Below are 228,634 nucleotides of genomic sequence, written 5' to 3'. Positions count from 1 at the left end.
CGCCTTCGCAGGAAGAAGCGGTGATCGCGTTCGGGAAATTCAAACTGAACCTCGGCACCCGTGAGATGTTCCGCGAAGACGAACCGATGCCGTTGACCAGCGGCGAGTTCGCGGTCCTGAAGGCGCTGGTCAGCCACCCGCGTGAACCGCTGTCGCGCGATAAGCTGATGAACCTGGCGCGTGGCCGCGAATACAGCGCCATGGAGCGCTCGATCGACGTGCAGATTTCTCGCCTGCGCCGCATGGTTGAAGAAGATCCGGCGCATCCGCGTTATATCCAGACCGTTTGGGGTCTCGGCTACGTATTCGTCCCGGACGGCAGCAAGGCATGAGGCGATTGCGCTTTTCACCGCGTAGCTCGTTTGCCCGAACCCTGTTGTTGATCGTCACCTTGCTGTTCGTCAGCCTGGTGACGACCTATCTGGTGGTGCTGAACTTCGCCATCCTGCCCAGCCTGCAGCAGTTCAACAAGGTATTGGCGTACGAAGTGCGTATGCTGATGACCGATCGGCTGCAGCTGGAGGACGGCACGCTGCTGGAAGTGCCGCCGGCGTTCCGCCGTGAGATCTACCGCGAACTGGGCATCTCTCTTTACACCAACTCGGCGGCGGAGGAGAGCGGCCTGCGCTGGGCGCAGCACTATCAGTTCCTCAGCCAGCAGATGGCGCAGCAGCTCGGCGGGCCGACCGATGTGCGGGTGGAGGTGAACAAGAATTCCCCGGTGGTGTGGCTGAAAACCTGGCTGCAGCCCGATATCTGGGTGCGCGTGCCGCTGACGGAAATCCACCAGGGCGACTTCTCTCCGCTATTCCGCTATACGCTGGCGATCATGTTGCTGGCGATCGGCGGCGCCTGGTTGTTTATTCGCATTCAAAACCGCCCACTGGTGGAGCTGGAACATGCGGCGCTGCAGGTGGGCAAGGGCATCATTCCGCCGCCGCTGCGCGAGTATGGCGCTTCCGAAGTGCGATCGGTGACTCGCGCATTCAATCAGATGGCGTCGGGCGTCAAGCAGCTGGCGGATGACCGCACCTTGCTGATGGCCGGGGTCAGCCATGACCTGCGCACGCCGTTGACGCGCATCCGGCTGGCGACCGAGATGATGAGCGCCGAAGACGGCTATCTGGCCGAGTCGATCAATAAAGACATCGAAGAGTGCAACGCCATCATCGAGCAGTTCATCGATTATCTGCGCACCGGGCAGGAGATGCCGACCGAAAGCAGCGATCTGAACGCCATTTTGGGCGAGGTGGTCGCGGCGGAAAGCGGCTATGAGCGGGTGATTGAAACCGCGCTGTCGCCGGGTGAGCTGATGATGAACGTGCACCCGCTGTCGATTAAGCGGGCGGCGGTGAACATGGTGGTGAACGCGGCGCGTTACGGCAACGGCTGGATCAAGGTCAGCAGCGGCCGCGAGCTGCAGCGCGGCTGGTTCCAGGTGGAGGATGACGGCCCGGGCATCAAGCCGGAAGAATTGAAGCACCTGCTGCAGCCGTTCGTACGCGGTGACAGCGCGCGCAGCACCAGCGGCACCGGTCTGGGGCTGGCGATCGTGCAGCGTATTATCGACGCGCACGACGGCGAGCTGGATATCGGCACCAGCGAGCGCGGCGGGCTATTGATCCGCGCGTATATTCCGTTGCCGATGGAGAAAAAAGAGTCGGCCAACGGCCATCAAACCGCCAGAGAAAACGCCTGACGCTCTTGGCGCGGGCCGCATCGTTGCGGCCCCGTCAGGACTTCCGGCTCATCACGTAGTATTCCGCCGCATCCTCATGCAACCGACGGCCGGTCGGTGCCTGCCACGGATCGATTAACTCGATGCCGCAGTGGAGGAAGTCTTTGGTATTGCGGGTGGCCAGGGCGGCGCCGTAATGCAGGCAGGTGGCGGCGATTTGGGCATCCGGCACGCTCATCGCTTTACCCAGAAGCCGATTCCTTGCCGTCAATTCCGCGTATTGCATCGCGCACAGCCCATCAAACGGCAATATCTGCCCCTCGAACTTCAATTCAATCGCGTCCGCCAATTTGAGCTTGAGATCCCGCTGGCGCTTGTCGTCAGGCATGCAGGCGACGCCGCTGAACAGTTCGGCCAGGACAATGGCGCTCAGATAGAGTTCGTCATTGTCCTTTTCATTTAACCAGTTAATGACGTTGTAGTACGGACTGGGGCGCAGCGTTTCTGAAATGACGTTGGTGTCGAGAATAATCATGCGTTGTCATCTTCATCATCAAAGGTGACGATGCGTGGTGGCACGGCGTCACGCGGTGGGATCTCCAGCTCGACGCCGCCGAATTCGGCGAAGTGCTGATGCATCCAGGTACCCAATCCATAGCGCGGCGGCTTTTTCACCAGCGCCTGTTTCAGGATCATGCGCGCTTCCTCTTCCATGGAATGGCCGTTTTTCGCCGCTGAAATACGCAGCAGCTCTTTGATTTCGTCGTCCAGATTTCTGACGGTGATAGTCGCCATTTAAACCTCCTTTGCTATCAATGATTGCATTGACTTATTTTCTCGCCTTGCTGGTTAAAAAGCAATCACTGAAAATAAAAAAAGGCGCGGGATCCGCGCCTTAGCTGAAGAGGTAACGCTACCGAATTACAGCTTCGGGCCGGCGCTGACCAGCGCGGCGCCCGCAGGCGTGTCGGTGTATTTGTCGAAGTTGGTGATGAAGCGCTCGGCCAGATCCTGCGCTTTTTCCTGCCACTGCTCGAGGCTGGCGTAGGTATTGCGCGGATCGAGGATCTCCGGGTTCACGCCCGGCAGCGCGGTCGGCATCGCCAGATCGAAGATCGGCAGGGTTACGGTTTCCGCCTTGTCGATTTCACCGCTTAGGATGGCGTCGATGATGCCGCGCGTATCTTTGATCGAGATGCGCTTGCCGGTACCGTTCCAGCCGGTGTTGACCAGGTAAGCCTGGGCGCCGGCGGCCTGCATGCGTTTCACCAGCACTTCGGCGTACTGCGTCGGGTGCAGCGACAGGAATGCGGCGCCGAAGCAGGCGGAGAAGGTTGGCGTCGGTTCGGTTACGCCGCGCTCGGTGCCGGCCAGCTTGGCGGTGAAGCCGGACAGGAAGTGGTACTGAGTCTGGTTGGCGGTCAGACGCGATACCGGCGGCAGCACGCCGAAGGCATCGGCGGTCAGGAAGATCACCTTGGTGGCATGACCCGCCTTGGACACCGGCTTGACGATGTTCTGGATATGATAGATCGGATAAGAAACGCGGGTGTTCTCGGTTTTCGAACCGTCGTTGAAGTCGATGCTGCCGTCGGCCAGTACGGTGACGTTTTCCAGCAGCGCGTCGCGTTTGATGGCGTGGTAGATATCCGGCTCGGCTTCTTCAGACAGCTTGATGGTCTTGGCGTAGCAGCCGCCTTCGAAGTTGAACACGCCGTCGTCGTCCCAGCCGTGCTCGTCATCGCCGATCAGCTGACGCTTAGGATCGGTGGAGAGAGTGGTCTTGCCGGTGCCGGACAGGCCGAAGAACACCGCCACGTCGCCTTTCTCGCCCACGTTGGCCGAGCAGTGCATCGAGGCGATGCCTTTCAGCGGCAGCAGGTAGTTCATCATCGAGAACATGCCTTTCTTCATTTCGCCGCCGTACCAGGTGCCGCCGATCAGCTGCATGCGCTCGGTCAGGTTGAAGGCGACGAAGTTCTCCGAGTTCAGGCCTTGCTGTTGCCAGTTCGGATTGGTGCATTTGGCGCCGTTCATCACCACGAAGTCCGGCTCGAAGTCAGCCAGCTCTTCGTCGCTTGGGCGAATGAACATGTTTTTCACGAAGTGCGCCTGCCAGGCCACCTCGGTGATGAAGCGCACTTTCAGGCGCGAGTCGGCATTGGCGCCGCAGAAGGTATCCACCACGAACAGGCGCTTGCCGGACAGTTGTTCGGTGACCAGGTGTTTCAGATCGGCCCACACTTCCGGGCTGAGGGGTTTGTTGTCGTTTTTGCCTTTGCCCTGATCGGCCCACCACACGGTATCGAGGGTGATGTCGTCGCGGACGATGTATTTGTCTTTCGGCGAACGGCCGGTGAAGATGCCGGTATCGACGGAGACGGCACCCAGCTTGGTGACTACCCCACGCTCAAAACCTTCCAGAGATGGGTCTGTTTCTTCCTTAAACAGCAGTTCATAGCTCGGGTTGTGAACGATTTCGCTAACGTCGTGAATGCCGTAAGCGGCCAGATCCTGAGGGGTTATACCTTTAACGCGCATGTTACTACTCCTTGGTCACAGAATTTCTGGCGGCAATTGTAGGGATCTAACGGTGCGTAACCGCGATGGGTATCAAATATTTAACGTTTTAGGCGGTATTTCGTTACGATCTGAGAGATAGCACACGGAAAAAAGCAAACGTGCAAACGGCGGGCGTTGGCGGGCGCCGGGCGCACCCGCCGAAGAGGTGTAACTTAGTGCAACTGGTCGCTTTCGCCGGTGTTACCCACATACAACGCGGCAACATCAACCGGGTCAAAGACATAGTGGCTGCCACAGTAGTCGCAGTGCATGTCGATATTGCCGTCCTGCTCCAACATGTCCGCCACTTCGTCGGTCGGCAGCGTCAGCAGCGCGTCGGCGCAGCGCTGGCGCGAACAGGTGCAACGGAACTGCACGTTCTGTGGTTCGTACAGGGTGACTTCTTCCTGGTGATACAGGCGGTACAGCACTTCGTTGGCCGGCAGGCCGAACAGCTCTTCGCTTTTTACCGTGTTGGTCAGTTGCACCAGATGATCGAAATCATCGAGGTGGCCGTCCTGCGCCGGCAGCACCTGCAGCAGCATACCGGCCGCCGCAGCGTTGCCTTCCGCTTCGCCGGTGCGGATGAACAGGCGGGTTGGCAACTGCTCGGACTGGCGGAAGTAGGCTTCCAGGCATTCGGCCAGGGTTTCACCTTCCAGGCCGACCACGCCCTGATAGCGCTCGCCTTCCGTCGGGGAAATGGTGATGACCATGACGCCGTTGCCGATCATCTGATGCAAGGTGCTGTCGTCGGCGATAGGCGCCTGGGTGCGCGCAACGCCGCGCATCTCCTGGCGGTTGTTGCCGTTGATCACCGCCAGCTTCAGCGGGCCGTCGCCTTGCAGCTGCACGGTGATGTCGCCGTCGAACTTCAGGGTCGCGGTCAGCAGACTGGTGGCGACCAGCAGTTCGCCCAGCAGCTTTTGCACCGGCGCCGGGTAGTCGTGGTTATTCAGGATCTGCTGATAGGTTTCGCTGACGGTAACCAGCTCGCCGCGCACCGCGTAGTTTTCAAACAGGTAACGGTGCAATTGGTCATGGTTGGACATAATCTTCTCTCATTGCGGTGAGGGGTTATTCCGGCTCACCAAATTTAAATTTCATCAGGTCGCGCCGCTCCTTTTTGTCCGGACGACGGTCCGGATGCGGCATGGTCAACGCGTTCATCTTGCGCGCCAGCGCCATTTTTTCGCGGTTGGCGATGCTGGCTTCGGTTTCCTGATACATTTGCTGCGCCTCGCCGGCGCCGCGGCGTTGGCTGGTCAGCGCCAGCACGATCACCGTACGTTCTTCGTTGCCCTGCCGCAGTTTGAGCTCGGCGTTGAGTTCGACAATCTTGCTCGGCTTGCCGCGCTGGCCGTTGTAATGCACCTTGCCGCCGTCGATCATTTCGCGCGCCAGCGCGCGGGTCTTATAGAAGCGTGCGGCCCACAGCCACTTATCCAGCCGGACCGCGTCGTCGCGCGTCGCTTTTTCCTTCATGCTTCCCCCTTGGCCAGCGCCGGTATCAGCAGGCGATAGTCGCGCATCGCCGGATGGCGCTGGAAGCTTTTCTCCGCCGTGCTGGAGTCCGGGTTTTGCACGCCCAGGCAGTAACGAATGCCGAAAGTGCGCGCCGCGTCGAGGATCGGCTCGCCGTCGTCGACGAACAGCGTGCGCTGCGGATTGAATCCGGTGTGCTGCTGCACCGCTTGCCACAGACGCTGATCTTCTTTCGGATAACCAAATGTGTGGGTGGAAAACAATAAATCAAGGTGCCGATCGAGGCCGGTATGCTCGATTTTCACCGCCAGGCTGTGCGGATGGGCGTTGGTCAGCAAAATGGTGTGCAGACCGGCGTCGCGCAGCGCCCGTAAAAACGGCTCGGTGTCTTCGCGCAGCCGGGCGCGGCTGCCGACTTCGCTGGTCATGCGGTAGATATCCAGATCCAACCGTTCGCTCCAGTAATCGAAGCAATACCAGTTCATGGTGTGCTGCACCGCCTGATATTCCCGCTCAATGATATGGCGGGCTTCGTCGAACGGAATGGCGCGCCTTTCGCTCAGCGCCTGCGGCACCAGGCTGAGCCAAAAGTGGCTGTCGAACTCCAGATCCAGCAAGGTGCCGTCCATATCCAGCAGCACGGTATCGATCTGCGGCCAATCAAACTCGGGAACCATAAAAACTCCACGGGCGGACCGACGGGCGGTCCGCGGATGAGAATAATAGCGTTAGCGTAGCATAAGCAGATGACAGGGCGGAGGCCCCGGCGTCAGGTTCAGGCCATCGGCCGCATCGACATCGGATTGAGCTGCGGATTGAAGCAGCTGTCGTAGTAACGCTGGATATCGGCGACGCGGTGCTGATTGATGCGCCGACGCTGCACCAGCCGCCAGGCGTTATAGCCCAGGCTGACGACCACCGCCAGCAACAGCAGGCTGGTACCGAGGTAGCGCCACAGGGTGATCATGTCCGGTTCGCTGTGCAGCGCCACGTGGCGGGTGCCGTTGGCATCGACGCTGAGGCTGGTGATCACCCCCTGCGCCTGGAACGGGGTATGCAGCAGCAGAGTGGAAAGACGCTGCAGCTCATTCCACTGGTCGAGGGCGTTGTATTCGCTCTGCGGCACCGACGGCTGCGGGTGGCTGACCAACTGGCGGCCTTCGTCACTGCGGATCAGGAAACCGCCCGGCGGCGGGCTGTTGAGCGCCGCGGCGGCCAGGCGCGTTTCATTGAAGATGAACGATGACGTGGCCACTTTGGTCAGGCTTTCCAGCGACTCGGCGCTCACCGGGCGCAGCAGGACGTTGACGCCTTGCAGCGCGCCGGACCTGGCGCGTTTCACCAGGCCGCTCCAGTTTTTGGCGTTGCCCAGGTTGACCAAGGCGTTCTTCAACCGCACGCAGTCGTTTTCTGCCTGGCACAAATCCTGTGTTTTCAATACGATATCAGAGAAGTCATCCAACAGGATCATGCCGGATTTCTCGATGGCGCTGGCCAGCTGCGGGTTGACCTTCTGATCGGCACCGCTCGGATGCAGCTGGCTGTTGACCGTGGTCAGCAGGGCCGTCGCTTTGTCTATGACTTCCGATTCCGGCTGCGGCAGCGGGGCGGCATTGTTCCAGTAAATGCCGGAGCAGTCGAACGGCGCAAAATTGACGGCGCCACCCCCGTTGGCCGGCGGCGGCACATAGCACATGCCGCTGCCGCGCACCTTCAGCGTGTCGCCGATCCGCAGTGGCGTGGCTTCCAGTGCTTGCACGCTGGTCACTTCCACTTTTTGCGCGCCCTGCAACCAGGCCATGCTGAGGGTCAGCGGCAGGTTGAGCGGGATATAGATCAGCAGCAACAACAGCACCAGCGCCGAGCTGGCGACCAGCACCGCGTTGCGGCCCCACTGCTGCAGCGGGAAGTTTTTCACTTCGTCATGCAGCGAGAGGAAGCGCCCCTGGCGCACCACCTGCCGATTGAGGTAGACGTCCACATCGGTGGTCTTGCCCAGGTCCTGCGTCAGGTACGGCTGCCAATGCGGCGGGTAGATAAGATCGATGATACCGAGCGAAATGTTGCTGATCTGCCCCTGGTCGGATTCGCCGAACAGGCCCCAGCGCTTCGGCGTGCCGCGCAGACAGTGGATCTCTTTCAGCTCGCGTGACGCCGGACGGCGGAACAGGTTCCAGCATCCCCAGGCGATCATCAGCACCGCCACGAAAATCATCCAGGGGATCACCAGCACCGGGCTTATCAGGCTGAAGAACAGCAGCAGCAGCGCGGCGGAGATGATGACGGCTTCACGGATGCCGTTAGGCCGGTTCAGCGCATGCTCTTCCGGCGTTTCCTTGCGAATATTGACCAGCTCGACATGCTCGCTCTCTTCCTTGCGGATAGACGCGTTTTTGGTCGGCGTGGCGGTCACCACCGGCGGCTGTGGTCGGTCGTGAATATGATCTTTCAGCGAGTGCCCGTTGAGCGAAATCACCAGCGGCAGCGTCTGGGTTCTGATCACTTCCACATGGTTGTCGGCGGTGATATAGGGTTCCCAAAACGGCGGCAGATGCACCTCTTCAGCGTCGAGGTAATAGCGCCATTTATTGGGATCGTCGCTGGCCAGCCCGTAGCGGGTAATGGCATGCGTGACGGGATAAACGTTATCACTTTGCGGGGTGAGCGCCAGTTTGGCCGCGGGCAGCGTAGCGCCGCCACCGGGCAACAGCTTGTTGCTCAGCTTGTTTTGCTGATTGAGATAGAACTCGACCGCGGCGCGCTCTTCGTCGGTCAGCTTGCGGTGGGCAGGCTTGATAAATGGCAACGCGTGCGCCAGCGCCGATGGGTTACGCGCCTTGAACCATAGGTACAGGCCGGCGGCAATCAGGCAGACAAGCACTAAGGCCAATATCAACACTATTGTGCTCATGCAATCCCCATCTCACACCCGTGAATTTCGCCAACCTGATGAAAAGGTGAATATTATACGGAGTAAACCGCCAGGAGGCACCCAGAACTAATGAGGGAACAAACAGATTCTCGCTCTGGATCTCATTCCTTCATGACGCAAGGCCATTTTATCACTGATTCTTGCCTGCGTGATACTAGCAACCGGCCTCTGCCGTCGATATCGGTATTATCCTATTTTCTTGCACGCTGTTTGCTGAATCAGTACGGAAAATCGCCGGCCGCTGGCTACGCTTGTTAAAAGAAAGTAAATTACTGTTCATGCTCGTTGCGGCGGAGCTTGCCCTTAACGCACAATGTGATCAGGATCGAATTTGGTCAGCGTTTGAGCGCCAACGAGCCGTGCGTTACGCCAATCATTATTTCGGTTGCCCCGTCCACGCCTGGGTAACCTCTTTGAGGCAATCATGGATAAACACCTGCAAAAACCTAAAATTCTGAAAGTGGAAACGGTCGCGCGTTCGCGTTTGTTCAACGTCGAGTCGGTCGATTTGGAATTCAGCAACGGGGTTCGGCGGGTGTATGAGCGCATGCGGCCTTCGGATCGCGAAGCGGTGATGATCGTGCCGGTGATTGGCGATGACCTGCTGCTGATCCGCGAATATGCGGTGGGCACCGAATCCTATGAGCTGGGGTTCCCGAAAGGGCTGATCGATCCCGGTGAGGGCGTGCTGGAAGCGGCCAATCGCGAGCTGATGGAAGAGGTGGGATACGGTGCGAAGCGCTTTGATTTTCTCAGCAAGCTGACGATGGCGCCATCCTATTTTTCCAGCAAAATGAATATTGTGCTGGCGCACGATCTCTACCCGCAGAGCCTGGAAGGGGATGAGCCGGAGCCCTTGCCGCAGGTGCGCTGGCCGATCGCCAACATGATGGCGCTGTTGGCGGAACCGGATTTTCGTGAGGCGCGCAACGTCAGCGCGCTGTTCCTTTCCGAGGCGTTTTTGCGTGCTTCGCGCTGATACGCTTCGCGCCGAATAAAAAAAAGGGCCAGATTTCTCTGGCCCTTTTCGATCAGAACAGCTCGTGGCTTTCACCGCCCGGATCGGTCAACGTGGTGCCGGTATCGCGCGATGGGTAGTCCGTCGGCTGAGTTCCCTCAATGAAGTACTCGGAACGGCTGCCGCCGCCGCCGCCAGAGAGCTTGCCGCTGCTTTTGTCGATGGTGACGCTGATGATGCCCGGCGGCGGCGTGACTTTCTGCTCCGGAATGCCTTCCAGCGCGGTCTTCATGAAGTCGTCCCACGCCGGCTGGGCGCTCTTGGCACCGCCTTCGCCGCCGGAAATCTGATCCGGGATGGCGCCGGATACCGTCGAACGGCCCAGGTCGCGGCGGTGATCGTCGAAACCGATCCACACTGAGGTCACGGTATCTGGGCCATAGCCGGAGAACCAGGCGTCCTTGGAACTGTTGGTGGTACCGGTTTTGCCGCCGATATCATGACGTTTCAGATCGCGCCCGGCGCGCCAGGCGGTACCCATCCAACCCGGTTCGCCGAAGATGTTGCTGTTCAGCGCGTCGTGGATCAGGAAGGCCAGCTGTGTGCTGATGACGTGCGGCGCAAACTGTTGGTCGCCGTCCTGTTGCACCTGAGCCGGGGTGACCTGCTCCAGCTGCGGCATCGGCACCGTGCTGTTGTTGCCTTCCTGCGAGGTGGCGACGTTTTCGATGTTGTCGTCGGACAGCACTGCCGAACGGTGGGTGTCGCCGTAGATCACCGGCAGGTTACAGCTGCTGCACACCACTTTCGGTTTGGCTTCGAACACCGTATTGCCGTTGTCGTCTTCAATCTTGGTGATGAAGTACGGGTCGACCAGGTAACCACCGTTCGCCAGCACCGCGTAGCCGCGCACCAGCTGCATCGGGGTGAAGGAGGCGGAACCCAGCGCCAGCGATTCGGTATGCACGATATTCTGCGCCGGGAAGCCGAAGCGCTGCAGATATTCCGCCGCGTAGTCAACGCCCATCGCGCGCATCGCGCGCACCATCACCACGTTCTTCGATTGCCCCAGCCCCTGCCGCAGGCGAATCGGGCCGTCGTAGGTCGGCGGCGAGTTCTTCGGCCGCCAATCGGTGCCGGCGCCGGCATCCCAACGGGTAATCGGCAAGTCGTTCAGAATAGTGGCCAGCGTCAGGCCTTTATCCATCGCGGCGGTGTACAGGAACGGTTTGATGTTCGATCCGACCTGGCGCAGAGCCTGCGTGACGCGGTTGAACTTGCTCTGGTTGAAATCGAAACCGCCGACCAGCGCTTTCACCGCGCCGTCGTTCGGGTTGATCGAGACCAGCGCCGAGTTGACGTCCGGCACCTGCGACAGCCACCAGGCCTCGTTCACTTTACGCACCCACACCTGCTGGCCGGCCTGCACCACGTCGGTGACGCGTTTCGGCGTTGGGCCTTGCTGCGTGTCTGAACGGTATGGCCGCGCCCAGCGCATGGTCGCCATCGGCAGGGCAATGCTGCTGCCGTCGGCCAGCATCGCCGTCGCTTCCTGCGGGTTGGCGGCGGTGATCACCGCCGGCGCCAGCGGGCCGTAGTTCGGCAGGTTTTTCAGCGAATCGACAATCTGTTTGCGATCCCAGGCCGCTTCGCCGACTTTCCACAATACGTTGGACGGGCCGCGGTAGCCGTGGCGCATGTCATAGGCCAGCACGTTGTTGCGCACTGACTCCTGCGCCGCCAGCTGCAGCCGTTTGGTGACGGTAGTGTAAACCTTGTAACCGTCGGTATAGGCGTTTTCACCGTAGCGCTTGATCATCTCCTGACGCACCATCTCGGAGAGATACGGCGCGGAGAAGCTGATTTCCGGCGCATGGTAATTGGCGACCAGATCTTCGGAACGCGCCTGATCGTACTGCGCCTGCGTGATGTAGTGTTCGTCCAGCATGCGCGACAGCACCACGTTGCGACGGGCAACGGCGCGATCGTGCGAATAGAGCGGGTTGAAGGTGGACGGTGCTTTCGGCAGGCCGGCGATGGTCGCCATTTCGCTCAGGGTCAGTTGGCTGACGTCTTTGCCGAAATAGACCTGCGCGGCGGCGCCCACGCCGTAGGCGCGGTAACCCAGATAGATCTTGTTCAGATACAGCTCAAGGATTTCATCCTTGGTGAGCATTTGCTCGATGCGTACCGCCAGGAAGGCTTCCTTGATTTTACGCATCAGGGTGCGTTCCGGGCTTAAGAAGAAGTTACGCGCCAGCTGTTGGGTAATGGTACTGGCCCCCTGCGAAGCGTGGCCGGAGACCAACGCGATGGAGGCGGCGCGGAAGATGCCGACCGGATCGACGCCGTGGTGATCATAGAAGCGGCTGTCTTCGGTGGCGATGAATGCGTGCACCATCACCGGCGGAATTTGATCCAGTTTCAGCGGAATGCGGCGCTTCTCGCCGTATTGGGCGATCAGTTCGCCATCGGCGCTGTAGACCTGCATCGGTATCTGCAGCCGCACATCTTTCAGCGTTGCGACGTCGGGCAGCTGCGGCTCGACATATTTGTACAAGCCGAAAATCGAGGCTGCTCCCAGCACGATGCAACATACTGCAAGGATTAGTAAATACTTTACGAACTTCACCTGAGATTTCCCATTTCTAAGTCATTTGGGCAGTTTATAAACAACCGCGCGGTAGTATAAAGGCAAGCCTGCGACATGGATATGTTCTTTTATCATCTGATGTTATGGAGGCTTGCGAAACATGTTCCCTCAAGCATGGCAGGTGGGGCTGGATATACAAATCGACTGCGTGCGGGCGGTGGCGGCCCAACGCCGCCGCAACGGCTGGCAGTTGCGCCACTGGTGGCAGCAAGCGCTGCCGCAGGCGGTTTTACGTGACGGCTGTCTGGAACCTACCGAATTCCTGATCCGGGTGCTGCGGCAATGGCGCGTCCAACTGCCGCGACATATTTCCTTACGCATTGCCCTGCCGGCGCAGCGCGTGTTGCAGCAGCGCATGGCGCGGCCGGACGCGCGGCTGCGCGAACCGGAACGCAGCGACTATATCGGTGGCCACGGTTTGAAGCAGTTCCCGCTCGACGGCCAGACGCTGGCGCTCGACTATCGCGCCGCACCGGCGGATGAGGCGGCGCTGCTGTTGACCGCCGCGCGGCGGCAGGAGCTGCAGCAGTGGCTGCATTGTCTGCGTCAGGCCGGCCTGTATCCACAAGCGGTCGATATCACCCCCTGCGCGCTGCGGATGATGGCGACGGCGGCAGGTGTGCCGCCCGCCGCGGGGCTGATGCACCGTCTCGAACGAGAATGGCTGTGGGTGGCGCCGGCCGACGGCGCGTTCGCCTTTGGCCTGGCACCGGGCGACGATGACGCGCAGGCGCTGCGGGCACTGCAAGCCCAGATGCCGGCGGGCGACGATCGGCCGGTCTATGCTGGCAGCGTACTGGCGGGAGCCTTGCCCGCCGGTTGCCTTGCCTGGTCGCCGCTCAGCGCCTTCACGCAGCTGCGTCCGCCGTTGCCTGCGCATCCTTCGGCGTTCGCGTTGGCCGGTGGTCTGGCGCTGCGTGAGGAGGATCGCTGATGTATCAGGTCAACTTTATGCCCTGGCGCCAGCGCCGCGATCGCCGGCGCGGCTATTTCTGGCTGGGCGTGCTGCTGTTGCAGGTAACGGCGCTGCTGCTGGCACTGTTCCTGGTCGCCGGCCAGCTGCGTCACCAACAGGCGCAGTGGCAGGCGCGGCTGGCGATGCTGGGTGAAGAGCTGGCGGCATTGACGTTGCTCGTCCGTCAGCAGCAGCAAGAGCGGGCGCAGCGAGTGCTGCACAGCGCCCGCGCCGAACGGCAGGCGAGCAACGCCCAACATAACCGGCGTTATTTGCAGCTGCTGCAGCAATTGTCCTCCAGTATCCCTCCACCGCTGTGGCTCACGGCGTTGGACAGCGATGCGGTGAACGGCCTGCGGCTGCGTGGGTTGAGCCGCTCTCCTGCGGCCATCACGCAGTTCGAACGGCGGCTGGCGGGGATACCTGCGATGCCATGGCTGCGTTTGGCTGAGGTGGCGCAACGCGAAGACGGCCTGTACTCCTTTCATCTGGCGGCGCAGTGGGGGCGTGATGGATAGCCGTTTGTCATCCGGGCTGCGCCTCTGGCTGAGCTTGCCGGGCTGGTTATTGTTGCTGTCGCAAGGGCTGGGCATCGGCACGCTGGCGCTGTTGGGCGGCGGTTGGCTGCTGCAGGACGAATGGCGTCAGCGGGAAAACGCGGCGGAGCGGCAACAGCGCCTGTTGCAACAGATCGTCATGGTGCAACGCCAACTGGACGAGGCGCCGGAAACCGCTATCCCGGCGGCGCCGCTTCCGCCGACCACCACCGGCGATCTGGCGAGCGTGCTGCAACGGGCGGGAGGCGCTTTGCTACGCTGGCAGCGGCAGGAGAAACCGCCGCGGCAAACGCTGAGCTTGCGCATTGACTACGCCGGTTTGCTGGTGCTGCTAGAGGCGCTGCCCGCCGATTTACGCCTCGAGCAACTGAGCGTGGAGACGCCGCCCCTTGGCATGACGGCGCGGTTGGTTTTGCAGGATGCCACCGAGGAGCAGGCCGATGAGTAAAAGACCCGGCCGCTGGTGGTGGCTGCTATGGCCATGGGCCTTATGCGCTGAACCGCGCGACCCGTTTGCGCCGCCTCCGCTGCCTGTTTGTGCCCAAACGGCGGCATCGCCGGCAGGCTGGCGACTGAAAGGCGTCATCGGGCAACCGACGCTGCGCTATGGCTGGGTGGTGACGCCGGCGGGGCAATGGTTGCGCCTGCGGCCGCCGCAGCGGGTGCTGGCCGAGCGCTGGCAGGTGACGCAGGTGCAGGCGCGCAGCCTGACGTTAAAGGCGCTGGCGGCCGAACCGGATTGCCCGGCGAGCCAGGGCGACATCTCGCTGATGATAGACAACAAGGATGGCAAACCATGAAAGGACGCGCTGGACTGGGCATGGCGCTGTGGTGCCTGGCGCTCGGCGCCTCACAGGCGCAGGATAAACAAGTTATTTCGCTGGAGTTTCAGGATGCGCCGGTCACGGTCATCCTGCAGGCGCTGGCGGATTATCGGCAGATGAACCTGATCGCCGCGCCCGGCGTGAGCGGCAACCTGACGCTGCGGCTGGAGAATGTGCCCTGGCCTCAGGCGCTGGCGCTGACCCTGCGCATGGGCAAGCTGACGATGACGCGGGAGGGCAACGTGATGCTGATCTCGCCGGAGCCGGACGCGCAGGAAAAAAGGCAGCAGCGAGAGGCGCTGGCGCAGCGGCAACCGCTGCACAGCCTGACCCTGACGTTACAGAACGGCGATGCGGCGGAGATTGCCGAAAGCCTCAATGCCCAACGCGGCGCCTTGCTCAGCGAGCGGGGCAGCGTGCTGGCGGATAAGCGCACCAATACGCTGCTGCTGCGCGACACGGCGCCAATCCTGGCGCAGTTGAAAAAACGGGTGACGGAAATGGACGCGCCGCTGGCACAGGTGCAACTGGCGGCGCATATCGTGACCATCAACAGCGAAAGCCTGCGTGAACTCGGCGTGCGTTGGGGGTTGGCGGCCGACGACAGGCCAGCGCAGCCGCTGCGGCCGGGCAATCTCGGCGTTAACCTGCCACTGGAGCGCAGCGCGGTGAACGCCGGTTTCCATCTGGCGCGCATCAGCGGGCGTTTGCTGAGCCTCGAGCTGACGGCGCTGGAGCAGGAGAATCAGGTGGAGATCATCGCCAGCCCGCGTTTGCTGACGGCGCACCTGCAAACCGCCAGCATCAAACAGGGGACGGAGATCCCTTACGAAGTGTCGAGCGGCGCCAGCGGTGCGACCGCCATCGAGTTCAAAGAGGCGGTGCTGGGCATGGAGGTGACGCCGAAAGTGTTGCCGGACGGGCGCATCACGCTGACCTTGCACATCAGCCAAAATATGCCGGGGCGCGCCATCAGCCGCGGGGCGGGGGAGGCATTGACCATCGATAAACAGGAGATTAAGACGCAGATCACGGTGAAAAGCGGTGAAACCCTGGTGCTCGGCGGCATTTTTCAACGGCATAGCGGCAAGACGGCGGACAAGGTACCGGGATTGGGGGATGCGCCGTTATTGGGAAGCTTGTTCCGACAAAGCGGCGCACAACAGAAAAAACGCGAGTTGGTGATCTTCATTACGCCGACCCTGATTAAGGGATAAGCGTCTGCCTGTCAGCCGGACGGCAAATCTCCTAAAGTTGATGAGCAGATACACTTTTTTATCCCCTTGGGGGGATCTGCGTTTGACGCTGCGGCCGATTTAGCTTACAAGGGTTACCGAATTGAGCACCGAGGTTTTTTGTTAGCGTCAAGACGCCGTTAAAAACATATGGTTTCCCTCCCGCGGCGTGGATTGCGATTTATTCGGTTGCCAAACTACCAAGAGTGTTGAGATAATTTTTCGTCTGATCTCGCACTATCGCTCATGAGGTTTCAGTTTAGGTCCCGCCGCTGATTTGATTGGCGGGGCGGGTTAACATTAACGAATTGTCTTAGTAATACCGAAAAACATGGCAGAGAAACGCAATATCTTTCTGGTTGGGCCTATGGGTGCCGGCAAAAGCACTATTGGCCGTCAGTTAGCTCAGCAACTCAATATGGAGTTCTTCGACTCCGATCAAGAAATTGAGCGACGTACCGGAGCTGACGTGGGCTGGGTATTCGACGTGGAAGGGGAAGAAGGTTTCCGCGATCGTGAAGAAAAAGTCATTAATGAACTGACGGAAAAACAAGGGATTGTGTTGGCGACCGGCGGCGGTTCGGTGAAGTCGCGCGAAACGCGCAACCGTCTGTCCGCGCGCGGTGTGGTGGTCTATCTGGAAACCACGATCGAGAAACAACTGGCTCGTACCCAGCGTGATAAAAAGCGCCCGCTGCTGCAGGTTGATTCTCCGCCGCGTGAAGTGCTGGAAGCCTTGGCGAAAGAGCGCAATCCGTTGTATGAAGAGATTGCCGATGTCACCATCCGCACCGACGATCAGAGCGCTAAAGTGGTTGCCAACCAGATCATCAACATGCTGGAAAGCAACTGATTGCCGATTTTCGCGTTCGCCGTCGGCCAATGCGGAAAACTGATTTGTGTTCCCCGCTGTTGCGGGGAGCAACCACCGCCGCACCATACAGAGAACTGAGCGCGACATGGAGAGAATTACTGTAACGCTTGGGGAGCGCAGCTACCCGATTACCATCGCCGCCGGATTGTTTAACGATCCGGCTTCTTTTATGCCGTTGAAGGCGGGTGAGCAAGCGATGTTGGTCACCAACCAGACCCTGGCGCCGCTTTATCTGGAGCGTGTCCGGCAGGTGCTGGAGCAGGGTGGCGTCGTGGTGGATCAGGTGATCCTTCCCGATGGTGAGCAGTACAAATCTCTGGCGGTGTTGGAGCAGGTGTTTTCGGCGCTGCTGGAAAAACCGCACGGGCGCGATACCACGCTGATCGCCCTCGGCGGCGGCGTTGTCGGCGATCTGACCGGCTTTGCCGCCGCGTGCTACCAACGCGGCGTGCGCTTCATTCAGGTTCCCACCACGCTGTTGTCGCAGGTGGACTCTTCCGTAGGCGGCAAGACCGCCGTCAACCACCCGCTCGGCAAAAACATGATCGGTGCTTTCTATCAACCCGCTTCGGTGGTGGTTGATCTGGATTGCCTGAAAACGTTGCCGACGCGTGAACTCTCTTCCGGCCTGGCTGAAGTCATCAAATACGGGATCATTCTCGATCGCGCATTCTTCGTCTGGTTGGAAAATAACATTGATGCGCTGATGGCGTTGGATATGCAGGCGTTGGCCTACTGTATCCGTCGCTGCTGTGAACTGAAGGCTGAGGTCGTGGCCGCCGACGAACGCGAAAGCGGCCTGCGCGCCTTGCTGAATCTGGGTCATACTTACGGCCATGCCATCGAAGCCGAAATGGGCTACGGCGTATGGCTGCACGGCGAAGCGGTGGCTGCAGGCATGGTGATGGCGGCGGAAACCGCACACCGTCTCGGCCAGTTCTCGGTTGAAGACATCGAACGCATCAAAGCGCTGCTGCTGCGCGCCGGCTTGCCGGTCTGCGGGCCGCAGGAAATGACGCCGGAATCCTATCTGCCGCACATGTTGCGTGACAAGAAAGTGCTGGCGGGTGAACTGCGTCTGGTGCTGCCGACCGCGATCGGTGCGGCGGAAGTGCGCGGCGGCGTAGGGCATGAGCTGGTGCTGGCGTCGATCGCCGCCTGCCTGCCTGAGCAGCAGCGTAATTAAATCGGACCAAGTAACAGTGGCTTAGCCGCCATTTGCATCTATATTAATACAGTGAGCAGAGCACGACGGGTGTCGCTTTGCCATCATCGGGTTAATCTGCCCGTGCCACGGTAGGTCTACGGTGGTGGGCTTTTGCCTCTAGTTGGAGGGTTTCAGATGGACGAGTTTAAACCGGAAGACGATCTCAGACCTGATAGCAGCGATCGTCGTCCTACGCGTTCGCGCAAGCCGGCAGCCGCGCCGCGCTTCGCCGTTTCGCGTCAGCATTTGATGATTGGCATCGGCATTTTGGTGCTGTTGCTGCTGATTATCGGCATCGGTTCCGCCTTGAAGGCGCCGACCAAGCATGAGGCGGCTCAGGAGAGCGCTGCGCAAAACGGCGCGGCCCGCGATATTAACCTGTCCGGTTCTTCGTCGCTGACCACCGCCAACAACGGCGTGCCGGGCGGCACCACGGATACCCACGACAACAATGGCGTGAGCGTGACTCAGCCACAGCAACCGCAGAACGTCAGCGTTCCGCCGATTTCCGGCACGCCGACCGAAGCGCAAACTCAGCCTCAACAAGGCGGTGCGCAGCAGCGCGTCGATCTGCCGGGCAACATGGCGGATGCGCTGTCGCAGCAGCAGGGGCAGGTGGATGCCGCGACCCAGGGCGTGACCGGCGCAGCGTCGACGCTGCCGACCGCACCGGCGACGGTGATGAGCGGCGCCGCAGCGCGCGAAGCGACGCGTCCTGTGCAGGGCACCGCGCCGCAACAGCATAAAACGCCGGCGAAAACCGCCGCCACCAAACCGACCGCGACGCAGCATAAATCACCGACCACGGTGTATACGCCGCCGGCCAAACCGTCTTCCACCGCGAAAGCGGGAGCGGTCGCCAGCAGCGGCAGTTCGCTGCAGTCTGCGCCGGGCAGCCACTATACCTTGCAACTGAGCAGCGCTTCGCGTTCCGATACGCTGAACGCCTATGCCAAGCAGCAGAAGTTGCAGAACTACCTGGTGTACGCCACCAAGCGTGACGGCAAGCCGTGGTTCGTGCTGGTGAGCGGCAACTATGCGTCTTCCGCAGAAGCGAAGCGCGCCATTGCTTCGTTGCCGGCGGATGTGCAGGCGAAAAAACCGTGGGTCCGACCTGTACACCAAGTGCAGCAAGATCTTAAAAAATAAATCATTTAAATTTGTGCGCTGATGTGCTGTCTGAAACAGAGTACAATCCGCCGCTCTGAATTGTATAAGTAGCTAATTGACGGCATGAAGAAAAACCGCGCTTTTTTAAAATGGGCTGGTGGAAAATACCCGCTGGTAGATGAGATTCGTCGCCATCTGCCGGCGGGAGACTGCTTAATCGAGCCCTTCGTGGGTGCGGGATCTGTCTTTCTGAATACGGATTACGACGCCTACATTCTCGCCGACATCAATAGCGATCTTATCAACCTGTATAACATCGTTAAGCTGCGCACGGATGACTTCGTGCGCGATGCCCGCACGCTTTTCGCCGATGAATTCAATAACTCGGATCAGTTTTACCTGCTGCGAGAAGAGTTCAATACTAGCACCGAGCCTTACCGCCGGGCGCTGCTGTTCCTGTACCTGAACCGCCACTGCTATAACGGCCTGTGCCGCTATAACCTGCGCGGCGAGTTTAACGTGCCGTTTGGCCGGTACAAGAAACCGTACTTCCCGGAAGAAGAGCTCTACTGGTTTGCCGAAAAATCGCGCAATGCCACTTTTGTCTGCGAGCATTACCGCGATACCATGGCGAAGGCCGTGGCCGGTGCCGTGGTGTATTGCGATCCGCCTTATGCGCCGCTGTCGGCGACGGCGAATTTCACCGCTTACCACACCAACAGCTTCAGCATCGCCGATCAGCAAAGCCTGGCGAAATTGGCGCACCAGCTCTCGGTAGAGAGCCAGGTACCGGTATTGATCTCCAATCACGATACCGAGCTGACGCGCGACTGGTACCAGAATGCTGCGTTGTATGTGGTGAAAGCGCGCCGCACAATCAGCCGCAACATTCTCGGCCGCAGCAAAGTGAACGAGCTTTTGGCGCTGTATCGCTAAGCCGGGGCACCCCGGCGCATAACAACTCGACCCTACGTTTGGAGAAGCGGATGAAAAAGTTTTTGATTGCCCCGTCCATTCTGTCGGCAGATTTTGCCCGGTTAGGTGAAGATACCGCTAACGTGCTGGCCGCAGGCGGTGACGTGGTGCACTTCGACGTGATGGACAACCACTACGTGCCCAATCTGACCATCGGTCCGATGGTGTGCGAAGCGCTGCGCAACTACGGCATTACTGCGCCGATTGACGTGCACCTGATGGTCAAGCCGGTGGATCGCATCGTGCCTGATTTCGCCAAGGCCGGCGCGTCTTATATCTCTTTCCACCCCGAAGCTTCCGAGCATGTCGATCGCACCATTCAGCTGATCAAAGAGCACGGCTGTAAAGCTGGCCTGGTATTCAACCCGGCGACGCCGCTGAGTTATCTCGATTACGTGATGGATAAAATCGACGTGATCCTGCTGATGTCGGTCAACCCGGGCTTCGGCGGCCAGTCGTTCATCCACGGTACCCTGGACAAGCTGCGCCAGGTGCGCAAGCTGATCGACGACAGCGGTCGCGATATCCGCCTGGAAGTCGACGGCGGCGTGAAGGTGGATAATATTGCCGAAATCGCCGCCGCAGGCGCCGATATGTTCGTCGCCGGTTCCGCCATCTTTGGCCAGCCGGACTACCGCAAGGTGATCGACGAGATGCGCAGCGAGCTGGCGAAGGTTACTCATGGCTGATTTCGGCGCGATCCGCGCATTGGCCTTCGATCTGGACGGCACGCTGGTCGACAGCGCGCCGGGCCTGGCGGCCGCCATCGATATGGCGTTGGAAGAGACGGGCTTGCCGCAGGCGGGTGAAGAACGGGTTGGCACCTGGATCGGCAACGGCGCCGACGTGCTGGTGCAGCGCGCGCTGCGCTGGGCGGAAGCGGAAGGCTCGCCGGAGCAGTGCAGCCGGCTGCGTGAACGCTTCGACCATTTCTACGCGCAGACCGTCGACAGCGGCAGCCGCTTGTTCCCGCAGGTGCAAGAGACGCTGGCCCGACTGGCCGCGCACGGTTACCCGATGGCGTTGGTGACCAATAAGCCGACACCGTTCGTGGCGCCGCTGTTGGCATCGTTGGGCATTGGCGACTATTTCTCGCTGGTGATCGGCGGCGATGACGTGACGGAAAAGAAACCGCACCCGGCGCCGTTGTACCTGGTGCTCGGCAAGCTGGGGTTGCGGGCGCATGAGCTGCTGTTCGTCGGCGATTCGCGCAACGATATTCAAGCCGCGCAGGGCGCCGGTTGCCCAAGCGTCGGCTTTACCTACGGTTATAACTACGGCGAATCGATCGCCCTGAGCCACCCCGATCGGGTGTTGGAGCGCTTCGCCGATTTGTTGCCCGCTCTTGGGCTGTCATCTTTAGAGAATCAGGAAATTTAAACATGAGTAAGCCCATCGTATTTAGCGGCGCGCAGCCGTCCGGCGAACTGACCATCGGCAACTACATGGGTGCGCTGCGTCAGTGGGTGCAGATGCAGGACGACTACGACTGCATCTACTGCATCGTCGATCTGCATGCCATCACCGTGCGCCAGGACGCCGAGAAGCTGCGCAAGGCCACGCTGGATACGCTGGCGCTGTACCTGGCCTGCGGTATAGATCCGGAAAAAAGCACCATCTTCGTGCAGTCGCACGTGCCTGAGCACACGCAGCTGAGCTGGGTGCTGAACTGCTACACCTATTTCGGCGAACTGAGCCGCATGACGCAGTTCAAAGACAAATCCGCGCGCTACGCGGAGAACATCAACGCCGGGCTGTTCAGCTATCCGGTGCTGATGGCGGCGGATATCCTGCTGTATCAAACCAACCAGGTGCCGGTGGGCGAAGACCAGAAGCAGCACCTGGAACTGAGCCGCGACGTGGGGCAGCGTTTCAACGCGCTGTATGGCGACGTGTTCAAAGTGCCGGAGCCGTTTATTCCTAAATCCGGCGCGCGCGTGATGTCGCTGCAGGAGCCGACCAAGAAGATGTCCAAGTCGGACGATAACCGCAACAACGTGATCGGCCTGCTGGAAGATCCGAAAGCGGTGACCAAGAAGATCAAACGCGCAATGACCGACTCGGAAGAGCCGCCTGTCGTGCGTTACGACGTGGTCAACAAGGCGGGCGTCTCCAACCTGCTGGACATCCTCGCCGGCGTGACCGGCAAGAGCATCGCGCAGCTGGAAGCCGAGTTCGAAGGCCAGATGTACGGCCACCTGAAAGGTGCGGTGGCGGACGCCGTCTCCGGCATGCTGGGTGAGCTGCAGGAGCGCTACCACCGCTTCCGCAACGACGAAGCCTATCTGCAGCAGGTGATGCGCGACGGCGCCGCCAAGGCCCGCGCACGCGCGCAGGAAACCCTGGCGAAGGTCTATCAGGCCGTCGGTTTCGTGCCGCCGCAGGCGTAACGCCGGCGCAAATAAAAAAAGCGGCCACAGGCCGCTTTTTTTACGTCGGTATCACGCCATTTGCGCCAGGCCGGCGGGCGATGCCTCGCTGGTGAACCAGTTGAGCTTGCTGCGCAGGCTGACCACGCTGCCGACGACGATCAGGCTGGGGCTGGCGGCCTGTAGTGACAAGACGCCCAGTTGACCGAGCTTGCCTTCGATCACCCGCTGGCGGCAAGAGGTGCCGTTTTCTACCAGCGCCACCGGCGTGTTGGCCGGCAATCCGTGTGCGATCAGCTGGCGCTGGATTTCCGCCGCTTGCGACAGCCCCATATAGAACACCAGCGTCTGTTGCCCGGCGGCCAGCGTCGCCCAATCCAATCCACCGTCGGCCTTGGCGTGCCCGGTCACCAAGCGGACGCTCTGCGCATGGTCGCGGTGGGTGAGCGGGATGCCGCTGTAGGCGGAACAGCCGGAGGCGGCGGTAATGCCCGGCACCACCGAGAACGGCACGTTGGCGTCCGCCAGCGTCTCCAGTTCTTCGCCGCCGCGGCCGAAGATAAAGGGATCGCCGCCCTTCAGGCGCACCACGCGTTTGCCTTGCTGCGCCTGCTGCAGCAGGATTTGGTTGATCTGCTCCTGCGGTACGCAGTGGTGGCCGGCGCGTTTGCCGACGAAGATGCGTTCGGCGTCGCGGCGCACCAGCGTCATGATCTCTTCGGAGACCAGCCGGTCGTAAACCACCACGTCGGCCTGCTGGATCTGTTGCAGCCCTTTCAGCGTCAGCAAGCCGGCATCGCCCGGCCCGGCGCCCACCAGTACCACTTCACCGCGATCTTCCGGCTGTTCGCTGAACAGCTGCTCGAGCTGGCGTTCGGCCAGCGCGGCGTCATCGTTGGCCAGCGACTGCGCCAGCCGATCGTGGGCGAATAACCGTTCCCAGAAGCGACGGCGCGCGCCGAGGCTGCTGAAACGTTGTTTTACCCGCTGCCGCAGTGAGCCGCCCAACTGGGCCAGCTTGCCGAGGTGCTGCGGCAGCATCGCTTCCAGCTTCTCGCGCAGCAGCCGCGCCAGCACCGGCGCTTTGCCGCCGGAGGACACTGCGACCATGATCGGCGAACGATCGATGATAGACGGCATGATAAAGCTGGCGCGTTTCGGATCGTCCACCACGTTGCAGAACACCCGTTGCTGGTTGGCGCACTGGTACACCAGTGCGTTGACTTCCAGCCGGTCGGTAGCGGCGATCACCAACCATTTTTCCGCCAGCAGGGCCGGGCTGAATTCGCCCTCGGTCAGCGTCAGCAGGCCTTCTGCCGCCCACTGGTGGAACTGCGGGCTGAATGCCAGGGCGTTGACGGTCAGCGCCGCGCCGGCGTCCAGCAGCAGGCGCGCCTTGCGTTCGGCGATCTCGCCGCCGCCGACCAGCAGGCAGGCTTTATGTTGCAGTTGGCAGAAAATCGGCAGGTAGTCCATCGGCACTCCTCGGGATAATCAGTGTGGGGGCGAAGTGCGCCCCCGAAAACTCAGGCGGTCTGACGTGCGGCGGCTTTCGCCGCCTGCGGGCGTTCGGCGCGCGGCGTAGCGTACCAATACCCCAGACCCATCAGCACCGAGCCGGACAGGATATTGCCCAGCGTCACCCACAGCAGGTTGTGGCCGATGCCGGCGAGGGTGTAGGCCTCGCTGTGGTTGCCGAACCAGGAGAGGGCGAACAGCGTCATGTTGGCGACGGAGTGTTCGTAACCCGAGGCGATAAAGGCCAGCAGGCACCACCAAATGGCGATGAACTTGGCGGCGCCTTCTACGCGGATCGCCATCCAAATCGCCAGGCAAACCAGCCAGTTGCACAGCACCCCCTTGAAGAACAGCACTTCGGCCGGCGCGGTGGTTTTCGCCAGCGCGGCGCTGTGCACCAGGCTGGTATCCACCGGCAGCAGGCTGCCGCCGCCGTAGTAATACATCAGCGCCACCAGCACCGAGCCGAGCAGGTTGCCGAGCCAGGTTTGCGGCAGCACCGCCCACATCTGGCTCTGGCGGATGGTGCCTGCCTTGACGCCGAGCGTCAGGAACATCGTATGGCCGGTGAACAGCTCGGAACCGGCGATGATCACCAGCGTCAGCGCGATGCCGAAGGTGGCGCCCATCACCAGCGGCCGCACGCTTGGGTCGACCAGGTTGCCGAGGGTGAAGATCAGGATGATGCCGAGGCCGACGTAGGCGCCGGCCATCGCCGAGCTGATCCAGAAGCCGAGCGGGCTCTCCTTCGCCAGGCGAACGATGCGCGCCGCGTTGGCGGCGCATTTGTTGAGGGTGTCGGTAAACATGTTGCCTCCCGAAAGGTTATGCCGCGACTTGGACGATGCCGTCGACCACCCGGCTGGCGAAGCGGGCGACGGAACGGCTGTCGTCTTCCAGACAGTGGCCGTCGTACAGGCGGAAATGCTGCTTCTTCAGCGGGCTGGCGACCCACAACTCACCCTGATGCTCGGCGATGAGACCGCGCGACAGCACGCTGGCCTGGGCGAACGGGTCGATATTGCTGATGGCGAACACCTGCTCGTCGGCATAGGGGCGGAACACCGCCACCTGCCGATCGCCGATCAGGGCGCACACGCCGGTGCCGGGCAGAATGTCGGCGACGGGACAAACGGTAATCCACTGGCTCATGCGTGGCTCTCCTCGGTATCGATCAGGGTGACGGGAATGCGTTCGTCAGGGCGCGCCGGGCGGTGCTGGTCGCGTTCGGCCACCACCTGCACATTCGGATCGCGCAGCGGGCTGTTGATGAAGTGGGCGAAGCGCAGCTGCGTTTCCGGATGCTCGACGGTCTCTTTCCACTCGCAGATCACCGCATCGCGCAGGCGGGCGATCTCCGCTTCCAGCTGGTCGTTGATGCCGAGCTTGTCGTCGATGATCACCTTGCGCAGGTAATCGATGCCGCCTTCCAGGCTCTCCAGCCACACCGAGGTGCGCTGCAGCTTATCGGCGGTGCGGATATAGAACATCATGAAGCGGTCGAGGTAGCGCACCAGCGTCTCGCGATCGAGGTCGGCGGCCAACAGGTCGGCGTGGCGCGGTTTCATGCCGCCGTTGCCGCACACATACAGGTTCCAGCCGTTCTCGGTGGCGATGATGCCGACATCCTTGCCCTGCGCTTCGGCGCATTCACGGGTGCAGCCCGAGACGCCGAACTTCATTTTGTGCGGGGTACGGATGCCTTTGTAGCGATGTTCCAGGGTGACGCCGAAACCGACGCTGTCGCCGACGCCGTAGCGGCACCAGGTGCTGCCGACGCAGGTTTTCGCCATGCGCAGCGCCTTGGCGTAAGCGTGGCCGGTTTCAAAGCCGGCGGCGAGCAGCTTGCGCCAGATGGCCGGCAGGTCGTCTTTCTGCGCGCCGAACATACCGATGCGCTGTGAACCGGTCATTTTGGTGTAGAGGTTGTATTCCTTAGCGATCTGGCCGATGGCCAGCAGGCCGTCCGGGGTGATTTCGCCGCCGGCGGAGCGCGGGATCACCGAGTAGGTGCCGTCTTTCTGGATATTGCCGAGGAAGTTGTCGTTGGTATCCTGCAGCGGCGTATGCTGTGGCTTGAGGATATATTCGTTCCAGCAAGAAGCCAGCAATGAGCCGACGGTCGGTTTACACACTTCGCAGCCGTAGCCTTTGCCGTATTTGGCCAGCAGCGCCTCGAACGACTTGATCCCTTCGACGCGGATCAGGTGGAACAGCTCCTGGCGCGAGTAGGCGAAGTGTTCGCACAGATGATGGTTGACCTCGATGCCTTGCTTGCTCAGCTCGGCGTTCAGCACCTGGGTGAGCAGCGGGATGCAGCCGCCGCAGCCGGTGCCGGCTTTGGTTTCGGCCTTCAGCGCCGCTACGGTGTGGCAGCCTTTGTTGACCGCCTGAATGATGTCGCCTTTGCTGACGTCGAAGCAGGAGCAGATCTGCGCGCTTTCCGGCAGCGAATCCACGCCGATGGCCGGTTTGCTGCCCGCGTGGGCCGGCAGGATCAGGCCGTCCGGGTTTTCCGGCAGCTCGATGCCGTTCAGCGCCAGCTGCAGCAGGTTGCCATAATCGCTGGTGTCGCCCACCAGCACCGCGCCGAGCAGGGTTTTGTTGTCGGCGCTGACCACGATGCGTTTGTAGACTTCTTTGCTTTCATCCAGATAAACGTAGCTGCGGGCGCCCTCGGTGCGGCCGTGGGCATCGCCGATGCCGCCGACGTCCACGCCCAGCAGCTTCAGCTTGGCGCTCATGTCGGCGCCCTGGAAGCCGTTTTCGCGGCCCAGCAGGTGATCGACGGCCACCTGCGCCATTTTGTAACCCGGCGCCACCAGGCCGAAGGTGCGATCGCGCCAGGCAGCGCACTCACCGATGGCGTAGACGTCCGGATCCGACGTCTGGCAGCTGTCGTTGATGGCGATGCCGCCGCGGTGGCCAATCTCCAGCCCGCACTGGCGCGCCAGCTTGTCCTGGGCGCGGATGCCGGTGGAGAACACGATGAAATCCACTTCCAGCAGGCTACCGTCGGCGAAATGCATGATTTTGCGCGCCGTGCCGCCGCCGTTGACGATCTCCTGGGTATTTTTGCCGGTGTGTACCTTGACGCCCATGCGCTCGATCTTGCGGCGCAGCTGGTCACCGCCCATCGGGTCGAGCTGTTCGGCCATCAGCACCGGAGCGAACTCGATCACGTGCGTTTCCACCCCCAGGCTTTTCAGCGCGCCGGCGGCTTCCAGCCCCAACAGCCCGCCGCCGACTACCGCACCGCGTTTGCTGCGGCGCGCGCAGGCTTCGATGGCGTTCAGGTCTTCGATAGTGCGGTAAACGAAGCAGTCCTGGCTATCCGAGCCTTTAATCGGCGGGATCCACGGATAGGAGCCGGTGGCCATGATCAGCTTGTCGTAATAGACGGTGCGGCCGGTGTTGGAGTGGATCACCTTCTCGTCGCGATTGATGGTGATAGCGCGTTCGCCGATCAGCACCTTCACGCCGTGTTTTTCGTAAAAGCCTTCGCGCACCAGCGACAGCTCTTCGGCGGTGTGGTGCGAGAAGTAGGAGGAAAGATGCACGCGATCGTAAGCGATGCGCGGCTCTTCGCAAAATACGGTGATGTCGAATTGGTCTTTGTCTGCTTTATCCAACAGATCTTCGATGAACCGGTGGCCGACCATGCCATTGCCGACGACGGCAAGTTTGACTCTGCTCATTATTGCCTCAAAATTCTGGTTTCCTAGGCTTACCTTATCTCTCCCAATGGGCAATTTATTGATGCAAATCAATCACACCCTCATATACCTCTAACGTGGTATATGGATGATTTTTCACGTTTTTTGATAAGTTGCGGATTTTATTCACCTTTAGCTGAAGCGAGTCAGTTTTCCTGCAAACTACCCCGCAGGGAGTAAACGTTGGGGGTAGGCAGGCAACGGCGACTTTGTCAGCGCGATCCGCTGCCAGTATGATGAAGAAAACCAGTGCAACAGCCGAGGTGAAAGGTGGCGAAACGTCCATTGAAGTTTATCGACAACCTGCGTTTAAGCGGGCATGAAGGATTGTGGCAACTGGCGATCGAACAGGGGCGCATCGCGCATCTGGTGCCGCAGCCGGAAGGCCAGGAGTGGCGCAGCGACGCGTTGGATGCGCAGGGCGGGTTGGCACTGCCAGCGTTCGTCGAACCGCATATTCACCTGGATACCACGCAAACCGCCGGCCAGCCGGCCTGGAACCAGTCCGGCACGCTGTTCGAGGGCATTGAGCGCTGGGCCGAACGCAAAGCGTTGCTGACCCATGAAGACGTCAAACAGCGCGCCTGGCAAACGCTCAAGTGGCAGATCGCCAATGGCGTGCAGTATGTGCGCACCCACGTCGACGTTTCCGATCCCACGCTGACCGCGCTGCGCGCCATGCTGGAGGTGAAACAGGAGGTGGCGCCCTGGGTGACGCTGCAGATCGTCGCCTTTCCGCAGGAGGGGATCCTTTCCTATCCCAACGGCGAAGCGCTGCTTGAAGAGGCGCTGCGGCTGGGGGCCGACGTGGTGGGTGCCATTCCGCACTTCGAATTCACCCGCGAATACGGCGTGGAGTCGCTGCATAAGGCGTTCGCGCTGGCGCAAAAATACGATCGGCTGGTGGACGTGCACTGCGATGAAATCGACGACGAGCAATCGCGCTTCGTCGAGACCGTGGCGGCGCTGGCGCTGAAGCTGGAGATGGGCGAGAAAGTCACCGCCAGCCACACCACGGCGATGCACTCTTACAACGGCGCTTACGCCTCGCGGCTGTTCCGCCTGCTGAAAATGTCCGGCATCAACTTCGTCGCCAACCCGCTGGTGAACATTCACCTGCAGGGGCGTTTCGACAGCTACCCGAAACGGCGCGGCGTGACGCGGGTGAAGGAGATGCTGGAGGCAGAGATCAACGTCTGCTTCGGCCATGACGACGTGTTCGACCCCTGGTACCCGCTCGGCACCGCCAACATGCTGCAGGTGCTGCATATGGGGCTGCACGTGTGCCAGCTGATGGGCTATGGCCAGATCGACGATGGGCTGAAGCTGATCACCCACCACAGCGCGCGTACCCTTAACCTGAGCGACTACGGCCTGGCGGCCGGCAACAGCGCCAACCTGGTGATCCTGCCGGCGGAAAGCGGCTTCGACGCGGTGCGCCGCCAGACGCCGGTGCGTTATTCGATTCGCCAGGGGGCGGTGATCGCCGAAACGCGGCCGGCGGAAACCACGCTGCATTTGCAGCAGGATGAGACGGTGGATTTTCGGCGCTAAGGCGCAAAAAAAGGGCGCCTTGCGGGCGCCCTTGGTACATTTAATAAAAGAAATCAGTGCGTCACGTGGCCGTGGCTGCGGTGTTTGGTCACGAAGCCCAGCAGCAGACACATCACGAACACCGCCAGGTACAGGCCGTTGGCGGTGGTCAGCGCCGCGTGCGCGCCGCCTTTCGCCACGATCGGGCCGGTGACCACGAAGGTCAGCATGGTGCCGATGGTGCCGCAGGTCAGGATAAAGTTGACCAGCTTCGGCGAGGAGACCTTGGTCTGCAGCGAGCCGAGGGTGATCAGCGTGGTGTAGATGGCGCTGGAAACGAAGCCCAGGGCCATGATGTAGTAGCCCAGGTGCTCCGGGTTGTCGGTGCTGACGAACAGGTACATCGCGCCGGTAGCCAGTGCGGCCAGTACGGTAACGATGCGCTGCAGATCGAAGAAGCGCAGGATGAAGCTGAATACCCACATGCCGACCATGTAAGAGGTCCAGAAGTCGCTCACCAGCTTACCAGCCTGGCCGATGTCCATGTTGAACGACTTGGTGGCGTACTCAGGCACCCACTGAATGAAGCCCAGCTGGCCGAGGATGTAGCACAGCGCGGCGATCGACAGGAACAACACACCGATGCCCCATTTTTCTTTCTCGACCGGCTGACCGGCGTCGGCGCCTTTTTTGCCCAGCACCGGGAATTCGGAGCACAGGGTCAGCACGAAGATCCCCACGTACAGCAGGCCGATGCAGGCATAAACCCAGTACCAGCCGATATGGCGGGCCAGCAGCATCGCGGCGACGATCGGGAAGATCATCCCGGCCATGCTGAAGAAAGAGTCGGTGAACAATAGGCGCGAACCGCGCTGGCGGCCGGCATACATGTGGGTGATCAGGAAGGTGCCGATCGACATGGTGATACCGCTAACCACGCCGAGGATAAACATGCACAGCGAGAACATGGTCAGGCTCTTGCCGAGCATCAGCCCTGCGACCGCCAGCACCATCAGGACAAAGCCGAAGATCAGCTGACGCTTCAGCGGGATGATTTCCATCAGCCAAGCATTGAGGAAGATCGAAATCAAAATACCGGCGTTGAGGAAAGTAAAGGTGTTACTCATGCTGGAAACCGGCAGATTAAAGTACTCTGCAATGTTTCCCATCACCATCCCTGTGACGATCACTAAAGCACCGGTCAGCGCGTACGAAAAGAAGCTGATCCAGGTAAGCCGTATGCGGTTACTGTCATTCATTGTATAGGCCTGAATATGTCTGTTAGAGGTTTTAACGCTGGCATAAGGCCGCTGGCTTTTCCTGGCAAACGCAGAAAAAAGTCCCGATCAGGCCACCAGGGGGCGGATCCTAGCACAGACAACGGGATTTTTTGTGATGGCTGTCGATTTTTTGATGCAACCTATGAAGGGGTGATACGTATTATTGTGATCTATTTGCGTACCGTCACAATGGAATCACGGTTGACGATCGTCGGCTCAAACCGGTGCGCCGGGGTGGTGGGATCGATCAGCCTGCGCGCCGCGTATTGGGCCATCTCGCTGATGGGAAAATGTACGCTGCTCAACGCCGGGCGCACGAAAGGCGCGCGTTCGCCGCTGTCGTAGCAGATCAAGGAGATATCCTGCGGTACCCGTAGGCGGTGCTCGTTGATCGCCAGCAGGGCGCCGATCGCCATCTCTTCGTTGCAGCAGTAGATGGCGCTGGGCCGCGCGGCTTGCTGCAGCAGCCGATCGGCGCAGCGGTAACCGCTTTCCAGATCGTAGACGCCCTCCAGGCAGGCCACCGGTTCGATATTCGCCGCCTGCATCGCCTCTTCAAATCCCTGCAGCCGCAGGCGACTCGACGGGCGCTCACGCGGGCCGCTGATACAGGCGATGCGCCGGTGCCCGGCATCGAGCAGCTGCTGCGTCGCCATGCGGCTGGCCAGCGGGTGATCGAAGGTGACACAGCGGGCTTCCAGCCCCGGTACCAGACGATCGAGCAACACGAAATCACGTTGTTCCGCCGCCAATTGGCGCAGCCGATCGTCGCTGAGAAAACGCACGTGCAGGATCACGCCGTCGCAGCGCAGGCTAAATAGCCGCTGCACCGCCTGCCATTCGTTTTCGGCGCTGTTGCGGCCCTGGGTCACCAGCAGCTGTTTGCCGTGGGATTCGGCCTCGGTCTGCACGAAGTCCATCAGCGCGCCGAAGAAGCCGCCGCGGTACGACGTGGTGACCAGCCCGAGGGTATTGCTGTGGCTGGAGGCGAGCGCGCGGGCCGCCGGGTTGGGGGTATAACCGAGCTGGGCGACGGCGCGTTCAACCTTCTCGCGGGTCGGTGCCTTGACGTTGCTGTCGCCGTTCACCACACGCGATACGGTGGCGCGCGAAACGCCCGCCAGCGCTGCGACATCTTCCAGTGTCACCATCGTCCCACTCCTGAATTACGGCTAAAAAAATGGGTTCGGCGCGCCGAACCCCTGTCTGGCTGCGTATAGCCGCTTACCTGAACTGCGGCAAATACGGCGCGTTTATCGTCAACACCTCGTCCAGCAGCGGCTGCGCCAGGTTAGCGTTGCCCACTAACGGGTTGGCGATCAGCGCCAGCAACCCGCTGCGGCGATCGCCGTGCACCGCGGCTTCGATGGTCAGACGTTCGTAGGCTTTCACCTGCTGCGTCAGGGCCTGCATCGGCTCCGGCAGCGGGCCAAAGGTCAGCGGGTGCGCGCCCTGAGCATCGACGATACAGTTGATTTCTATCACAGCATCGTCCGGCAGGCCATGGATTGCGCCGCGGTTTGCGGTGTTGACCACTAATTGCGTGCCGAGATTATTATGGATAGCACGAATCAGCTCCAGCGCAACTTCGGAATAGAAAGAACCGCCGCGGAAGCTGAGCTGCTCCGGTTTCGTGTTTAGCTGCGGATCGGCATACAGCTCGAACAGCTCTTTCTCCACCTGCATCACCTGCTCGGCGCGGGTGCCGCGCTCGCCGGCGGCGGCCATCTCTTCCGCCAGCATCTCGCGGGTCTGGTAAAAATAGCGGTGGTAGGGGCAGGGGATCGCGCCGAGCGCACGCAGGAAGTCCGGCTGCCAGGGCTCTTCCTTGATGTTGTTCATGGTCAGCGCCGCGCCGTCACACAGCATGTCGATCACCTTGGCGGTGACGTCGCGCCCCAGGTGCGTGACCTGATGCACCCAGACCATGTGGTTCAGGCCGGCGAACTGCAGCTGCACATCGGCGTAAGGCGCCTGCAGCATGTTGACGATCATGTGATGCATGCTGATCGGCACATTGCACAGGCCGATGATCTTCGCTTTGGTAAAGCGAGACACCGCCTCGGTGACGATACCGGCCGGGTTGGTGAAGTTGATGATCCAGGCGTCCGGCGCCAGCTTTTCCACTCGGCGAGCGATATCCAGCATCACCGGGATGGTGCGCAGCGCCTTGGCGAAGCCGCCGACGCCGGTGGTTTCCTGGCCGAGCAGCTGGTATTTCAGGCCCAGCCGTTCATCGGCGGCGCGCGCCGGCAGTTGCCCGACGCGGAACTGGGTCAGCACGAAAGCGGCGCCGCGAATGGCGTCGTCCAGCGCGAAATGCACGCTGACCTTCACCTGCTCCAGCCCGTGGCGCGCCAGCATGCGGCGGGTCAAGGCGGCGATGGTTTCCACTTTTTGCCGGCCCGGTTCGACGTCCACCAGCGCCAGTTCGGTGACCGGCAGCTCCTCGATGCGTTGGATCAGTCCATCAACCAGTTCGGGGGTGTAGCTGCTGCCGCCGCCGATCACGGCGATTTTAAGCGTGCTCATGGGCGGCCCTCCGTCTGCGACTGACGGCGATAGAGCTCGATCATGTCGTCGGCCAGATCCTGGATCACCATGGCGTTCATCAGATGATCCTGCGCATGCACGGTGATCAGGTTGATCGCCAGCTTGCCGCAGCCTTCGTCCAGGCCGATCAGCTCGGTCTGGATCAGGTGTGCTTTCTTCACCCATTCTTTGGATTCGACCATGTGCTTGGCCGCGGCGGCGAAGTCGCCGGCACGTGCTTGCCGCAGCGCCATCAACGCATTGCTGCGCGCGCTGCCGGAGAACACCAGCAGTTCCATGATGGTGCTTTCAAACTCGGGGCTGACTTCAGTCATCAATTCACTCACGTCATTTCTCCAGGGGTTGCGCGGCGACGCCGCCGTGGGATGCTTCAGTATCCGTTCTTTTTATAATGAGAGCGCTCTCATTTAAATAGAGTAACGACAATGCGTGTGCAAACTGGGAGGCAGATCGCAAAAACCGACCCAGGGTGGCGCGGGGCAAAAAATGCGTGATGCGGTTGGCAAAAAAGCCTTCTGCGCCCATACTTTCCGCAGCAAAATTCAGGGCCGCCTAGGATATGTCCCGTAATTGGGTAAATATAGGTAAATGGCTGGCACTTGCCGATACAGCTCTTTAGAATCAAAGCGCTTTTCCGTTGTTTGTCTCTCAGAGAAAGGACCCGTTAATGTTCAAACGTACTTTAGTGACCTTCGTCGCGCTGTGTTCCCTGTCCGCAGTGGCGCCAGCCGCACTCGCCGCCGGTGAGACCCACGTCATGCTGACGACCTCGGCGGGGAATATCGAGTTGGCGCTCGACAGCCAGAAGGCACCGGTTTCCAGCCAGAACTTCGTCGACTACGTGAACAGCGGGTACTACAACAACACCATCTTCCACCGCGTGATCCCGGGCTTTATGATCCAGGGCGGCGGTTTCACCGCTGACATGCAGCAAAAATCCACCAAGGCGCCGATCAAGAACGAAGCCGACAACGGCTTGCGCAACCTGCGCGGCACCATCTCGATGGCGCGTACCGCCGACAAGGACAGCGCCACCAGCCAGTTCTTCCTGAACGTGGCGGATAACGCCTTCCTGGATCACGGCCAGCGTGACTTCGGCTACGCGGTATTTGGCAAAGTGGTGAAAGGCATGGACGTGGTGGACAAAATTGCTCAGGTGCCAACCGGCAACGTCGGCCCTTACCAGAATGTGCCGACCAAACCGGTGGTGATTCTGTCGGCCAAGGTGCTGCCGTAAGTTTTTTGGCCGATCCCAGTGGGGTCGGCCGCTCCTTCCTCCCGAAGCCTTGCCTTCATCACTGTTTTCTCCCGCGGCCCATGCTCTAATCGGCAGACAATAATCAGACCGGAAATCCGGCGTTCGCCCTTTGTTGTCTCTGGATGAGTTGCTGCCATGTATGAATTTAACCAGGTGCTGTTGCTGTTGCAGCAGATGTGCGTCTATCTCGTTATCGCCTATCTGCTGAGTAAAACCCCGCTGTTCATCCCGCTGATGCAGGTGACCATCCGCCTGCCGCACAAGCTGCTGTGCTACGTGATCTTCTCGGTGTTCTGCATCATGGGCACCTATTTCGGGCTGCACATTCAGGATTCGATCGCCAACACCCGCGCGATAGGCGCTGTCCTGGGCGGGTTGCTGGGCGGGCCGTCGGTGGGCTTTCTGGTCGGGCTGACCGGCGGTTTGCACCGGTATACGCTCGGCGGCATGACCGACGTAGCCTGCGCGATCTCCACGGTGTCGGAAGGCCTGGTCGGCGGCATCGTACACAGCATCGCCATGCGCCGGGGGCGCATCGAGCTGCTGTTCAATCCGCTGTTCGTCGGCGGCGTGGCGCTGGTGGCGGAAGTGCTGCAGATGGCGATCATCCTCACGGTGGCGCGCCCCTACGACGAAGCGTTGCAGCTGGTGGAGCACATCGCGCTGCCGATGATGATCGCCAATACCGTCGGCGCGGCGATGTTCATGCAAATCCTGCTCGATAGGCGCGCGATGTTCGAAAAATACACCAGCGCCTTCTCTTCCAAGGCGCTGAAGATCGCCGAGCGCACCGAGGGCATCCTGCGGCAGGGCTTCGATCAGGAGAACAGCATGAAGGTTGCCCGGGTGATCTATCAGGAGCTGGGCATCGGCGCGGTGGCGATCACCGATCGCGACAAGCTGCTGGCGTTTATCGGCATCGGCGACGATCACCACCTGCCCGGCACGCCGATCGCCTCGGTGCATTCGCATCGCGCCATCGACAACAACGAAGTGGTGTACGCCGACGGCAATCAGCTCTCTTACTGCTGCTCGATCAATCCGGCCTGCAAGCTGGGATCGACGCTGGTGATCCCGCTGCGCGGCGAAAACCAGCGGGTGATCGGCACCATCAAGCTGTACGAACCGAAAAGCCAGCTGTTCAGCACCATCAACCGTACGTTGGGCGAAGGCATCGCCAGCCTGCTGTCGGCGCAGATCATGGCCGGACAGTACGAGCGGCACAAGCAGCTGCTGGCGCAGTCGGAGATCAAGCTGTTGCATGCGCAGGTCAATCCGCATTTCCTGTTCAATGCCTTGAACACCCTGGTGGCGGTGATCCGCCGCGATGGCGAGCGCGCCTGCGATCTGGTGCAGTCCCTCTCGACCTTCTTTCGTAAAAACCTCAAACGCTCGGATGACGAAGTCAGCCTGGCGGACGAGATCGAACACGTGAACGCCTATCTGCAGATCGAGAAAGCGCGCTTTGCCGATCGGCTGGAGATCGCGGTATCGCTACCGGAGGCGCTGTTGGCGGTGCGGCTGCCGGCATTCTCGCTGCAGCCGATCGTCGAAAACGCCATCAAGCATGGCACCTCGCATCTGTTGGGCGTGGGCCGCATCGAGATCGGCGCCTGCTGCGAAGGCGAGCATTTACTGCTGCAGGTGACGGACAACGCCGGGCTGTTTCAGCCGAAACCGAACTGCAGCGGGCTGGGGATGAATCTGGTGGATAAGCGCATTCGCGTGCGCTACGGCGAAGGCTATGGCGTGCAGGTGGATTGCCGGCCGGACGCCTACACCCGCATTACGCTCAATGTTCCCATGGAGAGGGCCGTCTGATGTTAAACGCACTGATTGTTGACGATGAACCTTCGGCGCGCGACAACCTGCGCCACCTGCTGGAAGCTGAAGCGGGGATCGCGATTATCGGCGAGTGCGCCAACGCCATCGAAGCCATCAGCCAGATCCACCGGTTGCAGCCGGACGTGGTGTTTCTCGATATCCAGATGCCGCGCATCAGCGGGCTGGAAATGGTTGGCATGCTGGATCCCAACCGCATGCCGCACATCGTGTTTCTGACCGCCTACGACGAATACGCGGTGCAGGCGTTCGAGGAGCACGCCTTCGATTATCTGCTGAAGCCGGCGGAGCCGAAGCGGCTGAGCAAGACGCTGCAACGCCTGCGGCAGCGCAGTGCGCCGCAGGACGTGACGGCGCTGGATGAGAGCGCCGGTTACCTGAAATACATTCCCTGCACCGGCCACAGCCGCATCTATCTGCTGCGGTTCGACGAAGTGCTGGCGATCCGTTCCAAGCTGAGCGGGGTCTTCGTGGTGCGCAGCGACGGCATGGAGTGTTTCACCGAGCTGACGCTGCGCACGCTGGAAAGCCGTACCCCGTTGGTGCGCTGCCATCGGCAGTATCTGGTCAACCTGGAGCAGGTGCGCGAGATCCGCTTCGAAGAGGGCGGCGCGGCGGAGATGATCATGTCGGCCGGCGATCCGGTGCCGGTCAGCCGGCGCTATTTGAAGGCGCTGAAGGAACAACTGGGGCTGCGGGGGTGACGCAGGTCTTAGGGGGATTCTGAAAAGACAGGCATCATGGGCGTCCCGACGGCGCCCTTTTTGTTTGTCCTTGACGGGGTTACGCGGCGCTTATAGCTTTATTGCATCCACAGGCGCTTTTCGCGCCGCGTCAGCGTCAAAGGAACAGAAAATGAGTGAACCACGGATTATCGCCAAGGCGATGAAAGACGGAAAACCGGAGCAGGATCTGGTGATTTTGCCGGCGTTGGCCAACCGCCACGGGCTGATCACCGGGGCAACCGGCACCGGCAAGACGGTGACGCTGCAGAAAATGGCCGAACAGTTCTCGCGCATCGGCGTACCGGTGTTCCTGTCGGACGTGAAGGGCGATCTGTCCGGCATCGGCGCCGAGGGCGTGCCTTCCGAGAAACTGCAGGCGCGCCTGGCGGCGATCGGCGTCACCGACTGGCAGCCGCAGGCCTGCACCATTATCCCGTGGGATATTTACGGCGAAAAGGGCCACCCGATCCGCGCCACGATTTCCGATCTTGGGCCGCTGCTGCTGGGGCGCCTGTTGGATCTGAACGAGGTGCAAAGCGGCGTACTGCAGCTGGTGTTCAAGATCGCCGATGACAACGCGCTGCTGTTGCTGGACATGAAGGACCTGCGCGCCATGGTGCAGTTCGTCGGCGACAACGCCAAACAATTCCAGACCCAGTACGGCAATATCTCTGCCGCGTCGATCGGCGCTATCCAGCGCGGGTTGCTGACGCTGGAAGAGCAGGGCGCGAATCAGTTCTTCGGCGAGCCGATGCTGGACATCAACGATCTGATGAAAACCGACGCCAACGGTCACGGCGTGATCAACCTGCTGGCGGCGGATAAGCTGATCAATCAGCCGAAGCTGTATTCGGTGTTCCTGCTGTGGCTGCTGGCCGAGCTGTTTGAGCACCTGCCGGAAGTGGGCGACCCTGAACAGCCGAAGCTGGTGTTCTTCTTCGATGAGGCGCACCTGCTGTTCAACGATGCGCCGGCGGCGCTGTTGACCAAGATCGAACAGGTGGTGCGCCTGATCCGCTCCAAAGGCGTCGGCATTTACTTCGTCACCCAGAACCCGCTGGACATCCCGGACAGCGTACTTGGCCAGTTGGGCAACCGCGTGCAGCATGCGCTGCGCGCCTTTACCCCGCGCGATCAGAAGGCGGTGAAGACGGCGGCGCAAACCCTGCGCGCCAATCCGGCCTTCGATGCCGAAACGGCGATCACCGAGCTGGGCGTGGGCGAAGCGCTGGTGTCATTCCTCGACGAGAAGGGCCGGCCGAACGTGGTGGAGCGGGCGATGGTGATCGCGCCGGAATCCAAAATGGGCATGCTCGGTGCGGAAGGGCTGAACAGCGCAATCAACAAGTCGCCGCTGTATGGCCGCTATGAGGATATGATCGACCGCGAGTCCGCCTACGAGAAGCTGTCGTCGGGGGGCTTTGCCACCCTCGGCACCCCGCAGCAGGGGCAGCAACCGCAGGCGCAACAGCAACAACAGCAGGCGGGCGGCGGCCTGATGGACGGCTTGAACGAGTTGTTGTTCGGTTCCACTGGCCCGCGCGGCGGCAAGCGCGACGGCATCGTCCAGACCGCCGCCAAGAGCATGGCGCGCGATCTCGGCCGCCAGATCCTGCGCGGCGTGCTGGGTTCGATCACCGGCGGCCGTAAAAAGTAAGCGGAAATTATCGTCGGCAGCGGCGGATTAAATCAGTACACTGTGGCGGCATTTTTCTCTGTCGGACCTAACATGCTGCTGCTGATCGATAACTACGACTCCTTTACCTATAACCTTTACCAGTACTTCTGCGAATTGGGCGCCGAGGTGCTGGTGAAGCGCAACGATGAGCTGCAGCTGGCCGATATCGAGCGGCTGGCGCCGCAGCATCTGGTGATTTCCCCTGGCCCCTGTACCCCGAATGAAGCGGGCATCTCACTGGCCGCCATTCGTCATTTCGCCGGCAAGCTGCCGATCCTCGGCGTGTGCCTGGGGCACCAGGCGCTGGGGCAGGCGTTCGGCGCCGAGGTGGTGCGCGCCCGCGCGGTGATGCACGGCAAAACCTCGGCGATTCGTCACCTGGGCGTCGGCGTGTTTCGCGGCCTGAGCGATCCGCTGACCGTGACCCGCTATCACTCGCTGGTGCTGAAAGCCGATACGCTGCCGGACTGCTTTGAAGTGACCGCCTGGAGCGAACGCGACGGCGTGTGCGACGAGATCATGGGCATCCGCCACCGCACTTTGGCGTTGGAAGGCGTGCAGTTCCATCCGGAAAGCGTGCTCAGCGAGCAGGGCCATCAACTGCTGGATAATTTCCTCAAGCGTTAACTCCGGTGCGTTTTTTTCGCCCGTCAGGCGTTTTGCATTTGCGCTTGATTGGTTTTTTATGCATATTTCGTGATTATGTTTTCAATCTGATATTACGATAGCGCTGAAAAACTTTCAGGGTGGAGCCGAAAATGACTGAAAAATCCGCAGTGAGCCGCAGCACCTTTGACCAGGTGATCCTGCCTGTTTATGCACCCGCCCAGTTTGTGCCGGTGCGCGGCAAAGGCAGCCGGGTCTGGGATCAGCAGGGAAAAGAGTACATCGATTTTTCCGGCGGCATCGCGGTGACGGCGCTGGGACACTGCCACCCGGCGCTGGTCGAGGCGCTCAAACGCCAGGGCGAGACTTTGTGGCATACCAGCAACGTCTTCACCAATGAACCGGCGCTGCGCCTGGCAAGCAAACTGATCGACGCCACCTTTGCCGACCGGGTGTTCTTCGCCAACTCCGGCGCAGAGGCCAACGAGGCGGCGTTCAAACTGGCGCGCCATTACGCCATCACCCGCCACAGTCCGTACAAAACCAAAATCATCGCCTTCTATAACGCGTTCCACGGCCGCACGCTGTTCACCGTGTCGGTGGGCGGGCAGGCCAAATACTCCGACGGGTTCGGACCGAAGCCGGCCGACATCGTGCACGTGCCGTTCAACGATTTGGCGGCGGTGAAGGCGGTGATGGACGATCACACCTGCGCGGTGGTGATGGAGCCGATTCAGGGTGAGGGCGGTATTACGCCGGTCGACGCCGGCTTCCTCAACGGCGTGCGCGAGCTTTGCGATCAACATCAGGCGCTGCTGGTGTTCGACGAAGTGCAAAGCGGCATGGGGCGCAGCGGCAAACTGTTCGCCTATATGCATTATGGCGTGACGCCGGACATTCTCACCACCGCCAAGGCGCTGGGCGGCGGTTTCCCGGTCAGCGCCATGCTGACAACCGAAGAAATTGCGTCGGTGATGCAGGTGGGCACCCACGGCACCACCTACGGCGGCAACCCGCTGGCCTGCGCGGTGGCGGAGGCGGCGCTGGACGTGATCAATACGCCGGAGGTGCTGAGCGGCATCGAGCAGCGTCATGCGCTGTATGTGCAGGCTTTGCAGCATATCGGTGATAAATACGGTATTTTCACCGCGATTCGCGGCATGGGGTTACTGATTGGCGCCGAGCTGACGCCGCATTATCACGGCAGAGCGCGCGACTTCCTCACCGCCGCCGCCGCGCGTGGGTTGATGATCCTCAACGCCGGGCCGAACGTGATCCGTTTCGCGCCGTCGCTGGTGGTGGAGCTGCAGGATATCGAGGCCGGCATGGCGCTGTTCGAGCTGGCGGTGCAGGATGTGATCAACGCCTGAAGCCCGCGCGGCATATAACGGGGCGCGGCATGCCGCGCCCTTATTGATCGCGCAGTTTGCGCTTGAGCCAAATGCCGTGGTGCGGGCGCTGGCGCCAGGCCAGCGACGAAATGGTGTGCATCACGCTCAGGTGCGACAAAATGCGCCGCAGGTGGCGCTCCATCTCGGTGACGGGCATGTCCGGATGCAGATCCGGCGGCTGCATGATGCCGCTGTTGCCGCTGCTCGGGCCGTCGTATTCCAACCGCTGCTGGCAGCTTTGCAGCGCGATTTCACAGGTTTGCAGATACGCTTCCGCCAGTTTCGGCGTCAGCATGTAGTGCTCGCGCGCCAGAATGGTCATGGCGTTCAGGTGTTCGACGATGAACTGGCTGTGAGTGACCCACAGCCGCATGTCCGCCAGATAGTTCGACGCGAACCCCGGCTCCTGCATCGCCTGATTGAGCGAGGTGAACAGCGCGTTGTGCGCCTGGTTAACCTGCATGCGAGTATAGGCCAACGCGGTGGCGTCCGGTTCCGGTTGCTTCAGCATCAGCCGCAGCGCGGCTTGATCGTTCTCCAGCGCCTGATGGGCATTCTTGCGCAGCAGCCCGCTTTGCCACTGCGGCCACAGCCAAATGGTGCCGCCGAACGCCAGCACGCAGCCGATCAGCGTATCGATCAGGCGCGGCACCAGAAAATGCGAGCCGTTCAGCGCCAGCAGCTGCAGGGTGTAAACCGCCGTGACCGTAAAGCCAATCACCGACAGCCCGTAGTTCTTGCGCGAAACCAGGTAGGCCAGCAGCGTGATCACCAACATGATGCTCAGCGTTTCTCCTTCCGGCAACTGCAGCTGCAGCAGCCCGGCCGCCAGCAATAGTCCGGCAATCGTGCCCAGCGCACGGTGCTGAATGCGCACCCGGGTGGCGTTATACCCGTTTTGGCTTACCAGCATGATGGTGAGCAGGATCCAGTAAGGCTTCGGCAGGTTGAACACCGCGCCCAGACTGCTGCCGATCGCCAGCGTCACGCCCAGCCGTGCGGCGTTGCGCAGGGCGGTGGATTTGAACGACAGGTAGCTGGCCAGCGCCGGCCAAAACGGCAGGCGGTGTTGGCCGGGCATCAGATCGCGGCGGTACAACGGATGCTGGGTACGCAGCAGGCGGGCGATGCGGCTGAAGTGGTAATAACAAAACTGGCCGACCGGGTTATCGGGATGCTGCGCCGCCATTTTTTCCAGCGCCGCCAGCTCGTGGGTCATGGAGAAGCGCTTCGAATGTTGATGGTAGAGAATATCGTGCGCCACCACGCGCAGCCGGCCGGCGATCACCTGAGCATTGCGGCGAATGATCGCTTCGGCCTGGCTCTGCTCCACCAGCTTTTGCACCTCTTCCGGCAGATGCAGGCTGACGGTGATGTGCTCCTGCAGATCCATCGCCACCTGAAAGGCGCGCTGCAGGCGCTTTTGCTCGAGGTTGTTGGCGTGCGGCAGGAAATTAAGCTGTTGGTACAAAAGGCTGATCAGATCCATCACCTTTTGCTGGCGCACCAGCAGCGGCGGCAGCGCGGTTTGCGGATCAATATGCTGGGTCAGCAGCGAGTATTTGGCTTCGAAATAGTCCGCCAGTTCCAGGTAGAGCTGGCTGAGCGTCTCGCGCATCGGCTGCTCTTTCCACAGCTTGAACCAGAACCAAGTGAATAAGCCGTACCAGGCGGTGCCGATGGCGTACAGCAGCGGCGCCTGCCAGAGAGGCACCGTACCGGCCGTGCTGAGGGCGAAGATGGCGGCCACCAGCGCCGCCGGCAACAGCCGGGCGTGCAGCGGGCTGATTTCACCGGTGACGCCGAGCAGCAGTGCCAGGCCCAGCATCAGCGCCGGCAGCGGCACGTGCCACAACATGGCCTGTTGCAGCAGCACGCTGCTGAAGGCGAACAGCGAACCGCCGACGATCAGACGTTTAAAGAAGCGCTTATGCGGTGTGTCCAGACCGGCGATATTGCAGCAGGCGGGCACCAGAGAGAACATCAGGCCGAGCTGTAGCTGGCCTATCAGCAGGCCGAACAGCACCGGCAGGCACAACACCAGCGTTTGTCGCAGTGCGTAGTTGATTTCCGGGTGGTAGATCAGGCGGCGCCACATGGCAGAAAGCAGACAAAAAAACGGCGCAGATTGCGCCGTTTCTTCAGGGATTAACGGGTGCCGTAGACGACAATGGTTTTGCCGTGGGCGGAAATCAGGTTTTGATCTTCCAGCATTTTCAGAATACGGCCAACGGTTTCACGCGAGCAGCCGACGATCTGGCCGATCTCCTGACGGGTGATCTTGATCTGCATGCCGTCCGGGTGAGTCATGGCGTCGGGTTGCTTCGCCAGATTCAGCAGGGTTTGCGCGATGCGGCCGGTCACGTCCAGGAAGGCGAGGTTGCCCACTTTTTCGGAAGTGACCTGCAGGCGGCTTGCCATTTGGGCGGACAGACGCATCAGGATGTCCGGGTTCACCTGGATCAGCTGACGGAATTTCTTGTAGGAAATTTCGGCCACTTCACAGGCGGTTTTCGCGCGAACCCAGGCGCTGCGCTCCTGGCCTTCTTCGAACAATCCGAGCTCGCCGATGAAATCCCCCTGGTTGAGGTAGGACAGGATCATCTCTTTACCTTCTTCATCCTTGATCAGCACCGCGACGGAGCCTTTCACGATGTAGTAAAGCGTTTCGGCCTTTTCACCTTGGTGAATCAGCGTACTCTTCGATGGATATTTGTGGATATGGCAATGAGACAGGAACCATTCGAGAGTAGGGTCTGTTTGCGGTTTGCCGAGAACCATTCGCTGTTATCCTCTGTTGTTATCGCTGCCTTGTGTCACAGGGGTCAGAGTTCCCTGTAAAACCCGCCTGTAGCCGCAGTCATGAGCGAGGGCTACCGGCAAGTTTTGAGGCGTGTCATAAAAATACGCTGTCGCTCTAGCATATTAACTTGCCGTAAGCGCTGCAAGCTACATTCTGTTAACATACCGGTAAAGGAGCCTTTCTCTGGGCGTTTCCCTGAAATTCAGTGTCCCGGAAAGATTTATTGCGGCTCTGTTTGTAGCACAGAGTAAGGCGGGTGTCTCGTGTTGTCTCGCTTCAGCATGATTAGCATCAGGTTACGTTGCCTGTTTCTATGCGAAAGCGTACCCTGATTTTAAGAAATTAACCGGAGTGACCAGAATGCAGGCAAGAGTTAAATGGGTGGAAGGGTTAACGTTTTTGGGTGAATCGGCCTCCGGCCACCAGGTGCTGATGGATGGCAACGCCGGCGATAAAGCGCCCAGCCCGATGGAGATGGTGCTGATGTCGGTGGGCGGCTGCAGCGCGATCGACGTGGTGTCCATCCTGCAAAAAGGGCGCAACGACGTGCGCGACTGTGAGGTGAAGCTGACTTCCGAGCGCCGTGAAGAAGCCCCGCGGTTGTTCACCCATATCAACCTGCATTTCATCGTTACCGGCCAGGACCTGACCGACAAGATCGTCGAGCGTGCGGTGAACCTGTCGGCGGAGAAATACTGCTCGGTGGCGTTGATGCTTAACAAGGCCGCCACGGTGACCCACAGTTTCGAGATCCGCCACCCGGCGTAATCGAGACGGAGCGCGGCCCGGCGCCGCGCTCAACGCGTTTATTCGATCTTCTTGCCTTCCAGCAGCCGCTGCACCAGCGGCGCCATGATCAGTTCCATCGCCAGCCCCATCTTGCCACCCGGCACCACTAACGTATTGATGTGCGAGATAAACGAGCCCTGCAGCATCGCCAGCAAATAGGGGAAGTCAATTTGATCCAGCCCGCGGAAGTGGATCACGACGAAGCTTTCGTCCAGTGAGGGAATCGCCTTGGCGGCGAACGGGTTGGAGGTGTCCACCGTCGGCACGCGCTGGAAGTTGATGTGGGTGCGCGAGAACTGCGGCGTGATGTAGTTGATGTAATCTTCCATCGAACGCACCACCGAGTCCATCACCGCTTCGCGAGAGTGACCGCGCTCGCCGGTATCGCGGATCAGTTTCTGGATCCACTCCAGGTTGACGATCGGTACCACGCCGACCAGCAGATCGACGTGGTTTGCCACGTCGTGGTGCTCGGTGACCACGCCGCCGTGCAACCCCTCGTAAAACAGCACGTCGGTCGGCGCCGGCAGCGGTTCCCACGGGGTGAAGGTACCCGGCACCTGATTGTAGGGCACCGCTTCGTCGTAGGTGTGCAGATACTTGCGCGAACGGCCGGTGCCGTTCTTGCCGTAGTCGATAAAGCTCTGCTGCAGCAGGCCGAAGTCGTTGGCCTCGGGGCCGAAATAGCTGATGTGTCTGCCCAGATCGCGCGCCTTGCGGATCGCCGCGTCCATTTCCGGCCGGGTGTAGCGGTGGAAGCTGTCACCCTCCAACTCGGCGGCGCGAATGTTGAGCTGTTGGAATATTTTGCGGAACGCCACGCTGGTGGTGGTGGTACCGGCGCCGCTGGAACCGGTCACCGCGATAACGGGATGTTTGGCAGACATGGTGGTTGTCACTCCGTGTTGAATGCGCCGGCGTCAGGGGATTATTGTGGCTCTTGTTGACGCTCTCTATGTCAGGAAAAAATGGCGCGCGCTGGTTTGCAATGCCCCATTGTTACCTGATTTTTTCCGTCAGTCATAGAACCGATCGCCACTAAATTTCTTCCTGCCCGGCGCGGAACTGGCCGCGCGGCATGATGTTGACGCTCTCGTGCAGTTCCGACCACACCAGCACCACTTCGCCGTTTTTCAGCTGGCGGCGCACGTCCTCCACCTTCTGTTCCAGCGAGCGTTCGTGCTCGCCGTAATCGGTGCCTTCGCGCAGCACAAAGGATTCGATCAGGCTGTTCAGGGTGTCGGTTGCCAGTTCTTGCCAGGGAATGATCACGTCGGGATGTCCAGATAAGGGGAAAGCCAGGCCGGAATGCGATGCTCCAGCCACATGTGCGGTTTTTTCAGCGTGCCGCCGACAAAGCCGACGTGGCCGCCGAACTCGGTCAACTGATATTCAATATTGCGCGGCAGGCCGGCGACGTCGGGGATCACCTCATGGGTCATGAAGGGATCGTCCTTCGCATGGATGATCAGCAGCGGCGTCTGGACAGCCGGCAACAGCGGCAGGGCGCTGCAGCGGCGATAATAGTCGATAGCGTCGCTGAAGCCGTGAATGCGTGAGGTGATGGCGTCGTCGAATTCGCGGATGCGTCGCAAGCCGTTCAGCTGTGACAGCTTGAGCGGCAGAGTGTCCGGGTAGTGCAACAGCTTACGGGTGGCGTTTTGTTTCAGCTGCCCCAGCAGGTAGCGCTGATAAACGCGGGAGAAGCCTTGCTCCATGCGGTAGGCGCAAGGCTCCAGCATCAGCGGCGCCGAGACCACCACTGCCGCCTGCAGCAAGCTGTCGGCGCCTTGCTGCGCCAGATAGCAGGCCAGCATGTTGCCGCCGAGCGAAACGCCTACCGCCGCGGTCGGCACCTCGCCGTAGCGGTCACGTAGCCAGCGCAGGAAGAAGCGCGCATCTTCGGTTTCACCGGAGTGGTAGATGCGCTGCTTGCGGTTGGGCACGCCGCTGCAGCCGCGAAAGTGCATCACCACGCCGAGCCAGCCACGCTCACGCCAGGCGTTGAGCAGGCCATGCGCGTAGGGGCTGTAGAAGCTGCCTTCCAGGCCGTGGAACAGCACCGCACGCGGTTTGTCGCGCGCCTGCGCCGGATCTTCGCTCCAGGCGAGATCGACGAAATCGCCGTCGGGCAATTCCAGCCGTTGCCAATGCGGTTTCAATAACACGCGGCGGCGCACCAACCGCGGCAACAGCGTTTGCAGGTGCGGGTTACTGGCCCCGGTCAGAGGGCGAAAGGTGTTAGGCATAGGCTGAGTAAAAATGTTGTGGGCGGCTATTGTGAGATCCCTAGCGCACTGTTAGCTTCAATACCAAGAATTAACAATGATACTGCAAAAAAGCGCCTTGGGTGAGGAGCACCCGTGCCATGGAACCGAGTTTATTCCTTTCGATGCTGGGCTTCCTGTGGGTCGCCGCCATCACGCCTGGCCCCAATAACCTGCTGTTGACCACCTCTGGCGCCAACTTCGGCTTTATGCGATCGCTGTGGCTGATGATCGGTATCATGCTCGGCATGCAAAGCATTTTGCTGCTGGTGGCCTTCGGCGTCGGCAGCCTGATCCTGGTCTACCCGTCGCTGCACCTGAGCCTGAAAATCCTCGGCAGTTTGTACCTGCTGTGGCTGGCGTGGAAAGTCGCCACCGCCGCCTACGAAAAACTGGAAACCGACGTGGCGCCGCCGCAGCCGGTGCGGCTGTATCAGGGCTGGCTGCTGCAGTTCCTCAATCCGAAAGCCTGGCTGATGGCGCTGGGGGCGGTGGCCAGCTTCAGCCTGGCAGGCGATAAGTACAACGGGTCCATTGCGGCGATCGCGCTGGGCATTTTGGTGGTCAACATCGTCGCCGGCATTATCTGGCTGGCGTTCGGCACCGTGATCGGCCGCCTGCTGCGCAGCAAAAAGGCCTGGGTTATCTTCAACGTTTCCATGGGGTTGTTGACCGCAGCCTGTGTGTTACTGATCTGGCATTAAGGAGCGAACGATGGCGGAAAATTATTATCACGTGGTCGCCTTTACCGGTGAAGGGCTGCGCGGCAACCCGGCCGGAGTGTGCCTGCTGACGCAGCCGCTGCCGGCGGCGCGGCTGCAGGCGATCGCCAACGAGATCGGCCTGCCGGAAACCAGCTTTGTCTGGGATGACGGCGACATGACCGCCATCCGCTGGTTTACCCCGGAACGCGAGGTCGATCTTTGCGGCCACGGCACGCTGGCGGCGGCGCATGTGATGTTCAGCGCGATCAATCCGGCGCTGCAGGATATTCGTTTCAGATCGGCCGGCGGCGAGCTGTTCGTCAAGCGCGATGCGCAGGACGGGGAACGGCTGGTGCTCGACTTCCCCGCGCGGCCGCCGCAGAAGGTGGCTGAACCGGCGGGCCTCGCGGCGCTGCTGGGTGTGCAGCCACAGGAGGTGTGGCAGGCGAAAGCGCTGATGGTGGTGCTGGAAAGCGAGGCGCAGGTGCGCGCGCTGCGGCCGGACATTCCGGCGCTGATCGCGTTGGCGGAGCGTGCGGTGATCGTTACCGCGCCGGGTGATACCGTGGACTTCGTGTCGCGCTATTTCACGCTCGACGGCGGTGAAGATCCGGTCACCGGCTCCGCGCACTGCACGCTGATGCCTTACTGGACGGCGCGTCTCGGCCGCCATCGGCTGCATGCGCGGCAGATGTCAGCGCGCGGCGGCGAGCTGTTCTGCGAACTGCAAGGGGATCGCACGCTGCTCGGCGGTTATGCTCATGTGTTCCTGCGCGGAAAGATCGCGCTGTAATCTGCGTTTATATTACTCAAGGTAATAAAGAAGACTTTTTTATTCTTTTATCGCCCGTCATCGCTCAGATAAAACTGTCAGCAACTGAACAGATTTTTATCAACGGAGCGGAACATGGCGGGCAAACTCTTTTCCTTACGCAACGCGGCGCTGTTGGCGCTGTCGCTCAGCGCAGCCAGCGCCTACGCGGTGGACGTGACCGTGGCGTACCAGACGTCGGCAGAACCGGCCAAGGTGGCGCAGGCGGAAAACAGCTTCGCCAAACGGTCCGGCGCGACCGTCGACTGGCGTAAGTTCGACAGCGGCTCCAGCGTGCTGCGTGCGCTGGCCTCCGGCGACGTGCAGATCGGCAATATCGGCTCCAGCCCACTGGCGGTGGCCGCCAGTCAGAAACTCCCCATTGAAGTGTTCCTCATCGCCTCGCAGCTCGGCAGCTCCGAAGCGCTGGTGGTGAAGAATGACATCAAAAGCCCGCAGGATCTGATCGGCAAGCGCATTGCGGTGCCGTTTATCTCCACCACCCATTACAGCCTGCTGGCCTCGCTCAAGCATTGGGGCATTAAGCCTGAGCAGGTGAAGATCCTCAATTTGCAGCCGCCGGCCATCGCCGCCGCCTGGCAGCGCGGCGACATCGACGGTGCTTACGTCTGGGCGCCGGTGGTCAACGAACTGGCCAAACAGGGCAAGGTGTTGACCGACTCCGCGCAGGTGGGCGAATGGGGTTCGCCGACGCTGGACGTGTGGGTGGTGCGCAAAGACTTTGCCGAGAAACATCCCGACGTGGTGACCGCCTTTGCCGCCAGCGCCCTGCAGGCGCAAAAGGCCTACCTGGCGGCGCCGGAACAGTGGCTGAAAGATCCAAGCCATCTCAGCACGCTGGCGCGCCTGAGCGGCGTGCCGGAAGCGCAGGTGCCTGAGCTGGTGAAGGGAAACCGTTATCTGCCGGTGGCGGATCAGGTTGCCCAACTCGGCCAGCCGGTGGACAAGGCGATCCGCGATACCGCCGAATTCCTCAAGCAGCAGGGCAAGATCCCGCAGGTCGACAGCGACTACAGCGCTTACGTGACCGACCGCTTTGTGAAACAGGTGCAGGCTGCGCCGCAGTCGTAAGGAAGCAGGATGCTAAACGTCAATCATCTTTCAGCAGAGTATCAGGGGCGGCCCGCGCTGCGTGACGTGTCGTTCCAGATCGCCACCGGGCAACTGGTGGTGGTGCTCGGCCCGTCGGGCTGCGGCAAGACCACGCTGCTGAATTTGATCGCCGGGTTTATCGAGCCTTCAGCTGGCAGCATCACGCTGGATGGAACGCCCGTTCACGGCCCGAGCGCCGAACGGGGCGTGGTGTTCCAGCATGAGGGCTTACTGCCGTGGCGCAACGTGGTGGACAACGTCGAGTTCGGCCTGCAGCTGGCCGGCGTCGGCAAGGCGCAGCGCCGCCAGGTGGCGGAGCAGATGCTGCAGCGCGTGGGGCTGGCGGGGTATGAACAGCACTTTATCTGGCAGCTTTCCGGCGGCATGCGCCAACGCGTCGGCATCGCCCGCGCTCTGGCCGCCGATCCACGGCTGTTGTTGTTGGACGAGCCGTTCGGCGCCCTGGACGCGTTCACCCGCGAGCAAATGCAGGAGCTGTTGCTGACCATTTGGCGTGAGACCGGCAAACAGGTGCTGCTGATCACCCACGATATCGAAGAGGCGGTGTTCCTCGCCAGCGAACTGCTGCTGCTGTCGCCGGGGCCAGGGCAAGTGGTGGAGCGGCTGTCGCTGAACTTCGGCCAACGCTATGCCGACGGCGAAGCCTGCCGCGCCATCAAGTCAGATCCTGAATTTATCGCGCAGCGCGAATACGTGCTGGGCAAAGTTTTCCAACAGCGCGAGGCCTTGCTATGAGCCTGCATTCCACTCTGAAGGCCGCGGCGCAGCCGCAGGGCAAAGCGGCGCGCCGTTTCAGCGTGCCGCGCAACGTTTGGCTGAGCAGCGCCACGCTGTTGACGGTGTTGATCGTCTGGTGGGGCGTGACGGCGCTGCAGCTGATCAGCCCGCTGTTTCTGCCGGCGCCGCAGCAGGTGCTGCACCAGCTGATCGCCATCGCCAGCCCGCAGGGTTTTATGGACGCCACGCTGTGGCAACATCTGGCGGCCAGCCTGGGACGCATTCTGGTAGCGCTGTTGGCGGCGGTGATCGTCGGCATCCCGGTGGGCATCGCCATGGGGCTGAACGACACGGTGCGCGGCATCCTCGATCCGCTGATTGAGATCTATCGCCCGGTGCCGCCGCTGGCCTATCTGCCGCTGATGGTGATTTGGTTTGGCATCGGTGAAACCTCAAAGATCTTGCTGATTTATCTGGCGATCTTCGCGCCGGTGACGCTGTCTGCCGTGGCCGGCGTGCGCAGCGTGGCCCAGGTGCGGGTGCGTGCCGCCCGCGCGTTGGGCGCCACGCGTTGGCAGGTGCTGCGTTTCGTGGTGCTGCCGAGCGCGCTGCCGGAGATCCTGACCGGCATCCGCATCGGGCTGGGCGTCGGCTGGTCGACGCTGGTGGCCGCTGAACTGATCGCCGCCACGCGCGGCCTGGGATTTATGGTGCAATCCGCCGGTGAGTTTCTGGCGACCGACGTGGTGTTGGCCGGCATCGGCGTGATTGCGGTGATTGCATTTGGGCTGGAGCTGGGGCTGCGTGCCCTGCAGCGCCGATTGACCCCGTGGCATGGAGTACAGCAATGAACGAACGTCTGAATATCACCCCGCTGGGGCCTTACATCGGGGCGCTGGTGGAAAACGTCGAGTTGGCCCGACCGCTGGGCGACGGGCAGTTTGAACAGCTTTATCATGCCTTGCTGAAGCATCAGGTGCTGTTCTTCCGCAATCAGCCGATCACGCCGCTGCAGCAGCGCGATCTGGCCGGCCGCTTCGGCGATCTGCATATCCATCCGGTCTATCCGCACGCCACCGACGTGGAAGAGATCATCGTGCTCGATACCCACGACGACAACCCGCCGGACAACGATAACTGGCACACCGACGTGACCTTTATCGAGAACCCGCCGCTGGGGGCGATCCTGGCGGCCAAGACGCTGCCTTCCACCGGCGGCGACACGCTGTGGGCCAGCGGCATCGCGGCCTACGAGGCGCTGTCGGCGCCGTTCAGAACGCTGTTGGCGGGGCTGCGCGCGGAGCATGACTTCACCAAGTCGTTCCCGGAACACAAGCATCGCGGCAGTGAAGAGGAGCATCAGCGCTGGCAACTGGCGGTGCAGAAAAATCCGCCGCTGTTGCATCCGGTGGTGCGTACTCACCCGGTCAGCGGCCGGCAGGCGTTGTTCGTCAATGAAGGGTTTACTACGCGGATCGTCGATTTGGCGCCGAAAGAGAGCGACGCTTTACTGAATTTCCTGTTTGCTCACATCACCAAACCGGAGTTTCAGGTGCGCTGGCGCTGGCAGGAAAATGACGTGGCGATCTGGGATAACCGCGTGACGCAGCACTACGCCAACGCGGATTATCTGCCGCAGCGGCGCATCATGCACCGCGCGACCATTCTGGGGGATAAACCTTTTTACAAGGCCTGAGGCTTAGGCTTCGAACGCCTGCGTTAACTGTTCCAGCTGTTCCTGCGCATCCAGCCAGGTCATTTCCGTCTCTTCCAGCGCGGATTTGGCCTGGCTTTGCTTTTGCAGGCAGTCGGTCAACTCGGCCTTGCGGCTGATGTCGTACAGTGCGGAATCCGCCAGCTGTGCCTCCACCGCCGCCAGTTCGGCGCCCAGTTTTTCCATCTGCTGTTCCAGCTTGGCGATCTGCTTGCGCAGCGGCTGGGTCTGCGTACGGAACTCCGCCTCGCGGCGTTTTTGATCCTTGCGCGCCTGCGCGCTGTTGCCGCCGCTCTCTTTTTCCGGTGCGTCCTGCTGGCTTTCCTGGCGCTGCAGGTCGACAAGCCACTGCTGGTAGTCGTCGAGATCGCCCTCGAAAGGCTCGACCTGGCCGTCGTGCACCAGGTACAGATCGTCGGTGGTGGAGCGCAGCAGGTGACGGTCGTGCGAGACCACCACCAACGCGCCTTCGAAATCGATCAGCGCCTCGGTCAGCGCCTGACGCATGTCGAGATCCAGGTGGTTGGTCGGTTCATCGAGCAGCAGCAGGTTAGGGCGCTGCCAGACGATCAGCGCCAGCACCAGCCGCGCCTTCTCGCCGCCGGAGAAACGTTCGGTCACTTCGCTGACCTTGTCGCCCTGGAAGCCGAAACCGCCCAGATAGTCGCGCAGCTGCTGCTCCAGCACCCGTGGTGCGATGCGGCTCAGGTGCTGCAGCGGCGATTCGTCGGCGCGCAGGAATTCCAACTGGTGCTGGGCGAAGTAACCCAGCTTGATGCCTTTCGCCAGGCCGATCTCGCCGCTCAGCGGCTCCAGGGTGCCGGCCAGCAGTTTGATCAGCGTGGATTTACCGGCGCCGTTGCGGCCGAGCAGGCCAATGCGCGAGCCGGGTACCAGGTTCAGTTTGATTGACTTCAGGATCACCTTGTCGCCATACCCGGCGCTGACTTTGTCCATGCGCAGCAGCGGGTTCGGCAGGCTTTCCGGCGGACGGAAGCTGAAGGTGAACGGGTTGTCGACGTGCGCCGGGGCGATCAGCTCCATGCGCTCCAGCATCTTGATGCGGCTCTGCGCCTGTTTGGCCTTGGTGGCCTGCGCGCGGAAACGGTCGATGTAGCTTTGCAGGTGCGCCACTTTCTCTTGTTGGTGCTGGTACAGCGACTGTTGCTGCGCCAGCTTGGTGGCGCGCTGGCGTTCAAACGACGAATAGTTGCCGGTGTATTCATTCATCGTCTGCTGTTCGATATGCAGGATCTTGTCGACGATCGGATCGAGGAAGTCGCGGTCGTGCGAGATCAGCACCAGCGTGCCGGGATAGCTTTTCAGCCAGCGCTCCAGCCAGATCACCGCATCGAGATCCAGGTGGTTGGTCGGTTCGTCGAGCAGCAGCAGGTCCGACCGGCACACCAGCGCCTGCGCCAGGTTGAGGCGCATGCGCCAGCCGCCGGAAAAGTCGCGCACCGGGCTTTGCAGCTGTTCGTTGGAGAAGCCGAGGCCGTGCAGCAGGCTGGCGGCGCGGGAGCGGATGGTCCAGGCGTCGATGGCGTCCAGCTTGCCGTGCAGGGTCGCGATGGCGTGGCCGTCGTTACGGTCGTTGGCCGCCTGCAATTCGGCTTCGAGTTGGCGAAACTCGCGGTCGCCGTCGATAACATACTCAATGGCCGGCACGTCCAGCGCCGGCGTCTCCTGGTTGACCCAGGCCAGTGCCCAGTTGCCGGGGAAGGTAAAGCTGCCGCCGTCCGCCGCGATCTCGCCCTTCAACAGCGACAGCAGCGTGGATTTGCCGCAGCCGTTTTTGCCCACCAGGCCGACCTTCTGACCTGGATTAACCGTCGCCGTGGCGTTGTCCAGCAGGACGCGGATGCCGCGTCGGATTTGTAGCGAGGAGAATACAATCATAAAGCGCCGTATGTTCAGAGTATGTTAAATTATCATTAAGGTAACAGAACGCGTACCGCGCGCTGTTTTTGTCTTTGCGATGCATGGTAACGGAAAACCGCTACCCTGACGACGCTTTGGAGGGGAATGATGTCGCAGCCGCCCAAGGTCTTGCTGCTGTATGCCCATCCGGAATCCCATGACTCGGTGGCGAACCGGGTTTTGCTTCGACCGGCGCAGCAGTTGGAACATGTCACCGTGCACGATCTCTACGCGCACTACCCTGATTTTTTTATCGATATCCATCATGAACAACAGCTGCTGCGTGAGCATCAGGTCATCGTGTTTCAGCACCCTCTGTACACCTACAGCTGCCCGGCGCTGCTGAAGGAGTGGTTGGATCGCGTGCTGTCGCGCGGCTTCGCCAGCGGCGTGGGCGGCAATGCGCTGGCGGGCAAATACTGGCGCTCGGTGATCACCACCGGCGAACCGGAAGGCGCCTACCGCACCGGCGGTTATAACCACTACCCGATGGAAGATATTCTGCGGCCGTTCGAGCTGACCGCCGGGATGTGCCATATGCACTGGTTGACGCCGTTCGTGGTGTACTGGGCGCGGCGGCAAAAGCCGGAGGTGCTGCGCAGCCATGCGGACGCCTACGGCGAGTGGCTGAGCCACCCGCTGCCTCACGGAGGGCGGTGACGATGGAAGGATCGACCTTACTGACCGCCATTTTACTGTTCCTGTTCGCCGCGGTGGTGACGGTGCCGATCGCCCGTCGCCTGGGGATCGGCGCGGTGCTGGGCTATCTGATCGCCGGCATCGCCATCGGCCCTTGGGGACTGGGCTTCATCCGCGACGTCGACGAAATCCTGCACTTCTCCGAGCTGGGCGTGGTGTTCCTGATGTTCATCATCGGCCTGGAACTGAACCCCAGCAAGCTGTGGGAGCTGCGGCGTTCGATCTTCGGCGCCGGCGCGGGCCAGGTGTTGATCACCGCGGCGGTGCTGGGCGCGTTGCTGTACCTGACGCACTTCGCCTGGCAGGCGGCGGTGATCGGCGGTATCGGCCTGGCGATGTCTTCCACCGCCATGGCGCTGCAACTGATGCGCGAGAAGGGCATGAACCGCAACGAAGGGGGGCAGCTCGGCTTTTCGGTGCTGCTGTTCCAGGATATGGCGGTGATCCCGGCGCTGGCGCTGATCCCTATTCTGGCCGGCGCCGGCGGCACCAGCGACGACTGGGCGAAGATCGCGCTCAAGGTGGCGGCGTTCGGCGGCATGCTGATCGGCGGCCGTTTCCTGCTGCGGCCGCTGTTCCGCTATATCGCCGCTTCCGGCGTGCGCGAGATCTTCACCGCCGCGGCGCTGTTGCTGGTGCTCGGCTCGGCGCTGTTTATGGAAGCGCTCGGCCTGTCGATGGCGCTCGGCACCTTCATCGCCGGGGTGCTGCTGGCGGAGAGCGAATACCGCCACGAGCTGGAAATTTCCATCGAGCCGTTTAAAGGGCTGCTGCTGGGGCTGTTCTTTATTTCGGTGGGCATGGTGTTGAATATCGGCGTGCTCTACACCCATCTGGCCGAGGTGTTGATCGGCGTGCTGGCGCTGGTGGCGGTCAAATCCGGCGTGCTCTATGGTGTGTCGCGCCTGTTCGGCCTGCGCAGTTCGGTGCGCCTGCAGTTTGCCGGGGTGCTCAGCCAGGGCGGCGAGTTCGCCTTCGTGCTCTTTTCGGCGGCGGGCGCGCAAAAGGTGCTGCAGCCGGATCAACTCTCTTTGCTGTTGGTGGTGGTGACGCTGTCGATGATGACCACGCCGCTGCTGATGCAGGCCATCGACCGCATTTTGGCGCGCCGCTATAACGCCAAAGGCGAAGACGAGGAGACGCCATACGTGGAGGACGACGATCCGCAGGTGATCATCGTTGGCTTCGGGCGTTTCGGCCAGGTGATCGGCCGCCTGTTGATGGCCAACAAAATGCGCATTACCGTACTGGAGCGCGACGTCAGCGCCGTCGGCGTACTGCGGCGTTACGGTTACCAGGTTTATTACGGTGACGCCACCGAGCTTGAGCTGCTGCGCGCGGCGGGCGCCGAGAAGGCCAAGTCGATCGTGATCACCTGCAATGAGCCGGAAGACACCATGGAGATCGTGCGGCTGTGTCAGCAACACTTTCCAAACCTGAGCATTCTTGCGCGGGCGCGCGGCCGCGTGGAGGCGCATGAGTTGCTGCAGGCTGGCGTGAAGCAGTTCAGCCGCGAGACCTTCTCCAGCGCGCTGGAACTGGGGCGCAAGGCGCTGATGGAGTTGGGCATGCACCCGCATCAGGCCTTCCGCGCCCAGCAGCATTTCCGCCGCCTGGATATGCGCATGCTGCGTGAACTGATGCCGCCGCATCAGGGCGATGTGGCGCAAATTTCCCGCGTGAAAGAGGCGCGGCGCGAGCTGGAAGAGCTGTTCCATCGCGAAATGCAAAAAGAAAGTCGCCAGTTCGACGGCTGGGACGAATACGAATAAGCGGGAGCATAACGATGTCTGCAACACGTAAGAGATTTATCGCCGGGGCGGTGTGCCCGAGCTGTAGCGCCATGGATACGCTGGCGGTATGGCGGGAGGATCAGGTGGAGGTGGTGGAGTGCGTCAAGTGCGGTCACCATCAGCGCCAGACCGAACAACAGGTGGAAAAACACGTTCGCCCGCAAGAACAGGTGATCGGCATTTTCCAGCCGAAGTAGCGTTTTTTTATCCCGGAGGGTACAGCGAGGCAGATTTCCGTTACAATCTGTCCGGAAAAGGCGCGCATCCCGATAACGGTGCGCGTCCTAGTAGCCAACGGTAGGAGATATCATGAAAGTAGCAAAAGACTTGGTGGTCAGCCTGGCTTACCAAGTACGTACAGAAGACGGTGTTTTGGTTGATGAGTCTCCGGTGAGCGCACCGCTGGACTATCTGCACGGGCATGGTTCTCTGATCGCAGGTCTGGAAAAAGCACTCGAAGGCCACGACGTTGGCGATCGTTTTGACGTTCACGTCGGCGCGAACGACGCGTACGGCAACTACGACGAAAACCTGGTGCAGCGCGTACCGAAAGACGTCTTCATGGGCGTTGACGAACTGCAGGTTGGCATGCGTTTCCTGGCTGACACCGATCAGGGCCCGGTACCGGTTGAAATCACCGAAGTTGACGGCGACCACGTGGTGGTTGACGGCAACCACATGCTGGCCGGCCAAAACCTGAACTTCAATGTGGAAGTTGTCGCGATCCGCGAAGCGACCGAAGAAGAACTGGCGCACGGCCACGTACACGGCGAGCACGACCATCACCACGAACACGGTGAAGGCTGCTGCGGCGGTCACGGCCACGGCCACGATCACGACCATGGTCACGACCACGGTAAAGGCGGCTGCGGTAACGGCGGCTGCGGCTGCCACTAAGCAGATCGCAGTGACGAGACAAGAGGGCAGCCATCGGCTGCCCTTTTTTATGCGCGGCGCAACGGGCGCCGAACGGTATAACAGGACATGCCATGGCCACCATGAAAGACGTTGCGCGGCGCGCCGGCGTTTCCACGGCCACCGTCAGCCGGGTGATCAATAATACCGCCTACGTTGAACCGGTGACCCGCGAACGCGTCGAGAAGGCGATGCGCGAGTTTAACTATCACCGTAACGCCGCCGCGCTGGCGCTGGCGAAAAGAAGCGGCAATATGCTGGGATTGCTGACCGGCAACCTCGACGATCCGTTTTTCTCGCGCCTGGCGCGGGGCGTGGAAGACATCACGCGCCAGGCCGGCGTACGTTTGATGTTGTGCAGCGGCGGACATCAGGCCGAATTGGAAAAAAGCGGCCTCGACTTTCTCATCAACCAGGGATGCGAAGCCATCGTGGCGCACGTCACGCGCATGGGGGAGGAGGAGCTGCTGCGCTACGCCGCCCACACGCCTGCGCTGGTGCTGATCAATCGTTATCTGCCCGCCATCGCCAACCGTTGCATCTGGCTCGACAACGCCAATGCGGCGCAGGCGGCGACCGAGCTGCTCATTCGCCAGGGGCATCGGAGAATCGCCTGCGTGACGGCGGATCTGCCGATTGACGACCGCGCGCAGCGGTTAGCGGGTTACCGCAAGGCCATGGCCGCCGCCGGCATTGAGGTGCCCGGGGTCTGGATCATCAGCGTACCCTTCAACGAGAGAGGGGGCGAACTGGCGGCCGAGCGCGTGCTGGCCAGCGACCCACGCTTCACCGCCGCAGTGACCTTCAACGACGTGATGGCCGCCGGCATGATGCGCACCTGCCACCAACGGCATATTCAGCTGCCCGAGGCGCTGTCGATCGTTGGCTTTGACGACATTGCCCTGGCGAAATATCTCCACCCTTCGCTGACCACGGTGCATTACCCCATCGAGAAAATGGCCCGACGCGCCGCGCGCCTGGCGCTGCAGATCCACAGCGGCAGCGACGTCGCGCCGCAGAACAACCGCTTTTCGGCCGAGCTTATCCTGCGAGACTCCGTAGCCGACGGCGATCCGCATGAGCAAAGCAAGCGCGGCGAATGAGAGACGGCTCACACAACGTTAGCCCATGAAACCGATTACATGGTTGGTTGCCTGCGCTCACACCCTCCGATTATCGAAGCCATTACGCTGTTGCAGTACCCCATCTTCAACAGGAGCCGTATATGGATAATAAGAAAACGCTCAACCTTGGGCTGGCGACGCTGCCGATTGTGGCCATGCTGTTGCTGCTCATCATCGGCTATGGCCAGTTTGGCCTGCGTATTGAACCGCTGCTGCTGGTTTCCGCCGCCATCGCCGCCGCGTTGGCCTGGTGGCAAGGCTACCGCTGGGACGACATCATCGAGGCCATCGTGGCCAAGCTGGCGAAGGCGATGCCGGTTATCCTGATTCTGATCTGCGTGGGCGGCCTGATCGGCACCTGGATGATCAGCGGCACAATTCCTTACATGGTGTATTGGGGGCTGAAGCTGATTAGCCCCCAATACATTCTGATCGCCGCGTTCTTCATCACCAGCGTGATCTCGGTGTGCACCGGTACCTCGTGGGGAGCGGCCGGCACCGTGGGCGTGGCGCTGATGGGCGTGGCCGCCGGTCTGGACGTGCCGCTGGCCGCCGCTGCCGGGGCGGTGGTGTCCGGCGCTTACTTCGGCGACAAAATTTCGCCGTTGTCCGATTCGACGAACTTCGCGGCTATCGTCGCGGATACCGATCTCTACAGCCATATCCAGCATTTGATGTACACGACGCTGCCGAGCTTCATCCTGGCCGCCGTGGTGTACCTGATCGCCGGCCACACCGGCGCGGTGGGCAGCGTGGCAACGCCGGAAAAAGTGACCGAAATCGTCGGCGCGCTCGAAGGGCTGTACCACTTCAATCTGCTGCTGATCCTGCCGCCGGTGCTGGTGCTATGGGGCGCGGTGACCAAACGGCCGGTGATCCCCGTCATGCTGGCCGCCTGCGCGTTGGCGATCGCCATCGGCGTCGCGCTGCAAGGCTTTAGCCTGCAGCAGGGGCTGAATGCGTTGATGGACGGTTTCAATCTTTCGATGTTCGCCACTCAGGGCCACAACGTTGAGGGGATCGTCGCCGATGTGCCGCGCCTGCTGAACCGCGGCGGCATGTTCTCGATGATGAGTACGATCCTGCTGGTGTTCTGCGCCTTTTCCTTCGCCGGTGCCCTGACGCTGACCGGCGCGCTGACGGTGATCATCAGCCGGCTGCTGAAAGTGGTGCACACCACCGGCCAGCTGATCGCCGCCACCGTTGCCACCACTATCCTGGTGACCGGCGCGACCAGCGACGGCAAGCTGGCACTGCTGATCCCGGCGGAGCTGTTCAAAGGGGCCTATCGACGCATGGGGCTGGACAACAAAAATCTGTCGCGCACCGTCGAAGATGCGGGCACCGTCATTGAACCGCTGATCCCGTGGACGGCCGCCGGTATTTACATGGCGACCACGCTGGGGGTCAGCACGCTCGATCTGCTGCCGTGGGCGATCCAATGTTATGCCGCGGTGGTGTTCGCCCTGATTTATGGGTTCACCGGCTTCGGTATCGCCAAACTCCAACCTCAGCACGACTTGCAGCGTAAGGAAGCCTGACATGACGAGTCATTTCAACGCCATCATCGATCGCCACAACACCGGCTCCGTGAAGTGGGACTTCATCGACCGCTATCTGCAACTGGACGGCAGCGAGCTGTTGCCGATGTGGGTGTCCGATTTCGACTTTCCGTGCCCGCCAGAGGTGCAGCAGGCGCTGCATCAGCGGGTGGAGCACGGCGTCTTTGGCTACAGCGAACGCGACGACGCTTACTATCAGGCGGCGATCGACTGGTTTGCCAAGCGGCACGGCTTGCCGCTGCGGCGCGAATGGTTCACGTCGATTGAAGGGGTAGTACCGGGGTTGGCGATGCTGATCCAACTGCTCAGCAAGCCGGGGGACGGGGTGGTGGTGCAGGGGCCGTACTATGGCTCGTTCGCCAAGATAGTCACCATGAACGGCAGAGAGGTGATTGAAAACCCGCTGCTGGAAACCCCGCAGGGATACCGGATCGATTTCGATCGGCTGGCCGCCTGTCTGGCGCAGCGTAAACCGCCGCTGTTGTTGCTGTGCAATCCGCACAATCCGACCGGCCGTTGCTGGCGCCGCGATGAACTGGAGCGGCTTATGGCGCTCTGTCACGCCCACGATGTCACGGTGATCTCCGATGAAATTTGGGCCGATTTGCTGCTGCCCGGCGAGACGTTTACGTCGGTGTTGCATCTGGGCGAGGAATATCGCGAGCGGGTGATTGCGGCGACGTCCGCCAGCAAAACGTTCGGCCTCTCCTCGCTGCGCATTTCGAATTTCCTGATCCCCAACGCCCGGCTTCGGCAGGCGTTTGTCGATCGGCTGAACGCCCACGGGCTGGATGTATTCAACGCGCTGTCGATGACGGCGGCGACCGCGGCCTATCAACGGGGCGCAGCCTGGCTTGATGAGCTGCTCGACTACCTGGCGGAGAATCGGCGCTGGTTTGAGCAGGCGCTGGCGGCCGCCGCGCCCTGGTGTGCAATGACCCAGGCTGAAGGGACTTATCTCGCCTGGCTGGATTGCCGCTCGCTGGGTTTGAACGATGCTGACTTGCAGCAGGCGCTGGTGGCGGTGGCGAAGCTGGCACCGTCGATGGGCAGCGGTTTCGGCCCGCAGGGGAGCGGTTTTATCCGCATCAACCTGGGGTGCCCGCGCCGGTATCTCGAGCGTGCCGTCGAAGGGCTGGCACGCCTGAAATAACCGCATGGCGGGCCCTCAATAGTGCGGCGGAGGGGTTTCTTCCGATTGCGAGGCGATCATTGAGGTTTGGGTCGAGCGAAGCTTGTCGGTCAACATGCGCAAATGTTCGCGCATCTTCAGCATTTCCATTTGATGCTGGGTAACGGTCTGGTTGAGCTCTTCGATGGTGAGCTCTTGGAAAGCCTGACGGCTCTCCAGTTCTTCAAGCCGCTGTAGCAGGCGTTGAATGTCGGCGTTGTGCATGGGGCTACCTCTGACGCGATAAAATCCTGATTCGGCGCTATGGTAACAGCTGGCGCCGGGTTTGCTCGCGCTATTTCTCCAGACGGCGCGCAACGTTGCGATCGGCAGTGTAAAGTGCTGAAAAGTTGCGCGCCCGATACGCCGTTTTTTGCTAACCTCGCCGAATATTCTGCAAGAAAAATCTGATTTATCATGCGAGTAGCACACGGTGGGAAACTTCTTGGCAAAGCGGGAGTCACACTTTGACTCGATTGGTTACCTGTGCGACTGTTTTGTTTTGTTTCAGGCAGCTATAGTAGCCCGGTTATCTTACCTAATGATTGTTTGGGGCATTGCTTCAGACACTGGAGAAATGGATGAAATCTTTGTTTAAAGTCACGCTTCTGGCAACCACCATGGCTTTTGCTCTGAACGCGACCCAGGTCATGGCAGCCGATGCCGCCAAACCGGCAGAAGCCGCTAAACCAGCGGACGCGGCGGCAGCACCGAGCACCGGCAAGTTCAAAAACGACGACGAGCAAGCGGCCTACGCACTGGGCGCCTCTCTCGGCCGTTACATGGACAACTCTCTGAAAGAGCAAGAGAAGCTGGGTATCAAGCTGGACAAAGATCAGCTGATTGCCGGCGTTCAGGACGCGTTCGCCAACAAGAGCAAGCTGAACGATGCCGACATCGAGAAGACCCTGCAGGGCTTCGAAGCGCGCGTGAAGGCTTCTGCTCAGGCGAAGATGGAACAGGACGCCAAGGACAACGAAACCAAAGGCGCCAAGTACCGCGATAGCTTCGCTAAAGAAAAAGGCGTGAAGAAAACCGAATCCGGCCTGCTGTACCAGGTAGAGAAGCCGGGCGCGGGTGAAGCTCCGAAAGACAGCGATACCGTGGTAGTGAACTACAAAGGCACCCTGACCGACGGTACCGAGTTCGATAATTCCTACACCCGCGGCGAGCCGCTGTCGTTCCGTCTGGACGGCGTGATCCCAGGCTGGACCGAAGGCCTGAAGCACATCAAGAAAGGCGGCAAAATCAAGCTGGTGATCCCACCTGCATTGGCCTACGGCAAAACCGGCGTTCCGGGCATCCCGGCTAACTCCACGCTGGTCTTTGACGTTGAGCTGCTGGACGTGAAAGCGGCGCCGAAAGCCGACGCTAAAGCCGAAAAACCGGCTGATGCGAAAGCTGACGCTAAAGCGAAATAACATCGTCGCTCTGTTTGCCACCGCCGCGGATGCTTTCCGCGGCGGTTTTCATTTCGGCAGCCGCCGCCTCTCTCTCCATTGAACGCTTGACGCCTGCCGGGCATCGGGCTTAACGTCAATACCACGCGCAAACGCAAGGACTTTGCTCCGACCGCTTTGCTAGACTAATAATTCTGACTTATCAGTCATGCGTCTGCCCCTTAGGGCGTGTACCTAAAATTGTTCCCGGCCGCCTCGCCCGCGGATGTCATCGTGCCGTTCGATGCCGCTCTCAGCCGGCCGCGCTGCGGCGTGCCGACGACGGCAGCGAGCCGGTCCGAGCGGTTTTAGCTGCGCCCCCTGGCACAGGCGATCTATGAGGGTGGTATCTTCGATGTCGAATTCGCTTTTATCCAGCGAAGCCAGCGAACTTGATTTGCTGAATGAACGTCCGTTTACTCAGACGGATCATGAAATCCTGAAATCCTATGAAGCGGTGGTCGACGGGCTGGCGATGTTGATCGGCGGCCATTGCGAGATCGTATTGCACGCGCTGGAAGACCTGAACAGCTCAGCGGTACGCATCGCCAACGGTGAACATACCGGGCGTAAAATCGGCTCGCCGATCACCGACCTGGCGCTGCGCATGCTGCACGACATGGCCGGAGACGACAGCAGCGTGTCGAAAGCCTACTTTACCCGCGCCAAGAGCGGCGTGTTGATGAAGTCGGTGACCATCGCCATTCGCAATCGCGAGCAGCGGGTGATCGGCTTGCTGTGCATCAACATGAACCTTGACATGCCGTTCTCACAGATCATGCAGACCTTTATGCCGCCGGCCACGCAGGACGTGCCGTCGTCGGTGAATTTCGCGTCTTCCGTCGACGACCTGGTGGCGCAGACGCTCGAGTTCACCATCGAAGAGGTGAACGCCGACCGCTCGGTGTCCAATAACGCCAAGAATCGCCAGGTGGTGCTCAACCTCTATGAGAAAGGCATCTTCGACATCAAGGATGCGATCAACCAGGTGGCGGATCGCCTGAATATCTCCAAACACACCGTGTATCTGTACATCCGCCAGTTCAAGAGCGGCGATCTGTTGGGAAGCGACCGTTGATGCTCGATTATTGCCTGTTGGTCACCGGCCCGGCTTACGGCACGCAGCAGGCCAGCAGCGCCTATCAGTTCGCTCAGGCTTTGTTGGCGAAAGGGCACCGGCTTTCCAGCGTCTTTTTCTACCGTGAAGGGGTGTTGAACGCCAACCAGCTGACCGCGCCGGCCAGCGACGAGTTCGACCTGGTGCGCGGCTGGACCCAGTTGGCGCAGCAACACGGCGTGGCGCTCAACGTCTGCGTAGCTGCCGCGCTGCGCCGTGGCGTCACCGACGAGCAGGAGGCGGCGCAACAGGGGTTGGCAAGCGCCAACCTGCAGCCCGGCTTTACCCTGAGCGGGCTGGGTTCCCTGGCTGAAGCGTCGCTGAGTTGCGACCGTCTGGTGCAGTTCTGAGGATATGATGAAACGAGTCGCTTTTGTTTTCACCCACGGGCCGCACGGCGGCGCCGGTGGCAGGGAAGGGCTGGATGCGCTGCTCGCCACGTCGGCGCTCAGTGAAGACTTGGGGGTGTTTTTTGTCGGCGATGGCGTATTGCAGCTGTTGCCGGGCCAGCAACCGGAAAAGATTTTGGCGCGCAATTACATCGCCACCTTCGGCGTGCTGCCGCTGTATGACGTGGAGAGGTGTTATCTGTGCCAGGCTTCGCTGCAGGAACGCGGGCTGGGTCAGGTGACCGATTGGGTGCTGGATGCCGAGGTGCTGGCGCCGGACGAACTGCGCCGCGAACTGGCCGGCTACGACACCGTGATGACGTTTTAGGATCCTCTGATGCTCTATACCCTGAGCCATTCGCCAAACCAATGTGACTTACCCGCCCTGCTGCGCCTGACGGCGGAGGGGGACGCGCTGCTGCTGCTGCAGGACGGCGTGCTTGCCGGCCTTGCCGGCAGCGCCCATCTTGAATTGCTGCTCGCCGCCCCCATATCCCTTTACGCGCTGCAGGACGACCTGGAAGCCCGGGGACTGATTGGTCACTTTTCGCACAAAATCACTGTCGTCGGCTATAATCACTTCGTTGAATTAACCGAACAACACCGCAGCCAAATGGCCTGGTAATGAGAGTGATGTTGTATATTTCTTGACACCCATACTGGTCAGCCCTAAAATTCTGCGTCCTCGTACTTTGCCAATAGTGCATACGAGGGGATTTATCACATGTTTACGAAGCTAGTACGAAGCAAAAACCAGGAGCTTTTTTAATGGCAACAATTAACCAGCTGGTTCGCAAACCACGCTCTGTGAAGGCTGCTAAAAGCAACGTTCCAGCGCTGGAAGCCTGCCCGCAGAAACGTGGCGTATGCACCCGCGTATACACCACTACCCCGAAAAAACCAAACTCCGCACTGCGTAAAGTTTGCCGTGTGCGTTTGACCAACGGTTTCGAAGTAACTTCCTACATCGGTGGCGAAGGCCACAACCTGCAGGAACACTCCGTAATCCTGATCCGTGGCGGTCGTGTAAAAGACCTGCCAGGTGTGCGTTACCACACCGTCCGTGGTGCACTTGACTGCTCCGGTGTTAAAGACCGTAAGCAAGCTCGTTCCAAGTACGGCGTGAAGAAGCCAAAGGCTTAATGGTTCTCCGTTAAGTAAGGCCAAACGTTTTAACTTTAATGTCAAAATAAACTCGTAGAGTTTTGGACAATCCTGAATTAACAACGGAGTATTTCCATGCCACGTCGTCGCGTAATCGGCCAACGTAAAATCCTGCCAGATCCTAAGTTCGGATCTGAGCTGCTGGCCAAATTTGTAAATATCCTGATGGTAGACGGTAAAAAATCTACTGCAGAAGCAATCGTCTATACCGCGCTGGAGACCCTGGCTCAGCGTTCTGGTAAAGATCACCTGGAAGCTTTCGAAGTCGCTCTCGACAACGTTCGCCCGACTGTAGAAGTTAAGTCGCGTCGCGTTGGCGGTTCTACTTATCAGGTACCAGTTGAAGTCCGCCCGGTTCGTCGTAATGCTCTGGCAATGCGTTGGATCGTTGATGCTGCACGTAAACGCGGTGATAAATCCATGGCTCTGCGCCTGGCGAACGAGCTGTCTGACGCAGCAGAGAACAAAGGTTCTGCTGTTAAGAAGCGTGAAGACGTTCACCGTATGGCCGAAGCCAACAAGGCGTTCGCCCACTACCGCTGGTAATCACCCGGCTGTAGTCATGCTAACCAAGCGGGCGCGTCAAATCGGCCCGCTTGGGTTAACTGAACTTGAACGCCCTAGGAATAGAGGAATCAAATGGCTCGTACAACACCCATCGCACGCTACCGCAACATCGGTATCAGTGCTCACATCGACGCCGGTAAAACCACCACTACCGAACGTATTCTGTTCTACACCGGTGTAAACCACAAAATCGGTGAAGTTCATGACGGCGCTGCCACCATGGACTGGATGGAACAGGAGCAGGAGCGTGGTATTACCATCACTTCTGCAGCGACTACTGCTTTCTGGTCTGGTATGGCCAAGCAGTTCGAACCGCATCGCGTAAACATCATCGACACCCCAGGGCACGTTGACTTCACCATCGAAGTAGAACGTTCCATGCGTGTGCTGGATGGCGCGGTAATGGTTTACTGTGCTGTTGGTGGTGTTCAGCCACAGTCTGAAACCGTATGGCGTCAGGCTAACAAATACAAAGTGCCACGTATCGCGTTCGTTAACAAAATGGACCGTATGGGCGCTAACTTCCTGAAAGTTGTTGGCCAGATCAAATCTCGTCTGGGCGCTAACCCTGTTCCTCTGCAGCTGGCTATCGGCGCAGAAGACAAATTCACCGGCGTTATCGACCTGGTGAAAATGAAGGCGATCAACTGGAACGAAGAAGACGCAGGCGTAACCTTCGAATACGAAGACGTCCCGGCTGACATGATGGATCTGGCTGAAGAATGGCGCCAGAACCTGATCGAGTCCGCTGCGGAAGCTTCCGAAGAGCTGATGGAAAAATACCTGGGCGGCGAAGATCTGACCGAGGAAGAAATCAAAGCAGCTCTGCGTCAGCGCGTACTGAACAACGAAATCATCCTGGTTACCTGTGGTTCTGCGTTCAAGAACAAGGGCGTGCAGGCGATGCTGGATGCGGTAATCGAATACCTGCCGGCACCAACTGACGTTCCTGCGATCAACGGTATACTGGACGACGGTAAAGACACTCCGGCTGAGCGTCACGCAAGTGATGACGAGCCGTTCTCTGCTCTGGCGTTCAAAATCGCTACCGACCCGTTCGTAGGTAACTTGACCTTCTTCCGCGTGTACTCCGGCGTTGTTAACTCCGGCGACACCGTGCTGAACTCCGTTAAGTCTGCGCGCGAGCGTTTTGGCCGTATCGTTCAGATGCACGCCAACAAGCGTGAAGAGATCAAAGAAGTTCGCGCAGGCGATATCGCCGCTGCGATCGGTCTGAAAGACGTGACCACCGGGGACACCCTGTGTGATCCAGACTCTCCAATCATCCTGGAGCGTATGGAATTCCCTGAGCCGGTAATCTCTATCGCCGTTGAACCGAAAACCAAAGCTGACCAGGAAAAAATGGGTCTGGCTCTGGGCCGTCTGGCTAAAGAAGACCCGTCGTTCCGCGTATGGACTGACGAAGAGTCTAACCAGACCATCATCGCCGGTATGGGTGAACTGCACCTCGACATCATCGTTGACCGCATGAAGCGTGAATTCAACGTTGAAGCTAACGTGGGCAAACCTCAGGTAGCTTACCGCGAAGCGATTCGCGCGAAGATTACCGACGTTGAAGGTAAGCACGCCAAGCAGTCTGGTGGTCGCGGTCAGTATGGTCACGTTGTGATCGACATGTACCCACTGGAGCCGGGCTCTAACCCGAAAGGTTACGAGTTCGTCAACGACATCAAAGGTGGTGTAATTCCTGGCGAATACATCCCTGCCGTTGATAAAGGCATCCAGGAGCAGCTTAAGTCTGGTCCGTTGGCTGGTTACCCGGTAGTAGACATGGGTATTCGTCTGCACTTCGGTTCTTACCACGACGTTGACTCCTCTGAACTGGCGTTTAAACTGGCCGCGTCTATCGCCTTTAAAGAAGGCTTTAAGAAAGCGAAACCGGTTCTGCTTGAGCCTATCATGAAGGTTGAAGTTGAGACTCCAGAAGAGAACACCGGTGACGTTATCGGTGACTTGAGCCGTCGTCGCGGCATGCTGCGCGGTCAGGAATCTGAAGTGACTGGCGTTAAGATCCACGCTGAAGTACCGTTGTCCGAAATGTTCGGCTACGCAACTCAGCTGCGTTCTCTGACTAAAGGTCGCGCATCATACACCATGGAATTCCTGAAGTATGATGATGCACCGAACAACGTCGCTCAGGCCGTAATCGAAGCCCGTGGCAAATAAGCCGCAGGGTTAAAACCAAAGTCCCGTGCTCTCTCCAGAAGGGGAGAGCGCTATAGTAAGGAATATAGCCGTGTCTAAAGAAAAATTTGAACGTACAAAACCGCACGTTAACGTTGGTACTATCGGCCACGTTGACCACGGTAAAACTACCCTGACTGCAGCGATCACTACCGTACTGGCTAAAACCTACGGCGGTTCTGCACGTGCTTTCGACCAGATCGATAACGCGCCAGAAGAAAAAGCTCGTGGTATCACCATCAACACCTCTCACGTTGAGTATGACACCCCGACTCGTCACTACGCGCACGTTGACTGCCCAGGGCACGCCGACTACGTGAAAAACATGATCACCGGTGCCGCTCAGATGGACGGCGCGATCCTGGTAGTAGCTGCGACTGACGGCCCAATGCCTCAGACCCGTGAGCACATCCTGCTGGGTCGTCAGGTTGGCGTTCCTTTCATCATCGTATTCATGAACAAATGCGACATGGTTGATGATGAAGAGCTGCTGGAACTGGTAGAAATGGAAGTTCGCGAACTGCTGTCCGCTTACGACTTCCCAGGCGACGACCTGCCAGTAATCCGCGGTTCCGCGCTGAAAGCGCTGGAAGGCGAAGCTGAGTGGGAAGCGAAAATCATCGAACTGGCCGAAGCCCTGGACAGCTACATCCCAGAGCCAGAGCGTGCTATCGACAAGCCGTTCCTGCTGCCAATCGAAGACGTATTCTCCATCTCCGGTCGTGGTACCGTTGTTACCGGTCGTGTTGAGCGCGGTATCATCAAAGTTGGCGAAGAAGTTGAAATCGTTGGTATCAAAGACACCGTTAAGTCTACCTGTACTGGCGTTGAAATGTTCCGCAAACTGCTGGACGAAGGCCGTGCGGGTGAGAACGTAGGTGTTCTGCTGCGTGGTATCAAGCGCGAAGACATCGAACGTGGTCAGGTACTGGCTAAGCCAGGCTCTATCAAGCCACACACCCAGTTCGAATCTGAAGTGTACATCCTGAGCAAAGATGAAGGTGGTCGTCACACGCCATTCTTCAAAGGCTACCGTCCACAGTTCTACTTCCGTACCACTGACGTGACCGGTACCATCGAACTGCCAGAAGGCGTAGAGATGGTAATGCCAGGCGACAACGTGAACATGATTGTCACCCTGATTCACCCAATCGCGATGGACGACGGTCTGCGTTTCGCAATCCGTGAAGGCGGCCGTACTGTAGGCGCTGGTGTTGTTGCTAAAGTTATCGCTTAATCGCGAATAATTTTTCGACACAAAAAAGGGCACTTCGGTGCCCTTTTTTTATACAATTTGTTTAAATCTTAATTGAAATAAAAACCATTCCTATTTAGACTCAATGCATTGGTTAAGAAGTGAGTCTCTCTATGTATGTATGTCTGTGTAATGCGGTGACTGACAAAGCGATCCGTAATGCGGTGCGTCAGCACAATCCCCATACCATGAAGCAGCTGCGTGAACTTGTGCCGATTGGTACCGACTGTGGAAAGTGCATTCGTCAGGCAAGACAGATTATGGTGGAGGAACGCGGAACTATCATCCCAATGCATGAAGTTGCCTAACAAAGGGTAAGGTTATTTTTGACTCTTGGCTTACAGGTTCTACACTTTTAGAACTGGCCAGGAGGAGTTACCTATGAAAGGCGATAAAAAGATCATTGCTCATCTCAACAAGCTGCTCGGCAACGAGCTGGTTGCCATCAATCAATATTTTCTGCACGCCCGTATGTTCAAGAATTGGGGCTTAATGCGCCTCAACGACAAGGAATACCACGAGTCGATCGACGAAATGAAACATGCCGATCGCTACATCGAGCGTATCCTGTTCCTGGAAGGGCTCCCTAACCTGCAAGATCTCGGCAAGCTGAACATCGGCGAAGACATTGAAGAGATGCTGCGTTCCGATCTGGCTCTGGAGCTAGCGGGCGCCAAAAACCTGCGCGAAGGTATCGCCTATGCCGACTCGATTCATGATTACGTCAGCCGCGATTTGATGATAGATATCCTGGCCGATGAAGAAGAGCATATCGACTGGCTGGAGACCGAGCTGGATCTCATCGCTCGCCTCGGTATTCAAAACTATGCCCAGGCCCAGATTTTGGAGCGCAAAGAATAAGCCTTTCGCCCATTCGCCATTGCCTCTCCTGCCGGCGTCCGTTTTCACGGCGGGGCAGGGGAGAATATCCCCGCCCAAGCATAATGCATTCCCTGTTCACCGTGTTAACCCGCCTACTGCCGCTGAACGCGCAAAAATGACGATTTCCTGAGCATATTTCCAACTGCGGCTTGCTTCCTGGGCCATTTTGCGTATAATGCGCGGGCTTACCTAATCTTGGTAAGCCTGATTTTAGCGAATCAGTCGATTGGCAGGCTTTTTTGCCCTTCGAACAATACTCCCGATATGGGGGTTATATGTTGACGATTACACTCCCCCATCAATCGAAATGGGTGTGAGGAGTAATTATTTACGTTTATAAATAATTGGAGCTCTGGTCTCATGCAGAACCAAAGAATCCGTATCCGCCTGAAAGCGTTTGATCATCGTCTGATCGATCAATCAACCGCGGAAATCGTCGAGACTGCAAAGCGCACTGGTGCGCAAGTCCGTGGTCCGATCCCGCTGCCAACTCGCAAAGAGCGCTTTACCGTTCTGATCTCTCCGCACGTCAACAAAGACGCGCGTGATCAGTACGAGATTCGCACTCACAAGCGTCTGGTTGACATCGTTGAGCCAACCGAGAAAACCGTTGATGCTCTGATGCGTCTGGATCTGGCTGCCGGTGTAGACGTGCAGATCAGCCTGGGTTAATCAGGTCATTGAGCGATTGAGAGGTTGAAACAATGATTGGTTTAGTCGGTAAAAAAGTGGGTATGACCCGTATCTTCACTGAAGATGGCGTTTCTATCCCAGTAACCGTAATTGAAATTGAAGCGAACCGCGTGACTCAGGTTAAAAGCCTGGACACCGACGGTTACCGTGCCGTTCAGGTTACCACTGGTAGCAAAAAAGCTAACCGTGTAACCAAACCGGAAGCGGGCCATTTCGCTAAAGCTGGCGTTGAAGCTGGCCGTGGTCTGTGGGAATTCCGCCTTGAAGAAGGTCAAGAGTTCGCTGCAGGTCAGGAAATTAGCGTAGAAATCTTCGCTGACGTTAAAAAAGTCGATGTTACCGGTACTTCTAAAGGTAAAGGTTTTGCTGGCACTGTTAAGCGCTGGAACTTCCGTACCCAAGACGCTACCCACGGTAACTCCTTGTCTCACCGCGTTCCGGGTTCTATCGGTCAGAACCAGACTCCGGGCAAAGTGTTCAAAGGCAAGAAAATGGCTGGCCACCTGGGTGATGAGCGCGTAACCGTTCAGAGCCTGGACGTAGTACGTGTTGACGCTGAGCGCAACCTGCTGCTGGTTAAGGGTGCTGTACCGGGCGCAACCGGTGGCAACCTGATCGTTAAACCAGCTGTGAAGGCGTAAGGGGATAGCAATGGAATTAGTATTGAAAGACGCGCAAAGCGCGCTGACTGTTTCCGAAACTACCTTCGGTCGTGATTTCAACGAAGCGCTGGTACACCAGGTTGTTGTTGCTTATGCAGCAGGTGCCCGTCAAGGTACCCGTGCTCAGAAGACCCGTGCTGAAGTAACTGGTTCCGGCAAAAAGCCATGGCGTCAGAAAGGCACCGGCCGTGCGCGTTCAGGTTCTGTAAAGAGCCCGATCTGGCGTTCAGGCGGCGTGACCTTTGCTGCTAAGCCACAGGACCACAGTCAGAAAGTAAACAAAAAGATGTACCGCGGCGCGCTGAAAAGCATCCTGTCCGAGCTGGTACGTCAAGATCGTCTGATCGTTGTCGAGAAGTTCTCTGTAGAAGCGCCTAAAACTAAGCTGCTGGCACAGAAACTGAAAGATATGGCTCTGGAAGACGTGCTGATCGTGACCGGTGAACTGGATGAGAATCTGTTCCTGGCAGCTCGCAACCTGTACAAGGTTGACGTGCGCGATGTAGCAGGTATCGATCCGGTTAGCCTGATCGCCTTCGACAAAGTGGTTATGACTGCTGATGCTGTGAAGCAAGTTGAGGAGATGCTGGCATGATCCGTGAAGAACGTTTGCTGAAAGTGCTGCGTGCACCGCACGTATCTGAAAAAGCATCCGCTGCGATGGAAAAAAGCAACACCATCGTTCTCAAAGTTGCCAAAGACGCGACCAAAGCAGAAATCAAAGCTGCAGTGCAGAAACTGTTTGAAGTCGAAGTCGAAGACGTGAACACCCTGGTAGTTAAAGGGAAAGTGAAGCGTCACGGTCAGCGTGTTGGTCGTCGTAGCGACTGGAAAAAAGCTTACGTCACCCTGAAAGAAGGCCAGAATCTGGACTTCATCGGCGGCGCAGAGTAAGTCGGAGGAGTAAGAACAATGGCAATTGTTAAATGTAAACCTACATCTCCGGGTCGTCGCCACGTTGTTAAAGTGGTTAACCCTGAGCTGCACAAGGGTAAACCTTATGCCCCGCTGCTGGAAAAACTGAGCAAAAGCGGTGGTCGTAACAACAATGGCCGTATCACCACCCGTCATATCGGTGGTGGCCACAAGCAACATTATCGTCTGGTTGACTTCAAGCGCAACAAAGACGGTATCCCTGCTGTGGTTGAGCGTCTGGAGTACGATCCGAACCGTTCCGCGAACATCGCGCTGGTTCTGTACAAAGACGGCGAACGCCGTTACATCCTGGCGCCGAAAGGCCTGAAAGCTGGTGACCAGATTCAATCTGGCGTTGATGCTGCAATCAAAGCGGGTAACACCCTGCCGATGCGCAACATTCCAGTTGGTTCAACGGTTCACAACGTAGAAATGAAACCAGGTAAAGGCGGCCAGATGGCTCGCTCCGCTGGCGCCTACGTTCAGATCGTTGCTCGTGATGGTTCCTACGTAACTCTGCGTCTGCGCTCCGGCGAAATGCGTAAAGTTCCAGCTGATTGCCGCGCCACCCTGGGTGAAGTCGGTAACGCTGAACACATGCTTCGCGTTCTGGGTAAAGCAGGTGCTGCACGTTGGCGTGGTGTTCGTCCTACCGTTCGCGGTACGGCGATGAACCCGGTAGATCACCCGCACGGTGGTGGTGAAGGTCGTAACTTTGGTAAGCACCCGGTAACTCCGTGGGGCGTTCAGACCAAAGGTAAGAAGACCCGTAGCAACAAGCGTACTGATAAGTTCATCGTACGTCGCCGTAGCAAAAAATAATTAGAGGATAAGCCATGCCACGTTCTCTCAAGAAAGGTCCTTTTATTGACCTGCACTTGCTGAAGAAGGTAGAGAAAGCGGTGGAAAGCGGTGACAAGAAGCCTTTGCGCACTTGGTCCCGTCGTTCAACGATCTTTCCTAACATGATCGGTTTGACCATCGCTGTCCATAATGGTCGTCAGCACGTACCAGTGTTCGTTTCCGATGAAATGGTCGGTCACAAACTGGGTGAATTCGCGCCGACTCGTACTTATCGCGGCCATGCGGCTGATAAAAAAGCTAAAAAGCGCTAAGGTAGGAGGAAGAGATGGAAACTATCGCTAAACATCGCCACGCTCGTTCTTCTGCTCAGAAGGTTCGCCTTGTTGCTGACCTGATTCGCGGTAAGAAAGTGTCGCAAGCTCTGGAAACTCTGACCTACACCAACAAGAAAGCTGCTGGTCTGGTTAAGAAAGTGCTGGAGTCTGCCATTGCTAACGCAGAACACAACGATGGCGCTGACATCGATGATCTGAAAGTTACGAAAATCTTCGTAGACGAAGGCCCAAGCATGAAGCGCATTATGCCGCGTGCAAAAGGTCGTGCAGATCGCATCCTGAAGCGCACCAGCCACATTACTGTGGTTGTGTCCGATCGCTGAGACTCTGGAGACTAGCAATGGGTCAGAAAGTACATCCTAATGGTATTCGCCTGGGTATTGTCAAACCTTGGAACTCTACTTGGTATGCGAATACCAAAGAATTCGCTGACAACCTGGACAGCGACTTTAAAGTTCGTCAATTCCTGACTAAGGAACTGTCGAAAGCTTCCGTTTCTCGCATCGTTATCGAGCGTCCTGCGAAGAGCATCCGTGTGACCATTCACACTGCTCGCCCAGGCATCGTTATCGGCAAGAAAGGTGAAGACGTCGAAAAACTGCGCAAGGTCGTAGCGAACATCGCTGGCGTTCCTGCACAGATCAACATCGCCGAAGTCCGTAAACCGGAACTCGACGCTAAATTGGTTGCTGACAGCATCACTTCTCAGCTGGAACGTCGCGTTATGTTCCGTCGTGCTATGAAGCGTGCAGTACAGAACGCAATGCGTCTTGGCGCTAAAGGTATCAAAGTTGAAGTAAGCGGCCGTCTTGGCGGCGCTGAAATCGCACGTACCGAATGGTACCGCGAAGGTCGTGTTCCATTGCACACTCTGCGTGCGGACATCGACTACAACACATCTGAAGCGCACACCACTTATGGTGTAATCGGCGTTAAGGTATGGATCTTCAAAGGTGAGATCCTGGGTGGTATGGCTGCAGTTGAACAACCGGAACCGGCTGCTCAACCTAAAAAGCAGCAGCGTAAAGGCCGCAAGTAAGGAGAGTCGCTGATGTTACAACCAAAGCGTACAAAATTCCGTAAGGTGCACAAGGGCCGCAACCGTGGTCTGGCGCAAGGTACGGATGTTAGCTTCGGCACTTTCGGTCTGAAAGCTGTTGGCCGTGGCCGTCTGACTGCTCGTCAAATCGAAGCAGCTCGTCGTGCAATGACTCGTGCAGTTAAGCGTCAAGGCAAGATCTGGATCCGTGTATTCCCGGACAAACCGATCACCGAGAAGCCGCTGGAAGTGCGTATGGGTAAAGGTAAGGGTAACGTGGAGTATTGGGTTGCCCTGATCCAGCCTGGTAAGGTCCTGTACGAAATGGACGGCGTGCCAGAAGAGGTTGCCCGCGAGGCATTCAAACTGGCAGCAGCGAAACTGCCGATCAAAACCACCTTTGTAACTAAGACGGTGATGTAATGAAAGCACAAGAGCTGCGTGAAAAAAGCGTTGAAGAGCTGAATGCCGAGCTGCTCAACCTGCTGCGTGAGCAATTCAACTTGCGCATGCAGGCGGCCAGTGGCCAGCTGCAACAAACTCACCTGTTGAAACAAGTGCGTCGTGACGTCGCACGCGTTAAGACTTTACTGACTCAAAAGGCGGGTGTGTAAATGACTGAAGTTATCCGTACCCTGCAGGGTCGTGTTGTTAGCGATAAAATGGAGAAATCCATCGTTGTTGCTATCGAACGTACTGTGAAGCACCCGATCTACGGGAAATTCATCAAACGTACGACCAAGCTGCACGTACATGACGAGAACAACGAATGTGGTACCGGCGACGTGGTGGAAATCCGCGAATGCCGCCCACTGTCCAAGACTAAGTCCTGGACGTTGGTTCGCGTTGTAGAGAAAGCGATTCTGTAATAGAGTAGCTGGCTCTCACTTAATAAACGGCTCAGAAAATGAGCCGTTTATTTTTTCTACCCATACCAAGTAAGCGGTGTTATAATGCTGCGCCCTCGGTTATGGGGCTTTTCAACGGCCTAATTTTTACTTGGGTCTTTAAAGTAGTAGTTGACATTAGCGGAGCACTAAAATGATCCAAGAACAGACTATGCTGAACGTCGCCGACAACTCCGGTGCACGTCGCGTAATGTGTATCAAGGTTCTAGGTGGCTCGCACCGTCGCTACGCAGGCGTCGGCGACATCATCAAAATTACCATCAAGGAAGCAATTCCTCGCGGTAAGGTGAAGAAAGGCGATGTTCTGAAGGCGGTAGTGGTGCGCACCAAGAAGGGTGTACGTCGCCCGGACGGTTCTGTCATTCGCTTCGATGGCAATGCATGCGTTATTTTGAACAATAACAGCGAGCAGCCTATCGGTACGCGTATTTTTGGGCCGGTAACTCGTGAACTGCGTAATGAGAAGTTCATGAAAATTATCTCTCTGGCACCAGAAGTACTCTAAGGAGCGAACATGGCAGCGAAGATCCGTCGTGATGACGAAGTTATCGTGATTACCGGGAAAGACAAAGGTAAGCGCGGTAAAGTAAAAAATGTCCTGTCTGCTGGCAAGGTCATTGTTGAAGGCATCAACCTGGTTAAGAAACACCAGAAGCCGGTTCCGGCTCTGAACCAACCAGGCGGCATTGTTGAAAAAGAAGCTGCAATTCAGGTTTCTAACATTGCTATCTTCAACGCGGCTACCGGCAAGGCTGACCGTGTAGGCTTTAGATTCGAAGACGGCAAAAAAGTCCGTTTCTTCAAATCTAACAGCGAAACTATCAAGTAATTTGGAGTAATACGATGGCGAAACTGCATGATTACTACAAAGACGAGGTAGTCAAACAACTGATGTCTCAGTTTGATTACAACTCTGTCATGCAAGTCCCTCGGGTCGAGAAGATCACCCTGAACATGGGTGTTGGTGAAGCGATTGCTGACAAGAAACTGCTGGATAACGCCGCAGCGGACCTGACAGCTATCTCCGGTCAAAAACCGTTGATCACCAAAGCCCGCAAATCTGTTGCAGGCTTCAAAATCCGTCAGGGCTATCCGATCGGCTGTAAAGTAACTCTGCGTGGCGAACGCATGTGGGAGTTCTTTGAGCGCCTGATCTCCATTGCTGTTCCACGTATCCGTGACTTCCGTGGCCTGTCCGCCAAGTCATTCGATGGCCGTGGCAACTACAGCATGGGCGTGCGTGAGCAAATCATCTTCCCAGAAATCGACTACGACAAAGTCGATCGCGTTCGTGGTTTGGATATTACCATTACCACTACTGCGAAATCTGATGATGAAGGCCGCGCGCTGCTGGCTGCTTTTAACTTCCCGTTCCGCAAGTAAGGCAGGGTTACTGATGGCTAAGCAATCAATGAAAGCACGCGAAGTCAAGCGCGTGAAATTAGCTGACAAGTTCTTTGCAAAACGCGTTGAACTGAAAGCTATTATCTCTGATGTGAACGCATCCGATGAAGATCGTTGGAATGCCGTTCTCAAGCTGCAAACTCTGCCGCGTGATTCCAGCCCGTCTCGTCAGCGTAAACGCTGCCGCCAAACTGGCCGTCCACATGGTTATGTGGGCAAATTCGGGTTGAGCCGTATTAAGCTTCGTGAAGCCGCTATGCGCGGTGAAGTACCAGGCTTGAAAAAGGCTAGCTGGTAATTACCAATTGAATCACGGGAGTAAAGACAGATGAGCATGCAAGATCCGATCGCGGATATGCTGACCCGTATCCGTAACGGTCAAGCCGCGAACAAAGTTGCGGTCACCATGCCTTCCTCCAAGCTGAAAGTGGCAATTGCCAACGTGCTGAAGGAAGAAGGTTTTATTGAAGATTTCAAAATCGAAGGCGACGCCAAGCCTGTTCTGGAACTGGTACTGAAGTACTTCCAGGGCAAAGCTGTGGTAGAAAGCATTCAACGTATCAGCCGTCCAGGTCTGCGCATCTACAAGAAAAAAGATGAGCTGCCAAAAGTTATGGCCGGTTTGGGTATCGCTGTTGTTTCTACCTCTAAAGGTGTTATGACCGATCGTGCAGCTCGCCAGGCTGGTCTTGGTGGCGAGATTATCTGCTACGTAGCTTAATTCGGGAGGAAAGAATGTCTCGTGTTGCAAAAGCACCCGTCGTCATTCCTGCCGGCGTAGAGGTAAAACTCAACGGTCAGGTTATTTCGATTAAGGGTAAAAACGGCGAGTTGACTCGTACTATCCACGACGCCGTTGAAGTGAAGCAAGAAGCTAACGCACTGACTTTCGCTCCGCGCGAAGGTTTTGCTAACGCATGGGCTCAAGCGGGTACCACGCGCGCTCTGCTGAACGCAATGGTTGTTGGTGTTACCGAAGGCTTCACCAAAAAGCTTCAACTGGTAGGTGTTGGTTATCGTGCTGCCGTTAAAGGCAACGTGGTGAATTTGGCCCTGGGCTTCTCTCACCCTATCGATCACCAGCTGCCGGCAGGTATCACTGCTGAATGCCCAAGCCAAACTGAAATCGTGCTGAAAGGCGCTGATAAGCAGGTCATTGGCCAGGTAGCAGCAGATCTGCGTGCTTACCGTCGTCCTGAGCCTTACAAAGGCAAAGGTGTTCGTTACGCCGACGAAGTCGTGCGTACCAAAGAGGCTAAGAAGAAGTAAGGTAACACTATGGATAAGAAATCTGCTCGTATCCGTCGTGCGACCCGCGCACGCCGCAAGCTCCAAGAGCTGGGTGCAACCCGCCTGGTGGTACATCGTACCCCGCGTCACATTTACGCACAGGTGATTGCTCCAAACGGTTCTGAAGTACTGGTAGCCGCTTCTACTTTAGAAAAAGCTATCGCGGAGCAACTGAAGTATTCCGGTAACAAAGACGCAGCAGCAGCCGTAGGTAAAGCTCTGGCTGAGCGCGCGTTGGAAAAAGGGATTGCGAAAGTATCCTTTGACCGTTCCGGTTTCCAATATCATGGTCGAGTCCAGGCACTGGCAGATGCTGCCCGTGAAGCTGGCCTTCAGTTCTAAGGAAGAGGTTTAAGATGGCTCACATCGAAAAACAAGCTGGCGAACTGCAGGAAAAGCTGATCGCGGTAAACCGCGTATCTAAAACCGTAAAAGGTGGCCGTATTTTCAGCTTTACCGCACTGACTGTAGTTGGTGATGGTAACGGTCGCGTTGGTTTTGGCTACGGCAAAGCACGCGAAGTTCCAGCAGCGATCCAGAAAGCGATGGAAAAAGCCCGTCGCAACATGATGAACGTCGCGCTGAACAGCGGCACCCTGCAGCACCCTGTTAAGGGCGCTCACACGGGTTCTCGCGTGTTCATGCAGCCTGCTCATGAAGGTACCGGTATCATCGCGGGTGGTGCAATGCGCGCCGTTCTCGAAGTTGCTGGGGTGCACAACGTATTGGCTAAAGCTTATGGTTCCACCAACCCGATCAACGTGGTTCGTGCAACTATCGACGCTCTGGCGAATATGAAGTCTCCTGAAATGGTCGCTGCTAAGCGTGGTAAATCCGTTGCCGACATTCTGGGGTAATTGACCATGGCTAAGACTATTAAAGTTACACAAACTCGCAGCTCAATTGGCCGTCTGCCGAAGCATAAAGCTACTCTGCTCGGTCTGGGTCTGCGTCGTATTGGTCACACCGTAGAGCGCGAGGATACTCCTGCTGTTCGCGGTATGGTCAACCTGGTTTCCTACATGGTTAAAGTTGAGGAGTAACAGATGCGTTTAAATACTCTGTCTCCGGCTGAAGGTGCCAAGCATGCGCCTAAGCGTGTAGGTCGTGGTATTGGTTCTGGCCTGGGTAAAACCGGCGGCCGTGGTCACAAAGGTCAGAAGTCTCGTTCTGGCGGTGGCGTACGTCGTGGTTTCGAAGGTGGTCAGATGCCTCTGTACCGTCGTCTGCCGAAATTCGGCTTCACTTCACGCAAAGCGATGATCACGGCAGAAGTTCGTCTGTCTGAACTGGCTCTGGTTGAAGGCGATGTTATCGACCTGAACGCGCTGAAAGCCGCTAACGTAGTTGGTGTCCAGATCGAATTCGCGAAAGTTGTACTTTCTGGCGAAGTCGCTCGTCCGGTAACCCTGCGTGGTCTGCGTGTCACCAAAGGCGCTCGTGCTGCTATCGAGGCTGCTGGCGGTAAAATTGAGGAATAAGTAGCAGATGGCTAAGCAACCAGGATTAGATTTTCAAAGTGCTAAAGGCGGGCTCGGCGAGCTGAAGCGCAGACTTTTGTTTGTAATCGGCGCGCTGATTGTCTTCCGTATCGGCTCTTTCATTCCGATTCCTGGTATCGATGCCACTGTGCTTGCCAAATTGCTTGAGCAGCAGAGAGGCACTATCATTGAAATGTTTAACATGTTCTCTGGTGGTGCCCTCAGCCGTGCTTCTATCTTTGCTCTGGGGATCATGCCGTATATCTCGGCGTCGATCATTATCCAGTTGCTGACGGTGGTTCATCCAGCGTTGGCGGAAATCAAGAAAGAAGGGGAGGCTGGCCGTCGCAAGATTAGCCAGTACACCCGTTACGGTACGCTGGTATTGGCCATATTCCAGTCGATCGGTATTGCTACCGGTCTGCCGAATATGCCTGGTATGCAGGGCCTGGTGTTAAACCCAGGCTTTGCATTCTACTTTACTGCGGTTGTGAGCCTGGTAACCGGGACAATGTTCCTGATGTGGCTGGGTGAGCAGATTACTGAGCGCGGTATCGGTAACGGTATCTCGATCATTATCTTCGCGGGTATTGTAGCGGGGCTCCCGCCGGCAGTGGCCCATACTATCGAGCAAGCGCGGCAAGGCGACCTGCACTTCCTCCTGCTGCTGTTGGTTGCAGTATTGGTGTTTGCAGTAACCTTCTTCGTTGTTTTCATCGAGCGTGGTCAACGTCGTATCGTCGTTAACTATGCGAAGCGTCAACAAGGTCGTCGTGTTTATGCAGCACAGAGTACACATTTACCGTTGAAAGTGAACATGGCGGGTGTTATCCCGGCGATTTTCGCTTCCAGCATTATTCTGTTCCCGGCCACGATTGCATCATGGTTTGGGGGCGGTACCGGTTGGAACTGGCTGACTACGATTTCGCTGTATTTGCAGCCAGGGCAACCGCTTTATGTGTTACTCTATGCGTCTGCAATCATCTTCTTCTGTTTCTTCTACACGGCGTTGGTCTTCAACCCGCGTGAGACAGCAGATAACCTGAAGAAGTCCGGTGCCTTCGTACCAGGAATTCGTCCGGGAGAGCAAACGGCGAAGTATATCGATAAAGTAATGACGCGTTTAACCCTGGTGGGCGCGATGTACATTACTTTCATCTGCCTGATCCCGGAGTTCATGCGTGATGCAATGAAAGTACCATTCTACTTTGGTGGTACCTCGCTACTGATCGTGGTTGTCGTCATCATGGACTTTATGGCTCAAGTGCAAACTCTGATGATGTCAAGTCAGTACGAGTCTGCATTGAAGAAAGCAAATCTGAAAGGCTATAACCGCTAGTCAGATTCGTTTGAGAAGTTACGGAGAGTAAAAATGAAAGTTCGTGCTTCCGTCAAGAAATTATGTCGTAACTGCAAAATCGTTAAGCGTAACGGTGTCGTTCGTGTGATTTGCAGCGCCGAGCCGAAGCATAAACAGCGTCAAGGCTGATTATCTCGCATATTTTTCTTGCAAAGTTGGGTTGAGCTGGCTAGATTAGCCAGCCAATCTTTTGTATGTCGCACTGCAACACTATTTGAGTATCCTGAAAACGGGCTTTTCAGAATGGTGTTGCTGTATAAAATAGTAGGAGTGCATAGTGGCCCGTATAGCAGGCATTAACATTCCTGATCATAAACATACCGTTATCGCCTTAACGTCGATCTTCGGTATCGGTAAAACCCGTTCACAGGCTATCTGTGCATCCACGGGTATTGCTGAAAATGTTAAGATCAGTGAGCTGTCTGAAGAGCAAATCGAAAAGCTTCGTGATGCAGTTGCCAAATACACCGTCGAGGGTGATTTGCGTCGTGAAATTACCCTGAGCATCAAGCGTCTTATGGACCTTGGTTGCTATCGTGGTTTGCGTCATCGTCGTGGTCTGCCGGTACGCGGTCAGCGCACCAAGACCAACGCTCGTACCCGTAAGGGTCCGCGCAAGCCGATCAAGAAATAATCGGGGTTATTGAATAATGGCAAAGGCACCTGTTCGTACACGTAAGCGTGTAAGAAAGCAAGTCTCTGACGGCGTGGCTCATATCCATGCTTCTTTCAACAACACCATCGTTACCATCACTGATCGTCAGGGTAATGCTTTGGGTTGGGCAACAGCCGGTGGTTCCGGTTTCCGTGGTTCTCGTAAGTCCACTCCGTTCGCAGCACAGGTTGCAGCAGAACGTTGTGCTGACGCAGTAAAAGAATACGGTATCAAGAACCTGGAAGTTATGGTTAAAGGACCTGGTCCTGGTCGTGAGTCTACTATCCGCGCTCTGAACGCGGCTGGTTTCCGCATCACTAATATTACTGATGTGACTCCGATCCCTCATAACGGTTGTCGTCCGCCGAAAAAGCGCCGCGTGTAACGCAGCTTTTAGGATTGTTGGAGAAAGAAAATGGCAAGATATTTGGGTCCTAAGCTCAAGCTGAGCCGTCGTGAGGGCACAGACCTGTTCCTTAAGTCTGGCGTTCGCGCGATCGATTCCAAGTGTAAAATTGAACAAGCACCTGGTCAGCACGGTGCGCGTAAACCGCGTCTGTCTGATTACGGTGTTCAGTTGCGTGAGAAGCAGAAAGTTCGCCGTATGTACGGCATTCTGGAGCGTCAATTCCGTAACTATTACAAAGAAGCAACCCGCCTGAAGGGCAACACCGGTGAAAACCTGTTGCAGCTGCTGGAAGGTCGTCTGGACAACGTTGTTTACCGTATGGGCTTCGGCGCTACTCGTGCAGAGTCACGTCAGCTGGTTAGCCACAAAGCAGTTATGGTAAACGGTCACGTTGTTAACATCGCTTCTTATCAGGTATCTCCGAATGACGTAGTCAGCATCCGCGAGAAAGCTAAAAAGCAGTCTCGTGTTAAAGCTTCTCTGGAGCTGGCTGAGCAGCGTGAAAAGCCGACTTGGCTGGAAGTTGATGCTGCTAAGATGGAAGGCGTGTTCAAGCGTATGCCTGAACGTACCGATCTGTCTGCGGACATTAACGAACACCTGATCGTCGAGCTTTACTCCAAGTAAAGCTTAGTACCAAAGAGAGGACACAATGCAGGGTTCTGTGACAGAGTTTCTAAAACCGCGCCTGGTAGATATCGAGCAAGTCAGTTCGACGCACGCCAAGGTGACCCTTGAGCCTTTAGAGCGTGGCTTTGGCCATACTCTTGGCAACGCACTGCGCCGTATTCTGCTTTCATCTATGCCGGGTTGCGCGGTGACCGAGGTTGAGATTGATGGTGTACTGCATGAGTACAGCACCAAAGAAGGCGTACAGGAAGATATCCTGGAGATCCTGCTCAACCTGAAAGGGCTGGCGGTGAGAGTTCAAGGCAAAGACGAAGTTATTCTTACCCTGAATAAATCTGGCATTGGCCCTGTGACCGCTGCCGACATCACCCATGATGGTGATGTCGAAATCGTCAAGCCTCAGCACGTGATTTGCCACCTGACTGATGAGAACGCGGCTATCAGCATGCGTATCAAAGTTCAGCGCGGTCGCGGTTATGTGCCGGCTTCTGCCCGAATTCATTCGGAAGAAGATGAGCGCCCAATCGGTCGTCTGTTGGTTGACGCCTGCTACAGCCCTGTAGAGCGTATCGCCTACAATGTTGAAGCTGCGCGTGTAGAACAGCGTACTGACTTGGATAAGCTGGTCATCGAGATGGAGACTAATGGCACGATCGATCCTGAAGAGGCGATCCGCCGTGCGGCCACCATTCTGGCTGAACAACTTGAAGCTTTCGTTGACCTGCGTGATGTACGTCAACCGGAAGTTAAAGAAGAGAAACCAGAGTTCGATCCGATCTTGCTGCGCCCTGTTGACGATCTGGAATTGACTGTCCGCTCTGCTAACTGCCTCAAGGCAGAAGCTATCCACTACATCGGTGATCTGGTACAGCGTACCGAGGTTGAGTTGCTGAAAACGCCAAACCTGGGTAAAAAATCTCTTACCGAGATTAAAGACGTGCTGGCCTCACGTGGTCTGTCTCTGGGCATGCGCCTGGAAAACTGGCCGCCGGCAAGCATTGCTGACGAGTAACCGGATCACAGGTTAAGGTTTTACTGAGAAGGATAAGGTCATGCGCCATCGTAAGAGTGGTCGTCAACTGAACCGTAACAGCAGCCATCGCCAGGCTATGTTCCGTAACATGGCCGGCTCTTTGGTTCGTCATGAGATCATCAAGACGACCCTGCCAAAAGCAAAAGAGCTGCGTCGCGTTGTTGAGCCGCTGATTACTCTTGCCAAGACCGACAGCGTAGCTAATCGTCGTCTGGCATTCGCCCGTACTCGTGATAACGAGATCGTGGCAAAACTGTTTAACGAGCTGGGCCCGCGTTTCGCGAGCCGTGCCGGTGGTTACACTCGCATTCTGAAGTGTGGCTTCCGCGCAGGCGACAACGCGCCGATGGCATACATCGAGCTGGTTGATCGTGCTGAGTCTCAAGCAGAAGTAGCAACTGCAGAGTAATCTGTAGACGCGTAAAAAAACCGGGCTTGCCCGGTTTTTTTACGTCCAAACCTAGCCGAATGTGCGTAATTCTCCCGCTGCGCTTAAGATCCCCGCCCCTATCCGCTATGCTAAGGCTTCATCATTAGGCTTACCGAGGTTGTCTGTCATGGGGTTGCTCGATCAATGGGCGGAACGCCATATCCTTGATGCCCAGGATAAAGGCGAGTTCGACAATCTGCCCGGACAGGGCCAACCGTTGGCGCTGGAAGATGACAGCGCAGTGCCGGCTGAGCTGCGCGCCGGTTACCGTCTGCTGAAGAATGCCGGTTACCTGCCACCGGCACTGGAAGATCGCAAAGAGGCATTGACCGTTGCTCGCTTGCTGCAAGGGATTAACGGTGAGCATCCGGATTATGTCGAACTCAGCAAACGCATGGCGCTGCTGGAGCACCGGTTGCGCCAGGCTGGGATGAGCACGGATTTCTTACATGGTGAATATCAGCGTGCATTGGACGGCAAATTTACCCGAGAGGAGAAGTAATGTTCAAGATAGGTCAGTTGGCCAAACTCGCCGAAGTGACGCCGGATACCGTGCGTTACTATGAAAAGCAGGGCATGATGGATCACAATGTCCGCACCGAAGGTGGCTATCGGCTGTACACCGAGCAGGATCTGCAGAGGCTGCGCTTCATTCGCTATGCTAAGCAACTGGGGTTTACTCTGGAAACGATCGCCGAGCTGCTGTCGATCCGCGTCGATCCTGAGCATCATACCTGTCAGGAGTCGAAGTCTATCGTCGATGCGCGCCTGAGCGAAGTGGAAAGCAAGTTGGCGGAGCTGACTCGTATGCGTGAATCGCTGAAGCGGCTGAGTGATGCCTGCTGCGGTACTGCCCATACCAGCAATTATTGTTCTATTCTGGAAGCCTTAGAACAGGGCGCCAGCGATGAAAAAGGTAAAAAAGGTTGTTGACGGCACTTTAATTTTTATACCGCCGGCAGTATTATCGCCCCGTTTTATCACCACACCTTTTACAGGAGCATTATCATGACGAAATATCGTCACACTAAAGGTCAGATACAAGATAACGCCATTGAGGCGCTGCTGCATGATCCGCTATTCCGTCAAAGAGTAGAAAAGAATGTGAAAGGCAAAGGCAGCTATCGGCGTAAAGAAAAACACAACAAAGGCGGTAACTGGGAGGCCAGTGGTAAACTATCAAACGATAAGTTACCACTGGCCTTCTGGTTTTAAGGCATTAAAAAAGCCACCGTCGTCAGGTGGCTTTTTATTGGCATAACCAAACGCTGTTTTACAGTTTTGGCTGCTGTTGCTGGCTCAGCAGGTCACGGATTTCCGTCAGCAGTTTCTCTTCTGCAGTAGGTGCTGGCGGCGCTGCCGGTGCTTCTTCCTGCTTGCGGCGCATTTTGTTCATCAATTTAATCGCCAGGAAGATGGCGAAGGCGACAATCACGAAATCGAATACGGTTTGAATGAATGAACCGTAGTTCATTACCACCGCCGGGACGGCGCCCTGAGCTTCACGTAATACCAGATGGAACTGTTTAAAGTCGACGCCGCCGATCAGCAAGCCCAGAGGTGGCATGATGATATCGGCCACGAAGGACGAAACAATCTTGCCGAATGCAGCACCGATAATCACACCGACGGCCAAATCGACCACGTTGCCACGCATGGCAAATTCGCGAAACTCTTTCAACATACTCATAGAACGCACCCCTTGCAGAATTAATAACTCAAGTTTAACAAAGCAATTTCCCTTTGCCACAAAAGGAGAGAAGTTTTATCTCCCCCCAAGGCAGAGAACAACTACGCGATTATAGACCATCGCCTAATAAATTCGTTCTACAAGAAGAACGGGCTCGGTTGGAACAAGCGTTCAACGTCCGGCACGAATTTCTTGTCGGTAATAAACATGATGACGTGATCGCCCTGTTCGATTTTGCTATTGCCGTTGGCGATGATCACATCGTCGCCACGCACGATCGCACCGATGGTGGTACCCGGTGGCAACTTGATGTCTTCGACGATGCGGCCGACCACTTTGGACGTGCTTTCATCGCCGTGGGCAATCGCCTCGATCGCTTCCGCCACGCCGCGGCGCAGCGACGACACGCTGACGATATCCGCTTTGCGCACGTGCCCCAACAGGGCGGAGATGGTCGCCTGTTGCGGTGAAATGGCGATATCGATCACGCTGCCCTGCACCAAATCGACATAGGCGCGGCGTTGGATCAATACCATCACCTTCTTGGCGCCCATGCGCTTGGCCAGCATGGCCGACATGATGTTGGCCTCATCGTCGTTGGTGATGGCGATGAAGACATCCACCTGCTCGACGTGCTCTTCGGCCAGCAGTTCTTGATCGGAGGCATCGCCATAGAACACGATGGTATCGTGCAGCTGCTCGGCCAGTTCGGCGGCGCGTTGCTGGTTCCGCTCGATCAGTTTGACGTTGTAGTCTTTTTCCAACCTGGCGGCTAGGCCTGCGCCGACGTTGCCGCCGCCGACGATCATGATGCGCTTATACGGTTTTTCCAGCCGCTGCAGTTCGCTCATCACCGCACGGATGTGCTGTGAGGCTGCGACGAAGAAGACTTCATCACCGGCTTCGATAATGGTCGAGCCTTGCGGCCTGATCGGTCTGTCCTGGCGGAAAATCGCGGCGACGCGGGTGTCGATATGCGGCATGTGTTCGCGCATCGAAGAGAGCGCATTGCCGACCAGCGGGCCGCCGTAATAGGCTTTAACCGCGGCGATGCTGACCTTGCCTTCGGCAAAATTGACTACCTGCAGCGCACCGGGGTATTCAATCAGCTTGTAGATATAGTCGATGACCAACTGCTCCGGTGAAATCAGATGGTCGATCGGCACCGCTTCCGGCAGGAACAGTTTCTCCGACTCGCGGATATATTCCGGCGCGCGGATACGGGCGATACGGTTGGGGGTATTAAACAGAGAATAGGCGATCTGGCAGGCGATCATGTTGGTTTCGTCGGAGTTGGTGACGGCGACCAGCATGTCGGCGTCTTCCGCGCCGGCTTCGCGCAGCACCCTAGGGTGAGAGCCGTGTCCCTGAACCACCCGCAGATCGAATTTATCCTGCAGCTGACGCAGACGACCGGAATCGGTATCGACGACGGTGATATCGTTGTTTTCACCCACCAGGTTTTCCGCCAGTGTCCCGCCAACCTGACCGGCACCAAGAATAATTATTTTCATTGTGTTCTCTGCTTCACACTGAAAGACTTAGGGCGCGCATGCACGCCCCGAAGCATTACATTTTAATCAGCTTAGCGTAAAAGAAGCCATCGCCGTCCTCGGGATGCGGGATATTCTGCCGCCCCGGCCGCTGCGCATCGCCGGTTTCAACCAGCTTGGCATCGGCGTGGCGCTGCAAGAACGCGGCGATCTGGCCGCTGTTTTCATCCGGCAGGATAGAGCAGGTGGCGTAAACCATCACGCCGCCCGATTTCAGATGGGGCCAGACGGCTTCCAGGATGTCGGCCTGCAGCGCGGCGAGTTCGGCGATGTCGCGATCGCGGCGTAGCCATTTGATGTCGGGGTGACGGCGGATCACGCCGGTGGCGGAACAAGGCGCGTCCAGCAGGATCCGGTCGAACTGCTTGTCACCGCACCATTGCTGCGGGGTGCGGCCATCGCCCAGTTTAACCTCGGCATGCAAACGCAGGCGCTGCAGGTTTTCCTTCACCCGCGCCAGGCGCTGTTCGTCGATATCGACCGCCATGACGTGCGCTTTCGGTGCCGCTTCCAGTATATGCGTGGTTTTGCCGCCAGGCGCGGCGCACAAATCGAGGATCTGTTCACCGTCTTGCGGATCCAATAGATCGACACAGCCCTGGGCTGAGGCATCTTGCACGGTGACCCAGCCGTCGGCGAACCCAGGCAGATCGGTCACGGCGCAAGGCGCCAGCAACCGCACTGCATCGGCATAGTCTGAATGAGGCTCTGCGGCGATACCGGCGTCGGTCAACAACTGCAGATAAGCTTCGCGGGTGTGATGCAGGCGGTTGACGCGCAGCCACATCGGTGGCTTCTGGTTATTGGCATCGACGATCTGTTCCCAGTGGGCGGGATAGGCTTGTTGAATGCGTTTCAGTAACCAGCTCGGGTGCAGATAGCGGCTGTCATTGTTGGCGGCGCGCTGCAGCAGCTCTTCCTGCTGGCGCTGGAATTGCCGCAAGACGCCGTTAATCAGGCCTTTCAACTGCGGACGTTTCAGCGCCACCGCGCCTTCCACGGTTTCGGCCAATACAGCGTGCGCCGGGATACGGGTATACAGCAGCTGATACAGGCCGACCATCAGCAGATAGTGCAGCGTACGCTGTTTGCCGGTCAGCGGCTTGGTCATCAATTGTTGAATGCACCATTCGAGCTGCGGCAGCACGCGCAACGTGCCGAAACACAGTTCCTGTAACAACCCGCGATCTTTATCGCTGATGGCGGCTTGGAGCGCCGGCAGGACAGTGCTGAGTGACTGCCCTTGATCCAGCACCTGACCGATGGCTTTGGCAGCGATGCTGCGGAGATTGTAATTATTTTTCATAGGCTGAAGCTGATAACGATCGGCATTAAGAAAATAACGGCCCGGCGATGAACGGCCGGGCAGTGGGGTGACTTACAGCCGGTTACCCGGGGCAAACCATTCACGACGTGAATTTAAAAGGTCTTGCGCCGACATCGGTTTCTTGCCGGCGGGCTGCAGTTGGATCAGATTGAGGATGCCGTCGGCGGTTGCCACCTGAATGCCGTGTTTGTCGGCATGGACAACGGTGCCTGGCTCCGCATTGGCACTTTGCGCCAGTACGCTGGCTTGCCATACTTTCACCGGTTGATCGTCGATGGTGAAGTAACTGATCGGCCAAGGATTGAAGGCGCGGATGCAGCGCTCCAGCTGGGCTGCGGACAGATTCCAGTCCAGGCGGGCTTCTTCTTTGCTCAGTTTCTCGGCGTAAGTGACCAGCGCTTCGTCCTGCACTTCGCGGGTGGCACTGCCGTCTGCCATTTGGCGCAGCGTAGTCAGCATGCCCTGTGGGCCGAGCTGTGCCAGCTTGTCGTACAGACTGGCGCTGGTATCGCTGCTCTCAATCGGGCAGGCAATCTTGTGCATCATGTCGCCGGTATCGAGACCGACGTCCATCTGCATGATGGTCACGCCGGTTTCGCTGTCGCCGGCCCAGAGCGAACGCTGGATCGGTGCCGCGCCGCGCCAGCGAGGCAGCAGCGAGCCATGTACGTTGATGCAACCGAGACGCGGCATATCCAGCACCGCCTGCGGCAGGATCAGCCCGTAGGCAACCACCACCATCACGTCGGCGTTGAGATCGGCCACCAGGCGTTGGTTCTCTTCGGGGCGCAGCGATTTGGGCTGAAATACCGGCAGTTGGTGTTGCTCGGCCAGCACTTTGACTGGGCTTGGCGTCAGCTTGTTGCCGCGGCCCGCCGGGCGGTCGGGCTGGGTAAAAACGCCGACAATCTGGTGCTCAGATGACAACAGCGCGTCAAGATGACGCGCTGCGAAGTCTGGTGTTCCGGCGAAAATAATCCGTAAAGAATCAGACACGTTGATTTCCTGATCGGTTAGGCGCGGGCTTGAAGCTTGGCCATTTTTTCCAGTTTCTGACGAATGCGCTGACGCTTGAGCGGCGACAGGTAATCGACGAACAGTTTACCCATCAGGTGATCCATCTCGTGCTGAATGCAGATCGCCAACAGATCGTCCGCTTCCAGTTCGAAAGGTTTGCCTTCGCGATCCAGCGCGCGGATCTTCACCTGCGCGGCACGGGGTACCAACGCACGCTGCTCGGGAATGGAAAGACAGCCTTCCTCGATGCCGGTTTCGCCGCTCTTTTCCAGCAATTCCGGGTTGATCAGCACCAGGCGCTGATCGCGATTCTCGGAGACGTCGATCACGATAATGCGCTGATGGATATCCACCTGAGTCGCAGCCAGGCCAATACCTTCCTCTGCGTACATGGTTTCAAACATATCATCCACGATGCGCTGGATATCTGCATTGACTTCTTTTACCGGCGCCGCGACTTTGCGCAGACGCTCGTCTGGGAAATGTAATACCTGCAAGACTGACATATATCTTTAGATCTGTATCCGAGTAATGAACGAGGTTTAACCTCTATTCTAGACATTTCCCGGCCTGATTGACAGCATTGCGCACCAATTGCTCGGATTGGTAATACCACCGTTTTTGCTGAGGGAACAGACGATGCGGCCGGAAGAGATCGCTTTACGGATGCGAGGGGTAACGGGGCTGCAGACCGTCGTGGCCAGCCGGATCGTGCGGCAGCTATCGCAAATGGGGAACGAGCCTCGCCGCGTGCTGCATGAGCTGGGGTTGAACGAACGGCAGCAGACGCAGTTCAACCAGCTGGATCCCGGTTATTTGGCCGCGACTCTGCGTTGGCTGGAGGAGCCGGCGCACCGTATGCTGAACTATGGGGCTGCCGGCTATCCCGAACGTCTGGCCCAGATCGACGATGCACCGCTGTTTCTGCTGATCGAGGGCGATCCTCAGGCGTTGCTGCGCCCGCAGCTCGCCATGGTTGGCAGCCGGCAGTTCAGCCACTACGGCGAGCGTTGGGCCAATTATTTCGCCGAGGAATTGGCGCGTTGCGGTTTCACCATCACCAGCGGTTTGGCGATCGGTATCGACGGCATTTGCCATCGCGCAGCGCTGGCGGCCGGGGGTTGCACGGTAGCGGTGTTGGGCAGTGGGCTGGCCAATGTTTATCCACGCCGGCACCGCAGGCTCGCGGAGCAGATTGTCGAGCAGGGCGGCGCGGTGATTTCAGATCATTTGGTCACCGATTTGCCTCTGGCCGACCATTTTCCGCGCCGCAACCGCATTATCAGCGGGCTGAGCCAGGGCGTTCTGGTCATAGAAGCCTCGTTGCGCAGCGGTACCCTGGTGACGGCTCGCTATGCGCTGGAGCAGGGGCGTGAGGTATTCGCCTTGCCGGGGCCGTTAGGGAATCCGATGAGCGAAGGCACGCATTGGCTGATCCAACAGGGCGCGCATCTGGTGACTGGGCCGAAAGATATCGCCGAATTGCTGGGAAGCGGTCTTCAATGGCTGCCACTGAACGAAAATACAACTATTTGTGCGTCGCAGGCTGAAGTTGAATTGCCATTTGCCGATGTGTTGGCTAACGTAGGAGATGAGGTGACACCTGTTGACGTCGTCGCTGAACGTGCCGGCCAACCTGTGCCAGTGGTGGTAATCAAGTTACTCGAACTGGAGTTAGCAGGGTGGATCGCAGCTGTACCCGGCGGCTATGTCCGAATAAGGAGGGCAAGCCATGTTCGACGTACTCATGTACTTGTTTGAAACTTATATCCACAATGAACCAGAGATGCGCGTCGATCAGGATCAACTGACCGATGATCTCGCTCAGGCGGGGTTTCATCGGGATGATATCTACAACGCGTTGAATTGGCTTGAGAAGTTGGCTGACCTGCAAGAAGGTCAAAATGCGCCTTACTTTATGGATGCCGATCCGCTGGCAATGCGGATCTACACCGAAGAGGAAAGCGCGCGTTTGGACGCCGGCTGCCGTGGTTTTCTCCTGTTCCTGGAACAGATTCAGGTATTGAACCTCGAAACCCGTGAAATGGTTATCGACCGCGTTATGGCCTTGGATAATGCGGAATTCGATCTCGAAGATCTGAAATGGGTCGTGTTGATGGTGCTGTTTAATATCCCCGGATATGAAAGCGCCTATCAGCAAATGGAAGAACTGTTGTTTGAAGTGAACGAAGGTTATCTGCATTGAGCCGATAACGCGCATAGAAGACGTTATGACAAAAAACGCGATTTTTGCCGCTAGGCAAAATGAACCCTGTCCGGAATGCGGGGCTGAGCTGGTGATCCGTAGCGGTCGCCATGGCCCCTTCCTCGGCTGTTCCCAGTACCCTGAATGCCAATATATTCGCCCGCTGAAAGCGCAGGCCGATGGGCATATCGTCAAGGTGCTGGATGGGCAGCAGTGCCCGAAATGCCAGGCGACGTTGGTGCTGCGCCAGGGGCGCTATGGCATGTTTATCGGTTGCAGTGCTTATCCGCAGTGCGATCACACTGAAGTGATCGATAAGCCTGACGAAACCGCCATTACCTGCCCGCAGTGCGGTCAGGGCAAACTGCTGCAGCGCAAGTCGCGCTACGGCAAGATTTTTCATTCCTGCGATCGTTACCCTGAATGCCAATTCGCCCTCAATGTTAAACCCGTCGCCGGTGAATGTGCCTATTGCCATTATCCGCTGCTGATGGAAAAGCGCACGGCAAAAGGCCCCGTCCTGTGCTGTGCCAGCAAGCTGTGCGGAAAACCCGTCGCGACTACAGAATAATCACATCATGAACTCAGAATTAAGCCCGAACCTTGTATCTATCATCGATGCTTTGCATCAACAGCAGGTTATCGCTTATCCCACCGAAGCGGTATTCGGCCTGGGTTGCGATCCCGACAGCGAACAAGCGGTCAATGCGCTGCTGGCGTTGAAACAGCGGCCGTGGGAAAAGGGGCTGATTCTGATTGCCGCCGATTATGCACAGCTTAAGCCCTATATCGACGACAGCGCGCTCAGCGAACAGCAGCGCGCAACGATGTTTGCCAGTTGGCCAGGGCCGGTAACCTGGGTGTTGCCCGCCCGGCCGGAGACGCCGCGCTTGTTGACAGGGCGTTTCAGCTCGCTGGCGGTGCGCGTCAGCGACCATCCGTTGGTGCAGCTGCTGTGCCGGCAGTATGGCAAGCCGCTGGTGTCGACCAGCGCCAATCTCAGTGGGCTGGAGCCATGCCGCAGTACGGATGAGGTCACACGGCAATTCGGCGAAGCTTTCCCGGTATTGGCCGGCGAGGTGGGCGGCCGTCTTAATCCTTCCGAAATCAGAGATGCTTTGACCGGCGAACAGATCCGTCAGGGCTAGAGGTAATGGGCATGGAGAAATTTGCGGTATTTGGCAACCCTATCGGTCACAGCAAGTCGCCGCGAATTCATGCGCTGTTCGCTGCTCAGACCGGCATTGAGCATCCTTATGGAACAGTGCTGGCGCCGCTTGATGGTTTTGAAACCCGTCTGCAGGCGTTTATCCACGCCGGAGGGCAGGGGGCGAACGTCACGGTGCCTTTCAAAGAGCGTGCTTATGAGCTCGCCTCCGAGCTGAGTGAGCGTGCAGCGATGGCCGGGGCGGTCAATACCTTGAAGGTGTTGCCGAATGGCGGTCTATTGGGAGATAACACCGACGGCATCGGTTTGCTGACCGATCTGCAGCGTCAGCAATTGATCCGGCCGCAGGATCATATCCTGCTGGTGGGCGCCGGCGGCGCGGCGCGTGGCGTGATTCTGCCGCTGCTGTCTTTCGGCTGCCGGCTCACGATCACCAACCGCACCTTCAGCCGGGCTCAAGAGTTGGCCGACGCTTTCCGGCATCTGGGGGAGATCTCGGCGGTACCGATGGATCAACTGAATCAGCAAGCGTTCGATCTGGTGATCAACGCGACGGCGTCCGGTATCAGCGGGGAGATCCCGGCGTTGCCCGCAGGCGTGGTGAACGCGCAAACCCGTTGCTATGACATGTTCTATCAGCAGGGCGTCACGCCGTTCCTGGCCTGGGCGCAGCAGCGGGGGGCAACGGAATATGCCGATGGGTTGGGCATGCTGGTGGGGCAGGCGGCGCATGCTTTCCTGCTTTGGCACGGAGTGATGCCAGAGATCGAGCCGGTATTGCGCCAACTGCGCAGCGAACTGGCGGCATAAATCCTACCCCGTTCTCTTTCATAAGGAACGGGGTGCCCGTCAGATGTCTTCCGACAGGTATTCATCTTTCCAGCGTACATAGTTGTTAGAAGAATAAAGCAATCCCTCCAACTCGGCGGCGGTCAAAGGCCGAACCTGGCGTGCCGGGCTACCCATATAAAGATAGCCGCTGACCAGGCGTTTGCCCGGCGCCACCAAACTGCCGGCACCAATCATTACGTCGTCTTCTACTACTACACCGTCCAACAGGATCGATCCCATACCGACCAGCACCCGGTTGCCGATGGCGCAGCCGTGCAGCATCGCTTTATGGCCTACGGTCACATCTTCTCCAATCAGCAGGGGATAACCGTCGGGGTTATGTTCGGAGCGGTGAGTTACATGCAGTACGCTGCCGTCCTGAATATTGCTGCGCGCGCCAATCTTTACTGCGTTGACGTCACCGCGGATGGCGACCAGCGGCCAGATGCTGACGTCATCCGCCAGATCGACGTCGCCGATCACGACGCTGGAAGGATCGATCAAGACGCGCTGACCGAGTTTGGGGGTGTATTGAAGATAAGAACGTACTGCATCGGACATAGTGCTGCCTCACGTCGGGATCATATTTACCGGCAATACTAGACTCTGGCGATGGAATTACAACCAACGGCAGCGCCGGATCCTGCGGAAAATGGCCCTGATCGCACAAGATCCACACGGAAGGGCTGAAAAGTGTGCAAACAGAAAGAAAAGATCAAAAAAGGGGTTGTGCAAAAAACTCGGATCCCTATAATGCGCCTCCATCGACACGGCGCAAGTGATTCACTTCACACAGCGGCCGGGAAGAAAGAGAAAAAATCCTGAAAATTAGGGTTGACTCTGAAAGAGGAAGGCGTAATATACGCCACCTCGAGTTAGCAAGCGAAAGCGCCTAACTCACTGCTCTTTAACAATTTATCAGACAATCTGTGTGGGCACTCCACAAGACGATATCCAGCATCTTCGGATGCAAAAAAATATCAAGTCTTGAAGAGTGACTAACTGAAGTAAAATTCATGCAGTAAATCTTTGAGCATCGCTTCTCGAGTGGAAGCAAATCAAGCTTTTAATTGAAGAGTTTGATCATGGCTCAGATTGAACGCTGGCGGCAGGCTTAACACATGCAAGTCGAGCGGTAGCACAGGAGAGCTTGCTCTCTGGGTGACGAGCGGCGGACGGGTGAGTAATGTCTGGGAAACTGCCTGATGGAGGGGGATAACTACTGGAAACGGTAGCTAATACCGCATAACGTCGCAAGACCAAAGAGGGGGACCTTCGGGCCTCTTGCCATCAGATGTGCCCAGATGGGATTAGCTAGTAGGTGGGGTAATGGCTCACCTAGGCGACGATCCCTAGCTGGTCTGAGAGGATGACCAGCCACACTGGAACTGAGACACGGTCCAGACTCCTACGGGAGGCAGCAGTGGGGAATATTGCACAATGGGCGCAAGCCTGATGCAGCCATGCCGCGTGTGTGAAGAAGGCCTTCGGGTTGTAAAGCACTTTCAGCGAGGAGGAAGGTGGTGAGCTTAATACGCTCATCAATTGACGTTACTCGCAGAAGAAGCACCGGCTAACTCCGTGCCAGCAGCCGCGGTAATACGGAGGGTGCAAGCGTTAATCGGAATTACTGGGCGTAAAGCGCACGCAGGCGGTTTGTTAAGTCAGATGTGAAATCCCCGGGCTCAACCTGGGAACTGCATTTGAAACTGGCAAGCTAGAGTCTCGTAGAGGGGGGTAGAATTCCAGGTGTAGCGGTGAAATGCGTAGAGATCTGGAGGAATACCGGTGGCGAAGGCGGCCCCCTGGACGAAGACTGACGCTCAGGTGCGAAAGCGTGGGGAGCAAACAGGATTAGATACCCTGGTAGTCCACGCTGTAAACGATGTCGATTTGGAGGTTGTGCCCTTGAGGCGTGGCTTCCGGAGCTAACGCGTTAAATCGACCGCCTGGGGAGTACGGCCGCAAGGTTAAAACTCAAATGAATTGACGGGGGCCCGCACAAGCGGTGGAGCATGTGGTTTAATTCGATGCAACGCGAAGAACCTTACCTACTCTTGACATCCAGAGAACTTAGCAGAGATGCTTTGGTGCCTTCGGGAACTCTGAGACAGGTGCTGCATGGCTGTCGTCAGCTCGTGTTGTGAAATGTTGGGTTAAGTCCCGCAACGAGCGCAACCCTTATCCTTTGTTGCCAGCGGTTCGGCCGGGAACTCAAAGGAGACTGCCAGTGATAAACTGGAGGAAGGTGGGGATGACGTCAAGTCATCATGGCCCTTACGAGTAGGGCTACACACGTGCTACAATGGCATATACAAAGAGAAGCGACCTCGCGAGAGCAAGCGGACCTCATAAAGTATGTCGTAGTCCGGATTGGAGTCTGCAACTCGACTCCATGAAGTCGGAATCGCTAGTAATCGTAGATCAGAATGCTACGGTGAATACGTTCCCGGGCCTTGTACACACCGCCCGTCACACCATGGGAGTGGGTTGCAAAAGAAGTAGGTAGCTTAACCTTCGGGAGGGCGCTTACCACTTTGTGATTCATGACTGGGGTGAAGTCGTAACAAGGTAACCGTAGGGGAACCTGCGGTTGGATCACCTCCTTACCTAAAGATATTAGTTCGAGTGGCGTGCTCACACAGATTGTCTGATGAAAAAGTAATGAGCAAACAAAACCTTGTGGTATAGGTAAGTGCCGGGAGATTTGTGACTGTCCAGTGCAGTGACAAACGACAATGGCGCTCGATTTTTCACGAAAAATCTCACCTTTACCCGAAATTATCGAATCGGTGATTCGATAAGCCAATTTCGGGTCCCCATCGTCTAGAGGCCTAGGACACTGCCCTTTCACGGCTGTAACAGGGGTTCGAATCCCCTTGGGGACGCCATTCCGATAATGAGTGAAAGACATTATCACCGGTTAGCGATAACCGAAAAAATCTTAAAGATGACTTGCGAGTCATGTTTAAGATATTGCTCTTTAACAATCTGGAACAAGCTGAAAATTGAAACATGACGGCTGAAATTTATCCCTCCGTAGATGTATTGGGATGAAGAGTAACCTGTCATAGAGTCTCTCAAATGTTTGCAGCACGAACGATGGAAACATCTTCGGGTTGTGAGGTTAAGTGACTAAGCGTACACGGTGGATGCCTAGGCAGTCAGAGGCGATGAAGGGCGTGCTAATCTGCGAAAAGCGTCGGTAAGGTGATATGAACCGTTACAACCGGCGATACCCGAATGGGGAAACCCAGTGTGTTTCGACACACTATCATGTCATGAATACATAGTGGCATGAGGCGAACCGGGGGAACTGAAACATCTAAGTACCCCGAGGAAAAGAAATCAACCGAGATTCCCCCAGTAGCGGCGAGCGAACGGGGAGGAGCCCAGAACCTGAATCGGCTTGTGTGTTAGTGGAAGCGTCTGGAAAGTCGCGCAGCAAAGGGTGATAGCCCCGTACACTAAAATGCACAGGTCGTGAGTTCGATGAGTAGGGCGGGACACGTGACATCCTGTCTGAATATGGGGGGACCATCCTCCAAGGCTAAATACTCCTGACTGACCGATAGTGAACCAGTACCGTGAGGGAAAGGCGAAAAGAACCCCGGCGAGGGGAGTGAAATAGAACCTGAAACCGTGTACGTACAAGCAGTGGGAGCACCTTCGTGGTGTGACTGCGTACCTTTTGTATAATGGGTCAGCGACTTATATTTTGTAGCAAGGTTAACCGTATAGGGGAGCCGTAGGGAAACCGAGTCTTAACTGGGCGATTAGTTGCAAGGTATAGACCCGAAACCCGGTGATCTAGCCATGGGCAGGTTGAAGGTTGGGTAACACTAACTGGAGGACCGAACCGACTAATGTTGAAAAATTAGCGGATGACTTGTGGCTGGGGGTGAAAGGCCAATCAAACCGGGAGATAGCTGGTTCTCCCCGAAAGCTATTTAGGTAGCGCCTCGTGAACTCATCTTCGGGGGTAGAGCACTGTTTCGGCTAGGGGGCCATCCCGGCTTACCAAACCGATGCAAACTCCGAATACCGAAGAATGTTATCACGGGAGACACACGGCGGGTGCTAACGTCCGTCGTGAAGAGGGAAACAACCCAGACCGCCAGCTAAGGTCCCAAAGTCATGGTTAAGTGGGAAACGATGTGGGAAGGCATAGACAGCCAGGATGTTGGCTTAGAAGCAGCCATCATTTAAAGAAAGCGTAATAGCTCACTGGTCGAGTCGGCCTGCGCGGAAGATGTAACGGGGCTAAACCATGCACCGAAGCTGCGGCAGCGACGCTTAGGCGTTGTTGGGTAGGGGAGCGTTCTGTAAGCCGTTGAAGGTGGCCTGTGAGGGTTGCTGGAGGTATCAGAAGTGCGAATGCTGACATAAGTAACGATAAAGCGGGTGAAAAGCCCGCTCGCCGGAAGACCAAGGGTTCCTGTCCAACGTTAATCGGGGCAGGGTGAGTCGACCCCTAAGGCGAGGCTGAAAAGCGTAGTCGATGGGAAACAGGTTAATATTCCTGTACTTGGTGTTACTGCGAAGGGGGGACGGAGAAGGCTAGGCTAGCCGGGCGACGGTTGTCCCGGTTTAAGCGTGTAGGGGGTGTGACCTGGTAAATCCGGTTGCATACTAACCCTGAGGCGTGATGACGATGCACTACGGTGCAGAAGTAGTTGATGCCCTGCTTCCAGGAAAAGCCTCTAAGCTCCAGGTAACATTAAATCGTACCCCAAACCGACACAGGTGGTCAGGTAGAGAATACCAAGGCGCTTGAGAGAACTCGGGTGAAGGAACTAGGCAAAATGGTGCCGTAACTTCGGGAGAAGGCACGCTGGCATGTAGGTGAAGTCCCTTGCGGATGGAGCTGAAGCCAGTCGAAGATACCAGCTGGCTGCAACTGTTTAATAAAAACACAGCACTGTGCAAACACGAAAGTGGACGTATACGGTGTGACGCCTGCCCGGTGCTGGAAGGTTAATTGATGGGGTCAGCCGCAAGGCGAAGCTCTTGATCGAAGCCCCAGTAAACGGCGGCCGTAACTATAACGGTCCTAAGGTAGCGAAATTCCTTGTCGGGTAAGTTCCGACCTGCACGAATGGCGTAATGATGGCCAGGCTGTCTCCACCCGAGACTCAGTGAAATTGAACTCGCTGTGAAGATGCAGTGTACCCGCGGCAAGACGGAAAGACCCCGTGAACCTTTACTATAGCTTGACACTGAACATTGAGCCTTGATGTGTAGGATAGGTGGGAGGCTTTGAAGCGTGGACGCCAGTCTGCGTGGAGCCATCCTTGAAATACCACCCTTTAATGTTTGATGTTCTAACTCGGCCCCGTGATCCGGGGTGAGGACAGTGTCTGGTGGGTAGTTTGACTGGGGCGGTCTCCTCCCAAAGAGTAACGGAGGAGCACGAAGGTTAGCTAATCACGGTCGGACATCGTGAGGTTAGTGCAAAGGCATAAGCTAGCTTGACTGCGAGAGTGACGGCTCGAGCAGGTACGAAAGTAGGTCTTAGTGATCCGGTGGTTCTGAATGGAAGGGCCATCGCTCAACGGATAAAAGGTACTCCGGGGATAACAGGCTGATACCGCCCAAGAGTTCATATCGACGGCGGTGTTTGGCACCTCGATGTCGGCTCATCACATCCTGGGGCTGAAGTAGGTCCCAAGGGTATGGCTGTTCGCCATTTAAAGTGGTACGCGAGCTGGGTTTAGAACGTCGTGAGACAGTTCGGTCCCTATCTGCCGTGGGCGTTGGAAGATTGAGAGGGGTTGCTCCTAGTACGAGAGGACCGGAGTGAACGCACCACTGGTGTTCGGGTTGTCATGCCAATGGCATTGCCCGGTAGCTAAGTGCGGAAAAGATAAGCGCTGAAAGCATCTAAGCGCGAAACTTGCCTCAAGATGAGTCTTCCCTGGGCCTTTAAGGTCCCTGAAGGAACGTTTAAGACTAAGACGTTGATAGGCTGGGTGTGTAAGTGCAGCGATGCATTGAGCTAACCAGTACTAATGATCCGTGAGGCTTAACCTTACAACACCGAAGGTGTTTTTAGAGAGATTTTCAGCGAAGTTCCGAGATTGGTTCTGATGGCGACACGAGAGTGAAGCGGTTGGAATGAAACAGAATTTGCCTGGCGGCAATAGCGCGGTGGTCCCACCTGACCCCATGCCGAACTCAGAAGTGAAACGCCGTAGCGCCGATGGTAGTGTGGGGTCTCCCCATGCGAGAGTAGGACACTGCCAGGCATCAAATTAAGCGTGCTGATATGGCTCAGTTGGTAGAGCGCACCCTTGGTAAGGGTGAGGTCCCCAGTTCGACTCTGGGTATCAGCACCACTTTATTTAAAGTGGGTTTAGAAGTTCGGCAGAAAAAAGAATTTGCTTGGCGGCAATAGCGCGGTGGTCCCACCTGACCCCATGCCGAACTCAGAAGTGAAACGCCGTAGCGCCGATGGTAGTGTGGGGTCTCCCCATGCGAGAGTAGGACACTGCCAAGCATCAAATAAAGCAACAAGCCCCATGCGAAAGCATGGGGCTTTTTGTTTTATCTGTTATCTGGCGTTCTGCACGAGCATGGCCTTTTTGCTTTTCAGCCCCTTTACTCCCTCTACTCATATCTTGGCGCAGATCGCGCAATGAAACATTTTCACCTTCTCGCTGAATGCTCGACAGCGACGGAAAAAAACGCTATCTTCGGGCATCTAGAAGTCTAAACGTATAAATGGATGTGTGAGGGTTAAGCAATGCCGATTCGTGTTCCTGATGAGTTACCTGCGGTCAATTTCTTGCGCGGTGAGAATGTCTTCGTGATGACATCCTCGCGGGCAAAAACACAGGAAATCAGGCCACTGAAAGTGCTGATCCTCAACCTGATGCCGAAGAAGATCGAAACGGAAAACCAGTTTCTGCGCCTGTTGTCCAATTCGCCGCTGCAGATCGATATCCAGCTGCTGCGTATCGATAGCCGCGAATCGAAGAACACGCCAGCCGAGCATCTGAACAACTTCTACTGCGACTTTGAAGACATCCAGAACGAGAACTTCGATGGTCTGATCGTTACCGGTGCGCCGCTGGGACTGGTCGATTTCTGCGATGTTGCCTACTGGCCGCAGATCGAACGGGTGATCGACTGGGCCAAGAACCACGTGACCTCCACGCTGTTCGTGTGCTGGGCGGTACAGGCGGCGCTGAACATCCTGTACGGCATTCCCAAGATGACGCGCGAAGTGAAGCTCTCCGGCGTTTACCCGCACCAAACGCTGCAACAGCATGCGTTGCTGACGCGCGGCTTCGACGAAAGCTTCCTGGCACCGCATTCACGCTATGCCGATTTCCCGACCGAGGTGATTCGCCAATATACCGACCTGGATATTCTGGCCGAATCCGAACAGGCCGGCGCCTACCTGTTCGCCAGCAGGGACAAGCGCCTGGCGTTTGTCACCGGCCATCCGGAATACGATACGCTGACCCTGGCGGGGGAGTATTGTCGCGACAACGAAGCTGGCCTCGATCCTGCCGTTCCGCTCAACTACTTCCCCGATGACAACCCCGCCCTGACACCGAAAGCCACCTGGCGCAGCCACGGGCATCTGCTGTTTTCCAACTGGCTCAACTATTACGTCTACCAGATCACGCCGTACGATCTGCGCCATATGAATCCGACGCTCGACTGATCTTTTCTGCTTGCCGGCGGCTGAATCGAGGCCGCCGCACTGTTGACCCTCTGCACGCCCTTCTTTTTATCCGTCACTTCTCCAAAAAATCTATTGTCCAACAAGGCGTTAGTGCGTCTTCATTAAGTTACTGGAAGCAGTTTCCTTACCTGATGATTGTGTTATTTATCCTAACCAATTGATAACAAAGTGTTAATAAAATATTTAATAATAAAATGGAAATGGTTTTTGATTTTTATTTTTTGTTGAGTATTCTTAACTCTATCGGGATGAGATCTGACCAGTTGAGGATCGTTTCATCCGCCCTGATCCACAGTGATTTCTGATGAAAATGCGCCGGTCGCTCGGGCGCAACGATGGGAAGGAGCAAGGTCATGACGCAACAGATAGCAGGCACGGAGTTAAGGTTTACGCAGGGTTTCGCCGCAGCGGAGCGCCAGGTGTTGACGGATGGAGCGGTTGAATTCTTGGCGGAACTGGTGGGGAAATTCACGCCGCGGCGCAACGAGCTGCTGGCGGCGCGTGTCCGCTGGCAGCAAAATATCGATCGCGGCGAACTGCCAGGGTTTATTTCGGAAACCGATTCCATTCGTGAAGGCGACTGGCAAATCCGTGGTATTCCGCAAGACCTGCGCGATCGTCGCGTGGAGATCACCGGGCCGGTCGAGCGCAAGATGGTGATCAATGCGCTGAACGCCAACGTAAAAGTGTTCATGGCGGATTTCGAAGACTCGCTGGCACCAAGTTGGGACAAAGTCATCGATGGCCAAATCAACCTGCACGATGCGGTTAACGGCACCATTTCCTACACCAATGAAGCCGGCAAAATCTACCAGCTGAAGCCGAACCCGGCGGTGTTAATCGCCCGCGTGCGCGGCCTGCATTTGCCGGAAAAACACGTGCTGTGGCGTGATGAAGCCATTCCCGGCGGCCTGTTCGATTTCGCGCTGTACTTCTATCACAACTATCGTCAGCTGCTGGCCAAGGGCAGCGGCCCATATTTCTACCTGCCGAAAACCCAGTCTTGGGAAGAGGCGGCCTGGTGGAGCGATGTCTTCAGCTTTACCGAGGATCGTTTCGATCTGCCGCGCGGCACCATCAAAGCGACCGTGCTGATCGAAACCCTGCCGGCGGTGTTCCAGATGGACGAAATCCTCTACCACCTGCGCGACCACATCGTCGGCCTGAACTGCGGCCGCTGGGATTACATCTTCAGCTACATCAAAACGCTGAAGAATCACGGCGATCGCGTGCTGCCGGATCGTCAGTCGGTGACCATGGAGAAGCCTTTCCTCAGCGCCTATTCGCGCCTGCTGATCAAAACCTGTCATAAGCGCGGCGCGTTTGCCATGGGCGGTATGGCGGCGTTTATTCCGAGCAAAGACGCCGAGAAAAATGACTGGGTGTTGAACAAGGTACGGGCGGACAAAGAGCTGGAGGCCAGCAACGGTCACGATGGCACCTGGGTGGCGCACCCGGGGCTGGCGGACACGGTGATGGAGGTATTCGGCAAAGCATTGGGCGATCGCCAAAACCAGCTGGAGGTGCTGCGTGAGCAAGACGCGCCAATCAGCGCCGCACAGTTGTTGGAACCGTGCGACGGCGAACGCACCGAAGCGGGGATGCGCGCCAATATCCGCGTGGCGGTGCAGTACATCGAAGCCTGGATCTCCGGCAACGGCTGCGTGCCGATTTACGGTTTGATGGAAGATGCGGCGACGGCGGAGATCTCCCGTACGTCTATCTGGCAGTGGATCCACCACGAGAAGAGCCTGAGCGATGGGCGCCCGGTCACCAAGGCGCTGTTCCGCCAGATGCTGCAAGAAGAGATGTTGGTGGTGCGTGAAGAAGTAGGGGAAGCGCGCTTTAACGCCGGCCGGTTTGAAGAGGCGGCGCGCCTGATGGAGCGCATCACCACGCAAGATGAATTAATCGATTTCCTGACGCTGCCCGGCTATGAGCTGCTGGCCTGAATTTTCCCAATCAACCCTACATGACTGAAAGGATAAAAATTATGTCTACCTCTCGCTCTCAACAGATCCAGCAGCTGGAACAGGAATGGAAATCGGCCCGTTGGGAAGGCATCACCCGCCCTTACAGCGCCGAAGACGTGATCAACCTGCGCGGTTCGGTCAACCCGGAATGCACCCTGGCGCAAAACGGCGCCGCCAAACTGTGGGCATTGTTGAACGGCAAGGCGCGCAAAGGCTACGTGAACTGCCTGGGCGCGCTGACCGGCGGCCAGGCGCTGCAGCAGGCCAAAGCCGGCGTCGAGGCTATCTACCTGTCCGGTTGGCAGGTGGCGGCGGACGCCAACAGCGCGGCGGCCATGTACCCTGACCAGTCGCTGTATCCGGTGGACTCGGTGCCGAAGGTCGTCGAGCGCATCAACAATACCTTCCGCCGCGCCGATCAGATCCAATGGGCTAACCAGATTGAGCCGGGCAGCAAAGGCTACACCGATTATTTCCTGCCGATCGTCGCCGATGCGGAAGCCGGCTTCGGCGGCGTGCTGAACGCCTTCGAGCTGATGAAAGCGATGATCACCGCCGGCGCCGCCGGGGTGCACTTTGAAGACCAGCTGGCGGCGGTGAAGAAATGCGGTCATATGGGGGGCAAAGTGCTGGTGCCGACGCAAGAAGCGATCCAGAAACTGGTCGCCGCGCGCCTGGCGGCCGACGTGCTCGGCGTGCCGACGCTGGTGATCGCCCGCACCGACGCCGATGCGGCCGACCTGCTGACCTCCGACTGCGATCCGTATGACAGCGCCTTCGTCACCGGCGAGCGCACGGCGGAAGGCTTCTTCCGTACCCATGCCGGCGTCGAGCAGGCGATCAGTCGCGGCCTGGCTTACGCCCCTTACGCCGATATGGTGTGGTGCGAAACCTCAACGCCGGATCTGGACGCCGCCCAACGCTTCGCCGACGCCATCCACGCCAAATACCCGGGCAAGCTGCTGGCCTACAACTGCTCGCCGTCGTTCAACTGGAAGAAGAACCTCGACGACCAGACCATCGCTCGCTTCCAGCAGGCGCTGTCGGACATGGGCTACAAATATCAGTTCATCACGCTGGCGGGCATCCACAGCATGTGGTTCAACATGTTCGACCTGGCGCACGCCTATGCGCAGGGCGAGGGTATGAAACACTACGTCGAGAAGGTGCAGCAGGCGGAGTTCGCCGCGGTGGATCGCGGTTATACCTTCGCGTCGCACCAGCAAGAGGTGGGCACCGGCTACTTCGACAAGGTCACCACCATCATTCAGGGCGGCGCCTCTTCGGTCACCGCGCTGACCGGTTCGACGGAAGAACAGCAGTTCTGATGCGGCAAGCTTGAAGACGTTTCACCCGGAGCCTGCATGCGCAGGCTTCTTTTTCTGGCGGGGGTAAGGATGGCGGCAAAACTGGAGTTGTTGATCGCACAGACGATCCTGCAGGGCTTCGACGCGCAGTACGGCCGCTTTCTGGAGGTGACCGCCGGCGCTCAGCAGCGCTTCGAGCAGGCGGACTGGCCAGCGGTGCAGCAGGCGATGAAAAAGCGCATCCATCTGTACGACCATCACGTCGGCCTGGTGGTGGAGCAGCTCAAATGCATCACCGGGCAGAAATACTTCGACGCCGACTTCCCCAGCCGGGTCAAAGCTGTCTATATCGACCTGTTGCCGGACTATCCGCGTTTCGAGATTGCCGAAAGCTTCTTTAACTCGGTCTACTGCCGGCTGTTTAAGCACCGCGATCTGACGCCGGACAAACTGTTCGTCTTCAGTTCGCAGCCGGAGCGGCGTTTTCGCGACATTCCGCGTCCGCTGGCGCGCGATTTCACTCCCCATGGCGATCTGCCGGCGATGCTGCGCAGCGTGCTGAGCGATCTGCCGCTGCGGCTGCCGTGGGAGGATTTGACGCGCGATATTCGCGACATCACTCAGGCGCTGCAACGTGCCTTCAGCGCACAGCAGCTGGCGGGGGCAACCTTCCAGATCGCCAACGAACTGTTCTATCGCAACAAGGCCGCCTGGCTGGTCGGCAAGCTGCGCCTGGCCGACGGCGTTTATCCGTTCTTGCTGCCGATCCATCATAGCGAGTCGGGCGCGCTGTTTATCGACGCCTGCCTGACCGGTAAGGCCGAGGCCAGCATCGTTTTCGGCTTCGCCCGTTCTTATTTCATGGTCTACGCGCCGCTGCCGGCGGCGATGGTGGAGTGGCTGCGCGAGATCCTGCCGGGCAAGACCACCGCCGAGCTGTACATGGCGATTGGCTGCCAGAAGCACGGCAAAACCGAATGCTATCGCGAATACCTGACCTTTATGGCGCAGTCGCAGGAGCAATTCATCATTGCGCCGGGAGTGAAGGGCATGGTGATGCTGGTATTCACCCTGCCGTCTTTCGATCGGGTATTCAAAGTGATCAAAGACGAATTCGCCCCGCAAAAAGAGGTGACGCAGGCGCAGGTGATGGCCTGCTATCAGCTGGTGAAAGAGCACGATCGCGTCGGGCGCATGGCAGATACCCAGGAGTACGAGAATTTTGTCGTCGACAAGGCGCGCCTCAGCCCAGAGCTGTTGGCGGAACTGCGGCGCGAAGTGTCGGGCAAGCTGGAGGATCTCGGCGACCGCATCGTAATCAAGCATCTGTATATGGAACGGCGCATGACGCCGCTGAACCTGTATCTGGAGCAGGCCAACGACCAGCAGATGCGCGATGCGATCGAAGAGTACGGCAATGCCATCAAGCAGTTGGCCGCCGCCAATATCTTCCCCGGCGACATGCTGTTCAAGAACTTTGGCGTGACGCGCCACGGGCGGGTGGTGTTCTACGACTACGACGAAATTTGCTACATGACCGAGGTTAACTTCCGCGACATTCCGCCGCCGCGCTATCCGGAGGACGAGCTGGCCAGCGAGCCGTGGTACAGCATCGCGCCCAACGACGTGTTCCCGGAGGAGTTTCGCCACTTCCTGTGCGGCGATCGGCGCATTCGGCAGGTGTTTGAAGAGCTGCACAGCGATCTGTTTACGGCGGAGTATTGGCGCGGGTTGCAGCAGCGCATCCGCGAGGGGCATGTGGAAGACGTGTTCGCTTATCGCAAGAAGCAGCGGTTCAGCCAGCGCAGCGGGGCGGCGCTGCCGGCCGCCACCGCTGCGATGTAAATCAGGCCTGAGCGCCCGCGACGGCGGCGCGCGCCAGTTCGGTGATGCGGGCGTAGTCGCCGCTTTCCAGCGCGTCCGCCGGCACCAGCCAGGAGCCGCCGATGCACAGCACGCTTTTCAGCGCCAGATAGCTGCGGTAATTGTCCGGCGAGATGCCGCCGGTCGGGCAGAAGCGCACCTGTGGGAACGGGCCGCCGATCGCCTGCAGCGCTTTTACGCCACCGTTGGCTTCAGCCGGGAAGAATTTAAACTCGCGCAGGCCGTAATCCATGCCCTGCATCAGCTCGGAAACGGTGCTGATGCCCGGAATAAGCGGAATAGACCCGGCGGTGGCAGCCTTAAGCAACTCGTCGGTCAGGCCTGGGCTGATGGCGAACTGCGCACCGGCCTCGGTCACTTCACGCAGCTGCTGCGGATTGATCACCGTACCGGCGCCGATGATCGCTTCCGGCACTGCTTGGGCGATGGCGCGAATGGCGTCCATGGCGCAGGCGGTGCGCAGCGTTACTTCCAGCACTCGCACGCCGCCGGCGACCAGCGCTTTCGCCAGCGGCACCGCATGTTCCAGCTTGTTGATCACGATGACCGGCACCACCGGCCCCGCCGTCAGGATCTGCTCGGCGCTTGTTTTCCACTTGTTCATGATGACGTTCTCCTCTGTGGCCGCCGCCAGGCGGCGATGCGGCCAGGCTATCGATTAAAATGTGATGCAGCAGGCGCCCTGTTCGGCGCCGGACAGCTGGCTGCGCAGCGCGCCGAACAGCTCGCGGCCGCAACCGATGTGTTCGGCGCTCAGATCGGGTTGGCATGGCGTGCGCTGGGCCAGTTCGTCGGCGTCGACCAGCACCTGGAGCTCGCCGCTGCGGCCGTTGACGCGGATCGGATCGCCGTCGCGCACTTTCGCCAGCAGGCCGCCGGTATAGGCTTCCGGGGTGACGTGGATGGCGGAAGGCACCTTGCCGGAGGCGCCGGACAGGCGGCCATCGGTCACCAGCGCCACTTTGAAGCCGCGATCCATCAGCACGCCCAGCGGCGGCATCAGCTTGTGCAGCTCAGGCATGCCGTTGGCCTGTGGCCCCTGGAAGCGCACCACCACCACGCAATCGCGATCCAGTTTGCCGGCTTCGAACGCCGGCACGATGTCGTGCTGGCTGTCGAACACCACCGCCGGCGCTTCGATGATCTGGTTGTCGGTGGGCACTGCCGAGGTTTTCATCACCGCACGGCCCAGATTGCCGGCCATCACTTTGGTGCCGCCGTGATGTTCGAACGGCTGAGCGACGCTGGCGATCACGCTGGCGTCGAGCGAGCCGGCTACGCCTGCGCGCCACACCAGCTGGCCATTATCCAGCCACGGTTCCTGGGTGTAGCGGTGCAGGCCGAAACCGGCCACGGTGTGCACGTCTTCGTGCAGTAGCCCGTGTTGCAACAGCTCACGCACCACCAACGGCACGCCGCCGGCGGCCTGGAACTGGTTGATGTCGGCCGGGCCGTTCGGGTAGATGCGACACAGCAGCGGCACCGCCTCCGACAGCTCCGAGAAATCGTCCCAGGTGATGATGATGCCCGCCGCCCGCGCCATCGCCACCAGATGCATGGTGAGGTTGGTGGAACCGCCGGTGGCCAGCAGCGAGACGATGCCGTTTACCACCACTTTCTCGTCCACCAGGCGGCCGATCGGCAGGTAGTTGCCGGCGGTGTCGGTCAGTCGCGTCACCTGGCGCGCAGCGGCGTCGTTCAGCGCGTCGCGCAGCGGCGTGTCCGGATGTACGAAAGAGGCGCCTGGCAGATGCAGGCCCATCACTTCCATCACCATCTGGTTGGTGTTGGCGGTGCCGTAGAAGGTGCAGGTGCCGATGCCGTGATAGGAGGCGGCCTCAGCTTCCAGCAGCGCCAGACGATCGGCCTTGCCCTCGGCGTACAGCTGGCGCACGCGCACCTTTTCCTTGTTGGGCAAACCGCTGCTCATCGGGCCGGCCGGCACGAACAGCGCGGGCAGGTGGCCGAAGGAGAGGGCGGCCATCACCAGCCCCGGCACGATCTTGTCGCAAATGCCGAGGAACAGCGCGCCGTCAAACATATTGTGCGACAGGCCGACGGCGGCCGACATGGCGATCACGTCGCGGCTCATCAGCGACAGCTCCATGCCGTCCTGCCCCTGCGTCACGCCGTCGCACATCGCCGGCACGCCGCCGGCCACCTGGCCCACGGCGCCCACCGCCTTCAGCGCCTGTTTCAGCCGCTGCGGGTAGTGTTCGTACGGCTGGTGGGCCGACAGCATGTCGTTGTAGGCGGTAATGATGGCGATATCGCTGCGCACCATGTTTTTCAGCGCCGTCTTGTCATCAGGCTGACAGGCGGCGAAGCCGTGGGCCAGGTTGCCGCAGGCCAGCTGCGCGCGGTGGACGGTTTGGGAACGGGCCGCCTCGATGCGCGCCAGATAGGCGACGCGGCTGGCCTGGGAACGGTGGATGATGCGCTGTGTGACACGGGACAAGGTTGGATTAATCATGCCTTCCTCACATTGCTGTTGTTATAGTCGCCGCCTGTGGCGGTGCCCCCGGGGGTAATTTGCAGCCCTGGTGTGCAAGGCCGGGGGCGATTTAGGATTTAAAACATCGTGAATGCAATCATGCCGATGGCGCCGCCGACGCTGCCCAGAATCGTTTCCATCACCGTCCAGGTTTTCAGCGTTTGCAGTTCGTTGGCGCCGGTAAATTTGCCGAACAGCCAGAAACCGGCGTCGTTGACGTGGCTCAGCACGATGGAGCCGCCGGCGATGCAGATAGCCAGCGCGGCCAGTTGCCCGCCGCTCAGCCCGAGCTGGCTGGTGACCGGCAGCACCAGGCCGACGGTGGTCAGGCAGGCGACGGTGGCCGAGCCCTGAATCACCCGCACCATGGCGGACAGCGCGAAGGCGGCCACGGCGATCGGCAGGCCGGCGCCGATCATGGCATCACCCAGCGCCGGCCCAACGCCGGAATCTACCAGGATCTGTTTGAACACCCCGCCGGCGCCGGTCATCAGCAGGATGATCCCGGCCGGTTGCACGGCGGCGGAGCAGATGGCCAGCGTCTGTTCGTTGCTCATGCCGCGCGGTTTCGCCAGGCCGTAAATCACGATCAGGCAGGCCAGCAGGATGGCGGTGAACGGGTGGCCGATAAACTCCAGCCACTGCTGCAGCTGCGAGCCGGGAGTGACCAGCCGCGCGCCGATGGTTTTCATGCCGACCAGCACCAGCGGGCACAGCACCAACGCCAGGCTGAAGCCGAACGACGGCAGATTGCCCTTGGTCAGCGTAGGCTCGTTCTCTTCCGGCGGCATCGGCCAGTTGACGAAGCGGCTGATAAGGCTGCCGTACAGCGGGCCGGCGATCAGCATGCCGATCACGGCCGCCACCAGGCCGATGGCGATCATCCAGCCGAAGTCGGCCTTCATCTGCGAAGCCAGCAGCATCGGCACTGGCCCCGGCAGCAGGAAGGACGCTGCGGCGGCCACGCCGGCGAACAGCGGGATCGCCAGCTTGACGATATTGCCGTCGGTGCGGCGCGCCACGGCGAACACGATGCCGATCAGCAGCACCACCGCCACGTCGAAGAACAGCGGTAACGCGCAGATCAGGCCGGCGATGCCGAGCGCGTAGTGCGCCTTGCTTTGTCCGAATCGTTTCAGCAATTGCGCCGCAATTTGATCGAGCGCGCCGACCTCATGCAGGATCTTGCCGAACATCGCCCCCAGCGCCACGACGATCGCCAGGAAGCCCAGCGTGTCGCCCATGCCTTTTTGCATGGTGTCGGCGATATGGTCCAGCGGCATGCCGGAGAAGATGCCGGCGGCGATGGACACCAGCATCAGCGCGACGAAGGCGTGCATGCGCGCCTTCATCACCAGGAATAACAGCAGTAAAACCGAGCCGACTGCGGTACCGACCAGCGTAACGGTACTCACGCGCACACGTCCTGCGGCAGGAAGCTCTGGATATGGCGCACGGTATCGGCGATCACCGCGTCCAGCGGCTGATTGATGTCGATCGCCATCACGTCGCTTTCGTCGGCGCCCGGCTGCTCGAGCGCGGCGAACTGGGTCACCAGCATTTGCGGTTTGAAGAAGTGGCCGTTACGCGCCGCCAGGCGGGACTCGATCACCGGGAACTCGCCGTGCAGATAGATGAACGACAGGTTGCCGTTGCCGGCGCGCAGGCGGTCGCGATACTGCTTTTTCAGCGCCGAGCAGACGATGATCGACACGTTGTTGGTGCGCTGCATGGCGAAGGCGGCGTCATTGAGCGCGGCCAGCCACGGCGCGCGGTCGTCGTCGTTCAACGCTTCGCCGGCGGCCATCTTCAGGATGTTGCTGCGCGGATGCAGGAAGTCGCCGTCGAGGAAACCGGCGGAGAGTTGGCGGGCCGCGGCGGCGGCGACGGCGGACTTGCCGCTGCCGGAAACGCCCATAACGACGTAAATGCGATTTTGATTGTTGGTCATGGCTTGGCTCCAAAACACCGGGTGACGTTACCTTCGTTCAGCTTGTTGTTACCGGTAACATGTTATCGGTAACATTGTCGAAGGAAGTTTGAGCGGTTGCAATGGGCTTTCGCCGTGAGGATCGTTAACTGTGATCGGCTTCAAGCTTTTTTTCCGTGTGCTAAACAGGATGCCGATAGCCTGTTACATGCTGACAACAGATCAAGGAATCAGGAGAGAGGGCGCGCAGGGGCGCCCCTCGGAGGGGGGATCAGCGCACGCCGCCGTAGGCCAGGCTGATCTCTTTCGCCGCGTGGATCACCAGCGCACCCAGTTCGATCACGCGGTCATCGGTGATGCGCGACACCGGGCCGGAGATGGAGATGGCGGCGAAGGCTTCGCGGTGCTCGTCGAAGATACAGGCCGCCACGCAGCGCAGGCCGAGCGCGTGCTCTTCGTCGTCAAAGGAGAAGCCCTGTTTGCGGATCTGCGCCAGCCCCTCTTTCAGGTTGTGCGGCGTCAGGGTGTGCGGCGTGTAGGTGTGCATACCTTTCTTGTGCAGCAGTTTGGTCACCTGATCGTCCGGCAGGGTGGCGAGGAACGCTTTGCCCGCGCCGGAGGCGTGCATCGGCAGTTTGCCGCCGATCGGCGCCGACATGCGCATCAGCGCCGTACACTGCACCTGATCGATGATGATCGCCTGGTACTCGCTGGTATCCAGCACCGCCAGATTGACGGTTTCGCCGGACTCTTCCATCAGGCGGCGCAGCGTCGGATGCACCATCGCCAGCAGGTTGCGGCTTTGCAGGAAGCTGCTGCCGACCACAAAGGCGTGCGAGCCGATGGTCCACAGGCCGAGATCGCCAACCTGGCGCACGAATCCCTGCTGCTGCATGGTGGTGAGCAGGCGGTGAGTGGTGGAGTTCGGCAGGCCGGCCTGCTGGGCCAGATCGGTCAGCGCCACGTTGCCCTGGGCTTCCGAAATGTATTCCAACAGCTTCAGGCCACGGGTCAACGATTGTACCTGGCCGGTCGCCGCACTGGCGGCCGGGGCTGCTGCGCGGGGCTTCTTGCCGCGTTTGGCGGGAGCAGGGGTGGCCATGGATGAGATTCCTTTTTCCGTATGATGGAATTCATTTTCGTTTTTTGTCGATGAATTGCAAGTCGCCGTCAGCTCATCGGAGGTGTTGGCGCACAACCTGAAAAACTCTCAATTGTCGCCTGGCCCTTTGTCCCTACAAGCTGTGCTAGGATGACTCGTTGGTTTTTGCGGCAGTTGAGCAATGGGCTGGATGGCAATGGAAGGGGTTACAGTGACGAATCGAGTAGAACAACTGCGCCGCCAGTTAGCGCAGCGCATTTTGGTGTTGGACGGCGGCATGGGCACCATGATCCAGAGCTACCGTCTGGAGGAGCGCGATTTCCGCGGTGAGCGTTTTGCCGACTGGCGCAGCGATCTGAAAGGCAATAACGATCTGCTGGTGCTGACCAAGCCGGAAGTGATCACCGCCATTCATTACGCCTATCTCGAGGCGGGCGCCGATATCCTTGAGACCAATACTTTCAACTCGACCTCCATCGCCATGGCCGACTACCACATGGAGTCGCTGTCCGCCGAGATTAACTATCAGGCCGCCTGTCTGGCGCGCGCCTGCGCCGATGAGTGGACGGCGCGCACGCCGGAAAAACCGCGCTACGTCGCCGGGGTGCTGGGGCCGACCAACCGCACCGCGTCCATCTCGCCGAACGTCAACGATCCGGCGTTCCGCAACATCTCGTTCGATGAGCTGGTGGCGGCTTACCGCGAATCGACCCGTGCGCTGGTGGAGGGCGGCGTCGATCTGATCATGATCGAAACCATCTTCGACACCCTGAATGCCAAGGCCGCCGCTTTTGCGGTGGAAACCGAATTCGAAGCGCTGGGGGTGGAACTGCCGATCATGATTTCCGGCACCATCACCGACGCCTCCGGCCGCACCCTGTCCGGCCAGACCACCGAAGCGTTTTACAATTCGCTGCGCCACGTCAAGCCGCTGACCTTTGGCCTGAACTGCGCCCTGGGCCCGGACGAACTGCGTCAGTACGTCGCCGAGCTGGCGCGCATCTCGGAGACCTACGTCACTGCGCACCCGAATGCCGGTTTGCCGAACGCCTTCGGCGAGTACGATCTGGATGCGGCCGAGATGGCGCGCCAGGTCGGGGAGTGGGCGCAGGCCGGCTTCCTCAATATCATCGGCGGCTGCTGCGGCACCACGCCGGAACATATCGCCGCGATGGCCAAGGCGGTCGAGGGCGTGCCGCCGCGCCGGCTGCCGGAGATCCCGGTCGCCTGCCGCCTGGCCGGTCTGGAGCCGCTGACCATCGACGCCAACACCCTGTTCGTCAACGTCGGCGAGCGCACCAACGTCACCGGTTCGGCGCGATTCAAGCGCCTGATCAAAGAAGAGAAATACAACGAGGCGCTCGACGTGGCGCGCCAGCAGGTCGAGAGCGGCGCGCAGATCATCGACATCAACATGGACGAGGGGATGCTCGACGCCGAAGCGGCGATGGTGCGCTTCCTCAACCTGATCGCCGGTGAGCCGGACATCGCCCGGGTGCCGATCATGATCGACTCCTCCAAGTGGTCGGTAATCGAAAAAGGCCTGAAGTGCATTCAGGGCAAGGGCATCGTCAACTCGATCTCGATGAAGGAAGGCGAAGAGGCCTTTATCCATCACGCCAAACTGGTGCGCCGCTACGGCGCCGCGGTGGTGGTGATGGCGTTCGACGAAGTGGGCCAGGCGGACACCCACGAGCGCAAGTTCGAGATCTGCCGCCGCGCCTATAACATTCTGACCGAACGCGTCGGCTTCCCGCCGGAAGACATCATTTTCGACCCGAATATTTTCGCCGTCGCTACCGGCATCGAGGAGCACAACAACTACGCCGTCGACTTTATCGAAGCCTGCGCCGACATCAAAACCCACCTGCCGCACGCGATGATCTCCGGCGGGGTGTCAAACGTGTCGTTCTCGTTCCGCGGCAACGATCCGGTGCGTGAAGCGATCCATGCGGTGTTCCTGTATCACGCCATTCGCAACGGCATGGACATGGGCATCGTCAACGCCGGGCAGCTGGCGATTTATGACGATTTAAGCGCCGAGCTGCGCGACGCGGTGGAGGACGTGATCCTCAACCGTCGTGAGGACGGCACCGAACGCCTGCTGGAGCTGGCCGAAAAATACCGTGGCAGCAAAGATAATGACGTGGCGGTGCAGCAGGCCGAATGGCGCGGCTGGCCGGTAGAAAAACGGCTGGAATATTCGCTGGTGAAGGGCATCACCGAGTTTATCGAGCTGGACACCGAAGAAGCGCGGCAGCAGGCCGAACGCCCGATCGAAGTGATCGAAGGGCCGCTGATGGCGGGAATGAACGTGGTCGGCGATCTGTTCGGCGAGGGCAAGATGTTCCTGCCGCAGGTGGTGAAATCCGCCCGCGTGATGAAGCAGGCGGTGGCCTACCTGGAACCGTACATCGAGGCCAGCAAGCAGAAAGGCTCCACGGCGGGAAAAATCCTGCTGGCGACGGTGAAGGGCGACGTGCACGACATCGGCAAGAACATCGTCGGCGTGGTGCTGCAGTGCAACAACTATGAAATCGTCGATCTGGGCGTGATGGTGCCGACGGAGAAAATCCTGCGCACCGCGCGCGAGGAGAACGTGGATATCATCGGCCTGTCGGGCCTGATCACCCCGTCTCTCGACGAGATGGTCAACGTGGCCAAAGAGATGGAGCGCCAGGGCTTTACCCTGCCGCTGTTGATCGGCGGCGCCACCACCTCCAAGGCGCACACGGCGGTGAAGATCGAACAAAACTACAGCGGCCCGACCACCTACGTGCAGAATGCTTCGCGCACCGTGGGTGTGGTGTCGGCGCTGCTGTCCGCCACCCAGCGCGACGAGTTTGTGGCGCGCACCCGCAAAGAGTATGAAACGGTGCGCATTCAGCACGCACGCAAAAAGCCGCGCACGCCGCCGGTCGATTTGCAGAAGGCGCGCGCCAACGCCATGGCGCTGGACTGGGCCGATTATCAGCCGCCGGCACCGCGGCAGCTTGGCGTATTCCCGGTGGCGGCCGGCATCGAGACGCTGCGCCACTACATCGACTGGACGCCGTTCTTCATGACCTGGTCGCTGGCGGGCAAATACCCGCGCATCCTGGAAGACGAGGTGGTGGGGGAAGAGGCCAAGCGCCTGTTCCACGACGCCAATCAGATGCTGGATCGGCTGGCCGCCGAGCGCAGCCTCAACCCGCGCGGCGTTTACGGTCTGTTCCCGGCCAACCGCGTCGGCGACGACGTGGAAGTGTACCGCGACGAGCAGCGTGACGAGGTGCTGGCGGTGAGCCGCCATCTGCGTCAGCAGACGGAAAAAACCGACTTCCCGAACTACTGCCTGGCGGACTTCGTGGCGCCGAAAAGCAGCGGCAAGGCCGACTACTTCGGCGCCTTCGCGGTGACCGGCGGGCTGGAGGAGGACGCGCTGGCGGCGGCTTACGACGCGCAGCACGACGATTACAACAAAATCATGGTCAAGGCGCTGGCGGATCGCCTGGCGGAGGCCTTTGCCGAATACCTGCATGAGCAGGTGCGCAAGCTGCACTGGGGCTATGCCGCCGATGAGAGCCTGAGCAACGAGGAACTGATCCGCGAAAACTATCAGGGCATCCGGCCGGCGCCGGGTTACCCGGCCTGCCCGGAGCACACCGAGAAAGCGACCATCTGGCAGCTGTTGGACGTCAACCGCCACACCGGCATGGAGCTGACAGAGTCCTTCGCCATGTGGCCGGGGGCGGCGGTGTCCGGCTGGTACTTCAGCCATCCCGAGAGCAAGTACTTCGCGGTGGCGCAGATCCAGCGCGACCAGGTGGAGGACTACGCGGCGCGCAAAGGGATGAGCGTGGGCGAGGTCGAACGCTGGCTGGCGCCTAACCTCGGCTACGATGCCGACTGATTTCCTCTTTGAAGGGCGCAGCGATGCGCCCTTGTCATTTACAGCGCTTCCACGTCGATGTGCAGCGCATCGTAACGCCAATACTCCAGGTCACAATCGATCACCCGGTCGTGCTGATCGCGGTTCACCCGCGTAATGAACAGCGCCGGGCTGCCGTAGGTCACCTTCAGCATGGCGGCGGCCTGCTGCGGCAGCAGGGTGGGCAGCATGTCGAAACGCACTCGCCCGTAGTGGATGCCATAGCGCGCGGCGTACAGTGCGGTCAGCGACTGGGTCAGATCTTCGTCCAGAATGCCGGGGAAATAGGCCGGGTTGAGGTAGTGCTCGCAGTACAGCACCGCGCGCCCGTCGATGTAACGCAGCCGGCGAATGCGATAGACCTCGGCGCCGGGGGGCAGCGCCAGGCGGTTGGCCAGCGGCGCGTCGAGCGTGACTACCGCGCTGTCGATCGCTTCGGTATGGGCGGCGCGCCCCTGCTGCTGGGCCATGGCGTGAAAATGGCTGCGCTGCAGCGGGTTGTAGATAAGACGTGGGGGCGAGATGAACCAGCCGCGCCGCACCTGGCGGTAGATGACGCCCTGCGCCTCCAACTGACCGAGCGCCTCCTGCAAGGTAATGCGGGTAGTGGCGAACTGTTCGCTCAGGGCGCGTTCGGAGGGCAGCTTGCCGCCCACGGCAAACTCGCCTGCGGTGATGCGGGCGTTCAGCGTTTGGCAGATGGTCGCGACGGTCGTCGGTGCTTCACTCATACAGCGGGTGTCCCGTTTCAGTGCGTTTGGCCTCCCTTAAGGTAGACCAGCGTCGCGTTTTCGCCGTTGCAATGGGTGATAAAACTGTCGCTTTTTTAAGCTGACATATAATTATCACATTCGTCCGTTAGATTGGTTTGGTCCTTGCTGGACTAGTCCAGCCATCCCCACACTACCACCTGGAGCATCAGTTATGAAACGTTTGTGCGCTTCTGTGTTAACCAGTGCCATCGTGTTATCCAGCCAGATGAGCTGGGCCGCGGATACCGATCTGGCGGCGCTGGAGCAGGCCGCTAAAAAAGAAGGCGAAGTCAACAGCGTCGGCATGCCGGACAGCTGGGCCAACTGGAAAGGCACCTGGCAAGATCTGTTGAGCAAATACGGCCTGAAGCATGTCGATACCGACATGAGCTCCGCACAGGAGATCGCTAAATTCGATGCGGAAAAGAACAACGCGACGGCGGATATCGGTGACGTCGGCGCGGCCTTCGGCCCGGTGGCGGTGCAGAAGGGCGTGACGCAGCCGTACAAACCCTCTACCTGGAATCAGGTGCCGGACTGGGCGAAAGACAAAGATGGTCATTGGGCGTTGGCTTACACCGGCACCATCGCCTTCATCATCAACAAGCAGCAGGTGAAAGACATCCCGCACAGCTGGGCCGATCTGCTGAAGGGCAGCTATCAGGTCACCATCGGCGACGTCGGCACCGCGTCGCAGGCGGCCAGCGGCGTGCTGGCGGCCACCTACGCCATGGGCGGCAACGAGAAAAACCTCAAGCCGGGTCTGGAGTTCTTCGGCAAGCTGGCCAAGGCCGGCCGCCTGAGCCTGAGCAACCCGGTGATCGCGTCGCTGGAGAAAGGGGAAGTGCAGGTCGGCGTGGTGTGGGACTTCAACGGCCTGAACTACCGCGACCAGATCGACAAAACCCGCTTTGAAGTGCTGATCCCGTCGGACGGTTCTATCACCTCCGGCTACACCACCATCATCAACAAATACGCCAAGCACCCGAACGCCGCCAAGCTGGCGCGCGAATACATCTTCTCCGACGCCGGCCAGATCAACCTGGCGCGCGGCTATGCCCGCCCGATCCGCGCCGAGCATCTGACGCTGCCGGACGACGTCAAGGCCAAGCTGCTGCCGGCCGAGCAGTACAAGAACGCGCACCCGATCGCCGATCCGGCGGCCTGGGAACAGAGCGCCAAAGCGCTGCCGCGTCTGTGGCAGGAAAACGTCATTATGTTTATGCAGCAGTGAGTTAACGCACCATGAAAACGATCCTCGTGCTGCTGGACGGCCTCAACTACCGGGTGGCGCACGACGCCATGGGCTATCTGCAGGCCGAATGCGCGGCGGGACGCGGACGGTTGTACCTGCTGGAGAGCGAGCTGCCCTCGCTCTCCCGGCCGCTGTATGAATGCATCCTCACCGGCGTCACGCCGGTGGAGAGCGGCGTGGTGCACAACCACGTCTCGCGCCTGTCTCATCAACAAAGCGTGTTTCATTACGCGCGCGCCGCCGGACTAACCACCGCCGCCGCCGCGTATCATTGGTTCAGCGAATTGTATAACCGCACGCCGTTCGACGCCGCGCGCGACCGCCATACCGACGCCCCCGAGCTGCCGATCCAGCACGGGCATTTCTATTACGACGACGGCTACCCCGACAGCCATCTGTTCGACGACGCCGAAAGCCTGCGCCAGCGTCATCAGCCGGACTTCCTGATGGTCCACCCGATGAACATCGACGACGCCGGGCACCGCTTCGGCCTCTCTTCGCCGCAGTACCGCAATGCGGCGCGGCGCGCCGACGGTTCGCTGTCGCGCTACCTGCCTGAGTGGTTGGCGGCCGGTTATCAGGTGCTGGTCACCGCTGACCACGGCATGAACGACGATCGCAGCCACGGTGGCGTGTTGCCGGAAGAGCGCCAGGTACCGCTGTTCGTGTTCGGGGCGGGGTTCAGCCAAGATGACGCCGATCCGCAGCAAACCGAGCTGTGCGGCACGATTTGCGATCTGCTGCAGGTGGCGCATGACAAGCCGCGTTGTCGGGCGCTGTTGGCCCAGGATGCGCGATGAACGGCAAAACCAAATGGATCGCCGCGCTGTGCCTGTTGCCGTTTATCGTGCTGTTCGGCGCGTTTCAGATCGCCCCGCTGGTGTGGATCGCCGTTCACAGCTTTTTCAGCGAGAGCAGCGGCTGGGGCTGGGGCAACTATGTCGATATCCTCACCTCGCCGTTCTACCTGCAGGCCTTTCAGTTCTCGCTGGAGATCTCGCTGTGGTCGAGCGTCTACGGCTTGCTGATTGCGTTAGTGGGCAGTTACTCGCTGCGCCAGCTCGGCCAGACCCGATTTCATGACTTCGTGATGTCGTTCACCAACATGACCAGCAACTTCGCCGGGGTGCCGCTGGCGTTCGCCTTCGTCATCCTGCTGGGGCTGAACGGTTGCCTGACGCTGCTGCTGCGCAAATACGGTCTGATGGAGAGTTTCAACCTCTATTCGAAGAGCGGCCTGATCGTGCTGTATACCTACTTCCAGATCCCGCTGGGGGTGCTGTTGCTGTATCCGGCGTTCGACGCGCTGCGCGCCGACTGGCGCGAGTCGGCGGCGCTGCTCGGCGCCGGCCCCTGGCGCTATTGGCGGCATATCGGCCTGCCGGTGCTGGCGCCGGCGCTGATGGGCACCTTTGTCATCCTGTTGGCCAACGCGCTGGGCGCCTACGCTACGGTCTACGCGCTGACCACCGGCAACTTCAACGTGATCCCGATCCGTATCTCGGCGCTGGTGGCGGGGGACATCTCCCTCGATCCGAACCTGGCCAGCGCGCTGGCGATGCTGCTGGTGGTGATGATGGCGTTTATCACGGTGATCCACCAATGGATGCTGCGCAGGAGCTACCTCAATGCGCGCTCGTAACCGGATGGAGAGTGTCCATGTCGCATGCTGAACGCCTGTACCATCGCACGGTGACCGGCCTGCTGCTGCTGATCCTGCTGCTGCCGTTGGCGGCGACGCTGATTTATGCGCTGGCCACCCAGTGGGGGGCCACCATTTTGCCGGACGGTTTTACCCTGAAGTGGCTGACGGCGCTGTGGAACGACCCGCGCTTTTTGCAGGCACTGTGGCACTCGCTGCTGATCTGTTTCGGCACGCTGCTGCTGTCGGTGGTGGTGATCCTGCCGGCGATGTTTGTGATCGCTTACTACTTCCCCAAGCTGGACGCGGTGATGAACGTACTGATTCTGCTGCCGTTCGCCGTGCCGCCGGTGGTGTCGGCGGTGGGGCTGATGCAGCTGTTCGCCGCCGATCCGCTGCCGCTGCTCGGCACTCCGTGGATTTTAGTGGGCTGCTATTTCACCATCGCGCTGCCGTTTATCTACCGCGCCATCAGCAATAACATGCAGGCGATCAACCTGCGCGATCTGATGGACGCCGCGCACCTGCTCGGCGCCAGTACCTGGCAGGCGGCGCTGTGGGTGGTACTGCCGAACCTGCGAAAGGGCGGAATGATCGCCGTGCTGCTGTCGTTCTCGTTCCTGATCGGCGAGTTCGTGTTCGCCAACCTGCTGGTGGGCAGCCAGTATGAAACGCTGCAGGTTTACCTGTTCAACATGCGCAACGGCAGCGGGCATTTCACCAGCGCGCTGGTCATCTCCTATTTCGCCGTGGTGCTGCTCGTCACCTGGCTGGCGAACCTGCTGAATAAAAACAAGGGTTAACCCGATGGCTTATCTCAACGTCACCCGCCTGAACAAACACTATGGCCAGACCCAGGTGTTTCAGGATATCGATTTCACCGCCGAAGAGGGGGAGTTCGTCACCCTGCTGGGGCCGAGCGGCTGCGGCAAATCGACGCTGCTGCGCTGCCTGGCCGGCCTGACCCCGGTCGACAGCGGGCACATTTTGCTGCAGGGCCAGGATCTGGTGCCGCTGGCGCCGCAAAAGCGCGGCATCGGCATGGTGTTCCAAAGCTATGCGCTGTTTCCCAATATGACGGTGGAAGGCAACGTGGCCTTCGGCCTGAAAATGCAGAAGCTGGCGGCCGGGCAGATCGGCCAGCGGGTGCAGGAGGTGCTGGCGCTGGTGGAGCTGAGCGATCTGGCGAAGCGCTATCCGCATCAGCTGTCGGGCGGCCAGTGTCAGCGTGTGGCGCTGGCGCGATCGCTGGTCACCCGTCCGCGTCTGCTGCTGCTCGACGAACCGCTGTCGGCGCTGGATGCGCGCATCCGCAAACACCTGCGCGAGCAGATCCGGCGCATTCAGCGCGAGCTGAACCTGACGGCGATCTTCGTCACCCACGATCAGGAAGAGGCGTTGACCCTGTCGGATCGCATCGTGCTGATGAACAAGGGGCAGATCGTGCAGAGCGGCGATGCGGAAACCCTGTATACCCAGCCGGCGGATGCCTTCGCCGCCGGGTTTATCGGTAACTATAACCTGCTGACCGCCGAACAGGCCGCCCAGCTGACCGGGCGCAGCTATGCCGGCAAGGTGGCGATCCGCCCTGAATCGATTGGCCTGTTGCCGGCCGGGCAGGGGATCGACGGGGTGATCCTGGGCCACAGTTTGCTCGGGAATGTGGTACGCTATCGGATTCAGGTTCGCGGTGTAGAATTGCTGGTTGACGTGCTAAACCGGTCGGTGGCCGACCTGCGGCCCGACGGCGCGGAAATTGGGCTACACTTGGAACCTGTTGTATTGCGGGAAGTTGCATGACTTCGCAGCGCGGCGCCGGGGCCTTTCCGCCGCCGCATTAACCCTTCTCTTCTGCGGTCTGCCGCCCGCCCGCTGTCCTGCCAGACCTACGCCCGGCAGGCGGGACCGCGCGCTGTACCCGTCATCTTTTGGCCTACCGGCTGCGGCTAAGGCGAACAGAACCGTTCCGTCCGTCCGCACCGCCTGACTGGCATCGGGTATCAACCTCCTTTGGCCGGGCGTTAATGGAGCGTATCTTCCGTGCTGACCCTTCTTCACCTGCTTTCCTCCGTGGCGCTGTTGGTGTGGGGTACCCACATCGTGCGCACCGGGATCATGCGGGTTTACGGCGCCAATCTGCGGCGCGTGTTGAGCGACAGCGTTGAGAAAAAGCCGCTGGCGTTCGTTTCCGGCATCGGCGTGACCGCGCTGGTGCAAAGCAGCAACGCCACGGCGCTGCTGGTGACCTCTTTCGTCGCGCAGGGGCTGGTGGGGCTGGCGCCTGCGCTAGTGATCATGCTCGGCGCCGACGTCGGCACCGCGCTGATGGCGCGCGTGCTGACCTTCGATCTTTCCTGGCTGTCGCCGCTGCTGATCCTGGTCGGCGTCTTCCTGTTCCTCAGCCGCAAGCAGATGCGGATCGGCCAGATCGGGCGCGTCTTGATCGGCCTTGGGCTGATCGTGTTGGCGCTGGAGCTGATCGTGGCCGCCGCCACGCCGATCACGCAGGCGGCCGGGGTAAAAGTGCTGTTCTCGTCGCTGACCGGCGACGTGATGCTGGACGCCCTGACCGGCGCGCTGTTCGCCATCGTCAGTTATTCCAGCCTGGCGGCGGTGCTGCTGACCGCCACCCTGACCGCCACCGGCGTGATCTCGCTGAAGGTGGCGCTCTGCCTGGTGATTGGCGCCAATCTCGGCAGCGGCCTGTTGGCGATGATCAACGCCAGCGGCCAGAACGCCGCCGGGCGGCGCGTGGCGCTCGGTAGCCTGCTGTTCAAGCTGGTGGGCTGCGTGCTGGTGCTGCCGTTCGTCTCCTATCTGGCAGACGTGATGGCGCAATTGCCGGGCGGCAGCGAAGAGCTGGTGATCTACTTCCACGTGTTCTACAACCTGATCCGTTGTCTGGTGATGATCCCGCTGGCCGGACCGATGGCGACGCTGTGCGAACGGCTGATCGTCGACGTGGCCGCCGACGATCCGCGCATGCGTCCGCGCCATCTGGACGCCAGCGCGCTGGATACGCCGACGCTGGCGCTGGCCAACGCGGCGCGCGAAACGCTGCGGATGGGCGACGTGGTGGAACACATGATGATCCTGCAGCGCGAAGTGCTGCACGGCAAGCAAGGCGTGGATAAAGAAGTGCGGCGCCTCGACGATGACGTCGACGTGCTGTATACCGCCATCAAGCTGTATCTGGCGCAGATCCAGAAGGAAGACCTGGGTGAGGAAGACTCGCGCCGCTGGGCGGAGATCATCGAAATGGCGCTTAACCTGGAACAGGCGGGCGACATCATCGAACGCATGGCCGGCGACGTGGGCGCCAAGTCGCACGCCGCGCGCCGCGCCTTCTCGGCGGAAGGGTTGGCGGAGCTGGACGGGCTGCACGAACGGCTGATCGGCAACCTGCGCCTGGGGCTGTCGGTGTTCCTGTCCGGCGACGTCACCAGCGCCAAGCGCCTGCGCCGTTCCAAGCACCGCTTCCGTATTCTGGATCGCCGCTACGCGCACGCGCACGTCGATCGTTTGCACCAGCAAAACGTGCAGAGTATCGAGACCAGTTCGTTGCATTTGGGATTGTTGGGGGACATGAAGCGTTTGAACTCGCTGTTCTGCGCCGTGGCTTACAACGTGTTGGACCAGGATGCCAAGGATGACGATCGCGACTGGGAAGACACCCCGAGCACGCTGTAAAAAAAACGCCCCCGGTTTTCATCGGGGGCGTTGTGCAGGAGAGGCGCGTTATTTGCCGCTGAACACGCCGGCTTTGGCGTCCGCCTGCTGAGTTGAAGCATGGCCGCTGACGAACGGTACGTTGCCGTCGACGCTTTGCTTCGCCGCGCCGCCTAACAGCCCGCCTACCGTGGCGGCCGCATCGACGCGGCCGCCGCCCTGATAGCGTTGGCCGCTGACGTCCTGCTGGCTGACCTTGCTGCCGCCCAGTTCCACCTTGCCCTGCTGGCTGCGGATCTCGCCGCCGGTCAGTTGGGTTTGGCCGCCGACCTGCAGCGCCACGCCGTGCTTACCGGTAATCGCCGACTGCTCACCGACCGCGTTGTTGTTCACCACGTCGGCATTGACCTTGAGCTGTCCCTGGCGACCCGCCGGCCCGGTGATGCTGTCTTTCACCGCGCCGCCGACGGTGCGTGCACCGCGATCCCACAGCGGGCCCTGCGGTTTCTCGCCGGCCGGCGTTGCCGGCAGCGTCACTTTGCCGTCGGCCTTGCTGAAGCTGACCGCGCCAGTGGTGTCCTGCTGCGGATCGAGGCGGCGCGCCACGCTGTTGTACTTGTCGGTGGTGGCGTCGGCCACTTTGTTCACCCCGGCGTCCAGTTTCTCTTTCACCTTACCGGCGTAGCGTGGCGTGCCCACCTTCGACAGCTTGGAGGTGATGCTGCTGCCCGGATCGTTGCTGTGGCTCAGCCCGGCATCCACATCCACCTTCACGCCTTTCTCGACGTCCTTGCGGCTTTCAACGCGCAGATCGCCGCCCACCTTGCCCTGTACGCTGTCGGCATCGACGCGCGCCCCGGCGAGGCGGGTGTCCTTACCGCTGTTGAGCGCCACGTCGCCCGCGGTGATGCCGGTGTTGGCGTGGGTGGTTTTATCCTGCTGTTCCACGCCGACCTTCAGACCGGCGCCCAGCGTATGGGTGTCTTTGCCGGTGTTCGGATCGACCTTGCCGCCGGCGTCCTTATTGAACGTTTGGCCGCCTTTGGCGTTGGCTTTAATGCCCAGGCTCCAATTGTCCTTGTGCTGCTCGTTCTTGGCGGACTCCAGCAGGATGCCGCCGTTTTTCGCCTCGAGCGCGGCGCTGCTGCCGCTGACCTTGGCGCCCTGCAGATGCAGCGCGTCATCGCCTTTGCCGTTGGCGGACAGGGTGACCTTGCCGTCTGAGGCGAGAGTGGCGCCCTGGCGTTCGGTCGCGGACTCATTCACCTTGGCGATGTCGAAGGCGCCGCCGGCGGAGAGGCTGCCGCCGGTTTTTTCCTTGCTGTCGCTGCTGCCGGCGCCCAGATCGATATTGCCGGACAGCTTGTTCTCCTTACGCGTTTGGGTCGATTCCGCCGCCTGCAGCGCGACCTTGTTGCCCGCGCTCAGGGTGATGTCGCCCTGGCTTTTGACGTCGGTGCCTTTAAGCGTCAGATCGCGGCCCGCCTTCAGTTCCACGCCCTGTTGGCCGCTGACGTTGCCGACCTGCGCGGTGCTGCTGTCGCTTTCGCCGTTGTTGGCGCCGCCGCCGAACCCGGCGCCGAAGTTTTTACTGTCGGCGGTGAAACCGCCCTTCGCCGAGGCTTTGACGTTAAAGCCGCTGTGGCTCTCGCTCTGTTTGTCGCTGGCCTGATCAAAGCGGATATCGCCGCCGGCGTTGACGGTGGTTTTACCGCTGCCGCCGTTCAGCGCGGTGCCCTGATAGACCGCGTCTTGTTTCACGTTGACGTTGATGCCGCTCGCGGCATCGATCGAGCCGGTCACCGCCTGGCTGGCGTTGCTGTTGCTGCGCTGGGTGCTGCCTTCGCCCTTGGCGTCTACGGTCAGATCGCTGCCGGTGGAGGTGTAGACGCGCACGCCGGCGCTGCCGCGGGTGTCGCGGCTCTGCTCTTCCTGGCGGTTCGTCGCGGCTTCGCTGCGGTGGCTGTCCGCCGTCAGCGTGACCGCGCCTTTGCTCGCCTGATACTGCGTGCCCTGATCGCGCACTTCGCCTGTGGCGTTGATGTCGATGCTGCCGGCTTTCACCGAGCTGACCACCGCCTGCGAGCTGCTGCTGCGTTTTTCGCTGCTGCCGCCCTGAGCGCCGATATCCAGGCCCACGTTAGGCGCGCCGATGCCGCCGATGTCGTTGATGACGCCGGTGGCGTCCAGCTTGGCCGCCTTGCCGACCGCGCGCTCGACCGGGCGGGTCACGGCGCTGTAATCGACGTTGGCGCCGATGTTCACGCCGACGTCGGTTTTGGTGGTGCTGCTGCTGGCGGTGTCGGCGGCGGCCAAATGATCGACGCCGGCGGCGTTCTCTTTGTAGGCGCCGCCGACGCTGTGCTGCGCGCCTTGCTGGGTCAGCTTGTCGCGGGCGTTGACAGCCAGGTTGCCTTTGACGTCGCTGCCGGAGGTGACCGCCTTGCTGCTCTGCGCCTGCGTTTTGCTGTTCTCGTAGCCGGCTTCCACGCCGCTGCCGAGCTTGTCGATGCCGCCGGTGTAGTAGAAACCGCCGCCGATCTTGGTCTGCTCGGTGTTCGAGGTGGTTTTATCGTCGGCCGCCAGGAACGAAACCTTGTTGCCGCTGACGCTGGCGTCGCCTTTGTCGGCGACCAGTTTGGAGCCGCTGAAGATCACGTCCTTGTCCGCCTCGAGCTTCACGCTGCCGCCGCTGAGGGTGGCGCCGTGGTTTTCGGTGCGGGTGGCTTTCTCGCTGTCGCGGGTGTGTTCGATGCGCAAACCGGCGCGGTATTGCTTGTCGCCGGCCTCTTTGGCGTAGCCGTTGACGGTAAGCGCGGTCTTCTGCTCATCGATTTTTTGCTGCTGTTCGGCGGCCTTGACGTTGATGTTGCCGGTCTGCGACGTCACGCTCAGCTCGCCGCCGCTGGCGACCTGGCTGCCGATGACGTCGGTATCCTTACGGCTGACCAGCTTCAGGTTGGTATCAGACTTCAGCTCGCTGGCGGTGCTGCTCTGGTAGCTGTTGTCGGCCTTGTGCGAACTGCTGGTGATGTTGAAGGCGGTGCCGGTGCGCGCGTCGATTTTGTCCACGGTGGTGCTCAGCGCGTTGTCGATGCGCAGGCCGCCCTGCGTGGCGGTGACCAGGCCGGCTTCCTTGCCGCGCGCCTTGCTGCCGGTGAGGGTGACGCCCTGCTGGCCGTTCAGGCGCAGGGTGCCGTCGCTGGTCAGCTCGGAAGCGTGGCTGACCTCGCGACGGTTGCTGTTGTTTTTGTTGTCGCCGCCGCCGATGCCGCCCCAGGAGGTTTTGTCATCGCGCACCGCTTTGGCGTTGGCGGTTTTCTGCACCCCGACCTGGATCTGGTTGTCTGCATCGATCGTCAGATCGCGCTGGGCGTGGACCTTGGCGCCCTGTGTGGAGACATTGCGACCGGCTTTCAACGTCAGTTCGCCCTGGCTACGCAGTTCGCTGGCCTTCAGGCTTTCGCTTTCATCGCTGCTGCTCCAGCTGCCGGTGCGCAGGCTGGAAGTGTGGTTGCGCTGATAGCCGCGCTCGGTGGACTTATCCTTCTCCACCAGCCCGGCGAGGTGCACGTCGCGCGCCGCTTTGACGCTCAGAGCACGGTCGGCGCTGATGTTGGCACCCAACAGGTTCACGTCTTCCCGGGTACTGACGAGTTTGGCGTTGCCGCTGGCGGCGACGGTGCTGCCTGCCTGTTGCTGCTGCTCGCGCTCACGGGTGACGTCGTATTGCCAGGAGTAGAACCAGCGGTCGTCGGTGTGGCCCTGGGTCTGTTTCAGCTGCTGACCGTCGAGCGTCAGCTTGCCGCCCTGCAGCATGATGTCTTCGCCGCGAATATCGGTGGCGGTGAGGTGCGCATGGTTATCCGCCACCAGACTGATGTTCTTGCCTTTCAGCTCGGTGCGGGTCAGCTTCTGACCGCTGCTGCGGTCGTTGACGTAGATGCCGCCACGGTAGTTCTGGTAGTTCTCGCCGCCGTTGCGGTTGCTGCTGGCGTCGTCAACGCGGCTTTCGCTGCGAATATCGTAGGCTTTCACCTTGAGCTCGTCGCCGGCGGCCAGCGTGCCGGCCAGCTTCACGCCGCTGCCCTGTGCGGTGTTGATGATGTTAATGCGCCCGGCCTGCATGCTGCCGAGGTAATAGCTGTCCAGCGCGGTGGTCGGCTGTACGCTGGCCAGCACCTTGCCGTCGCGCGCCACGCGGTTAAGCCCGCTGATGGCGTTGATCGCCGCCGGCGTCACGCTGCCGTTGCGATGGGTGAAGTCTTGCACGATCACGTCACCGCGGCTGTCTATCTTCGGTGCGATCAGATCCAGCACGCCGCTGGCGTTCAGGGTGCCGTTGAGGCTCAGGGTATTGCGATTATCCAGAGTGCTGTAGCCCTGCAGCAGGCCGTTCTCCACCAGCGGGTTGCCGACCACCAGCGAGGAGCGGCTGGTGTTGATGAATCCGCAACCCTGGCAGCTGATGCCGTTCGGGTTGGCCAGCACGTAGTCGGCCGCCATGCCGAAGATCTCTTGCTGGCCGTGCAGCAGAGAAGGGTTACGGCCGATCACTTCGTTGAGGATCACGCTGGCTTCGCGTCCGCCCAGATTGGGGTTGGCGCCCAGTTGGCCGGCCAGCTGCGACAGCCCCGCCTCGCGGGAGTTGTTCAGCACAGCGCCGGGCTGGTTGACGTTAAAGTCCTGGTATTGGTTGTGCGACAGCCCGTTGCCGTTCGGCGCGACGATGTCGACCACCTGCGCGCCGGTCGCGGCGGTGGAAACGCCGGGGCCGTTGGCGCCATTGGCTGCCACGATCTCCGCGGCGTAGGCGCCGGTGGAAGCGGCGAGAATAATCGCCAGTGCGGCGGCCAGTTTGCCCGCTGCTGAAAGCCTGAAGTTATTATTTTTCATCCATGTCTCTCCGTATATTGCCGTGGGGTCCTGCAAAACTGCTGATTAATTAAAAGGTGTAAGAAAAGCGCGCCAGTACCTGAACGGGATCTTCCGGCGTGGCGTGATTCGACAAGATCCAGCCGCGGCTGACCTCGAGATCGACCAGCGTTTGCCGATAGCGCAACGTGGCGCCGCTGCTCAGGCCGGCGCTGCTGCGCCACCCCGAGCTGTCCTGGCGCGGCAAAATGCGGCCGACGTCGGCGCCGAGGCGCGGCGTCAGCGTGGTGGCGCCCAGATTGAAGCTGCGCGACAGCGTGTTCTGCAGATACCAGCCGTTGTCGCCGGACTGGGTGCTGCGGCTGAAGCCGCGTACGGCGCTGCGATCGGTAAGGCTCAGCCATTCCACGCCGGGCAGCGGGTCGCGGCTGTACTGGCCGTAGAACAGGTTGTTGAGCTGATAGGTGGCGTCACCCAGTTGGAGGCGCTGGCTGAGGTTGGCGAACAGCTTGCCTTTGGTGAACTGGCTGTCGAGGTGCACCGAGCTTGGGTGGCGACCGGCCCCCAGCCACGGCAGGCCCTGTTCGACGCTGAGGTTGGCGCTGAACACCCCGTTGGGCAGAATTTGCAGGTGGCTGGCGCTCAGTTCGGCCAGGGTCAGGGTGGGGCTGCTGACCTCGAGGCGCACGCTTTCGAAGTAGTTGTCGATGCGCTTGTAGGTCAACTGACCGCTCAGGCTGTCTATCTGATCGTGATCGCGGTAAAACACGTAGTCGCTGCGCAGACCGTACTGCTGGGTCTGGCCGTGCAGTTTGACCATGTTGTGCGGCAGCTGCTGGTGGTTCTCATAGGACGAGAAGCTGGCGAATCCGCTGAAGGTGAACGCGCCGTACGGCAGCGAATAGAGCAGGGTATAGGCGCGGTTATAGCGATGAGCCGGGTTTTCCAGCGTGCTGTTGGCATTCAGGCTGACGAAGTCCGACAGGCCGAACGGGCTGTCCAGCGTGGCGGTGGCGCGAGCCAGCCACTGGCCGGTGCTTTTTTGGCCGTAATTATCCGTGCCGACGGTAATCAGCCAGGGCTTGGCATGCTGATTGCGCAAACGAATGACCGAACCGCCAACCTGGCGGCCGGGCAATATATCCAGCTTGGTGGTGTTCGATTGCAAACGGTTGGCCTGATCCAATCCCTGGTCGAGTTCGGTTAATTTCAACGGTTTGCCTTCCAGCCCCGGAAATAATAAACGGCTGTTGACCCAGCGATCGCCGCCTTCTATTTTTTCGATGAATCCTTCGGTGACGCTTAACCCCAATTCTCCCTGTGAATTAGGGCGAACAATTTGCACGCGCGCGGTGATATAGCCTTTTTGCACATAAAGGCGCGTTAATTCACGGGTCAGGCGATTGATATCGTTGCTGCTGATGCATTGTTCCGGCAGCGCGCTCAGGACGGATAAATCGGCCGGCGAGAGCAGGGTAACGCCCTGCAGATAAACGCCGGCGATAGGCAGGCACTGCGCGGACTGCGGCAGGGCGGGCGCGGCCGGTTCCGGTTCCGCCAGCAAGCGTTGCTGCTTCAGCTGCTGATAGCGGCGTTGCTCAATCAACTGGTTGACTTCACGCGTGCTGTCTTGCAGCGCGCGGCGCGACTCCCCCATCGACATATCCCGCATCATGTGAGAGTCCGGCAGAGTTTCGGCGGAAAGGGCCGTGCTGACCAGCAGCGTCAAGGCGGTGATTTTTTTTATCATTGTAATCCATTATGAGAGGCCGCCGGGGCAGCCAGCCCAATCCATGAGGTAAACCACGGGCGGCCGACGGCCGGCCCGAAATAATGAGCGACATGCACATTGCGAGGTATCTTGATTTGCCGCAGCAAATAAGACGGTGGGTATAGATCTAAATAATAATTAGGCTGCTTCTTTTATGGTGGGCAACCCTGGCGACTTAATTAATTAAAAAAAGTGGAGCGTCTCTTCCTCTTGCCAACATTATCGGCATGGATAGGAAGAATCTGAATTTTTATTTTTCACGGATGATAGGGGATGAGGAGAATTATGACAATCCGACCAGTGGGAAATACGAAATTTCGCAGGAAAGAAAAGGGACGCAATTGTTTGCGTCCCTACAGGCGGTTTATTTTTTCTTGATAGGGCGGCCGGACCAATAACCCGCCAGCAGCGAACCTGAGAGGTTATGCCAGACCGAGAACAGCGCGCCCGGTAGCGCGGCCAGCGGGGAGAAGTAGATTTTGCCCAGCGTGGCCGCCAGCCCGGAGTTCTGCATGCCGACCTCGATCGCCAGCGTGCGGCAGGTGGATTCGTCGAAGCCAAACAGCTTGCCGCCCCAATAGCCGCTCAGCAGACCGATACCGTTGTGCAGGATCACCGCGACGATCACCACCAGACCGACCGAGGCGATGTGGCTTTGGCTGCCCGCCACCACCGCGCTGATGATCGCCAGGATGCACACCATCGACAGCGCCGGCAGCAGCGGCTCAATGCGTTTCACCGCCTTGGTCAGGGTATGGTGGACGATCAGGCCCAGGCCGATCGGGATCACCACGATCTGCAGAATGCTCAGCAGCATGCCCATGATATCGACGCTGATCTTGGCGTCGACGTACAGGCGGGTCAGCAGCGGCGTGGCGAACACTCCCACCAGCGTCGAGACCGCCGAGATGGTGACCGACAGCGCCACGTCACCCTTGGCCAGGTAGATCATTACGTTGGACGCGGTGCCGCTGGCCACGCTGCCCACCAGCACCATGCCGGCGGACAGATCCGGCGGCATGCGGAACAGCATCGCCAGGATCCAGGCCGCCAGCGGCATGATCAAATAGTGCAGGAAGATGCCGGCCGCCACCGGGCCGGGGCGCGCCAGCACGCGTTTGAAGTCGTCCAGCCGCAGCGTGACGCCCATGGCGAACATGATCAGCATCAGCAGCGGGCTGACGTAGGGGCCGATGCCGGTAAAGGTGGTCGGCGTGTAATAGGCGGCGACGGACAGCAGTATCGCCCACAGGGGGAATAAACGCGTGAGTAGTGCCAACATGCAGGTTTCCTTAGCCAGATTGAGAACGGTGGGTGTGGTTGTGTTTTATGCGGGTTCAACATGCTGAACCCCTGCAGGTTTTGAACGGATTTTTTTAGACGCAGGGGCGCAGCGTGCTGCGCCCGCAATCGGGGATAATGACTTATTCGAACAGGTTGTGGTGCAGGGTACGCACCACCTGTTCGGCTTCTTCGCCCGGCACCAGGAAGCACAGGTTATAGCTGCTGGCGCCGTAGCAGATCAGGCGGATATTGAACGGATCGAGCACGCCAAACACCTCTTTACCCACGCCGCAGGCGCGCGACAGCTGGTTGCCGATGATCGCCACCAGCGCCAGGTTTTCTTCCACTTCCACCCGGCACAGCGACGACAGCTCGGTCAGCAGCGAGGTGGTCAGCAGGCTGCCGCCGACGGAGGTAGCGCCGGTGGTGTCCATGGTCAGCGCAATGCTGACCTCCGAGGTGGTGATCAGATCGACGGAGATGTTGTGGCACGCCAGAATGTTGAACACCTCGGCCAGGAAACCGCGTGCGTGCAGCATGTTCAGGCTGTGCAGCGTCAGCAGCGTTTGCTTGCGGCGCAGCGCCAGCGCGCGGAACAGCGGCGGGTTCTCGGTGGTGTTGCACACCAGCGTGCCGCCGGCCGCCGGATCCTTGCTCGAGCCGACGAACACCGGAATGTCGCTGCGCACCGCCGGCAGCAGGGTGGCCGGGTGCAGCACCTTGGCGCCGAAGGTGGCCATTTCCGCCGCCTCTTCGAAACCGATTTTGTCGATGCGCTTGGCCGCCGGCACTACGCGCGGATCGGTGGTGTAGATGCCCGGCACGTCGGTCCAGATATCCACCCGGCCAACGCCGAGCGCCTCGCCGAGCAGCGCGGCAGTATAGTCGCTGCCGCCGCGGCCGAGCGTGGTGGTGCGGCCTTTCGGCTCGCTGCCGATAAAGCCCTGCGTGACCACCAGCGCTTCCTGCAGGCGCGGCTGCAACTGCGCCCGGGCCAGTTCGCTGAGCGCGGCGCTGTCCGGCACGGCGCGGCCGAAGTGATCGTCAGTGCGCATCACCTTGCGCACGTCGAACCATTCGGCCTGCACGTTGCGGGCGCGCAGGATTTCAACGAACAGCAGGGTGGACATCAGCTCCCCATGGCTGACCAGCTCGTCGGTCAACGCCGTCGAGGTGGCCAGCGACGCGGCCTCCGACAGCATGGCGATGTTTTCCAGCAGGCGGTCTATTTCGTCGCGGATCACCGCCGGCGCCGTGAGGCGATCGAGAATGGCGTACTGGATGCGGCGGATCTCATCAAGCTGGTAATTGCGCTTGTCGGCCTCGCAACCCTCGGCCAGGGCGACCAACAGGTTGGTGACGCCCGCCGAAGCGGACAACACCACCAGGCGGACCTGCGGGTTGGCCAGCACGACGTCGGCGCTGCGGTTCATGGCTTCAAAGTCGGCGACGCTGGTGCCGCCGAACTTGGCTACCACGGTGGAATTCTGGGGTGCTGCTTGGTTCATCTAGAAACCTCGTGTCAGGGATGCCCGTTTGGGGGCACTGTAATTCTATAGCCTTGGCACAAGGGGAGAGCGGTAAACAGGGGGCAGGCGTAGAGGTCAGGCTACGATACACCCAGAAGCGCCCCACCTTGTCGATCGCCCTGCGGGCGATCCCCTGGTGACAACCCAGGGGATTCAGCCCCTGTAGTCGATACGATAATGGCCGGCCATTATCGTACCTCGGCGTCGCTCCCCCTCGGGTGCCGTCAACGGAGAAACGGCTCCTCTGACACTCTACCTGGGCGACGCGCCTCTTCTGGCTTGCGCACCGGGTGCGCAAGTAGGCTGTTAGGAATAGCCGGTTATCGCCATTCTGTCAACGTACAGACGGTGAGGGATTTTCATCTTGTACCAGCGCGATAAGCGTACAGGGCATCGTGGGCGTGGAACCGGCGCCAATCGGGTGCAGAGAACCGTCTTCCTTTTGGCTGAATAACGGGATAACGCCCTGATGTTTTTCCAAATACTCCAGCCAACCGAAATTTTCGTTCAATTTGGTCGCTTTGATGGTGGCCCCCCTGGCGAGCAGGCTGCTCAGGCGGCCGTAGGTGGCTTCCTGATTAAATAAAATTTCATGCCGGCGGAAACGCGAACTTTCCGCGCTGGCGCCGCGCCCTTTCAGCGGCGCCCCCGACCGGATGGCAAACACGTGATCCTCGCCGAAGAGATGGCCGAAATGGTAGACCGCCAGCGCGTTCTGGTGGCGGTTGGGTGACAGCGCCAACACCTGGGCGATATTGCTCAGATCGAGATAGTTCTCGGCGTGTTCGGAGTAGGCGTGGCCATAGTAGGCCGGAATGCCGTCCATGCGCGCCTGGCGGTAGTACTCCCAACTGCTGTCGGTGACGATCACCGGCACGTTCAGCTTGATCAGCGCCTGCGCCAGCATGCGCGCCACGCTGTTGGCGCCGACGATCAGCACGCCGCGCGGCTTTTGCTGCTGCACCCGCAGCCAGCGCGCCATCATGCCGCTGGTCAGGCTTTGCAGCACCACGGTGCCGATGATGATGGCGAACACCACGGTGACCAGCCGGTCGGCGCCCTGATAGCCGCTGCGCTGCAGCGTCAGCGCGAAAAGCGAGCTGACCGCCGCGGCGACGATGCCGCGCGGGGCGATCCAGCACAGCAGCAGCCGATCGCGCCAGTGCAGGGAAGAGCGCCAGGTCGATACCGCGATGCACAGCGGCCGGGCGATGAACTGCACCGCCAGCAGCAGCAGGAGCAACGGCCAGCCCATGTTCCACAGCGCCTGGATATCGAGCCGCGCCGCCAGAATGATGAACAGCGCCGAGATCAGGATCGCCGACAGCTCCTCTTTGAACGCCAGAATATCGCTGGTGTCCACGTCGCGCATGTTGGCCAGCCAGATGCCCATCACCGTGACGGTCAGCAGGCCGGATTCGTCGGCGATGGCGTTGGAAACACCGAAGGCGGTCAACATGATCGCCAACACCGCCAGGTTCTGCAGGTAGCGCGGCAGCCAGACGCGGCGCAGCGCCAAGCCGAGCAGGTAGCCGAACACCGCGCCGGCGATCAGGCCGACGGCGGCGGTCACGCCCAGCGTCCAAAACAGGTGGGTATAGGACTCCGCATTCTGCTTCAGTACGATGAACTCGAACACCAGCAGGGTGAAGATGGCGCCGACCGGATCGATAACGATCCCTTCCCAGCGCAGCACCTGGTTAATGTTGGCGTTCGGCCGCACCACGCGCATCAGCGGGGCGATCACCGTCGGCCCGGTCACCACCGTCACCGCGCCGATCAGCGCCGCCAGCTCCGGCGGGAAATCCAGCAGCCACCAGCTGGCGAGGCTGATGACCAGAAAGGTGACTAGCATGCCGACGGTGACCAGATTGCGCACCACGCCGCCGAGGCCGCGTATCTCCTCGAAGCGCAGCGTCAGCGCCCCCTCGAACAGGATGATCGCCACCGACAGCGACACCAGCGGAAACAGCAGATCGCCGAACAGCAGATCCGGCTGCACCAGATGCACCGTCGGGCCGAGCACGATGCCGAACAGCAACAGCGGCAAAATGGCCGGCAGGCGCAGCAGCCAGGCCAGCCACTGCGCCAGCAGCGACGCCAGGCCGATAAGCACCAACATAAGCGGGGCGGATAATTCCATAAGCGAGATCCCTTTCAAATGACGAAATAAGCAACGATGACACAGCCTGATGACAATTCGGTAACCCCGATAACAGACCGTTAGCCCAAAGTATAGAGTGAAAGCTGAAACGAGGCGGCAATGCGTTGACAGTTAGCGCCTATCGCAAGAAAAGAGATCATAATCACAGTCGAACAGGCTACAATCGGACAAACGCGTCATTTTTATTCTCAAGCCTAAGAGTGTTGCTATGAAAAATATCAATCCTAGTCAAACCGCTGCTTGGCAAGCCCTGCAGCAACATTATGCACAGATGAAAGACGTACGGATCGCCGACCTGTTCGCCCAGGACAGCGATCGTTTCTCCAGGTTCTCCGCGACCTTCAACGACCAAATGTTGGTGGACTATTCCAAGAACCGTATCACGCAGGAAACCCTGGAGAAGCTGCAGGCGCTGGCGAAAGAAACCGATCTGCAAGGCGCCATCAAATCGATGTTCGCCGGTGAGAAAATCAACCGCACCGAAGATCGCGCGGTGCTGCACATTGCCCTGCGCAACCGCAGCAACAGCCCGATCCTGGTCGACGGCAAAGACGTGATGCCAGAAGTGAACGCGGTATTGGCCAAGATCAAACAGTTCTGCGCGCGCGTCATCGGCGGCGAGTGGAAAGGCTACACCGGCAAGCCGATCACCGACGTGGTGAACATCGGCATCGGCGGTTCGGATCTCGGCCCTTACATGGTGACCGAAGCGCTGCGCCCTTATAAAAATCACCTGAACATGCACTTCGTCTCCAACGTCGACGGCACCCATATCGCCGAAACGCTGCAGCCGCTGAACCCGGAAACCACGCTGTTCCTGGTGGCCTCCAAAACCTTCACTACCCAGGAAACCATGACCAACGCCCACAGCGCGCGCGACTGGTTCCTGAGCAGTGCTGCCGATCAACAGCACGTGGCCAAGCATTTCGCCGCGCTGTCCACCAACGGCAAAGCGGTGGCAGAGTTCGGCATCGATACCGACAACATGTTCGAGTTCTGGGACTGGGTCGGCGGCCGTTACTCCCTGTGGTCGGCGATCGGTCTGTCGATCGCGCTGTCCATCGGTTATGACAATTTCGAGCAGCTGCTGAGCGGCGCGCACGCCATGGATAAGCACTTCGCCGAAACGCCGGCGGAGAAAAACCTGCCGGTGCTGCTGGCGCTGATCGGTATCTGGTACAACAACTTCTTCGGCGCCGAAACCGAAGCCATTCTGCCGTACGATCAGTACATGCACCGTTTTGCCGCTTACTTCCAGCAGGGCAACATGGAATCCAACGGCAAATACGTCGATCGCAACGGCAATCCGGTGGATTATCAGACCGGCCCCATCATCTGGGGCGAGCCGGGCACCAACGGCCAGCATGCGTTCTACCAGCTGATCCACCAGGGCACCAAGCTGGTGCCGTGCGATTTCATCGCGCCGGCCATCAGCCATAACCCGCTGGGCGATCATCACGCTAAACTGTTGTCCAACTTCTTCGCGCAGACCGAAGCGCTGGCGTTCGGCAAGTCGCTGGAAGTGGTGGAGGCCGAGTTTGCGGCGCAGGGTAAAACCCCTGAGCAGGTCAAACACGTGGCGCCGTTCAAAGTGTTTGAAGGCAACCGCCCGACCAACTCGATCCTGCTGCGCGAAATCACGCCGTTCAGCCTGGGCAGCCTGATCGCGCTGTACGAGCACAAGATCTTCACCCAGGGTGCGATCCTGAACATCTTCACCTTCGATCAGTGGGGCGTGGAGCTGGGCAAACAGCTGGCTAACCGTATCCTGCCTGAACTGGCGGGCAGCGAGAAAATCAGCAGCCACGACAGCTCGACCAATGCGCTGATCAACCGCTTCAAGGAATGGCGCTAACCGCCTGAACTGAAGCCAATAAAAAACCCGCCGCGGCGGGTTTTTTTACGTCTGCAAAAAATTACAGGTTGATCGGCACTTCGAAGCTGATGCCTGCACCCACGTCGTCGGCGGTGCTGTGATCGCTGTCGGTGTACCACAGGCTGGTGTCGAATTTAACCTGAGAATCGAAGCTGTAACCCCAGCCGAGCTGAATGCCTTTCAGCGTATCGGAACGCGGGAACGCCCGGTTGATGCTTTGGTTGTTCGGATTCACCTTGGCGTACACCAGGCGGGTGCTCCAACGCTGGCCGTCGTCCAGCACCATTTCCACGCGGCCGGACAGCATCTGACCGTCGCCGCCCATCGCATGGCCCAGCGGATAACCTTGCTGGTAGTAACCGCCACGATAGATGTAGTGGTAATACATCACGTTGTTGGCGTTACCGTTAGAGCGGGTATCAGAACCTTCGATATGCCAGTTGATCGTGGTCGGGCCCCATTCCGGATGGCCTTCAAGCCCCAGCATGTAAGCGTTATGCGAAGGCAGCATGCCTGCTTCATCTTCACCGGTGATCTGGCCATAAAGGCTGACCGGCATGCCGATGAGCGGCTGCAGCTTGAGTTTGAAGTCAAAACCGCCCAACTGGTTGCCCGGGTCGTTTTTCCGATCGCCGGTATTGTCGTTGCCGGTTACGCCATCCCAGAAGGAACTCCAGGAGTGCGGACGGCCATCACCACCCCACATCATGACGCGTGAAGCGCCCAACTCCAGGAAGTCGGTCGGCATCATGGTCAGGCGGCCACCGATCAGCTTGGTGTCCGGCACGGCAGCGTACTGTGACAGCTGGCCGGCGGACAACTGGTATTGCCAACGGCCGATCCACGACAGCCACGGGGTTTCAAACGGCGATTGGTCGGCGCGCTGCAGCATAAAGCCGGCCACCGGGCGTGCGGCATCGGAGCGGATCAGGCTGCCGTCGTAGCCCGGGCCCCACCACTGGGAAACTTCGCCGAAGGAGAGCCATTGGTTCCAGATTTTCACCGCGCCGTAGGAGCCGTTCATATTGAATTTGGAGCCGTCGCTGACGCGCTGATCGCCTTCCACCGAACCCTGCAGACGCACGTCCCAGAATTCACCGTTGGCGCCGGCGCCGATGGTCAGACGATCGTCGGCGTACTCATTTTGGCCGAAGCCCTGCGGGGTACCGGGTTTATCGGTCGACGCGTAACCGCTGACGCGGATATTGGCTTTCAAGGCATCGACACGGCGCTGCACGCGGTCGATGACGTTTTTCTCGGTGTTGCTCACCGGCTTGGCTTGCGCGATAACGGAACTGATCTCTTCCTGACTCAGCGGCCAGGTGGATAGGCTGACGTTGATGACGCCGCGGTCAGACAACCAGGCGAGATCGTTACGCAGATCGTTGTCAGGGGCTACCAGGCCGGCGGCGTGGCCGGACAATGCACAGGTAAACAGGCCCGCAGCGACCAGTCCGTTAAGTTTAGCGCGCATAAAGAATTCCCTTGTTAATTCGAGGTTATTGGTTTTATGTAAAGATCTCTGTGACCCATGATAGTTGACATTTCGATTTGCTACAAATCTATAAGTCAGAAACATCTTATTATAACTTTATGAATTAAATGGGGTTTAAAGTGCTTTCGCGCGGGGCATAATTTTTAAGACAATGCCTATATTGGCACGGTTGAATCATATTAGCGGTATTCAGAGAGAGGTTTTATGGCGAAAACGTCGCGTTCGATCATGATAGCGAAGGGGCTGCAGCGGGTGCTGAACGTGGGCTTGTTGCTGCTGGCGGCAATTCTGGTGGTATTTCTGGTCAAGGAGACCCTCCACCTGGCGAAGGTGTTATTTATCAACAGCGAAGAGTCGTCCTCTTACCTGTTGATTGAAGGCATCGTGATTTATTTCCTGTACTTTGAATTTATCGCCTTGATCGTCAAGTATTTTGAGTCGGGTTATCATTTCCCGCTGCGCTATTTTATTTACATTGGCATTACCGCGATTATTCGTTTGATTATCGTGGACCACAAAAACCCCATCGATACCCTGATCTACGCCGCGGCGATATTGGTGCTGGTGGTGACGCTCTATCTGGCCAACACCGATCGGCTGAAACGGGAGTAGCGATAAAAATGGCGGCCAATGGCCGCCAAAGACACAGGATTACCGCTATTGCGGAAAGACATCAAACGCACTGCAGTGGCACAAATTACCCCTTCACGCCGCCGGCCGTCAGGCCGCCCACCAGCCAGCGCTGGGCCAGCAGGAACACGGCGGTAATCGGTATCGCCGACAGCACCGCGGCGGCGGCGAAGTCGCCCCACAGATAGTTCTGCGGGTTGAGATATTGCTGCATCCCCACCGCCAGCGTGTAGCTGTTCACATCACGCAGCAGCAGCGACGCCACCGGCACTTCGGTGATGGCGGCGATAAACGACAGAATGAACACCACCGCCAGAATCGGCACCGACAGCGGCAGCAGCACCAGACGGAACGCCTGCCACGGCGTGGCGCCGTCCAGCGCCGCCGCCTCTTCCAGCGAGTTGTCGATGGTTTCGAAATAGCCCTTGATGGTCCAGACGTGCAGCGCGATGCCACCCATGTAGGCGAAGATCACGCCGCCGTGGGTGTTCAGGCCGATAAACGGAATGTACTGGCCCAGGCGATCGAACAGGGCGTACAGCGCCACCAGCGACAGCACCGCCGGGAACATCTGGAAGATCAGCATGCTTTTCAGCAACGTGCTCTTGCCGCGAAAACGCATGCGGGCGAAGGCGTAGGCACAGGTGGTGGACAGCGTCACGATGCCGATGGCGGTGATCGCCGCGATCTTGATGGAGTTCCACAGCCACAGCAGCACCGGGAAAGGCGGCGGCGTCACGCTGCCGTCGGCGTGGGTGACGCTGAAGCCGAGCGCCAGCCGCCAGTGATCCCAGGAGAGGGTTTCCGGTATCAGGCTGCCGGTGGCGAAGTTGCCGGAGCGCAGCGAGATGGCCACCACCATCAGCAGCGGGAACATGATCAGGGCGATAAAGCACAGCATCAAAATATGGGTGATCCACAGGCGCAGGCGCTGGGATTTGGGTTGAACCATGGCCATCGTTATTCTCCCTAATCGAAGTTCATCTTGCTGGCTTTCAAATTCAGGATCGCCAGCGCGCCCACCAACAGGAAGATCAGCGTGGCGATGGCGGCCGCCAGCCCGAAGTCTTGCCCGCCGCCGCCTTCGAAGGCAATGCGGTAGGTGTAGCTGACCAGCAGGTCGGTATAGCCGGCCGGCGTGGTGGTGCCGATCATGTCCGGGCCGCCGTTGGTCAGCAGTTGGATCAGCACGAAGTTGTTAAAGTTGAAGGCGAAGCTGGCGATCATCAGCGGCGTCAGCGGCTTGATCAGCAGCGGTAAGGTGATGCGGAAGAAGTTTTGCCACGGGTTGGCGCCGTCCATCGCCGAGGCCTCGTACAGATCGTCCGGGATCGCCTTCAGCAGCCCCATGCACAGGATCATCATGTACGGGTAGCCGAGCCAGGTGTTGACGATCAGAATCATGCTCTTGGCGGTGAGCGGATCGCTGAACCAGGCCGGTTTGATGCCGAACAGATGGCTGAGCATCATGTTGATCTCGCCGAAGCTCTGGTTGAACAAACCTTTGAAGATCAGGATCGAGATGAATGACGGCACCGCATAGGGCAGGATCAGCAGCACGCGGTAGATCGCCTTGCCTTTCAGCGCCTCCCACTGCACCACGCAGGCCAACACCATGCCGACCGCCACGGTGAGGATCACCGTCATCACCGAGAACACGATGGTCCAGATGAAGATCGACACGAACGGTTTCTTGATGCCCTCGTCCTGCAGCACCCGCAGGAAGTTTTTCCAGCCGGTGGTGACGGTATAGCCCGGGCTCAGGGTTTCCTGCGCCCAGCCGCCGTCGGCGTTGATCGCCTGGTAGAAGCCGGTGTCGCCGTTCGGCCGGTAGCGCACCTGAGTCTGATTATTGGTCAGCGTGCTGCCGTCTTGGTCCAGCGCGTACAGCGGGCGGGTGCCGGAGAACTGGCGCAGGGAGCTCATGCGCAATTCCCCGCCGTCGGGCAGTTGCGCCACCAGTTGGCTCAGCGCCTGCCGGTTCTGGGTAATCACCCGCAGCGTGGCGCGTTCGCCCTGCGGTGCGGCGCTCTGCGCCGTCAGTTTCAGGGTTTGCGGCGCGGCGGCGTCGAGGCGGAAAGGTTCGGAGATCAGCGGCTGTTCACTGTCCGGTGGCGTCAGCTGCAGGCGCCACTGCTGGTTTTCCGCCGGGTAGAGGCCGAAGGTAAAGGTTTTGCCGCTCTGGAACTGGCGCTGCATCAGCACCGATTGCGCGCGTTCAAAAGTCAGCTGGTTGGTGCTGCTGTAGTTGGTGAAGGCGATGGCGATGGTGCAAATCAGCGGGAACAGAACGAACAGCCCCATGCCGGCGACGCCGGGATACACATAGCGCCAGGCGTAGGCGCGGCGGTTGGCGAAGACGTAAAGCCCGGCGCTGACCAGGATCAGCGTCAGGATGGCGAACAGGTATTCACCCTGTGCATACATCAACACAATCAGGTAGCAGGTCACCAGGCTGAACAGGCCGACCACCAGCCATTTCAGCGCGTCGCTTTGCCACCACTTCGATTTTTTACGCGCAGGCGTCCCGGCGTGGGCGAATTGCATAGGGCGTTCCTTTCTGTGAAGCAACGGCGGGGCACTTGTCCCCTTCATACTTGAAGCTACACCTTTGTTGGCTGCGTCCGCTCACCCCGGTCACAGAGTTATCTATGCTCCCGGGGATGTGCGTACTTGCCGTCGCGGTGTCACTCCAATTATTTCGGGGATGTTAATCCCGCACGACGTCGTTACTTGGTGATACGGGTCTGCACGTCGTCCAGCGCGGCTTTCACCGTCTGACGGCCGCTGACGGCGTTGATCACCGCGCTGCGTTCGGCGTACCAGAAGGCGCTCATCTGCGGGATGTTCGGCATGATTTCCCCGTTTTGCGAGTTCTGCATGGTGGCGGCGATCTTCGGATCTTTGGCCAGCGCTTCCTGATAGGACTTCAGCGCCACCGCGCCCAGCGGCTTGTCTTTGTTGACGTCCGCCAGCCCTTCGTTGGTCAGCAGGTAGTTCTCGAGGAACTCGGTCGCCAGTTCTTTATTCGGGCTGGCGGCGTTGATGCCGGCGGTCAGCACGCCGACGAACGGCTTGGACGGTTTGCCTTTGAAGGTCGGCAGCAGCGTCACGCCGTAGTTGATTTTGCTCTGCTCGATGTTGTTCCAGGCCCACGGCCCGTTGATGGTCATCGCGGTCTGGCCTTTGTTGAACGCGGCTTCGGCGATCGAGTAGTCGGTATCGGCGTTGATGTGCTTGTTTTTCACCAGATCGACGATGAACTGCAGACCGGCCTGCGAACCGGCGTTGGCGACGCCGACATCCTTGATGTTGTATTTGCCGTTTTCATACTTGAAGGCATAACCGCCGTCGGCGGCGATGATAGGCCAGGTGAAGTAGGGTTCCTGCAGGTTCCACATGATGGCGCTCTTGCCGCCGGCGCGCAGCTGCTTGTCCAGCGCCGGGATCTCTTCCCAGGTCTTCGGCGGCTGTTTGACCAGGTCTTTGTTGTAAATCAGCGACAGCGCTTCGACGGCGATCGGGTAACCGATCAGCTTGCCGTCATAACGCACGGCGTCCCAGGTGAACGGGAACAGCTTGTCCTGGAAGGCTTTGGACGGGTGGATTTCGGCCAGCAGGCCGGACTGCGCATAGCCGCCGAAGCGGTCGTGGGCCCAGAAGATGATGTCCGGGCCGTCGCCGGTGGCGGCTACCTGCGGGTATTTTTCTTCCAGCTTGTCCGGATGCTCGACGGTGACCTTGATACCGGTGTCTTTTTCGAATTTCTTGCCGACTTCGGCCAGGCCGTTATAGCCCTTGTCGCCGTTGATCCAGATAACCAGTTTGCCTTCCTCGATCTTGGCGAAGGCGGAAGAAGAGAGCACCAGGGTGGCCAGTGCCGAGAGCGCCAGCGTGCGGGCGAGGGTAATGCTGCGAGTCATAATCCAGTCCTTCTTTTTGTGGGCACATAAATCAAGGAGAGACGTTTCGCGGTAATAGTGGGTCACAACGCGACATATTCTCATCCTCCCCCCCTCTACGCCCCTGAGATGAGGAGTGTGATCCAGTTAACGTTGCGCTCTATTCTGTGGCGTCAGGCACAAAATAGGGGGGCGATTTTTGCCAGCCGGATCACAGATTTGCCTTAAGCGCGGAACTTCTCATCGCCGCGGTCGTTCTCTCATCCTCCCGCCTCCTCCCCCATGAAAAATCCTGTTACGGATGATTACCCTTTCCGGCGACTCCCGCACTATCGGCCCATTGATTGTCAACGCCACGCGCAGCAGGGATACCGGATTTATGTCGTCAATGCCTATCGCCACTCAGCCCACCCTGTACCGGATCCATCCGGCCAGTTTCCGTGACGGAAACGGGGACGGCGTGGGCGACGCGCACGGCATGCTGGCGGCGCTGCCGTACCTGAAAGCGCTGTCGATCGACGGCCTGTTGCTGCCGCAGATGCTGGCGCCGGAGGCCGAGGCGACGGTGACGGGCGAAGGGCTGACGCTGTGGTACGCCGATGAAGCCAACCGCGTTCGCAATGCCGTCGCGCCGCAGCGGTTCGCCCACGGCGCATTGGCGCTGGACGTGATGCCGTTTAGCGTAGAGAAGCTGGTGGCGGTGCTGCACGCCCGCCGCGCCACGTTGGCGGACAGCCTGTGGAGCACCGGGGACGCCGATCAGCCAAGAGTGGTCAGCCGCTGGGGGCAGGGCGATTTGCGCTCCGCCGCCGCCTTTCTGACGCTGCTGGCGATGTTGCCGGCGCCGATCTGCCTGTATCAGGGCGAAGAGCTGGGGCTGCCACATGCCGCCGGCCTGCAAGATCCGCGCGGCGCGCAAACGCCGATGCCGTGGCATGAGGCCCCCGAACAGGTCACCGCCGGCGAAATCAGCTGGTATCAGCAGGTGGCGATCGAACACCGTGCGCTGGCCATCAGCCGCCAACAGCACGACAGCCACTCCACCTTACGTTACTGCCAGGCGCTGTTGGCCCTGCGCCGTTCACCGCTCATCCAGCGCGGCGAATTGAACGCGGTCAGCCAGCGGGACGGCGTGGTGCGCTTACTTATTACCCATCAGGATCAATGCCTTGAAGCGCTGATAAACCTGCAGCCTTATACTCAGGCGGCCGCGCCGTCTGAGGCGACCTTGCCGTTGGCATGGCAGCACGGCGCGCAGCAAGAGGGTCATCAATGGGTTTTGGCGGGCTTTGCCTCCGCCATTTTCACACGACATGTTAACTGCGAAAGCAGGGGAGTAACGCATGGCTAGCGTGACACTGCGCAGCGTTTATAAGGCCTTCGGTGAGGCCGTGATTTCCAAAGACGTCAATCTGACCATCGAGGACGGCGAGTTTGTGGTGTTTGTCGGGCCGTCGGGCTGCGGTAAATCGACGCTGCTGCGCATGATCGCCGGGCTGGAGGACATCACCTCCGGCGAGCTGCTGATCGGTGAGAAACGCATGAATGAGGTGCCGCCTTCCGAGCGCGGCATCGGCATGGTGTTCCAGTCCTATGCGCTGTATCCGCACTTGTCGGTGGCGGACAACATGTCGTTCGGCCTGAAGCTGGCCGGCGCCAGGAAAGCGGAAATCAATCAACGGGTGAACCAGGTCTCAGAGGTGCTGCAGCTGGCGCACCTGCTCGATCGGCGGCCGAAGGCGCTGTCCGGTGGGCAGCGTCAGCGCGTGGCGATTGGCCGCACGCTGGTGGCCGAGCCGGACGTGTTCCTGCTCGACGAACCGCTGTCCAACCTCGACGCCGCGCTGCGGGTGCAGATGCGCATCGAGATCTCCCGTCTGCACAAGCGCCTGCAGCGCACCATGATTTACGTCACCCACGATCAGGTCGAAGCGATGACGCTGGCCGACAAGATCGTGGTGCTCGACGCCGGTCGCGTGGCACAGGTCGGCAAGCCGCTGGAATTGTACCACTACCCGGCCAACCGCTTCGTCGCCGGATTTATCGGCTCGCCGAAGATGAACTTCCTGCCGGTCAAGGTGACCGCGGCGCAGCCGCAACAGGTGCAGGTCGAACTGCCCAACCGCCAGTTGGTCTGGCTGCCGGTGGAAGGCGCGGGCGTTCAACCCGGCGCCAACCTGTCCCTGGGCATTCGCCCTGAACATCTGCTGCCCGGCGAAGCCTCAGAAGTGCGGCTTACCGGCGACGTACAGGTGGTGGAGCAGCTCGGCAACGAGACGCAAATCCACATCCAAATCCCGGCCATCCGTCAAAACCTGGTGTACCGCCAGAATGACGTGGTGCTGGTAGAAGAAGGTGCCACATTCGCCATCGGCCTGCCGCCTCACCGCTGCCACCTGTTCCGTGAAGACGGTACGGCATGTAAACGGCTGCACCAGGAGCCGGGCGTTTAAAGCATCAAAGTCGGTATAACAGGAGAATAATGATGACTACTCTGCGCAAACTTCCTCTGGCACTGGCTGTCGCCGCCGGTGTTCTCTCTACTCAGGCGCTGGCCGTGGATTTTCACGGTTACGCCCGTTCCGGCATCGGCTGGACCGGCAGCGGCGGTGAGCAACAGTGCTTCAAGGCCACCGGCGCCGCGAGCAAATACCGTCTCGGCAACGAATGCGAAACCTATGCCGAGCTGAAGCTGGGGCAGGAAGTGTGGAAAGAAGGCGACAAGAGCTTCTATTTCGACACCAACCTGGCCTATTCGGTCTCGCAACGTTCCGACTGGGAAGACGTGACCCCGGGCTTCCGCGAAGTCAACGTGCAGGGTAAAAACCTGATCGACTGGCTGCCGGGCTCCACGCTGTGGGCCGGTAAGCGCTTCTATCAGCGTCATGACGTTCACATGATCGACTTCTACTACTGGGATATCTCCGGCCCGGGCGCCGGTCTGGAAAACATCGATCTGGGCTTCGGCAAGCTGTCCGCCGCCGTGACCCGCAACTCCGAATCCGGTGGTTCTTACGGCTACCTGGATAACGAATGGAAACAGCGTCCGACCGTCAACGACACTTTCGACCTGCGTCTGGCCGGCCTGGAACTGAACCCGGGCGGCACCCTGGAGCTGGGCGTGGACTACGGCCGCGCCAATGCGCAGGATAACTATCGCCTGGCCGACGGCGCCAGCAAAGACGGCTGGATGTTCACCGCGGAACACACGCAGAGCATCCTGAACGGTTACAACAAGTTCGTGCTGCAGTACGCCACCGACTCGATGACCTCGCAGAACAACGGCCGTAATGAAGGCGCCACCATTGATAACAACGGCAAGATGATCCGCGTGCTGGATCACGGCGCCATCGACTTCAACGATCAATGGGCGCTGATGTATGTCGCCATGTTCCAGGACATCGACCGCGACAACAACAACGGCACCACCTGGTACACCGTGGGCGTGCGCCCAATGTACAAATGGACGCCGATCATGAGCACCCTGCTGGAAGCCGGCTATGACAACGTCAAATCCCAGCGCACCGGCGATCGCAACGGCCAGTATAAAGTGACCCTGGCGCAGCAGTGGCAGGCGGGCAACAGCATCTGGTCGCGTCCGGCCATCCGTCTGTTCGCCACCTACGCCAAGTGGGATGAGAAGTGGGGCTACGCCACCGGTGACGACACCGGGTATAACACCGGCACCGCCTACAACGACACCAGCATGCATACCTTCAGCCGCGGCAAGGATGACGAAGTCACCTTCGGCGCCCAGATGGAAATTTGGTGGTAACGACGACAGGACGGGGAGGGCTATCGGCTCTCCCCCAACCGCATTCGCCGCGGCCGGATCTCTTGCCTGATCCGCCGCGGCGCTGAAAGAGGATATAACGATGAAAAAGAATCTGCTGTCACTCTGCCTGTCGCTGGCGCTGACCGTCTGCGCGCCTTTGGCGGCCAACGCCGACACGCCGGCCAACGTTTCCGTCGCGCCGGCCATCAGCGCCGCCACGCTGCAAAGCCTGCCGTGGCAGCCGCTGCAGCCGCCGGTGTCGCAAGAGGTGAAGCTCGACGCCGTCAGCCCGCAGCTCAATCAGGGCGAGATTCAGGGGGCGATCGCCGCCTATACGCTGCCGGCCGATCGCGGCTCGCTGGAAGTGACGCTGAGCAGCCTCGCTAAAAACAATTCGCTGTATGCGCCGAGCGTGCTGGTGCTGGACGAGCATCTGCGCCCGGCGGCGTATTACCCGAGCAGCTACTTCCCGTATCAGCCACCGGGGGCGATGTCCTCCGATCGCCTCGAAGGCACGCTGAAACTGACGCCGGCGCTCGGTCAAAAACAGATTTACCTGCTGGTGTACACCACCCGTCAGGACTTGGCGAAAACCACGCAGCTGACCAATCCGGCCAAGGCCTATGCGCAGGGCGTGGGTAACGCGGTGCCGGATATCCCGGATCCGATCGCCGGCCACGCGACGACCGGCACGCTGAAGCTTAAGGTCACCGCGGAACAGGGCACCGGCAACGTGATGATCGGCATGCTGCAGCCTGCGCCGACCGTGGCGCCGGTGGTGGTGGGCTCGACCGCACCGGCCGCCGTGGCGGCACAGGCACCGGAGAAACCGGCGGAGCCGATGCTCAACGATACCGAAAGCTACTTCAATAACGGCATCAAGCAGGCGGTGAAGGCGGGCGATATCGACAAGGCGCTGAAACTGATGAATGAGGCCGAGAAACTGGGCTCGACCACCGCGCGTAAAACGTTTATCAGCAGCGTTAAAGGCAAGGGGTAATACCCGGCGCTGCCGATGCTGGCTCGATGATTGGTGCGCTTTGGCGCACCTTTTTTCATCCGCGGGCCAGCGTTGCGCCGATCAACGCCAACAGACGAGCGTTGCCCACCTGCTGCATGACGCGCACCGGCTTGCCCTGCGGCGCCGGCATGCCGACCGTCAGGCGCAGACCGTCCGGCCGCCAGCGGCGTGAACTGCCGCGCGTCAACGCCCCTTCCAGCGCCACATCTACATGGAACATCTCGGTCGTGACCAGCTGCGGCGCCAGCAGCCAGGCGATCACCAGCGCATCATGGATCCAGCAGCCCGGCAGGTGCCGCGTATGGCGTGAATAGTCGATCCACGGCTGCGTGGTGGCGCGCAAATAGCGGCACAGCGGGGTATCCGGCTGGGTCAACGCGGCCAGATCCGTCTGGGTCAGCATGGTCTGGGTAGTGACGTCCAGCGGTGCCAGCGTGATAGCGGCGCCGCTGTTCAACACCAGCCGCGCCGCTTCCGGATCCAAACCGAAATTGGTGTCCTTGATGTACCCGTCGACGTTGAACACGCCCCCCATGATCACGATCTCTTTCACCGCCTGCGCCATCTGCGGGTAAAGCTGCATGGCGTGCGCAACGTTGGTCAGCGGGCCGATCGCCGCCAGCGTGATCTCGCCGGGATGCCGGCAGATCAGTTCGCCGATGGCGATGGCGGCGTCCGGTGCGGGCGCGTTGGCCAGCGGGGGCGCGGGCAGGTCACGCCACAGCGCCGCCAGCTTTGGATCGGCGATCGGGCGGTCCAGATGGGCGCGCCACGGCTCCGGCGGCTCGCTCAGGGCGCGCGCCGCGCCGAGGGCGACCGGCACCTGATAGCCGCTCTGCGTCAGCAAGTCGGTGGCGACGGCGAAGCCCACTTCACGCGGGGTGTTGCCGGCCACGATGCTGATCAGCTCCAGCTGTAGCTGCGGTTTGGCCGCCAGCGCCAGGGCCAGCGCCAGGCCGTCGTCGACGTTGGCGCCGGGAACCCCGTTGCCGGGATCGCAATCAATGATTAAACGCATAGTAAGGTGTCCTGAAAAACCGCTAACAGCCGCACGAACGGCGCATGCGCAGTTGAAAAGCGAATTCATGCAGCTCGGCGGGCGCGGCACCGGCGGCCAGCATGGCGATGGCCCGCTTGGCCATGGCGTCGATCGGCTGCTCGACCGCGCTGAGCGGCGGCACGCTGAATTCGGATTGCTGCGTGCCGTTAAAACAGATCAGCGCCAGATCGTCCGGCGCGCGCAGCCCATGCTCCGCCAACGCCGACAGGCAGCCGAGCGCCTGCTGCTCGTTGGAGGTGAAAACGGCGCGCGGGCGCGGGCCCTGCACCAGACGCTGGGTGGCCTGGTAACCGCCCTGGCGGGTGTAGGGCACTTCGAAAATCCACTCGTCGCGCGGCGCGATGCCCGCCTCCAGCAGCGCATCGCGCCAGCCGTTCAGGCGATCCTGCGCGTTGAGCATGGTCAGCGGGCCGATAAAAATGCCGATGTCGCGATAGCCGTGCTGCAGCAGATGGCGGGTTGCCTGGCAGGCGGCGTCGCGCTCGTCGACGCGAATGGCGCAGACGCCGGCCTGGCTGTCGATGGTGTCTATCATTACGCAGGGCGTGCCGGAGGCGCGGATCAGATCGAACCACGGGTGGCGATCGACGCTGGTGTACAGCAGGCCGTCGACCTGGCGGCGCAGCAGGTTGTTGATAAGCTCATACTCGCGCTGACGATCGTCGCCGGCATCGCCCAGCAGCAGCACGCGGCCGCGGCTGAAGGCTTCCTGCTGCAGCGCCCGCGCCAGGGTGGCGAAGAACGGGTTGGAAATATCCGGCACCACCAGCCCGTAGGTTTGCGTGCTGCCGGAGGCCAGCGCCCGCGCGATGTCGTTCGGCCGGTAGCCGGTCTGCTCGATCGCCGCCAGCACGCGCAGCCGGGTGGCTTCCGCCACCGGGCGCGGGCCGTTGTTGATCACATAGCTGACCACGGCGACGGAGGTGCCCGCTACGCGGGCCACGTCGGCGCGGGTAACGCGTCGCGCGGAGTGATTATCCACATTGAGGTCCTGTTCGCCTTCTCGCTACGCGGCATCCTGCGGCAGGTTGAGATCGCGGCCGCGGGTTTCGGGAGCAAAGAAGGTGGTGATTAAGCCGATGGCCGCCATTACAACAAAATAGCAGGCGACAGGCCACCAGTGACCGAAACCGGACAGCAGCGCGGTGGCGATCAGCGGCGCGGTGCCGCCGGAGAGGATTGAACCGAGCTCCTTGGCGAACGCCATTTTGGAGTAGCGGTTCTTCACGCCGAACAGTTCGACGCCGTAGGCCGCCTGCACGCCGAAGATCCCCAGCGACGCGATGCACATGCCGACCACGATCACCGAGATGACGATCGCCGGTTCACGGCTGTCGAGCAGCCAGAACGCCGGGAAGGCGTACAGCACCAGCAGCAGGCAGAACCCGCGGTAGGTGACGCGGCGGCCGAAGCGATCGGACAGCCAACCGGCCAGTGGGATCACCAGAAAACCGCACAGCGAGGCGATCAGCACCGCCAGCGCCGGCACCGATTTATCGACCATCAGCACCTTGGCGACGTAGCCGACAATAAAGCCCTGGCACAGGTAGGAAGGGCCGTTCTCGCCGATGCGCAGGCCGAGCATCACCCAGAACGCTTTGGTGCGCTGCAGGTAGCTGCGCGTATCCGGTGCGGCCTGGGCGGCGTCCAGCATGCGCTGGTGGTTTTGCTGCAGCTCGCGCTCGAAGACCGGCGTTTCCCGCACGTGGCGGCGCAGATAGAGCGCCACGCCGGCGATCAGAATGCTGGCGAGGAACGGAATGCGCCAGCCCCAGCTCATCAGGTCTTCTTTGTCGAGCTGCAGCACCAGCAGCCATACCAGCGATGCCAGTAGGGTGCCGCTGTTGGAGCCGATGGCGATGATCGACGCTACCAGTCCGCGCCGTTTGGCCGGCGCGTATTCCGCCAGCATCACCGCGCCGCCGGACAGCTCTGCGCCGGCGCCGAACCCCTGCGCAAAGCGCAGGATCACCAGGCAGGTGGGCGCCCAAACGCCGATTTGCGCATAGGACGGGATCAGGCCGATCAGCGTGGTGGAAATGCCCATCAGCGCCACGGTGGTGATCAGCACCACGCGGCGGCCTTTGCGATCGCCGATCCAGCCGAACACCAGCGCCCCGATCGGCCGCGCGATGAAGCCGACGGAGTAGGTGGCGAAGCTGGCCAGCAGGGCGACCAGCGGCGTGGCCTCGGGGAAGAACACGTCGCCGAACACCATGCCGGCCGCCAGGCCGTACAGCGCGAAATCGACGTATTCCATGGCGGTGCCGAGCCAGCAGGAGAAGGTGGCGCGCCAAAATTGGCTGCGCCCCTCTTTGGTTGCCAGGCGTTCATCGGCCGCCAGCGTGTCGGCGGTCTGTGGAGTGGCAAGCGTTGTTTCGCTCATGGCAGTGCTATCCTCTTTTGTGCTGCGCCTTGAGGGACGCGGTTAAAGATGGTTTCCCTGGTGCCGGCAACAAAGGTGTGCCGACAAATGATGTCGGACGCATGGCGATTCAACGCTGCGGTGTCAGAGTATCTACGCGCGTAGATAAAACAACGCGACAAAGATGAAACTTTGCAGGCGATCACAGAATCGGCATCGTGTCGGGGAACGAAGATAGAGAACGCGGATGGCAAAAAGATGACAGGAGCCCGGTTTTTCCGGCGGAAGCCACCGCCGTTTTCGCCACGAATCAGCCTGCCGCTTTCGTATTTCTGCGCTACAATGGGGGCCTGTTAACAGTTTGTATCGTCTGTCGCGCCGTACCGGTCGCGGCTCAGGCGAGGAGTAAAGCAATGTCTGGCATCAGGGATTCCATCCTGCCGCCGCTGGAGTGGTTGTCCGAACAGGATCCTCCGGCGCCCGCCGCCGTCAGCGACTGGCTGATGGAGTTAGGCTCCATGACCCGCCGATTTGAACGCCATTGCGCCCAGGTGCGCGTCGAACCGCAGCGCGAATGTTTCGTCACGCGCGAGGCGTTGGGCGATGAGGCGAATCACCTGCCCGACAGCCCACGCTATTGGCTGCGCGAAGTGGTGCTGCTGGGCGACAACCAGCCCTGGCTGCTGGGGCGCACGGTGATCCCGGAAAATACGCTGACCGGCCCCGACCAGGCGCTGGTGGATCTGGGCACGCTGCCGCTGGGGCGCTACCTGTTCAGCAGCGGCGAGCTGACCCGCGACTATATCCATATCGGCCGACAGGACGCGCTGTGGGCGCGCCGTTCACGGCTGCGGCTGGCGGGCAAACCGCTGTTGCTGACCGAACTGTTTTTACCGGCTTCACCGCTGTATTCAGCGGTTCCTGCATAAGAGAGGAGAGCAAGACCTTGGAGGGAAGCGTGACTCAAAGTAAATGGCGGGCTTACAGCCATTTGATGCGCATTGATAAACCGATCGGCACGCTGTTGCTGCTGTGGCCGACGCTGTGGGCGCTGTGGCTGGCCGGGAAAGGCGTGCCGCCGCTGTCGATTTTGTTGGTGTTCGTGCTCGGCGTGTTCCTGATGCGCGCCGCCGGCTGCGTAGTGAATGACTACGCCGATCGCGCGGTGGACGGCTACGTGAAACGCACCGCCGGGCGGCCGATGCCGAGCGGCCGGGTGAGCGCGAAAGAGGCCAAGGTGCTGTTCGTGGTGCTGGTGCTGATCTCGTTCTGCCTGGTGTTGACGCTCAATGCGATGACCATCTGGCTGTCGCTGGCGGCGCTGGCGCTGGCCTGGATGTATCCGTTCATGAAGCGGGTGACCAACCTGCCGCAGTTCGTGCTGGGCGCCGCGTTCGGCTGGGGCATTCCGATGGGTTATGCGGCGGTCAGCGAATCGCTGCCGCTCAGCTGCTGGCTGCTGCTGCTGGCCAACATCTGCTGGACGGTGGCCTACGACACGCTGTATGCGATGGTCGATCGTGACGATGACCTGAAGATCGGCATCAAATCCACCGCTATCCTGTTCGGCCGTTATGACAAGCTGATCGTCGGGTTGCTGCAGTTCGCGACGCTGCTGCTGCTGGTGTGGGTCGGTTATCTGGCGCAGCTCGGCGGGGCGTTTTACTGGTCGCTGCTGCTGGCGGGCGCGCTGTTCATTCACCAGCAGAAACAGATCGCCGGCCGCGAGCGCGAGGCCTGTTTCAAGGCCTTCCTGCAGAACAACTATGTCGGGCTGGTGGTATTTATCGGCATCGCGCTGAGCTATCTGCCGGCGTAACGATTCCTCTTCGCAAGAAAAAAGGCACCCCGTGGGGTGCCTTTTGTATTTCCGCGCCGGGTGAAATCACTCGTCTTGCTCTTCTTCCGCATCGGCCTGCGGCAGGACGTTGGTCTCTTCCGGCATGTTGACGCTTTCGATGGTCAGCTTGATTTCCGGCGTGATCAGATCGCTCAGCATGTTGTACACCTCGAGGGTGTGCTCGCGGATCGCATCGCCGCTGTCGTTGATATAGCCTTCTTCGCGCAGCGTCGCCACCAGGGTGGAGAACACCGCCTTGTCGAAGAACTCCGGCGCGTTGATGCCGTGCAGCACCGACAGACGTTGCGCCATGATGCGGCTCTCTTTCTCCAGCGCGCCGCGGTTGATGCTCGGGTTAGCGCTGAGGATCGACATGGTGATGGCGTAGCGTTGCAGGGTTTCGCGCACCCCGGCGGCCAGCAGCTGCAGCGGGCGAATGCGCGCCGGGTTCAGCACCAGCTCGTCGCCTTTGTCGCAGATCAACTGTTGACGGATCAGCTCGTCAATCATCGGCCGCAGCACCTCCGGCAGCTGTTCCTTGTCGTTATGCAGGAACAGCTCGGCTTTCAGCATCGGATAGATCATGCCGATTTGGCGCAGCAGCTCGGCGCGCGACACCCGGCGGTGATGCATTACGATGCTGGCGATCAGCGACGGCAGCACCAGCAGGTGGTGGATGTTGTTACGGTAATAGGTCATCAGCACCGCCTGCTCACGCGGCAGGATGATGATGTCGCCGATGTTGTCCTTTTCCACCTCGAACTTGTTCATGTTCAGCGCGTGATCCAGCAGCTCGTCCGGCGTTTGCGTCGGCACGGTGACGTCACGCGCGTAAGGCGCATTGCGCATCAGCTGCAGGTAGCACTCCAGCTGTTCGACCAGCTGTTCGCGGGTCAGCGAACGCTGGCGCGAGGCCAGCAGCGCGGTGGAACACAGGTTCATGGCGTTGGCCGCGGCGGCGTTGTTGATACGCACCATGATCTGGCCGGCCAGATCGTTGACCGTCGGCGTCAGCCAGCTTGGGCGCTGGGCTTCGATCGGATCGATCGACTCGCGCCACTGCGGCACGTTCTGGTTGAGGTAAGCCGTCAATGGCAGCGGTTCGCCGAAGTTGACGTAACCCTGGCCCAGATTGCGCAGCTTGCGCAGGCCGCGCAGCATTTGCAGCAGGCTCTCTTTTTCCTTGGTGGCGCCACGCAGCTCTTTGGCATAGGTGCCCACTTCCATCACGTGCTCGTAACCGATGTAGATCGGCACCAGCGTGATCGGACGGGTGCCGCCGCGCAGCATCGCCTGGATGGTCATCGACAGGGTGCCGGTCTTCGGTTCCAGCAGGCGCCCGGTGCGGGAACGGCCGCCTTCCACGAAGTATTCCACCGAGTAACCGCGGGTGAACAGCTCGCCGAGGTATTCGCGGAACACCGTCGAGTAGAGCTTGTTGCCCTTGAAGGTGCGGCGGATGAAGAACGCGCCCAGGCGACGGAAGATCGGGCCGGCCGGCCAGAAGTTGAGGTTGATGCCGGCGGCGATGTGTGGCGGCACCAGGCCCTGGTGATACAACACGTAGGACAGCAGCAGATAGTCCATGTGGCTGCGGTGGCAGGGCACGTAGACGATCTCGTGGCCGTCCTGCGCCAGTTGGCGCACGCGCTCGGCGTTGGTGACGTTGATGCCCTGATACAACCGGTTCCAGGTCCAGCTCAGCACGCGGTCGGACAGGCGCACGGTTTCGTAGGAGAAATCGGCGGCGATCTCTTCCATCAGCGCGATGGCGTTCTGCTGGGCTTTCTCGTGCGAGATCTTCTTGCTGCGGGCCTCGTCCTCGACCGCTTTTTCGATCGCTTTGGACGCCAACAGCTTGTTGAACAGATCCTGACGGGCCGGCAGGCTCGGGCCTACCGCGGCCAGGCGCTGACGCGAGAAGTGCATGCGCGCCACGCGCGCCAGTTTCTGCGCGATGGTTTTATCCGTGCCGTGCTCGGTGGCCATGCGGCGCAGCGAAACGGTGTTGGAGAAACGCACGAAGCTGTCGCGGCCGAGCCACAGCACGGCGAAGAATTTCTGCACGCCATTCAACAGACGCAGGTGCGGCGTGCCGTGGCCTTCGCGGCCCGGCGAGCGGCCGAACATCACCGAAACCGGCAGCATCTGAATGTCGAGATCCGGATTGCTGCGATGCAGATCCAGATAGTCGTGGAACAGCTTTACCGACTCTTCTTTCGGGGTGTAATAGCGGAACACGCGCGGGCCGTCGTGAATGAACACGTAGCTCGGCAGCACGGTGCCGTCGATCTCCAGCGAGTTGAGCGGATCGGGCAGATCCTGCGCCAGGCACTGGGTGCGCAGCGTCAGCAAATCCGCCTTGGAATTGTAAGGTAAAACATACAGAATCGGCCGTGAGGGATCCAACCCTAGCTCGGTAACCGGATCTGAAGGGATGACCTTACTTCTTACCAACAATTTAAGTGGTAAATTCAATATTTTATAATAAATTTTACGCCAACCTGACATAACAACGTGAAGCCTCTTGTTAGCAATGCGCCGCAAGCATACCAGAAACCGGGTAGCAGATCTGTGGTGTTCGAAAACCGAGAGCCGTCAGCGCGGACTGTTCTAGACTCTTTTTATTATGACCGACCTCTGAGAAAGGCACGAAAACATGGCAAACCAAGCAACCGGACTGACCCGCATCATCAAGGCCGCCGGCTATTCCTATAAAGGGCTTTCCGCCGCTTGGCAACACGAAGCGGCGTTCCGCCAGGAACTGGTGGTCACCCTTCTGGCTATCATACTGGCTGTCTGGCTGGATGTGGGTGCGATAGCGCGCATTTTATTGATCGGATCGGTAGCGCTGGTGATGATCGTCGAGATCCTGAACAGCGCGATCGAGGCGGTGGTGGATCGGATCGGCAGCGAACATCACGAGCTGTCCGGCCGGGCCAAGGACATGGGATCGGCGGCGGTGTCACTGGCGATCGTGCTGGCGCTGTTCGTTTGGGGCACGGTCTTATGGCAGCATTTTGGCTGACGAAAGGCGCCTACTGACTGATTTTTATTTATTCTTCGGTTCCCAATCCGCGCTTACCTGTATATACTCACAGCAAGACTGTATAAACAAACAGGGGGCGGAATGAAAGCACTAACTACCAGACAGCAAGAGGTCTACGATCTGATTCGCGATCATATTTCGCAAACGGGCATGCCGCCAACGCGTGCCGAGATCGCGATGCGTCTGGGGTTCCGTTCGCCTAACGCCGCCGAAGAACACCTGAAGGCGCTGGCACGCAAAGGCGTGATCGAAATCGTCTCCGGTGCCTCGCGCGGTATCCGCCTGCTGATGGAAGAAGAAGAAGGGCTGCCGCTGATCGGCCGCGTCGCCGCCGGCGAGCCGCTGCTGGCGCAGCAGCACATCGAAGGGCACTACCAGGTTGATCCTTCCCTGTTTAAACCGAGCGCCGATTTCCTGCTGCGGGTGAACGGCATGTCGATGCGCGACATCGGCATTCTGGACGGCGATCTGCTGGCGGTGCATAAAACCCAAGACGTGCGCAACGGCCAGGTTGTGGTGGCGCGCATCGAAGACGAAGTGACGGTCAAGCGCCTGAAAAAACACGGCAACGTGGTCGAGCTGCTGCCGGAGAACAACGAATTCCAACCGATTGTGGTCGATCTGCGTCAGCAGAATTTCACTATCGAAGGGCTGGCGGTCGGCGTGATCCGCAACGGCGACTGGATTTAATCGCTGCCCCCTCAGTGCCGCCTCTTGTATCAATCGCCCCTGTTCTGGGGCGTTTTTGTTTCTGATTTTGCCCTTCGCCACTGCTACGGGAACGTCTCATCATGCGCTTGATTTCCGCCTTCACCAGCGACACCGATAAAGCCCTGTGGCGCCTGGCCCTGCCGATGATTTTTTCCAATATCACCGTACCGCTGCTCGGGTTGGTGGACACTGCGGTGATCGGCCACCTCGACAGCCCGATCTATCTGGGGGGCGTCGCGATCGGCGCGGTGGCGACCAGCTTCCTGTTCATGCTGCTGTTGTTCCTGCGCATGAGCACCACCGGTCTGGCGGCGCAGGCGCTGGGGGCACAGAACCCGCAGGCGCTGGCGCGCGCCTTTATGCAACCGCTGGTGCTGGCGCTGCTGGTCGGGGTGGCGATCGTCCTGCTGCGGTATCCGCTGATCGAACTGGCGCTGCGGATCGTCGGTGGCGATGGCGAGGTGCTGGAACAGGCACGGCGTTTTCTTGAAATCCGCTGGCTGAGCGCCCCGGCGGCGCTGGCTAATCTGGTGCTGTTGGGTTGGCTGCTCGGCGTGCAGTATGTGCGCGCGCCGGTGATCCTGCTGATCGTCGGCAACCTGCTGAACATCGTGCTGGATATCTGGCTGGTGATGGGCCTGGGCTGGAACGTGCGGGGGGCAGCGGCGGCAACCGCCATCGCCGAATACGCCACGCTGCTGCTCGGCCTGTGGCTGGCGTGGCGGGTGATGCGCCTGCGCGGTATTACCCTGCCGATGCTGCGCCAGGCCTGGCGTGGCGATCTGCGTCGTCTGCTGGCGCTCAACCGCGACATCATGCTGCGTTCACTGTTGCTGCAACTGTGCTTTGCGTCGCTGACCATTTTCGGCGCTCGCCTGGGAAGCGAGGTGGTGGCGGTCAATGCGGTATTGATGAATCTGCTGACGTTCACCGCCTATGCGCTCGACGGCTTCGCTTATGCGGTGGAGGCCCATTCGGGCCACGCCTACGGTGCCCGGGACGACAGCCAACTGCGCAAGGTGTGGCATGCGGCCTGCAGACAGGCGGGGCTGGTCGCGTTGGCCTTTGGCCTGGCGTATGCCGTTACCGGCCAACAGATCGTGGCGGCGTTGACCTCCTTGCCGGAGCTGCGTGCGTTGGCCGCCCACTATTTGCCGTGGCAGGTCATTCTGCCGCTGGTCGGGGTGTGGTGCTATTTGCTGGACGGCATGTTTATCGGCGCCACGCGCGGTGCCGAGATGCGCAACAGCATGGCGGTGGCTGCGGCGGGATACGGTCTGGCGCTGTTCAGCGTGCCGCTGCTTGGCAACCACGGGCTCTGGCTGGCGCTGGCGGTGTTTCTGGCGCTGCGCGGTCTGGCGTTGGGCTGGATTTGGCACCGCCATCAGGTGCGCGGCAGCTGGTTTACCGCTCGCTAGAACGGACGCTGTGCTGGGTTATTTATTAATTTAATTTATATTTCTATTCACGTTTGCTTACATGTTTTCAACCCTGGCATGTTTGCGTTAGCTTGTTGTTTTTTAGCGTTTTTTGTTTTTATTTTGTTTCTTAATGGTTTTTTATTCTGCCATTTGGCTTTTTTATTTCCATATTTAACTAGAATGAATCATGTGGCTGGCGAATGAATGGGAGCGATATTCCTTAAGGTGAAGGGAGTATAGGCCAGAAAAATTTCTGGTTAACCCCGGCCGGCGACAGGGATCACTGATTCACCACAGGTTAACGGAGAGACTATGAATAAAGATCAAGCCGACGGTAACTGGAAGCAGCTTAAAGGCAAAGTGAAGGAAAAATGGGGCAAGCTGACCGATGACGATCTGACAGTCATCGAAGGGAAACGCGAACAGCTGGTCGGCAAAATCCAGGAGCGTTACGGTTACCAGAAAGAGGCGGCCGAAAAAGAGGTGAAAGCCTGGGAAGATCACACCAAACACCGCTGGTAATTTGCAGGGCCGCCATTGAAGGCGGCTTGCCCAGCGCAGGCCGGCGTCGCTCTCATCCTCTGGCGCCCCGGCCGCAGGTACAGGGAGGTACCTGACTTCGTCTTACTTCTTCTTGATGGCGATGCTGTGATCGTGTTCGGCGCAGTCATGCTTGCTGTCGCACGCCTCAACCTCCACGCAGCCGGCGCACAGGCCGTGCGCTTCCACCACGCTGTGCCGCAGCGCAAATCCGGCTTCCTGCGCCAGCTTCTGCAGCGTTTCTTCTACGCCTTCGGTAGTGCGTTCGGTCACCTGGCCGCAGCGGTCGCAGATAAACAGTGCGGACGTATGCATCGGCTGTTCGAAATGGTGACACAGCACGTAGCTGTTGGCGGACTCCACTCTATGGATAAATCCTTGTTCCAGCAGAAAATCCAGCGCGCGATAGACCGTCGGCGGCTTGGCCTGCGGTTCGGCGACGCGGAGCAGATCGAGCAGGTCATAAGCGCTGATTGCACCGGGTTGCTGAGTCATCAGACGCAGCACTTCCAGCCGTTGCGGCGTCAATCGCACATTGCGTTGTTGGCAGAGGCGTTCCGCCTGCGCCAGCAGCTTTTCCTGGGTGGTTGAGTTCATCGCAAATATCCCGGTACGTAAAAAAGCCGATTTTACCATGATTACGGCGAATCGCCGAGAGTTGCCCCCTTTTCCCCTGAGGATTGCGCAGGGAAAGGCGCGCTGAGTGCGCTAAAAGAGAGATGCATCACAACTTTTCCCCGCAGGCGGGCGGCAAATCAACGTTGCCGATTTTAGCGCTGGAGAGCAGCGGACGAGAGCGGTATAACGCGTTTCACCCGCATGATGAGCAGGAGCCTTGTGTGATGACGGAAAGAGAGAAGCTGTTAAGCGGCCTGGAGTACAACAGCCGCGATGAAGAACTGATTGCTATGTACCATCGGGCCAGGGCGTTGACCAAAAGCCTGGGGGCGCTGGATTCGCATCAGGCGGACGAGAAAAACCGCCTGCTCGGTGAGCTGTTCGGCGCCTGGGGGGAGGCGAGTTGGATCGAAACACCGTTCTGGTGCGACTACGGGCAGCATGTCCGCATCGGCAAGAACTGTTTTATCAACGTCAATGCGGTGTTCCTCGACTGCAATACCATCACCATCGGCGACAACACGCTGATCGGCCCCAACGTGCAAATCTACACGCCGAGTCATCCGCTGAAGGCCGGTGAACGCTTTACCGGTGACCCGGCTTTTCCTTTCCGCACCTCGGCGCAGCCAGTGTCCATCGGCAGCAACGTGTGGATCGGCGGTAACGTGGTGATCTTGCCGGGAGTGACCATCGGCGACGGCACGACTATCGGTGCGGGCAGCATAGTGACCGGCGACATCCCGGCCAATGTGCTGGCGCTGGGGCAGCCGTGCCGGATTATCCGCGCGTTGGAATAGGGCGCAAGCGCGGGTACGGATAGGCGGCCAACGGTTTATCGGCGAGTATGAGACAAGGGGATGGGGGGCTCTCTTTGCGGTGTGCGCCGTCGTTGGGCAACTGGCGGTCATCGGCTAAAGCCAGACGTGCGGCCGCCAAACGACTCATGACGGTGCCAATCGGCACCGCCAGCACGTTCGCCGCTTCCCGGTAGGACAGCCCTTCGACATACACCAGAAACAGCGCGTTGCGCTGGGCCGCCGGCAACCGGCTTACGCGCCGCATCACTTCATTGAGCCAGACCGGCTGTTCCCCGTTGTCCGCATCGCCCAGCTCTTCCGCCGCCATGCAGCCTTGCCCCTGGCGAAGATGCTGGGCGCGAACTTCATTGAGCCAGATGGAGTGCAAGATGGAAAACAGCCAGCGATCCAGGTGTGAACCGGGAGTGAATTGCGCAGCGCGCTCCAGCGCACGCACGCAGGTCGCCTGCACCAGATCGTCGGCGATATCCCGCCGGTGCGAGAGCACCAGCGCATAGCGCCACAGGCGGGAGAGATAGTGGCCGAGTTCATCGCGTATAGTATCGCCGCTGATAGTCACCTCCGCAGGCGCGTCGGATCAAGATTCCGGGTGGTGATCGATGGCCGCCGCCAGATCGCGGTACTCCTCGCATCCGGTACCGCACAGCGACTGAATCACCTGCAGCTGCTGGCGCGCCAGATCGGGCCGGCCTTCCAGCATGTAGGCTTCCCCCAAGTACTCGCGCACTTTAGGGTATTTCGGATCGAGGGCGACTGATTTTAAATAATAGCCGATCCCCTCATCGGTGCGGCCAAGTTTGCGCGTGGCGTAGCCGCGATAATTCAGCGCAACGGCGGTGTTGGGATCTTTCAGCGTGTTAAGCACATCGAGTGCTTCCTGATAGCGGCCGCTTTTTGCCAATGCATAGGCGTAATTGGTGCGGTCGGCGTCGCCGACTCTGCCGCCTTTATCCACCATGCAGGTCTGGGTTTTGCTGTCGTAGACCTGGCCCTTCGGGCAGGTCGGCGGAGTTTGATTACTGCCGTCGCCACCCATCGCCAGCGCCGCACCGGAAAACAGCAGACAGCCGGCCATCACCGACGATAGCAGGCGTTTAACGAAGTTTTTCATGGTCGAGCCCTCCAGGCAGAGGCGCCGTGCGCGCCCGTAACGAGATAACACTTGAACGGGTGAATTTATTCGCCTTACTCCCGCTTATTTACGCCACCGGCAAGGCGGTTTTCCCAACGGCGCCGATTGTCGTTATAATAGCCGTTTGCGGCCGCGCGCCGTTCGTTGAACCCAGACAGACTCAGGTAGCCAGTAACTCAGCATGACGAAAGACAACCACGCCCCAACCTACGCCGCCAATCGTTTCTCCATCGCGCCGATGCTCGACTGGACCGATCGTCATTGCCGTTACTTCCACCGCCTGCTGACCCAGGAAACGTTGCTGTACACCGAAATGGTGACCACCGGCGCGATCATTCACGGTAAGGGCGACTACCTGGCCTACAGCGAAGAAGAGCATCCGGTGGCGCTGCAGCTGGGCGGCAGCGATCCGGCCGCGCTGGCGCACTGCGCCAAACTGGCGGAGCAGCGCGGTTACGACGAGATTAACCTCAACGTTGGCTGCCCATCCGATCGCGTGCAAAACGGCATGTTCGGCGCCTGTCTGATGGGGCAGGCGACGCTGGTCGCCGACTGCATCAAGGCGATGCGCGACGTGGTGTCGATCCCGGTGACGGTGAAGACCCGCATTGGCATCGACGATCAGGACAGCTACGCCTTCCTGTGCGACTTTATCCAAACCGTCGCCGGGCGCGGCGAGTGCGATATGTTCACCATCCACGCGCGCAAGGCCTGGCTCTCAGGCCTCAGCCCGAAAGAAAACCGCGAAGTGCCGCCGCTGGACTATCCGCGCGTTTATCAGCTGAAGCGGGATTTTCCGGCGCTGACCATCGCCATCAACGGCGGAGTGAAAACGCTGGAAGAGGCGCAGCAGCACCTGCAGCATCTGGACGGCGTGATGATGGGGCGCGAGGCGTACCAGAATCCGGGCATCCTGGCACGGGTCGACAGCGAACTGTTCGGCGCGCAGACCGCAGTGCCGGACAGCGTGGCGATCGTTGAAGCGCTGTATCCGTATATCGAGCGCGAGCTGTCCAACGGCACCTATCTCGGCCACATCACCCGCCACATCCTCGGTTTGTTCCAGGGCGTGCCGGGCGCGCGCCAGTGGCGTCGCCACCTGAGCGAGAACGCCCACAAGCCGGGCGCCGATGCGCGGGTGGTGGAGCAGGCGCTGGCGCTGGTGCGTCAGCCGCGTGTCGAAATGGCGTAACTCACAAAAAGTTTGACCAACAGTTAGTCTTTTTCGCCAGGTATTCGGCGCATTGCCGGATGCCTGTCCCCTCTTTTCAATAGGTTAGCCCTTTCGTCATTCTGGCACGCTTCTTGTAATCCACTCTGCAGATACGTTGAGTTGCAAAGGAGCAATCATGTTGGAAATCTTCTTTCTCATTGGCTTTGTGGTGATGCTGATGGTGACCGGCATCTCGCTGCTGGGGATCTTCGCTGCGCTGTTGGTGGCGGCGGCGTTTATGCTGTTGGGCGGGTTGTTCGCGGTGGTCATCAAGCTGCTGCCGTGGTTGATTTTGGCGGTGGTCGGGGTATGGATTTACCGTTCGATGCAGAAACCACAGATCAGGCGTTACTGATTTTTTGCTGAATAATCAATCATTCGCGATGAAACTTGCATAACTGCCCGCCCCGCTAATGCGGCAGCGATCACAGCTTGGCAGTTTTACCCGGCGATGTGGCACATAAAGCGTGTTTTTTGCCGGACGGGGCTGTTAGGATGTTTGTCGATGCAGTGATGCGACCAATTTCATCACCGTGAGAGACAACCAAAATTCGTGTTGCTAAAGCAACCCCCGGTCTCTGGCGGACTCTGCTCTACCCCTACAAAACGCAGTACAGAAAGGGCTCCGTAAGGAGCCCTTTTCTTTTGCCGCGATCAGGGGATCAGCAGGCTGGAGCCGCTGGTGCTGCGGCTTTCCAGCACCTGGTGCGCCCGCTGGGCGTCGGCCAGCGCAAATTTCTGCTCGTCCCTCACCTCCACCCGAATGGCGCCGCTGCCGATCAGTGAGAACAGCTCGTTGCTGGCGTACTGCAGCTCGGCGCGGTTGGTGATGTAGCCGTTAAGGGAAGGGCGGGTGACGTACAGCGATCCTTTCTGGTTGAGCAGCGCCAGATCGACGCCGGTCACCGGGCCGGAGGCGTTGCCGAAGCTGACCATCAGGCCGCGGCGTTTCAGGCTGTTGAGCGAGGCCTGCCAGGTACTTTGCCCCACCGAATCGTATACCACGCCGACCTTCTCGCCGTGCGTCAGCTCGGCCACCCGCTGGGCGATATCCTCGTTGTGGTAGTTGATGGTGGCCCAGGCGCCGGCCTGTTTCGCCAGCGCGGCCTTCTCGTCGGAGCCGACGCTGCCGATCAGGCGCGCGCCCAGCGCTTTGGCCCATTGGCAGGCGATCAGCCCAACCCCGCCGGCGGCGGCATGGAACAGGAACACTTCACCCGGTTGTACGTCGTGGGTCTGGCGCAGCAGGTAGTGCACCGTCAGCCCTTTGAGGAAAGAAGCGGCGCCCTGCTCAAAGCTGAGATTGTGCGGCAGCAGCGCCACTTTTTCTTCCGGCACGTTGTGGACTTCGCTGTAGGCGCCGAGCGATGACTGCGCATACACCACCCGGTCACCCGGTTTGATCGCGCTGACCCCGGCGCCGACCTTGATCACCACGCCGGCCGCCTCGGTGCCGAGCCCGCTCGGCAGGCTCGCCGGCGCGTACAGCCCGCTGCGCACATAGGTGTCGATGTAGTTGATGCCGATCGCCTTGTTTTCGATCTGCACTTCGCCGGCGGCGGGATCGAGCGGTGTAAAATCAACGTATTGCAAGACTTCCGGCCCGCCGGTGGCGGAAAACTGAATGCGCTTGGCCATATCGTTACCTCGTTTGAGTGTCTGATTTCACCCTATTCTTTTTAGTATCGGAGATCCAGTTCACCCGTGCGGAGTTCAATACCTTTTTTGCATCGGTTATGGCGCAAAAATCACGTATACTCTCGCGTCAAGATCCTTCATTCGCAACCGGATAAAGACTACGTTTCATGGCAGGAAAAAAACCAACCAACAAAACAAACGCGGACGAAATCAGAGAGCGTTCCAGAGATCGTCAGATGGAAGGGCTGAAGATGCCGCCGCACTCGCTGGAGGCCGAACAGTCGGTGTTGGGCGGTTTGATGCTGGATAACGAGCGCTGGGACAACGTGGCGGAGCGCGTGGTCGCCAACGACTTCTTCAGCCGCCCGCACCGCCTGATCTTTACCGAGATGCAGCGTCTGCTGGAGATGAGCAAGCCTATCGACCTCATCACCCTGTCTGAATCGCTCGAACAGAAGGGTGAACTGGACTCGGTCGGCGGCTTCGCCTATCTGGCCGAGCTGTCGAAAAATACCCCGAGCGCCGCCAACATCGGCGCCTACGCCGACATCGTGCGCGAGCGTGCAGTGGTGCGCGAAATGATCTCGGTGGCTAACGAGATCGCCGATGCCGGCTACGATCCGCAGGGGCGCAGCAGCGAAGACCTGCTCGATCTGGCGGAATCCCGCGTATTCCAAATCGCCGAGAACCGCGCCAGCAAAGACGAAGGCCCGAAGGGCATCGAGCGCATCCTGGAAGACACCGTGTCGCGCATCGAGCAGCTGTATCAGCAGCCGCACGACGGTGTGACGGGGGTCGATACCGGCTATCAGGACCTCAACAAGAAAACTGCGGGCATGCAAAAGTCCGACCTGATCATCGTCGCCGCCCGTCCATCGATGGGGAAAACCACCTTCGCCATGAACCTGTGCGAAAACGCCGCGATGACCCAGGAAAAACCGGTGCTGATCTTCAGCCTGGAGATGCCCGGCGAGCAGATCATGATGCGTATGCTGGCGTCGCTGTCGCGCGTGGATCAGACGCGCATCCGTACCGGCCAGCTCGATGACGAGGACTGGGCGCGCATTTCCAGCACCATGGGTATCCTGCTGGAGAAGCGCAACATGTACATCGACGACTCCTCCGGCCTGACGCCGACCGAAGTGCGCTCGCGCGCGCGGCGCATTTTCCGCGAGCACGATGGGCTTAGCCTCATCATGATCGACTACCTGCAGCTGATGCGCGTGCCGGCCCTGTCCGACAACCGTACGCTGGAGATCGCCGAGATTTCGCGCTCGCTGAAGGCGCTGGCGAAAGAGCTGCAGGTGCCGGTGGTGGCGCTGTCGCAGCTGAACCGAAGCCTGGAGCAGCGTGCCGATAAGCGCCCGGTCAACTCCGACCTGCGTGAATCCGGCTCTATCGAGCAGGATGCCGACCTGATTATGTTCATCTATCGTGATGAGGTGTATCACGAGAACAGCGATCTGAAAGGGATCGCGGAAATTATTATCGGTAAGCAGCGTAACGGCCCGATCGGCACCGTGCGCCTTACCTTTAACGGCCAGTGGTCGCGTTTCGATAACTACGCGGGGCCACAATACGATGACGAATAATCAGCTAAGGAACTGAAATGAAAGCGGCAACCGCTGTAATCGACCGCCGCGCTCTGCGACATAATCTGCAACAGGTGCGCCGCCAGGCGCCGCAAAGCCGCCTGATTGCCGTTGTGAAAGCAAACGCTTATGGACATGGCCTGCTGGAAACAGCCCACACCCTGCAAGACGCCGACTGCTACGGCGTGGCGCGCATCGGCGAGGCGCTGATGCTGCGCTCCGGCGGCATCGTCAAACCGATCCTGCTGCTGGAAGGCTTCTTCTGTGCCGAAGACCTGCCGGTGCTGGTGGCGAACAACATCGAAACTGCGGTGCACTGCATCGAGCAGCTCGAAGCGCTGGAACAGGCCGAGCTGGCGCGCCCGGTGCCGGTGTGGATGAAGCTCGATACCGGCATGCATCGGCTGGGAGTGCGTCCCGAACAGGCGGAGGCGTTTTATCAGCGCCTGTGCGCCTGCCGCAACGTGGCGCAGCCGGTCAATATCATGAGTCACTTCAGCCGCGCCGATGAGCCGGAGTCCGACGCCACCCTGAAACAAATCGCCTGCTTCGAGCAGTTCGCGCGCGGCAAACCGGGCCAGCGCTCGGTCGCCGCGTCCGGCGGCACGCTGCTGTGGCCGGATGCCCACAACGAGTGGGTGCGTCCCGGCATCATTTTGTACGGCGTGTCGCCGCTGGATAACGGCAGCGGCGCCGAGCATGGGCTGCAGCCGGCGATGACGCTGAAGTCCAGCCTGATCGCGGTGCGCGAGCACCAGGCCGGCGAAGCGGTCGGCTACGGCGGCACCTGGGTAAGCCCGCGCGATACCCGGCTGGGCGTAGTGGCGATGGGGTACGGCGACGGCTACCCGCGCAGCGCGCCGACCGGTACGCCGATCCTGATCAACGGCCGCGAAGTGCCGATTGTCGGCCGGGTGTCGATGGACATGATTTCGGTCGATCTCGGGCCGGACGCCGCCGATAAGGTGGGGGATGAAGCGGTGCTGTGGGGCCAGGCGCTGCCGGTCGAGCGCATCGCCGCCTGCACCGGCATCAGCGCTTACGAACTGATCACCAAGCTCACGCAGCGCGTGGCGATGGAATACATCGGCGACTGATACACAGCAGGGCCGACGCGCGGCGGCCCGTTTCTCAGCGCGTTACTTCTTTACCGCCAACCACTTGTCGATAATCTTCTGATACTCGCCGGTCGCCTTGGCCAGGTGCAGCCACTGATCGACATACAGTTTCCAGCTCAGATCGTCGCGCGGCAGCATGTAGGCCTTCTCGCCGTACTGCATCGGCTTGGTCGGATTCACCGCGCACAGCTTCGGATAGCGCTTCTGCTGGTACAGCGCCTCGGAGGCGTCGGTGATCATCACGTCCGCCTTGCGATCCACCAACTGCTGGAAAATGCTCATGTTGTCGTGCGTGAGCGTCAGCTTGGCCTTCGGCAGATAGGCGTGCACGAAGGCTTCGTTGGTGCCGCCCGCCGGTTCCAACAGACGCACCGACGGCTTGTTGATCTGCTCGAGAGTGCGGTATTTCTTCACGTCGGTGCAGCGCACCAGCGGGATTTTGCCGTCGGTATCCAGCTTGTCGGCGAAGAACACCTGCTTTTGCCGCTCCAATGTGACGGAGATGCCGCCCATCGCAATGTCGCACTTGCCGCCGACGAAGTCCGGCGTCAGAGTTTTCCAGCTGGTCTTCACCCACTTCACTTTCGCGCCCAGGCTCTTGGCCAGCGATTCCGCCATGTCGATGTCGATGCCTTCATAGCTGCCGTCTTCCTTGAGGAAGGTATAGGGCTTGTAGTCGCCGGTGGTGCAGACCTCCAGGGTCTTTTGCTGCAGCACCTTGTCCAGGTGGGATTGCGCGCCGGCGTTGCCGGCGGCGAGCAGCAGCGCGAGGGGGAGTAGCTTTTTCATCTGGCGTCCTTTTTATACATTCGTGGTTTTATGCGTTACTTCGCCGTTAATTGTCGTTTGCTTGCATGAGTTAGCCGTTTTTTATGCCGCTTACCGGCGAAAACGCCGGGCGTTGCTGCTGTACGCGATTTAAGCGCCAGGGTGTGACGTCGGCAACGGTAAAAAAACTGGTAGGCTGTAACGTCAACATTTATTAACACAGTTTACAGGTGGCTATGTACAACATTGACGATTTTGATATGAAAATCCTGACGCTGTTACAGGCCAACGGTCGTCTGACCAATCAGGAGCTGAGCGAGCTGGTGGGGCTCTCTGCCTCCCAGTGTTCGCGGCGGCGCATCAGCCTGGAGCAGGCGCAGCTGATCCGCGGCTACCATGCGCGGCTGGCGCCGGAGGCGGTCGGCCTGGGGCTGGTGGGGCTGATCGAAGTGAGCCTGATCACGCACGCGCAGGAGCAGATCGACAGCTTTCATCAGATGCTGGAGGACGTGGACGCGATCCTTGACGCTTACAAGACCACCGGCGACGCCGATTACCTGCTGAAAGTGGCAGTGGCGGACCTGCCGGCGCTGAGCGAGTTCATCAGCCAGACGCTGTCGCCGCACAAAAGCGTGGCGCATATCAAAACGGCGGTGGTGCTCAATCGCATCAAGGAAAACGGTTTGTTGCCGGTGGCGAGATAAAGCTAAAACCGAATGCGGTTTTCCGTCTATATTAGGAACGTAACGCTGTGCCCAAACCATAACAAACCAGGAGAAAACCCCCGTGTTCCAGAACGTTGACGCCTATGCCGGCGATCCTATTCTGTCGCTGATGGAAAAATTCAAACAAGACCCGCGCGCGCACAAGGTGAACCTGAGTATCGGCCTGTACTACGATGCGCAGGGCATCATCCCGCAGATGCGGGCGGTCGCCGCGGCGCAAGCGCAGTTGAACAGCGTCGAGCACGGCGCCTCGGTATACCTGCCGATGGAAGGGCTGCAACCTTACCGTTCCGCCATCCAGCAACTGCTGTTCGGCGCGCAGCATCCGATGCTGCAGCAGGGGCGCATCGCCACCATTCAGACCGTCGGCGGTTCCGGTGCGTTGAAAGTGGGCGCCGACTTCCTGAAAAGCTACTTCCCGGATTCGCAGGTATGGGTCAGCGATCCGACCTGGGAAAATCACGTCGCCATCTTCAGCGGCGCCGGTTTCAAGGTGAATACCTACCCGTATTTCGACAGCGAAAGCCTGGGCGTGAAGTTCGACGCCATGCTCGCTGCGCTGAAACAGCTGCCGAAGCACAGCATCGCGCTGCTGCACCCGTGCTGCCACAACCCGACCGGTTCCGACCTGACCCCTGCCCAGTGGGATGAGGTGGTCAAGGTGATCGCCGAGCGTGAAATCATTCCGTTCCTCGACATCGCCTATCAGGGCTTCGGCGGCGGCATGGAGCAAGACGCCTACGCCATTCGCGCCATCGCGGCGGCCGGCCTGCCGTGCCTGGTGAGCAACTCGTTCTCGAAGATCTTCTCGCTGTACGGCGAGCGCGTCGGCGGCCTGTCGGTGGTGTGCGAAAGCGAAGAGGCGGCCGGGCGCGTGCTGGGCCAGCTGAAGGCCACCGTGCGCCGCAACTACTCGAGCCCGCCGAATTTCGGCGCGCAGCTGGTGGCCAAGGTGCTGAACGACGCCCAGTTGAAAACCCAATGGCTGGACGAAGTGGAGAGCATGCGCACCCGCATTCTCGAGATGCGTCACGCGCTGGTGGACACCCTGAAGAGCGCGCTGCCGCAGCGCAACTTCGATTACCTGCTGGCGCAGCGCGGCATGTTCAGCTACACCGGCTTCAGCGCGGCGCAGGTCGATCGCCTGCGTGAAGAGTTCGGTGTCTACCTGATCCACAGCGGCCGCATGTGCGTGGCCGGCCTGAACCACAACAACGTGCGTCAGGTGGCCGAGGCGTTTGCCGCGGTGCAGTAACGCCTGTTAGTCTGAACGGACGTTCATCGGGGAGCGATAGCGATATCGCTCCTTTTTTATTGCCGGCGCGCCGCCGAAGTTGCTGCAAACCGGAGAGAGAATATACTGATTGTGGGGCGCTCACTCATGTGGCATCAGCAAACGCTAATCCTCAGCGCAAAAGCGCGTGGCTTTCATCTGGTTACCGACGAGATCGTCAACCAGTTAACCCACTTACATCGCCTGCAAACCGGCTTGCTGCATCTGTTGCTGCAGCATACCTCGGCCTCGCTGACGCTCAACGAGAACTGCGATCCCACGGTGCGAGCCGATATGGAGCAGCATTTCCTGCGTCAGGTGCCGGAACACGCACCCTATCAGCATGACTACGAAGGGCCGGACGACATGCCGGCGCACATCAAATCCTCGCTGCTGGGCGCGTCCTTGACGCTGTCCGTCAGGCACGGGCGGCTGATGCTGGGCACATGGCAGGGCATCTGGCTGGGGGAGCACCGCATCCACGGCGGAGCACGCCGTATTGTGGCCACATTACAGGGGGAATAACCCAATGAATAACAGCGCATTGCTGGAGTACTGCATGGCGAAGCCGGGCGCGGAGCAAAGCGACCAGAACCAGTGGCAGGCCAGTCAGATCAAGGTGGGCGACGTAATGTTCGCCATGGTGTGCGAGGTCGAAGGGCGGCCGGCGCTGGCGGTCAAGTCCAGCCCGGAGCTGGCGGAAAGCCTGCGTGAACACCATCCTGAGATCGTCGCCTGCGCCGGCCTGAACAAGGCGCACTGGAACACGGTGTTTCTCGACGGCAACCTACCGAACTCGCAGTTTTACACGCTGATCGACAGCTCCTATCAGCTGGTGGTGGAAGGCCTGCCCGAACACGTGCGCCAGGAACTGCGCGCCTGATTGCCGGGCGGCGCCACCGCCCGTTTTTCTCCTGTTTTTTCGTGTCAAAGCGTGATCGCGGTTTTAAGTTGGGAACGTTCCCTTTTTATTGCCGCACTAAAACAGCTACGCTTGGGCATTCAAGAAACGCGGGTAAAATTAAGGAGGCCGATATGGCCATCAGCGAAGAAAAGCGCAAGATGATCGCCGGAGAACTGTACGACGCCGGCGATGACCTGCTGCGCAGCGAACGTCGGCGCGCGCGCCAGCTAACGCATCGCTATAACCACTCCTCGCCGGAAGAGGGCGAGCTGCGCAAACAGTGGCTGGGTGAGCTGCTGGGCGGCTATCAGGGCGGTACCATCGAGCCGACCTTCCGCTGCGACTACGGCTATAACATCTATCTGGGCAAGAATTTCTACGCCAATTTCGACTGCGTGATCCTCGACGTATGCGAGGTGCATATCGGCGACAATTGCCTGTTGGCGCCGGGCGTGCATATTTACACCGCGACCCATCCGCTGGACGCTGAGACACGCGTCGGCGGCGCGGAGTTCGGCAAGCCGGTCAGGATTGGCGACAACGTGTGGATCGGCGGGCGCGCGGTGATCAATCCGGGGGTGACCATCGGCGATAATGCGGTCGTGGCCTCCGGCGCGGTGGTGATCAAAGACGTGCCGGCCAACTGCGTGGTGGGCGGCAACCCGGCCAGGATCATCAAGCAGCTATAAAAAAACGGGCGCCGTCGGGCGCCCGTTGTCATCAGGCTCGCAGCGAGTCGATATCCACCACGAAGCGGTACTTCACGTCGCTTTTCAGCATGCGTTCATAGGCTTCATTAATTTGCTGCATCGGGATCAGCTCGATATCCGATGTGATGCCGTGTTGGCCGCAGAAGTCCAGCATCTCTTGCGTTTCCGCGATGCCGCCGATCAGCGAACCGGCGATGCGGCGGCGCTTCATGATCAGGTTGAACACCTGCGGCGACGGGTGATCGTGTTCCGGCGCGCCGACCAGCGTCAGGGTGCCGTCGCGGCGCAGCAAGTTGAGGAACGGATTCAGATCGTGCTGAGCCGCCACTGTGTTGAGGATGAAGTCGAAGCTGTTGACGTGCTGCGCCATCTCCTCCGGGTTGCGCGAAATTACCACTTCATGGGCGCCGAGGCGCTTGGCGTCTTCGATTTTCGACGGCGAGGTGGTGAACAGCACCACGTGCGCGCCCATCGCCCGCGCCAGTTTGACGCCCATGTGCCCCAGCCCGCCGAGGCCGACGATGCCGACCTTTTTGCCCGGTCCCGCGCCCCACTGGCGCAGCGGCGAATAGGTGGTGATACCGGCGCACAGCAGCGGCGCGACCCCGGCCGGATCGAGATTTTCCGGCACTCGCAGCACGAAGTCCTGATCCACCACCAGATTGGTGGAGTAGCCGCCGTAGGTCACGGCGCCGGTCTGGCGGTCCTGACCGTTATAGGTACCGGTAAAGCCGTTCTCGCAATACTGTTCCAGCCCCTCATCGCAGCTCGGGCAGCTGCGGCAGGAATCCACCATGCAGCCGACGCCGACCAGATCGCCGACCCGGTAACGCGAGACATGGCCACCGACGGCGCTAACGCGGCCGACGATTTCGTGGCCTGGCACCACCGGATAAATCGTATTGCTCCATTCGTTGCGTGCCTGATGCAGGTCCGAATGGCACACGCCGCAGAACAGCACCTGAATTTGCACATCGTGGTCGCGCAGGGCGCGCGGTGGGTAATCGAAAGGCACCAGCGCAGACTTCGCATCATGCGCGGCATAGGCATGGGTAATGTTCATGGTCGCTCCAGTTATCAATGTATGGGGGACAACGCTTGGCCGGCAGCGGAGTGCCGGTGAGACGCGGCCTGAATCAGACAGGGCGGCCGCCGAGGGAACATTGATGATAAAAGCGGTGAGCGCGGAGGGAAATGCCTGAAAATGTCGAAATCTTGCCCGTTTCTGTTTGATTGCAGCGAAACGGGTCAACGTGCGGACCGCCTGAGCGACGGCCCGCACGCCGGCGATACTACTTGTTCAACAGCGGTTTCAGGAAGCGCGCGGTGTGCGACTTTTCACACTCGGCCACGGTTTCCGGCGTGCCGGCGACCAGGATCTCGCCGCCGCCGCTGCCGCCTTCCGGCCCCAGATCGACGATCCAGTCGGCGGTCTTGATCACGTCCAGGTTATGCTCGATGACCACGATGGTGTTGCCCTGATCGCGCAGCTGATGCAGTACCGCCAACAGCTGTTGGATATCGGCGAAGTGCAGGCCGGTAGTCGGTTCGTCGAGGATATACAGCGTCTGGCCGGTGCCGCGTTTCGACAGCTCGCGCGCCAGCTTGACGCGCTGCGCCTCACCGCCGGAGAGCGTGGTGGCCGACTGGCCGAGGCGGATGTACGACAGGCCGACATCCATCAGGGTCTGTAGCTTGCGCGCCAGCGCCGGCACCGCGTCGAAGAACTCACGCGCTTCTTCGATGGTCATCTCCAGCACTTCGTGGATGCTCTTGCCCTTGTACTTCACTTCCAGCGTTTCGCGGTTATAGCGCTTGCCCTTGCACTGGTCGCACGGCACGTAGATGTCCGGCAGGAAGTGCATCTCGACCTTGATCACCCCGTCGCCCTGGCAGGCTTCACAGCGCCCGCCCTTGACGTTGAAGCTGAATCGGCCCGGCGTATAACCGCGGCTGCGCGACTCTGGCACGCCGGCGAACAGCTCGCGCACCGGGGTGAAGATGCCGGTGTAGGTGGCCGGGTTAGAGCGCGGCGTGCGGCCGATCGGGCTCTGATCGATGTCGATCACCTTGTCGAAATGCTCCAGGCCGGTCACTTCGCGGAACGGCGCCGGCTCGGCGATGGTGGCGCCGTTGAGCTGGCGCTGGGCGATCGGGAACAGCGTATCGTTAATCAGCGTCGATTTGCCGGAGCCGGACACGCCGGTGATGCAGGTAAACAGACCGACCGGCAGCGTCAGCGTCACGTCCTTCAGGTTGTTGCCGCGCGCGCCGCTCAGCTTCAGCACTTTGGTCGGATCGGCCTGCACGCGCTGCGCCGGAATGGCGATCTCGCGTTTGCCGCTGAGGAACTGGCCGGTCAGCGAGTCCGGCTGTGCCATGATGTCGTCGACGGTGCCTTCCGCCACCACCTGGCCGCCGTGCACGCCGGCGCCGGGGCCGATGTCGATCACGTGGTCGGCGGCGCGGATGGCGTCTTCGTCATGCTCCACCACGATCACCGTGTTGCCGAGGTTGCGCAGGTGGATCAGCGTTTCCAGCAGGCGCTCGTTGTCGCGCTGGTGCAGGCCGATCGACGGCTCGTCCAGTACGTACATCACACCCACCAGGCCGGCGCCGATCTGGCTGGCCAAACGGATACGCTGCGCTTCGCCGCCGGAGAGCGTCTCCGCGGAGCGGGACAATGACAGGTAGTTCAGCCCGACGTTCACCAGGAACTTCAGGCGATCGCCGATCTCTTTCAGCACTTTCTCGGCGATCTTGGCGCGCTGGCCGCTGAGCTTCATGTTCTGGAAGAAGGTCATCGCATGGCCGATGCTCAGATCGGAGATCTCCGGCAGCGTAGTGTCTTCGACGAACACGTTGCGCGCTTCTTCGCGCAGACGGGTGCCGTGGCACGAGGCGCAAGGGCGGTTGCTGATGAACTTCGCCAATTCTTCGCGTACCGCGCTGGATTCGGTCTCTTTATAGCGGCGCTCCATGTTGTGCAGCACGCCTTCGAACGGATGGCGGCGCACGGTGGTGTCACCGCGATCGTTGATGTATTTGAATTCGATAGACTCTTTGCCGGAACCGCTCAGCACCGCTTTCTGCACGTCGGCGCTCAGGGTGTTGAACGGCGCTTCGACGTCGAACTCATAGTGCTCCGCCAGCGAACGCAGCATCTGGAAATAGTAGAAATTGCGGCGATCCCAACCGCGGATCGCGCCGCCGGCCAGCGACAGCTCGGGGTTTTGCACCACGCGATCCGGATCGAAGAACTGCTGTACGCCCAGGCCGTCACAGGTCGGGCAGGCGCCGGCCGGGTTGTTGAAGGAAAACAGGCGCGGCTCCAGCTCGCGCATGCTGTAGCCGCAGATCGGGCAGGCGAAGTTGGCGGAGAACAGCAGCTCGTCCGCTTTCTCGTCGTCCATATCCGCCACCACCGCAGTGCCGCCGGACAGTTCCAGCGCGGTTTCAAACGATTCGGCCAGGCGCTGCGCCATGTCGTCGCGCACCTTGAAGCGATCGACCACCACTTCGATGGTGTGTTTCTTCTGCAGCTCCAGCTTCGGCGGGTCGGACAGATCGCACACTTCACCGTCGATGCGCGCGCGGATATAGCCCTGGGCGGCCAGGTTTTCCAGCGTTTTGGTGTGCTCGCCCTTGCGGTCTTTCACCACCGGCGCCAGCAGCATCAGGCGTTTGCCCTCCGGCTGGCTCAGCACGTTATCGACCATCTGGCTGACGGTTTGCGCCGCCAGCGGCACATGGTGATCCGGGCAGCGCGGCTCACCGACGCGGGCGAACAGCAGGCGCAGGTAGTCGTGGATCTCGGTGATGGTGCCGACCGTGGATCGCGGGTTGTGCGAGGTGGATTTCTGCTCGATGGAGATCGCCGGCGACAGGCCTTCGATATGATCGACGTCCGGTTTTTCCATCAGCGACAGGAACTGGCGCGCATAGGCGGAGAGCGATTCGACGTAGCGGCGTTGCCCTTCGGCATACAGCGTATCGAAAGCCAGCGATGACTTGCCGGAACCGGACAGGCCGGTGACGACAATCAGTTTGTCACGCGGGATGATCAGGTTGATGTTTTTCAGATTATGGGTTCGAGCACCACGAACTTCGATATTGTCCATTTACACTTCCCGTCTTGATGATACACCGCGCCTGTCGCGATTTTTGCGGGGGATTTTGTGATGGATCTCGCAAAAAACCGGCACAGCCTGGTCGAAACGCATAATTATGACACAAAAAAACCTGAATGAATATCCAGTATGCGAATGCAACAAGGTCGATCGAAAAGACAATTCTGGAATGCAATTCGCACTTATCAACACGGGTGTGGTTTCGCACTCAGCGTGGTAAACTGACGCGTTTATACTGTGTAGAAATCAATCATCGGGAGAAGTGCTCATGGCCAGCAGAGGCGTAAACAAAGTAATTCTGGTCGGGAATCTGGGTCAGGATCCAGAAGTCCGTTACATGCCGAACGGCGGCGCAGTGGCCAACATTACCCTGGCGACCTCCGAAAGCTGGCGTGACAAGGCGACCGGCGAACAGAAAGAGAAGACCGAGTGGCACCGCGTCGTGCTGTTCGGCAAACTGGCCGAAGTGGCGGGCGAATACCTGCGCAAGGGCTCTCAAGTCTACATCGAAGGCTCCCTGCAGACCCGTAAATGGACCGATCAGTCCGGCGTGGAAAAATACACCACCGAAGTGGTGGTTAACGTCGGTGGCACCATGCAGATGCTGGGCGGCCGTCAGGGCGGCGGCGCACCGGCCGGTCAATCTGCCGGCGGCCAGGGCGGTTGGGGCCAGCCTCAGCAGCCACAGGGCGGCAACCAGTTCAGCGGCGGCCAGCAGCAGTCTCGCCCGGCGCAGAACAGCGCTCCGGCGGCCAGCAGCAACGAACCGCCAATGGATTTCGACGACGATATCCCGTTCTAAGGTTCGCCTGGAAAAGATCGCGAAAAACCCCGCTCAGGCGGGGTTTTTTTATGCCGGTTTACGGGCCGTCCATGCGTAGATCAGCAACGACTGGAAGAAACGCTGAGGCGGAGAAAATCCGGCTTCGGCGATCAACCGTTCGGTGCGTTCCGGCGGCAGCAGCAGTAGCCGTTGCTGCAACTGGGCTCGAAGTTCAACCGGCGTGCGCGGAGTTTGACCGTCAAGAGACTGCATGGCGGCCCAACTGGCCAGGTGCTGGTCGAAATCCGCCGCCGTCGTATCACCGGAAATTTCCGCAATCACCACCCGGCCAGCGGTATTTAACCGTGACGCCATATGGCGATAGAGGTCGCCACGCGCGTCATCGAGAATAAAATGGGTCACTAGCAGACACAGTACAGCGTCGTAATCTGGTGTGCTCGGCAGATCCTGCAGATAGCCCTCCACCAACATGCAGCGTTCGCCAATCCCCGCCTGCCGAAGTTTGGCAGTGCACACCGCCAACATGTCGGCGGAAGGATCCACGCCGGTGAAACGCCAGCTCGGGTTCTGGTGGGCCAAATTGATCATCTCGGTGCCGGTTCCCACGCCAACACACAGGATGTGGGCATTGGCGGGCAAATCCTTCAATAGCAGCGCAATCAAAAAGTGAAGGTTGTCGCTAATCGTATTGAAGCGCGCGTTGCCGGTGTCATACCGGCGGGAAAATTCGCCGTTGAAAATGTCATTGGTGTTCTGGTTCATGCACGGCCTCATCACTGCTCATGCGAATTCAACATCTGCTGCGCCTCGTGTTTCATCACATGAGTGCGCACGGCCGCCTGAAATGCTTTAAACAGCAGGCCGTTGATAAAGGTGGTGACGGTGAGCACGATGAAAGCGGTCATTACCCAATCGATCGGGCCGATGCCGCTGTGCAACAGCGCCGGGCGGTAAACTAGCATTCCTGCAATCACCACCCAGTGGCTCATGCAGTAAAAGCATTTGAACAAATGGCCCAGCAGGGCGTTTTTGCGCGCCGCCCAGGCCCGCAGCGCCGTGAAGAGTTCGGTTTGTGTCAGGGTCATGGAAATGCTGGCCGACGCCAGCGCGATCATCAGGCATGCCGAGAGATCCGAAGCCGATACGGGAGTCATCATTATTCCTTACGAGGTCATGGTGCAATGGGTTTTCAGCGCCCAAGAGAACGCCGGTCATTTCATGTAACCTATAAAAGCACGTGATATTCGCCGTTGTCAATCTTTCGTATCATTGTAAGATACGAGATTATGCTGGGCTGAAGAGAGGATGGGAATGCGTCAGGACAACAAGCTTTCGCGCATGCTGCACGTGTTGCTGCATATGGCGCGCCACAAGGGGGTTTACACCTCGGAACAGATCGCCGCGATGCTGGGCACCAACAGCGCCGTGGTCAGGCGCACCTTGGCCGGCCTGCGTGACGCCGGTTTCGTTGCGTCGGAAAAGGGCCATCACGGTGGGTGGCGTATCGCCGACGATCTGCGGAACATCAGCCTACTCGATATCTACCGGGCGGTGGGCGTTAAGCAGCTGTTCGCCATCGGCGGCGGGGAAGAGCACCCGGAATGTGCAGTGGAGGCGGCGGTCAATCAGGCGCTGGGCAACGTACTGGATGAGGCCGAGCAGGCACTGCTGGCGCGCTTTGCAGAAATCAGCCTGGAGGATCTGAAGGATCGCTTTGACCGCCATTTCCCTGTGGGAACGAACGAAGGCGCGGTGGCCTGCATTGACGGCGACGGTGCCGAAGCGTAATTCGCCAATAAAAAAGCCCCGAAAGGGGCTTTTTGCATTTCAGGGGACGTTACGCCGAGAAGCCGCCGTCGATGCTCAGACTGGCGCCGGTGATATAACCCGCCTGCGGGCCCGCCAGGTAGGCGACGAAGCCGGCGATCTCTTCATCTTTGCCGTAGCGGCCGATCGCCATCAGCTGCTTGAGCCGATCGGCGAACTCGCCGGCGTCAGGGTTCATTTCGGTGTCTACCGGGCCGGGCTGCACGTTATTGACGGTGATGCCACGCGGGCCGAGATCGCGCGCCATGCCTTTGGTCAGGCCGACCAGCGCCGATTTGCTCATCGCATACACCGCCGCGCCGCCAAACGGCACGCGCTCGGCGTTGGTGCTGCCGATGTGGATGATGCGGCCGCCGTCGTTCATGTGGCGCGCCGCTTCCTGGCTGGCGACGAACACGCTGCGCACGTTGACCGCCAGCATGCGATCCAAATCGTCCAGCGCCAGCTCCTCGGTGCTGCCCAGCGTAAACACCCCGGCGTTGTTCACCAGAATGTCCAGGTTGCCGAAGTGGCTGACCGCCTGGCGCACCGCCTGCTGCAGCGCCGCCGCATCGGCGCTGTCGGCCTTGATGGCGAGGGCTTTGCCGCCGGCGGCGGTAACGGCGCTTGCCACCGCTTCGGCGCGATCGGCCGAGGTGGCGTAGGTAAAGGCGACCGCGGCCCCTTCGCTCGCCAACCGTTTAACGATGGCGGCGCCGATGCCGCGCGAGCCGCCCTGGACGAACGCGACTTTGCCTTGCAGAGGGTGTGCTGTGGTCATGTTATTTCTCCAAAGTGGGTGAGGATAAGGCGTTATTCCCAGTATCGGTGAAATGTCTGGCGGTCACTGTTCACAAAGAGCTTTGCCTGCCCACAACGAGAAAAGCCCCTTGCGGGGCTTCTTTCTTCCGTCGGTTGGCTGTTCGACGATCAGTTGAAGATTTCTGCGGTGCCGTACAGTTTGTTCTGGCCGCCGGCAGCGACGATGCGGTATGAGCTGGCGCCCGATGCGGCGGCTTTGCTGGCCAGTTCGCTTTCCAGCGCGCTCAGGTTGGTGGCGCCGCTAACGGAGACTACGCCGATTTTCTGGGCGTCTGCAGCGGGTTGGCTGGAAGGCAGGTCAGCGGCGAAGGTAGCGAAAGAAGCGGTAGCCAGCAGCACAGCGGTAGCAAAAATTTTGACGTTTTTCATGATGTATTCCTCAGCGTATTGATTGGATGAGAGCCCGTTGTCTCTCGATGTGTTAAATAGTAGTGCGGCAGGCTGGAATAAAAAATCGGAGAGTTTTGAGTATCTCTGTCAAATAAATTGATTGTTTTTTCACCCGCTGGCGCGCGGTAAAAATCGCCACTACCCTTTACAGACGATCTTTAACCGGAGAAGCGTAATGACGGTAAACGCGTTTATCGGCAGCTGGGCGCTGGTGTCGTCGGTGTTCAAAAACCAGAACGGCGAGCTGAATTACCCGCTGGGCGAGCAGGTTTTGGGGCGCATCCACTATGAGGCCAACGGCACGATGGCGGCGCAGCTTTACAGCGCCGTGCGGCCGCGTTTCGCCGCCGACGATTTTGTGCAGGGGTCCGAGCGGGAGATCCGCGCGGCCTTCATCAATATGATTTGCTACTTTGGCCGCTATCAGGTGGAGGAAAGCGAGCAGCGGGTGGTGCATCAGGTCGAAGGCTGTTCGTTCCCCAACTGGGTAGGCAGCCGCCAGGTGCGTTTTTACGCTTTCAGCGGCGATCGGCTGACGTTGCGCACGGTGCCCTTGCAGCTCGGCAATGGCGTGCAGGTGGGCGAACTGGTGTGGCAGCGGACAGGAGCTTCTTTATGATCATTGTTCATCATCTCAATCACTCACGGTCGCAGCGCATTCTGTGGTTTCTGGAAGAGCTGGGCGTGCCCTATCAGGTGCAACGCTACGAACGCGATCCGCAGACCATGCTGGCGCCGGCGGCGTTGAAAAAGATCCACCCGCTGGGCAAATCACCGGTGATCGTCGACGGCGATCTGACGCTGGCGGAATCCGGCGCCATCATCGAATACCTGCAGGAAGCCTATGACGCGCAAGGGATGTTCATGCCGACCGACTTCCACGCGCGCCAGCAATACCGCTACTGGCTGCACTACGCCGAAGGATCGCTGATGCCGTTGTTGGTGATGAAACTGGTGTTCAGCCGTCTCGGGCAGCCGCCGATCCCCTGGCTGCTGCGGCCGGTGGCCGGCGCGATCGGCAAGGGCGTGCAGCGCGAATATCTCGACAAGCAGATCGCGCCGCACTGCGATTTCCTCGAACAGCACCTGAACAAGGGCAGCTGGTTCGTCGGCAACGACTTCAGCGCGGCGGACATTCAGATGAGCTTCCCGCTGGAGGCGATGGCGGCGCGCGGCGCGTTGGATGATTGTCCGAAACTGCGCGGCTTTCTGCAGCGCATTCACGCCCGGCCCGCCTACCAGCGGGCGTTGGAGCAGGGCGGCCCTTACGACCTGCTGAGCTAACCGGATGGGCTATACTCGATGGGGTCATTCTTCATCGGAGGTAGCCCATGGCTACGCAAATCTTCGTTAACCTGCCCGTACGCGATCTGCCCGCCTCGATGGCGTTTTTCACCCACCTGGGTTTCACTTTCAACCCGCAATTTACCGATGACACCGCCGCGTGCATGGTGGTCAGCGACACGATTTACGTGATGTTGCTGACTCACGACAAATTCAGGATGTTTACCCCGAACCCGATCGGCGACGCCAAACAGGCCACCGAAGTGCTGGTGTGCCTGTCGCAGCCCAGCCGGGCGGCGGTGGACGAACTGGTGCGCAAGGCGGTCGCCGGCGGCGGCAACACTTATCACCCGCCACGGGACTACGGCGTGATGTACGGCCACGGATTTCAGGACCTGGATGGCCATATCTGGGAATTGATGTATATGGATCCCGCCGCGGTGCAGACGCAATAATCTCGCCGTGACGGCATTCGCCGGGGCGCCCGTCGCCCCGGTTTTATCGTGCAGGCGCCATTCCCGCCACTTTCTGCATAAATTGCCGCGATCTTTAGTTGATTAGACGCTATGGAAGGCAGGATAATCGTTTGCCTTGAATAAACCACCATAAATTACCCGTACCGCGCGCTGCGAGTTAAACGTTTGCCTTGGTGCGCATTGCCGTTGGCGATGCGACGGAAGGGCAAGGATGCGGAACGTGACGTAAACGATTACGTGGCGATCGGGCGCGGGCGAGATTACCGGCCTGCTGTGACGGGCCGATTCATGAAACACAGGGGAAGTAACCTATGTCGAACTCTCAAGCGAACCACGCCGCAAAACCAACCGGCGGGCTTGATGGCTATTTTAAAATTTCCGCGCGCGGCAGCACCGTGCGCCAGGAAGTGGTAGCGGGGCTGACCACCTTCCTGGCGATGGTGTACTCGGTGATCGTGGTGCCGAGCATGCTGGGCAAAGCGGGCTTCCCGCCGGCGGCGGTGTTTGTCTCCACTTGCCTGGTGGCCGGTCTGGGCTCGCTGCTGATGGGGCTGTGGGCTAACCTGCCGATGGCCATCGGCTGTGCGATTTCATTGACCGCTTTCACCGCCTTCAGCCTGGTGCTGGGCCAGCACATCAGCATTCCGGTGGCGCTGGGCGCGGTGTTCGTGATGGGCGTGCTGTTTACCATTATCTCGGTCACCGGCATCCGCGCCTGGATCCTGCGCAACCTGCCGATGGGCGTGGCGCACGGCACCGGCATCGGTATCGGTCTGTTCCTGCTGCTGATCGCCGCCAACGGCGTCGGCCTGGTGGTGAAGAACCCGCTGGATGGCCTGCCGGTGGCGCTTGGCGCGTTCACCTCCTTCCCGGTGGTGATGACGCTGGTCGGCCTGGCGGTGATCTTCGGCCTGGAAAAACTGCGCGTGCCCGGCGGCATTCTGCTGGTGATCATCGCCATTTCCATCATCGGCCTGATCTTCGACCCGGCGGTGAAATACCAGGGGCTGTTCGCCATGCCGAGCCTGGCGGATGCTGACGGCAAATCGTTGATCTTCAGCCTGGATATTATGGGTGCGTTGCAGCCGGTGGTGTTGCCGAGCGTGCTGGCGCTGGTGATGACCGCGGTGTTCGACGCCACCGGCACCATCCGCGCGGTGGCCGGGCAGGCCAACCTGCTGGATAAAGACGGGCAGATCATCAACGGCGGCAAGGCGCTGACCTCAGATTCCCTGAGCAGCATCTTCTCCGGCCTGGTGGGCGCCGCGCCCGCCGCGGTCTACATCGAATCCGCCGCCGGCACCGCCGCGGGCGGCAAGACCGGCCTGACAGCCACCGTGGTCGGCATTCTGTTCCTGCTGATCCTGTTCCTGTCGCCGCTGGCCTATCTGGTGCCGGTCTATGCCACCGCACCGGCGCTGATGTACGTCGGCCTGCTGATGCTGAGCAACGTCACCAAGCTGGACTTCAACGATTTCGTCGACGCGATGGCTGGCCTGCTGTGCGCGGTATTCATCGTACTGACCTGCAATATCGTTACTGGCATCATGCTGGGCTTCAGCTCGCTGGTCATCGGCCGCATCTTCTCCGGCGAATGGCGCAAGCTGAACATCGGCACCGTGCTGATCGCCGTGGCGCTGGTGGCGTTCTACGCCGGCGGCTGGGCAATTTAAGCCTCGCGGATTTCCCTCGCCCGATGGGCGGGGGAATCTGTCACGGCATTTCCCTTCTTAAGATAAGTCTTCTTCTGTTCTGCACCGCGTTTTGAAAGGCACAACAAGCTTTAACGGCTGTAAAAAAAGTGATCTACTATCGGGACCAACGCAGGCCCTGAGCCGATGTCGTCTGAATCGTAGAGTCTAAGGAAAGCATGGAAATCTTTTTTACAATCCTCATTTTGATCCTGGTGGTCTCCCTGTCCGGGGTGGTGACGCGCATGTTGCCGTTCCAGGTGCCGCTGCCGCTGATGCAAATCGCCATCGGGGCCCTGTTGGCCTGGCCGCATTTCGGGCTGCACGTCGACTTTGATCCCGAATTGTTCCTGGTGCTGTTCATCCCGCCGCTGCTGTTCGCCGACGGCTGGAAAACGCCGACGCGCGAATTCCTGCACCACGGGCGTGAAATTCTCGGCCTGGCGCTGGTGCTGGTGCTGATCACCGTGGTCGGCGTCGGCTATCTGATCTACGCCATGGTGCCGGGCATTCCGCTGGTGGCGGCCTTCGCGCTGGCGGCAGTGCTGTCGCCGACGGATGCCGTGGCGCTGTCCGGCATCGTCGGCAAAGGGCGCATTCCCAAGCCAATCATGGGCGTGCTCGAGGGCGAGGCGCTGATGAATGACGCGTCCGGTCTGGTGTCGCTCAAGTTCGCCATCGCGGTGGCGATGGGCACCATGGTGTTCACCGTGGGCGGCGCGACCCTCGAATTCCTCAAAGTGGCGATCGGCGGCCTGCTGGCCGGCGTGGCAGTCACCTGGACCTACAGTAAATCGCTGCGGGTGATGAGCCGCTGGAGCGGCGACGATCCGGCGACCCAGATCGTATTCCTGCTGCTGCTGCCGTTCGCTTCTTACCTGATCGCCGAACACATCGGCGTCTCCGGCATCCTGGCGGCGGTAGCGGCGGGGATGACCATCAGCCAATCCGGCGTGATCCGCAACGCGCCGCTGGCGATGCGCCTGCGCGCCAACAGCGTATGGGCGATGTTGGAGTTCGTGTTCAACGGCATGGTGTTCATCATGTTGGGCCTGCAGCTGCCGGGCATTCTTGAAACCTCTATCCTGCAGGCGGAGCTGGATCCGACCATCCAGACCTGGTACCTGTTCGCCGACGTGGCCACCATCTACGCCGCGCTGCTGGTGCTGCGTTTCACCTGGTTGTGGGTGATGAAGAAGGCCAGCAACCGCTTTATGAAAAAGCGCCCGCTGCAGTTCGGCGACTACAGCACGCGTGAGCTGTGGGTGGCGTCGTTTGCCGGGGTGCGCGGGGCGATTACCCTGGCCGGTGTGCTGTCGATACCGCTGTTGCTGAGCGACGGCACCGCCTTCCCGGCGCGCTATCAGCTGGTGTTTATCGCCGCCGGGGTGATCCTGCTGTCGTTGATCGTCGGCGTGCTGGCGTTGCCGCTGCTGCTGCGCGGTGTGCAGGTGGCCGACAAGAGCGCCAGCAAGCAGGAAGAACGCATGGCGATCGCCATGGCGGCCGAGGTGGCGATCGAGAGCGTGAATAAAATGGAAGAGCGCCTGGTTGCCGATACCGAAGAGAACCTCGATCCACAGGTGTTGAAAGAGGTCAGTTCGCGGGTGACGGGCATGTTGCGGCGGCGCATCGCGTCGAAAGACGATATCGAGAATGCGCTGGCGATGGAAAACCTCGAGCGGCGTTTCCGCCTGACGGCGCTGCGCGCCGAGCGCGGCGAACTGTACCATCTGCGCGCCACGCAGAAAATCAGCAACGAGACGCTGCAAAAACTGCTGCACGATCTCGACTTGCTCGAAGCGTTGCTGATCGAGCGCGAAGGGTAGATCTCAGAGGGGGAATAAACGTTTATCCGCTTTATCTCTGTCCTGAAGGGCCGCCTGTGCGGCCCTTGTTTTTTGGCTACTTGAGCGGCGGCCAGTAGTCGCGGCAGCAGGCGATCCAGGCCTGCGCGCTGTGCGACAGGTAGCTGCCCTGGCGCCAGATCAGCCCGACTTTCCACTCCATGCGCGGTTCCAGCGGCAGCCAGACCAGGTTTTCCTTGTCCAGCCAGCGGCAAACCGGCTCCGGCAGCATGGCGATGCCCACGCCGGCCTGCACCATCGAGGCGAGGAAGTCCCATTGGCCGCTGCGCACCGCGATTTGCGGTTCAAAACCGGCCTGCCGAAACGCCTTCATCAGCATCTTGTACAGGGCAAAGTCTTCGTTATAAATCAGGATCGGGCTGTCGGCCAATTCGGCGATATTGATGCGGGTGCGGTTGAGCCACTGCGGCGTGCGCGGCGCCACCACGCACATCGGATGGCCAAGCAGCGGCAGAAAGGTCAGTGGCTGTTCCGAATCGAAGGGCAGCACCGTCATCGCCAGATCCAGTTCGCCGGACATCACCGCCTGTTCGACCGACAGCCCGCCCAGCTCGGAAATTTTCAATTCGATGCCGGGGTAGGTCTGGCGAAAGCGGCGGATCAGATCGGCGATCTGCCTGCCCACCATCGGCGGAATGCCCAGCCGCAGCACGCCCTTTTTCACTGAGCTGATGTCTTCCAGTTCCGCCTCCAGCTGGCGGAATTCGTCGAGGATCGTCAGGCCGCGCTGATACACCGCCTGGCCGCTGTCGGTCAGGCGCAGCTTGCGGCCTTCGCGGATCAGCAGCGTGCATTCCAGCTCCTCTTCCAGATGCCGCAGCATCTTGCTGATGGTGGGCTGGGTGACGAACAGTTTTTCCGCGGCGCGGGTGAAGCTTTGCTGGCGCACCACTTCAACGAAGTAGCGCAGGGTGCGGACATCCACGTTAGGGTTCTCCTTGAGGGCGCTACCGGCGGGAAACTATTCCCGGACGGCATGATGTCGATAATTTTAATTCATTTCAGGCGTGGTTTCCCGGCTGCGTATACTGTAGGCCGTCAATTTATTGTTTGAGGTCATCTTTCATGTCTCTGGCGTTACGCCGCGTTGCCCCCTCCCTGCTGACCCGTTTGCAGGTGCCGATTCAGGTGGCGTTGTATGCGGCGCTGTTCCTGATCGCCGATCGTCTGGTGCAACAATTCCACCTGCCGCTTCCCGCCAATATCGTCGGCATGCTGATGCTGCTGGCGCTGATTCTGCTGCGCATTCTGCCGCTGAGCTGGGTCAAGGCCGGCTCCCGCTGGCTGCTGGCGGAAATGCTGCTGTTCTTCGTGCCGGCGGTGGTGGCGGTGGTCAACTACGCCCAACTGCTGATGGTCGAGGGCTGGAAGATCTTTCTGGTGATCGCGGTCAGCACCATGTTGACGCTGGGCGCTACCGGGCTGGTGGTGGACAGGGTATATCGGCTGGAGATTTGGCTGCAGCGGAGGAAGCAGCGCCATGAATGATTTTATCCTCAGCCTGGCCTGCTTTCTGGCGACGCTGGCGCTGTACTTCGCCAACAAGAAACTCTATCGCCGCCGCCGCACGTTGTTGCTGATGCCGCTGGTGCTGACGCCGATGATCCTGGTGCTGCTGCTGGTGGTCACCCACATCTCCTATCAGGACTACATCGGTGAAACCCACTGGCTGCTATGGCTGCTGGGGCCGGCGACCATCGCCTTCGCGGTGCCGGTATATGAGAACCTGCATATCATCCGCCGACACTGGCTGTCGCTGACCGCCGGCGTTACGACGGCGGTGCTGGTGGCGGTGTACAGTTCGGTGTGGCTGGCGCGCCTGCTGACGCTGCCGGAAGAGGTGCAGCGCAGTCTCGCGGTGCGTTCGATTACTACGCCGTTCGCGCTGGAGGCCGCCAAGCAGATGGGCGGACAGCCGGATCTGGTGGCGCTGTTCGTGGTGATCACCGGGGTGTTCGGCATGGCGGTGGGCGACATTTTGTTTCTGCGTCTGGCGGTGCGTAGCCGCCTGGCGAAGGGGGCCGGATTTGGCGCCTCATCACACGGCGCCGGCACCGCCCGCGCTTATGAACTGGGGCCGCAGGAGGGCGTGGTGTCGAGCCTGGTGATGATGCTGGCCGGCATTATCACGGTGGTGGCCGCGCCGCTGATTGGCCGGCTGATGTGGTAAGACCTCTCGGGGCGGGCTCTGCCGCCCCATTTTACGTTGTCTGTCATTGGGAACGGTGCCGTTGATGGGCACCCGAAAAAACGAAGAAATTTTTCAGCATAATTTTTCCCATCGTTATAACAAAAAACGATAGATGTGCTGCGGGCAAAATTGCCGCTCATTTTAAATGACAATGAATTAATTAATCTATAAATTATTATCATAAAAACAATAAAGTATAACTTATTGATATGGAGAGGCTCTTATCGTAAGTATTGTTGCACATTAACTGTGGTGAATAATAAAAAAGAATATGAATTCCTCTCTAATTATATCGCATTAATGCAAGAGGAATACGCTCGTCATCCCTGAGTAATATCGGGGAAATAAAATGGTCATTTATTCCCTTTCGCACATTTCGCCAAAAAAAATATCCTCTCCTATACTTCACAGCTCAACAAATTGAGGCACAGGGGGAACCTCTGGATTAACCATTTCATTCTTTCTTAGTTGGGGGGAGACCCAGCTTTTCTACGGTTTTTTATTCTGACTTGAACTGTCGGACGGCCAGGCTTTGCCTAAATCCGGACGGTCCCTTTCATTAACGTAATGAAAACGTGCTAGAGAATATTATGAACAAACAAACTGATGTGAAGAGTGGGGAATTCCGTACGGGTGCTCATGTTGCGTTGGAGAAAGTCGAACTGCATGAAATTACCACCGCTCAGCGCGAGCTTTGGCTGAGCGCCAGCATGTCTGAAGGCTTGCCGTTCAATATGTGGGGATACGGCACGATAGAAGGGCCGTTGCAGATAGCCCTGCTGCGCCAGGCGATAGACGCGATCATTGAAGAAACGCCGGCGATGCAGGCCCATTTCACCGAACAAGACGGTGAGCTTTATCAATACCGTGCGGCGCGCAGTCATGATCCGCTTTCCGCGCATGACTTCAGCAGCCAGGAATACCCTGAGCTGGCGGCGCAGCGCTGGATGCGGCAAGATGCCGATCGCGTTATCTCCGCGCTGGATCAGGACCTGTTCGGCTTTGCCTTACTGACGTTGGCGCCGGGCAGCTATATTCTCTACCGGCGTTTTCACCACATGCTGGTGGATGGCCGCAGCGCTGAAGAGTTCATGCGTCGCATCGCACTGTATTACAACGCGTTGGCTGAGAAAAAAAGCATTCCTGAATTCAGCAATTGCAGTTTTAGCCGGCTCTATGAACACGACCTACAGTACCGCGACTCTTCCCGCTTCGCTACCGACAAACAGTTCTGGCAAGGCTACACGCTCGCCGCGCCCCATAGCTTGACGCGTCAGGAGAAACTCGTCCCTTATTCGTCCATGCAAATCAGCAATCACACATTAACAATAAATGAGATAGCGGCGATTGATCGGGGTGCGGAAAAAGCCGGTGTACATCGCGCTCATATATTGGCGGCGGCCGTCGCATTATGTTTCCATAGTATTACTGGTCAGACCTTATTGAATTTCAGCCTGCCGGTTACCGGTACCCGAGAGCGAAACAGTATTGGTATGACCGCGAATGTGGTGCCACTGATTTTAGCCATTAACCCTGAAAGTCGTCTGGCGGATTTTGCACAACAGGTCGCAGCGGAAATAGCCAAAGTGGTTCGTCGGCAATTATATCGCGGTGAGGATATTCGTCGCGATCGCAGTACCATGAGCTCATCCTGGTTTGGTCCCGCTATCAATATCGTTTCCTTCGATCATGGCGATCCGTTTTGGGGATGTAAGACGCGCTGGTATTACGGCGGCAACATCGCCGTCAGCGATATGCAAATTCTGTTTTACGAAGATCAGCAGGCGCAAGAATTGGACGTCATGTTTGCCGATGCGCCACATGCCCATTCATTAAGCCAGCTTGAGAGTTTACAGCGGCGTTTCCAGTTTATTCTGCGGACCCTCTCTGAACAGCCTGAAGGCAGTATCGCTCAGGTGATGCAACAGATTCATGCGCAGCCTGAAGCGGACGTCAGCGGCAGTTTCTATGATCTCCGCCGACTGCCGCCGGCCGCCGGCTTTATCCGTTGGGATCGTCCTGCCGCTGAACTGGTGCGCCTCGCGACGTCACTCGGCCATCCTGCGGGCGATTGCCCGCTGAAAATCCTGTTGGCCGACCGGGCGCTGGGCGTTGGGCGCCTGGAAATGCTGCCTGACGCCGGCGATGCGGCCCCCGGTACGCTGCTTGGCGTCGACGATGCGGGTTGGAATATCGCCACGGCGGAAGGGGCGGTGCGGATCGGAGGCTGGTTCACCGCCGAAGGGGAGCTGGCGGCGGGGGAAGCGCTGGCGCGGCGGCACGGTTTGACGGTGGGCGAGCCGTTGCCGTTGCTTGATCCCTTGCAGGCGAAACGGCTGGAGGAGATACAGGCGGCCGGTGGGCACCATGCGGCTTTCTGGCAACCGCGATTGGCCCAGTTTGCTCCGGCGGCGTTCCCGGTGGCCTGGCAGCGCGAAACCCGGCCGGCATGGCAAGCTACGGCCTGGCAACACGCGGGCAAGATCGAGGTCGAATCGGTGTTGACCGGATTGGCGTTGTATCTGGGATTGATGGGCGGCGAAAGTGATTTCCAACTTGGCTGGCTGAACGCGACGGACGACGTTATCGGCGAGTCGGGCCAGGTTTGGACACTGCCGCTGCAGATCTCGCTGAATCCGACGCTGGGTTTCACCGAGGCGCAGGTGCAGATGCGACGCGAATGGCAGCAGGCGCACGCGCGTCGGGCCTACCATCCGGCATTGCTCGGCCTGGACACGCGTTCGCGCGCCTGGTCAACCGTCGTGGCGCTATTGCGCCGCGACACCTCGCCGGGATTCGACGAAGGCCAGGAGGGCGCAGCGGCGGTGAAACGCTCCGGCGCCCGGGCAGTGCTGCAGATCTGTGAAAGCAACGGCGCTTTCCGTTGGGTGTACGACAGCGCCGCGGTGGGGGACGAGCAGATGCTGCGCGCCGCGCAACATCTGCTATTGCTGCTCCGGCAGGCCGCTGCGGCGCCGAATGCGCCGGTGCGCGGCGATCGTTTACTGAGCCAGGCGGAGCGAGAGCTATTGCTCAACGTGCGCAACCGCACCCACCGTGCTTTCCCGCAGGCGTCAAGCGTGTCGGCCCTGTTTGAAGCGCAGGCGCGGCGTACGCCGACGGCGCCGGCGCTGTCTCAGGGGGAGACGTCGCTGAGCTATGCGGAATTGAACGCGCGCGCCAACCGGCTGGCGCACCACCTGACGGCACGCGGCGTGGGGCCGGAAAGCCGCGTCGCGGTCTGCGCCGCGCGCAGCCCGGAGATGATCGTTGCACTGTTGGCGATCCTGAAAGCCGGCGGCGCCTATGTGCCGCTGGATCCGGCTTATCCCGCTGAACGCCTGCACTATATCGTGCAGGACTGCGCGCCGGCGTTGCTGTTGGCGGATAGCGCCGGCCGCGCGGCGCTGGGGGCGGTGGCCGCGCCGCTGTTGGCCCTGGAAGACGCGCTGCCAGAGCAGGAGCACGATCTGCCGCCGCGCGCGCAGCCAGGCAGTCTGGCGTATGTGGTTTACACCTCGGGCTCGACCGGCAAACCGAAAGGGGTAATGGTGGAACAGGCGCACCTGATCAACCTGATCATGTGGCACTGCGAAGCGACCGGTTTGCAGGCCGGTGAGCGAACGACCAGCATGGCGGGTCTGGGTTTTGACGCCAGCGTTTGGGAAATCTGGCCGACGTTGACGCAGGGGGCGACGCTGTTGCTGCCGCCGGCAGAGGCGGCGGGCAATGGCGAAGCGCTGCTGCAATGGTGGCGCGGCAGCGGTGTGCAGGTCGGGTTTATGGTGACGCCGCTGGCTGAGATCGCACTGATGGGCGACATGCCTGCCGATCTGCGGATGCTGCTGATCGGCGGTGACAGCATCCGCCGCTGGCCGCTGCAGGCGCCGCCTGGCGTAACCATTGTGAATAACTATGGGCCGACGGAGACGACCGTGGTAGCGACTTCGGGCGAGCCGGCGGTCGGTACGGCGATGCCGTCTATCGGCCGGCCTATCGCCAACGGCCGGGCGTACTTGCTGGATGACTATGGCCAGCCGGTGCCGCTGGGTGCCGTGGGTGAGTTGTATATCGGCGGCGCGCAGGTGGCGCGCGGCTACCTGAATCTACCGGCGCTGACGGCGGAGCGTTTTCTTGCCGATCCTTTCGCGCCGGGTGGCCGCATGTACCGCACCGGCGATCTGGCGCGCTATATGCCGGACGGCAGCCTGGAGTATCTGGGCCGCAACGATCTGCAGGTAAAAATTCGCGGCTTCCGCATTGAATGCGGTGAAATCGAGTCGCAGCTGGCTATGCATGCCGCCGTGTGCGACGCGGTGGTAGATGCGCTCACGGATGGCGAAGGCGACAAACGTCTGGTGGCCTGGGTCGTGCCGCAGCCGGAAGCGGAGCGTGAGGCGCTGGCGCAGACGCTGCGCCGGGCGCTTGCCGCAACGCTGCCGGATTATATGGTGCCGACGGCCTTTGTGTGGCTGGAGGCGCTGCCGCTGTCGCCGAACGGCAAACTGGATCGGCGCGCGCTGCCGGCGCTGGCGCCGGATGCCGCCATGCGCGAAGCCTATGTCGAGCCGCAGGGGGAAACCGAAAGGCTGCTGGCTCAGATTTGGCAGGGGTTGTTGAGCGTTGAACGCGTGGGGCGTCACGACAACTTCTTTGAGTTGGGCGGCCATTCGCTGTTGGCGGTGAAGTTGATGGCGCAGCTGCGCCAGGCGGGGCTGTCGGCGAGCGTTCAGGCGCTGTTCTCCACGCCAACGCTGTCGGCTCTGGCGCAAACGCTGGTGTCGCAGCAGCGGATCCAGGTGCCGGAAAATCGGATTGTGTCGGGCTGCCGCGCAATCACGCCGCAGATGCTGCCGCTGGCCGATCTGACGCAGACTGAGATCGATCAGATCGTCGACGGTGTGGAGGGGGGCATCGACAACGTACAGGATATCTATGCCCTTTCCCCGTTGCAGGAAGGGATCTTGTTCCACCACATGCTGGCGGAAGAGGGCGACCCTTACCTGCTGTCGGCACTGCTGCGCTTCGACAGCCGGGCGCGTTTCGATCGCTGGCTGGCGGCGATGCAGCAGGTGGTGGAGCGTCATGACATTTTGCGCACGGCCTTTGTCGGTGCGGGGCTGTCCGAACCGGTACAGGTCGTCTGGCGCCGGGCGCGCTTAGCGGTGATCGAGCTGGCGCTGGATCCGGCCGCGGGGCCGGTCGGCCGTCAGCTGGAAGCGCGCTTCGACCCCCGGCGGATCCGTCAGGATCTGACGCGGGCGCCGCTGCTGTATTACGTCATCGCCGAAGAGAGCGACGGCAGCTGGTACGTCTTGCAGCAGTGGCACCACCTGATTGGCGACCACTCGACGCTGGCGATGATGGGGGAAGAAGTCAACGCCATTCTGGCCGGGCGCGGGGATACGCTGGGCAGCGCGCAGCCGTTCCGCAATGCGGTGGCGCAAGCGCGTTTGGGGCTCAGCGAACAGGAACATGAGAGTTTCTTCCGCGGCATGCTGGCGGATATCGACGAACCGGTACTGCCGTTCGGGCTCGGCAACGTACACGGCGACGGACAGTGCGCCAATACCGGCCGCCTGGCGTTGGCGCCTGCGCTGAATGCCGGCCTGCGTCGACAGGCGAAGCGGCTGGGCGTCAGCCTGGCCAGCCTGTGCCATCTGGCCTGGGCGCAGGTGCTGGCGCGCACCAGCGGGCGTGATGCCGTGGTGTTCGGCACGGTGCTGCTGGGCCGCATGGAATCGGGCGAAGGCGCCGACCGGGCGCTGGGGCTATTCATCAATACGCTGCCGCTGCGGCTGGATATGGACGGGCGCAGCGTTGAGGCGTCGGTGCGGCAGGCGCATGCGCGCCTGAGCGGCTTGCTGGCGCATGAGCACGCCTCGCTGGCGTTGGCGCAGCGCTGCAGCGGCGTGAAAAACGGTGCGCCGCTGTTCAGTGCGCTGCTGAACTACCGCCACAACGACGGGGAAGCATTGGCGCTGCCGGAAGGGGTCAGCCTGATCGGCGCGGACGAACGCACCAACTACCCGTTCGTGCTGTCGGTAGACGACGGCATGGATTCGCTGGCGTTGACGGCGCAGGTCATCGATCCTATCGACGCCGCACGGGTGTGCCGCTATATGCAACAGGCATTGACCGCTCTGGTGAATGCGCTGGAACACACGCCGGAAATGCCGGTGCGCGAACTGTCGATTCTGCCGGACGACGAGTACGCCTTGTTGATCAATGGCTGGAACGCAACGGCGCAGCCTTATCCGCAGGATGTCTGCCTGCATGCGCTGTTTGAAGCGCAGGTGCGCCGCACGCCGGACGCCGTGGCGCTGGTTTGCGGCGGCGCCGAACTGAGCTACGCCCAGCTGAATGCGCAGGCCAATCGCCTGGCGCACGCGCTGATAGCGCGCGGTGTCGGTCCGGATTGCCGCGTGGCGGTGTGCGCCGAGCGCAGCCTGGCGATGGTAACGGCATTGTTCGGCGTCCTCAAGGCCGGCGGCGCCTATGTGCCGTTGGATCCGGCTTATCCGGGCGAGCGTCTGCACTATATCCTGCAGGACGCCGATCCGGTGCTGCTGCTGGCGGACGCCGCCGGCCGCGCGGCGCTGGGCGAACACGCGGTGCCGCTGCTGGCGCTGGATGAATCGTTGGCGGACGAGCTGAACGCCGATAACCCGGCGCCGCGCGCGCAGCCCAACCATTTGGCCTACGTGATTTATACCTCCGGCTCGACCGGCAAACCGAAAGGCGCGATGAATGAACATCGTGGCATCGTTAACCGCCTGCTCTGGATGCAGCAGGCTTATGGATTGACGCCGGCGGATACGGTGCTGCAGAAAACGCCGTTCGGCTTCGACGTCTCGGTGTGGGAATTCTTCTGGCCGTTGATGTATGGCGCGCGTCTGGCAATGGCGCGCCCTGAAGGCCACAAGGATCCGGAGTACCTGAGCCGCGTCATCGAACAGTATGGCGTGACAACGCTGCACTTTGTGCCGTCTATGCTGCAAAGCTTCCTGCTGTATGAAGGCGCGAGCCGCCGCTGCGGGCAGGTGGTGCGCGTCATGTGCAGCGGCGAGGCGTTGCCCGCCTCACTGGTGGCCGAATTCTACCGCCAGATGCCGCATGTCGAGTTGCATAACCTCTATGGCCCGACCGAAGCGGCGGTGGACGTGACCGCCTGGCACTGCACCCGCCAATCTGGGCTGGTGTCGGTGCCCATTGGGCGGCCGGTGGCCAACACGCGGATCTATCTGCTTGATGAACAAGGGCAGCCGGTACCGCTGGGGGCGGTCGGCGAGCTGTATATCGGCGGCATTCAGGTGGCGCGTGGCTATTTCAACCGGCCTGAACTGACGGCGGAGCGTTTCCTGGCCGATCCGTTCGATGCCGGTCACGGCGGCCGCATGTACCGCACCGGCGATGTGGCTCGCTATCTGCCGGACGGCAATATCGAGTATCTGGGACGTAACGATCAGCAGGTGAAGATCCGCGGTTTCCGTATCGAATGCGGCGAGATAGAGGCGGCGCTGGCCGCGCATCCGCAGGTGCGCGAAGCCGTGGTGGATGCGCGCGGCGGCGACGGCGGTGAGAAACGCCTGATCGCCTGGGTGGTGCCGCAGCCAGGTGCCGATGAGGCGTCGTTGGCGGAGACGCTGCGCCGGCATTTGGCCGACAAGCTGCCGGATTACATGGTGCCGGCCGCTTGCGTGCTGCTGGAGGCGCTGCCCCTGTCGCCAAACGGTAAGCTCGATCGCCGCGCATTGCCCGACCCGTCGGGCGAGGCCTATCGTCGAGAAGCCTACGAGGCGCCGCAGGGGGACGTCGAGCAGCGTCTGGCGGCGCTGTGGGAAGAGCTGCTGGGCGTGGAACAGGTTGGCCGCAACGACAGCTTCTTCGCTCTGGGCGGCCATTCTCTGTTGGCGGTGCGTTTGGCCAACCGCCTGCAGCAAAGCGGGTTGCCGTTATCACTGCAGGCGCTGTTCGCCAACCCGGTTCTGCAGGCGTTGGCGCGCCAGATTAAGCAGGCGGAGAGCCTGCCGCCGATTCTGCCCGCGCCGCGCGATGCCGCCTTACCGCTGTCGTTCGCTCAGCAGCGCCTGTGGTTCCTGACCCAGCTGGACGGCATGAGCGAAATTTACCACATGCCGTTGGCGCTGCGGCTGCGTGGGCCGCTGAATCTGGCCGCCTGGCAGAGCAGCCTCGACGCGCTTTATGCGCGCCACGACGCGTTGCGCACCGTCTTCATCAGCCGCGACGGCCAGCCGCAGGCGCTCATTTTGCCGATCGCCGGTTTGCCGCTGACGATCCACGATCTGCGCGGCGTCGCGGATGCGCAGGCGCGCGCCGCCACGCTGATACGGGAAGAGGTCGCAGCGCCCTTTGATCTGACCGGCGGCCCGCTGGTGCGCGCCAGCCTCATCCGGCTGAGCGACGAGGAACAGCTGTTCGCGCTGACCTGCCACCACATCATTTCCGATGGCTGGTCGAACGGCATCCTGCTGCGGGAGCTGGGCGCGCTGTACGGCGCATTGTGTCGCGGCGAGCCGTCACCGCTGCCGCCGCTGGCGTTGCAGTACGCGGATTACGCCCACTGGCAGCGGCAATGGCTGCAGCCTGCGCGGTTGTCGAAGCAGGCCGATTATTGGCGCCAGACGTTGGGCGATGCACCGGCACTGTTGACGTTGCCGACCGACCGTCCGCGTCCGGCGGTGCAGTCATTTGCCGGGGATCGGGTGGCGGTCTCGCTCGATGCCGAGCTGACCGCGGCGCTGAGGCAATTCAGCCTGCGTCAGGGATGCACGCTGTTCATCACGCTGCTGACGGCGTGGAGCGTCGTGCTGTCCCGTTTGTCGGGGCAGCGCGATCTGGTGATCGGCACGCCGGAGGCCAACCGTCGCCGGCTGGAAACGGAACCGATGATCGGCTTCTTCGTCAGCACCCTGGCGCTGCGCATCGATCTGTCCGACGATCCGGATTTGTCGACGTTGGCGCTGCGCGTGCGCGATACGCTGCTGGCGGCGCGCGACCATGGCGATCTGCCTTTCGAGCAGGTGGTTGAACAGGTGAACCCGCCGCGTCATCGCGGCCATACCCCGTTGTTCCAGGTGATGCTGAGCTGGCAGGACGGTTCGGTGCACGATATCGGCCTGCCGGGGCTGCAGGCGGAAGCGATCGATGCCGGCTATGCCGCAGCGAAATATGACATGACGCTGGATCTGACCGAGATCGGCGAAGAAATCGCCGGCTCGCTGTATTACGCCACGGCGTTGTTCGATCGTGAAACCGCCGAGCGCTACGGGATCTATCTGCGCCAGGTGCTGCAGGGCATCGCGTTGGCGGCGCCGCTGCCGGTTTCGCAGCTTGCGCTGTTGCCGCAGAACGAACGGCAACGGTTGTTGCATGGCTGGAACTGCACGCCGGATGAACCGCAGGCGGATCTCTGCCCGCACCATCACCTGGAGCGGCTGGCGCTGCGCACGCCGGCGGCGATCGCAGCGGTGTGCGGAGAAGAACGCCTCAGCTATCGGGCGCTCAATGAACGAGCCAACGCGTTGGCGCAGGTGTTGATCGCGCGCGGCGTCGGGCCCGATCGTCTGGTGGCGCTGTGTGCGGAGCGCGGCACGCCGATGCTGGTCGGGTTGCTGGCGATCCTGAAAGCGGGCGGCGCCTATGTGCCGCTCGATCCGGCGTATACCGGCGAACGTCTGGAGTACATTTTACACGATGCCCGGCCGGTGTTGCTGCTGGCCGACGCTGCAGGGCGCTCGGCGCTGAGCGGGGCCGATGTGCCGACGATGGCGCTGGAGGAAGACTGGGGCGCCGAGGCCGCCAATCCGCAGGTTGAAGGGCTGACGGCGGCCAATCTGGCCTATGTGATCTATACCTCCGGATCGACCGGCAAGCCGAAAGGCGTGATGGTGGAACACCGTCAGGTTGAGCGCCTGTTTACCGCGACCGATGCCGGGTTCGGCTTTGACGCCGGGGATGTGTGGTGTCTGTTCCACTCGTTCGCCTTCGATTTCTCGGTATGGGAAATCTGGGGCGCGTGGCGCCACGGCGGCCGGTTGGTGATCGTGCCGCAGGAAACGGCGCGCTCCGCCCCCGCGTTCTATCAGCTGGTTTGTCACCAGGGCGTGACGGTGCTGAATCAGACGCCTAGCGCCTTTAAGGCGTTCATTCAGGCTCAGGACGACACGCCGCATCGGTTGCGCTACATCGTCTTCGGCGGCGAAATGCTGAATCCGGCCGATCTGGCGCCGTGGTATGCCCGTAATCGGCCGGACGCGCCGCGGTTAATCAATATGTACGGCATAACGGAAACGACGGTGCACGTCACTTACCGGGAAATGTCTCCGGCGGACATCACCGGCAGCGGCAGCCCGATCGGCCACCGCATTCCGGATCTGCGCCTGTATCTGCTTGACGAACACGGTCAGCCGGTGGCGCTGGGCGCGGTGGGGGAGCTGTATGTCGGCGGGCTGGGCGTGGCGCGCGGCTACCTGAATCGGCCGGAGCTGAATGCGCAACGTTTCCTCGACGATCCTTTCGTGGCGGGTGAACGGATGTATCGCGCCGGCGATCTGGCGCGCTATCTGCCGAACGGTGAGCTGGAGTACCTGGGGCGCAACGACCAGCAGGTGAAAATTCGCGGTTTCCGCATTGAGTGCGGTGAGGTGGAGGCGGCGCTGCTGAGCCATCCTGAGGTCCGCAGCGTGGCGGTTGACGCCTGGCAGGACAACGGCGGCGACAAACGTTTGGTGGCCTGGGCGGTGCCGGGCGAAGGGGAGGCTCGGGAAACGCTGGCGCTGCGGCTGCGTCAGCATCTGGCCGGGCGTCTGCCGGACTATATGGTGCCGACGGCCTTCGTGTGGCTGGACGCGTTGCCGCTGACCACCAACGGCAAGCTGGACAAACGCGCGCTGCCGGCGCCGGAGCTGGGCGCCGCCGCGCGCGCTGTTTATGAAGCGCCGGCCGATGAGCGAGAACGCCTGCTGGCGTCCGTCTGGCGTCAGTTACTGAATGTTGAACACGTCGGCCGTCATGATGACTTCTTCGCCCTGGGCGGGCATTCGCTGCTGGCGGTACAGTTGGCCAACCGGGTGCAGCAGGCCGGCTGGCGGTTGCCGCTGTCGGCGCTGTTCGCCGCGCCGGTGTTGCAGGCGCTGGCGCAGTGGCTGGAACGGGAGGGGGCGGCGCAGCCGACGGCCATCGTGCCGACTCCGCGTCACGGCGCATTGCCGTTGTCGTTTGCCCAGCAGCGGTTGTGGTTCCTGAGCCAAATGGGCGGGATCGGCGAGACTTACCATATCCCGCTGGCGTTGCGCTTGGACGGCGAACTGGATGCGCCGGCGTTCCAGCGCAGTCTCGACGCGCTGTATGCCCGCCACGAAGCCTTGCGCAGCGTGTTTGTCTGCCAGGATGGGCAACCCCAGGTGCGGATCTTGCCGGAGGCGGCCATGCCGCTGGCGTATCACGACTTGCGCGGCGAGCATCAGGCGGAGCAACGTTTGCACGCGCTGGCCGAAACAGCGATGAAAGCGCCGTTCGATCTGGAAGGGGGGCCGCTGGTGCGGGCCTGCTTGCTGCAAGTGAGCGAGCGGCGGCATCTGTTCCTGCTGACCTGCCACCATATCGTTTCCGACGGCTGGTCTACCGGGATCCTGATGCGGGAGCTGAGCGCGCTGTATGGCGCCTTCCAACGCGGCGAACCGTCGCCGCTGCCGCCGCTGGCGGTGCACTATGTCGATTATGCCGTTTGGCAGCGCCAGTGGTTGACGCAGGAACGGTTGGCCGAGCAGGCGGCGTTCTGGCGCCAGACGCTGGGCGATGCGCCGGCTCTGCTGACGCTGCCGACCGATCGGCCGCGTCCGGCGATGCAGTCGTTCGCCGGTGGCGAGGTGCCTCTGGCCATCGACGCGGCGCTTACCGACGCGCTGCGGCGGTTAAGCCGTCAATACGGCGGCACGCTGTTCATGACGGTGCTGGCCGCCTGGAGCCTGGTGTTGTCCCGCATGGCCGGCCAACAGCAGGTGGTGATCGGCACCCCGGAGGCCAACCGCGGCAGGCTGGAAATCGAACCGCTGGTCGGCTTCTTCGTCAGCACGCTGGCGATGCATGTCGATCTGCGCGGTGAGCCGACGCTGCAAATCTTGCTCGAGCGAGTGCGCGAGACGGTATTGGCGGCGCGGGAAAACGGCGATCTGCCGTTCGAACAGGTGGTGGAGGTGGTCAATCCGCCGCGCCAGCTGGACGCGACGCCGCTGTTCCAGGTGATGCTGGCCTGGCAGGATGGCTCGGTGCGCGATATCGCCTTGCCGGGCCTGCAAACGGCGGATGCCGGGCTGAGCTATGACGTCGCGAAATTCGACATGACGCTCGAGTTGGCGGAAAGCGGCAGCGGCATTGTCGGCTCGTTGAACTACGCCAGCGCCTTGTTCGATCGCGACACGGCGGTGCGCTACGGTGTGTATCTGCAGCAGGCGCTGCGAGCGATGGCGGCGGATCTTACCCAGCCGGCGGCGCGCGTCGATCTGCTGCCTGCGGCCGAACGCCAACTGCTGCTGCATGACTGGAACCGCACCGAGCGGGAGTATCCGGCGCAGGCGTGCGTGCATCAGCTGTTCGACGAGCAGGCGCGGCGCACGCCGCAGGCGACGGCGTTGATCGATGGCGAGCAGCTTATTCGCTACGCGCAGTTGGCGGAGCGCGCCAATCGGCTGGCCTGGCGCCTGATTAAGGCGGGCGTGGAGCCCGGCCAGCGCGTGGCGGTCCGGTTTGAGCGCAGCGCCGCCCTGGCGATCGCCCAATTGGCGATCCTTAAGGCCGGTGCTGCCTATGTGCCGGTTGACCCGCAGCTGCCGGCCGGCCGGCAGAACTGGATCATCGCCGACAGCGGCGCGGTGCTGCTGCTGAACGGCGGCGAGGACGACGCGCAGATCGGCGTCGGCGTCGCTCGTCTTCCGCAAAATGATGACGCGGACCTGCCGTCCGGCGCGCCGATATTGGCGAGCAACAGTCTGGATCTGGCCTACATCATGTATACCTCCGGCTCAACCGGTAAGCCGAAAGGCGTGATGGTGCCGCATCAGGGGATCAACCGACTGGTGATCAATAACGGTTATGCGGAGTTCAGCGACTCAGATCGTATCGCTTTCGCCATCAACCCGGCATTCGATCCGGCGACGCTGGAAGTTTGGGGAGCCTTGCTGAACGGCGCCGCGCTGGTGGTGGTGCCGCCTGCGGTCTTGCTGGACGCCTCGGCGTTCGCCGATCTGCTGACGCGTCAGGCGATTACGGTGCTGGTGTTGCCGACCTCGCTGTTCAATCAGCATGCGCACAGCATTCCCGCGACGTTGGCGGGGCTGAAATACCTGATCAGCGGCGGCGAAGCGGCGGATCCTCATGCCTATACCCGGGTGCTGAAGGAGGGCGGCCGGGTGCAGCTGATCAACGGCTACGGCCCGACGGAAGCCACTACCGCCGCCACCTCGGCGCATATTACCGTGGCGGCGGGGCGGCACCGTTTGCCGATTGGCCGGCCGATCGGCAATACCCGGGTGTATCTGCTGGATGAACACCGCCAGCCGGTGCCGCTGGGCGCGATCGGCGAGCTGTATATCGGTGGCGTGGGCGTGGCGCTGGGTTACCTGAATCGCGAAGACCTCACGGCCGAGCGTTTCCTGGCGGATCCGTTTAACGAGGGAGGCCGCCTGTATCGCACCGGCGATTTAGCGCGCTATCTGCCGGACGGCAATCTCGATTACTGCGGACGCAACGATCAGCAGGTGAAGATCCGCGGCTTCCGCATCGAGTGCAGCGAGATTGAAGTCCTGTTGGAAACGCACCCGGCGGTGCGCGAAGCGGTGGTTGACGTGCGCGGCGCGCATCCTGCGTTGATCGCCTGGATCGTCCCGCAAGCTGAGGCCGAGGGCCGCGATCTGGCCGACGAGCTGCGGCGGCATCTGGCGGCGCAGCTGCCGGACTACATGGTGCCGGCGGCCTGTCTGATGCTGGCCGACTTGCCGTTGACCCCGAATGGCAAAGTGGATCGCCACGCGTTGCCGACGCCGCAGGCCGGCGACTTTGCACGCGTGGGCCATGAAGCGCCTCAGGGCGACACGGAAACCCTGTTGGCGGCGATCTGGGGCGAATTGCTCGGTCTGCCGAATGTCGGCCGACATGACAATTTCTTCGAGTTGGGTGGGCACTCGCTGCTGGCGGTGAAACTGATTGCGGAGCTGCGCCGCTGCGGCCTGACGGCGAACGTGCAGACGCTGTTTACCGCCCCGACGCTGGCCTCGCTGGCGGAGGCGCTGGAGGCGCGCTGCGAAATCGAGATCCCCGAGAACCTGCTGCGGCCGGATAGCGCGCGCATCACGCCTGAGCTGCTGCCGCTGGCCTCGCTGAACCAGGTTGAAATCGACAGCATCGTGGCGCGCGTGCCGGGCGGCGTGGCCAACGTGCAGGATATCTATGTGCTGTCGCCGTTGCAGGAGGGGATCCTGTTCCACCACCTGTTGGCGGAGCGGGGCGATCCGTACCTGCTGTCTACGCTGCTGCGCTTTGAGCACCGCGAGCGTCTGGATCGTTGGCGGGCCGCGATGCAACAGGTGATCGATCGCCACGATATTTTGCGCACGGCGTTCATCAGTGAGGCGATCCGCGAGCCGGTACAGGTCGTTTGGCGCGCCGCCGCGCTGCCGTGGACTGAGCTGACGCTCGATCCGGCGCAGGGGGCGATTGGCGAGCAACTGCTGGCGCGCTTCGATCCGCAGCATGCGCGTCTGGATCTCAGCCGCGCGCCGCTGCTGAATGTCGTGGTTGCGCAAGATAGCGATGGCAGTTGGTGGATGCTGCAACAATGGCATCATCTGGTGGGGGATCATTCCACGGCGGCATTGATTGAGGAAGAGATCGCCACGATCCTCGCCGGCAAAGGTGCCGAGCTGGGCGCCCCACCGCCGTTCCGCAATGCGGTGGCGCAGGCGCGTTTGAGCGTCAGCGCGCAAGAACATGAAACCTTCTTCCGCACCATGCTGGCGGACATCGAAGAGCCGGTGCTGCCGTTCGGGCTCGGCAACGTGCGCGGCGACGGCAAGGGCGTCACCACGGCGCACCAGCCAATCGACAAAGCGCTGAACGAACGTCTGCGGCATCAGGCCAAGCGGCTGGGCGTGAGCCTGGCCAGCCTGTGCCATCTGGCCTGGGCGCAGGTGCTGGCCCGCACCAGCGGCCAAGATCACGTGGTGTTCGGTACCGTGCTGTTGGGACGCATGCAGGCGGGGGAAGGCGCCGAACGCGCGATGGGGCTGTTTATCAATACGTTGCCGCTGCGCCTCGACATCGGCGATGACGATGTGGTGACGGCGGCGCGCCAGGCCCACGCGCGGCTGAGCGGGTTGCTGCATCATGAGCACGCGCCGCTGGCGCTGGCGCAGCGCTGCAGCGGCGTGGCGGCGGGGATGCCGCTGTTCAGCGCCTTGCTCAACTATCGCCACAACAACGGCAGCGAGCTGGTGTTGCCGGAAGGCATGACGCTGTTGAGCGCGCAGGAGCGCACCAACTATCCGTTCGTCCTGTCGGTGGAAGACGGCGGCGACTCTTTGGGGTTGACGGCGCAGGTCAGCGAGCCGGTGCCGGCGGCGAGGATCTGCGGCTATATGCAACAGGCGCTGGCCTCATTGGCGCAGGCGTTGGAAAGCCAGCCGACCCTGCCGGCGAGCGAACTGGAGATCCTGCCGCCGTCAGAGCGCCGGCTGCTGCTGGAGGAATGGAATCAGACGGCGGAGCCTTATCCCGCAGCGCTTTGCGTGCATCAGCTGTTTGAACGCCAGGCGCAGCGTGCGCCGCAGGCTGTAGCGATCGTGCAAGGCGATCGTCGGATCGGCTATGCGGCGTTGAACGCCCAGGCTAACCGGCTGGCGCATGCTCTGATCGCGCACGGCATTCAACCGGGCGAGCGCGTGGCGACGCGTCTGGCGCGCAGCATCGATCTGGTGGCGACGCAGCTGGCGATCTTCAAAGCCGGCGCGGTGTATGTGCCGATCGATCCGCAGTTGCCGGCGGCGCGTCAGCAGTGGATCCTGGAGGACAGCGGCGCGCGTCTGATCGTCGGTGAAGCGGCGGACGGGGATACCTTGCCGCTGCTGCGGCCGGTGGTCTCCGGCGGTGACGAGAACGACCCGGCGCTGTCGCTGTCGAGCGGCGAGGTGGCGTACATCATGTACACGTCCGGCTCCACAGGGCTGCCTAAAGGCGTGATGACGCCGCACCAGGGCATCACTCGGTTGGTGCTCAACAACCGTTATGCGGCGTTCGATGCAACGGAACGGGTGGCTTACGCCGCTAATCCGGCCTTCGACGCCGCGACGATGGAGGTGTGGGCGGCGCTGTTGAACGGCGGCGAACTGGTGGTGATCCCGGCGGAAACCGTGATGGATGCGGCGCGTTTGAGCGCCGCATTGACGCAGCATCGCGTGACGACGCTGTTCCTGACAACCGCGTTGTTCAATCAGTATGTGTACAGCATGGGCGCGACGTTGGCCCAGCTGCGCTACCTGATCTGCGGCGGGGAAAAGGAGGAGCCGAGCGCCTTCGAACGCCTGCTGCAGGAAGCGGGGCCGGTACAGCTGATCCACGCCTATGGGCCGACGGAAGCGACGACCTTCGCGACGACGGCGGCGATAGCCGAGGTGCAAGGCGCAACGCGTTTGCCAATCGGTAAGCCGATCGGCAACACCCGCGCCTATGTGTTGGATGCGCGCGGTCGGCCGGCGCCGCTGGGCGCTATCGGCGAGCTGTATATCGGCGGCGTCGGCGTGGCGCTGGGATACCTCAACCGGCCTGAACTGACCGCAGAGCGTTTCCTGAACGATCCGTTCAACCCGGGCGGGCGCATGTATCGCACCGGCGATCTGGTGCGTTATCGGGCGGACGGCAACCTCGAGTATCAGCGACGCAACGATCGTCAAGTGAAGATCCGCGGCTTCCGCATTGAGATGGGGGAGATAGAGGCGCGCCTGGCGGCGCACCCGGCGGTGAACGAAGCGGTGGTCGATGCCCGCTGCATCGGTGCGGATACGCGGTTGATCGCCTGGATCAGCCTGCGTGAGAACGTGGCGAGCGACGGGTTGGCCGGTGAGCTGCGCCAGCATCTGGCGGCTCAGTTGCCGGACTATATGCTGCCTGCGGCCTTTGTCTGGCTGGCGGCGATGCCGCTGACGCCAAACGGCAAGATTGATCGGCGGGCTCTGCCGGCGCCGGAGATGGCCGCCGCCGCAGGCGAAGCCTACGAAGCGCCGCGCGGCGATACCGAGACGCTGTTGGCGCAGGCGTGGGCGGAGTTGCTGGGGCTGCCGCAGATCGGCAGACACGACAACTTCTTCGAACTGGGCGGCCACTCGCTGCTGGCGGTGCGCCAAGCCAGCCTGGCGCAGCAGTGGGGGATCGCACTGCAGGTGCAGGCGATCTTTGACCATCCGGTGCTGGCGGATCTGGCGGCGCATGTCGAGCAGCGCACGGGCGCACAGCCGCTCAGGGCATTGCCGGCGCGCCGCAGCGGCCAGCGCCCGCCGGTGTTCTTCATGCCGACCGGCTATGGCGATCACTCGTATGTTTATGAGATTGCCAAAGAGATCGATGCGGACTTCCCGATTTATGCCGTGCCGTGGCCAGAGATGGCCGACGCGCCGCCGGCAACGATGGAGGCGATGGCGGAGATCGTTGTCGGGGTCATCAGGCAGGCGCAAGCCAGCGGGCCGTACCATCTGTTCGGTTACTCTTCGGGCGGGATCTTGACCTACATGGTGGCGGAACGGCTGCAGGCGGAGGGGGAAGAGGTGGCGCTGGTGGGCCTGCTCGACACCATGCGGCCACAGCAGGCGATGCGCGATGCGACACAGCTATTCCTCAGCTGGCTGGAGGTGGAACATCCGACGCTGGAGGCGGCGCTGTTCGCCCGCCTGCAGTTGCTGTCGGTGGAGGAGGCTCTGGCCGTGCTGCACGGCCAGGGCATCAGCACTTTCCTCGATGATCCGCTGAAGGAGGCTGCTTTATGGCGCAAGCGTTATCACTATGCGACCCTGGTCGGCGCCAGCGTCATCCGGCCGCTCGGCCTTAATCTGCACTTGTTTAAAGCGGTGGAGGAGATGCCCGGCTTGCTGAATGACGATCTGGAAGCCTACTGGCAACGCATCAAGCCGGCAGGTTACAACCGCCGCGACGGCTCGGCACTTGGCTGGGAGGGGCATCTGCCGGCGTCGGCGGTGACGGTCAACCTGGTCGATGGCGATCATGTCACCATGATGTCGGAAGCGGCGAACCGGCGCGGGTTAGGAGAGCGCATCAGCGCCGTGCTGAATACGCTCGTTCGACGCTGACCGCGTTGCTTGTCAATGAAGCCCTCGCAAGAGGGCTTTTTTTTTACCCGTTGGCGGCGGTTTTGACGAGTTCCACCACCAGCGGTGAAAGCTCGCCGCGCAGCGCGGCGCGTTCCGACTGGAACAGCGTGGCGACATAAAAACGCCGGCCCGGCAGTTCGATGGCGCGCACGTCGCCTTCGGTGTCGTGGCCGCTGATCATCAGCGGGAAGCGCTCAAGATCGGCGACGAACTCCGGATTCACGCCGAAGTTGCAGTGGTAGCCTTCATGGGTGTTCAGGCTGCCGTAGGCCTGGGCGACGCGGGTCTCGGGCTGAAAAACGATGTCGCCGGTTTTTTCCACTAGCGAGCAGCTCAGCGGGGCGATCACCAACCGGCCGCCGCTGTCGGTTTCCGCATGGCCGGCGTCGTGCCAGCCCATCACGTTGCGGGCGTATTCGACGATGGCGTATTGAAAACCGCCGCAGGAGCCGAGGAACGGCACGTCGTTTTCCCGCGCATGACGGATCGCCATAAAGGCGCCGTCGTCGTAACGATACGGACTGCCCGGCACCACCCAGATGGCGTCGAAATTTTGCAGCGTTTCGGGGGCGGTCAGGGTGTCGGTCGGTAGCCACTGGGGCTGCACGTCGATGTCGAGATGGGCGGCGGCGAGCTGGAGCGCCACGGGGATGGCCTGATGGGCCACGGCTTGCGGGTTGTAATCACCGACCAGAGCAATGCGAACTTGAGCTTTCATCATTTCCTTTCCTGTGCGGGTAAAAAAGGAGATTACAGGAAAGTAGAGTGTCGAGCCGCCGCTTTTTAAACGTGGCGCACAAAAAAGCCCGGCGTGGCCGGGCTGAAAAAAAGAGGGTCAGTACAGCGAGGGCGCACCGGCCGGTCGGGTTTTGAAGCGGCGGTGCAGCCACATGTATTGCTCCGGCGCCCGCATGATCTCTTTCTCGATCACTTTGTTCATGTAAGCCGCCGCCGCCTGTTCGTCGCTGAGCGGATAGTCTTCCAGGGCAGGCTGGATCAGCAGGTCGTAGCCGCGGCCACGTTCGCGGCGGATCAGCACCACCGGCACCAGCGCCGGGTTGGCCATGCGTGCCAGCATGAAGGTGCCGCTGGTGGTAGCGGCCTGATCGACGGCGAACAGCGGGGCGAATACGCTGCCGCGCGGGCCGTAGTCCTGATCGGGCGCGAACCATACCGCCTCGCCGCGCTTGAGCGCGTGCACCATACCGCGCAGATCCTTGCGATCGATCATCGCCTTGTTGGAGCGCATGCGACCCTTGGTCTGCGCCCACTCCATCGCCTTGTTATTGTGCGGACGGTACATCGCCATCATCGGCTGGCACAGACCCATTGCCCGGCCGCCCAGCTCCAGCGACATAAAGTGCACGCCGATCACCAGCACGCCGCGATCGTCGCGCTGCGCCATTTTGAGGTGGTTGATGCCTGAGACGTTGAACCAGCGCTTGACGCGTTTATCCGACCAGAACCAGGCCATGCCGGTTTCCAACAGGCCCATGCCGAGCGATTCGAAGTTGCCCACCACCTTGCGCTCACGCTGCGCTTCGTCCATCTCGGGGAAGCACAGCTCGAGGTTGCGACGGGTGATGGTGACGCGGCGTTTGAGAAATCGCATCGAAGTGCGCCCCATCCACACTCCCAGCCGATTGAGCAACGGGTAGGGGAGCTGGACCAGCAGGAACAGCAGGGCGAGACCGAACCAGGTGAGCCAGTAGCGCGGGTGCAGCAAGGCCAGTTGAAATGCTTTGGCTGATTTCATAGAAACTCTTTTTATACGTTAAAGGGGGCAGCAAGCTGTAACGCATAAAGGTTCCACTCGATAGCGATACGACTACTCAGACACCCAAGTACGGCCAGGGTTTAGTCGGAATTCCATAATTGACTAAACATTTACATTCGAAGGGCGGTTTGCGCTGCTATCAGGCTTCGGAGGGATAGCTGTTGGCCAGCGGAGGCGGCTCTAGGAACGTGTATGTTAACACAGGGTACGGGGTGTGGCGGAAGAGGGGCATGCGAATATTCTCATTCGCGTTGCCCCTGAGTTGATGATTGGCTCGTTTTATAGGCTGGGAATGATAATCGCGGCGAAAATGGCGGCGATCGCCAGCCACTTCAGCAGGTAGTAACCGCGGCGGTTGCGCGCCTTCAGGCGTTGGCCGGCATCGCGCACCGCGTTGACGTACTTGAAGATGCGGTTGATGCCGCCGGTGCGATCCTGATCGTCGTTCGGCGAGCTGGCCGCCGACATCAGCGTGGCGCCGACCCAGTGGTTGACCGCCTGCGCCCAGCGCCATTTCATCGGCCGTTCGACGTCGCAAAACAGAATGATGCGCGTCTGATCGGTGGCGTTTTGTGCCCAGTGCACGTAGGTTTCGTCAAAGATCACCGCCTCGCCGTCGCGCCAGCTGTGCTGCTCGCCGTCCACCTCGATGAAGCAGCGGTCGTCGTTGGGCGTCATCAGCCCCAGGTGATAGCGCACCGAACCGGCGTAAGGATCGCGGTGTTTACCCAAATGGCTGCCGGGCGGTAGCTCGGCGAACATCGCCGCCTTGACCGACGGGATGCGGTTGAGCAGCGCGACGGTTTTTGGGCACAGCGTCTGCGCCGAAGGGTGGCTGTCGCTGTACCATTTCAGATAGAAACGTTTCCAGCCGCGCTTGAAGAAAGTGTTGAACCCTGCGTCGTTGTGCGACTGCGCCTTTTTGATGTGATCCTGCAGGCGTACCGCTTCCTCGCGGATCACCTGCCAGTTGTCGGTCAGCGTCTGCAGCTCCGGGAAGCCTTTTTCGTCGAAGTAGGGCTGTTTGGCGGGCAAGCGGGAGAAGCCGGTCATAAACATGTTGATCGGCCCCATAAAGGTGGAGTGATCGAACAGTTGGCGGGTAAGCTTTTGTTTCTCTTTGCCGCGGGAGTGGGCGTAGAGGAAGCTGATGATAAAAATGCCGATAATGATCGCGGCAACCATAGAATCCATCCTTGTTGGTGCTTGTTAAAAATTCGTACAAATTATAGTTTTGTGACAGGAAAAATTTAACTTTTTCGTGCGCTTTCCCGCTCATGCTGCTTGGTGGCATAAAAAATCAATAAAAATATTGGTAATAAAATTTTATATCGATTTTTTTGGTTTTAGTCCTATTCTTAAATCGTTCAAGGGGCGTTTCATGCCATCTTGTTTCATAACGAATGGCACGTATTTGAGAAAAGAGGGACTTATGAAGAAATCAATCATTGCCTTGTCTGCACTGCTGCTCGCTTCCCCGGTGTTCGCCGCTGAAACCGCGACCGACACCGCCGCCCACGCCAGCAACGAGGTCGTTGCTGAAGCGCACAAAGGGGCGGATACCGCCAAAGAAAAGCTGCACCAGTCTCAGGACAAGGGTGAGGAGCTGAAGCTGAAAGCCAAACACGCCGCCGAAGGCAAAAGCGACAGCGTCGGCAGCAAAGTGAGCGAAGGCTCGCAAAAGGCCTGGCACTCCACCAAACAGGGTACGGAGAAGGCTTGGGACAAGACCAAGCAAGGGGCGGAAAGCCTCAAGAACAAAGCGACCGAGTAAGGTCTCCGCTTTTACCCCAAGGGCCGCGTAGCGGCCTTTTTTATTGCCTGCAATCCAGAGCCGATACCGCGCTTTGTCGCCCTGATTAAAACGTGAGAGTATCCTTCATCGATTGGCGACTCCGTCGCAAGTAAGAAGGAAGCCCTATGAGGCCCTATTGGATAAGGCGTTTATTGACACCCTCACCCACCTGGACAGGCAGAGCATCGGTTATCTTGGGTCTGTTGGTGTTTGTGGTGTTGAGCGGGCTGGATAGCCTGGGTGTAGCGTTGGACGGGTGGAAGCGCTACGTGATGATCGCGGGCGTGGCGGGTATTTGCTATTTCATTGCCGGGTATATTGATAAGCGCATTCCGCGTAAAGCCCCGCCAATGTAGGCACAAGCCAGAAAAAGAAAAAGGCGCTTATCAAATGAGATAAAGCGCCTTTTCAACACGTTAACTGACTAGTATCAGTTCATGCCGTATTTTTTCAGCTTCTTGCGCAGCGTGCCGCGGTTGATGCCCATCATCAGGGCTGCGCGGGTCTGGTTGCCACGGGTGTATTGCATCACCATGTCCAACAGTGGCTGTTCAACTTCAGCCAGTACCAGCTCATACAGGTCATTTACGTCTTGACCGTTCAGTTGAGCAAAATAGTTCTTCAGTGCTTGTTTAACCGAGTCACGCAGAGGCTTTTGAGTCACCTGATCTTGTGAGTTAACGGTAGAAACGGTCAGTACGTCAGAATTTACGCGTTGTTCGAACATAGTTCTGTCAGCTCTTTTTTTACGCTAAGATTTTCGAAATATGCCTCCAACGCCTCCAGCTGTTCGCTGGCATCCTCTATGGCGTTGAATGTGCGCCGAAACTGGTCATTCGGAGCGTGTTCCTGGAGATACCAGGACACGTGCTTACGAGCAATCCGGAATCCCTTGCCTTGGCCATAGAAGCCGTGCAATTCCCGAATGTGCCCAATCAACAAGCGCTTCACCTCGCCAAGCGGCAGCGGCGGCAGCAACTCCCCAGTGTCCAGATAATGCTGGATTTCCCGGAAGATCCAGGGTCTCCCCTGAGCAGCGCGGCCTATCATCAGGGCATCGGCCCCGGTGTAGTCAAGCACTGCTCTGGCTTTATGCGGGTCAGTAATATCCCCATTCGCGATAATCGGAATGGAAACACTCTGCTTAACTGCCCGAATGCTGTCGTATTCCGCGTTGCCGTTAAACAGACAGGCGCGGGTTCGGCCGTGAATCGTCAGAGCCTGAATACCACAGTTTTCGGCCAGTTGGGCAATCTCTACACAGTTACGATGCTCTGGCGCCCAGCCGGTGCGAATCTTCAGCGTTACCGGCACATCCACTGCGTCAACCACCGCGTGGAGGATCCGTTTAACCAGATCCGGGTACTGCAACAAAGCGGACCCGGCAAGCTTCCGGTTCACTTTTTTGGCCGGGCATCCCATATTGATGTCGATGATCTGCGCGCCGCTGGCCACGTTGATACGCGCGGCGGCGGCCATATCATCAGGATCGCATCCGGCAATCTGCACGGATCGGATCCCTGGTTCATCGCTATGCACCATACGCAGACGCGACTTATCCGTCCGCCACACCTCCGGGTTGGAGGAGAGCATTTCGGATACAGCCATCCCAGCACCCATTGCATGACAGAGGGTTCTGAACGGGCGATCTGTAATACCGGCCATCGGGGCCGCAATCAGGCAATTAGTAAGCTGGTGGTGTCCAATGCGCATAGACAAAGAGTGACCATACTGTGTCCGCAAGGGCGCGTATATTACGCATTTTTGCGCCGAGATGAAAGGCCAAACTTTAACCAATTGGCCCGATATTAGGACGAAAAATGCGCTACGCAGTGTTTCATAAAAATATTATATATATTTTACAATAAGTTGACGAAAAGTGCTTATTTTGTGTGCGGAAAAATATTCGCCTTTGTGCAGAATATTATCTGCATTCACCCGCGTTTTTTGCCGAAATAGCCTGCCTGAAAGGCGCATTGTTAGGGCGATCCGTCGTTGAGCGGCGAAAAATTGCATAAAATTTTGTCTCGCCCGCGGGCCGATCGCCGGACAAAAAAAATCCACCGGCGCTGGGCCGGTGGATGAGGGGGCAATAGACCGTGGCGCTTACTTGCGGCGGCCGGTGATGCGGCACCATTCTTCGCGCTCGGCGACCGGATCGAGCGTGAACTTCTCTTCGTAGGCTTGCGCAACGCTGCTCGCCTGGCTGGCCAGCACGCCGGACAGCCCCAGATGACCGCCGGCCTTCGGCAGGCAACCGATCAGTGGCGCCAGCTCGCGCAGTGGGCCGGCAAGGATGTTGGCGACCACCACGTCCGCCAGCAAGTCCGCCGGCTGGTCTTTCGGCAGATACAGTTCCAGACGCTCTGAAACGCCGTTACGCTGCGCGTTGTCGCGGCTGGCCTGAATGGCCTGGGGATCGATGTCGATGCCGATAGCGCGCGCCGCACCCAGCTTCAGGGCGGCGATTGCCAGGATGCCGGAACCGCAACCGAAGTCGATAACGGTTTTGCCGGCCAGATCGAGGCCGTCCAACCACTGCAGGCACAGCGCGGTGGTCGGGTGGGTGCCGGTGCCGAACGCCAGGCCCGGATCGAGCATCACGTTGACCGCGTCGGGATCCGGCACGTCGCGCCAGCTCGGGCAGATCCACAAGCGCTCGCCGAAGCGCATCGGGTGGAAGTTGTCCATCCATTCGCGCTCCCAGTCCTTGTCTTCCAGCTGTTCTATCTTGTGGCGGAAACCGGCGCCCAGCAGCGGGTGCTGTTCCAGCATCGCCACCACCTCGGCCATATCGGTTTCCGCGTCGTACAGGCCGATCACGTCGGTATCGCCCCACAGCAGGGTTTCACCCGGCAAAGGTTCGAACACCGGGTTGTCGTGGGTGTCCTGGAAGGTCACCGACACGGCGCCGCTTTCCACCAGCGCGTCGCTCAGGTCTTCCGCCTGGCTGCCGGTGGTGTTCAGTTTGAGTTGGATCCAAGGCATAGCAATTCTCTTCAAGAGGGTAATGATGACGCCGCCCGGCGCTTTTCGCCGACGACGTTACCGAGATAAAACGCCAACAGGCTGAGCAACAGCGAAGGCACGATAGGGTGCAGCCCCGCCGGTTGCAGGTTGAAGCTGGCCAATAGCGTATAGCATACCGCACCCGACAGCATTGAGCTAAGCGCTCCCTGAGCATTGGCGCGTTCCCAATACAGGCCCAGCACCAGTGGCCACAGGAAGACCGCCTCCAGCCCGCCGAAAGCCAGCAGGTTGAGCCAGATGATCATCTCAGGCGGCCGCCAGGCCGCCAGCAGCACCAGCAGACCGAGGATCAGCGTGGTCAGGCTGGAGAAGCGCTTGATCAGCCGCTCGTTGTGGATCTGCTGTGGGCGTACGCCCAGGTAGAGATCCTTGATGATGGTGGCGGAAGATTGCAGCAGTTGGGCATTGATGGTCGACATGATCGCCGCCATCGGCGCCGCCAAAAAGATCCCGGCGGCGTACGGCGGCAACACGGTGATCATCAGCGTCGGGATCACCTGATCGGGGATCTTGAGATCCGGCAACACCGCGCGGCCGAGCGCGCCGGCCAGGTGCATGCCGAACATCAGCACCGCCACCACCACGGTGCCGAGCAGAATGCCGCGATGCACCGCCTTGCTGTCTTTGTAAGAAATGCAGCGCACGGCGGTGTGCGGCAGGCCAATCACCCCGAAGCACACCAGGATCCAGAACGACGCCATAAACGGCAGGCTGAGGATCTGATCGCCGCCCTGCGGCGACACCAGCGCCGGGTCGATCTGCTGCAGTTTGTTCACCGCGCTGTCCAGCCCGCCGGCGGCGTGGATCACCGCCACCAGCAGCAGCACGGTGCCGAGCAGCATCACCAGCCCCTGCATGGCGTCGTTCAGCACGCTGGCGCGGAAGCCGCCGAAGGCGGTGTACAGCGCAATGCTGATGCCGAAGATCAGCAGGCCGGTGTCGTAAGGAATGCCGGCGGCGGTCTCCAGCAGGCGGGCGCCGCCGATGAACTGCACCGTCATGGCGCCGAGGAACGCCACCAGCAGGCTGAGGCTGGCCAGCCACACCAGCAGGCGGCTTTGGTAGCGGCCATACAGCATGTCATTGAGAGTGATGGCGTTGTAGCGCCGCGCCAGGATGGCGAATTTCTTGCCCAGCACGCCGAGCGACAGCCACACCGCCGGCAGCTGGATCATCGCCAGCAGCACCCAGCCCAGGCCGTATTTGTAGGCGGCGCCGGGGCCGCCGATAAACGAACTGGCGCTGATGTAGGTGGCGGTCAGGGTCATCGCCAGCACAAAGCCGCCCATCGAGCGGTTGCCGAGGAAGTATTCGCTGAGGAAATTCCCGCTCTGGCGGCGGCTGTAGGCGTACACCGACAGGCCGAACACCAGCAGCAGGTAGGCGATCAGCGGCAGGATCACTTCAGTTTGCATCGCGGTCCTCCAGCGAAATGTCGCGGAACACCGTGCGTACCATCAGCCAGCACAGGCCGATGAACAGCAGTGGTACCAGTAAGCAGGCCATTTCGAACCAGTGCGGCAGGCCGGTGACGCCGATAGCGCTGTCCGGCAGGTAGGCCGCCAGTCCCCAGGCCAACAGGTAGAGCAGCGTCAGCCCCAGCGCCCAGCGCGCTTCGCGGTGCGCCTGAATAAAACGTTTGTCCATCAGTGTCCCCCATAGGTTTACGATGATGGCTTGTGACAAGAACAGATGAAGGAACAGGATTGTACGGAATATGCGGCGTTTGGCTAATAAATTATTCACCTTTCCGGTGAACGCAACGGGGTGATGGAAAGAAAAGAGGGGGGTAAATATATAAACTGTTGCCGGTTTATTTCGATTGAAAAATAATTAAAGAGAATGGGAAAGGAATGGGTTTTATATTGGTTGGCGCAACCGGAATCGAACCAGGTGACCTCTGTGAAGTATGACACAGCGCTCTACCACTGAGCTACACGCCTGCAATAAACAAATTTATAACATCTCCTAATCATTCATGTAAATAGATTTTTTTATTTTTTGCTATTAAATAAATCGTTCGGTTAAATAATAATCTGCATATCCTTCGCTATTTATTTACTGTGATTAATATCACGATAAAGCCGCCCCGTTAATACGCTTAAACAAGGGCGGCGTTAATTAGCGGATTAACAATGTCACGCGGTTATCGTTCTTTTCTCAGATATTCTTTCTGAAATAGTATAAAGAACGATGACGCCGATGCACAAAAAGAACATCACGGCATACAGGGCGCCACCGCCACCTTGTTTTAACAGCAAACCGCCGACAAAAGGGGCGAGCGCCAGGCCAAATTCGTAAAACGTGGCGGCGCCGAAGTAAGCCCCTTTTAGGTTAGACGGCGCCATACGATCAATTTGTATATTGAGCGTAGGGAACAGGATGACTTCGCCGAGGCTGAGCAGGAACATGGCGACCAACCACAGCACCCAGCTTTCACTGGAAACCAGCAGGAAGACAATTTGTGAAAGCGCGAGAAAGAACACGCCCAGGCTGGTTTTCAGTGCCAATGACATGCGACGGGTAAAGCGCTCGGTGAAATACTGCAGCGTTATCACCGTAGCTGCATTGATGAATATCAGCACGCTGAGCAGGTATTCGGGGTTGTGCACCTGGCTGATCATGAGGTATTGCGGCAGCGTCACGTCGATCTGCCCGTAGACCAGCATCACCAAAATGTTGGCGACAACCAAAACCTTGAACGCCTGATCGTTCCAGATAATCCGCAAAGAGCCAATGAACGAGAAGGTGGCGTTGCGCGTTTCTTTACCGTGCCCCGCTTTGAATACCGCGAGCACCAGCAGCAAATAGCAAAGGAACGACAATGCGGTGACGAAGAAGGTGGCCTTCTGCGCCGTCAGCCCGAGAGCGACACCCACTAATGGGCCTACGGCTGCGCCCACGTTCATCAGGAAGTAGCGAATGTTCAACGCGCGTTCTCGCTCTTGCCTGTCATGGAGAATATCGCCGATCACCGCTTTGCTGGCGGGTTCGATCAATGAGCGCGAAATGCCATTGAGTAAAATACCGACAAAATACCACGCCGGTGAGTTGGCCAACGCAAGTACGCTAAATGAAATGATAGCGGCAATTGCACCGAGAATAATCAACGTGCGACGGCCATATTTGTCTGATGCGCCACCGAAGAGATAGCCGAAAGAAATAGACACGATAAGTGATACGCTCATCATGACGCCGATTTCCACCGGAGTCATCGCGTAGTTATTTCTCATGAGAATGGTAATGAATGGCCAAATCATGAAAAAGCAGGCGCGCGTCAAAAACGTCCCGATAAAGATAACCCATATTTCTTTTGGGAAATAAGGGATGAATGTTGACCTCAAGGCGGTTTCTCCTTAAATGTTGCTCGTCGTCTGTTGAACCGAGTGTATTACACCTTTTCCAAACTTTCCTTTTCCCATCGGTTAGCCAGAGAGAGTAACGGCGTCACCCCGGCTTCTCTAATCCTCGCGATGAGATTTTTCCGCTGATCGAAGATAACCGGATGCGGGCTGATGCCTTGAATAATCGCGGCGACAGTCGCCGAGACTGGCGTGCTATGCGCCAGCGTTGGAATTGCCAGAACGTTCATGCAGTATTCGAACATGGAATCGACGGAGTTCAATTTACCCAACATCAAGAACGTCATTTCATCTCCGACGAGAATAGCGCCAAGGCTGTCGAATATCATTTTGACTTGCGCCACGGGCTTCTCTTTCAGATGGAAACTGAGCAGCGCGCGGAACTGGTCGCGATTCAGACGGCCCTGTTTCATCTCGTCATTCAGCATGGCGAGTGCCTGGCGTACATAATTTTCCTCTTCGTTGAACAGATCTGCCGAAGCGCAGCGGAAATGCTGTTTGAGGAAATACCAGTGAAAGACATATTTGCCGTCGAATTCAAGGCGAACAACGTTGGTGAAGTCTTCCAGATCGTGCCGTTCCGGGTGGAATTCGCTGAGATCGCAACGAATATCGATTCCGGAAGAGGAGGCGATTCGGCGGCAAATGGTGGTGATATCAGCTTCGCCCAATAGCGCTTGCAGCATATGCTGCATGTTGTTACCGCCGGCGGCCAACTCGCAATAGGCGTCTTTGCCTGGCGTCAGGTATTTGATTCGGCTGTCGCGCGCATTGAGTGATGAGGCAATCTCAGCCCACTGGTTATGTACTTCCTGGCTTCTGATCGTTTCCAAACGAGGGTTTTTTTCATAGAACGCGATGACGCGCGGATCGACAGCCAGGCCACTGCGTTTGAGTATTCCGGCGTCAAGCTGCGCGCTTGCTTGGTTTTTCACCAGGACATTGATGAAGTTGCGCAGCGAACTCTCCCCGCAATCTGAGAACGAGACGTCAGAATCCGGCGCGGGGCGGCAGGTTTTGGTGATGCACAGCGGCGGAAAATAGCGGCCGTACACTTCGCGATCGTAATAGTCATGGCAGCGATCGGGGAAGTGCGTCTCGCCCGTCGCCGTTTCGCCGAACAGCTCCCCGCTCAGCTCCCGCAGTTGCTGCATGTAGGCGGTCAATTTGCCGAAGTTACCCTTGCATTTCAGCCACAGCGCCGCGTTGAGCAAATGAAACACCTCCCTGTCGTGCCCGGCGGTGCGGCTGGCCGCGATCAGTAAACGACATAAGTTGTGCAACTCGGCCAGCAAGCTGTCGCGATCTGCGCAGTGGATACCGACGTAATCCTGCACACGTCGCGGCAGATAGCGGTGATACTTGTTGAAAGGCAGATGCAATGCGATGAAGTCGGCGCTGAATCCCTCGGTTTGCAGCCGTTCGACGGTGCTTTCGGTAAAATGTTCCGCCAGCATGCTGGCGCGCAAGGTGGCTTCATCTTTTTGCTGGCGGGCATGTTCGACGGCGGCCAGCGCGTTTTGCCAGGCGGGGAACAGGCCGGCTTGCTGCACGGCTTCTTGCTGCGCCGCATTCACGCGTGCTTCCAGCTCGGCGATTTCGGCATTGAGCGCCAACAGTTGCGCCTCTTTATTCTCCGCAGCGCTTTTGCCCAGCGCTTTTTTACCGGTTTTTAGCGCGGCGATCGCGGCTCGACATTGTTGGATCGGCGCCTGCTGCGCTTTAACGGCGTTTTCCGCCTGTTGCAGGATCTGGTTCAGCGCTTTTTCCTGCGTTTTCAACTGAGCGCCTAAGGCGAGCGCTTCGCTCTCCGCGGCGGCGATCTGCGCTTTTGTGTCCTCGAATTGTTGCAGCACGCTGTCGCACAGCCGGCGTATTTGCACAGAAAGCCGATGTTGCTGCTCAATGGCATCGTGAAAGTCCGTTTCATCTCGTACATGCTGATATAACGAGGCGATATCATTGTCGGTGAAACGCCGGCTGCTCATGAAAGCCACCAGCCGTGCAAGGGTGGCGGGGGAAAACCAGGTGAACGGGTTCTTCACCTCTTTGCTTACGTCAAACTCGACCAGGTCAGTGCGGTAGAACAACGCGCGCGCCACCTGGCCGATCGGGTGATCGGCGCCAAGAAAACGGTAATACTTTTCCGCGAGTTCGTTGTGGCACCAGATCACCCCGTACAGTGGCGAAAGAAAGCGATACTCAGGGCGTAACGGCATGTAGAGATCGCGGAAAATCTGTCTGGTTTGATCGGTCGTCATCAGCTAAAACCTTGGATGATGTTTTTTAACTTGAGCGCCGCCTGGTGGATTTGTTGTTGTTCATCCTGATTGGGCATCAGCGGCAGCGGCGTAAAGACGTCGTCGCGCAGAGCCAGCGGCCAGGACATGAACACGCCCAGTTCCGGCAGCCAGACCGAACCACAGCAGGGGGTTTCGTCCCGTTGGATGATGCGCTCAAGCAAGATAAGAATGGAGGCGGCCGGGCCATATTTAGGAGGGCGCCGCATTTTGTGAAATATGTCCAACCCTTGATTGCGGGTATCGGTGACGATTTGCGCCAGCGCCTGTGCCGAAAGTACCTGGTTCAGCGGCCCCTCGTCGGTTGTTACCTGGCTGAGCAAGGGCACCAATCCGGCGCCGTGCTCGCCGCAGACCGTCAGGCTACGCGCGTCGATGCGCTGCATGTCGATCCCGGAAATGCGGCAGATGCTTTTCAGCAGCCTGGCGGTGTTGTGCGCGGCGCCGATACCTATCACCCGGCAGCGAGAGTCGAGCAGGATTTTATCGATGTAATAGCTGATGCTATCCACCGGATTGACCGCATTGATGATGTGACAACCGGGAGCAATGAAGGGTTTGGCTCGGCTAAAAATGGCCTCGCTGAGCCGTACGTGATCGTCCAGCAACGCCTGGCGGTCATGCATCGGAAAGGTTGAAGGCACGCCATAGCAACAGAGGATCACGTCAGCCCCGTCGATGTGGCGGTAGTCATCCGTCACAACAATCTTGGGTAAAGACGTTCGGTTATGGCGTGAGAAGAGCGCTTCCGCCAGCAGGCCATCAAGAATATCTTCGCAAACGGCTGAATACTTTTCGGTATTTCGGCAGATGATCACGACTTCATTGACGCTGCCACGTCGCTCGGTCGTACTTAACAGCGCGTTTAGCGTCTCTTGCCCAATGCCGCCGAATCCCAATAAAACAATTTTCATGACCGCTCCTGATGACCTGCCCGGCTTATGCTTCGATCAGTTCGGCCAGTCTTGCATACTGCTTCTCAACCATACTCCACCCTTTATCGAGTACGGCTTTGACACGCTGGAATTGTTCTTCGGTCATCCCCTTGAAGAACGCTTTATCCACTTCCTGATGATCGCCATCGAATTCGGAGTGATCCTCGAAATGGTTCTGTTTGCTCGGATCGAACACGTGTTTGATGTTGTTATAGAAAACGAAAGCCGAACCTTCGATGACAAAGTGCACCAGGATAGCCTGTTCCAGATTATCCAGCGTGATCATCTGGTGGTTGAACCAGATGCACAGTGCTTCAAAGATCGCGTCTTCGCGAACTTGGAGGTTGTCGCGGCTGTTGCGCAGCACCTCGTCATGGCCGAATTCTTCTTTCAGATGCTCACTGAAGAAACGTGAGAAGCGAACGTCTTCACACAGTGCGCTACGCAGCAGCACCATTTTTTGGAACTGATCGGACAGGATCTGCAGGTAGTCCAGGAACAAGGATTTTTTCGCCTCGGAGAAGGTTTTATCCTTGGCGAATGCGGTAAAGATCTTGTTGTCCTGGTAGCGCTCGATGTAGCGGGCGTTATGCGCTTTAAGCTGATGGTAGTAAGCGTAGGGATCTTGATCGAAAGTCACCAGTGGCTTGCTTGGATCTTCATAGAGCCCGCGCTCCTCAAACTGGATTGACAGCCCCCAGTAGCCGTTGTCGCCCGCGCCGATGAAGCCGTGATCCGCGCCTGGCGGAATGCAGATAACATCGCCTGGAACGGCCCGGCGGTCAACGCCGTCTCCCAGCAGGATCGCTTCCCCTTCACAAATGATATACAGCGAAGATATTGGATGAACATGCACATCCAGCTTTTCGTTTTTCGCCAGACGCACCCAGCTTACTGCCAGGCGTGCCTGTTCGGGAATAAAGCGGTTCATTTCCTCATTGGCGCGGAAATTCTTCACTTCGCCCAAAAGCTTCTCAATCCCGTTTTCCTTAATGCTTTTTATGGTTTCCATGTCAGCACGGTGGTACTGGGAAAACACGGGCTTACGGTCGTATTCAGTTACATGGCTCATTAAGACATTACTCATCTAAGTCAATAAAAAGGATAAATAAAAAGAGAAAAAGAGCGCGCTGCATTCGATCGACGGCGACAATAGCACGGGCTATCACCGAGCGGATGTGATCGGGGTCAAGCTTTGTAATTAATACGTTAATTTTGTTAAAGCTTATGGCGTGTGAAAATGCGAGGGATTGGGTTTTTTCCTTGATAATATTTATTTTTAAGCTACGGGTTCATTATTTTTTGTTTAAAAACAGTTTGTTATGTTTTGTGTGGTGAGGCGAGTGGGGGGCTCGATAAATGTGAAGATAAAGTTATCTGTGAAGGTTTGATTCTATTTTGCGCGGTTGAACGAAAAAATCAGGCGGGCGCGAGCAAAGAAAAAGGCCGGTGATTAACCGGCCTTTCGTCAGACGATGCTGCGTACCTGCTTAGGTTTCCTGCAGACCCAGCTTCTTCTCCAGATAGTGAATGTTGGTGCCACCGTGCTGGAAGTTTTCGTCGTTCATGATTTTCTGCTGCAGCTCAACGTTGGTTTTGATGCCGTCGATGATCAGTTCAGCCAGGGCGTTTTTCATGCGGGCAATCGCCACGTCACGGTTTTCGCCGAAGGTGATCAGTTTGCCGATCATGGAGTCATAGTACGGCGGTACGGTGTAACCGGCGTAGATATGAGATTCCCAACGCACGCCGAAACCGCCTGGCGCGTGGAAGCGGGTGATCTTGCCCGGGCTCGGCAGGAAGGTGTTCGGATCTTCGGCGTTGATACGGCATTCTACCGCGTGGCCGTGGATCTTCACTTCTTCCTGTTTGATCGACAGCGGCTGACCGGCAGCGATGCGCAGCTGCTCTTTGATCAGATCCACGCCGGTGATCATTTCGGTAACCGGGTGCTCTACCTGAATACGGGTGTTCATTTCGATGAAATAGAACTCGCCGTTTTCATACAGGAACTCGAAGGTGCCCGCACCGCGGTAGCCGATTTCCACGCAGGCTTTCGAGCAGCGCTCGCCGATGTAACGGCGCATTTCGCTGGTGATGCCTGGTGCCGGCGCTTCTTCTACCACTTTCTGGTGGCGGCGCTGCATGGAGCAGTCGCGTTCGGCCAGATAGATGGCGTTGCCCTGGCCGTCGGCCAATACCTGAATCTCGATGTGGCGCGGATTCTCCAGGTATTTTTCCATGTACACCATGTCGTTGTTGAAAGCCGCTTTGGCTTCCGCTTTCGTCATGTTGATGGACTGCTCAAGGTCTTTGTCGCTGCGCACGACGCGCATGCCGCGACCGCCGCCGCCGCCGGACGCCTTGATGATCACCGGGTAACCGATGCGCTTGGCGAAGGCACGGTTTTTATCCATGTCGTCGGTCAGCGGGCCGTCAGAGCCAGGTACGCAAGGCACGCCGGCTTTCTTCATGGCGTTGATCGCGGAAACCTTGTCGCCCATCAGGCGGATGGTTTCGGCTTTCGGGCCGATGAAGATGAAGCCGGAGCGTTCAACCTGCTCGGCGAAGTCGGCGTTCTCGGACAGGAAGCCGTAGCCCGGGTGGATCGCTACGGCGCCGGTGATTTCCGCCGCCGAGATGATGGCCGGGATGTTCAGATAGCTTTTTACCGATGGCGCAGGACCGATGCAGACGGTCTCGTCGGCCAGCAGCACGTGTTTCAGATCGCGGTCGGCCGCGGAGTGAACCGCAACGGTCTTGATGCCCAGTTCTTTACAGGCACGCAGGATGCGAAGCGCGATCTCGCCGCGGTTGGCGATAACAATTTTATCAAGCATGGGGGCGCCTCGTTATTCGATGACGACCAGCGGCTCGTCATATTCGACCGGCTGGCCGTTTTCCACCAGGATAGCTTTCACGACGCCGGACTTGTCGGCTTCGATCTGGTTCATCATTTTCATGGCTTCAACGATGCACAGGGTATCGCCGGCGTTCACTTTCTGGCCCACTTCCACGAAGGCTTTCGCGTCCGGGCTTGGGGTGCGGTAGAAGGTGCCTACCATTGGAGAACGAACGACATGGCCACTCATGGCCGCCGGTGCCGCAGGGGTTTCTGCCGCAGGTGCGGTGGCAACGGCGGCAGCCAGGGCCGGCTGCTGCTGCGCCGGCATCGCGTAGGCCTGCTGCATGACGGGGTAAGCCTGCGCCGGTGCGGCACGGCTGATGCGAACCGATTCTTCGCCTTCAGAGATTTCCAGTTCAGAAATGCCTGATTCTTCAACCAGTTCGATCAGTTTCTTGATTTTACGAATATCCATGAGTGTGATTCCGTACTCTTTTTGTGGAGCAATTAGTGGGTTTTCGACAGACGGTTAACCGCTGCCTGTAAAGCGAAAGCGTAGCCATCCGCGCCGAGGCCGCAAATCACGCCTACCGCTACGTCCGAGAGATAAGAGTGATGGCGGAAAGGTTCGCGGGCGTGCACGTTGGACAGGTGGATCTCGATGAACGGGATCTGCACCGCCAGCAACGCATCGCGCAGCGCCACGCTGGTATGCGTGAACGCCGCCGGGTTTATCAGAATGAAATCGGTGTTGCCGCGCGCCTGATGAATGCGATCGATCAGCTGATGCTCGGCGTTGGATTGCAGATGGCTCAGGGTAATATCCAATGCGGATGCCTGGTTTTCCAATCCGTTAACAATCTCTGTCAGCGTCGTGCTGCCGTACTTCTCCGGCTCACGCGTCCCCAGCAGATTGAGATTGGGGCCGTTCAGAAGCAAAATGTGAAACTTATCCGCCATTGTGCTGGTATCTCCGGCAATAAAACCATCATCGTAGAAAATAACCCGATGTTATCGATTTGTCACCTGTTAAGGGGCAAATTCACCCTGAGAACAGAAACAAGGTCGGGCATTATAACGATATCGTAGCAATTCGCAGCTAAATACTGGTCTTATCAGCGAAGATATTCAACCCCAAATCGACGAACTTGGGGATCCGTGACAGAAATATGAGCGCTGGAACACAGAAAAAGTTCCGGCCGGCGGCGTGTGTTTTTCCGCGACAATAACACGCGCCGCCGCGCGATTCAGCGCCACCAGGCGCGGAATTTCTTGTAGCGCAGGCCCAACAGCGCCACCGCCAGCAGCGCGTAAATGAACGGCTGGGGGGAAAACGTTTTGACCGACCACAGGTAGTGGATGGGGGCGAGGATCGCCGCCAGATAGACGAAGTTGTGCAATGTTTGCCATTTGGCGCCCAGTTTGCGCATCGCCCACAGCGTCGAGGTGGCCGCCAACGCCAGCAGGATCAGCCAGGTGAGGATGCCGAGCGTCAGATAAGGGCGGTTCACCAGCTCGCTGCCCAGCAGGCCGAGATTGCTCAGCCCCAGCTCCAGCGTGGAGTAGCTTATCAGGTGCAGCGTGCCCCAGGCAAAGCACCACAGCCCCACCAGACGGCGGCAGCGGATCAGCAGCGGCTGGCGGGCGTAGCGCGCCAGCGGGGCGATAGCCAGCGTGGCCAGCAGCAGTTTCAGCGTCATTCTGCCGGTAAAATGCTGAATGTCCTTGGACGGATCGGCGCTGAACCAGCCTTGATCCACCGCCAGCACCAGCCAGAGAAAGGGCAGAAACGCCGCCAGATGCAGGGCGGCTTTCAGCCATTTGATATGAACAGGCGTCAGGCGCACTTAGAAATTCTCCCGCAGATCCATGCCGTGATACAGCGAAGCCACCTGATCGGCATAGCCATTGAACAGCAGCGTCGGTTGGCGTTTGACGTCGAGAATGCCGCCGGAGCCGATGAAGCGCTCGGTGGCCTGCGACCAGCGCGGATGATCGACGTGCGGGTTCACGTTGGCGTAAAAACCGTACTCGTTCGGCGCGGATTGGTTCCAGGTGGTCGGCGGCTGATCGCGCACCAAACGGATATGCACGATCGATTTGATGCCTTTGAAGCCGTATTTCCACGGCGTGATCAGCCGCAGCGGCGCGCCGTTTTGCGGCGGCAGGGTTTTGCCGTACACGCCGACGGTCAGCAGTGCCAGCGGATGCATCGCCTCGTCCAGCCGCAGCCCTTCGACGTAGGGATATTTCAGGCCGCCGCCGATAAAGCGATCTTTCTGGCCGGGCATCTGCTCCGGATCGTACAGCGTCTGGAAGGCCACGTAGCGCGCGTTGCTGTTCGGTTCGGCCAGCTTGATAAGCTTGCCCAGTTCGAAACCGATCCACGGCACCACCATCGACCAGGCTTCGACGCAGCGCATGCGGTAAATGCGCTGTTCCAGCGGGAAACGCTTCATCAGATCGTCGATATCCAGCGTTATCGGCTTTGCCACTTCGCCGTCGATGCGCACTTTCCAGCCTTCGGTTTTCAGCCCGCCGGCGTTGGCGGCCGGATCGGCTTTGTCGAGGCCGAATTCATAGAAGTTGTTGTAGCCGGTGACCTTGTCTTCCGGCGTCATCGCCAGCTGCGCCTGCCAGGCGGCCGGTTTGCTGAATGCCAGCGCTTTGCCCGGCGGCGCCTTGGGGCGATCGTTGCCTTTGAACCACGACAGCAGGTCCGCCCGCGCACTGGTAGGCAGCGCCAGCGTAGCGGCGGTGATGCCGAGCGCCTGCAGCACTTTGCGCCGCTGGTGAAACACGCTCTCCGGCGTGACGTCGGCTTCGGTCAATTTCGGGTGTTTGTTCATGCTTATGCTCTCCGCGACTGATTCCCGCCGCCTGCGAGCGGCTAACGGGTCTCCATGAAATAAGCATGGCGCTAAAGCCGGCCGGAAGCGAGGGGACGCGGGAAAATATGAAATTTCGCAGAAGCGAGCGATCCCCCCGTCGCCGGGGGGAAAGATCAGCGGATTTTCACCAGGGTGCGGCCGGTGATTTGGTTGTTCAGCAGCGCGGCGGCGGTGGCCGGCGCTTGCTCGAGGGCGATTTCGTGCGTGGCCTGCTGATAGAAGCTGTCCGGCAGAATGCCGGCCAGCCGTTCCCAGGCGGTTTGGCGGCGGTGCAGCGGCGTATGCACCGAGTCCACGCCCTGCAGGCGCACGTTGCGCAGAATGAACGGCATCACGGTGGTCGGCAGCTGATAACCGCCCGCCAGGCCGCAGGCGGCGACGGTGCCGTTATAGTTCATCTGCGCCAGCACCCGCGCCAGCAGCTTGTCGCCGACGGTGTCCACCGCGCCGGCCCACAGCTGCTTCTCCAGCGGGCGCGGCGTGTCGATATAGCCATCGCGCGACATCACCTCTTTGGCGCCGAGCGCTTTCAGGTACTCGGTATTGCTGTCGCGGCCGCTGATGGCGGTCACCCGGTAACCCAGCGCCGTCAGCAGGGCGATGGCGGTGCTGCCCACGCCGCCGCTGGCGCCGGTCACCAGAATATCGCCGTCGTCCGGATGCACGCCGCCTTCCTCCAGCGCCATCACGCACAACATGGCGGTAAAGCCGGCGGTGCCGATGATCATTGCCTTGCGCTCATCCAGGCCGTTCGGCAGCGGCACCAGCCATTCGCCGGAGACGCGCGCCTGCTCGGCCAGGCCGCCCCAGTGGTGTTCGCCCACGCCCCAGCCGGTGAGCACCACGCTTTGCCCCTCTTTGAAGCGATCGTCGCGGCTGTGGCGCACGGTGCCGGCGAAGTCGATGCCCGGCACCATCGGGAAGTTGCGCACGATCTTGCCTTTGCCGGTGATCGCCAGCGCATCTTTATAGTTCAGGCTCGACCAGTTGATGTCGACGGTAACATCGCCTTCCGGCAAGCTATCGCTGCCGATATCTTTGATATGAGCCAGAGTTTGGTCGTCTTGTTGTTCCAATAACAGTGCACGCATGTCACTCTTCCTCTCGTTTACACTTTTCTATCAATGGCTGAATCACATTTATTTGACTATATGCATAATAAGCGGCCCAAGTCCTGATAAAGGACAAAAACGGCGCTTGCAGGTTTAATTCCTCGGCAAGGCTTGTTAGGGTTGGACGGCCCCTTTTAGCTAAAGGGTGAACACTCACTTAACCATAGCGGACAAGGCACAGGGATGCGATTTACCACCAAACTCTCTGCATTGATCACTCTGTTGGTCGCGCTGGCGATGTTTTTGATGCTGATGGGATGCTCATACAGCTTCTTTTACGTTACCCAGGATCGCCAGGAGCGCCGCTTGGATTCGCTGGTCACCACTCTCGATCAAGCCATGCTGAGCGAGCCGCCGCAGGAACAGGAGAAATGGTTGCCGATCGTCATGCGCACGCTCGGCATCGTGTCGATCCGCATAGAGGCCGGTACCAGCCAACTGCTCGACTATAAATTACCGACGGTCAAAAAAGAGCACTGGGATGCGCTGAACGGCTATCGTCAGGTCTCGCGTCCCCTGTTGCAGCATCCGGGCAGCACGCTGCACATTACCTATCGCGATCCCTTCGCCAGCGACGTGCGCACGTTGCAATCCACCGCCGCCGTCACGCTGTCGATCGTCGTGATGGTGGTGGTTTTGCTGTTCAGCCTGCGCTGGCTGCGTGAGCAGGCCGACGGTGAAGATCGCCTGGAACGCCGCGCGCGGCGCATTCTGAACGGCGAGCGTGAAAACGTCATGCAGGGCGACGTGCGTGAGTGGCCGGCCAACGTCAGCGGCGCGCTCGACCGCCTGCTGGCCGATCTGGCGGAAGCGCGGGAAGAGCGCAGCCGGGTCGATACGCTGATCCGCGCCTTCGCCGCGCAGGACGCCAAAACCGGGCTGAATAACCGCCTGTTCTTCGATAACCAATTGACCACTCAGCTGGAAGACGAAGGCTCGCACGGCATCGTGATGATGGTGCGGCTGCCCGATTTCGAGACCCTGCGCGAGACGCACGGCAGCGTGGCGGTGCAGGAGCTGATGTATTCGCTGGTCAACCTGCTGTCTACCTTCGTGATGCGCTACCCGTCGGCGCTGCTGGCGCGCTATTTCCACAGCGATTTTACCGTGTTGTTGCCGCATCGAACCCTGAAGGAGGCCGATGGCATCGCGTCACAGCTGGTCAATGCCATCGATGCCTTGCCTTCCACGGCGCTGATCGATCGCGAGGCCTTCCTGCACATCGGCATCGTGGCGTACCGCAGCGGTCAAACTACCGAGCAGGTGATCGATTATGCGGAGCAGGCGACGCGCCACGCTACGCTGCAGGGCGAAAACGGTTGGTATGTGTACGACAGCCAGGTGCCGGAAAAGGGGCGCGGCAGCGTCAAATGGCGCACGCTGCTGGAACAGGTGCTGGCGCGCGGCGGCCCGCGGCTGTATCAGAAACCGGCGGTGACCGTGGGAGGCGAGGTACATCATCGCGAGATCATGAGTCGGATCTATGATGGCACCCAGGAATTGCTGCCGGCGGAATATATGCCGCTGGTGCAGCAGCTCGGCTTGGCGGAGAGTTACGATCGCCAACAGGTGAGCCGCGTCATCCCCTTGCTGGCGCAGTGGCCCGAAGAAACGCTGGCGTTCCCGCTGTGCGTGGACTCGATTTTGCAGCGCTCTTTCCAGCGCTGGCTGCGCGATACGCTGTTGCAGTGCGAAAAAAGTCAGCGTAGGCGAATTCTGATTGAACTTGCAGAGGCAGATGTGTGTCAACATATCGACCGTTTGCGTCCGGTGCTGAGGTTGCTGTCAGGGCTGGGCTGCCGCCTCGCGGTGTCCAAAGCGGGTTTAACCGTGGTCAGTACGTCCTATATCAAGTCGCTGCAGGTGGAGATCGTCAAGCTCCACCCGGGGCTGGTGCGGAGTATCGATAAGCGGGACGAAAATCAGCTGTTCGTGCAGAGCCTGACCGGCGCCTGCGCGGGCACGCGCGCGCAGGTGTTCGCCGCCGGCGTACGCACGCGCAACGAGTGGCAGACGCTGAAAGATCGTGGGATCCACGGCGGGCAGGGCGACTTTTTCGCGCCGCCGGAACCGATCGACGCGGGGCGTAAAAAATATTCACGTCGTTATCGCGTTTAAGCTGATTGCCGGACAAAAATTGACGTAGAATGAGCGCCGGATCCATCTGGGCTATGTCACCCGTCATTTTGGAGTTTTCTCCAATCTGCCTGCGACAACGACGCCTATTTGAGATAGGCTCTTGTCAGCTTTTATCTGGTTGACGTTGGTAGGTGCTTACCATCGGCGGCAATCAGGGAATATGTTAGATTTTATGAGCTGTGTTACGCCGTTTCGTGCGTTGACAGGGTGGTAAACTGAGCCTTTGTTCAGGGAATTCAGGCCTCATCCAATTTCCGTGCATTCGAGCAGAAACAATACAGACTATTTTTCACCGAAGTAGAACGTTTTTGCGCCTTGTCGCTGCTTCGTGTGGTTGGTAAAGTAGGCGGATTTTATTTTCCGCCCCCAGCTTGCAGGATTATCCTTTCGTTATGTTTAAGAAATTTCGTGGCATGTTTTCCAACGACTTGTCCATCGACTTGGGTACCGCCAATACCCTGATTTATGTTAAAGGGCAAGGCATCGTACTGAATGAACCTTCGGTGGTTGCCATTCGTCAGGATCGTGCCGGCTCCCCAAAGAGCGTTGCGGCCGTCGGTCATGACGCCAAACAGATGCTGGGCCGCACCCCCGGCAACATCGCGGCTATTCGCCCGATGAAAGACGGCGTGATCGCCGACTTCTTCGTGACCGAAAAAATGCTGCAGCACTTTATCAAACAGGTTCACAGCAACAGTTTCATGCGCCCAAGCCCGCGCGTGCTGGTCTGTGTGCCGGTCGGCGCGACCCAGGTTGAACGCCGCGCTATCCGTGAGTCCGCCCAAGGGGCCGGCGCGCGTGAAGTGTTCCTGATTGAAGAGCCGATGGCGGCGGCGATCGGCGCAGGTCTGCCGGTCTCCGAAGCGACCGGTTCCATGGTGGTGGATATCGGTGGCGGTACCACTGAAGTGGCGGTGATCTCGCTGAACGGCGTGGTGTACTCCTCTTCCGTGCGCATCGGCGGCGATCGCTTCGATGAAGCCATCATCAATTACGTGCGCCGCAACTACGGCTCGCTGATCGGCGAAGCCACCGCCGAGCGCATCAAGCACGAAATCGGTTCTGCCTATCCGGGCGACGAAGTGCGCGAAATTGAAGTCCGCGGCCGTAACCTGGCCGAAGGCGTACCGCGCGGCTTTACCCTGAACTCCAATGAAATCCTCGAAGCCCTGCAAGAGCCACTGACCGGCATCGTCAGCGCGGTGATGGTTGCGCTGGAGCAGTGCCCGCCAGAATTGGCCTCCGACATTTCCGAACGCGGCATGGTATTGACCGGCGGCGGCGCGCTGCTGCGCAACCTCGATCGCCTGCTGATGGAAGAAACCGGCATTCCGGTCGTGGTGGCGGAAGACCCGCTGACCTGCGTGGCGCGCGGCGGCGGCAAGGCGTTGGAAATGATCGACATGCACGGCGGCGATTTGTTCAGCGAAGAATAGTCAGCCCCTGGAAGGAGGAATCGTATCGGATGAATGCGCACAGCGAGAATCGGGTACGGTTCCTCTTTCTGTTGTCGAGGAACTCGCATAATTTATGAAGCCGATTTTTAGCAGGGGGCCTTCCCTGCAACTGCGACTTTTTTTGGCGGTGATTGCGGCCATTGGCCTGATCGTTGCCGACAGCCGGCTCGGCACGTTCGTGAAGATACGCAACTACATGGACACCGCAGTCAGCCCTTTCTATTTTCTGGCCAACGGGCCGCGTAAAGTTTTGGACAGCGTGTCAGAAACG

Annotated in this window: 208 protein-coding genes, 3 tRNA genes, 4 rRNA genes and 1 riboswitch (2 of these 216 only partly in view); of the genes, 136 read left to right on the top strand and 79 right to left on the bottom strand. The window is 59.8% G+C overall.

Translation table 11 applies throughout. The features are described 5' to 3' along the window. Window positions 1–332, top strand: partial view of an osmolarity response regulator transcription factor OmpR gene (ompR, locus tag QDT79_RS02960; RefSeq protein WP_004709363.1) — the 3' end only. 388 nt of this gene lie to the left of the window's left edge; only the last 332 of its 720 coding nucleotides appear in the window; its start codon lies off the left edge, out of view; its stop codon occupies window positions 330–332. Then, window positions 329–1,699 (top strand): two-component system sensor histidine kinase EnvZ, encoded by a 1,371-nt coding sequence (gene envZ, locus QDT79_RS02955; RefSeq protein ID WP_038881686.1) that lies wholly within the window; start codon window positions 329–331, stop codon window positions 1,697–1,699. Before ompR ends, envZ begins: the two co-directional genes overlap by 4 nt. A 34-nt stretch (window positions 1,700–1,733) precedes the next feature. Here the strand turns inward: envZ and QDT79_RS02950 are convergent, their stop codons facing one another. From QDT79_RS02950 to QDT79_RS02920, 7 genes are all read right to left on the bottom strand, one after another. After that, window positions 1,734–2,213, bottom strand: a complete 480-nt coding sequence (locus QDT79_RS02950) for a type II toxin-antitoxin system VapC family toxin (protein ID WP_197768531.1) — start codon at window positions 2,211–2,213, stop codon at window positions 1,734–1,736. Next, window positions 2,210–2,473, bottom strand: a complete 264-nt coding sequence (locus tag QDT79_RS02945) for a FitA-like ribbon-helix-helix domain-containing protein (protein ID WP_004930730.1) — start codon at window positions 2,471–2,473, stop codon at window positions 2,210–2,212. Before QDT79_RS02945 ends, QDT79_RS02950 begins: the two co-directional genes overlap by 4 nt. Before the next feature lie 126 nt (window positions 2,474–2,599). Further along, a complete protein-coding gene (gene pckA, locus QDT79_RS02940) occupies window positions 2,600–4,219 on the bottom strand; it encodes a phosphoenolpyruvate carboxykinase (ATP) (RefSeq protein ID WP_308316189.1) in 1,620 nt (539 codons plus the stop codon). Between the two features lie 194 nt (window positions 4,220–4,413). Continuing rightward, window positions 4,414–5,292, bottom strand: coding sequence for an Hsp33 family molecular chaperone HslO (gene hslO / locus QDT79_RS02935; RefSeq protein WP_308316188.1), 879 nt, complete (start codon window positions 5,290–5,292; stop codon window positions 4,414–4,416). Between the two features lie 25 nt (window positions 5,293–5,317). Next, entirely contained in the window at window positions 5,318–5,725 is a 408-nt protein-coding gene (gene hslR / locus QDT79_RS02930) for a ribosome-associated heat shock protein Hsp15 (protein ID WP_015379306.1), read from the bottom strand. Next, complete coding sequence (gene yrfG, locus QDT79_RS02925; RefSeq protein WP_063991699.1) at window positions 5,722–6,402, bottom strand: GMP/IMP nucleotidase; 681 nt, start codon at window positions 6,400–6,402, stop codon at window positions 5,722–5,724. The genes hslR and yrfG overlap by 4 nt, the downstream gene beginning before the upstream one ends. A gap of 98 nt (window positions 6,403–6,500) precedes the next feature. Continuing rightward, window positions 6,501–8,636, bottom strand: a complete 2,136-nt coding sequence (locus QDT79_RS02920) for an intracellular growth attenuator family protein (RefSeq protein ID WP_308316187.1) — start codon at window positions 8,634–8,636, stop codon at window positions 6,501–6,503. Between the two features lie 445 nt (window positions 8,637–9,081). Between QDT79_RS02920 and nudE the strand changes: the two genes are divergently transcribed. Further along, window positions 9,082–9,636, top strand: coding sequence for an ADP compounds hydrolase NudE (gene nudE / locus QDT79_RS02915; RefSeq protein WP_015379304.1), 555 nt, complete (start codon window positions 9,082–9,084; stop codon window positions 9,634–9,636). A 52-nt stretch (window positions 9,637–9,688) separates the two neighbouring features. On the opposite strand, the gene mrcA is transcribed toward nudE, so the two are convergent. After that, complete coding sequence (gene mrcA / locus QDT79_RS02910) at window positions 9,689–12,247, bottom strand: peptidoglycan glycosyltransferase/peptidoglycan DD-transpeptidase MrcA (RefSeq protein WP_063991697.1); 2,559 nt, start codon at window positions 12,245–12,247, stop codon at window positions 9,689–9,691. Window positions 12,248–12,368: 121 nt separating this feature from the next. Between mrcA and pilM the strand changes: the two genes are divergently transcribed. The 12 genes from pilM (at window position 12,369) to trpS (ending at window position 22,395) form a co-directional block, all read left to right on the top strand. Further along, window positions 12,369–13,202, top strand: a complete 834-nt coding sequence (pilM, locus tag QDT79_RS02905; protein WP_107227971.1) for a pilus assembly protein PilM — start codon at window positions 12,369–12,371, stop codon at window positions 13,200–13,202. Further along, window positions 13,202–13,741 (top strand): PilN domain-containing protein, encoded by a 540-nt coding sequence (locus QDT79_RS02900; protein WP_107227970.1) that lies wholly within the window; start codon window positions 13,202–13,204, stop codon window positions 13,739–13,741. Before pilM ends, QDT79_RS02900 begins: the two co-directional genes overlap by 1 nt. Next, complete coding sequence (locus QDT79_RS02895) at window positions 13,734–14,228, top strand: hypothetical protein (RefSeq protein WP_107227969.1); 495 nt, start codon at window positions 13,734–13,736, stop codon at window positions 14,226–14,228. Before QDT79_RS02900 ends, QDT79_RS02895 begins: the two co-directional genes overlap by 8 nt. Next, window positions 14,221–14,580 (top strand): DNA utilization family protein, encoded by a 360-nt coding sequence (locus QDT79_RS02890; RefSeq protein ID WP_107227968.1) that lies wholly within the window; start codon window positions 14,221–14,223, stop codon window positions 14,578–14,580. The genes QDT79_RS02895 and QDT79_RS02890 overlap by 8 nt, the downstream gene beginning before the upstream one ends. Further along, window positions 14,577–15,821 carry a DNA uptake porin HofQ gene (gene hofQ / locus QDT79_RS02885; RefSeq protein ID WP_107227967.1) on the top strand — a complete coding sequence of 415 codons (1,245 nt, stop codon included), beginning with the start codon at window positions 14,577–14,579 and terminating at the stop codon, window positions 15,819–15,821. Before QDT79_RS02890 ends, hofQ begins: the two co-directional genes overlap by 4 nt. A gap of 349 nt (window positions 15,822–16,170) precedes the next feature. Continuing rightward, window positions 16,171–16,692, top strand: coding sequence for a shikimate kinase AroK (gene aroK / locus QDT79_RS02880; protein WP_004391482.1), 522 nt, complete (start codon window positions 16,171–16,173; stop codon window positions 16,690–16,692). A gap of 106 nt (window positions 16,693–16,798) precedes the next feature. Beyond that, entirely contained in the window at window positions 16,799–17,899 is a 1,101-nt protein-coding gene (aroB, locus tag QDT79_RS02875) for a 3-dehydroquinate synthase (protein ID WP_063991692.1), read from the top strand. Between the two features lie 156 nt (window positions 17,900–18,055). Next, a complete protein-coding gene (locus QDT79_RS02870; RefSeq protein ID WP_308316186.1) occupies window positions 18,056–19,069 on the top strand; it encodes an SPOR domain-containing protein in 1,014 nt (337 codons plus the stop codon). An 84-nt stretch (window positions 19,070–19,153) separates the two neighbouring features. Next, window positions 19,154–19,966, top strand: coding sequence for an adenine-specific DNA-methyltransferase (gene dam, locus QDT79_RS02865; protein ID WP_063991690.1), 813 nt, complete (start codon window positions 19,154–19,156; stop codon window positions 19,964–19,966). A gap of 50 nt (window positions 19,967–20,016) precedes the next feature. After that, entirely contained in the window at window positions 20,017–20,694 is a 678-nt protein-coding gene (rpe, locus tag QDT79_RS02860) for a ribulose-phosphate 3-epimerase (protein ID WP_004930320.1), read from the top strand. After that, the gene (locus tag QDT79_RS02855; protein WP_033631918.1) at window positions 20,687–21,385 is read left to right on the top strand and encodes a phosphoglycolate phosphatase; all 699 of its coding nucleotides are present in this window, start codon (window positions 20,687–20,689) and stop codon (window positions 21,383–21,385) included. The genes rpe and QDT79_RS02855 overlap by 8 nt, the downstream gene beginning before the upstream one ends. A gap of 2 nt (window positions 21,386–21,387) precedes the next feature. After that, window positions 21,388–22,395, top strand: coding sequence for a tryptophan--tRNA ligase (gene trpS / locus QDT79_RS02850; protein ID WP_063991688.1), 1,008 nt, complete (start codon window positions 21,388–21,390; stop codon window positions 22,393–22,395). Between the two features lie 51 nt (window positions 22,396–22,446). Here trpS and cysG read toward each other — a convergent pair whose 3' ends face one another. From cysG to nirB, 4 genes are read right to left on the bottom strand one after another with little or no spacing between them, the layout of a single operon-like run. Continuing rightward, complete coding sequence (gene cysG / locus QDT79_RS02845; RefSeq protein WP_308316185.1) at window positions 22,447–23,850, bottom strand: siroheme synthase CysG; 1,404 nt, start codon at window positions 23,848–23,850, stop codon at window positions 22,447–22,449. 50 nt (window positions 23,851–23,900) lie between these two features. Further along, window positions 23,901–24,701: a nitrite transporter NirC gene (nirC, locus tag QDT79_RS02840; RefSeq protein WP_063991686.1), complete on the bottom strand. Its 801-nt coding sequence runs from the start codon at window positions 24,699–24,701 to the stop codon at window positions 23,901–23,903. A gap of 16 nt (window positions 24,702–24,717) precedes the next feature. Then, on the bottom strand, window positions 24,718–25,044 hold the full coding sequence (gene nirD / locus QDT79_RS02835) for a nitrite reductase small subunit NirD (protein WP_063991685.1): 327 nt from the start codon (window positions 25,042–25,044) through the stop codon (window positions 24,718–24,720). Then, window positions 25,041–27,590 (bottom strand): nitrite reductase large subunit NirB, encoded by a 2,550-nt coding sequence (gene nirB / locus QDT79_RS02830; RefSeq protein ID WP_308316184.1) that lies wholly within the window; start codon window positions 27,588–27,590, stop codon window positions 25,041–25,043. Before nirB ends, nirD begins: the two co-directional genes overlap by 4 nt. Before the next feature lie 303 nt (window positions 27,591–27,893). Here nirB and QDT79_RS02825 point away from each other — a divergent pair, with 303 nt between their 5' ends. Then, on the top strand, window positions 27,894–29,162 hold the full coding sequence (locus tag QDT79_RS02825) for a cytosine deaminase (RefSeq protein WP_373275484.1): 1,269 nt from the start codon (window positions 27,894–27,896) through the stop codon (window positions 29,160–29,162). Between the two features lie 53 nt (window positions 29,163–29,215). Here QDT79_RS02825 and tsgA read toward each other — a convergent pair whose 3' ends face one another. The 4 genes from tsgA to QDT79_RS02805 form a co-directional block, all read right to left on the bottom strand. Next, window positions 29,216–30,400, bottom strand: coding sequence for an MFS transporter TsgA (gene tsgA / locus QDT79_RS02820; protein WP_033636290.1), 1,185 nt, complete (start codon window positions 30,398–30,400; stop codon window positions 29,216–29,218). A gap of 191 nt (window positions 30,401–30,591) precedes the next feature. Then, window positions 30,592–31,572, bottom strand: a complete 981-nt coding sequence (locus tag QDT79_RS02815) for a LacI family DNA-binding transcriptional regulator (protein ID WP_063991682.1) — start codon at window positions 31,570–31,572, stop codon at window positions 30,592–30,594. Between the two features lie 73 nt (window positions 31,573–31,645). Beyond that, a complete protein-coding gene (locus tag QDT79_RS02810; protein ID WP_107227961.1) occupies window positions 31,646–32,953 on the bottom strand; it encodes a 6-phospho-beta-glucosidase in 1,308 nt (435 codons plus the stop codon). Beyond that, window positions 32,950–33,288: a PTS lactose/cellobiose transporter subunit IIA gene (locus QDT79_RS02805; RefSeq protein WP_060660177.1), complete on the bottom strand. Its 339-nt coding sequence runs from the start codon at window positions 33,286–33,288 to the stop codon at window positions 32,950–32,952. Before QDT79_RS02805 ends, QDT79_RS02810 begins: the two co-directional genes overlap by 4 nt. Before the next feature lie 353 nt (window positions 33,289–33,641). Here QDT79_RS02805 and ppiA point away from each other — a divergent pair, with 353 nt between their 5' ends. From ppiA to argD, 6 genes are all read left to right on the top strand, one after another. Then, on the top strand, window positions 33,642–34,211 hold the full coding sequence (gene ppiA, locus QDT79_RS02800) for a peptidylprolyl isomerase A (protein WP_107227960.1): 570 nt from the start codon (window positions 33,642–33,644) through the stop codon (window positions 34,209–34,211). Window positions 34,212–34,367: 156 nt separating this feature from the next. Beyond that, the gene (locus QDT79_RS02795) at window positions 34,368–36,053 is read left to right on the top strand and encodes a LytS/YhcK type 5TM receptor domain-containing protein (RefSeq protein ID WP_308316182.1); all 1,686 of its coding nucleotides are present in this window, start codon (window positions 34,368–34,370) and stop codon (window positions 36,051–36,053) included. Then, complete coding sequence (gene btsR, locus QDT79_RS02790; protein ID WP_046688553.1) at window positions 36,053–36,778, top strand: two-component system response regulator BtsR; 726 nt, start codon at window positions 36,053–36,055, stop codon at window positions 36,776–36,778. The genes QDT79_RS02795 and btsR overlap by 1 nt, the downstream gene beginning before the upstream one ends. Window positions 36,779–36,929: 151 nt before the next feature. Next, window positions 36,930–38,456, top strand: coding sequence for a helicase HerA-like domain-containing protein (locus QDT79_RS02785; protein ID WP_130018344.1), 1,527 nt, complete (start codon window positions 36,930–36,932; stop codon window positions 38,454–38,456). A gap of 72 nt (window positions 38,457–38,528) precedes the next feature. Continuing rightward, window positions 38,529–39,104, top strand: a complete 576-nt coding sequence (locus QDT79_RS02780; RefSeq protein WP_197817141.1) for an aminodeoxychorismate synthase component II — start codon at window positions 38,529–38,531, stop codon at window positions 39,102–39,104. Window positions 39,105–39,235: 131 nt separating this feature from the next. Further along, a complete protein-coding gene (gene argD, locus QDT79_RS02775) occupies window positions 39,236–40,453 on the top strand; it encodes a bifunctional acetylornithine/succinyldiaminopimelate transaminase (protein WP_308316181.1) in 1,218 nt (405 codons plus the stop codon). A gap of 40 nt (window positions 40,454–40,493) precedes the next feature. Here argD and QDT79_RS02770 read toward each other — a convergent pair whose 3' ends face one another. Both QDT79_RS02770 and crp read right to left on the bottom strand, forming a co-directional pair. After that, window positions 40,494–42,572, bottom strand: coding sequence for a YccS/YhfK family putative transporter (locus QDT79_RS02770; RefSeq protein ID WP_107227957.1), 2,079 nt, complete (start codon window positions 42,570–42,572; stop codon window positions 40,494–40,496). A gap of 50 nt (window positions 42,573–42,622) precedes the next feature. Further along, window positions 42,623–43,255 carry a cAMP-activated global transcriptional regulator CRP gene (gene crp, locus QDT79_RS02765; RefSeq protein WP_004090925.1) on the bottom strand — a complete coding sequence of 211 codons (633 nt, stop codon included), beginning with the start codon at window positions 43,253–43,255 and terminating at the stop codon, window positions 42,623–42,625. A 382-nt stretch (window positions 43,256–43,637) separates the two neighbouring features. On the opposite strand from crp, the gene QDT79_RS02760 reads away from it, so the two are divergent. Beyond that, entirely contained in the window at window positions 43,638–44,045 is a 408-nt protein-coding gene (locus QDT79_RS02760) for an OsmC family protein (protein WP_063991674.1), read from the top strand. A gap of 38 nt (window positions 44,046–44,083) precedes the next feature. On the opposite strand, the gene QDT79_RS02755 is transcribed toward QDT79_RS02760, so the two are convergent. From QDT79_RS02755 to QDT79_RS02745, 3 genes are all read right to left on the bottom strand, one after another. After that, window positions 44,084–44,953 (bottom strand): phosphoribulokinase, encoded by an 870-nt coding sequence (locus QDT79_RS02755; protein WP_033636275.1) that lies wholly within the window; start codon window positions 44,951–44,953, stop codon window positions 44,084–44,086. A gap of 151 nt (window positions 44,954–45,104) precedes the next feature. Beyond that, entirely contained in the window at window positions 45,105–45,338 is a 234-nt protein-coding gene (locus QDT79_RS02750) for a YheU family protein (protein WP_004930376.1), read from the bottom strand. Continuing rightward, a complete protein-coding gene (locus QDT79_RS02745) occupies window positions 45,335–46,315 on the bottom strand; it encodes a hydrolase (protein WP_063991673.1) in 981 nt (326 codons plus the stop codon). The genes QDT79_RS02750 and QDT79_RS02745 overlap by 4 nt, the downstream gene beginning before the upstream one ends. A 119-nt stretch (window positions 46,316–46,434) precedes the next feature. Between QDT79_RS02745 and QDT79_RS02740 the strand changes: the two genes are divergently transcribed. From QDT79_RS02740 to tauD, 6 genes are all read left to right on the top strand, one after another. Then, the gene (locus QDT79_RS02740) at window positions 46,435–47,037 is read left to right on the top strand and encodes a LysE family translocator (protein WP_308316180.1); all 603 of its coding nucleotides are present in this window, start codon (window positions 46,435–46,437) and stop codon (window positions 47,035–47,037) included. 10 nt (window positions 47,038–47,047) lie between these two features. Then, entirely contained in the window at window positions 47,048–47,830 is a 783-nt protein-coding gene (locus QDT79_RS02735; RefSeq protein WP_107227956.1) for a PhzF family phenazine biosynthesis protein, read from the top strand. Between the two features lie 114 nt (window positions 47,831–47,944). Further along, a complete protein-coding gene (tauA, locus tag QDT79_RS02730) occupies window positions 47,945–48,940 on the top strand; it encodes a taurine ABC transporter substrate-binding protein (protein ID WP_038878073.1) in 996 nt (331 codons plus the stop codon). Window positions 48,941–48,949: 9 nt separating this feature from the next. Continuing rightward, complete coding sequence (tauB, locus tag QDT79_RS02725; protein WP_130018347.1) at window positions 48,950–49,717, top strand: taurine ABC transporter ATP-binding subunit; 768 nt, start codon at window positions 48,950–48,952, stop codon at window positions 49,715–49,717. Beyond that, window positions 49,714–50,550: a taurine ABC transporter permease TauC gene (gene tauC, locus QDT79_RS02720; RefSeq protein WP_063991669.1), complete on the top strand. Its 837-nt coding sequence runs from the start codon at window positions 49,714–49,716 to the stop codon at window positions 50,548–50,550. The genes tauB and tauC overlap by 4 nt, the downstream gene beginning before the upstream one ends. Then, a complete protein-coding gene (gene tauD, locus QDT79_RS02715; RefSeq protein ID WP_164100022.1) occupies window positions 50,547–51,395 on the top strand; it encodes a taurine dioxygenase in 849 nt (282 codons plus the stop codon). The genes tauC and tauD overlap by 4 nt, the downstream gene beginning before the upstream one ends. Before the next feature lie 3 nt (window positions 51,396–51,398). On the opposite strand, the gene QDT79_RS02710 is transcribed toward tauD, so the two are convergent. After that, a complete protein-coding gene (locus QDT79_RS02710; protein ID WP_149559732.1) occupies window positions 51,399–53,312 on the bottom strand; it encodes an ABC transporter ATP-binding protein in 1,914 nt (637 codons plus the stop codon). 129 nt (window positions 53,313–53,441) lie between these two features. Between QDT79_RS02710 and kefG the strand changes: the two genes are divergently transcribed. The 7 genes from kefG to QDT79_RS02675 all read left to right on the top strand — a co-directional run bounded on the left by kefG (window position 53,442) and on the right by QDT79_RS02675 (window position 60,579). Then, window positions 53,442–53,993 (top strand): glutathione-regulated potassium-efflux system ancillary protein KefG, encoded by a 552-nt coding sequence (gene kefG / locus QDT79_RS02705; RefSeq protein ID WP_025159909.1) that lies wholly within the window; start codon window positions 53,442–53,444, stop codon window positions 53,991–53,993. Window positions 53,994–53,995: 2 nt separating this feature from the next. Further along, window positions 53,996–55,804: a glutathione-regulated potassium-efflux system protein KefB gene (gene kefB, locus QDT79_RS02700; RefSeq protein ID WP_063991667.1), complete on the top strand. Its 1,809-nt coding sequence runs from the start codon at window positions 53,996–53,998 to the stop codon at window positions 55,802–55,804. Window positions 55,805–55,818: 14 nt separating this feature from the next. Beyond that, window positions 55,819–56,022 carry a YheV family putative zinc ribbon protein gene (locus tag QDT79_RS02695; protein WP_015379274.1) on the top strand — a complete coding sequence of 68 codons (204 nt, stop codon included), beginning with the start codon at window positions 55,819–55,821 and terminating at the stop codon, window positions 56,020–56,022. A gap of 112 nt (window positions 56,023–56,134) precedes the next feature. Continuing rightward, window positions 56,135–56,722 (top strand): peptidylprolyl isomerase, encoded by a 588-nt coding sequence (gene slyD, locus QDT79_RS02690; RefSeq protein WP_130018348.1) that lies wholly within the window; start codon window positions 56,135–56,137, stop codon window positions 56,720–56,722. 92 nt (window positions 56,723–56,814) lie between these two features. After that, window positions 56,815–57,843, top strand: coding sequence for a LacI family DNA-binding transcriptional regulator (locus QDT79_RS02685; RefSeq protein WP_063991666.1), 1,029 nt, complete (start codon window positions 56,815–56,817; stop codon window positions 57,841–57,843). Between the two features lie 122 nt (window positions 57,844–57,965). Then, on the top strand, window positions 57,966–59,405 hold the full coding sequence (gene nhaC, locus QDT79_RS02680; protein ID WP_107227953.1) for a Na+/H+ antiporter NhaC: 1,440 nt from the start codon (window positions 57,966–57,968) through the stop codon (window positions 59,403–59,405). 1 nt (window position 59,406) lies between these two features. Next, window positions 59,407–60,579: a MalY/PatB family protein gene (locus QDT79_RS02675; RefSeq protein ID WP_130018349.1), complete on the top strand. Its 1,173-nt coding sequence runs from the start codon at window positions 59,407–59,409 to the stop codon at window positions 60,577–60,579. Window positions 60,580–60,594: 15 nt separating this feature from the next. Here QDT79_RS02675 and QDT79_RS02670 read toward each other — a convergent pair whose 3' ends face one another. Beyond that, entirely contained in the window at window positions 60,595–60,822 is a 228-nt protein-coding gene (locus QDT79_RS02670) for a SlyX family protein (RefSeq protein ID WP_025304503.1), read from the bottom strand. Between the two features lie 356 nt (window positions 60,823–61,178). On the opposite strand from QDT79_RS02670, the gene fkpA reads away from it, so the two are divergent. From fkpA to QDT79_RS02460, 42 genes are all read left to right on the top strand, one after another. After that, complete coding sequence (gene fkpA, locus QDT79_RS02665; RefSeq protein WP_016930330.1) at window positions 61,179–62,018, top strand: FKBP-type peptidyl-prolyl cis-trans isomerase; 840 nt, start codon at window positions 61,179–61,181, stop codon at window positions 62,016–62,018. Window positions 62,019–62,391: 373 nt separating this feature from the next. After that, window positions 62,392–63,114, top strand: a complete 723-nt coding sequence (locus tag QDT79_RS02660; protein WP_308316179.1) for a helix-turn-helix transcriptional regulator — start codon at window positions 62,392–62,394, stop codon at window positions 63,112–63,114. Continuing rightward, complete coding sequence (gene tusD / locus QDT79_RS02655; RefSeq protein ID WP_033636259.1) at window positions 63,114–63,503, top strand: sulfurtransferase complex subunit TusD; 390 nt, start codon at window positions 63,114–63,116, stop codon at window positions 63,501–63,503. The genes QDT79_RS02660 and tusD overlap by 1 nt, the downstream gene beginning before the upstream one ends. A gap of 7 nt (window positions 63,504–63,510) precedes the next feature. Further along, window positions 63,511–63,870: a sulfurtransferase complex subunit TusC gene (tusC, locus tag QDT79_RS02650; RefSeq protein WP_063918427.1), complete on the top strand. Its 360-nt coding sequence runs from the start codon at window positions 63,511–63,513 to the stop codon at window positions 63,868–63,870. A 9-nt stretch (window positions 63,871–63,879) separates the two neighbouring features. After that, window positions 63,880–64,167, top strand: coding sequence for a sulfurtransferase complex subunit TusB (gene tusB, locus QDT79_RS02645; protein WP_063991663.1), 288 nt, complete (start codon window positions 63,880–63,882; stop codon window positions 64,165–64,167). Between the two features lie 143 nt (window positions 64,168–64,310). Then, entirely contained in the window at window positions 64,311–64,685 is a 375-nt protein-coding gene (gene rpsL / locus QDT79_RS02640; RefSeq protein WP_004930426.1) for a 30S ribosomal protein S12, read from the top strand. 96 nt (window positions 64,686–64,781) lie between these two features. Continuing rightward, the gene (gene rpsG / locus QDT79_RS02635; protein WP_004956203.1) at window positions 64,782–65,252 is read left to right on the top strand and encodes a 30S ribosomal protein S7; all 471 of its coding nucleotides are present in this window, start codon (window positions 64,782–64,784) and stop codon (window positions 65,250–65,252) included. Between the two features lie 93 nt (window positions 65,253–65,345). Next, a complete protein-coding gene (fusA, locus tag QDT79_RS02630) occupies window positions 65,346–67,460 on the top strand; it encodes an elongation factor G (protein WP_063991662.1) in 2,115 nt (704 codons plus the stop codon). A 70-nt stretch (window positions 67,461–67,530) separates the two neighbouring features. Next, window positions 67,531–68,715, top strand: a complete 1,185-nt coding sequence (tuf, locus tag QDT79_RS02625; RefSeq protein ID WP_055314187.1) for an elongation factor Tu — start codon at window positions 67,531–67,533, stop codon at window positions 68,713–68,715. Window positions 68,716–68,846: 131 nt separating this feature from the next. Next, entirely contained in the window at window positions 68,847–69,041 is a 195-nt protein-coding gene (gene bfd / locus QDT79_RS02620; protein ID WP_015379266.1) for a bacterioferritin-associated ferredoxin, read from the top strand. 73 nt (window positions 69,042–69,114) lie between these two features. Further along, window positions 69,115–69,594, top strand: coding sequence for a bacterioferritin (bfr, locus tag QDT79_RS02615; RefSeq protein ID WP_019456183.1), 480 nt, complete (start codon window positions 69,115–69,117; stop codon window positions 69,592–69,594). Between the two features lie 381 nt (window positions 69,595–69,975). Beyond that, window positions 69,976–70,287 carry a 30S ribosomal protein S10 gene (rpsJ, locus tag QDT79_RS02610; protein WP_001181005.1) on the top strand — a complete coding sequence of 104 codons (312 nt, stop codon included), beginning with the start codon at window positions 69,976–69,978 and terminating at the stop codon, window positions 70,285–70,287. A gap of 32 nt (window positions 70,288–70,319) precedes the next feature. Beyond that, a complete protein-coding gene (rplC, locus tag QDT79_RS02605; RefSeq protein WP_015379265.1) occupies window positions 70,320–70,949 on the top strand; it encodes a 50S ribosomal protein L3 in 630 nt (209 codons plus the stop codon). A gap of 10 nt (window positions 70,950–70,959) precedes the next feature. Next, the gene (gene rplD, locus QDT79_RS02600; RefSeq protein WP_004929779.1) at window positions 70,960–71,565 is read left to right on the top strand and encodes a 50S ribosomal protein L4; all 606 of its coding nucleotides are present in this window, start codon (window positions 70,960–70,962) and stop codon (window positions 71,563–71,565) included. Further along, entirely contained in the window at window positions 71,562–71,864 is a 303-nt protein-coding gene (rplW, locus tag QDT79_RS02595) for a 50S ribosomal protein L23 (RefSeq protein WP_004951179.1), read from the top strand. The genes rplD and rplW overlap by 4 nt, the downstream gene beginning before the upstream one ends. 18 nt (window positions 71,865–71,882) lie before the next feature. Further along, window positions 71,883–72,707, top strand: coding sequence for a 50S ribosomal protein L2 (gene rplB / locus QDT79_RS02590; RefSeq protein WP_004929775.1), 825 nt, complete (start codon window positions 71,883–71,885; stop codon window positions 72,705–72,707). Window positions 72,708–72,721: 14 nt separating this feature from the next. Beyond that, a complete protein-coding gene (gene rpsS / locus QDT79_RS02585) occupies window positions 72,722–73,000 on the top strand; it encodes a 30S ribosomal protein S19 (RefSeq protein WP_004929772.1) in 279 nt (92 codons plus the stop codon). Between the two features lie 14 nt (window positions 73,001–73,014). Further along, entirely contained in the window at window positions 73,015–73,347 is a 333-nt protein-coding gene (rplV, locus tag QDT79_RS02580; protein WP_002223844.1) for a 50S ribosomal protein L22, read from the top strand. 17 nt (window positions 73,348–73,364) lie between these two features. Further along, window positions 73,365–74,063, top strand: a complete 699-nt coding sequence (gene rpsC / locus QDT79_RS02575) for a 30S ribosomal protein S3 (protein WP_063991193.1) — start codon at window positions 73,365–73,367, stop codon at window positions 74,061–74,063. Window positions 74,064–74,075: 12 nt separating this feature from the next. Continuing rightward, the gene (gene rplP, locus QDT79_RS02570; protein ID WP_004929764.1) at window positions 74,076–74,486 is read left to right on the top strand and encodes a 50S ribosomal protein L16; all 411 of its coding nucleotides are present in this window, start codon (window positions 74,076–74,078) and stop codon (window positions 74,484–74,486) included. Further along, the gene (gene rpmC / locus QDT79_RS02565; protein WP_004929762.1) at window positions 74,486–74,677 is read left to right on the top strand and encodes a 50S ribosomal protein L29; all 192 of its coding nucleotides are present in this window, start codon (window positions 74,486–74,488) and stop codon (window positions 74,675–74,677) included. Before rplP ends, rpmC begins: the two co-directional genes overlap by 1 nt. After that, complete coding sequence (rpsQ, locus tag QDT79_RS02560; protein ID WP_004929760.1) at window positions 74,678–74,932, top strand: 30S ribosomal protein S17; 255 nt, start codon at window positions 74,678–74,680, stop codon at window positions 74,930–74,932. It begins immediately after the preceding gene. Between the two features lie 172 nt (window positions 74,933–75,104). Continuing rightward, window positions 75,105–75,476 carry a 50S ribosomal protein L14 gene (gene rplN / locus QDT79_RS02555; protein WP_000613954.1) on the top strand — a complete coding sequence of 124 codons (372 nt, stop codon included), beginning with the start codon at window positions 75,105–75,107 and terminating at the stop codon, window positions 75,474–75,476. A gap of 9 nt (window positions 75,477–75,485) precedes the next feature. Further along, entirely contained in the window at window positions 75,486–75,800 is a 315-nt protein-coding gene (gene rplX, locus QDT79_RS02550; RefSeq protein WP_004929758.1) for a 50S ribosomal protein L24, read from the top strand. 14 nt (window positions 75,801–75,814) lie between these two features. Further along, complete coding sequence (gene rplE / locus QDT79_RS02545) at window positions 75,815–76,354, top strand: 50S ribosomal protein L5 (protein ID WP_061800465.1); 540 nt, start codon at window positions 75,815–75,817, stop codon at window positions 76,352–76,354. Window positions 76,355–76,367: 13 nt separating this feature from the next. Beyond that, on the top strand, window positions 76,368–76,673 hold the full coding sequence (gene rpsN, locus QDT79_RS02540; protein ID WP_048232029.1) for a 30S ribosomal protein S14: 306 nt from the start codon (window positions 76,368–76,370) through the stop codon (window positions 76,671–76,673). 30 nt (window positions 76,674–76,703) lie between these two features. Beyond that, complete coding sequence (gene rpsH / locus QDT79_RS02535; RefSeq protein ID WP_004929753.1) at window positions 76,704–77,096, top strand: 30S ribosomal protein S8; 393 nt, start codon at window positions 76,704–76,706, stop codon at window positions 77,094–77,096. 14 nt (window positions 77,097–77,110) lie between these two features. Next, window positions 77,111–77,644 carry a 50S ribosomal protein L6 gene (rplF, locus tag QDT79_RS02530; protein WP_004929751.1) on the top strand — a complete coding sequence of 178 codons (534 nt, stop codon included), beginning with the start codon at window positions 77,111–77,113 and terminating at the stop codon, window positions 77,642–77,644. A 9-nt stretch (window positions 77,645–77,653) separates the two neighbouring features. After that, entirely contained in the window at window positions 77,654–78,007 is a 354-nt protein-coding gene (gene rplR / locus QDT79_RS02525; protein ID WP_004929748.1) for a 50S ribosomal protein L18, read from the top strand. A 14-nt stretch (window positions 78,008–78,021) separates the two neighbouring features. Further along, window positions 78,022–78,522 carry a 30S ribosomal protein S5 gene (gene rpsE, locus QDT79_RS02520; protein ID WP_004929747.1) on the top strand — a complete coding sequence of 167 codons (501 nt, stop codon included), beginning with the start codon at window positions 78,022–78,024 and terminating at the stop codon, window positions 78,520–78,522. A gap of 6 nt (window positions 78,523–78,528) precedes the next feature. Then, complete coding sequence (gene rpmD / locus QDT79_RS02515; RefSeq protein ID WP_048232028.1) at window positions 78,529–78,708, top strand: 50S ribosomal protein L30; 180 nt, start codon at window positions 78,529–78,531, stop codon at window positions 78,706–78,708. Window positions 78,709–78,711: 3 nt separating this feature from the next. After that, the gene (rplO, locus tag QDT79_RS02510; protein ID WP_004929742.1) at window positions 78,712–79,146 is read left to right on the top strand and encodes a 50S ribosomal protein L15; all 435 of its coding nucleotides are present in this window, start codon (window positions 78,712–78,714) and stop codon (window positions 79,144–79,146) included. A 7-nt stretch (window positions 79,147–79,153) separates the two neighbouring features. Beyond that, the gene (gene secY / locus QDT79_RS02505) at window positions 79,154–80,485 is read left to right on the top strand and encodes a preprotein translocase subunit SecY (protein ID WP_004929740.1); all 1,332 of its coding nucleotides are present in this window, start codon (window positions 79,154–79,156) and stop codon (window positions 80,483–80,485) included. A gap of 33 nt (window positions 80,486–80,518) precedes the next feature. Then, the gene (rpmJ, locus tag QDT79_RS02500; protein ID WP_002227352.1) at window positions 80,519–80,635 is read left to right on the top strand and encodes a 50S ribosomal protein L36; all 117 of its coding nucleotides are present in this window, start codon (window positions 80,519–80,521) and stop codon (window positions 80,633–80,635) included. Between the two features lie 148 nt (window positions 80,636–80,783). Continuing rightward, a complete protein-coding gene (rpsM, locus tag QDT79_RS02495; protein ID WP_004929734.1) occupies window positions 80,784–81,140 on the top strand; it encodes a 30S ribosomal protein S13 in 357 nt (118 codons plus the stop codon). Window positions 81,141–81,156: 16 nt separating this feature from the next. Then, window positions 81,157–81,546: a 30S ribosomal protein S11 gene (gene rpsK, locus QDT79_RS02490; RefSeq protein ID WP_004929731.1), complete on the top strand. Its 390-nt coding sequence runs from the start codon at window positions 81,157–81,159 to the stop codon at window positions 81,544–81,546. Between the two features lie 30 nt (window positions 81,547–81,576). Then, the gene (gene rpsD / locus QDT79_RS02485) at window positions 81,577–82,197 is read left to right on the top strand and encodes a 30S ribosomal protein S4 (RefSeq protein ID WP_025304496.1); all 621 of its coding nucleotides are present in this window, start codon (window positions 81,577–81,579) and stop codon (window positions 82,195–82,197) included. 25 nt (window positions 82,198–82,222) lie between these two features. Continuing rightward, window positions 82,223–83,212: a DNA-directed RNA polymerase subunit alpha gene (locus QDT79_RS02480; RefSeq protein ID WP_002919219.1), complete on the top strand. Its 990-nt coding sequence runs from the start codon at window positions 82,223–82,225 to the stop codon at window positions 83,210–83,212. Window positions 83,213–83,252: 40 nt separating this feature from the next. Continuing rightward, window positions 83,253–83,642: a 50S ribosomal protein L17 gene (rplQ, locus tag QDT79_RS02475; RefSeq protein WP_004929726.1), complete on the top strand. Its 390-nt coding sequence runs from the start codon at window positions 83,253–83,255 to the stop codon at window positions 83,640–83,642. Window positions 83,643–83,790: 148 nt separating this feature from the next. After that, window positions 83,791–84,165, top strand: a complete 375-nt coding sequence (locus tag QDT79_RS02470; RefSeq protein ID WP_107228118.1) for a DnaJ family domain-containing protein — start codon at window positions 83,791–83,793, stop codon at window positions 84,163–84,165. Continuing rightward, entirely contained in the window at window positions 84,165–84,596 is a 432-nt protein-coding gene (gene zntR / locus QDT79_RS02465) for a Zn(2+)-responsive transcriptional regulator (protein WP_033636251.1), read from the top strand. Before QDT79_RS02470 ends, zntR begins: the two co-directional genes overlap by 1 nt. A gap of 75 nt (window positions 84,597–84,671) precedes the next feature. After that, window positions 84,672–84,878, top strand: coding sequence for an alternative ribosome-rescue factor A (locus QDT79_RS02460; RefSeq protein ID WP_047729715.1), 207 nt, complete (start codon window positions 84,672–84,674; stop codon window positions 84,876–84,878). A 58-nt stretch (window positions 84,879–84,936) separates the two neighbouring features. Here QDT79_RS02460 and mscL read toward each other — a convergent pair whose 3' ends face one another. The 5 genes from mscL to def form a co-directional block, all read right to left on the bottom strand. Continuing rightward, on the bottom strand, window positions 84,937–85,353 hold the full coding sequence (gene mscL / locus QDT79_RS02455; protein ID WP_025304493.1) for a large-conductance mechanosensitive channel protein MscL: 417 nt from the start codon (window positions 85,351–85,353) through the stop codon (window positions 84,937–84,939). 137 nt (window positions 85,354–85,490) lie between these two features. Further along, on the bottom strand, window positions 85,491–86,867 hold the full coding sequence (trkA, locus tag QDT79_RS02450; protein ID WP_063991190.1) for a Trk system potassium transporter TrkA: 1,377 nt from the start codon (window positions 86,865–86,867) through the stop codon (window positions 85,491–85,493). Between the two features lie 55 nt (window positions 86,868–86,922). Then, the gene (rsmB, locus tag QDT79_RS02445; protein ID WP_308316178.1) at window positions 86,923–88,212 is read right to left on the bottom strand and encodes a 16S rRNA (cytosine(967)-C(5))-methyltransferase RsmB; all 1,290 of its coding nucleotides are present in this window, start codon (window positions 88,210–88,212) and stop codon (window positions 86,923–86,925) included. 72 nt (window positions 88,213–88,284) lie between these two features. Next, a complete protein-coding gene (gene fmt, locus QDT79_RS02440; RefSeq protein ID WP_308316177.1) occupies window positions 88,285–89,229 on the bottom strand; it encodes a methionyl-tRNA formyltransferase in 945 nt (314 codons plus the stop codon). Window positions 89,230–89,246: 17 nt separating this feature from the next. After that, window positions 89,247–89,756, bottom strand: coding sequence for a peptide deformylase (gene def / locus QDT79_RS02435; RefSeq protein ID WP_015379260.1), 510 nt, complete (start codon window positions 89,754–89,756; stop codon window positions 89,247–89,249). A gap of 133 nt (window positions 89,757–89,889) precedes the next feature. Here def and dprA point away from each other — a divergent pair, with 133 nt between their 5' ends. Genes dprA through aroE form a run of 5 tightly spaced genes read left to right on the top strand, consistent with a single transcriptional unit; the run spans window position 89,890 to window position 93,434 of the window. Continuing rightward, window positions 89,890–91,011 carry a DNA-protecting protein DprA gene (gene dprA, locus QDT79_RS02430; protein WP_107228116.1) on the top strand — a complete coding sequence of 374 codons (1,122 nt, stop codon included), beginning with the start codon at window positions 89,890–89,892 and terminating at the stop codon, window positions 91,009–91,011. Then, window positions 90,983–91,456, top strand: coding sequence for a DUF494 family protein Smg (gene smg, locus QDT79_RS02425; protein ID WP_033650013.1), 474 nt, complete (start codon window positions 90,983–90,985; stop codon window positions 91,454–91,456). Before dprA ends, smg begins: the two co-directional genes overlap by 29 nt. Before the next feature lie 25 nt (window positions 91,457–91,481). After that, window positions 91,482–92,027: a DNA topoisomerase family protein gene (locus tag QDT79_RS02420; protein ID WP_063991186.1), complete on the top strand. Its 546-nt coding sequence runs from the start codon at window positions 91,482–91,484 to the stop codon at window positions 92,025–92,027. Between the two features lie 7 nt (window positions 92,028–92,034). Further along, window positions 92,035–92,604, top strand: coding sequence for an L-threonylcarbamoyladenylate synthase type 1 TsaC (tsaC, locus tag QDT79_RS02415; protein WP_063991185.1), 570 nt, complete (start codon window positions 92,035–92,037; stop codon window positions 92,602–92,604). An 11-nt stretch (window positions 92,605–92,615) separates the two neighbouring features. Continuing rightward, window positions 92,616–93,434 carry a shikimate dehydrogenase gene (gene aroE, locus QDT79_RS02410; protein WP_063991194.1) on the top strand — a complete coding sequence of 273 codons (819 nt, stop codon included), beginning with the start codon at window positions 92,616–92,618 and terminating at the stop codon, window positions 93,432–93,434. 39 nt (window positions 93,435–93,473) lie between these two features. On the opposite strand, the gene QDT79_RS02405 is transcribed toward aroE, so the two are convergent. Beyond that, window positions 93,474–94,016 (bottom strand): gamma carbonic anhydrase family protein, encoded by a 543-nt coding sequence (locus QDT79_RS02405; RefSeq protein ID WP_063991184.1) that lies wholly within the window; start codon window positions 94,014–94,016, stop codon window positions 93,474–93,476. A gap of 506 nt (window positions 94,017–94,522) precedes the next feature. Between QDT79_RS02405 and QDT79_RS02400 the strand changes: the two genes are divergently transcribed. The 10 genes from QDT79_RS02400 (at window position 94,523) to aceK (ending at window position 106,276) form a co-directional block, all read left to right on the top strand. Beyond that, window positions 94,523–96,064, top strand: a 16S ribosomal RNA gene (locus QDT79_RS02400). A gap of 206 nt (window positions 96,065–96,270) precedes the next feature. Beyond that, window positions 96,271–96,346: transfer RNA gene (locus QDT79_RS02395), tRNA-Glu, on the top strand. A gap of 234 nt (window positions 96,347–96,580) precedes the next feature. Continuing rightward, a 23S ribosomal RNA gene (locus tag QDT79_RS02390) occupies window positions 96,581–99,488 on the top strand. A 99-nt stretch (window positions 99,489–99,587) separates the two neighbouring features. Beyond that, window positions 99,588–99,703, top strand: a 5S ribosomal RNA gene (gene rrf / locus QDT79_RS02385). Between the two features lie 14 nt (window positions 99,704–99,717). Continuing rightward, window positions 99,718–99,793, top strand: a tRNA-Thr gene (locus QDT79_RS02380). Window positions 99,794–99,838: 45 nt separating this feature from the next. Next, window positions 99,839–99,954: ribosomal RNA gene (rrf, locus tag QDT79_RS02375) — 5S ribosomal RNA — on the top strand. The 16S, 23S and 5S rRNA genes sit together here with 2 tRNA genes alongside, the layout of an rRNA operon. A gap of 246 nt (window positions 99,955–100,200) precedes the next feature. Beyond that, on the top strand, window positions 100,201–101,130 hold the full coding sequence (gene metA, locus QDT79_RS02370; RefSeq protein ID WP_063988506.1) for a homoserine O-acetyltransferase MetA: 930 nt from the start codon (window positions 100,201–100,203) through the stop codon (window positions 101,128–101,130). 374 nt (window positions 101,131–101,504) lie between these two features. After that, window positions 101,505–103,103 (top strand): malate synthase A, encoded by a 1,599-nt coding sequence (aceB, locus tag QDT79_RS02365; protein ID WP_149559110.1) that lies wholly within the window; start codon window positions 101,505–101,507, stop codon window positions 103,101–103,103. Window positions 103,104–103,144: 41 nt separating this feature from the next. Then, complete coding sequence (aceA, locus tag QDT79_RS02360; RefSeq protein ID WP_004936630.1) at window positions 103,145–104,452, top strand: isocitrate lyase; 1,308 nt, start codon at window positions 103,145–103,147, stop codon at window positions 104,450–104,452. A gap of 69 nt (window positions 104,453–104,521) precedes the next feature. Then, window positions 104,522–106,276: a bifunctional isocitrate dehydrogenase kinase/phosphatase gene (gene aceK, locus QDT79_RS02355; RefSeq protein WP_308316176.1), complete on the top strand. Its 1,755-nt coding sequence runs from the start codon at window positions 104,522–104,524 to the stop codon at window positions 106,274–106,276. A 1-nt stretch (window position 106,277) separates the two neighbouring features. On the opposite strand, the gene QDT79_RS02350 is transcribed toward aceK, so the two are convergent. The 5 genes from QDT79_RS02350 to iclR all read right to left on the bottom strand — a co-directional run bounded on the left by QDT79_RS02350 (window position 106,278) and on the right by iclR (window position 111,841). Continuing rightward, on the bottom strand, window positions 106,278–106,919 hold the full coding sequence (locus QDT79_RS02350) for a bifunctional 4-hydroxy-2-oxoglutarate aldolase/2-dehydro-3-deoxy-phosphogluconate aldolase (RefSeq protein WP_063988509.1): 642 nt from the start codon (window positions 106,917–106,919) through the stop codon (window positions 106,278–106,280). A gap of 54 nt (window positions 106,920–106,973) precedes the next feature. Continuing rightward, a complete protein-coding gene (edd, locus tag QDT79_RS02345) occupies window positions 106,974–108,788 on the bottom strand; it encodes a phosphogluconate dehydratase (protein ID WP_308316175.1) in 1,815 nt (604 codons plus the stop codon). A gap of 98 nt (window positions 108,789–108,886) precedes the next feature. Further along, a complete protein-coding gene (gntU, locus tag QDT79_RS02340) occupies window positions 108,887–110,224 on the bottom strand; it encodes a gluconate transporter (protein WP_308316174.1) in 1,338 nt (445 codons plus the stop codon). Further along, on the bottom strand, window positions 110,221–110,760 hold the full coding sequence (gene gntK, locus QDT79_RS02335) for a gluconokinase (RefSeq protein ID WP_033636235.1): 540 nt from the start codon (window positions 110,758–110,760) through the stop codon (window positions 110,221–110,223). The genes gntU and gntK overlap by 4 nt, the downstream gene beginning before the upstream one ends. Window positions 110,761–111,010: 250 nt before the next feature. Next, window positions 111,011–111,841 carry a glyoxylate bypass operon transcriptional repressor IclR gene (gene iclR / locus QDT79_RS02330; RefSeq protein ID WP_004936648.1) on the bottom strand — a complete coding sequence of 277 codons (831 nt, stop codon included), beginning with the start codon at window positions 111,839–111,841 and terminating at the stop codon, window positions 111,011–111,013. A 196-nt stretch (window positions 111,842–112,037) separates the two neighbouring features. Between iclR and metH the strand changes: the two genes are divergently transcribed. Next, the gene (gene metH, locus QDT79_RS02325) at window positions 112,038–115,733 is read left to right on the top strand and encodes a methionine synthase (protein ID WP_308316173.1); all 3,696 of its coding nucleotides are present in this window, start codon (window positions 112,038–112,040) and stop codon (window positions 115,731–115,733) included. A 38-nt stretch (window positions 115,734–115,771) separates the two neighbouring features. Here metH and QDT79_RS02320 read toward each other — a convergent pair whose 3' ends face one another. Further along, the gene (locus QDT79_RS02320; protein ID WP_107227127.1) at window positions 115,772–116,482 is read right to left on the bottom strand and encodes a UTRA domain-containing protein; all 711 of its coding nucleotides are present in this window, start codon (window positions 116,480–116,482) and stop codon (window positions 115,772–115,774) included. 193 nt (window positions 116,483–116,675) lie between these two features. Here QDT79_RS02320 and QDT79_RS02315 point away from each other — a divergent pair, with 193 nt between their 5' ends. The 6 genes from QDT79_RS02315 to QDT79_RS02290 all read left to right on the top strand — a co-directional run bounded on the left by QDT79_RS02315 (window position 116,676) and on the right by QDT79_RS02290 (window position 123,090). Further along, complete coding sequence (locus QDT79_RS02315; RefSeq protein ID WP_130017685.1) at window positions 116,676–117,737, top strand: ABC transporter substrate-binding protein; 1,062 nt, start codon at window positions 116,676–116,678, stop codon at window positions 117,735–117,737. A gap of 11 nt (window positions 117,738–117,748) precedes the next feature. Further along, the gene (locus tag QDT79_RS02310) at window positions 117,749–118,558 is read left to right on the top strand and encodes an alkaline phosphatase family protein (protein WP_107227126.1); all 810 of its coding nucleotides are present in this window, start codon (window positions 117,749–117,751) and stop codon (window positions 118,556–118,558) included. Further along, window positions 118,555–119,400: an ABC transporter permease gene (locus tag QDT79_RS02305; protein ID WP_039569690.1), complete on the top strand. Its 846-nt coding sequence runs from the start codon at window positions 118,555–118,557 to the stop codon at window positions 119,398–119,400. The genes QDT79_RS02310 and QDT79_RS02305 overlap by 4 nt, the downstream gene beginning before the upstream one ends. Before the next feature lie 17 nt (window positions 119,401–119,417). Next, a complete protein-coding gene (locus QDT79_RS02300) occupies window positions 119,418–120,203 on the top strand; it encodes an ABC transporter permease (protein ID WP_107227125.1) in 786 nt (261 codons plus the stop codon). Window positions 120,204–120,207: 4 nt separating this feature from the next. Continuing rightward, window positions 120,208–121,200 carry an ABC transporter ATP-binding protein gene (locus QDT79_RS02295; RefSeq protein ID WP_063988516.1) on the top strand — a complete coding sequence of 331 codons (993 nt, stop codon included), beginning with the start codon at window positions 120,208–120,210 and terminating at the stop codon, window positions 121,198–121,200. Window positions 121,201–121,440: 240 nt separating this feature from the next. Next, a complete protein-coding gene (locus QDT79_RS02290; RefSeq protein ID WP_130017687.1) occupies window positions 121,441–123,090 on the top strand; it encodes a Na/Pi cotransporter family protein in 1,650 nt (549 codons plus the stop codon). Window positions 123,091–123,138: 48 nt separating this feature from the next. Here the strand turns inward: QDT79_RS02290 and QDT79_RS02285 are convergent, their stop codons facing one another. From QDT79_RS02285 to QDT79_RS02265, 5 genes are all read right to left on the bottom strand, one after another. Beyond that, a complete protein-coding gene (locus tag QDT79_RS02285) occupies window positions 123,139–127,965 on the bottom strand; it encodes a hemagglutinin repeat-containing protein (protein WP_308316172.1) in 4,827 nt (1,608 codons plus the stop codon). 49 nt (window positions 127,966–128,014) lie between these two features. Further along, window positions 128,015–129,694 (bottom strand): ShlB/FhaC/HecB family hemolysin secretion/activation protein, encoded by a 1,680-nt coding sequence (locus QDT79_RS02280; protein WP_308316171.1) that lies wholly within the window; start codon window positions 129,692–129,694, stop codon window positions 128,015–128,017. A 385-nt stretch (window positions 129,695–130,079) separates the two neighbouring features. Beyond that, window positions 130,080–130,997: a ketopantoate/pantoate/pantothenate transporter PanS gene (panS, locus tag QDT79_RS02275; protein ID WP_063988520.1), complete on the bottom strand. Its 918-nt coding sequence runs from the start codon at window positions 130,995–130,997 to the stop codon at window positions 130,080–130,082. A gap of 142 nt (window positions 130,998–131,139) precedes the next feature. Further along, on the bottom strand, window positions 131,140–132,507 hold the full coding sequence (lysC, locus tag QDT79_RS02270; protein ID WP_308316170.1) for a lysine-sensitive aspartokinase 3: 1,368 nt from the start codon (window positions 132,505–132,507) through the stop codon (window positions 131,140–131,142). Between the two features lie 108 nt (window positions 132,508–132,615). Next, window positions 132,616–132,810, bottom strand: a riboswitch (Lysine riboswitch). Between the two features lie 52 nt (window positions 132,811–132,862). Beyond that, on the bottom strand, window positions 132,863–134,671 hold the full coding sequence (locus QDT79_RS02265; protein WP_130017690.1) for a cation:proton antiporter: 1,809 nt from the start codon (window positions 134,669–134,671) through the stop codon (window positions 132,863–132,865). Between the two features lie 229 nt (window positions 134,672–134,900). Between QDT79_RS02265 and pgi the strand changes: the two genes are divergently transcribed. Continuing rightward, the gene (pgi, locus tag QDT79_RS02260) at window positions 134,901–136,547 is read left to right on the top strand and encodes a glucose-6-phosphate isomerase (RefSeq protein WP_033639258.1); all 1,647 of its coding nucleotides are present in this window, start codon (window positions 134,901–134,903) and stop codon (window positions 136,545–136,547) included. A gap of 61 nt (window positions 136,548–136,608) precedes the next feature. Here pgi and QDT79_RS02255 read toward each other — a convergent pair whose 3' ends face one another. Next, window positions 136,609–138,042, bottom strand: a complete 1,434-nt coding sequence (locus QDT79_RS02255) for a capsule assembly Wzi family protein (RefSeq protein WP_308316169.1) — start codon at window positions 138,040–138,042, stop codon at window positions 136,609–136,611. 225 nt (window positions 138,043–138,267) lie between these two features. On the opposite strand from QDT79_RS02255, the gene psiE reads away from it, so the two are divergent. Further along, window positions 138,268–138,675, top strand: a complete 408-nt coding sequence (gene psiE / locus QDT79_RS02250) for a phosphate-starvation-inducible protein PsiE (protein ID WP_033636217.1) — start codon at window positions 138,268–138,270, stop codon at window positions 138,673–138,675. Window positions 138,676–138,760: 85 nt separating this feature from the next. Here the strand turns inward: psiE and malG are convergent, their stop codons facing one another. The 3 genes from malG to malE form a co-directional block, all read right to left on the bottom strand. Beyond that, the gene (gene malG / locus QDT79_RS02245) at window positions 138,761–139,651 is read right to left on the bottom strand and encodes a maltose ABC transporter permease MalG (protein ID WP_004936696.1); all 891 of its coding nucleotides are present in this window, start codon (window positions 139,649–139,651) and stop codon (window positions 138,761–138,763) included. An 11-nt stretch (window positions 139,652–139,662) separates the two neighbouring features. Next, window positions 139,663–141,240 (bottom strand): maltose ABC transporter permease MalF, encoded by a 1,578-nt coding sequence (malF, locus tag QDT79_RS02240; protein ID WP_063988524.1) that lies wholly within the window; start codon window positions 141,238–141,240, stop codon window positions 139,663–139,665. A gap of 182 nt (window positions 141,241–141,422) precedes the next feature. Beyond that, window positions 141,423–142,616 (bottom strand): maltose/maltodextrin ABC transporter substrate-binding protein MalE, encoded by a 1,194-nt coding sequence (gene malE / locus QDT79_RS02235; RefSeq protein ID WP_016930286.1) that lies wholly within the window; start codon window positions 142,614–142,616, stop codon window positions 141,423–141,425. Between the two features lie 358 nt (window positions 142,617–142,974). Here malE and QDT79_RS02230 point away from each other — a divergent pair, with 358 nt between their 5' ends. From QDT79_RS02230 to malM, 4 genes are all read left to right on the top strand, one after another. Beyond that, on the top strand, window positions 142,975–143,946 hold the full coding sequence (locus tag QDT79_RS02230) for an alpha-amylase family glycosyl hydrolase (protein WP_063988748.1): 972 nt from the start codon (window positions 142,975–142,977) through the stop codon (window positions 143,944–143,946). Further along, window positions 143,939–145,048, top strand: a complete 1,110-nt coding sequence (gene malK, locus QDT79_RS02225) for a maltose/maltodextrin ABC transporter ATP-binding protein MalK (protein WP_038874339.1) — start codon at window positions 143,939–143,941, stop codon at window positions 145,046–145,048. The genes QDT79_RS02230 and malK overlap by 8 nt, the downstream gene beginning before the upstream one ends. A 32-nt stretch (window positions 145,049–145,080) precedes the next feature. After that, window positions 145,081–146,370, top strand: a complete 1,290-nt coding sequence (locus tag QDT79_RS02220) for a maltoporin (RefSeq protein ID WP_033649704.1) — start codon at window positions 145,081–145,083, stop codon at window positions 146,368–146,370. Between the two features lie 100 nt (window positions 146,371–146,470). Further along, window positions 146,471–147,370 carry a maltose operon protein MalM gene (malM, locus tag QDT79_RS02215; RefSeq protein WP_063988525.1) on the top strand — a complete coding sequence of 300 codons (900 nt, stop codon included), beginning with the start codon at window positions 146,471–146,473 and terminating at the stop codon, window positions 147,368–147,370. 55 nt (window positions 147,371–147,425) lie between these two features. Here malM and QDT79_RS02210 read toward each other — a convergent pair whose 3' ends face one another. Genes QDT79_RS02210 through QDT79_RS02200 form a run of 3 tightly spaced genes read right to left on the bottom strand, consistent with a single transcriptional unit; the run spans window position 147,426 to window position 150,837 of the window. Continuing rightward, complete coding sequence (locus QDT79_RS02210) at window positions 147,426–148,409, bottom strand: nucleoside hydrolase (RefSeq protein ID WP_308316168.1); 984 nt, start codon at window positions 148,407–148,409, stop codon at window positions 147,426–147,428. A 22-nt stretch (window positions 148,410–148,431) separates the two neighbouring features. Continuing rightward, window positions 148,432–149,433 carry a LacI family DNA-binding transcriptional regulator gene (locus tag QDT79_RS02205; protein ID WP_308316167.1) on the bottom strand — a complete coding sequence of 334 codons (1,002 nt, stop codon included), beginning with the start codon at window positions 149,431–149,433 and terminating at the stop codon, window positions 148,432–148,434. A 24-nt stretch (window positions 149,434–149,457) separates the two neighbouring features. Beyond that, window positions 149,458–150,837 carry an MFS transporter gene (locus tag QDT79_RS02200; RefSeq protein WP_308316166.1) on the bottom strand — a complete coding sequence of 460 codons (1,380 nt, stop codon included), beginning with the start codon at window positions 150,835–150,837 and terminating at the stop codon, window positions 149,458–149,460. A 392-nt stretch (window positions 150,838–151,229) separates the two neighbouring features. On the opposite strand from QDT79_RS02200, the gene ubiC reads away from it, so the two are divergent. Both ubiC and ubiA read left to right on the top strand, forming a co-directional pair. Further along, the gene (ubiC, locus tag QDT79_RS02195) at window positions 151,230–151,745 is read left to right on the top strand and encodes a chorismate lyase (RefSeq protein WP_060423780.1); all 516 of its coding nucleotides are present in this window, start codon (window positions 151,230–151,232) and stop codon (window positions 151,743–151,745) included. A 17-nt stretch (window positions 151,746–151,762) separates the two neighbouring features. Continuing rightward, window positions 151,763–152,635, top strand: coding sequence for a 4-hydroxybenzoate octaprenyltransferase (ubiA, locus tag QDT79_RS02190; RefSeq protein ID WP_063988528.1), 873 nt, complete (start codon window positions 151,763–151,765; stop codon window positions 152,633–152,635). Between the two features lie 66 nt (window positions 152,636–152,701). Here ubiA and plsB read toward each other — a convergent pair whose 3' ends face one another. Continuing rightward, on the bottom strand, window positions 152,702–155,167 hold the full coding sequence (gene plsB, locus QDT79_RS02185; protein WP_107227113.1) for a glycerol-3-phosphate 1-O-acyltransferase PlsB: 2,466 nt from the start codon (window positions 155,165–155,167) through the stop codon (window positions 152,702–152,704). A 148-nt stretch (window positions 155,168–155,315) separates the two neighbouring features. Here plsB and QDT79_RS02180 point away from each other — a divergent pair, with 148 nt between their 5' ends. The 4 genes from QDT79_RS02180 (at window position 155,316) to QDT79_RS02165 (ending at window position 158,359) form a co-directional block, all read left to right on the top strand. Then, window positions 155,316–155,684: a diacylglycerol kinase gene (locus tag QDT79_RS02180; protein ID WP_015379225.1), complete on the top strand. Its 369-nt coding sequence runs from the start codon at window positions 155,316–155,318 to the stop codon at window positions 155,682–155,684. 102 nt (window positions 155,685–155,786) lie between these two features. Then, a complete protein-coding gene (lexA, locus tag QDT79_RS02175) occupies window positions 155,787–156,395 on the top strand; it encodes a transcriptional repressor LexA (protein ID WP_025160136.1) in 609 nt (202 codons plus the stop codon). A 101-nt stretch (window positions 156,396–156,496) separates the two neighbouring features. After that, window positions 156,497–157,834 carry an MATE family efflux transporter DinF gene (gene dinF / locus QDT79_RS02170; RefSeq protein WP_308316165.1) on the top strand — a complete coding sequence of 446 codons (1,338 nt, stop codon included), beginning with the start codon at window positions 156,497–156,499 and terminating at the stop codon, window positions 157,832–157,834. A 315-nt stretch (window positions 157,835–158,149) separates the two neighbouring features. Continuing rightward, entirely contained in the window at window positions 158,150–158,359 is a 210-nt protein-coding gene (locus QDT79_RS02165) for a CsbD family protein (RefSeq protein ID WP_004936743.1), read from the top strand. 102 nt (window positions 158,360–158,461) lie between these two features. Here QDT79_RS02165 and zur read toward each other — a convergent pair whose 3' ends face one another. Beyond that, window positions 158,462–158,974: a zinc uptake transcriptional repressor Zur gene (zur, locus tag QDT79_RS02160; protein ID WP_015379223.1), complete on the bottom strand. Its 513-nt coding sequence runs from the start codon at window positions 158,972–158,974 to the stop codon at window positions 158,462–158,464. A 245-nt stretch (window positions 158,975–159,219) separates the two neighbouring features. Between zur and QDT79_RS02155 the strand changes: the two genes are divergently transcribed. Then, window positions 159,220–159,792: a sugar O-acetyltransferase gene (locus tag QDT79_RS02155; protein WP_063988532.1), complete on the top strand. Its 573-nt coding sequence runs from the start codon at window positions 159,220–159,222 to the stop codon at window positions 159,790–159,792. On the opposite strand, the gene QDT79_RS02150 is transcribed toward QDT79_RS02155, so the two are convergent. Then, entirely contained in the window at window positions 159,773–160,372 is a 600-nt protein-coding gene (locus QDT79_RS02150) for an RNA polymerase sigma factor (protein ID WP_308316164.1), read from the bottom strand. The two genes, QDT79_RS02155 and QDT79_RS02150, sit on opposite strands and share 20 nt — an antisense overlap. Window positions 160,373–160,390: 18 nt before the next feature. Further along, a complete protein-coding gene (locus QDT79_RS02145) occupies window positions 160,391–160,924 on the bottom strand; it encodes a tetratricopeptide repeat protein (protein WP_308316163.1) in 534 nt (177 codons plus the stop codon). 202 nt (window positions 160,925–161,126) lie between these two features. Between QDT79_RS02145 and dusA the strand changes: the two genes are divergently transcribed. Continuing rightward, a complete protein-coding gene (gene dusA / locus QDT79_RS02140; protein ID WP_063988533.1) occupies window positions 161,127–162,137 on the top strand; it encodes a tRNA dihydrouridine(20/20a) synthase DusA in 1,011 nt (336 codons plus the stop codon). A 157-nt stretch (window positions 162,138–162,294) separates the two neighbouring features. After that, on the top strand, window positions 162,295–162,513 hold the full coding sequence (gene pspG, locus QDT79_RS02135) for an envelope stress response protein PspG (RefSeq protein WP_033644411.1): 219 nt from the start codon (window positions 162,295–162,297) through the stop codon (window positions 162,511–162,513). A 299-nt stretch (window positions 162,514–162,812) separates the two neighbouring features. Here pspG and QDT79_RS02130 read toward each other — a convergent pair whose 3' ends face one another. After that, complete coding sequence (locus QDT79_RS02130) at window positions 162,813–163,796, bottom strand: quinone oxidoreductase (RefSeq protein WP_149559100.1); 984 nt, start codon at window positions 163,794–163,796, stop codon at window positions 162,813–162,815. A gap of 167 nt (window positions 163,797–163,963) precedes the next feature. Between QDT79_RS02130 and dnaB the strand changes: the two genes are divergently transcribed. Continuing rightward, window positions 163,964–165,388, top strand: coding sequence for a replicative DNA helicase (gene dnaB / locus QDT79_RS02125; protein ID WP_063988535.1), 1,425 nt, complete (start codon window positions 163,964–163,966; stop codon window positions 165,386–165,388). Between the two features lie 17 nt (window positions 165,389–165,405). Next, window positions 165,406–166,485 carry an alanine racemase gene (gene alr, locus QDT79_RS02120; RefSeq protein WP_308316162.1) on the top strand — a complete coding sequence of 360 codons (1,080 nt, stop codon included), beginning with the start codon at window positions 165,406–165,408 and terminating at the stop codon, window positions 166,483–166,485. 42 nt (window positions 166,486–166,527) lie between these two features. Here the strand turns inward: alr and QDT79_RS02115 are convergent, their stop codons facing one another. Continuing rightward, the gene (locus QDT79_RS02115) at window positions 166,528–167,295 is read right to left on the bottom strand and encodes a transporter substrate-binding domain-containing protein (RefSeq protein ID WP_308316161.1); all 768 of its coding nucleotides are present in this window, start codon (window positions 167,293–167,295) and stop codon (window positions 166,528–166,530) included. A 215-nt stretch (window positions 167,296–167,510) separates the two neighbouring features. On the opposite strand from QDT79_RS02115, the gene QDT79_RS02110 reads away from it, so the two are divergent. The 5 genes from QDT79_RS02110 (at window position 167,511) to maa (ending at window position 170,865) form a co-directional block, all read left to right on the top strand. Next, window positions 167,511–167,978, top strand: a complete 468-nt coding sequence (locus QDT79_RS02110; RefSeq protein WP_060443918.1) for an Lrp/AsnC family transcriptional regulator — start codon at window positions 167,511–167,513, stop codon at window positions 167,976–167,978. A gap of 82 nt (window positions 167,979–168,060) precedes the next feature. Continuing rightward, the gene (locus QDT79_RS02105) at window positions 168,061–169,254 is read left to right on the top strand and encodes an amino acid aminotransferase (protein ID WP_049195296.1); all 1,194 of its coding nucleotides are present in this window, start codon (window positions 168,061–168,063) and stop codon (window positions 169,252–169,254) included. A gap of 126 nt (window positions 169,255–169,380) precedes the next feature. Further along, a complete protein-coding gene (locus QDT79_RS02100; RefSeq protein ID WP_308316160.1) occupies window positions 169,381–169,797 on the top strand; it encodes a secondary thiamine-phosphate synthase enzyme YjbQ in 417 nt (138 codons plus the stop codon). A gap of 4 nt (window positions 169,798–169,801) precedes the next feature. After that, window positions 169,802–170,155 (top strand): MmcQ/YjbR family DNA-binding protein, encoded by a 354-nt coding sequence (locus QDT79_RS02095; RefSeq protein ID WP_038874311.1) that lies wholly within the window; start codon window positions 169,802–169,804, stop codon window positions 170,153–170,155. 152 nt (window positions 170,156–170,307) lie between these two features. Further along, window positions 170,308–170,865: a maltose O-acetyltransferase gene (maa, locus tag QDT79_RS02090; protein WP_308316159.1), complete on the top strand. Its 558-nt coding sequence runs from the start codon at window positions 170,308–170,310 to the stop codon at window positions 170,863–170,865. Window positions 170,866–170,896: 31 nt separating this feature from the next. Here maa and QDT79_RS02085 read toward each other — a convergent pair whose 3' ends face one another. Then, window positions 170,897–171,949 (bottom strand): NAD(P)-dependent alcohol dehydrogenase, encoded by a 1,053-nt coding sequence (locus QDT79_RS02085; protein ID WP_063988540.1) that lies wholly within the window; start codon window positions 171,947–171,949, stop codon window positions 170,897–170,899. A gap of 229 nt (window positions 171,950–172,178) precedes the next feature. Beyond that, a complete protein-coding gene (gene uvrA / locus QDT79_RS02080) occupies window positions 172,179–175,007 on the bottom strand; it encodes an excinuclease ABC subunit UvrA (RefSeq protein ID WP_063988541.1) in 2,829 nt (942 codons plus the stop codon). Between the two features lie 277 nt (window positions 175,008–175,284). Here uvrA and ssb1 point away from each other — a divergent pair, with 277 nt between their 5' ends. Next, window positions 175,285–175,818, top strand: coding sequence for a single-stranded DNA-binding protein SSB1 (ssb1, locus tag QDT79_RS02075; protein WP_063988542.1), 534 nt, complete (start codon window positions 175,285–175,287; stop codon window positions 175,816–175,818). 48 nt (window positions 175,819–175,866) lie between these two features. On the opposite strand, the gene QDT79_RS02070 is transcribed toward ssb1, so the two are convergent. Then, a complete protein-coding gene (locus QDT79_RS02070) occupies window positions 175,867–176,562 on the bottom strand; it encodes a class I SAM-dependent methyltransferase (RefSeq protein WP_308316158.1) in 696 nt (231 codons plus the stop codon). An 11-nt stretch (window positions 176,563–176,573) separates the two neighbouring features. Then, window positions 176,574–176,954, bottom strand: a complete 381-nt coding sequence (locus QDT79_RS02065) for a DUF1360 domain-containing protein (RefSeq protein ID WP_308316157.1) — start codon at window positions 176,952–176,954, stop codon at window positions 176,574–176,576. A 157-nt stretch (window positions 176,955–177,111) separates the two neighbouring features. On the opposite strand from QDT79_RS02065, the gene QDT79_RS02060 reads away from it, so the two are divergent. After that, window positions 177,112–177,588 carry an Rrf2 family transcriptional regulator gene (locus QDT79_RS02060; protein WP_197750808.1) on the top strand — a complete coding sequence of 159 codons (477 nt, stop codon included), beginning with the start codon at window positions 177,112–177,114 and terminating at the stop codon, window positions 177,586–177,588. Between the two features lie 49 nt (window positions 177,589–177,637). Here QDT79_RS02060 and QDT79_RS02055 read toward each other — a convergent pair whose 3' ends face one another. Both QDT79_RS02055 and bhsA read right to left on the bottom strand, forming a co-directional pair. Beyond that, window positions 177,638–178,387, bottom strand: a complete 750-nt coding sequence (locus QDT79_RS02055; RefSeq protein ID WP_308316156.1) for a 3-oxoacyl-ACP reductase family protein — start codon at window positions 178,385–178,387, stop codon at window positions 177,638–177,640. A 149-nt stretch (window positions 178,388–178,536) separates the two neighbouring features. Beyond that, window positions 178,537–178,797, bottom strand: coding sequence for a multiple stress resistance protein BhsA (gene bhsA / locus QDT79_RS02050; protein WP_308316155.1), 261 nt, complete (start codon window positions 178,795–178,797; stop codon window positions 178,537–178,539). Window positions 178,798–178,993: 196 nt separating this feature from the next. Here bhsA and QDT79_RS02045 point away from each other — a divergent pair, with 196 nt between their 5' ends. From QDT79_RS02045 to QDT79_RS02025, 5 genes are all read left to right on the top strand, one after another. Then, on the top strand, window positions 178,994–179,437 hold the full coding sequence (locus tag QDT79_RS02045) for a lipocalin-like domain-containing protein (protein WP_308316154.1): 444 nt from the start codon (window positions 178,994–178,996) through the stop codon (window positions 179,435–179,437). Then, window positions 179,434–180,102 (top strand): glutathione S-transferase family protein, encoded by a 669-nt coding sequence (locus QDT79_RS02040; protein ID WP_063988544.1) that lies wholly within the window; start codon window positions 179,434–179,436, stop codon window positions 180,100–180,102. Before QDT79_RS02045 ends, QDT79_RS02040 begins: the two co-directional genes overlap by 4 nt. Window positions 180,103–180,149: 47 nt before the next feature. Further along, window positions 180,150–180,557, top strand: a complete 408-nt coding sequence (locus QDT79_RS02035) for a VOC family protein (protein WP_126179227.1) — start codon at window positions 180,150–180,152, stop codon at window positions 180,555–180,557. Between the two features lie 332 nt (window positions 180,558–180,889). After that, window positions 180,890–182,251 carry an NCS2 family permease gene (locus tag QDT79_RS02030; RefSeq protein WP_063988545.1) on the top strand — a complete coding sequence of 454 codons (1,362 nt, stop codon included), beginning with the start codon at window positions 180,890–180,892 and terminating at the stop codon, window positions 182,249–182,251. 197 nt (window positions 182,252–182,448) lie between these two features. Further along, on the top strand, window positions 182,449–184,098 hold the full coding sequence (locus tag QDT79_RS02025) for a Na+/H+ antiporter (protein ID WP_033636184.1): 1,650 nt from the start codon (window positions 182,449–182,451) through the stop codon (window positions 184,096–184,098). Window positions 184,099–184,174: 76 nt separating this feature from the next. On the opposite strand, the gene QDT79_RS02020 is transcribed toward QDT79_RS02025, so the two are convergent. After that, window positions 184,175–185,062, bottom strand: coding sequence for a LysR family transcriptional regulator (locus QDT79_RS02020; RefSeq protein ID WP_047570374.1), 888 nt, complete (start codon window positions 185,060–185,062; stop codon window positions 184,175–184,177). Between the two features lie 140 nt (window positions 185,063–185,202). Between QDT79_RS02020 and QDT79_RS02015 the strand changes: the two genes are divergently transcribed. The 3 genes from QDT79_RS02015 (at window position 185,203) to QDT79_RS02005 (ending at window position 204,699) form a co-directional block, all read left to right on the top strand. Then, the gene (locus QDT79_RS02015) at window positions 185,203–185,625 is read left to right on the top strand and encodes a CidA/LrgA family protein (protein ID WP_004936830.1); all 423 of its coding nucleotides are present in this window, start codon (window positions 185,203–185,205) and stop codon (window positions 185,623–185,625) included. Beyond that, complete coding sequence (locus QDT79_RS02010) at window positions 185,618–186,307, top strand: LrgB family protein (RefSeq protein WP_004936833.1); 690 nt, start codon at window positions 185,618–185,620, stop codon at window positions 186,305–186,307. Before QDT79_RS02015 ends, QDT79_RS02010 begins: the two co-directional genes overlap by 8 nt. A 611-nt stretch (window positions 186,308–186,918) precedes the next feature. Continuing rightward, window positions 186,919–204,699 carry a non-ribosomal peptide synthetase gene (locus QDT79_RS02005; RefSeq protein WP_308316153.1) on the top strand — a complete coding sequence of 5,927 codons (17,781 nt, stop codon included), beginning with the start codon at window positions 186,919–186,921 and terminating at the stop codon, window positions 204,697–204,699. Between the two features lie 43 nt (window positions 204,700–204,742). Here QDT79_RS02005 and QDT79_RS02000 read toward each other — a convergent pair whose 3' ends face one another. The 3 genes from QDT79_RS02000 to lpxO form a co-directional block, all read right to left on the bottom strand. Continuing rightward, window positions 204,743–205,441: a CTP synthase C-terminal region-related (seleno)protein gene (locus QDT79_RS02000; RefSeq protein ID WP_172837458.1), complete on the bottom strand. Its 699-nt coding sequence runs from the start codon at window positions 205,439–205,441 to the stop codon at window positions 204,743–204,745. A 114-nt stretch (window positions 205,442–205,555) separates the two neighbouring features. Continuing rightward, complete coding sequence (gene lpxP, locus QDT79_RS01995) at window positions 205,556–206,476, bottom strand: kdo(2)-lipid IV(A) palmitoleoyltransferase (protein WP_063988546.1); 921 nt, start codon at window positions 206,474–206,476, stop codon at window positions 205,556–205,558. 300 nt (window positions 206,477–206,776) lie between these two features. Further along, on the bottom strand, window positions 206,777–207,682 hold the full coding sequence (lpxO, locus tag QDT79_RS01990) for a lipid A hydroxylase LpxO (protein ID WP_107227105.1): 906 nt from the start codon (window positions 207,680–207,682) through the stop codon (window positions 206,777–206,779). Between the two features lie 247 nt (window positions 207,683–207,929). On the opposite strand from lpxO, the gene QDT79_RS01985 reads away from it, so the two are divergent. Further along, window positions 207,930–208,271, top strand: coding sequence for a KPN_00521 family repetitive protein (locus QDT79_RS01985; RefSeq protein WP_016930249.1), 342 nt, complete (start codon window positions 207,930–207,932; stop codon window positions 208,269–208,271). A 451-nt stretch (window positions 208,272–208,722) separates the two neighbouring features. Here QDT79_RS01985 and fis read toward each other — a convergent pair whose 3' ends face one another. From fis to acuI, 16 genes are all read right to left on the bottom strand, one after another. Then, window positions 208,723–209,019 (bottom strand): DNA-binding transcriptional regulator Fis, encoded by a 297-nt coding sequence (gene fis / locus QDT79_RS01980; RefSeq protein WP_000462905.1) that lies wholly within the window; start codon window positions 209,017–209,019, stop codon window positions 208,723–208,725. Next, a complete protein-coding gene (gene dusB / locus QDT79_RS01975; RefSeq protein WP_063988548.1) occupies window positions 209,001–210,005 on the bottom strand; it encodes a tRNA dihydrouridine synthase DusB in 1,005 nt (334 codons plus the stop codon). The genes fis and dusB overlap by 19 nt, the downstream gene beginning before the upstream one ends. A 393-nt stretch (window positions 210,006–210,398) precedes the next feature. Further along, complete coding sequence (prmA, locus tag QDT79_RS01970; protein WP_033636181.1) at window positions 210,399–211,280, bottom strand: 50S ribosomal protein L11 methyltransferase; 882 nt, start codon at window positions 211,278–211,280, stop codon at window positions 210,399–210,401. Window positions 211,281–211,291: 11 nt separating this feature from the next. Beyond that, complete coding sequence (gene panF, locus QDT79_RS01965; protein WP_063988550.1) at window positions 211,292–212,737, bottom strand: sodium/pantothenate symporter; 1,446 nt, start codon at window positions 212,735–212,737, stop codon at window positions 211,292–211,294. Next, entirely contained in the window at window positions 212,727–212,969 is a 243-nt protein-coding gene (locus QDT79_RS01960; RefSeq protein ID WP_004936865.1) for a YhdT family protein, read from the bottom strand. Before QDT79_RS01960 ends, panF begins: the two co-directional genes overlap by 11 nt. Window positions 212,970–213,188: 219 nt before the next feature. After that, window positions 213,189–213,265, bottom strand: a tRNA-OTHER gene (locus tag QDT79_RS01955). A gap of 195 nt (window positions 213,266–213,460) precedes the next feature. Further along, entirely contained in the window at window positions 213,461–214,666 is a 1,206-nt protein-coding gene (locus tag QDT79_RS01950; protein WP_107227103.1) for an MDR family MFS transporter, read from the bottom strand. Between the two features lie 47 nt (window positions 214,667–214,713). After that, window positions 214,714–216,945 carry a coiled-coil domain-containing protein gene (locus QDT79_RS01945; RefSeq protein WP_308316152.1) on the bottom strand — a complete coding sequence of 744 codons (2,232 nt, stop codon included), beginning with the start codon at window positions 216,943–216,945 and terminating at the stop codon, window positions 214,714–214,716. Further along, entirely contained in the window at window positions 216,945–217,898 is a 954-nt protein-coding gene (locus tag QDT79_RS01940) for a lactate/malate family dehydrogenase (protein WP_197816928.1), read from the bottom strand. Before QDT79_RS01940 ends, QDT79_RS01945 begins: the two co-directional genes overlap by 1 nt. A 25-nt stretch (window positions 217,899–217,923) precedes the next feature. Then, window positions 217,924–218,991 carry a cupin domain-containing protein gene (locus tag QDT79_RS01935; RefSeq protein WP_028127541.1) on the bottom strand — a complete coding sequence of 356 codons (1,068 nt, stop codon included), beginning with the start codon at window positions 218,989–218,991 and terminating at the stop codon, window positions 217,924–217,926. 418 nt (window positions 218,992–219,409) lie between these two features. Beyond that, window positions 219,410–220,759 carry an acetyl-CoA carboxylase biotin carboxylase subunit gene (gene accC / locus QDT79_RS01930; RefSeq protein ID WP_004936886.1) on the bottom strand — a complete coding sequence of 450 codons (1,350 nt, stop codon included), beginning with the start codon at window positions 220,757–220,759 and terminating at the stop codon, window positions 219,410–219,412. A gap of 12 nt (window positions 220,760–220,771) precedes the next feature. Then, window positions 220,772–221,239 carry an acetyl-CoA carboxylase biotin carboxyl carrier protein gene (gene accB / locus QDT79_RS01925; protein ID WP_038879746.1) on the bottom strand — a complete coding sequence of 156 codons (468 nt, stop codon included), beginning with the start codon at window positions 221,237–221,239 and terminating at the stop codon, window positions 220,772–220,774. A gap of 32 nt (window positions 221,240–221,271) precedes the next feature. Further along, window positions 221,272–221,724, bottom strand: coding sequence for a type II 3-dehydroquinate dehydratase (gene aroQ, locus QDT79_RS01920; protein WP_004936891.1), 453 nt, complete (start codon window positions 221,722–221,724; stop codon window positions 221,272–221,274). A gap of 287 nt (window positions 221,725–222,011) precedes the next feature. Beyond that, window positions 222,012–222,611, bottom strand: a complete 600-nt coding sequence (gene msrQ / locus QDT79_RS01915; protein WP_016930241.1) for a protein-methionine-sulfoxide reductase heme-binding subunit MsrQ — start codon at window positions 222,609–222,611, stop codon at window positions 222,012–222,014. Further along, window positions 222,612–223,613 (bottom strand): protein-methionine-sulfoxide reductase catalytic subunit MsrP, encoded by a 1,002-nt coding sequence (gene msrP / locus QDT79_RS01910; RefSeq protein ID WP_063988555.1) that lies wholly within the window; start codon window positions 223,611–223,613, stop codon window positions 222,612–222,614. 155 nt (window positions 223,614–223,768) lie between these two features. Continuing rightward, window positions 223,769–224,746: an acrylyl-CoA reductase (NADPH) gene (gene acuI, locus QDT79_RS01905; RefSeq protein WP_197816930.1), complete on the bottom strand. Its 978-nt coding sequence runs from the start codon at window positions 224,744–224,746 to the stop codon at window positions 223,769–223,771. Between the two features lie 204 nt (window positions 224,747–224,950). On the opposite strand from acuI, the gene csrD reads away from it, so the two are divergent. The 3 genes from csrD to mreC form a co-directional block, all read left to right on the top strand. Then, a complete protein-coding gene (gene csrD / locus QDT79_RS01900; RefSeq protein ID WP_063988557.1) occupies window positions 224,951–226,885 on the top strand; it encodes an RNase E specificity factor CsrD in 1,935 nt (644 codons plus the stop codon). 413 nt (window positions 226,886–227,298) lie between these two features. Beyond that, window positions 227,299–228,342, top strand: a complete 1,044-nt coding sequence (gene mreB, locus QDT79_RS01895; protein ID WP_003855260.1) for a rod shape-determining protein MreB — start codon at window positions 227,299–227,301, stop codon at window positions 228,340–228,342. 94 nt (window positions 228,343–228,436) lie between these two features. Beyond that, window positions 228,437–228,634: the 5' portion of a rod shape-determining protein MreC gene (gene mreC, locus QDT79_RS01890; protein WP_130017709.1), read on the top strand. Its footprint extends 828 nt past the window's final position; 198 of the gene's 1,026 nt are visible here — the first part of the coding sequence; it begins with the start codon at window positions 228,437–228,439; its stop codon lies off the right edge, out of view.

The organism is Serratia marcescens (assembly GCF_029846115.1).
GTDB classification, from domain to species: domain Bacteria; phylum Pseudomonadota; class Gammaproteobacteria; order Enterobacterales; family Enterobacteriaceae; genus Serratia; species Serratia marcescens_L.
This window is presented reverse-complemented; position numbering and strand designations above follow the sequence as displayed.

What these genes read in the sequence shown, in the direction of transcription:
- envZ (WP_038881686.1), top strand. Translation starts at nt 329, where the DNA reads ATGAGGCGATTGCGCTTTTCACCGCGTAGCTCGTTTGCCCGAACCCTG.
- QDT79_RS02950 (WP_197768531.1), bottom strand. Translation starts at nt 2,213, where the DNA reads ATGATTATTCTCGACACCAACGTCATTTCAGAAACGCTGCGCCCCAGT.
- QDT79_RS02945 (WP_004930730.1), bottom strand. Translation starts at nt 2,473, where the DNA reads ATGGCGACTATCACCGTCAGAAATCTGGACGACGAAATCAAAGAGCTG.
- pckA (WP_308316189.1), bottom strand. Translation starts at nt 4,219, where the DNA reads ATGCGCGTTAAAGGTATAACCCCTCAGGATCTGGCCGCTTACGGCATT.
- hslO (WP_308316188.1), bottom strand. Translation starts at nt 5,292, where the DNA reads ATGTCCAACCATGACCAATTGCACCGTTACCTGTTTGAAAACTACGCG.
- hslR (WP_015379306.1), bottom strand. Translation starts at nt 5,725, where the DNA reads ATGAAGGAAAAAGCGACGCGCGACGACGCGGTCCGGCTGGATAAGTGG.
- yrfG (WP_063991699.1), bottom strand. Translation starts at nt 6,402, where the DNA reads ATGGTTCCCGAGTTTGATTGGCCGCAGATCGATACCGTGCTGCTGGAT.
- QDT79_RS02920 (WP_308316187.1), bottom strand. Translation starts at nt 8,636, where the DNA reads ATGAGCACAATAGTGTTGATATTGGCCTTAGTGCTTGTCTGCCTGATT.
- nudE (WP_015379304.1), top strand. Translation starts at nt 9,082, where the DNA reads ATGGATAAACACCTGCAAAAACCTAAAATTCTGAAAGTGGAAACGGTC.
- pilM (WP_107227971.1), top strand. Translation starts at nt 12,369, where the DNA reads ATGTTCCCTCAAGCATGGCAGGTGGGGCTGGATATACAAATCGACTGC.
- QDT79_RS02900 (WP_107227970.1), top strand. Translation starts at nt 13,202, where the DNA reads ATGTATCAGGTCAACTTTATGCCCTGGCGCCAGCGCCGCGATCGCCGG.
- QDT79_RS02895 (WP_107227969.1), top strand. Translation starts at nt 13,734, where the DNA reads ATGGATAGCCGTTTGTCATCCGGGCTGCGCCTCTGGCTGAGCTTGCCG.
- QDT79_RS02890 (WP_107227968.1), top strand. Translation starts at nt 14,221, where the DNA reads ATGAGTAAAAGACCCGGCCGCTGGTGGTGGCTGCTATGGCCATGGGCC.
- hofQ (WP_107227967.1), top strand. Translation starts at nt 14,577, where the DNA reads ATGAAAGGACGCGCTGGACTGGGCATGGCGCTGTGGTGCCTGGCGCTC.
- aroK (WP_004391482.1), top strand. Translation starts at nt 16,171, where the DNA reads ATGGCAGAGAAACGCAATATCTTTCTGGTTGGGCCTATGGGTGCCGGC.
- aroB (WP_063991692.1), top strand. Translation starts at nt 16,799, where the DNA reads ATGGAGAGAATTACTGTAACGCTTGGGGAGCGCAGCTACCCGATTACC.
- QDT79_RS02870 (WP_308316186.1), top strand. Translation starts at nt 18,056, where the DNA reads ATGGACGAGTTTAAACCGGAAGACGATCTCAGACCTGATAGCAGCGAT.
- dam (WP_063991690.1), top strand. Translation starts at nt 19,154, where the DNA reads ATGAAGAAAAACCGCGCTTTTTTAAAATGGGCTGGTGGAAAATACCCG.
- rpe (WP_004930320.1), top strand. Translation starts at nt 20,017, where the DNA reads ATGAAAAAGTTTTTGATTGCCCCGTCCATTCTGTCGGCAGATTTTGCC.
- QDT79_RS02855 (WP_033631918.1), top strand. Translation starts at nt 20,687, where the DNA reads ATGGCTGATTTCGGCGCGATCCGCGCATTGGCCTTCGATCTGGACGGC.
- trpS (WP_063991688.1), top strand. Translation starts at nt 21,388, where the DNA reads ATGAGTAAGCCCATCGTATTTAGCGGCGCGCAGCCGTCCGGCGAACTG.
- cysG (WP_308316185.1), bottom strand. Translation starts at nt 23,850, where the DNA reads ATGGACTACCTGCCGATTTTCTGCCAACTGCAACATAAAGCCTGCCTG.
- nirC (WP_063991686.1), bottom strand. Translation starts at nt 24,701, where the DNA reads ATGTTTACCGACACCCTCAACAAATGCGCCGCCAACGCGGCGCGCATC.
- nirD (WP_063991685.1), bottom strand. Translation starts at nt 25,044, where the DNA reads ATGAGCCAGTGGATTACCGTTTGTCCCGTCGCCGACATTCTGCCCGGC.
- nirB (WP_308316184.1), bottom strand. Translation starts at nt 27,590, where the DNA reads ATGAGCAGAGTCAAACTTGCCGTCGTCGGCAATGGCATGGTCGGCCAC.
- tsgA (WP_033636290.1), bottom strand. Translation starts at nt 30,400, where the DNA reads ATGAATGACAGTAACCGCATACGGCTTACCTGGATCAGCTTCTTTTCG.
- QDT79_RS02815 (WP_063991682.1), bottom strand. Translation starts at nt 31,572, where the DNA reads ATGGTGACACTGGAAGATGTCGCAGCGCTGGCGGGCGTTTCGCGCGCC.
- QDT79_RS02810 (WP_107227961.1), bottom strand. Translation starts at nt 32,953, where the DNA reads ATGAGCACGCTTAAAATCGCCGTGATCGGCGGCGGCAGCAGCTACACC.
- QDT79_RS02805 (WP_060660177.1), bottom strand. Translation starts at nt 33,288, where the DNA reads ATGACTGAAGTCAGCCCCGAGTTTGAAAGCACCATCATGGAACTGCTG.
- ppiA (WP_107227960.1), top strand. Translation starts at nt 33,642, where the DNA reads ATGTTCAAACGTACTTTAGTGACCTTCGTCGCGCTGTGTTCCCTGTCC.
- QDT79_RS02795 (WP_308316182.1), top strand. Translation starts at nt 34,368, where the DNA reads ATGTATGAATTTAACCAGGTGCTGTTGCTGTTGCAGCAGATGTGCGTC.
- btsR (WP_046688553.1), top strand. Translation starts at nt 36,053, where the DNA reads ATGTTAAACGCACTGATTGTTGACGATGAACCTTCGGCGCGCGACAAC.
- QDT79_RS02785 (WP_130018344.1), top strand. Translation starts at nt 36,930, where the DNA reads ATGAGTGAACCACGGATTATCGCCAAGGCGATGAAAGACGGAAAACCG.
- QDT79_RS02780 (WP_197817141.1), top strand. Translation starts at nt 38,529, where the DNA reads ATGCTGCTGCTGATCGATAACTACGACTCCTTTACCTATAACCTTTAC.
- argD (WP_308316181.1), top strand. Translation starts at nt 39,236, where the DNA reads ATGACTGAAAAATCCGCAGTGAGCCGCAGCACCTTTGACCAGGTGATC.
- QDT79_RS02770 (WP_107227957.1), bottom strand. Translation starts at nt 42,572, where the DNA reads ATGTGGCGCCGCCTGATCTACCACCCGGAAATCAACTACGCACTGCGA.
- crp (WP_004090925.1), bottom strand. Translation starts at nt 43,255, where the DNA reads ATGGTTCTCGGCAAACCGCAAACAGACCCTACTCTCGAATGGTTCCTG.
- QDT79_RS02760 (WP_063991674.1), top strand. Translation starts at nt 43,638, where the DNA reads ATGCAGGCAAGAGTTAAATGGGTGGAAGGGTTAACGTTTTTGGGTGAA.
- QDT79_RS02755 (WP_033636275.1), bottom strand. Translation starts at nt 44,953, where the DNA reads ATGTCTGCCAAACATCCCGTTATCGCGGTGACCGGTTCCAGCGGCGCC.
- QDT79_RS02745 (WP_063991673.1), bottom strand. Translation starts at nt 46,315, where the DNA reads ATGCCTAACACCTTTCGCCCTCTGACCGGGGCCAGTAACCCGCACCTG.
- QDT79_RS02740 (WP_308316180.1), top strand. Translation starts at nt 46,435, where the DNA reads ATGGAACCGAGTTTATTCCTTTCGATGCTGGGCTTCCTGTGGGTCGCC.
- QDT79_RS02735 (WP_107227956.1), top strand. Translation starts at nt 47,048, where the DNA reads ATGGCGGAAAATTATTATCACGTGGTCGCCTTTACCGGTGAAGGGCTG.
- tauA (WP_038878073.1), top strand. Translation starts at nt 47,945, where the DNA reads ATGGCGGGCAAACTCTTTTCCTTACGCAACGCGGCGCTGTTGGCGCTG.
- tauB (WP_130018347.1), top strand. Translation starts at nt 48,950, where the DNA reads ATGCTAAACGTCAATCATCTTTCAGCAGAGTATCAGGGGCGGCCCGCG.
- tauC (WP_063991669.1), top strand. Translation starts at nt 49,714, where the DNA reads ATGAGCCTGCATTCCACTCTGAAGGCCGCGGCGCAGCCGCAGGGCAAA.
- tauD (WP_164100022.1), top strand. Translation starts at nt 50,547, where the DNA reads ATGAACGAACGTCTGAATATCACCCCGCTGGGGCCTTACATCGGGGCG.
- QDT79_RS02710 (WP_149559732.1), bottom strand. Translation starts at nt 53,312, where the DNA reads ATGATTGTATTCTCCTCGCTACAAATCCGACGCGGCATCCGCGTCCTG.
- kefG (WP_025159909.1), top strand. Translation starts at nt 53,442, where the DNA reads ATGTCGCAGCCGCCCAAGGTCTTGCTGCTGTATGCCCATCCGGAATCC.
- kefB (WP_063991667.1), top strand. Translation starts at nt 53,996, where the DNA reads ATGGAAGGATCGACCTTACTGACCGCCATTTTACTGTTCCTGTTCGCC.
- QDT79_RS02695 (WP_015379274.1), top strand. Translation starts at nt 55,819, where the DNA reads ATGTCTGCAACACGTAAGAGATTTATCGCCGGGGCGGTGTGCCCGAGC.
- slyD (WP_130018348.1), top strand. Translation starts at nt 56,135, where the DNA reads ATGAAAGTAGCAAAAGACTTGGTGGTCAGCCTGGCTTACCAAGTACGT.
- QDT79_RS02685 (WP_063991666.1), top strand. Translation starts at nt 56,815, where the DNA reads ATGGCCACCATGAAAGACGTTGCGCGGCGCGCCGGCGTTTCCACGGCC.
- nhaC (WP_107227953.1), top strand. Translation starts at nt 57,966, where the DNA reads ATGGATAATAAGAAAACGCTCAACCTTGGGCTGGCGACGCTGCCGATT.
- QDT79_RS02675 (WP_130018349.1), top strand. Translation starts at nt 59,407, where the DNA reads ATGACGAGTCATTTCAACGCCATCATCGATCGCCACAACACCGGCTCC.
- QDT79_RS02670 (WP_025304503.1), bottom strand. Translation starts at nt 60,822, where the DNA reads ATGCACAACGCCGACATTCAACGCCTGCTACAGCGGCTTGAAGAACTG.
- fkpA (WP_016930330.1), top strand. Translation starts at nt 61,179, where the DNA reads ATGAAATCTTTGTTTAAAGTCACGCTTCTGGCAACCACCATGGCTTTT.
- QDT79_RS02660 (WP_308316179.1), top strand. Translation starts at nt 62,392, where the DNA reads ATGTCGAATTCGCTTTTATCCAGCGAAGCCAGCGAACTTGATTTGCTG.
- tusD (WP_033636259.1), top strand. Translation starts at nt 63,114, where the DNA reads ATGCTCGATTATTGCCTGTTGGTCACCGGCCCGGCTTACGGCACGCAG.
- tusC (WP_063918427.1), top strand. Translation starts at nt 63,511, where the DNA reads ATGAAACGAGTCGCTTTTGTTTTCACCCACGGGCCGCACGGCGGCGCC.
- tusB (WP_063991663.1), top strand. Translation starts at nt 63,880, where the DNA reads ATGCTCTATACCCTGAGCCATTCGCCAAACCAATGTGACTTACCCGCC.
- rpsL (WP_004930426.1), top strand. Translation starts at nt 64,311, where the DNA reads ATGGCAACAATTAACCAGCTGGTTCGCAAACCACGCTCTGTGAAGGCT.
- rpsG (WP_004956203.1), top strand. Translation starts at nt 64,782, where the DNA reads ATGCCACGTCGTCGCGTAATCGGCCAACGTAAAATCCTGCCAGATCCT.
- fusA (WP_063991662.1), top strand. Translation starts at nt 65,346, where the DNA reads ATGGCTCGTACAACACCCATCGCACGCTACCGCAACATCGGTATCAGT.
- bfd (WP_015379266.1), top strand. Translation starts at nt 68,847, where the DNA reads ATGTATGTATGTCTGTGTAATGCGGTGACTGACAAAGCGATCCGTAAT.
- bfr (WP_019456183.1), top strand. Translation starts at nt 69,115, where the DNA reads ATGAAAGGCGATAAAAAGATCATTGCTCATCTCAACAAGCTGCTCGGC.
- rpsJ (WP_001181005.1), top strand. Translation starts at nt 69,976, where the DNA reads ATGCAGAACCAAAGAATCCGTATCCGCCTGAAAGCGTTTGATCATCGT.
- rplC (WP_015379265.1), top strand. Translation starts at nt 70,320, where the DNA reads ATGATTGGTTTAGTCGGTAAAAAAGTGGGTATGACCCGTATCTTCACT.
- rplD (WP_004929779.1), top strand. Translation starts at nt 70,960, where the DNA reads ATGGAATTAGTATTGAAAGACGCGCAAAGCGCGCTGACTGTTTCCGAA.
- rplW (WP_004951179.1), top strand. Translation starts at nt 71,562, where the DNA reads ATGATCCGTGAAGAACGTTTGCTGAAAGTGCTGCGTGCACCGCACGTA.
- rplB (WP_004929775.1), top strand. Translation starts at nt 71,883, where the DNA reads ATGGCAATTGTTAAATGTAAACCTACATCTCCGGGTCGTCGCCACGTT.
- rpsS (WP_004929772.1), top strand. Translation starts at nt 72,722, where the DNA reads ATGCCACGTTCTCTCAAGAAAGGTCCTTTTATTGACCTGCACTTGCTG.
- rplV (WP_002223844.1), top strand. Translation starts at nt 73,015, where the DNA reads ATGGAAACTATCGCTAAACATCGCCACGCTCGTTCTTCTGCTCAGAAG.
- rpsC (WP_063991193.1), top strand. Translation starts at nt 73,365, where the DNA reads ATGGGTCAGAAAGTACATCCTAATGGTATTCGCCTGGGTATTGTCAAA.
- rplP (WP_004929764.1), top strand. Translation starts at nt 74,076, where the DNA reads ATGTTACAACCAAAGCGTACAAAATTCCGTAAGGTGCACAAGGGCCGC.
- rpmC (WP_004929762.1), top strand. Translation starts at nt 74,486, where the DNA reads ATGAAAGCACAAGAGCTGCGTGAAAAAAGCGTTGAAGAGCTGAATGCC.
- rpsQ (WP_004929760.1), top strand. Translation starts at nt 74,678, where the DNA reads ATGACTGAAGTTATCCGTACCCTGCAGGGTCGTGTTGTTAGCGATAAA.
- rplN (WP_000613954.1), top strand. Translation starts at nt 75,105, where the DNA reads ATGATCCAAGAACAGACTATGCTGAACGTCGCCGACAACTCCGGTGCA.
- rplX (WP_004929758.1), top strand. Translation starts at nt 75,486, where the DNA reads ATGGCAGCGAAGATCCGTCGTGATGACGAAGTTATCGTGATTACCGGG.
- rplE (WP_061800465.1), top strand. Translation starts at nt 75,815, where the DNA reads ATGGCGAAACTGCATGATTACTACAAAGACGAGGTAGTCAAACAACTG.
- rpsN (WP_048232029.1), top strand. Translation starts at nt 76,368, where the DNA reads ATGGCTAAGCAATCAATGAAAGCACGCGAAGTCAAGCGCGTGAAATTA.
- rpsH (WP_004929753.1), top strand. Translation starts at nt 76,704, where the DNA reads ATGAGCATGCAAGATCCGATCGCGGATATGCTGACCCGTATCCGTAAC.
- rplF (WP_004929751.1), top strand. Translation starts at nt 77,111, where the DNA reads ATGTCTCGTGTTGCAAAAGCACCCGTCGTCATTCCTGCCGGCGTAGAG.
- rplR (WP_004929748.1), top strand. Translation starts at nt 77,654, where the DNA reads ATGGATAAGAAATCTGCTCGTATCCGTCGTGCGACCCGCGCACGCCGC.
- rpsE (WP_004929747.1), top strand. Translation starts at nt 78,022, where the DNA reads ATGGCTCACATCGAAAAACAAGCTGGCGAACTGCAGGAAAAGCTGATC.
- rpmD (WP_048232028.1), top strand. Translation starts at nt 78,529, where the DNA reads ATGGCTAAGACTATTAAAGTTACACAAACTCGCAGCTCAATTGGCCGT.
- rplO (WP_004929742.1), top strand. Translation starts at nt 78,712, where the DNA reads ATGCGTTTAAATACTCTGTCTCCGGCTGAAGGTGCCAAGCATGCGCCT.
- secY (WP_004929740.1), top strand. Translation starts at nt 79,154, where the DNA reads ATGGCTAAGCAACCAGGATTAGATTTTCAAAGTGCTAAAGGCGGGCTC.
- rpmJ (WP_002227352.1), top strand. Translation starts at nt 80,519, where the DNA reads ATGAAAGTTCGTGCTTCCGTCAAGAAATTATGTCGTAACTGCAAAATC.
- rpsK (WP_004929731.1), top strand. Translation starts at nt 81,157, where the DNA reads ATGGCAAAGGCACCTGTTCGTACACGTAAGCGTGTAAGAAAGCAAGTC.
- rpsD (WP_025304496.1), top strand. Translation starts at nt 81,577, where the DNA reads ATGGCAAGATATTTGGGTCCTAAGCTCAAGCTGAGCCGTCGTGAGGGC.
- QDT79_RS02480 (WP_002919219.1), top strand. Translation starts at nt 82,223, where the DNA reads ATGCAGGGTTCTGTGACAGAGTTTCTAAAACCGCGCCTGGTAGATATC.
- rplQ (WP_004929726.1), top strand. Translation starts at nt 83,253, where the DNA reads ATGCGCCATCGTAAGAGTGGTCGTCAACTGAACCGTAACAGCAGCCAT.
- QDT79_RS02470 (WP_107228118.1), top strand. Translation starts at nt 83,791, where the DNA reads ATGGGGTTGCTCGATCAATGGGCGGAACGCCATATCCTTGATGCCCAG.
- zntR (WP_033636251.1), top strand. Translation starts at nt 84,165, where the DNA reads ATGTTCAAGATAGGTCAGTTGGCCAAACTCGCCGAAGTGACGCCGGAT.
- QDT79_RS02460 (WP_047729715.1), top strand. Translation starts at nt 84,672, where the DNA reads ATGACGAAATATCGTCACACTAAAGGTCAGATACAAGATAACGCCATT.
- mscL (WP_025304493.1), bottom strand. Translation starts at nt 85,353, where the DNA reads ATGAGTATGTTGAAAGAGTTTCGCGAATTTGCCATGCGTGGCAACGTG.
- trkA (WP_063991190.1), bottom strand. Translation starts at nt 86,867, where the DNA reads ATGAAAATAATTATTCTTGGTGCCGGTCAGGTTGGCGGGACACTGGCG.
- rsmB (WP_308316178.1), bottom strand. Translation starts at nt 88,212, where the DNA reads ATGAAAAATAATTACAATCTCCGCAGCATCGCTGCCAAAGCCATCGGT.
- def (WP_015379260.1), bottom strand. Translation starts at nt 89,756, where the DNA reads ATGTCAGTCTTGCAGGTATTACATTTCCCAGACGAGCGTCTGCGCAAA.
- dprA (WP_107228116.1), top strand. Translation starts at nt 89,890, where the DNA reads ATGCGGCCGGAAGAGATCGCTTTACGGATGCGAGGGGTAACGGGGCTG.
- smg (WP_033650013.1), top strand. Translation starts at nt 90,983, where the DNA reads ATGTTCGACGTACTCATGTACTTGTTTGAAACTTATATCCACAATGAA.
- QDT79_RS02420 (WP_063991186.1), top strand. Translation starts at nt 91,482, where the DNA reads ATGACAAAAAACGCGATTTTTGCCGCTAGGCAAAATGAACCCTGTCCG.
- tsaC (WP_063991185.1), top strand. Translation starts at nt 92,035, where the DNA reads ATGAACTCAGAATTAAGCCCGAACCTTGTATCTATCATCGATGCTTTG.
- aroE (WP_063991194.1), top strand. Translation starts at nt 92,616, where the DNA reads ATGGAGAAATTTGCGGTATTTGGCAACCCTATCGGTCACAGCAAGTCG.
- QDT79_RS02405 (WP_063991184.1), bottom strand. Translation starts at nt 94,016, where the DNA reads ATGTCCGATGCAGTACGTTCTTATCTTCAATACACCCCCAAACTCGGT.
- metA (WP_063988506.1), top strand. Translation starts at nt 100,201, where the DNA reads ATGCCGATTCGTGTTCCTGATGAGTTACCTGCGGTCAATTTCTTGCGC.
- aceB (WP_149559110.1), top strand. Translation starts at nt 101,505, where the DNA reads ATGACGCAACAGATAGCAGGCACGGAGTTAAGGTTTACGCAGGGTTTC.
- aceA (WP_004936630.1), top strand. Translation starts at nt 103,145, where the DNA reads ATGTCTACCTCTCGCTCTCAACAGATCCAGCAGCTGGAACAGGAATGG.
- aceK (WP_308316176.1), top strand. Translation starts at nt 104,522, where the DNA reads ATGGCGGCAAAACTGGAGTTGTTGATCGCACAGACGATCCTGCAGGGC.
- QDT79_RS02350 (WP_063988509.1), bottom strand. Translation starts at nt 106,919, where the DNA reads ATGAACAAGTGGAAAACAAGCGCCGAGCAGATCCTGACGGCGGGGCCG.
- edd (WP_308316175.1), bottom strand. Translation starts at nt 108,788, where the DNA reads ATGATTAATCCAACCTTGTCCCGTGTCACACAGCGCATCATCCACCGT.
- gntK (WP_033636235.1), bottom strand. Translation starts at nt 110,760, where the DNA reads ATGACCAACAATCAAAATCGCATTTACGTCGTTATGGGCGTTTCCGGC.
- iclR (WP_004936648.1), bottom strand. Translation starts at nt 111,841, where the DNA reads ATGGCCACCCCTGCTCCCGCCAAACGCGGCAAGAAGCCCCGCGCAGCA.
- metH (WP_308316173.1), top strand. Translation starts at nt 112,038, where the DNA reads ATGGAAGGGGTTACAGTGACGAATCGAGTAGAACAACTGCGCCGCCAG.
- QDT79_RS02320 (WP_107227127.1), bottom strand. Translation starts at nt 116,482, where the DNA reads ATGAGTGAAGCACCGACGACCGTCGCGACCATCTGCCAAACGCTGAAC.
- QDT79_RS02315 (WP_130017685.1), top strand. Translation starts at nt 116,676, where the DNA reads ATGAAACGTTTGTGCGCTTCTGTGTTAACCAGTGCCATCGTGTTATCC.
- QDT79_RS02310 (WP_107227126.1), top strand. Translation starts at nt 117,749, where the DNA reads ATGAAAACGATCCTCGTGCTGCTGGACGGCCTCAACTACCGGGTGGCG.
- QDT79_RS02305 (WP_039569690.1), top strand. Translation starts at nt 118,555, where the DNA reads ATGAACGGCAAAACCAAATGGATCGCCGCGCTGTGCCTGTTGCCGTTT.
- QDT79_RS02300 (WP_107227125.1), top strand. Translation starts at nt 119,418, where the DNA reads ATGTCGCATGCTGAACGCCTGTACCATCGCACGGTGACCGGCCTGCTG.
- QDT79_RS02295 (WP_063988516.1), top strand. Translation starts at nt 120,208, where the DNA reads ATGGCTTATCTCAACGTCACCCGCCTGAACAAACACTATGGCCAGACC.
- QDT79_RS02285 (WP_308316172.1), bottom strand. Translation starts at nt 127,965, where the DNA reads ATGAAAAATAATAACTTCAGGCTTTCAGCAGCGGGCAAACTGGCCGCC.
- QDT79_RS02280 (WP_308316171.1), bottom strand. Translation starts at nt 129,694, where the DNA reads ATGATAAAAAAAATCACCGCCTTGACGCTGCTGGTCAGCACGGCCCTT.
- panS (WP_063988520.1), bottom strand. Translation starts at nt 130,997, where the DNA reads ATGTTGGCACTACTCACGCGTTTATTCCCCCTGTGGGCGATACTGCTG.
- lysC (WP_308316170.1), bottom strand. Translation starts at nt 132,507, where the DNA reads ATGAACCAAGCAGCACCCCAGAATTCCACCGTGGTAGCCAAGTTCGGC.
- QDT79_RS02265 (WP_130017690.1), bottom strand. Translation starts at nt 134,671, where the DNA reads ATGGAATTATCCGCCCCGCTTATGTTGGTGCTTATCGGCCTGGCGTCG.
- pgi (WP_033639258.1), top strand. Translation starts at nt 134,901, where the DNA reads ATGAAAAATATCAATCCTAGTCAAACCGCTGCTTGGCAAGCCCTGCAG.
- QDT79_RS02255 (WP_308316169.1), bottom strand. Translation starts at nt 138,042, where the DNA reads ATGCGCGCTAAACTTAACGGACTGGTCGCTGCGGGCCTGTTTACCTGT.
- psiE (WP_033636217.1), top strand. Translation starts at nt 138,268, where the DNA reads ATGGCGAAAACGTCGCGTTCGATCATGATAGCGAAGGGGCTGCAGCGG.
- malG (WP_004936696.1), bottom strand. Translation starts at nt 139,651, where the DNA reads ATGGCCATGGTTCAACCCAAATCCCAGCGCCTGCGCCTGTGGATCACC.
- malF (WP_063988524.1), bottom strand. Translation starts at nt 141,240, where the DNA reads ATGCAATTCGCCCACGCCGGGACGCCTGCGCGTAAAAAATCGAAGTGG.
- malE (WP_016930286.1), bottom strand. Translation starts at nt 142,616, where the DNA reads ATGACTCGCAGCATTACCCTCGCCCGCACGCTGGCGCTCTCGGCACTG.
- QDT79_RS02230 (WP_063988748.1), top strand. Translation starts at nt 142,975, where the DNA reads ATGTCGTCAATGCCTATCGCCACTCAGCCCACCCTGTACCGGATCCAT.
- malK (WP_038874339.1), top strand. Translation starts at nt 143,939, where the DNA reads ATGGCTAGCGTGACACTGCGCAGCGTTTATAAGGCCTTCGGTGAGGCC.
- QDT79_RS02220 (WP_033649704.1), top strand. Translation starts at nt 145,081, where the DNA reads ATGACTACTCTGCGCAAACTTCCTCTGGCACTGGCTGTCGCCGCCGGT.
- malM (WP_063988525.1), top strand. Translation starts at nt 146,471, where the DNA reads ATGAAAAAGAATCTGCTGTCACTCTGCCTGTCGCTGGCGCTGACCGTC.
- QDT79_RS02210 (WP_308316168.1), bottom strand. Translation starts at nt 148,409, where the DNA reads ATGCGTTTAATCATTGATTGCGATCCCGGCAACGGGGTTCCCGGCGCC.
- QDT79_RS02200 (WP_308316166.1), bottom strand. Translation starts at nt 150,837, where the DNA reads ATGAGCGAAACAACGCTTGCCACTCCACAGACCGCCGACACGCTGGCG.
- ubiC (WP_060423780.1), top strand. Translation starts at nt 151,230, where the DNA reads ATGTCTGGCATCAGGGATTCCATCCTGCCGCCGCTGGAGTGGTTGTCC.
- plsB (WP_107227113.1), bottom strand. Translation starts at nt 155,167, where the DNA reads ATGTCAGGTTGGCGTAAAATTTATTATAAAATATTGAATTTACCACTT.
- QDT79_RS02180 (WP_015379225.1), top strand. Translation starts at nt 155,316, where the DNA reads ATGGCAAACCAAGCAACCGGACTGACCCGCATCATCAAGGCCGCCGGC.
- lexA (WP_025160136.1), top strand. Translation starts at nt 155,787, where the DNA reads ATGAAAGCACTAACTACCAGACAGCAAGAGGTCTACGATCTGATTCGC.
- dinF (WP_308316165.1), top strand. Translation starts at nt 156,497, where the DNA reads ATGCGCTTGATTTCCGCCTTCACCAGCGACACCGATAAAGCCCTGTGG.
- QDT79_RS02165 (WP_004936743.1), top strand. Translation starts at nt 158,150, where the DNA reads ATGAATAAAGATCAAGCCGACGGTAACTGGAAGCAGCTTAAAGGCAAA.
- zur (WP_015379223.1), bottom strand. Translation starts at nt 158,974, where the DNA reads ATGAACTCAACCACCCAGGAAAAGCTGCTGGCGCAGGCGGAACGCCTC.
- QDT79_RS02155 (WP_063988532.1), top strand. Translation starts at nt 159,220, where the DNA reads ATGACGGAAAGAGAGAAGCTGTTAAGCGGCCTGGAGTACAACAGCCGC.
- QDT79_RS02145 (WP_308316163.1), bottom strand. Translation starts at nt 160,924, where the DNA reads ATGAAAAACTTCGTTAAACGCCTGCTATCGTCGGTGATGGCCGGCTGT.
- dusA (WP_063988533.1), top strand. Translation starts at nt 161,127, where the DNA reads ATGACGAAAGACAACCACGCCCCAACCTACGCCGCCAATCGTTTCTCC.
- pspG (WP_033644411.1), top strand. Translation starts at nt 162,295, where the DNA reads ATGTTGGAAATCTTCTTTCTCATTGGCTTTGTGGTGATGCTGATGGTG.
- QDT79_RS02130 (WP_149559100.1), bottom strand. Translation starts at nt 163,796, where the DNA reads ATGGCCAAGCGCATTCAGTTTTCCGCCACCGGCGGGCCGGAAGTCTTG.
- dnaB (WP_063988535.1), top strand. Translation starts at nt 163,964, where the DNA reads ATGGCAGGAAAAAAACCAACCAACAAAACAAACGCGGACGAAATCAGA.
- alr (WP_308316162.1), top strand. Translation starts at nt 165,406, where the DNA reads ATGAAAGCGGCAACCGCTGTAATCGACCGCCGCGCTCTGCGACATAAT.
- QDT79_RS02115 (WP_308316161.1), bottom strand. Translation starts at nt 167,295, where the DNA reads ATGAAAAAGCTACTCCCCCTCGCGCTGCTGCTCGCCGCCGGCAACGCC.
- QDT79_RS02110 (WP_060443918.1), top strand. Translation starts at nt 167,511, where the DNA reads ATGTACAACATTGACGATTTTGATATGAAAATCCTGACGCTGTTACAG.
- QDT79_RS02100 (WP_308316160.1), top strand. Translation starts at nt 169,381, where the DNA reads ATGTGGCATCAGCAAACGCTAATCCTCAGCGCAAAAGCGCGTGGCTTT.
- QDT79_RS02095 (WP_038874311.1), top strand. Translation starts at nt 169,802, where the DNA reads ATGAATAACAGCGCATTGCTGGAGTACTGCATGGCGAAGCCGGGCGCG.
- maa (WP_308316159.1), top strand. Translation starts at nt 170,308, where the DNA reads ATGGCCATCAGCGAAGAAAAGCGCAAGATGATCGCCGGAGAACTGTAC.
- QDT79_RS02085 (WP_063988540.1), bottom strand. Translation starts at nt 171,949, where the DNA reads ATGAACATTACCCATGCCTATGCCGCGCATGATGCGAAGTCTGCGCTG.
- uvrA (WP_063988541.1), bottom strand. Translation starts at nt 175,007, where the DNA reads ATGGACAATATCGAAGTTCGTGGTGCTCGAACCCATAATCTGAAAAAC.
- ssb1 (WP_063988542.1), top strand. Translation starts at nt 175,285, where the DNA reads ATGGCCAGCAGAGGCGTAAACAAAGTAATTCTGGTCGGGAATCTGGGT.
- QDT79_RS02070 (WP_308316158.1), bottom strand. Translation starts at nt 176,562, where the DNA reads ATGAACCAGAACACCAATGACATTTTCAACGGCGAATTTTCCCGCCGG.
- QDT79_RS02065 (WP_308316157.1), bottom strand. Translation starts at nt 176,954, where the DNA reads ATGACTCCCGTATCGGCTTCGGATCTCTCGGCATGCCTGATGATCGCG.
- QDT79_RS02060 (WP_197750808.1), top strand. Translation starts at nt 177,112, where the DNA reads ATGCGTCAGGACAACAAGCTTTCGCGCATGCTGCACGTGTTGCTGCAT.
- QDT79_RS02055 (WP_308316156.1), bottom strand. Translation starts at nt 178,387, where the DNA reads ATGACCACAGCACACCCTCTGCAAGGCAAAGTCGCGTTCGTCCAGGGC.
- bhsA (WP_308316155.1), bottom strand. Translation starts at nt 178,797, where the DNA reads ATGAAAAACGTCAAAATTTTTGCTACCGCTGTGCTGCTGGCTACCGCT.
- QDT79_RS02045 (WP_308316154.1), top strand. Translation starts at nt 178,994, where the DNA reads ATGACGGTAAACGCGTTTATCGGCAGCTGGGCGCTGGTGTCGTCGGTG.
- QDT79_RS02040 (WP_063988544.1), top strand. Translation starts at nt 179,434, where the DNA reads ATGATCATTGTTCATCATCTCAATCACTCACGGTCGCAGCGCATTCTG.
- QDT79_RS02035 (WP_126179227.1), top strand. Translation starts at nt 180,150, where the DNA reads ATGGCTACGCAAATCTTCGTTAACCTGCCCGTACGCGATCTGCCCGCC.
- QDT79_RS02030 (WP_063988545.1), top strand. Translation starts at nt 180,890, where the DNA reads ATGTCGAACTCTCAAGCGAACCACGCCGCAAAACCAACCGGCGGGCTT.
- QDT79_RS02025 (WP_033636184.1), top strand. Translation starts at nt 182,449, where the DNA reads ATGGAAATCTTTTTTACAATCCTCATTTTGATCCTGGTGGTCTCCCTG.
- QDT79_RS02015 (WP_004936830.1), top strand. Translation starts at nt 185,203, where the DNA reads ATGTCTCTGGCGTTACGCCGCGTTGCCCCCTCCCTGCTGACCCGTTTG.
- QDT79_RS02010 (WP_004936833.1), top strand. Translation starts at nt 185,618, where the DNA reads ATGAATGATTTTATCCTCAGCCTGGCCTGCTTTCTGGCGACGCTGGCG.
- QDT79_RS02005 (WP_308316153.1), top strand. Translation starts at nt 186,919, where the DNA reads ATGAACAAACAAACTGATGTGAAGAGTGGGGAATTCCGTACGGGTGCT.
- QDT79_RS02000 (WP_172837458.1), bottom strand. Translation starts at nt 205,441, where the DNA reads ATGATGAAAGCTCAAGTTCGCATTGCTCTGGTCGGTGATTACAACCCG.
- lpxP (WP_063988546.1), bottom strand. Translation starts at nt 206,476, where the DNA reads ATGAAATCAGCCAAAGCATTTCAACTGGCCTTGCTGCACCCGCGCTAC.
- lpxO (WP_107227105.1), bottom strand. Translation starts at nt 207,682, where the DNA reads ATGGTTGCCGCGATCATTATCGGCATTTTTATCATCAGCTTCCTCTAC.
- QDT79_RS01985 (WP_016930249.1), top strand. Translation starts at nt 207,930, where the DNA reads ATGAAGAAATCAATCATTGCCTTGTCTGCACTGCTGCTCGCTTCCCCG.
- fis (WP_000462905.1), bottom strand. Translation starts at nt 209,019, where the DNA reads ATGTTCGAACAACGCGTAAATTCTGACGTACTGACCGTTTCTACCGTT.
- dusB (WP_063988548.1), bottom strand. Translation starts at nt 210,005, where the DNA reads ATGCGCATTGGACACCACCAGCTTACTAATTGCCTGATTGCGGCCCCG.
- prmA (WP_033636181.1), bottom strand. Translation starts at nt 211,280, where the DNA reads ATGCCTTGGATCCAACTCAAACTGAACACCACCGGCAGCCAGGCGGAA.
- panF (WP_063988550.1), bottom strand. Translation starts at nt 212,737, where the DNA reads ATGCAAACTGAAGTGATCCTGCCGCTGATCGCCTACCTGCTGCTGGTG.
- QDT79_RS01960 (WP_004936865.1), bottom strand. Translation starts at nt 212,969, where the DNA reads ATGGACAAACGTTTTATTCAGGCGCACCGCGAAGCGCGCTGGGCGCTG.
- QDT79_RS01945 (WP_308316152.1), bottom strand. Translation starts at nt 216,945, where the DNA reads ATGACGACCGATCAAACCAGACAGATTTTCCGCGATCTCTACATGCCG.
- QDT79_RS01940 (WP_197816928.1), bottom strand. Translation starts at nt 217,898, where the DNA reads ATGAAAATTGTTTTATTGGGATTCGGCGGCATTGGGCAAGAGACGCTA.
- QDT79_RS01935 (WP_028127541.1), bottom strand. Translation starts at nt 218,991, where the DNA reads ATGAGCCATGTAACTGAATACGACCGTAAGCCCGTGTTTTCCCAGTAC.
- accC (WP_004936886.1), bottom strand. Translation starts at nt 220,759, where the DNA reads ATGCTTGATAAAATTGTTATCGCCAACCGCGGCGAGATCGCGCTTCGC.
- accB (WP_038879746.1), bottom strand. Translation starts at nt 221,239, where the DNA reads ATGGATATTCGTAAAATCAAGAAACTGATCGAACTGGTTGAAGAATCA.
- aroQ (WP_004936891.1), bottom strand. Translation starts at nt 221,724, where the DNA reads ATGGCGGATAAGTTTCACATTTTGCTTCTGAACGGCCCCAATCTCAAT.
- msrP (WP_063988555.1), bottom strand. Translation starts at nt 223,613, where the DNA reads ATGAACAAACACCCGAAATTGACCGAAGCCGACGTCACGCCGGAGAGC.
- acuI (WP_197816930.1), bottom strand. Translation starts at nt 224,746, where the DNA reads ATGCGTGCACTGTTATTGGAACAACAAGACGACCAAACTCTGGCTCAT.
- csrD (WP_063988557.1), top strand. Translation starts at nt 224,951, where the DNA reads ATGCGATTTACCACCAAACTCTCTGCATTGATCACTCTGTTGGTCGCG.
- mreB (WP_003855260.1), top strand. Translation starts at nt 227,299, where the DNA reads ATGTTTAAGAAATTTCGTGGCATGTTTTCCAACGACTTGTCCATCGAC.